At 47.9% G+C, this 230,686-nt stretch carries 201 protein-coding genes and 1 pseudogene (2 of these 202 running past the window's edge); 141 read left to right on the forward strand and 61 right to left on the reverse strand.

The features are described from left to right. The 3 genes in view from J2X75_RS18875 to pdxR are tightly spaced (at most 12 nt apart) and all read right to left on the reverse strand, a layout consistent with a single transcriptional unit that may run on beyond the window. Positions 1-423, reverse strand: partial view of a GNAT family N-acetyltransferase gene (locus J2X75_RS18875; protein WP_017691587.1) — the 5' portion only. The gene continues 36 nt to the left of window position 1, outside the view; only the first 423 of its 459 coding nucleotides appear in the window; the start codon lies at positions 421-423; its stop codon lies beyond the left edge, outside the window. After that, entirely contained in the window at positions 420-1,340 is a 921-nt protein-coding gene (locus J2X75_RS18880; protein ID WP_310338983.1) for a D-alanine--D-alanine ligase, read from the reverse strand. Before J2X75_RS18880 ends, J2X75_RS18875 begins: the two co-directional genes overlap by 4 nt. 12 nt (positions 1,341-1,352) lie before the next feature. Further along, complete coding sequence (pdxR, locus tag J2X75_RS18885; RefSeq protein ID WP_310338986.1) at positions 1,353-2,804, reverse strand: MocR-like pyridoxine biosynthesis transcription factor PdxR; 1,452 nt, start codon at positions 2,802-2,804, stop codon at positions 1,353-1,355. Between the two features lie 673 nt (positions 2,805-3,477). Here pdxR and J2X75_RS18890 point away from each other — a divergent pair. Beyond that, positions 3,478-3,834 carry a nucleotide excision repair endonuclease gene (locus J2X75_RS18890; RefSeq protein ID WP_076213814.1) on the forward strand — a complete coding sequence of 119 codons (357 nt, stop codon included), beginning with the start codon at positions 3,478-3,480 and terminating at the stop codon, positions 3,832-3,834. A gap of 208 nt (positions 3,835-4,042) precedes the next feature. Further along, positions 4,043-4,789, forward strand: coding sequence for a Bax inhibitor-1/YccA family protein (locus J2X75_RS18895; RefSeq protein WP_310339472.1), 747 nt, complete (start codon positions 4,043-4,045; stop codon positions 4,787-4,789). A 169-nt stretch (positions 4,790-4,958) separates the two neighbouring features. On the opposite strand, the gene J2X75_RS18900 is transcribed toward J2X75_RS18895, so the two are convergent. Both J2X75_RS18900 and J2X75_RS18905 read right to left on the reverse strand, forming a co-directional pair. After that, entirely contained in the window at positions 4,959-5,645 is a 687-nt protein-coding gene (locus J2X75_RS18900) for a 4'-phosphopantetheinyl transferase family protein (protein WP_310338991.1), read from the reverse strand. A gap of 160 nt (positions 5,646-5,805) precedes the next feature. Continuing rightward, positions 5,806-6,675, reverse strand: a complete 870-nt coding sequence (locus tag J2X75_RS18905) for an arylamine N-acetyltransferase family protein (protein WP_397383995.1) — start codon at positions 6,673-6,675, stop codon at positions 5,806-5,808. Between the two features lie 290 nt (positions 6,676-6,965). Between J2X75_RS18905 and greA the strand changes: the two genes are divergently transcribed. The 3 genes from greA to rlmN all read left to right on the forward strand — a co-directional run bounded on the left by greA (position 6,966) and on the right by rlmN (position 10,355). After that, a complete protein-coding gene (gene greA / locus J2X75_RS18910; RefSeq protein ID WP_047840913.1) occupies positions 6,966-7,442 on the forward strand; it encodes a transcription elongation factor GreA in 477 nt (158 codons plus the stop codon). Positions 7,443-7,725: 283 nt separating this feature from the next. Continuing rightward, a complete protein-coding gene (locus tag J2X75_RS18915) occupies positions 7,726-9,081 on the forward strand; it encodes a sodium-dependent transporter (protein ID WP_310338997.1) in 1,356 nt (451 codons plus the stop codon). A gap of 179 nt (positions 9,082-9,260) precedes the next feature. Beyond that, positions 9,261-10,355 carry a dual-specificity RNA methyltransferase RlmN gene (gene rlmN, locus J2X75_RS18920; RefSeq protein WP_307541226.1) on the forward strand — a complete coding sequence of 365 codons (1,095 nt, stop codon included), beginning with the start codon at positions 9,261-9,263 and terminating at the stop codon, positions 10,353-10,355. Between the two features lie 171 nt (positions 10,356-10,526). Here the strand turns inward: rlmN and J2X75_RS18925 are convergent, their stop codons facing one another. Further along, positions 10,527-10,967, reverse strand: a complete 441-nt coding sequence (locus J2X75_RS18925; protein ID WP_124116790.1) for a GNAT family N-acetyltransferase — start codon at positions 10,965-10,967, stop codon at positions 10,527-10,529. Positions 10,968-11,124: 157 nt separating this feature from the next. Between J2X75_RS18925 and J2X75_RS18930 the strand changes: the two genes are divergently transcribed. The 5 genes from J2X75_RS18930 to J2X75_RS18950 all read left to right on the forward strand — a co-directional run bounded on the left by J2X75_RS18930 (position 11,125) and on the right by J2X75_RS18950 (position 16,177). Then, positions 11,125-11,631: a MarR family winged helix-turn-helix transcriptional regulator gene (locus J2X75_RS18930; protein WP_307541229.1), complete on the forward strand. Its 507-nt coding sequence runs from the start codon at positions 11,125-11,127 to the stop codon at positions 11,629-11,631. Positions 11,632-11,732: 101 nt separating this feature from the next. Beyond that, positions 11,733-12,842: a glycosyl hydrolase family 8 gene (locus J2X75_RS18935; RefSeq protein WP_310339003.1), complete on the forward strand. Its 1,110-nt coding sequence runs from the start codon at positions 11,733-11,735 to the stop codon at positions 12,840-12,842. Positions 12,843-12,968: 126 nt separating this feature from the next. Continuing rightward, positions 12,969-13,844 carry a diguanylate cyclase domain-containing protein gene (locus tag J2X75_RS18940; protein WP_307541233.1) on the forward strand — a complete coding sequence of 292 codons (876 nt, stop codon included), beginning with the start codon at positions 12,969-12,971 and terminating at the stop codon, positions 13,842-13,844. Positions 13,845-13,999: 155 nt separating this feature from the next. Then, the gene (locus J2X75_RS18945; RefSeq protein ID WP_310339007.1) at positions 14,000-15,295 is read left to right on the forward strand and encodes a glycosyltransferase family 2 protein; all 1,296 of its coding nucleotides are present in this window, start codon (positions 14,000-14,002) and stop codon (positions 15,293-15,295) included. A gap of 153 nt (positions 15,296-15,448) precedes the next feature. Beyond that, on the forward strand, positions 15,449-16,177 hold the full coding sequence (locus J2X75_RS18950; protein ID WP_310339009.1) for a class I SAM-dependent methyltransferase: 729 nt from the start codon (positions 15,449-15,451) through the stop codon (positions 16,175-16,177). A 198-nt stretch (positions 16,178-16,375) separates the two neighbouring features. Here J2X75_RS18950 and J2X75_RS18955 read toward each other — a convergent pair whose 3' ends face one another. After that, the gene (locus J2X75_RS18955) at positions 16,376-17,158 is read right to left on the reverse strand and encodes an ABC transporter ATP-binding protein (RefSeq protein ID WP_310339011.1); all 783 of its coding nucleotides are present in this window, start codon (positions 17,156-17,158) and stop codon (positions 16,376-16,378) included. Between the two features lie 78 nt (positions 17,159-17,236). After that, on the reverse strand, positions 17,237-18,460 hold the full coding sequence (locus tag J2X75_RS18960) for an MFS transporter (RefSeq protein ID WP_310339013.1): 1,224 nt from the start codon (positions 18,458-18,460) through the stop codon (positions 17,237-17,239). 117 nt (positions 18,461-18,577) lie between these two features. Between J2X75_RS18960 and J2X75_RS18965 the strand changes: the two genes are divergently transcribed. From J2X75_RS18965 to J2X75_RS19005, 9 genes are all read left to right on the forward strand, one after another. Then, positions 18,578-19,381, forward strand: coding sequence for an AraC family transcriptional regulator (locus J2X75_RS18965; RefSeq protein ID WP_310339017.1), 804 nt, complete (start codon positions 18,578-18,580; stop codon positions 19,379-19,381). A 355-nt stretch (positions 19,382-19,736) separates the two neighbouring features. Beyond that, positions 19,737-20,654, forward strand: a complete 918-nt coding sequence (locus J2X75_RS18970) for an ABC transporter permease (RefSeq protein WP_310339019.1) — start codon at positions 19,737-19,739, stop codon at positions 20,652-20,654. A gap of 29 nt (positions 20,655-20,683) precedes the next feature. After that, entirely contained in the window at positions 20,684-21,565 is an 882-nt protein-coding gene (locus tag J2X75_RS18975; RefSeq protein WP_124116782.1) for a carbohydrate ABC transporter permease, read from the forward strand. 69 nt (positions 21,566-21,634) lie between these two features. Continuing rightward, on the forward strand, positions 21,635-23,230 hold the full coding sequence (locus tag J2X75_RS18980; protein WP_310339023.1) for an extracellular solute-binding protein: 1,596 nt from the start codon (positions 21,635-21,637) through the stop codon (positions 23,228-23,230). Positions 23,231-23,270: 40 nt separating this feature from the next. Then, positions 23,271-24,239 carry a LacI family DNA-binding transcriptional regulator gene (locus J2X75_RS18985; protein ID WP_167483728.1) on the forward strand — a complete coding sequence of 323 codons (969 nt, stop codon included), beginning with the start codon at positions 23,271-23,273 and terminating at the stop codon, positions 24,237-24,239. A gap of 71 nt (positions 24,240-24,310) precedes the next feature. After that, complete coding sequence (locus tag J2X75_RS18990; protein ID WP_310339028.1) at positions 24,311-25,423, forward strand: glycoside hydrolase family 88/105 protein; 1,113 nt, start codon at positions 24,311-24,313, stop codon at positions 25,421-25,423. Then, on the forward strand, positions 25,420-26,475 hold the full coding sequence (locus tag J2X75_RS18995) for a pectinesterase family protein (RefSeq protein ID WP_310339031.1): 1,056 nt from the start codon (positions 25,420-25,422) through the stop codon (positions 26,473-26,475). The genes J2X75_RS18990 and J2X75_RS18995 overlap by 4 nt, the downstream gene beginning before the upstream one ends. 385 nt (positions 26,476-26,860) lie before the next feature. After that, entirely contained in the window at positions 26,861-28,432 is a 1,572-nt protein-coding gene (locus tag J2X75_RS19000; RefSeq protein WP_310339035.1) for a chitinase, read from the forward strand. After that, entirely contained in the window at positions 28,433-30,532 is a 2,100-nt protein-coding gene (locus J2X75_RS19005) for a glycosyl hydrolase family 18 protein (RefSeq protein ID WP_310339037.1), read from the forward strand. It begins immediately after the preceding gene. Between the two features lie 154 nt (positions 30,533-30,686). Here J2X75_RS19005 and J2X75_RS19010 read toward each other — a convergent pair whose 3' ends face one another. Beyond that, complete coding sequence (locus tag J2X75_RS19010) at positions 30,687-31,544, reverse strand: aldo/keto reductase (protein ID WP_310339039.1); 858 nt, start codon at positions 31,542-31,544, stop codon at positions 30,687-30,689. A 192-nt stretch (positions 31,545-31,736) separates the two neighbouring features. Next, positions 31,737-32,951, reverse strand: coding sequence for an MFS transporter (locus J2X75_RS19015; RefSeq protein ID WP_307541257.1), 1,215 nt, complete (start codon positions 32,949-32,951; stop codon positions 31,737-31,739). A gap of 164 nt (positions 32,952-33,115) precedes the next feature. Here J2X75_RS19015 and J2X75_RS19020 point away from each other — a divergent pair, with 164 nt between their 5' ends. The 3 genes from J2X75_RS19020 (at position 33,116) to J2X75_RS19030 (ending at position 34,781) form a co-directional block, all read left to right on the forward strand. After that, the gene (locus tag J2X75_RS19020; protein ID WP_017691613.1) at positions 33,116-33,511 is read left to right on the forward strand and encodes a winged helix-turn-helix transcriptional regulator; all 396 of its coding nucleotides are present in this window, start codon (positions 33,116-33,118) and stop codon (positions 33,509-33,511) included. Then, complete coding sequence (locus J2X75_RS19025; RefSeq protein WP_017691614.1) at positions 33,508-34,185, forward strand: TIGR00266 family protein; 678 nt, start codon at positions 33,508-33,510, stop codon at positions 34,183-34,185. Before J2X75_RS19020 ends, J2X75_RS19025 begins: the two co-directional genes overlap by 4 nt. A 134-nt stretch (positions 34,186-34,319) precedes the next feature. After that, positions 34,320-34,781: a MarR family winged helix-turn-helix transcriptional regulator gene (locus J2X75_RS19030; protein WP_124116772.1), complete on the forward strand. Its 462-nt coding sequence runs from the start codon at positions 34,320-34,322 to the stop codon at positions 34,779-34,781. Between the two features lie 132 nt (positions 34,782-34,913). Here J2X75_RS19030 and J2X75_RS19035 read toward each other — a convergent pair whose 3' ends face one another. After that, complete coding sequence (locus J2X75_RS19035) at positions 34,914-35,888, reverse strand: aldo/keto reductase (protein WP_310339049.1); 975 nt, start codon at positions 35,886-35,888, stop codon at positions 34,914-34,916. Between the two features lie 112 nt (positions 35,889-36,000). On the opposite strand from J2X75_RS19035, the gene J2X75_RS19040 reads away from it, so the two are divergent. Beyond that, positions 36,001-37,044 (forward strand): LCP family protein, encoded by a 1,044-nt coding sequence (locus J2X75_RS19040; RefSeq protein WP_310339051.1) that lies wholly within the window; start codon positions 36,001-36,003, stop codon positions 37,042-37,044. A gap of 190 nt (positions 37,045-37,234) precedes the next feature. Beyond that, on the forward strand, positions 37,235-39,823 hold the full coding sequence (locus J2X75_RS19045) for a DUF2339 domain-containing protein (protein WP_310339054.1): 2,589 nt from the start codon (positions 37,235-37,237) through the stop codon (positions 39,821-39,823). A gap of 373 nt (positions 39,824-40,196) precedes the next feature. On the opposite strand, the gene J2X75_RS19050 is transcribed toward J2X75_RS19045, so the two are convergent. Then, positions 40,197-40,352 carry a hypothetical protein gene (locus tag J2X75_RS19050; RefSeq protein ID WP_192135259.1) on the reverse strand — a complete coding sequence of 52 codons (156 nt, stop codon included), beginning with the start codon at positions 40,350-40,352 and terminating at the stop codon, positions 40,197-40,199. Positions 40,353-40,769: 417 nt separating this feature from the next. Here J2X75_RS19050 and J2X75_RS19055 point away from each other — a divergent pair, with 417 nt between their 5' ends. Both J2X75_RS19055 and J2X75_RS19060 read left to right on the forward strand, forming a co-directional pair. After that, positions 40,770-41,441: an FHA domain-containing protein gene (locus J2X75_RS19055; RefSeq protein ID WP_124116768.1), complete on the forward strand. Its 672-nt coding sequence runs from the start codon at positions 40,770-40,772 to the stop codon at positions 41,439-41,441. Positions 41,442-41,467: 26 nt separating this feature from the next. Then, positions 41,468-42,046, forward strand: a complete 579-nt coding sequence (locus J2X75_RS19060) for a class I SAM-dependent methyltransferase (RefSeq protein WP_310339061.1) — start codon at positions 41,468-41,470, stop codon at positions 42,044-42,046. A gap of 173 nt (positions 42,047-42,219) precedes the next feature. Here the strand turns inward: J2X75_RS19060 and J2X75_RS19065 are convergent, their stop codons facing one another. Genes J2X75_RS19065 through J2X75_RS19075 form a run of 3 tightly spaced genes read right to left on the reverse strand, consistent with a single transcriptional unit; the run spans position 42,220 to position 46,047 of the window. After that, positions 42,220-44,523 carry a carbohydrate-binding domain-containing protein gene (locus tag J2X75_RS19065; protein ID WP_310339064.1) on the reverse strand — a complete coding sequence of 768 codons (2,304 nt, stop codon included), beginning with the start codon at positions 44,521-44,523 and terminating at the stop codon, positions 42,220-42,222. A gap of 26 nt (positions 44,524-44,549) precedes the next feature. Then, complete coding sequence (locus tag J2X75_RS19070) at positions 44,550-45,230, reverse strand: DUF4956 domain-containing protein (RefSeq protein ID WP_100528189.1); 681 nt, start codon at positions 45,228-45,230, stop codon at positions 44,550-44,552. Beyond that, positions 45,223-46,047 carry a polyphosphate polymerase domain-containing protein gene (locus J2X75_RS19075; protein ID WP_310339474.1) on the reverse strand — a complete coding sequence of 275 codons (825 nt, stop codon included), beginning with the start codon at positions 46,045-46,047 and terminating at the stop codon, positions 45,223-45,225. Before J2X75_RS19075 ends, J2X75_RS19070 begins: the two co-directional genes overlap by 8 nt. Positions 46,048-46,300: 253 nt before the next feature. Here J2X75_RS19075 and J2X75_RS19080 point away from each other — a divergent pair, with 253 nt between their 5' ends. The 3 genes from J2X75_RS19080 (at position 46,301) to J2X75_RS19090 (ending at position 48,755) form a co-directional block, all read left to right on the forward strand. Further along, on the forward strand, positions 46,301-46,978 hold the full coding sequence (locus J2X75_RS19080; RefSeq protein ID WP_036612327.1) for a response regulator transcription factor: 678 nt from the start codon (positions 46,301-46,303) through the stop codon (positions 46,976-46,978). Continuing rightward, positions 46,978-48,330 (forward strand): sensor histidine kinase, encoded by a 1,353-nt coding sequence (locus J2X75_RS19085; protein ID WP_310339072.1) that lies wholly within the window; start codon positions 46,978-46,980, stop codon positions 48,328-48,330. Before J2X75_RS19080 ends, J2X75_RS19085 begins: the two co-directional genes overlap by 1 nt. Before the next feature lie 170 nt (positions 48,331-48,500). Beyond that, positions 48,501-48,755 (forward strand): hypothetical protein, encoded by a 255-nt coding sequence (locus J2X75_RS19090; RefSeq protein ID WP_124116914.1) that lies wholly within the window; start codon positions 48,501-48,503, stop codon positions 48,753-48,755. Between the two features lie 366 nt (positions 48,756-49,121). On the opposite strand, the gene J2X75_RS19095 is transcribed toward J2X75_RS19090, so the two are convergent. Then, complete coding sequence (locus J2X75_RS19095; protein WP_091012476.1) at positions 49,122-49,889, reverse strand: SDR family NAD(P)-dependent oxidoreductase; 768 nt, start codon at positions 49,887-49,889, stop codon at positions 49,122-49,124. A 195-nt stretch (positions 49,890-50,084) separates the two neighbouring features. On the opposite strand from J2X75_RS19095, the gene J2X75_RS19100 reads away from it, so the two are divergent. After that, positions 50,085-50,723: a TetR/AcrR family transcriptional regulator gene (locus J2X75_RS19100; protein ID WP_091012478.1), complete on the forward strand. Its 639-nt coding sequence runs from the start codon at positions 50,085-50,087 to the stop codon at positions 50,721-50,723. A 9-nt stretch (positions 50,724-50,732) separates the two neighbouring features. Here the strand turns inward: J2X75_RS19100 and cobA are convergent, their stop codons facing one another. The 4 genes from cobA to nirB are packed head-to-tail and all read right to left on the reverse strand — an operon-like array spanning position 50,733 to position 55,194. Beyond that, the gene (cobA, locus tag J2X75_RS19105) at positions 50,733-51,503 is read right to left on the reverse strand and encodes a uroporphyrinogen-III C-methyltransferase (protein WP_310339077.1); all 771 of its coding nucleotides are present in this window, start codon (positions 51,501-51,503) and stop codon (positions 50,733-50,735) included. Next, positions 51,500-52,381 (reverse strand): formate/nitrite transporter family protein, encoded by an 882-nt coding sequence (locus tag J2X75_RS19110; RefSeq protein WP_310339080.1) that lies wholly within the window; start codon positions 52,379-52,381, stop codon positions 51,500-51,502. The genes cobA and J2X75_RS19110 overlap by 4 nt, the downstream gene beginning before the upstream one ends. Positions 52,382-52,418: 37 nt before the next feature. Then, positions 52,419-52,736: a nitrite reductase small subunit NirD gene (gene nirD, locus J2X75_RS19115; protein WP_310339082.1), complete on the reverse strand. Its 318-nt coding sequence runs from the start codon at positions 52,734-52,736 to the stop codon at positions 52,419-52,421. 16 nt (positions 52,737-52,752) lie between these two features. Then, on the reverse strand, positions 52,753-55,194 hold the full coding sequence (gene nirB / locus J2X75_RS19120; RefSeq protein ID WP_310339085.1) for a nitrite reductase large subunit NirB: 2,442 nt from the start codon (positions 55,192-55,194) through the stop codon (positions 52,753-52,755). Positions 55,195-55,783: 589 nt separating this feature from the next. On the opposite strand from nirB, the gene J2X75_RS19125 reads away from it, so the two are divergent. Both J2X75_RS19125 and J2X75_RS19130 read left to right on the forward strand, forming a co-directional pair. Then, the gene (locus J2X75_RS19125; protein ID WP_310339087.1) at positions 55,784-56,377 is read left to right on the forward strand and encodes an ANTAR domain-containing response regulator; all 594 of its coding nucleotides are present in this window, start codon (positions 55,784-55,786) and stop codon (positions 56,375-56,377) included. Positions 56,378-56,395: 18 nt separating this feature from the next. Beyond that, a complete protein-coding gene (locus J2X75_RS19130) occupies positions 56,396-57,472 on the forward strand; it encodes an anthranilate phosphoribosyltransferase (RefSeq protein WP_310339089.1) in 1,077 nt (358 codons plus the stop codon). Between the two features lie 41 nt (positions 57,473-57,513). On the opposite strand, the gene J2X75_RS19135 is transcribed toward J2X75_RS19130, so the two are convergent. Together J2X75_RS19135 and J2X75_RS19140 are read right to left on the reverse strand one after the other, a co-directional pair. Further along, the gene (locus J2X75_RS19135) at positions 57,514-58,026 is read right to left on the reverse strand and encodes an acyl-CoA thioesterase (protein ID WP_124116913.1); all 513 of its coding nucleotides are present in this window, start codon (positions 58,024-58,026) and stop codon (positions 57,514-57,516) included. 211 nt (positions 58,027-58,237) lie between these two features. Further along, positions 58,238-58,861, reverse strand: a complete 624-nt coding sequence (locus J2X75_RS19140) for an acetate uptake transporter (protein ID WP_310339091.1) — start codon at positions 58,859-58,861, stop codon at positions 58,238-58,240. Between the two features lie 435 nt (positions 58,862-59,296). On the opposite strand from J2X75_RS19140, the gene J2X75_RS19145 reads away from it, so the two are divergent. Next, on the forward strand, positions 59,297-59,473 hold the full coding sequence (locus tag J2X75_RS19145) for an aspartyl-phosphate phosphatase Spo0E family protein (RefSeq protein WP_124116757.1): 177 nt from the start codon (positions 59,297-59,299) through the stop codon (positions 59,471-59,473). 173 nt (positions 59,474-59,646) lie between these two features. On the opposite strand, the gene J2X75_RS19150 is transcribed toward J2X75_RS19145, so the two are convergent. Continuing rightward, the gene (locus J2X75_RS19150) at positions 59,647-60,576 is read right to left on the reverse strand and encodes a response regulator (protein WP_307543409.1); all 930 of its coding nucleotides are present in this window, start codon (positions 60,574-60,576) and stop codon (positions 59,647-59,649) included. Between the two features lie 330 nt (positions 60,577-60,906). Here J2X75_RS19150 and J2X75_RS19155 point away from each other — a divergent pair, with 330 nt between their 5' ends. After that, positions 60,907-62,343: an alanine/glycine:cation symporter family protein gene (locus J2X75_RS19155; protein ID WP_310339095.1), complete on the forward strand. Its 1,437-nt coding sequence runs from the start codon at positions 60,907-60,909 to the stop codon at positions 62,341-62,343. Between the two features lie 149 nt (positions 62,344-62,492). On the opposite strand, the gene J2X75_RS19160 is transcribed toward J2X75_RS19155, so the two are convergent. After that, positions 62,493-63,332 (reverse strand): methyl-accepting chemotaxis protein, encoded by an 840-nt coding sequence (locus J2X75_RS19160; RefSeq protein WP_310339097.1) that lies wholly within the window; start codon positions 63,330-63,332, stop codon positions 62,493-62,495. Positions 63,333-63,615: 283 nt separating this feature from the next. Between J2X75_RS19160 and J2X75_RS19165 the strand changes: the two genes are divergently transcribed. After that, positions 63,616-64,308: a Crp/Fnr family transcriptional regulator gene (locus J2X75_RS19165; protein WP_310339100.1), complete on the forward strand. Its 693-nt coding sequence runs from the start codon at positions 63,616-63,618 to the stop codon at positions 64,306-64,308. Positions 64,309-64,452: 144 nt separating this feature from the next. Here J2X75_RS19165 and pepT read toward each other — a convergent pair whose 3' ends face one another. Then, on the reverse strand, positions 64,453-65,691 hold the full coding sequence (gene pepT, locus J2X75_RS19170; protein WP_310339103.1) for a peptidase T: 1,239 nt from the start codon (positions 65,689-65,691) through the stop codon (positions 64,453-64,455). Between the two features lie 412 nt (positions 65,692-66,103). On the opposite strand from pepT, the gene J2X75_RS19175 reads away from it, so the two are divergent. Both J2X75_RS19175 and J2X75_RS19180 read left to right on the forward strand, forming a co-directional pair. Further along, positions 66,104-66,295 carry a tautomerase family protein gene (locus J2X75_RS19175; protein ID WP_017691642.1) on the forward strand — a complete coding sequence of 64 codons (192 nt, stop codon included), beginning with the start codon at positions 66,104-66,106 and terminating at the stop codon, positions 66,293-66,295. A gap of 48 nt (positions 66,296-66,343) precedes the next feature. After that, positions 66,344-67,378, forward strand: a complete 1,035-nt coding sequence (locus J2X75_RS19180) for an NADH:flavin oxidoreductase/NADH oxidase (protein ID WP_210109384.1) — start codon at positions 66,344-66,346, stop codon at positions 67,376-67,378. Between the two features lie 75 nt (positions 67,379-67,453). On the opposite strand, the gene J2X75_RS19185 is transcribed toward J2X75_RS19180, so the two are convergent. Then, positions 67,454-68,221 (reverse strand): class I SAM-dependent methyltransferase, encoded by a 768-nt coding sequence (locus J2X75_RS19185; protein WP_310339109.1) that lies wholly within the window; start codon positions 68,219-68,221, stop codon positions 67,454-67,456. 227 nt (positions 68,222-68,448) lie between these two features. Here J2X75_RS19185 and J2X75_RS19190 point away from each other — a divergent pair, with 227 nt between their 5' ends. The 8 genes and pseudogenes from J2X75_RS19190 (at position 68,449) to J2X75_RS19225 (ending at position 80,401) form a co-directional block, all read left to right on the forward strand. After that, positions 68,449-68,877, forward strand: coding sequence for an SRPBCC family protein (locus J2X75_RS19190; protein WP_310339110.1), 429 nt, complete (start codon positions 68,449-68,451; stop codon positions 68,875-68,877). 231 nt (positions 68,878-69,108) lie between these two features. Further along, positions 69,109-72,204, forward strand: coding sequence for an ATP-binding protein (locus tag J2X75_RS19195; RefSeq protein WP_310339112.1), 3,096 nt, complete (start codon positions 69,109-69,111; stop codon positions 72,202-72,204). A 98-nt stretch (positions 72,205-72,302) separates the two neighbouring features. Further along, complete coding sequence (locus J2X75_RS19200; RefSeq protein WP_310339115.1) at positions 72,303-73,466, forward strand: response regulator; 1,164 nt, start codon at positions 72,303-72,305, stop codon at positions 73,464-73,466. 36 nt (positions 73,467-73,502) lie between these two features. Further along, the gene (locus tag J2X75_RS19205) at positions 73,503-74,849 is read left to right on the forward strand and encodes a cryptochrome/photolyase family protein (protein WP_310339117.1); all 1,347 of its coding nucleotides are present in this window, start codon (positions 73,503-73,505) and stop codon (positions 74,847-74,849) included. Between the two features lie 281 nt (positions 74,850-75,130). Next, positions 75,131-76,306 carry an acyltransferase gene (locus J2X75_RS19210; RefSeq protein ID WP_124116745.1) on the forward strand — a complete coding sequence of 392 codons (1,176 nt, stop codon included), beginning with the start codon at positions 75,131-75,133 and terminating at the stop codon, positions 76,304-76,306. A gap of 1,579 nt (positions 76,307-77,885) precedes the next feature. Beyond that, positions 77,886-78,323: pseudogene (locus J2X75_RS19215) on the forward strand (HNH endonuclease); the annotation flags it as partial. Between the two features lie 271 nt (positions 78,324-78,594). Further along, positions 78,595-79,254 (forward strand): TVP38/TMEM64 family protein, encoded by a 660-nt coding sequence (locus J2X75_RS19220; protein WP_105600405.1) that lies wholly within the window; start codon positions 78,595-78,597, stop codon positions 79,252-79,254. Positions 79,255-79,321: 67 nt separating this feature from the next. After that, positions 79,322-80,401, forward strand: coding sequence for a DUF1835 domain-containing protein (locus J2X75_RS19225; RefSeq protein ID WP_310339121.1), 1,080 nt, complete (start codon positions 79,322-79,324; stop codon positions 80,399-80,401). A gap of 270 nt (positions 80,402-80,671) precedes the next feature. Here the strand turns inward: J2X75_RS19225 and J2X75_RS19230 are convergent, their stop codons facing one another. Further along, positions 80,672-81,190: a cupin domain-containing protein gene (locus J2X75_RS19230; protein WP_310339124.1), complete on the reverse strand. Its 519-nt coding sequence runs from the start codon at positions 81,188-81,190 to the stop codon at positions 80,672-80,674. A gap of 152 nt (positions 81,191-81,342) precedes the next feature. Between J2X75_RS19230 and J2X75_RS19235 the strand changes: the two genes are divergently transcribed. After that, the gene (locus J2X75_RS19235) at positions 81,343-82,344 is read left to right on the forward strand and encodes an NAD-dependent epimerase/dehydratase family protein (RefSeq protein WP_310339127.1); all 1,002 of its coding nucleotides are present in this window, start codon (positions 81,343-81,345) and stop codon (positions 82,342-82,344) included. A 166-nt stretch (positions 82,345-82,510) separates the two neighbouring features. On the opposite strand, the gene J2X75_RS19240 is transcribed toward J2X75_RS19235, so the two are convergent. Beyond that, a complete protein-coding gene (locus J2X75_RS19240; protein WP_017691655.1) occupies positions 82,511-82,684 on the reverse strand; it encodes a CsbD family protein in 174 nt (57 codons plus the stop codon). A gap of 192 nt (positions 82,685-82,876) precedes the next feature. On the opposite strand from J2X75_RS19240, the gene J2X75_RS19245 reads away from it, so the two are divergent. The 12 genes from J2X75_RS19245 (at position 82,877) to J2X75_RS19300 (ending at position 97,667) form a co-directional block, all read left to right on the forward strand. Next, positions 82,877-83,809 carry a hypothetical protein gene (locus tag J2X75_RS19245; RefSeq protein ID WP_310339133.1) on the forward strand — a complete coding sequence of 311 codons (933 nt, stop codon included), beginning with the start codon at positions 82,877-82,879 and terminating at the stop codon, positions 83,807-83,809. Between the two features lie 37 nt (positions 83,810-83,846). Next, complete coding sequence (locus J2X75_RS19250; protein WP_310339137.1) at positions 83,847-85,646, forward strand: RNA polymerase sigma factor; 1,800 nt, start codon at positions 83,847-83,849, stop codon at positions 85,644-85,646. A 687-nt stretch (positions 85,647-86,333) separates the two neighbouring features. Further along, positions 86,334-86,780: a DUF1641 domain-containing protein gene (locus tag J2X75_RS19255; protein WP_124116740.1), complete on the forward strand. Its 447-nt coding sequence runs from the start codon at positions 86,334-86,336 to the stop codon at positions 86,778-86,780. A gap of 24 nt (positions 86,781-86,804) precedes the next feature. After that, positions 86,805-87,986 carry an NAD(P)/FAD-dependent oxidoreductase gene (locus J2X75_RS19260; protein ID WP_036606574.1) on the forward strand — a complete coding sequence of 394 codons (1,182 nt, stop codon included), beginning with the start codon at positions 86,805-86,807 and terminating at the stop codon, positions 87,984-87,986. A 326-nt stretch (positions 87,987-88,312) separates the two neighbouring features. Beyond that, positions 88,313-88,957, forward strand: a complete 645-nt coding sequence (locus J2X75_RS19265) for an SDR family oxidoreductase (RefSeq protein WP_105600395.1) — start codon at positions 88,313-88,315, stop codon at positions 88,955-88,957. Between the two features lie 55 nt (positions 88,958-89,012). Further along, positions 89,013-89,768 carry a response regulator transcription factor gene (locus J2X75_RS19270; RefSeq protein ID WP_307541338.1) on the forward strand — a complete coding sequence of 252 codons (756 nt, stop codon included), beginning with the start codon at positions 89,013-89,015 and terminating at the stop codon, positions 89,766-89,768. Beyond that, the gene (locus J2X75_RS19275) at positions 89,765-91,141 is read left to right on the forward strand and encodes a sensor histidine kinase (protein WP_310339145.1); all 1,377 of its coding nucleotides are present in this window, start codon (positions 89,765-89,767) and stop codon (positions 91,139-91,141) included. The genes J2X75_RS19270 and J2X75_RS19275 overlap by 4 nt, the downstream gene beginning before the upstream one ends. A gap of 296 nt (positions 91,142-91,437) precedes the next feature. Further along, positions 91,438-92,238 (forward strand): PepSY domain-containing protein, encoded by an 801-nt coding sequence (locus J2X75_RS19280; protein WP_310339147.1) that lies wholly within the window; start codon positions 91,438-91,440, stop codon positions 92,236-92,238. 238 nt (positions 92,239-92,476) lie between these two features. After that, positions 92,477-93,106 (forward strand): PepSY domain-containing protein, encoded by a 630-nt coding sequence (locus tag J2X75_RS19285; protein ID WP_310339149.1) that lies wholly within the window; start codon positions 92,477-92,479, stop codon positions 93,104-93,106. A 363-nt stretch (positions 93,107-93,469) separates the two neighbouring features. After that, positions 93,470-94,978 (forward strand): RICIN domain-containing protein, encoded by a 1,509-nt coding sequence (locus J2X75_RS19290; protein WP_310339152.1) that lies wholly within the window; start codon positions 93,470-93,472, stop codon positions 94,976-94,978. Between the two features lie 234 nt (positions 94,979-95,212). After that, positions 95,213-95,998 carry an ABC transporter ATP-binding protein gene (locus J2X75_RS19295; protein WP_310339155.1) on the forward strand — a complete coding sequence of 262 codons (786 nt, stop codon included), beginning with the start codon at positions 95,213-95,215 and terminating at the stop codon, positions 95,996-95,998. A gap of 1 nt (position 95,999) precedes the next feature. Further along, on the forward strand, positions 96,000-97,667 hold the full coding sequence (locus J2X75_RS19300; protein ID WP_310339157.1) for a hypothetical protein: 1,668 nt from the start codon (positions 96,000-96,002) through the stop codon (positions 97,665-97,667). 257 nt (positions 97,668-97,924) lie between these two features. Here J2X75_RS19300 and J2X75_RS19305 read toward each other — a convergent pair whose 3' ends face one another. Next, the gene (locus tag J2X75_RS19305; RefSeq protein WP_310339160.1) at positions 97,925-99,139 is read right to left on the reverse strand and encodes a Leu/Phe/Val dehydrogenase; all 1,215 of its coding nucleotides are present in this window, start codon (positions 99,137-99,139) and stop codon (positions 97,925-97,927) included. Between the two features lie 346 nt (positions 99,140-99,485). Here J2X75_RS19305 and J2X75_RS19310 point away from each other — a divergent pair, with 346 nt between their 5' ends. From J2X75_RS19310 to J2X75_RS19320, 3 genes are all read left to right on the forward strand, one after another. Beyond that, complete coding sequence (locus tag J2X75_RS19310; protein WP_091012544.1) at positions 99,486-100,001, forward strand: DUF2179 domain-containing protein; 516 nt, start codon at positions 99,486-99,488, stop codon at positions 99,999-100,001. 290 nt (positions 100,002-100,291) lie between these two features. Continuing rightward, positions 100,292-101,719: a pectate lyase family protein gene (locus tag J2X75_RS19315; protein WP_310339163.1), complete on the forward strand. Its 1,428-nt coding sequence runs from the start codon at positions 100,292-100,294 to the stop codon at positions 101,717-101,719. Between the two features lie 449 nt (positions 101,720-102,168). Then, positions 102,169-102,846 carry a hypothetical protein gene (locus J2X75_RS19320; protein WP_310339167.1) on the forward strand — a complete coding sequence of 226 codons (678 nt, stop codon included), beginning with the start codon at positions 102,169-102,171 and terminating at the stop codon, positions 102,844-102,846. A 75-nt stretch (positions 102,847-102,921) separates the two neighbouring features. On the opposite strand, the gene J2X75_RS19325 is transcribed toward J2X75_RS19320, so the two are convergent. The 3 genes from J2X75_RS19325 to J2X75_RS19335 all read right to left on the reverse strand — a co-directional run bounded on the left by J2X75_RS19325 (position 102,922) and on the right by J2X75_RS19335 (position 106,508). Then, on the reverse strand, positions 102,922-103,998 hold the full coding sequence (locus tag J2X75_RS19325; protein WP_310339168.1) for a substrate-binding domain-containing protein: 1,077 nt from the start codon (positions 103,996-103,998) through the stop codon (positions 102,922-102,924). Positions 103,999-104,136: 138 nt separating this feature from the next. Then, positions 104,137-105,321 (reverse strand): glycoside hydrolase family 130 protein, encoded by a 1,185-nt coding sequence (locus J2X75_RS19330; protein WP_310339171.1) that lies wholly within the window; start codon positions 105,319-105,321, stop codon positions 104,137-104,139. Further along, positions 105,318-106,508 (reverse strand): AGE family epimerase/isomerase, encoded by a 1,191-nt coding sequence (locus J2X75_RS19335; protein WP_310339173.1) that lies wholly within the window; start codon positions 106,506-106,508, stop codon positions 105,318-105,320. The genes J2X75_RS19330 and J2X75_RS19335 overlap by 4 nt, the downstream gene beginning before the upstream one ends. A gap of 224 nt (positions 106,509-106,732) precedes the next feature. On the opposite strand from J2X75_RS19335, the gene J2X75_RS19340 reads away from it, so the two are divergent. From J2X75_RS19340 to nikE, 10 genes are all read left to right on the forward strand, one after another. Continuing rightward, positions 106,733-108,046, forward strand: coding sequence for an ABC transporter substrate-binding protein (locus J2X75_RS19340; protein WP_310339178.1), 1,314 nt, complete (start codon positions 106,733-106,735; stop codon positions 108,044-108,046). Between the two features lie 195 nt (positions 108,047-108,241). Continuing rightward, positions 108,242-109,129 (forward strand): carbohydrate ABC transporter permease, encoded by an 888-nt coding sequence (locus J2X75_RS19345; RefSeq protein ID WP_017691677.1) that lies wholly within the window; start codon positions 108,242-108,244, stop codon positions 109,127-109,129. Positions 109,130-109,131: 2 nt separating this feature from the next. Beyond that, positions 109,132-109,965 carry a carbohydrate ABC transporter permease gene (locus J2X75_RS19350; RefSeq protein WP_124116727.1) on the forward strand — a complete coding sequence of 278 codons (834 nt, stop codon included), beginning with the start codon at positions 109,132-109,134 and terminating at the stop codon, positions 109,963-109,965. A gap of 265 nt (positions 109,966-110,230) precedes the next feature. Next, a complete protein-coding gene (locus J2X75_RS19355) occupies positions 110,231-111,268 on the forward strand; it encodes a glycoside hydrolase family 130 protein (protein ID WP_310339184.1) in 1,038 nt (345 codons plus the stop codon). Positions 111,269-111,414: 146 nt separating this feature from the next. Beyond that, positions 111,415-112,356: a glycoside hydrolase family 113 gene (locus J2X75_RS19360; protein WP_310339187.1), complete on the forward strand. Its 942-nt coding sequence runs from the start codon at positions 111,415-111,417 to the stop codon at positions 112,354-112,356. 294 nt (positions 112,357-112,650) lie between these two features. Beyond that, complete coding sequence (gene nikA, locus J2X75_RS19365; RefSeq protein ID WP_310339189.1) at positions 112,651-114,282, forward strand: nickel ABC transporter substrate-binding protein; 1,632 nt, start codon at positions 112,651-112,653, stop codon at positions 114,280-114,282. Between the two features lie 59 nt (positions 114,283-114,341). After that, the gene (gene nikB / locus J2X75_RS19370; RefSeq protein ID WP_145324774.1) at positions 114,342-115,286 is read left to right on the forward strand and encodes a nickel ABC transporter permease subunit NikB; all 945 of its coding nucleotides are present in this window, start codon (positions 114,342-114,344) and stop codon (positions 115,284-115,286) included. Then, positions 115,283-116,113 (forward strand): nickel ABC transporter permease subunit NikC, encoded by an 831-nt coding sequence (gene nikC, locus J2X75_RS19375; protein ID WP_310339194.1) that lies wholly within the window; start codon positions 115,283-115,285, stop codon positions 116,111-116,113. Before nikB ends, nikC begins: the two co-directional genes overlap by 4 nt. 39 nt (positions 116,114-116,152) lie before the next feature. After that, a complete protein-coding gene (nikD, locus tag J2X75_RS19380; protein ID WP_310339197.1) occupies positions 116,153-116,959 on the forward strand; it encodes a nickel import ATP-binding protein NikD in 807 nt (268 codons plus the stop codon). Between the two features lie 158 nt (positions 116,960-117,117). After that, complete coding sequence (gene nikE, locus J2X75_RS19385; protein WP_310339200.1) at positions 117,118-117,918, forward strand: nickel import ATP-binding protein NikE; 801 nt, start codon at positions 117,118-117,120, stop codon at positions 117,916-117,918. 529 nt (positions 117,919-118,447) lie between these two features. On the opposite strand, the gene J2X75_RS19390 is transcribed toward nikE, so the two are convergent. Beyond that, positions 118,448-119,029 carry an NAD(P)H-dependent oxidoreductase gene (locus J2X75_RS19390; protein WP_310339480.1) on the reverse strand — a complete coding sequence of 194 codons (582 nt, stop codon included), beginning with the start codon at positions 119,027-119,029 and terminating at the stop codon, positions 118,448-118,450. Between the two features lie 185 nt (positions 119,030-119,214). Then, complete coding sequence (locus J2X75_RS19395) at positions 119,215-119,805, reverse strand: TetR/AcrR family transcriptional regulator (protein ID WP_310339203.1); 591 nt, start codon at positions 119,803-119,805, stop codon at positions 119,215-119,217. 160 nt (positions 119,806-119,965) lie between these two features. Between J2X75_RS19395 and J2X75_RS19400 the strand changes: the two genes are divergently transcribed. From J2X75_RS19400 to J2X75_RS19470, 15 genes are all read left to right on the forward strand, one after another. Continuing rightward, entirely contained in the window at positions 119,966-120,949 is a 984-nt protein-coding gene (locus J2X75_RS19400; protein ID WP_310339205.1) for a phosphotransferase family protein, read from the forward strand. 18 nt (positions 120,950-120,967) lie between these two features. Then, entirely contained in the window at positions 120,968-121,966 is a 999-nt protein-coding gene (locus J2X75_RS19405) for a glycosyltransferase (protein WP_124116718.1), read from the forward strand. A 216-nt stretch (positions 121,967-122,182) separates the two neighbouring features. Beyond that, complete coding sequence (locus J2X75_RS19410) at positions 122,183-124,210, forward strand: BglG family transcription antiterminator (protein ID WP_310339208.1); 2,028 nt, start codon at positions 122,183-122,185, stop codon at positions 124,208-124,210. Then, on the forward strand, positions 124,173-124,637 hold the full coding sequence (locus J2X75_RS19415; RefSeq protein WP_124116716.1) for a PTS sugar transporter subunit IIA: 465 nt from the start codon (positions 124,173-124,175) through the stop codon (positions 124,635-124,637). Before J2X75_RS19410 ends, J2X75_RS19415 begins: the two co-directional genes overlap by 38 nt. Positions 124,638-124,694: 57 nt before the next feature. Beyond that, complete coding sequence (locus J2X75_RS19420; RefSeq protein ID WP_124116715.1) at positions 124,695-125,012, forward strand: PTS fructose transporter subunit IIB; 318 nt, start codon at positions 124,695-124,697, stop codon at positions 125,010-125,012. Positions 125,013-125,028: 16 nt separating this feature from the next. Then, positions 125,029-126,120 (forward strand): PTS fructose transporter subunit IIC, encoded by a 1,092-nt coding sequence (locus J2X75_RS19425; protein WP_310339211.1) that lies wholly within the window; start codon positions 125,029-125,031, stop codon positions 126,118-126,120. Positions 126,121-126,179: 59 nt separating this feature from the next. Further along, positions 126,180-127,088: a ketose-bisphosphate aldolase gene (locus J2X75_RS19430; RefSeq protein WP_310339214.1), complete on the forward strand. Its 909-nt coding sequence runs from the start codon at positions 126,180-126,182 to the stop codon at positions 127,086-127,088. A gap of 191 nt (positions 127,089-127,279) precedes the next feature. Continuing rightward, positions 127,280-127,564, forward strand: coding sequence for a YesK family protein (locus tag J2X75_RS19435; protein ID WP_124116712.1), 285 nt, complete (start codon positions 127,280-127,282; stop codon positions 127,562-127,564). Between the two features lie 113 nt (positions 127,565-127,677). Next, positions 127,678-127,839: a hypothetical protein gene (locus tag J2X75_RS19440; RefSeq protein WP_017691697.1), complete on the forward strand. Its 162-nt coding sequence runs from the start codon at positions 127,678-127,680 to the stop codon at positions 127,837-127,839. A gap of 98 nt (positions 127,840-127,937) precedes the next feature. Continuing rightward, positions 127,938-130,016 (forward strand): ribosomal protection-like ABC-F family protein, encoded by a 2,079-nt coding sequence (gene abc-f, locus J2X75_RS19445; protein ID WP_310339220.1) that lies wholly within the window; start codon positions 127,938-127,940, stop codon positions 130,014-130,016. Positions 130,017-130,336: 320 nt separating this feature from the next. Then, a complete protein-coding gene (locus J2X75_RS19450) occupies positions 130,337-130,759 on the forward strand; it encodes a hypothetical protein (RefSeq protein ID WP_310339222.1) in 423 nt (140 codons plus the stop codon). Then, positions 130,759-131,043, forward strand: coding sequence for a hypothetical protein (locus J2X75_RS19455; protein WP_310339225.1), 285 nt, complete (start codon positions 130,759-130,761; stop codon positions 131,041-131,043). The genes J2X75_RS19450 and J2X75_RS19455 overlap by 1 nt, the downstream gene beginning before the upstream one ends. A 4-nt stretch (positions 131,044-131,047) precedes the next feature. Continuing rightward, positions 131,048-132,448 (forward strand): glutathionylspermidine synthase family protein, encoded by a 1,401-nt coding sequence (locus tag J2X75_RS19460; RefSeq protein ID WP_310339227.1) that lies wholly within the window; start codon positions 131,048-131,050, stop codon positions 132,446-132,448. After that, positions 132,430-132,834, forward strand: coding sequence for a DUF350 domain-containing protein (locus J2X75_RS19465; protein WP_017691702.1), 405 nt, complete (start codon positions 132,430-132,432; stop codon positions 132,832-132,834). Before J2X75_RS19460 ends, J2X75_RS19465 begins: the two co-directional genes overlap by 19 nt. A 57-nt stretch (positions 132,835-132,891) precedes the next feature. Further along, on the forward strand, positions 132,892-133,839 hold the full coding sequence (locus J2X75_RS19470) for a nucleoside hydrolase (protein WP_036671600.1): 948 nt from the start codon (positions 132,892-132,894) through the stop codon (positions 133,837-133,839). A 77-nt stretch (positions 133,840-133,916) separates the two neighbouring features. Here J2X75_RS19470 and J2X75_RS19475 read toward each other — a convergent pair whose 3' ends face one another. Beyond that, complete coding sequence (locus tag J2X75_RS19475) at positions 133,917-134,396, reverse strand: heme-degrading domain-containing protein (protein ID WP_310339232.1); 480 nt, start codon at positions 134,394-134,396, stop codon at positions 133,917-133,919. A gap of 228 nt (positions 134,397-134,624) precedes the next feature. Here J2X75_RS19475 and lspA point away from each other — a divergent pair, with 228 nt between their 5' ends. The 14 genes from lspA (at position 134,625) to J2X75_RS19545 (ending at position 151,195) form a co-directional block, all read left to right on the forward strand. Further along, the gene (lspA, locus tag J2X75_RS19480; protein WP_310339234.1) at positions 134,625-135,116 is read left to right on the forward strand and encodes a signal peptidase II; all 492 of its coding nucleotides are present in this window, start codon (positions 134,625-134,627) and stop codon (positions 135,114-135,116) included. Positions 135,117-135,426: 310 nt separating this feature from the next. After that, the gene (locus tag J2X75_RS19485) at positions 135,427-136,617 is read left to right on the forward strand and encodes an ABC transporter substrate-binding protein (protein WP_397383998.1); all 1,191 of its coding nucleotides are present in this window, start codon (positions 135,427-135,429) and stop codon (positions 136,615-136,617) included. 24 nt (positions 136,618-136,641) lie between these two features. Further along, positions 136,642-137,508, forward strand: coding sequence for a carbohydrate ABC transporter permease (locus J2X75_RS19490; RefSeq protein ID WP_310339238.1), 867 nt, complete (start codon positions 136,642-136,644; stop codon positions 137,506-137,508). Next, positions 137,508-138,335, forward strand: a complete 828-nt coding sequence (locus tag J2X75_RS19495) for a carbohydrate ABC transporter permease (protein ID WP_310339241.1) — start codon at positions 137,508-137,510, stop codon at positions 138,333-138,335. Before J2X75_RS19490 ends, J2X75_RS19495 begins: the two co-directional genes overlap by 1 nt. Before the next feature lie 330 nt (positions 138,336-138,665). Further along, positions 138,666-140,438, forward strand: coding sequence for a cache domain-containing sensor histidine kinase (locus J2X75_RS19500; RefSeq protein ID WP_310339244.1), 1,773 nt, complete (start codon positions 138,666-138,668; stop codon positions 140,436-140,438). Further along, positions 140,428-141,222: a response regulator transcription factor gene (locus tag J2X75_RS19505; protein WP_310339248.1), complete on the forward strand. Its 795-nt coding sequence runs from the start codon at positions 140,428-140,430 to the stop codon at positions 141,220-141,222. Before J2X75_RS19500 ends, J2X75_RS19505 begins: the two co-directional genes overlap by 11 nt. A 115-nt stretch (positions 141,223-141,337) precedes the next feature. Next, positions 141,338-142,657 (forward strand): extracellular solute-binding protein, encoded by a 1,320-nt coding sequence (locus J2X75_RS19510; RefSeq protein ID WP_036671596.1) that lies wholly within the window; start codon positions 141,338-141,340, stop codon positions 142,655-142,657. A gap of 38 nt (positions 142,658-142,695) precedes the next feature. Then, on the forward strand, positions 142,696-143,577 hold the full coding sequence (locus J2X75_RS19515) for a carbohydrate ABC transporter permease (RefSeq protein ID WP_036606643.1): 882 nt from the start codon (positions 142,696-142,698) through the stop codon (positions 143,575-143,577). Between the two features lie 216 nt (positions 143,578-143,793). After that, the gene (locus tag J2X75_RS19520) at positions 143,794-144,657 is read left to right on the forward strand and encodes a carbohydrate ABC transporter permease (protein ID WP_124116906.1); all 864 of its coding nucleotides are present in this window, start codon (positions 143,794-143,796) and stop codon (positions 144,655-144,657) included. A gap of 236 nt (positions 144,658-144,893) precedes the next feature. Next, entirely contained in the window at positions 144,894-146,303 is a 1,410-nt protein-coding gene (locus J2X75_RS19525) for an MATE family efflux transporter (protein ID WP_310339255.1), read from the forward strand. Positions 146,304-146,482: 179 nt separating this feature from the next. Next, positions 146,483-147,379, forward strand: coding sequence for a helix-turn-helix transcriptional regulator (locus J2X75_RS19530; RefSeq protein WP_310339258.1), 897 nt, complete (start codon positions 146,483-146,485; stop codon positions 147,377-147,379). Positions 147,380-147,815: 436 nt separating this feature from the next. Further along, positions 147,816-148,526 carry a response regulator transcription factor gene (locus J2X75_RS19535; RefSeq protein ID WP_310339262.1) on the forward strand — a complete coding sequence of 237 codons (711 nt, stop codon included), beginning with the start codon at positions 147,816-147,818 and terminating at the stop codon, positions 148,524-148,526. Beyond that, positions 148,523-150,028, forward strand: coding sequence for a sensor histidine kinase (locus tag J2X75_RS19540; RefSeq protein ID WP_310339264.1), 1,506 nt, complete (start codon positions 148,523-148,525; stop codon positions 150,026-150,028). Before J2X75_RS19535 ends, J2X75_RS19540 begins: the two co-directional genes overlap by 4 nt. A 60-nt stretch (positions 150,029-150,088) precedes the next feature. Beyond that, positions 150,089-151,195 (forward strand): TolB family protein, encoded by a 1,107-nt coding sequence (locus J2X75_RS19545; protein WP_310339268.1) that lies wholly within the window; start codon positions 150,089-150,091, stop codon positions 151,193-151,195. Positions 151,196-151,245: 50 nt separating this feature from the next. Here the strand turns inward: J2X75_RS19545 and J2X75_RS19550 are convergent, their stop codons facing one another. After that, positions 151,246-154,878, reverse strand: a complete 3,633-nt coding sequence (locus J2X75_RS19550; protein ID WP_310339270.1) for an InlB B-repeat-containing protein — start codon at positions 154,876-154,878, stop codon at positions 151,246-151,248. Positions 154,879-155,294: 416 nt separating this feature from the next. Between J2X75_RS19550 and trhO the strand changes: the two genes are divergently transcribed. The 7 genes from trhO (at position 155,295) to J2X75_RS19585 (ending at position 162,757) form a co-directional block, all read left to right on the forward strand. After that, positions 155,295-156,182 carry an oxygen-dependent tRNA uridine(34) hydroxylase TrhO gene (gene trhO, locus J2X75_RS19555; RefSeq protein ID WP_124116691.1) on the forward strand — a complete coding sequence of 296 codons (888 nt, stop codon included), beginning with the start codon at positions 155,295-155,297 and terminating at the stop codon, positions 156,180-156,182. A 12-nt stretch (positions 156,183-156,194) separates the two neighbouring features. Then, positions 156,195-156,842 (forward strand): helix-turn-helix transcriptional regulator, encoded by a 648-nt coding sequence (locus J2X75_RS19560; RefSeq protein ID WP_083677519.1) that lies wholly within the window; start codon positions 156,195-156,197, stop codon positions 156,840-156,842. Positions 156,843-157,165: 323 nt separating this feature from the next. Next, positions 157,166-158,215, forward strand: a complete 1,050-nt coding sequence (locus J2X75_RS19565) for an ABC transporter substrate-binding protein (RefSeq protein ID WP_074092683.1) — start codon at positions 157,166-157,168, stop codon at positions 158,213-158,215. Between the two features lie 150 nt (positions 158,216-158,365). After that, complete coding sequence (locus J2X75_RS19570) at positions 158,366-159,226, forward strand: ABC transporter permease (RefSeq protein ID WP_051154091.1); 861 nt, start codon at positions 158,366-158,368, stop codon at positions 159,224-159,226. A gap of 2 nt (positions 159,227-159,228) precedes the next feature. Next, positions 159,229-160,023 (forward strand): ABC transporter ATP-binding protein, encoded by a 795-nt coding sequence (locus tag J2X75_RS19575; RefSeq protein ID WP_036606660.1) that lies wholly within the window; start codon positions 159,229-159,231, stop codon positions 160,021-160,023. 139 nt (positions 160,024-160,162) lie between these two features. After that, positions 160,163-161,341 carry a winged helix-turn-helix domain-containing protein gene (locus tag J2X75_RS19580; RefSeq protein WP_310339280.1) on the forward strand — a complete coding sequence of 393 codons (1,179 nt, stop codon included), beginning with the start codon at positions 160,163-160,165 and terminating at the stop codon, positions 161,339-161,341. Between the two features lie 174 nt (positions 161,342-161,515). Further along, a complete protein-coding gene (locus tag J2X75_RS19585) occupies positions 161,516-162,757 on the forward strand; it encodes an MFS transporter (RefSeq protein ID WP_397384001.1) in 1,242 nt (413 codons plus the stop codon). Between the two features lie 122 nt (positions 162,758-162,879). Here J2X75_RS19585 and J2X75_RS19590 read toward each other — a convergent pair whose 3' ends face one another. The 5 genes from J2X75_RS19590 to J2X75_RS19610 all read right to left on the reverse strand — a co-directional run bounded on the left by J2X75_RS19590 (position 162,880) and on the right by J2X75_RS19610 (position 167,646). Then, positions 162,880-163,080 carry a hypothetical protein gene (locus J2X75_RS19590; RefSeq protein ID WP_307541435.1) on the reverse strand — a complete coding sequence of 67 codons (201 nt, stop codon included), beginning with the start codon at positions 163,078-163,080 and terminating at the stop codon, positions 162,880-162,882. 133 nt (positions 163,081-163,213) lie between these two features. After that, positions 163,214-163,885, reverse strand: coding sequence for a class I SAM-dependent methyltransferase (locus J2X75_RS19595; RefSeq protein ID WP_310339285.1), 672 nt, complete (start codon positions 163,883-163,885; stop codon positions 163,214-163,216). Further along, the gene (locus J2X75_RS19600; protein ID WP_310339288.1) at positions 163,882-165,360 is read right to left on the reverse strand and encodes a glycosyltransferase family 4 protein; all 1,479 of its coding nucleotides are present in this window, start codon (positions 165,358-165,360) and stop codon (positions 163,882-163,884) included. The genes J2X75_RS19595 and J2X75_RS19600 overlap by 4 nt, the downstream gene beginning before the upstream one ends. A gap of 1 nt (position 165,361) precedes the next feature. Continuing rightward, complete coding sequence (locus tag J2X75_RS19605; protein ID WP_310339291.1) at positions 165,362-166,357, reverse strand: glycosyltransferase; 996 nt, start codon at positions 166,355-166,357, stop codon at positions 165,362-165,364. Beyond that, positions 166,354-167,646: a tetratricopeptide repeat protein gene (locus J2X75_RS19610; protein WP_310339294.1), complete on the reverse strand. Its 1,293-nt coding sequence runs from the start codon at positions 167,644-167,646 to the stop codon at positions 166,354-166,356. Before J2X75_RS19610 ends, J2X75_RS19605 begins: the two co-directional genes overlap by 4 nt. 383 nt (positions 167,647-168,029) lie before the next feature. Here J2X75_RS19610 and J2X75_RS19615 point away from each other — a divergent pair, with 383 nt between their 5' ends. The 4 genes from J2X75_RS19615 to cydC are packed head-to-tail and all read left to right on the forward strand — an operon-like array spanning position 168,030 to position 174,227. Further along, entirely contained in the window at positions 168,030-169,445 is a 1,416-nt protein-coding gene (locus J2X75_RS19615; protein ID WP_310339297.1) for a cytochrome ubiquinol oxidase subunit I, read from the forward strand. Then, positions 169,390-170,445, forward strand: a complete 1,056-nt coding sequence (cydB, locus tag J2X75_RS19620; RefSeq protein ID WP_310339300.1) for a cytochrome d ubiquinol oxidase subunit II — start codon at positions 169,390-169,392, stop codon at positions 170,443-170,445. Before J2X75_RS19615 ends, cydB begins: the two co-directional genes overlap by 56 nt. A 1-nt stretch (position 170,446) precedes the next feature. After that, on the forward strand, positions 170,447-172,363 hold the full coding sequence (gene cydD / locus J2X75_RS19625) for a thiol reductant ABC exporter subunit CydD (protein WP_310339302.1): 1,917 nt from the start codon (positions 170,447-170,449) through the stop codon (positions 172,361-172,363). 1 nt (position 172,364) lies between these two features. After that, a complete protein-coding gene (cydC, locus tag J2X75_RS19630; protein WP_310339305.1) occupies positions 172,365-174,227 on the forward strand; it encodes a thiol reductant ABC exporter subunit CydC in 1,863 nt (620 codons plus the stop codon). 234 nt (positions 174,228-174,461) lie between these two features. On the opposite strand, the gene J2X75_RS19635 is transcribed toward cydC, so the two are convergent. The 3 genes from J2X75_RS19635 to J2X75_RS19645 all read right to left on the reverse strand — a co-directional run bounded on the left by J2X75_RS19635 (position 174,462) and on the right by J2X75_RS19645 (position 176,741). Beyond that, the gene (locus tag J2X75_RS19635; protein ID WP_145325010.1) at positions 174,462-175,421 is read right to left on the reverse strand and encodes an MraY family glycosyltransferase; all 960 of its coding nucleotides are present in this window, start codon (positions 175,419-175,421) and stop codon (positions 174,462-174,464) included. A gap of 117 nt (positions 175,422-175,538) precedes the next feature. After that, positions 175,539-176,354: a hypothetical protein gene (locus J2X75_RS19640; RefSeq protein ID WP_310339307.1), complete on the reverse strand. Its 816-nt coding sequence runs from the start codon at positions 176,352-176,354 to the stop codon at positions 175,539-175,541. Positions 176,355-176,423: 69 nt separating this feature from the next. Beyond that, positions 176,424-176,741 carry an ArsR/SmtB family transcription factor gene (locus J2X75_RS19645; protein WP_223868731.1) on the reverse strand — a complete coding sequence of 106 codons (318 nt, stop codon included), beginning with the start codon at positions 176,739-176,741 and terminating at the stop codon, positions 176,424-176,426. A gap of 354 nt (positions 176,742-177,095) precedes the next feature. Between J2X75_RS19645 and J2X75_RS19650 the strand changes: the two genes are divergently transcribed. Then, on the forward strand, positions 177,096-177,485 hold the full coding sequence (locus J2X75_RS19650) for a nuclear transport factor 2 family protein (protein ID WP_310339310.1): 390 nt from the start codon (positions 177,096-177,098) through the stop codon (positions 177,483-177,485). Positions 177,486-177,684: 199 nt separating this feature from the next. Then, positions 177,685-178,200 carry a hypothetical protein gene (locus J2X75_RS19655; RefSeq protein ID WP_310339312.1) on the forward strand — a complete coding sequence of 172 codons (516 nt, stop codon included), beginning with the start codon at positions 177,685-177,687 and terminating at the stop codon, positions 178,198-178,200. Positions 178,201-178,601: 401 nt separating this feature from the next. Here J2X75_RS19655 and gntK read toward each other — a convergent pair whose 3' ends face one another. From gntK to J2X75_RS19675, 4 genes are all read right to left on the reverse strand, one after another. Continuing rightward, entirely contained in the window at positions 178,602-180,152 is a 1,551-nt protein-coding gene (gntK, locus tag J2X75_RS19660) for a gluconokinase (protein ID WP_310339316.1), read from the reverse strand. A gap of 146 nt (positions 180,153-180,298) precedes the next feature. Beyond that, a complete protein-coding gene (locus J2X75_RS19665) occupies positions 180,299-181,126 on the reverse strand; it encodes a carbohydrate ABC transporter permease (RefSeq protein ID WP_091035913.1) in 828 nt (275 codons plus the stop codon). Between the two features lie 20 nt (positions 181,127-181,146). Further along, complete coding sequence (locus J2X75_RS19670) at positions 181,147-182,013, reverse strand: carbohydrate ABC transporter permease (protein WP_091013252.1); 867 nt, start codon at positions 182,011-182,013, stop codon at positions 181,147-181,149. Between the two features lie 126 nt (positions 182,014-182,139). Beyond that, positions 182,140-183,414 carry an ABC transporter substrate-binding protein gene (locus J2X75_RS19675; RefSeq protein ID WP_124116671.1) on the reverse strand — a complete coding sequence of 425 codons (1,275 nt, stop codon included), beginning with the start codon at positions 183,412-183,414 and terminating at the stop codon, positions 182,140-182,142. 323 nt (positions 183,415-183,737) lie between these two features. Between J2X75_RS19675 and J2X75_RS19680 the strand changes: the two genes are divergently transcribed. From J2X75_RS19680 to J2X75_RS19700, 5 genes are all read left to right on the forward strand, one after another. Next, positions 183,738-184,505 (forward strand): GTP cyclohydrolase II, encoded by a 768-nt coding sequence (locus J2X75_RS19680; RefSeq protein WP_310339318.1) that lies wholly within the window; start codon positions 183,738-183,740, stop codon positions 184,503-184,505. 192 nt (positions 184,506-184,697) lie between these two features. Next, positions 184,698-185,267: a glycerol-3-phosphate responsive antiterminator gene (locus J2X75_RS19685; RefSeq protein WP_310339320.1), complete on the forward strand. Its 570-nt coding sequence runs from the start codon at positions 184,698-184,700 to the stop codon at positions 185,265-185,267. Between the two features lie 28 nt (positions 185,268-185,295). After that, a complete protein-coding gene (gene glpK / locus J2X75_RS19690) occupies positions 185,296-186,783 on the forward strand; it encodes a glycerol kinase GlpK (protein ID WP_310339322.1) in 1,488 nt (495 codons plus the stop codon). Between the two features lie 400 nt (positions 186,784-187,183). Continuing rightward, on the forward strand, positions 187,184-188,842 hold the full coding sequence (locus J2X75_RS19695) for a glycerol-3-phosphate dehydrogenase/oxidase (protein ID WP_310339324.1): 1,659 nt from the start codon (positions 187,184-187,186) through the stop codon (positions 188,840-188,842). A gap of 68 nt (positions 188,843-188,910) precedes the next feature. Further along, a complete protein-coding gene (locus J2X75_RS19700; RefSeq protein ID WP_047840822.1) occupies positions 188,911-189,915 on the forward strand; it encodes a Gfo/Idh/MocA family protein in 1,005 nt (334 codons plus the stop codon). 104 nt (positions 189,916-190,019) lie between these two features. On the opposite strand, the gene J2X75_RS19705 is transcribed toward J2X75_RS19700, so the two are convergent. Continuing rightward, the gene (locus J2X75_RS19705; RefSeq protein ID WP_026081419.1) at positions 190,020-190,319 is read right to left on the reverse strand and encodes a winged helix-turn-helix transcriptional regulator; all 300 of its coding nucleotides are present in this window, start codon (positions 190,317-190,319) and stop codon (positions 190,020-190,022) included. A gap of 423 nt (positions 190,320-190,742) precedes the next feature. Between J2X75_RS19705 and J2X75_RS19710 the strand changes: the two genes are divergently transcribed. Further along, the gene (locus J2X75_RS19710) at positions 190,743-191,123 is read left to right on the forward strand and encodes a DoxX family protein (protein WP_310339327.1); all 381 of its coding nucleotides are present in this window, start codon (positions 190,743-190,745) and stop codon (positions 191,121-191,123) included. Positions 191,124-191,316: 193 nt separating this feature from the next. Here J2X75_RS19710 and J2X75_RS19715 read toward each other — a convergent pair whose 3' ends face one another. The 3 genes from J2X75_RS19715 to J2X75_RS19725 all read right to left on the reverse strand — a co-directional run bounded on the left by J2X75_RS19715 (position 191,317) and on the right by J2X75_RS19725 (position 192,990). Continuing rightward, entirely contained in the window at positions 191,317-191,835 is a 519-nt protein-coding gene (locus J2X75_RS19715) for an AbrB/MazE/SpoVT family DNA-binding domain-containing protein (protein WP_076209663.1), read from the reverse strand. Between the two features lie 106 nt (positions 191,836-191,941). Next, positions 191,942-192,622 carry an LrgB family protein gene (locus J2X75_RS19720; protein ID WP_091035927.1) on the reverse strand — a complete coding sequence of 227 codons (681 nt, stop codon included), beginning with the start codon at positions 192,620-192,622 and terminating at the stop codon, positions 191,942-191,944. After that, positions 192,619-192,990 (reverse strand): CidA/LrgA family protein, encoded by a 372-nt coding sequence (locus J2X75_RS19725; RefSeq protein ID WP_307541481.1) that lies wholly within the window; start codon positions 192,988-192,990, stop codon positions 192,619-192,621. The genes J2X75_RS19720 and J2X75_RS19725 overlap by 4 nt, the downstream gene beginning before the upstream one ends. A gap of 155 nt (positions 192,991-193,145) precedes the next feature. Between J2X75_RS19725 and cidR the strand changes: the two genes are divergently transcribed. The 5 genes from cidR to J2X75_RS19750 all read left to right on the forward strand — a co-directional run bounded on the left by cidR (position 193,146) and on the right by J2X75_RS19750 (position 197,182). After that, positions 193,146-194,030, forward strand: a complete 885-nt coding sequence (gene cidR / locus J2X75_RS19730; protein WP_149846853.1) for a cidABC operon transcriptional activator CidR — start codon at positions 193,146-193,148, stop codon at positions 194,028-194,030. 111 nt (positions 194,031-194,141) lie between these two features. Then, the gene (locus tag J2X75_RS19735) at positions 194,142-194,999 is read left to right on the forward strand and encodes a carbon-nitrogen hydrolase family protein (RefSeq protein WP_310339333.1); all 858 of its coding nucleotides are present in this window, start codon (positions 194,142-194,144) and stop codon (positions 194,997-194,999) included. Between the two features lie 72 nt (positions 195,000-195,071). Continuing rightward, positions 195,072-195,746 (forward strand): GNAT family N-acetyltransferase, encoded by a 675-nt coding sequence (locus tag J2X75_RS19740; RefSeq protein WP_310339335.1) that lies wholly within the window; start codon positions 195,072-195,074, stop codon positions 195,744-195,746. Between the two features lie 45 nt (positions 195,747-195,791). Beyond that, entirely contained in the window at positions 195,792-196,463 is a 672-nt protein-coding gene (locus J2X75_RS19745) for a hypothetical protein (RefSeq protein ID WP_047840815.1), read from the forward strand. A gap of 158 nt (positions 196,464-196,621) precedes the next feature. Then, on the forward strand, positions 196,622-197,182 hold the full coding sequence (locus J2X75_RS19750; protein ID WP_310339342.1) for a hypothetical protein: 561 nt from the start codon (positions 196,622-196,624) through the stop codon (positions 197,180-197,182). A 95-nt stretch (positions 197,183-197,277) separates the two neighbouring features. On the opposite strand, the gene J2X75_RS19755 is transcribed toward J2X75_RS19750, so the two are convergent. After that, positions 197,278-199,260, reverse strand: a complete 1,983-nt coding sequence (locus J2X75_RS19755; protein ID WP_310339344.1) for an LTA synthase family protein — start codon at positions 199,258-199,260, stop codon at positions 197,278-197,280. A 170-nt stretch (positions 199,261-199,430) separates the two neighbouring features. Beyond that, the gene (locus J2X75_RS19760; RefSeq protein WP_310339346.1) at positions 199,431-199,928 is read right to left on the reverse strand and encodes an antibiotic biosynthesis monooxygenase family protein; all 498 of its coding nucleotides are present in this window, start codon (positions 199,926-199,928) and stop codon (positions 199,431-199,433) included. A 136-nt stretch (positions 199,929-200,064) separates the two neighbouring features. Here J2X75_RS19760 and J2X75_RS19765 point away from each other — a divergent pair, with 136 nt between their 5' ends. The 3 genes from J2X75_RS19765 to J2X75_RS19775 all read left to right on the forward strand — a co-directional run bounded on the left by J2X75_RS19765 (position 200,065) and on the right by J2X75_RS19775 (position 205,235). Continuing rightward, positions 200,065-202,377, forward strand: coding sequence for an ATP-dependent DNA helicase (locus J2X75_RS19765; RefSeq protein WP_307541491.1), 2,313 nt, complete (start codon positions 200,065-200,067; stop codon positions 202,375-202,377). Positions 202,378-202,580: 203 nt separating this feature from the next. Further along, positions 202,581-204,062, forward strand: coding sequence for an alpha-amylase (locus J2X75_RS19770; protein ID WP_310339349.1), 1,482 nt, complete (start codon positions 202,581-202,583; stop codon positions 204,060-204,062). A 540-nt stretch (positions 204,063-204,602) separates the two neighbouring features. Then, the gene (locus J2X75_RS19775) at positions 204,603-205,235 is read left to right on the forward strand and encodes a hypothetical protein (RefSeq protein WP_310339353.1); all 633 of its coding nucleotides are present in this window, start codon (positions 204,603-204,605) and stop codon (positions 205,233-205,235) included. A 73-nt stretch (positions 205,236-205,308) separates the two neighbouring features. Here the strand turns inward: J2X75_RS19775 and J2X75_RS19780 are convergent, their stop codons facing one another. After that, positions 205,309-206,052 carry an MBL fold metallo-hydrolase gene (locus J2X75_RS19780; protein WP_310339356.1) on the reverse strand — a complete coding sequence of 248 codons (744 nt, stop codon included), beginning with the start codon at positions 206,050-206,052 and terminating at the stop codon, positions 205,309-205,311. Positions 206,053-206,255: 203 nt separating this feature from the next. Between J2X75_RS19780 and uxaC the strand changes: the two genes are divergently transcribed. From uxaC to J2X75_RS19800, 4 genes are all read left to right on the forward strand, one after another. Continuing rightward, positions 206,256-207,698, forward strand: coding sequence for a glucuronate isomerase (uxaC, locus tag J2X75_RS19785; RefSeq protein WP_310339358.1), 1,443 nt, complete (start codon positions 206,256-206,258; stop codon positions 207,696-207,698). 400 nt (positions 207,699-208,098) lie between these two features. After that, on the forward strand, positions 208,099-208,641 hold the full coding sequence (locus J2X75_RS19790) for a MarR family winged helix-turn-helix transcriptional regulator (protein ID WP_074092645.1): 543 nt from the start codon (positions 208,099-208,101) through the stop codon (positions 208,639-208,641). Further along, a complete protein-coding gene (locus tag J2X75_RS19795; RefSeq protein WP_210109301.1) occupies positions 208,638-210,365 on the forward strand; it encodes an ABC transporter ATP-binding protein in 1,728 nt (575 codons plus the stop codon). Before J2X75_RS19790 ends, J2X75_RS19795 begins: the two co-directional genes overlap by 4 nt. Then, entirely contained in the window at positions 210,362-212,239 is a 1,878-nt protein-coding gene (locus tag J2X75_RS19800; RefSeq protein WP_310339365.1) for an ABC transporter ATP-binding protein, read from the forward strand. The genes J2X75_RS19795 and J2X75_RS19800 overlap by 4 nt, the downstream gene beginning before the upstream one ends. A gap of 103 nt (positions 212,240-212,342) precedes the next feature. On the opposite strand, the gene J2X75_RS19805 is transcribed toward J2X75_RS19800, so the two are convergent. Continuing rightward, positions 212,343-212,936 (reverse strand): hypothetical protein, encoded by a 594-nt coding sequence (locus J2X75_RS19805; RefSeq protein ID WP_091012679.1) that lies wholly within the window; start codon positions 212,934-212,936, stop codon positions 212,343-212,345. Positions 212,937-213,252: 316 nt separating this feature from the next. Here J2X75_RS19805 and J2X75_RS19810 point away from each other — a divergent pair, with 316 nt between their 5' ends. After that, positions 213,253-214,149 carry a diacylglycerol/lipid kinase family protein gene (locus J2X75_RS19810; protein ID WP_310339368.1) on the forward strand — a complete coding sequence of 299 codons (897 nt, stop codon included), beginning with the start codon at positions 213,253-213,255 and terminating at the stop codon, positions 214,147-214,149. Between the two features lie 39 nt (positions 214,150-214,188). Here J2X75_RS19810 and J2X75_RS19815 read toward each other — a convergent pair whose 3' ends face one another. Next, complete coding sequence (locus J2X75_RS19815; protein WP_310339370.1) at positions 214,189-214,779, reverse strand: GNAT family N-acetyltransferase; 591 nt, start codon at positions 214,777-214,779, stop codon at positions 214,189-214,191. Between the two features lie 90 nt (positions 214,780-214,869). Beyond that, complete coding sequence (locus J2X75_RS19820) at positions 214,870-215,496, reverse strand: TetR/AcrR family transcriptional regulator (protein ID WP_310339372.1); 627 nt, start codon at positions 215,494-215,496, stop codon at positions 214,870-214,872. A 177-nt stretch (positions 215,497-215,673) separates the two neighbouring features. Here J2X75_RS19820 and J2X75_RS19825 point away from each other — a divergent pair, with 177 nt between their 5' ends. Together J2X75_RS19825 and J2X75_RS19830 are read left to right on the forward strand one after the other, a co-directional pair. Further along, the gene (locus J2X75_RS19825; RefSeq protein WP_310339374.1) at positions 215,674-217,905 is read left to right on the forward strand and encodes an MMPL family transporter; all 2,232 of its coding nucleotides are present in this window, start codon (positions 215,674-215,676) and stop codon (positions 217,903-217,905) included. A 270-nt stretch (positions 217,906-218,175) separates the two neighbouring features. Beyond that, the gene (locus tag J2X75_RS19830; RefSeq protein ID WP_310339376.1) at positions 218,176-219,129 is read left to right on the forward strand and encodes a nucleoside hydrolase; all 954 of its coding nucleotides are present in this window, start codon (positions 218,176-218,178) and stop codon (positions 219,127-219,129) included. Positions 219,130-219,370: 241 nt separating this feature from the next. Here J2X75_RS19830 and J2X75_RS19835 read toward each other — a convergent pair whose 3' ends face one another. The 3 genes from J2X75_RS19835 to J2X75_RS19845 all read right to left on the reverse strand — a co-directional run bounded on the left by J2X75_RS19835 (position 219,371) and on the right by J2X75_RS19845 (position 223,327). Beyond that, positions 219,371-221,089, reverse strand: coding sequence for a methyl-accepting chemotaxis protein (locus tag J2X75_RS19835; RefSeq protein WP_310339378.1), 1,719 nt, complete (start codon positions 221,087-221,089; stop codon positions 219,371-219,373). 255 nt (positions 221,090-221,344) lie between these two features. Continuing rightward, entirely contained in the window at positions 221,345-222,091 is a 747-nt protein-coding gene (locus J2X75_RS19840; RefSeq protein WP_310339380.1) for a DUF3105 domain-containing protein, read from the reverse strand. A gap of 318 nt (positions 222,092-222,409) precedes the next feature. Next, the gene (locus tag J2X75_RS19845) at positions 222,410-223,327 is read right to left on the reverse strand and encodes a zinc ribbon domain-containing protein (protein ID WP_310339382.1); all 918 of its coding nucleotides are present in this window, start codon (positions 223,325-223,327) and stop codon (positions 222,410-222,412) included. 376 nt (positions 223,328-223,703) lie between these two features. Here J2X75_RS19845 and J2X75_RS19850 point away from each other — a divergent pair, with 376 nt between their 5' ends. From J2X75_RS19850 to J2X75_RS19880, 7 genes are all read left to right on the forward strand, one after another. Further along, positions 223,704-224,048 (forward strand): Na-translocating system protein MpsC family protein, encoded by a 345-nt coding sequence (locus tag J2X75_RS19850; protein ID WP_017691786.1) that lies wholly within the window; start codon positions 223,704-223,706, stop codon positions 224,046-224,048. A 249-nt stretch (positions 224,049-224,297) separates the two neighbouring features. Continuing rightward, positions 224,298-225,368, forward strand: a complete 1,071-nt coding sequence (locus tag J2X75_RS19855; protein WP_310339489.1) for an ABC transporter substrate-binding protein — start codon at positions 224,298-224,300, stop codon at positions 225,366-225,368. A 281-nt stretch (positions 225,369-225,649) separates the two neighbouring features. Next, on the forward strand, positions 225,650-226,576 hold the full coding sequence (locus tag J2X75_RS19860) for a nucleoside hydrolase (protein ID WP_310339491.1): 927 nt from the start codon (positions 225,650-225,652) through the stop codon (positions 226,574-226,576). A 283-nt stretch (positions 226,577-226,859) separates the two neighbouring features. After that, positions 226,860-227,681 (forward strand): ABC transporter permease, encoded by an 822-nt coding sequence (locus tag J2X75_RS19865; RefSeq protein ID WP_036612869.1) that lies wholly within the window; start codon positions 226,860-226,862, stop codon positions 227,679-227,681. Between the two features lie 4 nt (positions 227,682-227,685). Further along, positions 227,686-228,477, forward strand: coding sequence for an ABC transporter permease (locus J2X75_RS19870; RefSeq protein ID WP_307541525.1), 792 nt, complete (start codon positions 227,686-227,688; stop codon positions 228,475-228,477). Between the two features lie 18 nt (positions 228,478-228,495). Then, the gene (locus tag J2X75_RS19875) at positions 228,496-229,554 is read left to right on the forward strand and encodes an ABC transporter ATP-binding protein (protein WP_310339390.1); all 1,059 of its coding nucleotides are present in this window, start codon (positions 228,496-228,498) and stop codon (positions 229,552-229,554) included. 171 nt (positions 229,555-229,725) lie between these two features. Then, a protein-coding gene (locus tag J2X75_RS19880) for an adenine deaminase C-terminal domain-containing protein (protein ID WP_310339392.1) crosses the window boundary here: on the forward strand, positions 229,726-230,686 show its 5' portion. The gene runs 779 nt beyond the window's last position; only the first 961 of its 1,740 coding nucleotides appear in the window; it begins with the start codon at positions 229,726-229,728; the stop codon falls past the right edge of the window.

A 230,686-nucleotide genomic window follows, 5' to 3' on the forward strand; every position in this document is an offset into this window, starting at 1 on the left:
CCCGGTACTCCCGGCTGTAAAGCCCATCTGGCGATAGAATTCATGTGCAGCTTCACGTTCCGGGCGATTGCCACTGTTCAGAGACAGGGAATCCACGTTATGCGTGGCTGCCCATTGCTCAGCTTCAAGAATAAGCTGACGGCCGATGCCTGAGCCTCTGAACTGGTCGTGTACAACCAATGCCAAGATACGGCAGTGTCTTCCGTTTTTTTCATATAGATAAGACGTCTGTAATCCGATCAGTCCAACCACACGTCCGCGTGCTTCAGCAACCAGTGTAGTAAAGTTTGCGTCCGCAGAGATATGGGTATAGCGCTCTTCCATCTCGGCGTAAGTGGTGGGATAACCAAGTTGGTCCATCAGAATGACCATATCTTGCAGATCGGTAGGGGAGCTATGTCTAATCGTCACATCCAGGCTCATAATGTTGTATCCTCCTTGGGTCTTTCATTCAATGAAAGTTCAATAATGGTATCCAGCAGCTCTGCAAAAGAAATGCCTGCAGCAGCTGCACTTTTGGGCAGCAGACTGTTACGGGTAAGACCCGGCAGCGTGTTCACTTCAAGCACATACGGCATGCCTTCCCGAATCATCATATCTACGCGAGCGTAGACGCTGCATTTGAGCACCTGATAACAGGCCAAGGCCGCGGCTTCAACGCGATGGTGAAGGTCCACAGGCAATTGCACGACCTGCTCATCGGCCCCGTGGTCATCATATTTGGAAGCATAGTCAAAAAACTCCGCGTTCGAACGAATGGAGATCACCGGCAGCATCTTACCATCCAGAATGGCACAGGTAATCTCTTCACCTGCGATATACTGTTCAATCATGACTGTATCATCCCAGGCGAGGGCAGCCTCTACAGCAGTCGGTAGGGCGGAAGCTTCCTTCACCACTTGGGTACCAATGCTGGAACCACCTGAATTGGGTTTGACCACCACGGGGTACGTTAATTGTTGAACAGCAATAGAGGACAGTTCCTCCATATGGTTCACCTGCAGCCATTCCCCGGTAAGCACACCTGCATGCTGCATGAGTTGTTTGGACATGTCTTTATCCATGCATACACTGCTTGCAAGCACGCCACAGCCTGTGTAGGGAATACCCAGGGATTCCAATGTGCCTTGAACCGTACCGTCTTCGCCGTATTTGCCATGCAGGGCAAGCAGTGCCACATCGATCCCCACTGACTTGTCGATTAGATCCCGCTTGGTGTTCAGCTCAATGGGCACAACCTCATATCTACTCTTATCCAGATGGTTGATCATCTCCTGTCCGGTGAGCAGGGAAATATCCCGCTCTGAAGATGTACCGCCCATAATCACGCCAACTTTCATGTGAAATCCTCCTTATCTCATTTGAGCTGCTGTCTCGCCAATGATGCGAATGCCTTTACGTATATTCTCATCGCTGACTCTGGAGAAACCCAGACGCATCGTGTTTACACCCTGACCGGGTTCCAGATAGAAGGTATCCCCTGGTGTGAACGTCACACCTTTTACTTTACAGGCCGCCAGCAGATCACGGGTTCTGTATTGGGACGGGAACTGCACGAACAGATGCAGACCACCCGCACCGGAAATCCGGCACATTGGCAGATGCTGCTTCAGGCAACGCACAACCAATTCATATTTTCGCTTATACTCTGTGCGAGCACGCTTCAAATATTTCTCGAAATTACCGTTGCTCAGATATTGATACAATAACGATTGGTCCAGCGTGGAGGTATGGATGCTGCGTGCCCGTTTCATACTCTCCAGATAATCAATCAGCGCCGCATCCGCAATAATCCAACCTACCCGCAGACCTGGGAACAGGACTTTGGAGAAGCTGCCCAGATACACCAGTCCATTGCCTTTGCCCATGCTGGCGATCAGGGGAGATACGTGGGAACCGGAATAGCGCAATTCTTCGTTGAATCCATCCTCAATGATGGGAACCTGATACTTGTTCATCAACCGGATGATCTCTACCCGTTTCGCAGGGGACGTCACAATCCCGGTTGGATTGTGATAGGATGGCACGAGATATGCCAGATCATATGGACTTGCCTCAAGTTCATGTTCCAGTTGTTTCAAGTCCAGGCCATCTGGCTCCATATTCACACCGGTCAGGTGGAACTGGTGCAGCTTCAGATTTTTGATCGCCGTGTGGTGCGTTGGATTCTCGCAGAGCGCTTTTCCGCTTTTTTTGCGCAACGCTCCAAGCACCAGATCGAAACCTTCCGTGAATCCGTTGGTGATTAGGATGTCCTTGCCACGGAGGTCAACACCTTTGTTCTCCATATATCGTAGTAAATAGTTCATCAGCGGTCTGTATCCCTGCGCATATCCGTAATTCAGCAGTACTTCGCCTTCAAGTGACATGCGATCCAGAAAAGCCCGTTTCACGTTGTGCAGATCAAACAGCTTTTCATCCGGTGCTATGCTGGTAAAAGATATCTCACCGCGCTCTGCTCCGGAGCCATGCTTCATCAGATCGTACTGCTCTGCCTGAATTGCATACTCGCTTACCTCTGTCGTCCAGTCCAGTCTCCAGCTTGCTGCTGCCTCAGGTGTTTCGATGGAGGCACTGACGTAATTGCCCTTGCCTTTGACTGCATAGATCAGACCTTCATCTTCAAGCTCGGCATAAGCGAGCAGGACCGTGCTGCGACTAACCTTCATGAGTGTACTGAGTTCACGGGTCGAGGGCAGCTTTTGTTTGGCTTGCAGGCCGCCTTTGAGCATCAATCGCTTCATATAATCTTTGACTTGTATATATACAGGGCGGTCCTCCGTCAGTTGCAGATCGGAATACATCCCATCACTCCCTCTATTGGTATCTTGCCATATTATAAACCCAGCAGAAAGAACCACGATACCTCTGTTTCCCTGAGAGTGTGGTTGCTTGTTCGCACAAACGCAAAAAAGCCCTGGCAGTATGCCGGGGCCTGGTGGTGAAACTTGATCCATTTTCTATAGTACTGCTGCTATAATTTCTACAGTTGTATTGCATGACTAGTCTCTCTAGGATCGATAGCTATCTGACCTTCTACGTGTGTCTATTAACTTCAGTACGACTATAATTGCAGGCTTTCTAGGTGATACTTAAAATCTACAGTGAATCATGAATCTAGGTCTTTCTAGGTTTGCTTGCTGCAAGGGTCGATTAGATGATGAATCCACAATCTATAAGCTAGGGTTCTTGCTAACTGTACTCTTGTCGTGATCACGTAACAGAATTCAGCATGAAAAAGAGTTTCAATCATAGGGTACAATAGACGGAGGTAGATATAAAGACGTATGTCTCAGTGCCCAATTTCTTCCTCATACCCCTATAGTACCACTTTGAATCAGGGAAGTTAACCTTTTTTTTGAAATATTTGTCGTAATAGCGAAAATTGCGTGAATTGTACTTCATATAGAATGAAATGGTGTCCGTTTATAATATGTGATAGGATGTAAACCTATAGATAATGAGGAAGTGAGCCTATTGATTAATATTACCGTGCCAACACCGGATGTAACCATTACAAAGCAGGTTGATCCACAGCTTAGCCACATTTATGGATTTACTGATTTTCACCTGATTACCCGGGAACTAGGCGGGATTTTCATGTTTTACAATGCCGCTGGAGAGTTGTTATTTGTCGGGAAAGCGCGTAAATTAAGACCACGTATCAAAAAGCATTTTGAAGACACGGTATCACCAATTAAGAATCACCGCGAGGAAGTAACGAAGATTGAAGTATGCCTGGTTGAAGATCCGGTAGATCGTGAAATTTACGAGACGTATATCATCAACACGATGCGTGCGAAATACAATGTAGATAAAGTCTTGTACAAATAAGACGCTTAATAAGCATATGAACATGCAATGTCTGGGACATATGTCCTAATTGTTTCGCCAGTGGGTAAGGATGTAATCGAAGGATTGCATCCGATTCCTTCTGGTGCCATCCCGATCTTTTTGAGGGAGTAGCTTGTAGAATTTGAAACGTAGTAAACCCAAACTTAGTATCACAGATATACCAAATACATATGAAGAGGTGATTGTGTTGATCGGTCGTAGCGGTAACCCTACACTTAAAGACAGCACGTTTGAAAACAGAGGATATGGAGAAGATCGGTATCAGAATTACATGACGATCAACGGCACGGTGAACAAAGCGTTTATTACGCTTGTGATTCTACTGGGCAGTGCATTTGCAACCTGGATGATGTTCTTTAACGGACAACAAGTAATGCCGCTTGCTTATGGCGGATTAATCGTTGGTTTCATTCTGGCACTTGTGATTTCGTTCAAACCCGTAGCGGCACCTTATCTGGTACCGGTCTATGCTGTGGCAGAAGGGCTATTCCTGGGCGCACTCTCAGCAACCTATGAGTCACTGTATAACGGAATTACCTTGCAGGCGGCCCTGTTGACCATGGCTGTATTCATCGCCCTGCTGATGGCATACAAAACCAGATTGATCAAAGCTACGGAGAACTTCAAGCTTGGGGTCGTGGCTGCAACCGGCGGTATCATGATCATGTATCTGCTGAGCTTTGTACTTGGTTTCTTCGGCATTTCGATTCCTTATCTGCATGATAACAGCTTGATCGGCATTGGTATTTCGGTCGTTATCGTCATTGTGGCTGCCCTCAATCTGGTCCTTGATTTCGACTTCATCGAGGGTGGTGCTGAACGTGGTGCGCCCAAGTACATGGAGTGGTACGGTGCATTTGGATTGATGGTGACGCTGGTATGGCTGTACATTGAGATCATCCGTTTGCTTGGCAAATTGCGGAGCCGGGATTAGTACTATTCAATACGTCAGATAGACGTAAACGGAGTGTGAATTTAAAGCTAAAAAGCTAACGCGTGATATTCACGTCGTTAGCTTTTTTGATTAACATTAGCAGAATTTTCTTAATGGCGGCTTCTTACAAAACTCAACTGATTCCAACTCGTTGAGGCCCAGCACCACTCTATCCCAACTCTGTATGCAGATCCTCTAAGGTGATGATCTCGGGCTGGATCGGCAGCTCTCCCCCAGCCGAACATGCCGCAAGCATATGTCCATCATCCAGTCGCTGACTGTGAAAGCGATAGCCCCCGGCCTGCTCGCAATGCCAATCTTCCCGCTCATTGGGAAGGATGGCGAAGGAGTCCAGAGGTATGGACAAGCCCATACCCAATGCTTTGATATAACTTTCCTTCAGCGTCCATAGACGGTAGAAGGTCTCCAGCCGCCGATCGTCAGGCTCGGCGGCCAAGAACTGGCTCTCCTTAAGAGAGAAGAAACGCTCAGCAATCTGCATGTCAATTGGAGCTATTTTTTCCACATCCACGCCCAGTTCATCTGTACTGCCAGAGATTAGAGCAATCCAATCACCAGAATGGGAGACGTTGAATTGTACATCCGAATGGTGGCTGAGTGAAGGTTTGCCGTAGGAATTACGGGTAAAAGAAAGCTCAGCAGGTCTCAGTCCAGTTAACTTGCTCAAAGTCACACGAGTCAATATCTCACCCAGCACGGAGCGATACGCGTCAGCCTGACGCACAAAACGCGAAGCCTGGGCACGACGCTCGGCAGAAACTTGCGACAGCAATTGGTTCCAGTACGCCTCGGGCAATACTTCTGGAACTTGGAGCACACGAATAGTTATCATCATTAATCACCTGAGGACATATTCGGCGTGGATCAGTAACTTTCCTTTATATGGAACGGACCCTCAACTCTTCCTCCCAAATCATCACTATACGGATGCCCCTAACAAGAAAGCCGGTTGTCTCGGTTTTCATGTTAAGGCCTCAGGTTCTGCATCCTCCTCTTCATGCTTCCTGTACTCGTTTCCATTCCGTATGCGCAGCCTGCACTCGTTCCCACATGTCCTGGCATTCCAGTTCGCTGTAGTTCACCAATGGTTCATGGAATATTTCAGTTAATACGTTACGCCATTCGGTGTAACTCTGGATCTCCGTTTTCCGGATTCCTTCGATATCATGTGTTCGAAGCATACATCCACGTAGTTCATGACTGCGGATCTCATCTCGCTGACGAAGCAAAAATGCGTTATGCCAAGGTGATTCGGCCGCCCGACTGTAGAATTCATGTTTGGGAATGAACTCCCCCAGATCGTGGACTACCTCGGGAGCATAGTCGACTCCTTCACTTGGTCCATTCGGCTCGTACTCAAGCCGCCATCCCCCAGCAGCAACAGATGATTGCATCAATTGGTAGGTGAATGGAGCTGAACCATAGGTTCCATAACGAAGTGGCAGAGGTTCAAAGGGCATTCCGCCGAGACCTACATCTACAATCCAGCGTTCAACTGTCGGGTCAGCATCCGGCAGAAGCACAGACAGACCGAGATGGAATGAGTTCACACGGGGTTGTTCCCCATGAGGCTGTACTCCACCGCGATGCCAATCAACCGTATAACCCAGCGAGCGGAGAAGAACACTAAATGCACCATTTAGATGAAAGCAGTAGCCGCTGCGGCCTTGTAATATAAGTTGAATCGATTCTTGAAGACTGATTCCCGCAGGACGACCTGCAAAAATATCGACCGTTTGCCAGGATAAATATTGCACATGTGCTCGCTGGAGTTCAAATAAGAATTCCAGTGTAGGTTCCTTTATATCATCTATGCCGATCCGTTTCAGATAGGCCTGTATTTCAGCTGTATTCAATAGTTCAATCATTCAGATCACCTCACGTCATATAGTGGACTGCAAGCGATGGTTATAAAACTTCTGCTGCCCTGAGTTCATTGTAAAAGTCAACGGGTGAAAACAACATGATCAATTGAGTCGATTGTAACGGTACAATTCATAGGATAACTTTAAAATCATCTCAAGAGATGGACATGGTTCTGATGTCATTGAAATACAATATATGGATGAGCTATTTCTTTTTCCGGGGTATGCTAACCCTTTGGAGTGGATATAGGTTAGAATATAGATAGATAGCAGGATTAGGAGATGGAAAAATGGCTAATGATGAAGTGATTTTGACACAGGAAGGCTTGGAAAAGCTGGAGGACGAACTGAAGGATTTGAAGACGGTGAAGCGTAAGGAATTGGCAGCTCGTCTGAAACTCGCGATCAGTTACGGTGACCTGAAGGAAAATAGTGAGTATCATTCAGCCAAAGATGATCAGGCCTTTATGGAGACCCGAATTTTGATCTTGGAGAAGATGCTGACAAAAGCAAGAGTCATTTCTTCAGACAATATAGACTCCAACAAAGTGAGCATTGGATCGACGGTGTTGCTTAATGACATTGAGTTCGCCGAGAAGATTGAATATAAAGTGGTTGGCCCTGCCGAGGCGGATGTTGCGAATAATAAAATTTCGTACGAGAGCCCGCTGGGCAAAGAGATAATGGGCAAAGAAGTGGGCAGCGTCATTCATGTCAATGCTCCGATGGGCGTTATCAAGTACGAGTTACTTCAAATTAAAGTGTAATTCAAAAAGAGAGGTGCTCCGCAGTCATCCAAGTGGCTGAGGGGACACCTCTTTTTGATTCGATTGGGCTTTGAACGGTTGGGAATATGGATTTTTTGAAACTTCATACGGTTGGACTAACGCACTTTATCACATACTGTGTTTAAGGAACTTATGAGATGAAGATTTACGTGTATTTTATATGTAAAAAAATAACATTTCGACAAATTTCGAATTTCGAATGACCTGACAAGGTGAGTAGTATATAATTACGGGAAAACTTTAAAGTGATGGAGTAGATACGATGAATTTTAGTAAGCCTAATCTAGATCAAGACAACGCTGGCAAAGGAGAACGTTTCTCCCAAGCTGGATTTATCCTGGCGGCCATTGGTAGTTCGGTTGGTCTGGGCAACATGTGGAAATTCCCGTACATTACGGGTGAGAACGGAGGGGCTGCGTTTTTCCTGCTCTTTATCGTCTGTTTGCTGCTCATCGGTTTGCCAGTACTCCTGGCTGAACTTGCGATTGGTCGCAGTGGCCGAGGTAGTGCAGCTACTGCTTTTATTAAAGCAGGTGGTAATAAGGGATGGCTCGCGGCCGGGTTGCTGCAAGTATTAACGCCATTTATCATCCTGTCCTTTTATGTCATTATTGCGGGCTGGACATTGCATTATGCGATTACGTCTTTCAGCGGCACGTTGTTTGACAATCCGGATTATGCCGGACAATTCGGCTCCTTTGTAGGCGGGTATATGCCGATCGTGTGGCAACTGGTTTCGGTTCTGATTACAGGCTGGATTGTTGCCAAAGGGGTATCTAACGGAATCGAGAAGTTCAACAAGGTACTGATTCCAGCGATGTTGGTACTGCTCATTATCCTGATGATTCGTGCAGTTACATTGCCGGGTGCAGGAGCTGGGGTTTCCTTTTTCCTGAATCCGGACTTCTCACAGCTTACAACGGAATCCGCACTGGTAGCGCTTGGACATGCCTTCTTCTCCCTGTCACTCGGGATGGGTATTCTTGTAACCTACGGTTCGTATGTGGATAAAAACCAATCCCTCGGTGCGGCAACCGTCGCCGTTGGTGCAGGTGACCTGATCTATGCATTCATTGCAGGTCTGATCATCTTCCCAACAACATTTTCGTTTGGTATTGCACCGGACCAAGGACCTTCACTGATCTTTGTGGCACTTCCGGCGGCTTTCTCGGCGATGCCACTAGGCTTCTTGTTTGGTGGACTGTTCTTCATCCTGTTAGCTATTGCGGCATTGACTTCAGCAGTATCCTTGCTGGAAGTTCCGGTGAAATATTTCATGGAACGTTTGTCCTGGAGCCGCAGTCGTGCGGTATGGGTTATTTCACTAGCGGTCTTTATCGTGGGGCTCCCTTCGGTATTGTCGCTCGGCTTGCTGCCTGAATGGACGATTGGATCGAAGAGTGTGTTCGACTGGATGGACTTTGTAGCATCCAATATCCTGCTGCCTGTCGGTGGACTGCTTGTGACGATTTTTGCCGGATACTTCTGGAAAACGGCTGCGGAAGCTTCCGGCCTGCGTTCCGGATGGTTCCGGGTGTGGCTGTTCATGCTGCGTTATGTAGCTCCGATCCTGGTTCTGCTGGTTCTACTGCACACATCCGGTATCATTCACTTCTAATGGTGAAGGCCCGATAGGGTTAAATATGGTCTGTTGTGCAGATTTACCATGGATAAAACCTCTTGGAAGAAATGCAAAAGCCCTTGTTTTCCCTCGTCAATTTTGGGACAATACGGAGTAGAGGTTTTTTGGGTAGGACCGATAAGCCATATGCTTTCTTGCGAAAAGAGGATTATACAATGAACAAATCATCCATATATGGATTAACATTAGAGCAATTACGTTCCTGGCTGCCGGAGCACGGGCAGAAAAAATCCCGTGCATCCCGGATCTGGGAATGGTTATATCAAGAGCGTGTACACGATTTCCCCGCAATGTCCGATGTCCGTCAGGAATGTCTGGACGTTCTCTCCGAGCATTTCACCATGAACTCGCTGAGCGAACATGTGAAGCAGGAATCGGCAGATGGTACCGTGAAGTTTCTGCTTCGGATGCAGGACGGCAACCTGATTGAGACGGTATTGATGCGGCAAAAGTATGGACTTACCGTCTGTGTGACCACACAAGTGGGTTGTAACATTGGCTGTAGCTTCTGTGCAAGCGGTCTGATCAAGAAGAGTCGTGACCTGACCGCCGGAGAGATTGTGGAACAGATTATGCATGTGCAGCGACATCTGGATGCAGCGGGTCAAGACGAGCGGGTAACCAACGTGGTTGTGATGGGTATTGGTGAACCATTCGATAACTTCCAGCACATGAGTGATTTCATCGAAGTCATTAAGGATCGCAAAGGACTGGCACTTGCCGCCAAACGGATAACTGTATCCACGAGCGGCCTTCCGGACAAAATCAAGGAATTTGCAGACAGCAGTCTGCAGGTCAACCTGGCGATCTCTCTGCATGCACCTAATAATGAACTGCGTACACACATCATGAAGATCAACCGGGCTTTCCCAATCGAGCAATTGATGGATGCTGTGGATTATTATTTGGCTACAACGAACAAACGCATCATGTTTGAGTACATCCTGTTACGTGATGTTAACGATCAACGTGAGCATGCCGCGGAGCTCGCTGAACTGTTGTCCAGTCGCAGAAGTATGGTCAGTGTGAATCTGATCCCATACAACCCGGTGGATGAGCACAGTCAGTATCAACGGAGTACAGAAGAATCGATTCTGGGCTTCTATGATACGCTCAAAAAGAACCACATCAACTCCACTGTACGTATGGAACATGGTACGGATATCGATGCTGCTTGCGGACAGTTGCGCAGTAAACAAATGAAGAACAGCGCTGCCGAATCCGAGCCAGACCGTCTGGCACTGGGATAAGATACAACGCGGAGCTGGCAGGTAAGTAGAATGCATGGTTATTATAATCAGTGCCTGTACTTTGTACGTGCCATTTACCGTTGTTGAGTCACTCATGAATGTGTTGCCTGAATGCAAAACGCCTCTGTATATCACTGAGAAGTGATAACGGAGGCGTTTTTTGGAGTTTCATTATTTCAGTTTTTTGGTCATTAGCAGATGGGGAATGCCGTCTTCCATAAATACTTCCGAAGCGGGTGCATAGCCGAGACGTTCGTAGAACCCGGAAGCTTGTACCTGTGCGTGCAGCTTGGCCTTCTCAAGACCATCAGCAATAGCCATCTGCTCCAGCTTGTCGATCAGAACACGGCCCAGGCCGTGTTTGCGGTAATCAAGCATGACACAGATCCGTTCCAATTTGGCGACCTGTTCCACAATGCGCAGTCTGGAGGAAGCAGCAGGTACACCGTCTACGTAGAGCAGAATGTGGCGCGCCTCCGCTTCTAATGTATCATAAGCATCGAATTCATCCGTTGCGGGCACGCCTTGTTCTTCGACGAAAATAGCAGTACGAATGGCGAAGCAGGCATCGAGCAATTCCTGATTATTAACTTCAACAATCGTTGTATTCATGAATGTTTCTCCTTTGGGTGATCGTAATGTTATCCTGACGTGATAAACTGGTACATAACAGGAATGTGGAACGAATCTCGTTCTTTTACACGCTTTAAGTTATATAGCTAAAATTAAAACCAATTCAACTGTAGTTATACCATCAATTATGTTGCGAATGCAACAATTTTATAGGGGCGTGAGTGTATTGACCGAAAAAAAAGAAGTGCTGCGTGAAATTGGTATGATTGCCCGCTGTCTGGATTCAATCAGTAATGTCGAGTTTCAGCATCTGAACCTGTCCCGTGGACAATATCTCTATCTGTATCGAATCTGTGAGAATCCGGGCATTATTCCGAATCAGCTTGCTGAACTGATCAAAGTGGATCGCACGACGGCGGCCAGAGCCATTAGCAAACTCGAATCCGATGGATTCATTATTAAACAGCCAGCAATGGGTAATAAGAAGAATAAGGTGTTGTATCCCACCGAAGCTGGGCTTGAAGCATGGGAATTCATTCGTAAAGAGGGCGTGCATTCGGATCAGGTGACTCTGGATGGTCTGACTGAGGAAGAGATCGAGACAGCCATTCATCTTCTCAGACGGATGCGTCATAACATTGAAGTAGACTGGAAATTTGTCAAAAAGGGTGGACGAAGATCCTACATGGATATTTCGGAATGAACAGAGGAACGACCCTTGCCCCCTCCATCCCAGACTCTAGCCGAACCTATCCAAAGAAGAAGAGCCATTATGCCAGAGCAGCATCAGTACAGGAGGGAGTCATGAAACGGGTAAACAGGAAAAGGCTAACGTGGTGGATCATATTGGCAGTCAGTATCACGGCAGCGTTAATTATTTTTGTGAAGGAGCGGTTCGTGATGAATGAATCATCCCCTACGGTATCCTTTGTTCAAGATCATATGACTAATCCCAATGGTACAATTGCGACCTATTTGCAAGATGCTACCTCAGAGAGAGCGGACATCGTAGCAGGCAGAGAGGCTTTATCTGAGTCACTTGGTCTTTGGATGCAATATGCTGTAGCCAAGAATGATCAGGCGTTATTCGAAGAAAGCTATGAACTGCTGACCACCTATTTCCTCATGCCGCAAAAATATATTGCCTGGAAGCTGGATGCCGAAGGTGAATCTCAAGTGACTACCAACGCGCTTGGCGATGATTTTCGAATTGTCGGTGCTTTATTAAAGGCAGCAGATCAATGGAAACAAGGAAGAGAAGCCAAACTGGTAACGGCTTCGGAAATATCCCGTACACTTTCGCAATCGGTTCAGAATAAAGGATATTATGTGGATTTTCACGATTTTGCGAGTGGTCACTCCACAGATACATTAAGCCTGGTTTATGTTGATCTCCCGTCTCTTCAATTGATGGATAAACATCAGATGGTGGAACCGGGAACCTATGCCAAGTACGAAGCTTTGCTGAAGAAGATGCCTGACGATGGATTGTTCTATCCGAAGACCTTCGATGTGGTCCATAAAAAATATGCGTATGATGATACAGTGAATCTGATCGACCAGTTGATTGTGGCGAATCATCTAACCGTGACCGACCGCAAACCGGACAAGCTCATTTCTTTTTTGAAAAAGGAGTTCAACACCCGGCATCAGCTGCCCGGACAGTATAAGCGAGAATCACGCACACCTGCCGTCTCTTATGAATCTTCCTCAGTATATGGCCTCGCCATCTTACTTGCTGTTCGTTCAGGTGATCCAAAATGGGCCAAACAGTTGTATAACCATATGACTACGTTGCGTGGTCAGGACTCTCGTTATCCAGGTGGATATGTATTTGACGGTAACACACATCTGTTTGATAATCTTTTTCCTTTATTGGGAGAAGTTAATTTACAGAAAAACATTAAAAAGTAAGGATTTTGTCATTTCATGAATTGTTCAATGTGGTAGCATAGTTTTGTCTAATGATGTCATAAATTGTTGAAATAAAAGACGTGAGTTTGAACAAGAGTTCTAAAACTTCAACGGAGAGAAGGAACTATGAGAAATAAAGCACCTACCCGCCGTATTGCATGGGGATATGCCCTTTTAATTGGACTAGCCCTCATGCAGCAACTGATGATTTATCTTAAAGTTTACATGAATCAGAGCTACACTACAGGGGATATGATTTTTAGTATCGTGTCGCTGGGTGCATTGGTTTTTGGTCTTTTTCTGCCTGTTGGCGTATCCGTCGTGACGGGGTTTGTATATTTGGTCTCTTATTTTGTGTGGCTTGTTACTTACGCTGATGCAAATGTGCTTGTATTCTCCTGGTGGTTGCTCATCCCTGCCAACGTTGCCGTGGCTGCGTTCATCAAGGCAAGTCTGCTGCGCAGTGCGCGTGTGGTTGAACGTCTCCAGGATATGCAGGATCGTAACCCGGAAATCGATCTGGATACCACGCTTGGTAATAAAGGAGCTCTGGCAGATACGTTAATCAAACACAGTAATCTTGCTCGTCGGTACTCCGAAAAGTATGGATTCAGCATTGCCATGTTCAAGATTGAATTCTTGCCACTGGTGATGGAATCCCTCGGTTCTGTCCGGTATGCACAGTTTCTACTTGAAATCTCGGGTACGATCCAGAAGCAGATTCGGTATGAGGATTACAAATTTTTCGTGGATCGTGGGCGTTTTGTCATCATATGTCCAATGGTGAATGTGGAATATCTTCCACTTCTTACACAACGGATCAAAAAAGCCATTATGGATCTTCAAATTATTGATAAAAAGGGAAATGAGCTGCAAACGGTGATACGCTCCGGTGCTCTGGTATTTCAGAAGGAGCAATTCAGCAAATACGATGATATTGATGCGGTTATTGCTGCCCTTGAACGAAACACAGAGACCGATCTTATCGGAGAATATATATAACGGGAAGGAGAGAGGCGCTGTGGACTATATGTCCTGGTTCATCCCGATCTGTATCGCCGTCAGTTCTTTATTTGCGGTATTCACGATTTGGTTAACAATTGCAACCCTTCGCTTTCGGTCGAAAGTTATTCGCAAGTATGATCGGAGGAAAGTAAGTGGCTGATTTTATTTTAATATTATCCATATTTAGTATCTGGATTGCCGTATTCGAGTCAATTGTTATTATGGCAGGTGCGATTCGTTTTATTAATAAACAGGACAAAAAAGGGATTCAGATCCCTGAAGATATGGATCATTATCCAACAGTCACGGTCATGGTGCCTGCGCATAACGAGGGTCTGGTCATTGTTGCGACGGTAGAGCACATCCTGCGCCTGAATTATCCGGAGGATAAAGTTCAGGTCATCGTGATCGCGGATAATTGTACAGATGATACCGCAGAGAAGCTGAGATCATTCCTCAGTCACACTAGTTACATGCATCGCAATGTGACAGTAATGGAGCGTAAAGGAACAGGTGGCAAGTCCGGGGCTTTAAATGATGGACTGGACATAGCCACGGGTGATTGGATCTGTATCTTCGATGCAGATGCCGCACCTGAACGGAATTCATTAATGTTTTTGGCGCAAAAATCACTTGAGAACCCTGAACAATATGGCGTGGTTTTTGGCAGAAACAAAGCACGCAACAGAGGACAGAATTTCCTCTCCAAATGCATCAACCTGGAGATTATCACTTCGCAACGAGTGTATCACACAGGACTATGGGAATTGTTCCAGCTGGGATCCATTCCAGGAACGAATTACATTATCAAAACCGAGTTGATCCGGGAGATTGGCGGCTGGGATGTGACAGCCATTACAGAAGATACGGCACTATCATTCGAGATTTTGAATCGCGGACAGTTTGTGGCACTTGCGCCGCAAGCGGAAGCCTATCAGCAGGAGCCGGAACAGCTTAGTGTATATATGAAGCAGCGCGAACGCTGGGCCAAGGGGAACTACCAGGTGGTACTGGATAATATTCATAACCTGTTTAACCGTTCCAGTTGGCGTAATAAGTTGCTGGTCATCTATTATGCCGTCAGTTATTTCTGGTTTATGCTTGCGATCATTGTATCGGATATTATATTTCTCGTGAATCTGGTCTATCAGGTCATTGCCATATTTAAGCCAGAGGTAAGTTCACCGTTCCAGTTTGCCGGCGATGCGTATGTGTTCTTGGTCATTGGTTGGGCACTAATGTACTTTATTTACGTGTTACAGATCAATCTGGCACTTGCCGCAGATATTGGACAGAGCAATACCCGTAATTTCATCTATGCCTGCGTGTCCTACTTCACGTATGCACAGCTGTTCATCCTAATCTCGATCAAGGCATTTTACTCCTTGATTATGGACAAGATTCGGAAACGCGAGAGCAAATGGTACAAAACAGAACGTTTTGGCTAAGCTGCGAAAATTGTAGAAGTGTAAGGCAGAAAGGCTGTTTGCTGGATAACTCCAGACAACAGCTTTTTTTGTTATAGCCACGCACATCCATATTCTGTATACTCATACAGGCTGTAAAGAGGATCATGCTTATCCGAAATGGAGGGTCACCGAATGAAGGACAGAGGATCAGACTTTTACGATGATGAGGCGAACTTTGAGAAGTATATGGAACGTCGCAAGTGGCAGGAGAACGCCAATGATACATTGGAGAAGCCGGTGATACTGGAGTTAATTGGAGATGTTGCCGGCAAGAACATACTGGACCTTGGTTGTGGCGATGCAAGGTTCGCCGCAGAATTGCTGAGTCGGGAGCGCGAAGGTGCGACGTATACGGGAATTGAAGGTTCTGTGAATATGATTCAGGCGGCTAACGAATCCGTAAAAGGATTAAATGCCCGGATTGAGCAAGCGTTCATGGAAGATTGGACCTACCCGGCCGAAGTGTACGATCTGGTTATATCAAGACTGGCTGTTCACTATATTGAAGATCTGGAGAGCCTGTTCCGCAACATATACAATACTTTGAAAGAGAACGGGACAGTTGTATTTTCGGTAGAACATCCTGTGATCACGTCTACACTGCAACCCTCCGGGACTCGAACGGATTGGGTGGTTGATCAGTATTTTGTAGAAGGATATCGTGAGCAGCAGTGGCTGGGCGGTTCTGTTAAAAAGATGCATCGTTCCATTGAATCATACTTTATGGCATTGCAGCGGGCAGGATTCCGTGTAGAACATTTGCGCGAGTCAGCACCACAACGTGCTTATTTTGTAAACGAGGAAACCTATCTACGAAGGCAGCGTATTCCATTGTTTCTGTTTTTAAGTGCCCGGAAGTAGATAGTGATAAAGCGTATAGATAAATAGATGAAACCGTAAAGTTATACTCATAAATTAGAAAGTTCTACACAGAAAACGGTGGATAACACTAGATATAGCATAGAAAAGCCCAAAATCTATCCACATGTGGATAAGATATTGGGCTTTTACTGTTAAGTTTCTGCACCTATGCTGCGTGTGCTGTGTATAACCACGTAATTATGAATCCGCCGCAGCTCTGACATAGACACGTTCCCCGTGCCGATCAACTTCCACAGGTGCCTCGAAGAAGTTGCTCAGCACTTCGGTGTTCATCAGCTCGCTCGTTAGTCCGCTATTCACGATTTCACCCCGGCGAAGCAGGAGGCTGTGACTAAAGACATGCAATATTTCCTCGGTATGATGGGTGACATAGATGAGTGAAGGGGTATCTGGACGCTGTGATAATTCACGGATGCTCTCCAGCAATCGCTCTCTTGAGAACAGATCCAGTCCATTGCAAGGCTCGTCCAGAATAAGTACGCGCGGATTGGCCATGAGTGCTCGGGCAATAAGAAGTTTCTGTTTCTCCCCTTGAGAACAGGTGCGATATTCGCGATCCCACAGGTGCTGACAGCCCAGCGTCTGCATCAATTCCTGTGCCTGATCCAGATCATCATCTGACAGCTTGTCATACAGGCCAATGGTGGCATGTTTGCCGCTGATCACGACATACTGTGTGCGATCCGTGCCGTACAATTTCTCTTGCAGAGACGAACTGACCCAGCCGATGGATTTGCGAAGCTGTCGCAGATCCACATCACCATATTCATGGCCTAGCACGGATATCTTGCCTTCGGTCGGCCAGAGATATCCGGTGATCATGTTCAGGAGTGTTGTTTTGCCGGAGCCATTCAGGCCAAGCAACGCCCAGTGTTCACCATCATTAACCTGCCAGCTCACATCGTTCAGCAGGGTAAGTGGTCCCCTTTTCCAAGTGACATGCTGTACATCAATAATCATGCGTTATTCCTTCCTTCTGTTATCCTCGAGTGTCCTAGGTGTATTGTAGTCACAAAATCAGTGAGGTTTCAACGGTTATCACGCTGTTCTTGGTTGGTCCTTGCGCAGAAATACAGCACACACACCAAGCAGTGGCAAAAACGAACATAACTTGATAACAAACGAAATGCTGGTCACGTCAATTAAGGAACCTAACACAACCGAGCCAAGTCCAGCCATGCCAAACGACAGGCCAAAAAACAATCCGGATACCGTTCCAATATGACGAGGAAGCAATTCCTGTGCATAAACAATGATGACGCTGAAGCCGGACATCAGGATTAGTCCAATCATCCCGCATAATACCATGGACAATACGGGTCCTGCATAAGGCAATAACAGCGAAAATGGTGCAGTACCTGCAATGGAGAACCAGATCATCGGTTTACGCCCATAGCGATCAGCGAGTGGGCCGCCGAGCAAGGTTCCGACCATACCTGCAAATTGCAAAATAAACAGACAGATCTGTGCCTGGGAGAGAGGCAAGTCATATGCATCGGCATAATAGAAGGCGTAGTACCCGGTCATGCCTGCAATATATACGAATTTGGAAAACAGCAGCAGGATGAGAATTCCCATTGTAAAAGCGATGAATCCCCTGCTCACAGGCCGAGCTGCTGGCTCTGCGCCGCTTGATTTTAGAGGGCGTTGCTGACGAATGCGAGTCTCGGCAAGCTTATCTCTGTACCAACGACTGACAAAAGACTGAATGAAGATGCCGATCAGGGCAAAGCCCATCAGCCATAGAAAACTACGCTGCCCATGTGGCAACAGGATGAAGGCGACCAGTAATGGAGCAATGGCCTGCCCTGTGTTGCCTCCCACCTGGAATATGGACTGCGCCATTCCACGTCCGCGGCCAGCTGCCATATGGGCCACGCGTGAGGATTCGGGGTGGAGGATGGACGAGCCTATGCCAATCAATGCTGCCGCAACAAGCAGCATCCATAACTCGGAAGACAAAGCTAAGCCGAGAACACCGATCAGGGAGAATAGCATGCCTCCGGGAAGCAGGATCGGCATGGGCTTGCGGTCTGACATATAACCGACCAGTGGCTGAAGGACGGATGCGGTAATATTCAGGGTGAAGGCAATCCAGCCCATCTGGGCGAAACTGAGCTGCATGGTCTGCTGGAATAGCGGGAATGCAGACGGAACAACTGTCTGCATCGCATCATTCAGCAGATGGGCGAAGCTGACTCCGGCAAGCGCCCAATTGGCGGAGGAGTTGATTTGCATTTTGCTTAAAGTGGCCTGAGCCATGGGAGATCACCTCGAATTATTTTTTTCTATGATAAAAGATGGGGGCAGATCATGTCTTTGTGAAAAGTGCTTGGAAAGTGAGCACGATTTGTTATAATGTCAGCAGGTGAGCAAACGATGGAATTAAACATGACGTTAAATGGGTTGGAATTATGGAAAGCTACCGGAGGGTTTGCGAATGAGCCGCATGTACATGACGACTGGTATCAGCTAACGCTGCCGGTTAGAGGCCAATGTCATCTGGTACAGGAACGGCATGCATACCCGCTAAAAGCAGGCATAGGGATTATTGCTCATCCCCAGACTGAGCATTATTTTGAGATAGGGTCGGATTCGGCTGTCATTGTGATCAAGTTCCGTAAACCGCCATTAGGCAGTTTCGAAGGGGCGGAGTTAAGTGGGGGACGAGCTGATTTTCGACCTACCCAGACATTTGATCCTGCTGAGATCAGCAGTCTGTTTCGTGGCTGGAATTCCATTTTGTTAGATGATGTGCCCGAAATGCTGCAAGTGCAGGAAACAGAAATGGCGATCGAGACGTATCTAAAACGTATGTTGACGGGGCAGGAAAATGGAAAAAGGACTGTAAATCCCGGTACATTCATTGACCCCCATCTCCAACGAGTGCTGGATTACATTCACAGTGCCTATACAGGCCCAATGGATATTGATTCGATGGCCACGGTCGCGCATCAGAGCCGGTATCATTTTATGCGTTCTTTCAAGGCTCTTACGGGAACAACACCGTATCAATATTTGCTGAATTTGCGCGTAGAAGAAGCGTCCAGGAGGCTCCGCCATACAACGGATTCAGTGACCACAATCAGTTATGAACTGGGATTTTCCAGCGTCAGTCAGTTTTACAGAGCCTTTCAGCGAGTGTATGTTATGACACCGATGGAATATCGGAATCACGTGTAGATTTTAACGGGCAGTCTCGCGTATGCGAGACTGTATTTAGTACGTTACAGCATGACACTGATTTTTGTTATTGCCAAACGATGGAGACTTTGATAAGATGGGAAAAAGTTTATGTAAGCGTATACATTTAGATTAAAATTACAACGTTGTAATTATGTTTATGGCAAATATTAAAAGAAATAAATACGGTGTGGGGAGGACCAATCCAAGCTAATATCTTGTTATTATGCAGAATAATATAGGTTGTTACAAAATGTGAATGAAATGAATAACAAATACGTCGGTGAAATAACAATTCTTTTTTTATTAAAAAATTCAAACGTTGTAATTATGTAGCGAAGGGGAGTGTTTCACGTTGAAAAAACGCATGTCCACGCTGTTCAGCCTGATCAGACGGGATAAGTATTTGCTACTGATGTTTTCGCCTATCTTTCTGTATTACCTCATCTTCATGTACCTTCCGATGCCTGGCGTGCTGTTGGCATTTCGTAATTTCTTGCCGGGGCAGGGCATGCTCAGCGGGGATTGGGTGGGACTGCGCTGGTTCGAACAGTTCGTGAATTCCATTTACTTCTGGCGACTGCTGCGTAACACGTTTTTGCTCGCCTTCCTGCCACTCCTGTTTGGCTTCTCCATTCCGATTTTATTCGCTGTCTGCATCGTGGAGATCAAGAACCGGACATTCAAGCGATTTGCCCAGACCGTTACGTACCTTCCTCACTTCATCTCCACTGTCGTTGTAGCCGGCATGATCATTAACTTCCTGTCACCAACAGACGGTATTGTGAATACCCTCATCGCGAGTCTGGGCATGGAAAAAGTGAACTTCATGATGGATGCCAGCTGGTTCCGTACCATCTTCACAAGTTCCGACATCTGGCAGAGCTTTGGCTTCAGCTCCATCATCTACATTGCAGCCATTATGGGGATCGACCCCGAGATGTATGATTCCGGCAAAATTGACGGCGTCAACAAATTCCAAGAGCTATGGCACCTGACACTTCCCAGTATCAAACCAACCATTGTCATTCTTCTGCTTCTGTCGCTTGGCGGCATTATGAGCGTAGGCTTCGAGAAGGTATATCTGCTCTACAACGGAGCCACCTACGAAACGGCGGATGTCCTGTCCACCTATGTATACCGGATGGGGATTGAGGGCCAGAATTACGGCTTCGCCACAGCAGTCGGCCTGTTTAACTCCATTATCACTTTTGTGCTTGTGTTTGCTGCCAATTCCATGACCCGCCGCCTGACCAAGATGTCACTCTGGTAAGACTATAACCCGGACCAAAGGAGACCTGTATGCAAAAATCGAGAAGTGACCGTTTGTTCTACGGATGTGTCTACCTGCTGACCATACTGGCGGTTGTTGTCACGTTGTATCCCTTTCTGTACGTCATCAGCATTTCATTCAGCTCGGTGGATGCCATCGACAAACAAAAAGTTGTATTGTGGCCCGTCGGCTTTACCCTGTCAGGTTACCAAATGGTACTGCAATACAAGGAGTTATGGGTTTCATTCTACAACACCCTCTGGTACACCGTGGTAGGCACACTGTTGAATATTGTGGCAACATGTCTTGCCGCGTTTCCATTATCCAGACAGCAGTTTTTCTTGCGTCGCAAGCTGAACTTTTTCATCGCTTTCACCATGTATTTCTCGGGTGGACTCATTCCGGTCTACATGCTGATTACCTCGCTTGGGCTGTACAACACCCGCTGGGTCATGGTGCTGCCTGTGCTGGTGATTACGTTTAACGTCATGATCTGCCGCTCGGCGTTCGAAGGCATTCCGAATGAAATTTTCGAAAGTGCCAGTATAGACGGGGCCAACGAGATGACGATGCTGTATCGTCTGGCGGTTCCAATCATCAAGCCAACACTGGCTGTGCTCACGCTGTACTATGCGGTATTCCACTGGAACAACTTTTTCTCGGCCCTATTATATCTGGGCAAACAGGATATGCAGCCCTTACAGATGTTCCTGCGAAGAGTGCTGATCATGGCATCGCCGGAAGTGATGCAGAAGATGGGCGGCACGATGACATCCGGTGCGCTTGCGGTATCGACGCTTCAGGTCCGTTATGTATCCATTGTAGTTAGCATTCTGCCTATTGTTACGATCTACCCGTTTATCCAACGGTACTTCGTTAAGGGCATCACCCTCGGAGCCGTGAAAGGATAGCTTTTATTACTTAAGTGTCATGTCATTCAAGGGAGTTCAAAATGGTTCATACCTAAGGAGGAATGATGGATGAGATTTAAAGGGGCAGGAAGAAAAAGTGTAATGGCAGCGATACTGGCAATCAGCCTGGCGGGATGTAGCGGCGGAACAGGGGCGGGAACTGATGCGGAGAGCACCCCGTCCAGTTCGGAGCCAGCCTTCAATTATACCGGAGCAGGGCCGGTGACGGATCAGCCGGATGCCAAGCTGTCTATTCTCGGCACCAACGCTTGGACGACCAATGTGGATTTGTCCACCGCAGCCATCGTTAAGAAAATTGAGAGTAACGCTGGTGTGACGGTGGATTGGGATCTGATTCCGCCGCAGAATTATGCGGATGCCGTCAATCCGAGGCTGGCTGCCGGTACCGGCTTGCCCGATATCGTGTACCTGCCGGATCAGGATCAGCTGATGAAGTACATTAACAGCGGTCTGTTCATTCCAATTAATGATCTGGTGGAGAAGTACGGCGTGAATCTCAAAAAAATATATGAAAAGTCGCCTTCGGTCAAAGCCAGTTTAACAACGCCAGATGGTAAAATGTATTATATCCCGCAGCAGACGTTAACCCGCAACTACATGCCGGTATTTATGGTTAATGTGCGCTGGCTGGATAAGCTGGGATTAAGCGAGCCAACGACGCTGGATGAATTCACGGCGATGCTGCGCAAGTTCAAGACAGACGACCCGAACGGCAACGGAAAAGCTGATGAGATTCCGCTCTCCATGGAAGCAAAATTTGTGTCCATGGCCTTTGGCCCGGCATTTGGACTTGATCTGTCCAATCAGTTTTATGCAGACGATCAGGGCAAGGTGCATTTCAGCTATTATGAGCCGGCATACAAGGAGTACCTGACCTATCTGAATGGACTGTATAAGGAAGGTCTGCTTGGGGTGGATTATGCGAGTACCACGAGTGATCAGGTCACGTCGCGTATCTCTCAGGATGTGACGGGAGCAACGTTTAATTTCAGCTGGTACATGTCGATGGTCTACAGCCCGCTGTTCAAGGATTACAATCCGGAAGAGCCAATCATCAAAGGCATTCTGCCACTGAAAGGACCGCATGGCGATCAGTTCTACATTGGTCGTACCCCAGTGAGTGGCATCTTTGGCATTACACGTGATAGTAAAAATCCGGAACTTGCTTTCCGTTTCCTGGACTATGCCGTAAGTGAGGAAGCACAGACGTACTATACGTGGGGCATCAAGGATGACACGTATACGGAAGAGAATGGCTTGAAGACATTTACGGACAAAGGCAAGGACAATGAATACATTCAGAAGCTCGGCATTGGTCCGGTGAATCTGCCGAACATCCAATCCACCGATTCTGCCGATTCCGTCGTAGCCCCGTGGCATGCAAAGATGGATAAGGAACTTGAGCCGTATGTGCGCGAACCGTTCCCGTTTGTCTATGCCCTGCCGGATGAAGCGAGCGTGGAGAGCATGGCGATGCCTGACATCACCACATATGTGGAAGAGATGAACTTCAAGTTTATTAGCGGTGACGCCAGTCTGGATCAGTTTGACAGTTATATTGAGACGTTGAAGAAGATGAATATAGAGCAGGTTATTGCGGGCAGACAGGCACAATATGATCGTTATAAGGCTGCACAGAAATAGGAAATTAGGGTTTCAGGCGTATGAGAGGTGTTGATTGATTTTGATAACCATTAAAGACATTGCCAAACTGGCGGGGGTGAGCTATAGCACGGTATCGAAGGCGCTGAATGATGATCCCCGAATCAAACCGGCAACAAAGCAGAAGGTACTTGCGGTCGCGGAGAAACACCAGTATCGGAAAAATATGTTGGCTCGGCAGCTCTCCACCGGCAGGAGCAACATCATCGGTTTTGTGCTGGATGAGCTGAGCAATCCGTTATTCTCGAACATCTCCGGCCGTCTGCACACCGAGCTGAAGAAGCGGGGATATCAGATGATCCTGGTTGTGGCGGATGATGGCGTGGATGTCTTCAGCCAGCTGCGCGTGGACGGCTGCATTCTGTGGGACTATGCACTGGACAATCGGGAGATGTTCTGGAAAAAGTTCGCAACACTCAACATGCCATGTTTTGTGCTGGGTACAGATGAAGCGCCGAACTCTCCTTACATCAAGATTGATCGCAAAGAAGGACTGTTCAAAGCAGTGGAGCATCTAAAATCGCTGGGGCACAGCCGAATCGGATTCATCGGCAACTCGCAGAATATTAAACTGGAGGGATACCGGGAAGCGTTGCAGCGTACGGGTCTGGCTTTTAATGAAGACCATGTGCTGCCAGCGTATTCCTCCTGGGAAGACGGGTATTTTGCCATACGTAATCATGCGTTTGGGCCGGAGTCCCCGACAGCTTTTATTGGGCTGAACAACCTGGTCACCCGAGGTGCACTTCGGGCTTTGCTTGAGGCAGGTTACAGCGTTCCACGCGATATCTCGTTAATCGGTTATGATGATCTGCCGGATATGCAATATGCCGAAGTGGCCTTGACCACGATTGGCCCGTCTCTGGATGAACTGGCCGTGCAGGCAGCGGAGCTGATTGTATCGTTAATCCGTGATGAACAGGTCGACGTTCCGGTAGTCATCCAGCCCAAGTTGAACCTTCGCAATTCAACGGCAATGTGCCGACAATAAGCAAGAGTGAAGCGGTTATCCGTTAGTCATACATGTATTAGGTAAGTACAACATTCAAGGAGGAATTGCTTATGCAGGTACAGACGCAGTTATCCTGGTCTGAGCGAATTGCAGCAACGATCATCCAGCAATGTGACGGGGACGGTTATCATGCGTTCCCTTCGGGACGATGGGCATACGTGGAAGGCATGACATTAATGGCGATGGCACGAACCGGGCAGTATTATGGCAAACAAGAGTATGTTGATTTTATGAAAAAACATATGGACCTGTATATCCAGCCGGATGGCTCTATTGGCACCTATACTTTGGAAGAATATAATCTGGATCAGATTAATCAGGGGAAAAACCTGTTTGCATTACTGGATGGTGCTGAAGATCAGCGTTACGCAGAAGCGGCTCATCTCCTGGCAGCACAACTTGCAGGGCAACCCCGCACGTCGGAGGGCGGTTTTTGGCACAAAAAAATTTATCCATTCCAGATGTGGCTGGACGGCCTGTATATGTCGTCTCCCTTTCTGTCCGAGTATGCAAAGACATTTCATCATCCCGAGTTATGGGATGAAGTAGCACATCAGATTCTGCTAATCGAACGCCAGACCCGTGATCCGCGGACCGGACTGCTCTATCATGGCTGGGATGAATCGAAGGAACAGGTCTGGGCAGATTCATTGACAGGGTGCTCGCCACACTTCTGGAGCCGGGCGATGGGCTGGTATGCCATGGCGATTGTAGACAGTGTGGAGCATTTCCCCGTGAATCATCCAAAGCGCGGAACCATCATCGGTATCTTCGAACGGATGTGTCATGCTTTGGTACGTGTGCAGGAGCAGGAGAGCGGGTTATGGTTTCAGGTGCTGGATCAGGGCTTCCGCAAAGGCAACTATCTGGAAGCATCCGGGTCAAGCATGTTTGTATATGCACTTGCGAAGGGTGTACGGCTGAGATATCTGGAGCCGCATTTCAGAGCTGCGGCGGAGAAGGGATGGCAGGGACTGTCCTCCAGATTGGTGGAGGAGACGGCTGACGGCGTTCGGTTAAACGGGATCTGTCATGGCGCAGGACTAAGCCTGGATCGGGATGGCTCGTACAACTACTATGTAAGCGAAGCGGTTGTAAGCGATTCCTTTATGGGTGTGGCTCCGCTTCTGCTGGCAGCACTGGAAATGGAGCGATTGCCATGACGCAGCAGAGATTGCCGAATACAGCAATGGAATCATCAGCTCCCTGTTTGACTGTTGCTTCAGACGGGACGGGGGATTATGTGACGATCCAGGCTGCAGTTGATGCGCTGCCGGAGAATGGTATCGGAAACGCCCCGATTCGCGTGAAGGCTGGTGTGTATCATGAGAAGCTGCATATGGAGAAGCCGGGCATCCATCTGATTGGTGACGGGGCGGAGCAGACAATCATTACGTATGATGATTATGCACTCAAGAAGTTCCCGGACGGGTCGCCATATCATACGTTTCATTCCTATACGGCTTTCATTGGTGCTGATGATTTCAAGGCAGAGGGGATTTCCTTCGTAAATGCTGCCGGGCCGGGCAAGCAGGTTGGTCAGGCGCTGGCCGTTTATGTGGATGGAGACCGGGCGGCCTTTCGCCGCTGTCGTTTGATCGGTCACCAGGACACGATCTTCACCGGCCCACTGCCGGAGCAGCCCATGGATCGCAGTTACTTTGGCGGGCCACGCGATGGTGCCGAGCGGCGTAAGCTGCGGCAGTATTTCGAGGACTGTTACATCGAAGGTGATATCGATTTTATTTTTGGCTCGGCTACGGTGGTATTTAAGGGCTGCGAGATCTTTACGAAGAATCGTCTGACTGAAGCGGAGGCTGCGGATGGACAAGTGAACGGTTGGATTACCGCAGCCTCTACGCCGGAGGATGTGCGTTACGGCTATGTGTTTCTGGACTGTGATCTGACCAGCAATGCTCCGCCGCAGTCGGTGTATCTGGGCAGACCGTGGCGTCATCATGCCAAAGTCTGTTTTCTGAACTGCTGGATCGGCGCTCATGTGAAGCGGGAGGGATGGCACAACTGGAACAAGACAGATGCAGAGCAGACCGTTCAGTATGCGGAATACAACAGCGCCGGGCCTGGTGCCGGATGTGCTTCTGATCGTGTGCCTTGGGCCAAAATACTGACCGAACAGGAAGCGGCCGAGTACACTGTACCTCTGATTCTGTCCGGCGTGGATGGATGGCAGCCTTTTGAAGGGAGAGGGGAGTAGCGGCAGTAAGATATGCTCTCTTCTCTGCGCAATATATAACGCAGGTTTTCGTTCAAGTCTCCTAAGGACTTGAACGAAAACCTTTTTTGTGCGCTATATTACATTTTTCGCCCCCAATAGAACTATTTTATCCCTTATCTCTTTTGCGTTTTACTGATTAAATACAGGGTGAGGATCTGTAAATTCCCTGTAAAATTTGGATGGTACCTGCCAAAAAAGAACATGAGAGGGAAGGTCCATTTTGGTAAGGGAAGGGAGTGAAGTGACACGCAACATCAGATGGCTGAACGAGGCTGGCTCTAATCGATCACAGATCAGATGCAGGTGGACTATTAAAGCTTTTGTTTGCAAGGTGAACGTATCCTTAGTACAGGAGGGATTTTGCTTGAATCAAGCTGTTCGATTCCGCCCGGTCATTACATTTGCTTTGACATTTCTTCTACTTATTTCGTGGTTTGCACCGAGAGCCGATGCCGCCGCTCAGTGGCAGGCAGGCACTGCATACAAGAAAGGAGACATCGTAACATATCAAAATAAAGATTATGAGTGTATTCAGGCCCACACGGCGTTGACCGGATGGGAGCCCTCTGTTGTGCCCGCGTTGTGGAAATACGTCGGGGAAGGTTCGGGAGGGGAAACGCCAACGCCAGATACGGCACCACCTTCTGTTCCTGCGGGTCTGACTTCATCCTCCATCTCGAACACCTCCGTGAGTCTTTCCTGGAATGCATCCACGGATAATGTGGGCGTAGTGGGATACGAGGTGTACCGGAACGGCGTTCTTGTGACAAGTACCTCAACTACAACAGCTGTAGTCACGGGACTGACAGCCAGCACGACTTATGCTTTTACGGTAAAAGCCAAAGATGCCGCAGGCAATATATCCGCTGCGAGCACCTCCCTCAGTGTGACAACTTCCAACGGATCTTCCAATCCTGGGCCAACCAGCAGCAAATGGCTGATCGGCTACTGGCACAACTTCGATAATGGTTCAACGAATATCAGACTTCGTAACGTATCAACAGCCTATGACGTCATTAATGTCTCCTTTGCCGAACCGATTTCACATGGCAGCGGAACACTTGCTTTTACTCCATATAATGCAACAATAGCGGAATTCAAATCCGATATTGCCTATCTGCAAAGCCAGGGGAAAAAAGTACTGCTTTCCATGGGGGGAGCCAACGGTACCATTGAGCTCACCGACGCGACCAAGAGACAGCAGTTCGAAGATTCGTTAAAATCAATCATTTCCACGTATGGTTTCAATGGTCTAGATATCGATCTGGAAGGAAGCTCCCTGTCTCTGAATGCAGGGGATACCGATTTCCGTAGTCCAACTACACCGAAAATTGTTAACCTCATCCAAGGCGTGAAAGCGGTTAAGTCACACTTCGGCGCCAATTTCATCCTGACGGCTGCGCCGGAGACGGCCTATGTACAGGGTGGATATCTGAGCTACGGCGGCCCTTGGGGGGCTTACCTGCCAGTCATCCATGCCTTGCGTAATGACCTGACCCTGCTTCATGTGCAGCACTATAACACGGGCTCCATGGTGGGGCTGGATGGACGCTCTTACGCCCAAGGGACAGCAGATTTCCATGTGGCCATGGCGGAGATGCTGCTTCAAGGCTTCCATGTAGGCGGCAGCACAGGCCCATTTTTTAGTCCCTTGCGACCGGATCAGATTGCCATCGGCGTACCGGCTTCCCAACAGGCTGCCGGGGGCGGGTATACAACGTCAGCCGATCTGCAGAAGGCGTTGAATTATTTGATCAAAGGTGTGTCGTACGGCGGTTCCTATACTTTGCGCCAGCCTGCGGGCTATGCGGGGATAAAAGGGATTATGACCTGGTCAATCAACTGGGACGCATATACAAATAACCAGTTTTCGAGCGCACATCGTCCGTTCCTGAACGGGCTGGGTACGCAAACGACAAAGGAGGTTGTGTATTAGATGATACATTTAAATAAACACACTGCTTTCAAGAAAACCGCAAAGTTTCTCCTGGGTCTATCCCTGCTCTTATCCGTCATTATTCCTTCTTTTGTGCTCCAACCAACTACGGCAGCAGCTGCAGATTCTTATAAAATTGTTGGTTACTACCCGTCCTGGGCTGCGTATGGGAGAAACTATAATGTAACGGATATCGACCCAACCAAAGTCACGCATATCAACTATGCTTTTGCCGATATTTGCTGGAATGGTGTTCATGGAAATCCGGACCCTTCGGGCCCTAACCCGGTGACCTGGACGTGTCAGAATGAGAAGAGCCAGACAATCAATGTACCGAATGGCACGATCGTGCTTGGCGATCCATGGATTGATACCGGCAAGACATTTGCAGGGGATACGTGGGATCAGCCCATTGCAGGCAATATCAATCAGCTTAACAAGCTGAAACAGATCAATCCTAGTCTGAAGACAATCATCTCCGTGGGAGGATGGACATGGTCCAACCGCTTCTCCGATGTAGCTGCGACTGCTGCAACGCGAGAGGTATTTGCAAACTCTGCTGTCGACTTCCTGCGCAAATACAATTTTGACGGGGTGGATCTGGATTGGGAGTACCCGGTATCAGGCGGGCTGGATGGTAACAGCAAACGTCCTGAGGATAAGCAAAATTACACGCTGCTTCTGAGCAAAATCCGTGAGAAGCTGGATGCTGCCGGAGCTGTGGACGGCAAGAAGTATCTGCTTACGATTGCAAGCGGAGCGTCGACGACCTATGCTGCAAATACTGAGCTTGCCAATATAGCTTCCATCGTTGATTGGATTAACATTATGACATACGATTTTAACGGGGCCTGGCAAAAAGTCAGCGCGCATAACGCGCCGTTGAACTATGACCCAGCGGCTTCGGCTGCCGGGGTGCCAGATGCCAATACATTTAATGTGGCTGCCGGAGCACAAGGGCATTTGAATGCTGGCGTACCAGCCGCCAAACTTGTGCTTGGTGTTCCATTCTACGGCCGCGGCTGGGATGGATGCGCACAGACGGGAAATGGCCAGTATCAGACCTGCGCGGGAGGTTCTTCCGTTGGAACTTGGGAAGCAGGCTCCTTTGATTTCTACGATCTGGAGACTAATTACATTAACAAAAACGGGTATACGCGTTACTGGAATGACACAGCCAAGGTGCCATATCTCTATAATGCGACCAACAAGCGTTTTATTAGCTATGACGATGCGGAGTCTATTGGATATAAAACCGCTTATATCAAGAGCAAAGGACTTGGCGGAGCGATGTTCTGGGAACTTAGCGGTGACCGGAACAAAACACTCCAAAATAAACTGAAAGCAGATCTGCCTACCGGAGGTACAGTGCCTCCAGCAGATACGACGGCGCCAAGCGTACCCGGTAATGCCCGTTCGACAGGCGTGACGGCAAACTCGGTGACACTGGCTTGGAATGCTTCAACGGATAATGTAGGGGTTACCGGTTATAACGTCTATCATGGCAGTAATCTTGCAACATCCGTCACAGGAACAACAGCAACGATCAGTGGACTTCCCGCAGGTACTTCTTATACTTTCACGATCAAAGCAAAAGATGCGGCAGGCAATCTGTCTGCAGCCAGTAATGTTGTAACCGTGAGCACTACGACTCAACCGGGAGGTGATACGCAAGCGCCAACTGCACCGACGAACCTGGCATCAACGGCGCAAACAACATCCAGCATAACGCTGAGCTGGGCGGCATCCACGGATAACGTGGGTGTAACGGGTTATGATGTGTACAATGGAGCGGCTCTGGCGACATCCGTGACCGGAACGACAGCAACGATCAGCGGGCTTGCAGCGGATACCTCGTATACATTTACGGTAAAAGCAAAGGATGCGGCGGGTAATGGTTCTGCTGCGAGCAATGAAGTGACCGTGAAAACAACAGCAGGAACGACAAATCCGGGCGTTTCCGCCTGGCAGGCGAATACAGCCTATACTGTAGGACAGCTGGTCACCTATAGCGGCAAGACGTATAAATGTTTGCAGTCCCACACTTCCTTGTCTGGGTGGGAACCATCCAATGTCCCTGCATTGTGGCAGGTTCAATAGTTAAAAAATGGATTACCACATTTTGAATTGAAACGTGCAGTTTTAGCGGGTCTTGGCTACAGGGAAGAGAATATAACGAAAAACCACCGGCTCCTGGTCCGGTGGTTTTTCGTTATGTTATGTCAAACAAAGCAGTCTCCAAAAAGGTTATTCATTAGAAATCGAAGTTGTCCGGATCAGGTCCAACGCGTACATCTTCGTTCAGAGCACTGATCTGATCCATCTCTTCATTTGAAAGTTCAAAGTCGAAGATGGAGGAGTTCTCAATAATCCGGTTTTCCTTGGTGGACTTCGGAATGGTAATGACTCCATTTTGCAGATCCCAACGCAGGATGACTTGTGCAACCGATTTGCCTTTGGCTGAAGCAATCGCCGTGAGCACTGGGTTGTCCAACAGCTGACCTTGCATCAGAGGCGACCAAGCTTCAAGCTGGATACCATTGTTTTCACAGAAAGCCTTAAGCTCAACCTGAGTCAGGTGAGGGTGGTATTCCACTTGATTGATCATCGGTTTCACTTTGGCATCCTGCATCAGGTCTTCGAGATGATGAATCTGGAAGTTACTCACACCAATGGCCTTAATACGGCCGGCTGCGTACAGTTCCTCGATTGCTTTCCAGGCTGCTTTGTATTTGCCGGCCTTAGGCCAGTGAATCAGATACAGGTCCAGGTATTCCAGTCCCAGTTTGTTCAAGGTTGTATCAAAAGCAGCAAGTGTCTCTTCATATCCGAGGTCTGCATTCCATACTTTAGATGTAACAAACAGTTCTTCGCGTTTCAGGTTGTTTTCTTGCAAAGCTTCTGCAATCGCTTGGCCCACACCGGCTTCATTGCCGTATATTGCAGCAGTATCAATGCTACGGTATCCATGTTTAATCGCATTTTTCACGGCTTCAATCAGTTCAGATCCTTCTTCTACCTTAAATACACCAAGTCCGAACCAAGGCATAGAAACACCGTTATGCAGAGTTACTGTGGATTGTAAATGTTGTGCAGTTTGAGCTGTTGTCATGGGATTTCCTCCTTAAATTGTGTAAAAATCAGTCATATTAAGCTGAATTTTTGTTGTTTTATCATACAAAATTAAATCATAGTAGATCAAATTGGGTTCAACGTATATAGTATAATAAAATACCATGTGAAACCGGTTCCCCTTGAAGGCTGGAACTGATAAATATAGAGTGGACCTATGGTTGGATGGGAATTAGAACGAAGCTTTCTCCATTTCGACTGATGCATGTTGATCCTTGCTTTCCAGCATTTTAGCCCATGCGGTCAGGATTACAGCTACGAGAACCATCAAGGCTCCGACCCATGTCGTGTGAATCAAACCAATGGAGTCATTAATCACTCCACCCAAATATGCACCTATAGCGATCCCTGCATTAAATGCGGCGATGTTAAAGGCTGAGGCTACATCTTTGGCCTGTGGTGCATATCGTTCAGCCAAGGTTACAACGTACATCTGAAGACCAGGCACATTCATGAAGGCGAGCAGACCCATACCCATAATGGTAAGTAGTGCTGCCAACTTGAATGGGACCGTAAAGTACATGATGCCCAGAATGATGGTCTGAATGATGAACATGTAGAAGAGCGCCTTGAGTGGGTTGCGATTGGCTGCTCTGCCGCCGATGATGTTGCCAACAGCGATGGCTATTCCGTACAACAACAGAATGAACGCTACTGTTTTCTCGGAATAACCGCTAATATCATGCAACAACGGGGACAGATACGTAAACACAACAAATGTTCCTCCGTACCCAACAGCAGTGATGGCAAAAGCAAGCAGCAAGCGTCCACCTGTAACAAGCTTCAGCTGATCCCGAAATGCTGTCCGTGTTCCTCGCTTCAACGTGGAGGGCACGAGTATCAGGTTACCGATCATCGCAACGATGCCAACCACAACAATTAGGATAAAGGCAGCGCGCCAGCCCCAATGTTGGCCAATGAGTGTACCGAGAGGTACACCGGTTACTGTGGCAATGGTTAGACCGGAGAACATGATGGCAATGGCACTTGCCCTACGGTTGGCAGGCACCAGATCGGCTGCAATCGTGGAGCCAATGGACATGAACACCCCGTGTGCCAGAGCGGATACTACTCGTGCAATGAGTAACATGGTGATGCCCGTTGATAGTGCAGCCATCGTGTTACCCGCAATGAAGACAATCATGATGGCAAGCAATAGCGTTTTGCGTGATATGGTAGACGTCAGTGAGGTCAGAACAGGAGCCCCAAAGGTAACGCCTAATGCATATAAAGTAACGGTCAGTCCCGCTGAAGTTACGGAAATGCCCAGGTCATCTGCAATGAGGGGCAGTAGCCCAACGCTGATAAATTCAGTGGTACCGATCGCGAATGCACTAATGGCTAGTGCTAGCAGTGCCCACGTGCTGCGTTTTGAATCTTGTAACATTTCTTGCTCAACTCCCCCGAATGTAGATTTACGTACCGGCAAATGCTATTATGAGTTATTCGGTATAGATTGAATAGTACGTACTTTTTAGTACCCTACGTACTTTTTGGTGCCTATACAGCATGCGACGGATGTAATCCAATTCATCAGGGAGGAAGCAAGTTATGGTTAGAAAAAAATATAACATCTCGGTTGAAGCTACCTTAGAAGTGATCGGTGGCAAGTGGAAATGCGTCATTCTCTGTCATCTGACACATGGGAAAAGACGAACCAGTGATCTTAAGCGTATTATGCCCGCAATTACACAGAAAATGTTAACACAGCAACTGAGAGAGCTTGAAAACGACGGGATCGTGAATCGAATCGTATATAATCAGGTCCCTCCCAAAGTAGAATACGAATTGAGTGATTACGGGAGAAGTCTTGAACCAATTCTCAATGCGCTCTGTAATTGGGGAGACCAACATATTGTGAAGGAATACGGAGACAAATCAGCAGTTCTGGAAGATAATGGACTCAATGATTTTAACTCTGACAATAGGGAGCTGGTGCAACCGTGAACTATGAGATTTTATATGATGGTGCTTTTGCGATGCTCAAGGTACATTTGCAGCGGGGAGAGCGGTTCAAGGCCGAGAGTGGTGCGATGGTATCTATGACTCCTACGGTTGAACTAAAGGGTTCAGCAGAAGGTGGGATGTTTGCCGGGTTCGGTAGGATGCTGAGCGGGGAGAAGTTTTTCTTTCAGGAACTGACGGCTGCGGGCGGGTCGGCAGAGATTCTGCTCTCACCTTCCAGTATGGGCGATGTAGAAGCTGTTGAATTGGACGGTTCCTATTCACTCTATGTGCAGAAAGACGGATTTCTGGCAGGAACCGAGGGCATTCAGGTGAATACCAAAATGCAAAACCTGAAAAAAGGTCTCTTTTCGGGAGAAGGTTTCTTCATTATTGAGATCAGCGGACGTGGAACCGTATTTCTGTCTTCCTATGGTGCCATCCATGCGATTAATCTGGCAGCAGGTGAAGAAATGATCGTGGATAACGCCCATTTGGTGGCATGGCCTCATTATGTAGATTACCGTATTGAGAAAGCTTCACAGGGTTGGTTATCCAGTGTTACAAGTGGAGAAGGACTGGTATGTCGGTTCCGGGGAGAAGGAACCATTCTTATACAGAGCCGCAATCCGCAAGGATTCGGACAATGGGTGAAGCAGTTTATCCCTGCGCGCTAATTATTTTTTTGAGAAAGAACACACAGAGTTGCAACGGATATGTTTCCATCATCGTTATATGAATAATGGATTTACTTCATTGACTGACGGGTACATATTCTGTTGCATAAGGTCGCACATCATGGAGGTATGAGATGACAAGCTCACGGTATAAAAATGCACAAGAAAGCCCGGGATATCTGTTATGGCAAGTTACAGCCATGTGGCAAAAGGAAGTACGCAGGGTGCTGGAGCCCCTCGAACTGACACAACCTCAATTTGTATTATTGCACGCCTGTTTATGGCTCAATGAACACGATGAGGAAGGCAAGGGAGTTACTCAGGTTCAAATTGCTCAGTTTGCCAAGGTGGATGTTAACGTGACTTCTCAGGTTCTACGTGCGCTTGAAAAAAGGGGATTAATTACCCGCGCTCGTCATCAGACAGATACGCGTGCCAATATTATCACAACAACGGAAGAGGGAACCCGATTGGCTGTGGAGGGAATTCATCTGGTTGAGGAATCGGACAAGGCTTTTTTTGAAACTTTGGATGATCGTAAGGAAGAGTATATGCAGATCATGCAGGAGTTTCTTCGCCAAAAAACAGAGGGCTAATCCATAATAAGATTTTTTTTATTTTATTAAACTACAGATTGTAGTGGAATTGGAAATTTTCTGAATAATGTCTATGCAAAAATCAAAATAAACCTCCTGACTTTATCTGTCGGGAGGTTTATTTCAGTTGCTTCAATCGATTCGGTAGGACGCAAATGGCTCGCGGCGACGGAAAGAGTCACTGATCTGATCCAGATCGGTCAACAGCTCATCGGGCAGTGACATATCCAGACTAGCCAGATTATGCTCCAGCTGTTCGGTGCCTGTAGCGCCAACAATTACTGTGGATACAGCCGGACGAGTCAGTAGCCATGCGAGAGACAGCACACTTGGGGAACACCCGTATGAAGCAGCTTTGGCACTCACTTGTTCACTCAGTTGGAGATTATGCTCCAGCAGAAAACGATTGAACGACGGGTCGGTGTCGGCTCTGGAGCCGGAAGGTACGCTGGCCTGTCCGTTATATTTACCCGTCAGAATACCGCCTGCGAGCGGGAAATACGGGATAATGCCTACACCCTGATCCAGACACATCGGTACCAATTCCAGTTCAGGCGTACGGTCTGCCAGGGAGTAGCTGGTTTGGGTGGAGATGTAGCGCACATAATCTTTCTGTTCACTGATGCCTAAAGCTTTCATCAGCTCCCAGGCTGCGTAGTTGGAGGCTCCGATGTAACGGACTTTGCCGGAAGTGACCATATCATCCAATGTACGCAGTGTCTCATCCAGCGGGGTATGCGGATCAAAGGTATGGATCTGATACAGATCCACATAATCCGTTTGCAGACGCCGCAGGCTATGATCCAGCTCTTGTTGCAGATGGTAGCGGGAGGAACCCCGCCCATGAGGACCATCATGCCGGGGTAATCCGGCCTTGGTAGCAAGCACCGCGTTTTCCCGTCGACCTGTGAGAGCCTGTCCAATGATGCGTTCTGATTCCGTGCCTGCGTAGATATTGGCGGTATCGATAAAGTTGATGCCCTGATCCATCGCTGCATGAATAATGCGGGTAGAAGCTGCTTCATCCGCGCGTTTACCAAACGCATTGGTGCCAAGCCCCAGTGCCGACACACGCAAACCACTATTGCCCAAACGTCGATATTCCATCCTTTATCGCTCCTTCTCTATTCATTTATGTAATGCAGATTATAACGTAATCTATTGAAAACGTGTTATTAATATAGTTAAATGATTCTAAGAACCCGTTATTAAAGGAGATATGATGGAAAACAGTGCCGCACATTTAACAAGACGGAAGCCGAAGAAACCGAAGAAGAAATGGAAGAAGCCATTGATCATCACCCTAAGTGTGCTGCTTGTGTTGGGAGGACTCGGATTTATCTATCAAAAGCAACTCGTCGTGTTTGCCTTTAACATGTTCGCCTCAGGTACGGTCAAGGAAGCCTTAGATGACTCCTTTAAGCCAGCTGGCGATAAGGATGCCCCTGTTGTAGAACATACGGACCCATTCTCACTGTTGTTGCTTGGTATTGACCAACGCGATAACGAACCAAGCCGTTCGGATACCATCATCTATTCCGTCGTGCGTCCAGAAGACAATAAAGTGCTGCTGCTGTCCATTCCACGTGATTCCTATACCGAAATTGTCGGCCGGGATGTGAAGTCGAAGATCAATTCAGCTTATGCCCACGGCGAAGCCAAGATGGCGATGGATACGGTGGAGAATTTGCTGGGGAACAAAGTGGATTTCTATGCCGCAATTAATTTTAACGGGCTCAAGGATATTGTTGATGCGGTGGGCGGCGTTGAACTGCCGATCAAAAAAAATATTGAGAACAAGCTCAAAATTCATGAGAAACTGTTCGTTGAAGCCAACAAACCGATCTATAGCGGCGAAGAAGCACTTGGTTATGTGCGTTACCGGGAAGATTCCGATTTCAATCGAACGATGCGTCACCGGATTTTCCTAAGTGCCTTCATGAATCGTGCGCTGGAGGTCAAAAATCTGACCAAGATCCCGGACGTGATTCAGATTGCCGGATCGAATTTTACAACCAACATGACTTCGGACTTCATCGTGAAGTTTGCCGAGTCCTTATATATGAAAGACAGTACACCAACGATCAGCAACTATATGCTGAAGGGGGAAGGCGCGACGCGCAGTGGCACATGGTACTACGATCTGTCGGAGGACGATCTGCAGTATGTGCGTGGCATGATCGCCAGTTGGCTGGACCCGGATGCGACTGAGATAATTGAGCCCGAGTCAGCCGACCAATCGGAGACGAGTGATGCGGCATAAGATCCATTCTTGTGCAAAATGCTCATATGAATATAAGTCGGGAGAAGCGGTTGCTTCCCGGCTTTTTTTGCGTTTGAGATCCTTCGATTGAAATATTGCACAGATATATCTAATGTTTAAACCTCTTTTTATGGCATACATATAGTAAAATATAGGGAAAAGATTAAACATCAACCAACGGAGGAAGCTCATGAAGGAGTTTAAGGAACGGCTTGGGCAGGTTCAGGAGCAGCAGAAACAGCTGGCGAAGGAGTATCATGCCCTGCTCCAGGAATACCAATCCGATGATCTGATCGTTCAGAATGAAAAGTTACAGGAACAGTATGAAGCTCACAAACTCAAGCTGCAACAGCTCGAACTTCGCTCGCGCAAGATGGAAGAAGAGAATGCACGTCTTCGTATGGCGTTATCTGAACAGATGCTGGATGAGAAGCTGAATCTGATCCGGGTATCGCGGGAGAAGATGGAGACCTATTTTCAAGGGAAAACAGCGGTACATAATGATCGAATTGCATTCCATGAACATCGAACCAAATCCAATCTGAACGCGCTATACAACCAGGCAGCACAGGAGTTGCAAGAGGATTCCCACGAGGTGAAGGAGAGGATCGCTTACCTTGCGGCAGAGATGAATGAGCGCATTGAATCGCACAAGCGGGCCGTGCGGGAGCGAGAAGAGGCTCTACGTGGGCACATGGAGCGTGGATATGAGCAGATGGCGGAGGAGGGATTAAGCGAAGAGACCATTCAACGCCGGATCAAGCAGAATCGCATGGAGATGAAAATTGGACTTAGTTGGATCAACAAGGTTGCCATCCTGCTCCTCATTCTGGGCGTTGGAGCAGCGTTCCAATATTCGTACTCGACCTGGTTCAATGACGAGATGAAGAGCGGAGCCTTTTTCCTGCTCGGTGCACTGATGCTTGCTGGAGGAGAGTTGCTGTTCCGGCGCAAAAAGCAGACGTTTGCAATGGGCCTGCTCGGTGGTGGGATCTCCGTGTTATTCGGGTCCATCTTCTATAGTTACTTTTTACTGCATATTATCGGGTTATATACGGGACTTGCCCTGTCTGTATTGGTATCGGCAATCTCCGTATTGTTGTCCCTAAGGTATCAGTCGAAGACCATCTGTTCATTGGGTCTGTTAGGCGGATATCTTCCGCTATTCTCCTATATGTTCTCGTTCGGGCTTGAGGGCCCTGCTGTCTATGTAGCCATGATCTATCTGCTGCTCTTAAACGGCATTATTGTGTTCATTTCGTTTGGCAAACGGTGGCCGGTAGTGCACTATATCAGTTTCCTGTTTAACACACCATCCATGCTTATCCTCTTGTGGCTGTCGCCAAGTGAGAAGATTGGCATGTTGTATTCCATTGTGACGTTTGCATTATATCTGGGCATTACACTGGCATATCCGTTCAAACATCGGATGAAGTTAACCTGGTGGGATTTCGCTCTGCTCGCCATGAATACGACCATCAGTTGCCTGATGTTATACGTGTTATTTGATGTGGCGGATTGGAATGATGCTCAGGGCTTGTTGGCATTAATCTTCTGCCTGGTATATCTTGGTCTCGCACGATTCGTTCAGCGCAATATGGCTCAGGAGAAACAGACCATTCTGCTCTTCTATATCACTTCCCTGACCTTTGCCATTCTGATTATTCCGTTCCAGTTCGGGGCCAAGTGGTTATCGATGGGCTGGTTAATTGAAGGTGTTCTGCTGGTTACGCTTGGACATCTGAAGCGGTTCAAGTCGGTGGAACGGGCCGGATGGGGTATTGTGCTACTATGTCTAATCACTTTCGTGTACTATGACCTGCTGGCGCTATTCTTCATCGGGGAACGTTCTTACTTTATGTTAAAATATTCCAGCATCACGCTGGGGACCCTGCTGATTACACTGTATTATGCCTGGGCAGTTCACAGCAGCTCATCTGCCAGGGAGAGATTCAACTACAGCCCGCTGGAGCTGGGCTTACTGAACGGATTCAAGTATGTGACACTCGCCAATCTGTGGTTATACGTGCTGTATGAATCGAATGAATTGTATACCAGAGCTGTGGATGGGACGTTCCTGTTATACATGTTCTACAAGATGCTCATGTTTGCAGCGCTGACCATTGCATTGGCCTATGGATTGAGCAAAGTGAAGTTGTTGCGTGATCAATACGTACAGATGTATACCACTTTCCTGCATGCCATTGGTTGCTGTATTGCACTGGCTGTCACCTTAACCATGCCAGCGCTTCAGCCGGAAGTTCAGCAGCATACAGCGGCAGAGATTGTTGGTTTGCTGGTGCTAATTATCTTTAACGTAGGGGTATTCTTTGCAGGAAGGGATCTGCTGATTGCAGGCATCCGCGGGCAGTTCAAGAGCATTGAATGGTACCCGGTTATCGCAGGGGTATATCTGCTAGGTGTCATCACCGTATTCCTGACGATCCAGTTCCAGTGGGGTGATGTGGGGCTGATGTTCAGCCTGATCTATCTGCTGCTGGCGATTCTCTATATTGCCTATGGATTCCGTAGAAAATATGTCATGATTCGGCGTTTGGGCCTTGGCCTAACGTTGTTCGCTACGGGGAAGATGGTGTTCTATGATGTGGGGATGCTTACCTCGGGCAGTAAAATTTTTGCCTATTTCAGCTTCGGTGTGCTGCTGCTTGGCATCTCTTACCTGTATCAGAAGGTGTCGAGTCGGATGGAGGAAATACAGTCCAGAGAGACAGTGAAGCTTGACGATGAGCCGACTGTGCCGGAGGAAGACCAAGATTGATTTGGGTTTTGAACGACTGTATTTACCTTTGCGATTATCGGAGGAGGGATTCTTGAAATGGGATTCGACTTGAAAATTATGCTTTGGCAGTTGTTATGGTTCGCTGGCCCTGTAGCTCTCATTGTATATGGGTGGAGGAAATTGGGTGCCAGAAAGAAACAGCATTGACGTGGGTGAGATGGTGGGAATGTCCGCTGTCCAATTCACTTCGCTTTGGGAAATAAGTCGTGTAATATAGATTTTTTGTATTAAAATGAGGCTCCGGGCTGCTGTTATCAGCAATCTGGGGCCTTATTGATGTGAGTCTATGGCTTAGCCTAATATGACATTCGTGAAACGTTTTGCGTGGAGATCGCGTTATAATAGAGTAGACTTAGGGCTGGATCTTCATTTGTAACCACGAGGTTTCGGCAGCCGAGGTGCCTTTCAGTGGTTCTCCGCCATCATCATTCATACGGGAGAGCACGGTTAATGTCATGGACAGGGCGAAGGCGAGCAATACGTATATGAAAATGTTTTTTTTGTTCATGGGAAGGTACCTCTCTTGTTGAATGATCTAAAGTAGACATCCGGCCGTCATGAGAAAAAAAGCACAACGTCTGGTATAGTAGAGTTAGTAGAACCGAACATAAATCGTTCCTGTATACCACTATATTGAACTATAGCGGTGCAAACAATGGAACAAATCTGATGATCTTATCATTATTGTTGAAGATATGTTTTATAGTACGTGTTCAAAAAACCGGTTTTAAGTACCGAGAAGATGGGATGAAGCTAGAAATGGAGTAGCAGAGCGTAGGGAAACTACTACGTGAGCAACGGACATTTCGGCTGAATGCCATCTTCGATGCTGATGATGCCGTTAGGCATCCGTTGTAATCAAAAGCGGGCTTTTTTGAACAACCTCTTATAGAGATCGAGTGATCGTTGAAGGTGGGAGAATAACATGCGGGAGACGGCAAAAATCGTCATTCGTACGCCAGGACAGGAAAGTGACGGCTCATTCGCTTATGTAAGCCAAGGTCGCTCCATTACGGTGGGACGTTACACAGGCGGTAGTGAATTGGACTTGTCTGTCTATAATCAGATGATATCGAAGCGGCACTGCCGCATTCATTATGATGTACAGCAACAGTTATGGATTGAGGATCTGGATAGCAAAAATGGAACCGAACTGAACGGGCAGCGCCTCGTTCCCCATGAGAAATATCCGTTCGGCGAAGGAGACAGCCTGACGTTGGTCAATGGCCTGATCCAGCTTCGCGCTGAAGGTGATCTTGGAGAGACGAGGGAATATCGGGTTTCGGATCTGCTGGGTGAGGGTGTACGCTTGCAGGATCACCTGCAAACCGTGCAGATCGGTGAAGTGGAGATTCCGCTGTCCAAGAAGGAGTATCAGCTGTTCAAGCTGCTGTATAGTCAACTGGACCATTTTGTGACCCGAGAGCAGATTGTGGCTCAGGTATGGCCTGAGCGGAGCATGCTGGAGAGTGAAGCGGTAGGGATTGACGAGATTAACTCCTTAATCTATCGGACGAATCGCAAGTTGGGTGTACACTTTACCATTAAGTCCGTTTATAAAAAGGGTGTATATATGAAGTCTCATGTGCCGGAATGAATGAGTGATAACAAAGGGATGAGTTCATGTTCATCATATACCTGATTCCATGGCTGATTGCCGTGGTGACATTAATAGGTGTCATATCCATCGTACTGGTCAGTTGGAAAAACGGGATTTCACCGATGCCCACATCTAGTAGCGTCAGGCAGGTGGTCATTCAAGAGGTGAATCGTATACCCGGGTACGGTGACGTGCTTGAAGCAGGTTCCGGATGGGGCACACTGGGGTTGGATGTTGTAAGCCATTGCCCTGGCAAAAGGCTGACCGGGATTGAGAATTCTATCATTCCCTTATGGTCTTCCCAACTGATTGCCTATCTCAGTGTTCGCTTACGTCGAGCCAAGGGAAACAAGTACTCTCTCAAGGGCAGGCTGCGCTTCATGCGCGGAGACATCTACACCAGTTCCTATGAACATGCGGATTGTGTGATCTGTTATCTGTTTCCGGGAGCCATGACCCGGCTTCTGGACAAGTTCAGTCGGGAGCTTCCGCCGGGTGCCAAGGTGATTAGCGTCTGTTTTGCCCTCCCGGGCAAGGAACCGCTACGCACCATTACATGTCTGGATGCTCTGCGCACCAAGGTGTATGTGTATAGCTTTTGAGGAAAAGGATTGCTTTGACTCCCCTTGGGCAGAGGACTGTAATTCCCTGTAATCCTAGTGCCAGAAGAATAACAAAAAAGGCTCCGAACTCACTGTGGAAGTGAATTCGGAGCCTTTTTTGTTTCGCCTGCGCCTGAGAAGCGAGTTATGCGCTATGGCTCAGGACATCATGATTATTTTGCAGAATCCGTAGTGCCTGTGCTCTCGGAGGTTGTACCGGATTGCGTCCGATTTCTACCGCCTCCGAAGCCGCCTTGACCACGACCTCCTCCTGGACCACCCATACCTGAATTGGCTGTAGTTACACCAGATTCATTGACCCAAGTTACATTACTAGTCGATTGGAAGGCAACCACTTGAGTTCCGCCACTATAGGTACCGTCTGTGTAGAGTCCATCCACGGCTTTACCTGTAGATGTACCACCGGAGTAGATCACGTATGAACCATCTTTCACAAGATCCGGGGAGCTGACAACCACAGTTTGATAATCTTTTGCCGGAGCAAATGTCAGAATATTGTTGCCTTCGCTATCTTGTACATGTACAAGTGTTCCAGCTTTTTGCGTTGCAGGGAATGTCATCACAATGGTATTTTGCGTAGACGCATCGGATGTTCCTTGTGCCATACCAGAGCTTCCGGCAGCCACGAGGTATCCACCGCTGATTTCAAATGTACCGTCATAGTCCAGTGCTCCGTTGCCGCTATCCGTCGGTCCGTTCACAATAACCGTACCACCAGTCATATTAATGGAACCATTGGAATCCAGTCCGTCACCACCTGCGTTCACGGTAAGTGTACCGCCGTTAATGTGGAACTCGTTATTACTCGCTGCTCCCATTCCGCCCGGTCCACGTCCTTGCTGATTAGCATCTGTACCTTGGGATGTCTGATCGGTAGTCGATGTTGTGCCCGTCGTTTCAGTTACAGAGATGTTGGAAGTCGTGGGGGTGTCGGTTGCTGTAGTCGCACGCTCTGTATTTGCCGCTGTATTCGCAGTTGTTTCTGTCTCGCCACCTGCAGCATTTACGCCATCATCGGATGCTGTTACATCCACATCCCCATCGTTCAGGGTGATGATTGCTCCTTCAAGTCCCTCATAGCTCTTCGCAATCGTGATGGTGCCACCGTTAATCGTCAGTTCCTGATCGGCATGAATGCCGTCATCACCGGATTCAATGCTGAATGTTCCGTCATTGACTGTCACGTTATTGTTGCTGTGCAGGGAATCATCCATGGAATCAATTGTATACGTACCGCCATTCACCGTAAGGTCTGTACCTGCTTTGAGCGCTTTGGCACTTGTGGACTCGGTTGCTGTTGTTGCAGTGTCCGCATCGGCATTGGTATCGGTATTTGTTGTTGCTGTTGTATTGGCAGAGCTGGATGTTGCGCCGTTTGTATTAGCACCTGCATTGGTCCCGCTGTTATTAGGCATCTCCGGCATATCTGCAGGAGGTTCGCCATCTGGTGGTGTGCCCATATCGGTTGGAGGTGTTCCGCCACCCCATCCGCCACCGCCGCCGCCAAATGGACCTTCTTCTACTTTGGCTGGAGCATTGGCGCTACCGCCAGCAGTCACAATGTTGTATGTGCCGCCATCCGTAACAAGTGCGGTTTCGGCTTGAATACCGTCGTTACCACTTTGAATATCGAAGGTACCTCCTGCGATGGCAACGAAACCTTTGGTGGTATCCGTGTCATTGGTGGATTTGATGCCGTCACCTGCTGCTTCAACGGTAATCGTACCCGCTTGAATTGCGATCATATCTTTACCTTTGATGCCGTCATCTGCTGCTTTGACACGGATGTTACCACTAATGATTTTCAGATCATCCTTGCTCGTAATCCCTTCATTATAGTTACCCGTGATGGTCAATTGACCTGCACCGTTGAACGTAAGATCCGCTTTACTGAAGATCGCAGCATCCGGCTCGTCTGTTGTAGCGTCAGCGTACACATATGTTTTACCATCGGAAACGGTATTTTTGGTTCCTTTTTCGAGTGTAATCACCGCTTTACCGGCCTTCTGAATATAAATCGCTGCACTGTCATTATCATGGATCGTAGCTCCGTTTAATACGAGATGTACGGTGCCCTTATCGGCAACGTTGACCACGATCTGACCGTCGGTTAGCTCACCGCTAAGTACATAAGTACCTGCTTCAGTAATTGTTACTGAGCCATTGGCTGCTTTGGCTCCCGAACCAGTTACCGTTGCCGTTGTGCCGTTCAACTTAATCGCTGTGGAATCTGCCTCGCTCCAGCTAATGTTGGTATCGTCAGCATCCAGAGAGACCAGATCTGCGTACTTCACAGAAGTTTGCTCACTGACCGATACCGTTTTGGTTGTTCCTGTCGTTGACGTTGCGGCATTGGCGGTTGTACTTGTCGTTGCTGGTGAACTGCATGCGGCGAGTAGGCTGGTAATCATGGCGATGGACCAAAGTTTGCTGCCTGTTATCATGTTTTTCTTCATATAGATCGTTCCCTTCGAATTAAGAATTAATATTCCGTTGTTGGACTCATGGTTAACGAGATATCCAGATTGCCGTTCCGTGTACGGATGGCGTCGAGGAATTCCTTTTGGCTAACACTTTCGTGAATGGTTACACTGTAGACCAGCTCATACAGACTGCCGAGTTCGGTGGTTCTGATTTTTTTTAGATCAAAAGGTACGTTGAATGTATGGAACACTTCATTAAGTGCTTCTTCATAGCTCAAATTCTCAGGAATGGTGACTTTCAGCGTTTTCAGCTGACTCTTCTTGCCGCCAAAGTTGAAGCGACTCAGGACAAACATCAGCACACACAGGATAATCGTGAACAGCACGGCGTATCCAAAAGCGCCTACACCACAGGCAAGACCGGAAGCCATCGTGAACAATACATAAGCAATGTCCTTTGGATCACCAGGGGCACTTCGGAATCGGATGATCGAGAAGGCACCTGCCAAGCTGAATGCTCGAGCGATGTTGCTGCCGATAAGCAGGATGATGATGGCGACAATGACGGGCAGGACAACCATCGTTAAGGTAAAGCTTTGCGAGTATGTGCTTTGGTTAGTCTTCATATAGGTGAGGCTGATGATCAACCCCAGAATGATGGCAAGACCAATGGTAATGACTGCGTTGTTAAACGTCAGGTTGGTATCGGTTAGGGCTGAACTGAATAGTGAATCAAGCATATAGGACACGCTCTCTTTCTATAATCGTTTTATCTTGTTCTTGTTCTATGGATGGGTTGAAATCGGTACCTGGTACAAGAGTGCGCTCCGTCTGGTAATTCAGGTTGGTTGTTCTCGCGAGATGTCTAAACTCGTTGCCGTATTTCGAAAATCCGGTGCGGTAGAGACCATGCTCACAGAGCAGTTGCGACAGCCACAGCGGAACGGTTTTCTCGGCTTTCACTTCCATCAGCCACCTTCCGTCCTTCACGAGCGGTTCACCGTAATCTCCCTGTTCCAGCTTCAGATCGTATCTGCGGCTACGAATGTTGGTGTCAAAGGTAATGCGGAGATCCCGGCTGTTCTTGTCGAAGAGTGCTTTGCGTTCATACGCCAGATACACTTTCGGTTCCAGATCGTATACGCGAAGGAAGTATTTGATCTCCTCGACGACCTGTTTGTTCATGTAGTCTGCCAGCTCCGGTGCCTGTCCTGAACGAACGAATTCGTAAGCTTCATCCAGCTTCAATGCTGTTCTGCGCTTGTTCACCAGGCCAAATACTTTCTTTTTGATCTCCAGATACACTTGGGCATTCTCATCAGGTACTCCATACGCCCGCAGTCTCAGCTTCTCCTTGTATTTTGGTTTGGAGAGACTGGCGCGGATCAGCGAATCCTGTGGAGTGTCGAAGTACAGGTTACTGATGGAATAGTACTCATGTTTCTTGTTGTAGGCATCCAGCTCCATATATTTCAACAGGTCATTGTAGAAGTGTGCGTATTGCTCATCCGTCAGAAGATACTTGCTCTCATATCGGTTGAATACTTCAATTGCCATGTGGAATTCAGTCCTTTCGTCTGTGGGTTGTATGTTTTGTTGCATCGTGTATTGCTTCCATGTCTGTATCTTAGAGGGCCAACCTTGAATGAATCTTAAATAGTTTTACATTGCGTTAACATTTTTTTACCTTCCTATAATAGTGGGCATACACAAAATGAATTAAGATTGATTCAAGGTTTAATTGATAGAATAGGTGATACCATACAGCGTTCATGAAGACGAATAATTCAAGCAGAGGAATGAATAGAGCATGAGAATATTAATTGCGGAAGATGAGGTTCATTTGGCAGAGGCAGTATCTCAGATTTTGAAAAAAAACAACTACTCCGTGGATATGGTCCACGACGGCAGATCAGGACTCGATTATGCGCAGAGCGGTATCTATGACCTGTTACTACTCGACATCATGATGCCGGAGATGGACGGGATCACCGTCCTGAAGAAACTTCGCAGTGAAGGCAATCATACGCCTGTCATTCTGCTTACTGCCAAGGGTGAACTATCGGACAAAGTCACAGGCCTCGATTATGGTGCCGATGATTATATCGCCAAGCCTTTTGCCACAGAGGAATTGCTGGCCCGTATTCGTGCAGCTTTACGGAGGAAGGGTGAAGTGGTTCCCGAGGATGGGCTGAAGTTTGGCGACATTGAGCTGAATACAACTCAGTTGAAGCTGAGTGTTCAGGGTAAGGAGATTAAGCTGAATCTGAAGGAGAATGAACTACTGGAACTGTTGATTGCTCGCAAACAGGCGATTACCTCCAAAGAGCAGATTATTGAGAAGTTATGGGGATTTGATTCGGAAGTGGAGTATAACAATGTGGAGGTGTACATCTCGTTTTTGCGCAAAAAATTAACCTTCCTGAACTCTGCCGTCCGCATTAACACGATTCGGGGTGTGGGGTATGTGCTTGAGGTGACGTCCTGATGTTCAAGAAACTCCGGAATCGATTCCTGATCGTGAATCTGGTGTCCATATCGATTATGATGCTGGTGGCATTTGCGACGATCTATACAATTACGTATCAGAATGTGCAACGTGAGACAAATATGGAGTTGTACAAGGTGTCTGATTTCTATCATAGTCCTTATAATTCATCCAAGATGCCGCGCGGGGAAGGGCAGGGTTCTGGATCAGGTTCAAGTTCTAATACAGGTGCTTCAGGTTCCGGTTCAAATTCGTTGCCCTCCGACGCCATGGGTGGTGCTAATGGAGGACCGGGAGGTGATCCCAACTCACCACCGGCACGTTCCGTTTCGTTTATGATCAAGACAGATAACCAGTGGAAGATTACGGATACGCAATCCCGATTTGATATGGAAGACACATTCTACACCGAGGCGTTGCAAAAGGTTGACCAGAATAAAGTTGGTGATTCGGAACGGCAGACTGGACAATTTGCACTGGATGGAACGGACTGGGCCTATGTGGTTGATCCGAGCGGTGACGGGCACATGATCGTATTTATTGATGTGACGGCACAACAGGGTATTCTGACGAATCTGATCTATACATTTGCTATTGTCGGACTGGTCATGTTGATTGTGATCTACTTCCTGAGCCGTTATTTTGCCAATCGTTCCATTGCACCAGTCAGAGAAGCATTTGAGAAGCAAAAACAATTCATCGGTGATGCTTCACATGAGCTGAAGACACCTCTGGCGATCATCAATACCAATGCCGACGTACTGCTTGCGAATCAGGAGGATACCATAGCAAACCAGGCGAAGTGGCTTCACTATATCAAGTCGGAAACCGAGCGTATGACCGGACTTACGAATGATCTGCTCTATCTGACACAGATGGATGACTCACGCTCCACGATGATTCATGCGAAGTTTAATATGAGCGATGCGGTAGAGAGTATTATTTTACCGATGGAAGCCGTTATTTTTGAGAAAAACATCTCCCTCGACTACAACATTGAGCCGAATCTAACGGTTCATGGGAACAGTGAGCAGATCAAACAGGTCATTCTGATCCTGCTCGATAATGCTGTGAAGTATTCCGGTCCCAAAGGATCTGTTAACGTTACGCTCCAGAGACAAAATAATGATGTCATGCTGGCCGTGTCCAACACAGGGGAAGGCATTGCACCGGAACATCTGGATCGGATCTTCGATCGATTCTACCGTACCGATTCGTCAAGAGCACGCAAACATGGTGGGCATGGTCTGGGGCTGGCGATTGCTCGTTCCATTGTGGATCAGCACAAAGGAGAGGTTTACGCTCGAAGTGTAGTCGGAGAGGGTGCTACATTTTACGTGCGGTTGTCGTAGGGGCAGAGCGATGAACCGGCTCCTCACTAACCTTCGCTACCGCTATATAATCGTTCTTCAGGCATAAGTTCTGCCTGTAATGGGTTAACCTATGCTACAATGGCAACAGTATGTATGAATCAAGGAGATGACTGAACGTGGCAGAAGCAAACGCAATTAATGAACAAGAAATGATGCAATATATTGCAGATAAAACGAAGGCAAGCCAAGCGAACATCGCTCTTGTGCTGAAGCATGAGCAAGCGTACATCAACAAGGCGCACGAAAATGCCAAAGGTAACGATGTGGATATTGACGGCGATGATCTGGCTGACTACATCCTTAGTCGCAAAGATGTGAAGCTGGATGAGCTGACCGTGGAAAGCATTTTGGATGCTGAGATGGACTACTTGATGGACAAGGGTCACGCGGGATACGTCGATTAAGTTAAGCGTAGGCAAAATCTAACGAACCTGACACGCCTTATACGGGTATTTCTCGCTCGTTTGGGAATGTAACGAATCTGAGACGTGTTATTCTCTGAATTTTAGGACTTTCCCATGCAGTTAAAGCATTTCCGCGGAATTAGCGTGTCTGAGATCCGTTAGTCCGGGAAATAAGCGCTTTTTGCCGAAATAAGGTGTCTAGGTTCGTTAGAGTATGACAGAGTGCAACGAGGGATTAAATGGCTGTTCTAAAAGTGAAATCTCACAGATGCAGTCTTATGCATGGCAAGTGTTGTATTATAAAAAAGACCTCAACTCCACAATACTGTGGTGTTGAGGCCTTTTTTAGATTGAGCGACTAGCTTTTTATTGACCCATCATACCGCCATCTACAGTGTAGAGGGAAGCTGTTACATAGGATGCTTCTTCGGACAACAGGAAGTTCATTACCGCAGCGACTTCTTCCGGTTCACCGTAACGGCCCATTGGAATGGCAGATACGGTTGCTGATTGATAATCTTCCACGTTGCCGGAATTTGCTTCGATCTGGCGCATCATGCGTGTATTGATTGTACCTGGCAATACAGCGTTAACCCGGATATTATAAGGTGCGAGTTCATTTGCAGCGGTACGCGTGAGACCAACTACGGCATGTTTGGACATAATATATGGAGACACAGCAGGTGCACCCATCAGACCCGCGAGGGAAGAGGTATTGAGAATCGCACCGGATTTTTGTTTTTTCATAACCGGAATGACATTTTGCAGACCCAGGAATACTCCACGAATGTTGACGTTATAGACCGTATCCAGTGCTTCAACACTCAGGTCTTCGATCAGCCCAGTTGGACCTTCAATTCCGGCATTGTTGGCAAAATAATCGATTCGGCCAAAAGCATCCAATGCTTTTTGCACATAGTTTTTCACGTCTGCTTCTTGGGATACGTTCGCTTTTACGGCGATTACGTGCTCTTTGTCGAGGTTCAGATCAGTAATCGTCTGTTGAATGGCTTCTTCATTCAGGTCCACCAGAACCAAGTTGATTTTGCGCTCTGCAAGGCGGCGTGCCAATTCTTTACCAATGCCTCCGGCTGCTCCTGTAATTACGGCTGTATGTGTATACGTTGTACTCATGATATATTCGCTCCTTATTCATTATTGGCAGGTATTTCTCAAAAAAAGTTTCAACCTGTCGTCTATCTTTCCTGTCTCAATGTTAAGATATACATAGCAATGTGACAATAATCATTGACAGCGCATATGTCAGCTATCGGACAGAGGTGTAAGCGGTGTTTATTTATATTACAATAATGAACAAAGGAGGCGAGAATGTTGATCATTGAACATCCTCAGGACCGGAGAGCACGAAGAACACAGGATGCGATCATCGCTGCGGCAGTTTCTTTGATATTGGAGAAGGGAGCAGACGCTTTAACCATTCGGGACATTACGGAGCGGGCGGATTACAACCGTGGAACCTTCTATTTACATTTTCCCGGCAAACCGGAGTTGTTGCAGTTCATTCTGGATGATTTCATGCAGGGAGTGGGGCGAGCTTATGCAGAACCATACGCACAGCTCAAGGAAGTGGACATGACTGTGTTGCTGCCATCCACGATGCCTGTATTCGAATATATTGAAGCCCATCAGGATATCTTTCGTGCATTAATAACGATGCATTCGGATATGGGTTCCCGGCTGTGCAATATGTTTAGAACGTATCTAACCGAAGATTTTGTATTGGTGACCGAGGATAGTGAGTGGACGATTAATTACGACATCATGTTAAGTTATCTGGTATCTGCAACTGTAGGCGTAATCATGCATTGGGCGGAGATTGGATTCAAGTATTCTGCGCATTATATGGGAGAGCAACTTACGGCGCTGATTAACATCAAACCGACCCGTCTGCTGATTGAACCAGGGCAGAAGGGTCGGACTATTCACGAGCGTATGCTGTTGGATTAAAGTCCCGGATTATCCGGTCATGGAGGCATTAGCGGCCTGTTGCATCTGAAGCAGTTTTTCGCGGATCAGGACGGACTCTCCGACCATAATTAATGCCGGGTTATTCACTTGATGTGACAGGGCGAGGGAATGGAGTTCGGCAATTGTGCCGGTAATAATGCGTTCCTCCGAAGTGGTTCCCCGTTCGATTAGAGCCGCAGGGGTGTGTCCACTTTTGCCATGGTGAAGCAATTCATGTTGAATCTGGGGGAGTTGGCTAATGCCCATGTAGATGACCAGTGTATCCACGCTATGGGCTAGCAGGTCCCAGCGTACCGAAGATACACTTCCGTCACTGCCAGTTCCCGTGACACATGCGAAGGATGAAGCAACCCCGCGATGGGTTAACGGAATAAGGGATGAAGCGGATGTACCTACAGCTGAAGTGATGCCAGGAATAATCTCAAATGCAATCCCTGCTTCCGCCAGCACAAGCGCTTCCTCACCACCACGGCCAAAGATAAACGGATCACCACCCTTGAGTCGTACAACTTGTTTGCCTTCCGCTGCATGTGCAGCCAGCATCCGTCCAATCATCTCCTGACTCATGGAGTGCAGGCCGGGGGCCTTGCCGCAGTAAATGCGGAGTGCTCCTTCGCGAGCCTCAGCGAGCAATTGATCATTCACAAGCCGATCATACATAATGACATCTGCGGACTGAATACGTTTCAGAGCTTTTACCGTAATCAGATCCGGATCTCCAGGACCAGCGCCAACGATACTAACCAAGCCCCGGCTCATGATCGTGTCCCCAATTTCGGTGCAGCATCAGAACTTGCCAATCCTGAACGACCACCCTGAATGGCTGCCAGTTTGGACGAGAGCTTTACCGGATTTCCCCAGTGGTGGGCAGCATATAAACCGAGACCTGTGAATATAGCTCCGCCAATGAGGTTACCCACCAACACCGGGATCTGATTCCACAGCCACCAGTCAGCGACACTCACCTGTGCGCCGAGCATCATGCCTGCCGGAATGACAAACATATTTACCACAGCATGCTCAAATCCCTGAGCGAAAAATATCGTAATGGGCAGCCACATCGCTACGATTTTACCCAGTGTAGAAGTGGACGTCATTGCCATCACTGCCCCGAGTGTGACCATCCAGTTACATAGAATGGCTTTGATGATGACCAGTACAATGCCAGCCCCGCCCAAGTGCTGATATCCCAATGTTTTGGTTTCACTGGTCTGGATTAGCGTTTGAATTAGAGGGTTGCTCATATCCGTACCCATCTTGGTAATGGTCAAGCCGTATAACAGAGCATAGAATGCACATCCGAGCAGATGTCCTGTGATCACCCAGAAATAATTTCGGAGCATATCCATCCATGTAATTCTGCGTTTCAACACTGCGAGTGGAAGCATCGCAAAGTTTCCTGTCACCAATTCGAGACCCAGCAGAATAATGATGACAAATCCAGCCGGGAATATCAGTGCACCTGCCAAACCAACGGAAGTTTGAGATACAGCTGTATATGCCAATGTGGTTGCAAAGGCAAGGATAGCCCCTGCCAGAAAACCGCGGATCAGCATCTGTACCCGATTCATTCTGGCTTTGCTCTCACCAGCTTCGACCATCGATTGCAGCACTTCTGCAGGTTTAACAAAATCCATAGCGCACGCCTCCTTGATGTCAGGGTATCTCTAGCCTTTAACCCGCAATTGTGATGAAGATTTCTCCGCTGTTGCCGTCCACTTCTGTTTTGTAGGTATTCAAGCAGCCTTTATCCGGCTCGTGTACCTTACCGTTACGCAGATCAATCTTCCAATCATGCAAAGGACAATGAACCGCTGTCCCGCACACCATGCCTTCCGACAGCTTGCCGCCCTTGTGAGGGCAGCGATTCTCGACGGCGTGCAGACTTCCGTCGCTCAGTTTGAAGACTGCAATTTCGGTATCTTGTATCAGGAAGGTCCGTGCTCCCTTTTCATCAATATCTGCAAGGTGTCCAATCCGGAATTTGTTCATCGCTGTTCCTCCTCTTCTAGTGGGTTACCGGCTCGGCACCGGACAGTGGAGTGAAGTTTTTACGCAATTTCTCGTCTTGAATGATTTCTTTCCAAGGATCAACCGTGTGACCCAGTGTAACTTCCAGACGTTCAACCAGAGCGAGACGTACATCCCGATCCGCCAATGCTTCCTTCACATGATCCAGACCTACCCGTTCAATCCATGCCGCTGTTCTCTCATTCCATTTTGCATTCTCTCTATAATATTGCAGGTAAGAGTAAGTCCACTCTTCCACTTCCGCATCGGTCTTCACCGTACAGAGCAACTCGGCTGCACGAACCTTGACTCCCGCGTTACCGCCAACATGAATCTCCCAAGCACCATCAATGGCGACAACACCGAGATCCTTGATGGTCGCTTCAGCACAGTTCCGCGGGCATCCGGAGACAGCGAGTTTCACTTTGGCTGGAGCTACCATCTTGTCGAGTTTTTTCTCCAGACGAATACCCATCTCAATGGAATCCTGTGTGCCGAATCGGCAGAATGTATTACCAACACAAGTCTTTACTGTACGAAGCGCCTTGCCATAACCAAAACCGGAAGGCATATCGAGTTCCTCCCAGATCTTCGGCAGGTTCTCCTTCTGTACACCGAGCAGATCCAGTCGTTGTCCACCCGTGAATTTCACCAACGGCACATCATATTTCTCTGCGACAGTTGCAATCTTGATCAATTCCGCCGGGGAAGTGACACCACCATAGATCCGTGGAATAACGGAGTAGGTACCGTCCTTCTGGATATTGGCGTGATAACGTTCATTGGTGAATTTGGATACACGCTCATCCGTGTATTCTGCCGGCCAGATCATACCGAGATAATAGTTGAGGGAAGGGCGACACTTGGAGCAGCCTTCCGGCTCATCCCAACCGAGAACGTTCATAACTTCCTTGACGCTTTTGAGTCCCATTTCCTTGATCTGTGCAACAATCTCATCCCGATCATAGGATGTACAACCACATATGCCTTCTTTGGTCTGTTCACCTACATTATCACCGGCATAATACGTGAGCAGGTTTTCGATAATCGGTTTACATCCACCGCAAGAAGCGGAAGCTTTGGTACAGGATTTGATTGCACCGAGTGTATTACAGCCTTTATTCAGAACAGCGTCCCCGATGGAAGCTTTGGTAACACCGTTACACCCACAGACGATCTCGTCATCTGGCATACTTGCCATGCGTTCTGCGACAGATGGACCCGAGCCTGAACCACCGGAAGGTACACCGAGCAAAATTTCTTTCTCCCGACCGCTGATGTTCTCTCCACTCTTAATGAGAGAAAACAGCGATGCGCCATCCGTGGTATCCCCGAACAATACAGCTCCAATGAGCTGCCCATCCTTAATCACCATCTTTTTGTACACACCATCAACGTCATCCTGAATGCGAATGCTGCGAGTGTCTGCAGCGTCTTTGAATTGTCCGGCAGAGAATACGTCCACACCAGATACTTTGAGCTTCGTGGACGTGACCGAACCTGCGTATCCTTCGGTTGCCGCACCAGCCAGACGTTTTGCGAGCACCATACCTTGTTCATATAATGGAGCAACCAGTCCGTAAGCAATACCGCGGTGTTCTGCACATTCGCCGACGGCAGATATACCAGGGATGCTGGTATGCATATAATCATCTACAATGACTCCACGATTCACATCGAGGCCGGTATTGCGAGCCAGTTCAATCTGAGGGCGAATCCCGACAGCCATGACAACCAAATCCGCTTCAAGTACCGTTTGATCAGTGAAACGAATGGCTTTTACTCGATGTTTGCCTGTGATTTCTTCGGTATGTTTGTTCAAAAGGAACTTCATACCTTGCTCTTCAAGCTCACGCTGGAGCATCAGTCCTGCCGGGAGATCCAGGTTCCGGTCCATCAGATGACCGTTAATATGGATGACTGTGACATCCATGCCCAGATTGAGCAGCCCCCGCGCTGCTTCCAGTCCTAGCAATCCGCCTCCAATAACGGCAGCTTTGCGATACTTTTGTGATGCTGCCATCATGGTCTCGCAGTCTTTTATATCGCGGAATCCGATAACGCCTTCCTTGTTAGCGCCGGGAAGAGGGAGGATGAACGCTTGTGAACCGGTTGCCATAATCAGCTCATCATAGGTTGCGCGTACACCATTTTGAGATACAACTTCTTTGCGCTTGGAATCGATCTGAACGACCGGGTCACCCGGGTACACCCGAATGCCGTTATCTTCGTACCAGCTCCACTCATTGATTACGATATCTTCGATGGATGTTCCGCCAGCCAGTACAGAAGATAACATGATCCGGTTGTAGTTGGGATGCGGCTCTGCGCCGAAGACTGTAATTTCATAAGCGTGTGGAGCAAGCTTAAGGATATGTTCGATTGTGCGGATTCCCGCCATGCCATTGCCGACCAGCACCAGTTTTTTCGTTGTACTCATTATGATTAGCCCCCTTAGGTCCATTCTGCAAACTGCCTCAAAACCTTGTCTCTAAAATCGAAAAAGCCTGTTATGCCTCGGAGGACTGCGCATATACATACGCATCCCTTGCTCCGAGAGTGCAAAACAGGCTTCATTGCCGTTTCAACCAGCTACGCCGTTGTAACTGTGATCGATTCAAATATGGAGTTGTTATGGCTTAACTATAAAAGATCGATCTAACCATGTCAAGATAGTTAACATAAAAAAGTATTTGAAATTTAAAGTTAATTATGTTTACATGAGTTTATTGGAATATCGAATAGACGACGAAGTTTTACGAGTATATCTTCTTAGTTTGAAGGATTTAGATAAACTTAGCGCGCTAGATACAATAAATATTGTAGAAAAGGTGCCATGTATAGTGCTTTACCCTTTTTTATTGCAACATGATGAGGCATGAAAAGATCATTCTAATGTTAAAAATAAGACGCATAATCGTCACTACTTAAATTTTGTTAGGTAATATAACATGTTTATTGCTTTCATGTATTAACGTATTGAATTTTGTGGACTCTGATTATACGCAATAGGGAGGGATTGATCCATCATGCGATCTTTATTGGTCATCCGTGTTCAACCAACGATAGCCGCCTCATCCGATGCAATCCCTCTGACACCGGAGAGGCTGCTGGGAGCAAACGGGTACCATGTACAGGTGGCGGGCAGTGAAGCGGAAGCGGTGAAGCTAGCTCGTGCGGCCGAAGCGTCCATCTTGCATCTGTCGCTGGATGATGTGGAGTACTGGGTGAACTGCCTGGGAAAGGGGAAGTCGGATTCACCGCTGCTTTGGTGGTGCGCGCCAGATACAGCCTCTTCCTCCGCAGAATCCTGCGAGGTCGAAACTTCATTTGATGGAATACTTACACCATCCATGACTGGGCCCGAGATTCATTGGACTCTTCACTTTGCAGCCCGGCGCTACATGGAACGCAAACAGTGGGAGCAGGAACGGAAGCAGTTGCAATCCAGGCTGGAGGATCGGAAGTGGATTGATATGGCGAAGGCTATCCTTAGTGATCTGAAGCAGATCTCGGAGGCCGAAGCCTATGACCTGTTACGCAAGAAAGCGATGGATGAACGCAAACGGATGGTCGATGTAGCCACAGCGATTGTGAAGGCCCATCAACTGCTCCAGTCTTAATTGGAAGGAGGGTTCTCCATGGATATGTCTCAGATACTCCGAGAGGTCGGACGTGGGAAACGAGGCTCGCGTGATCTGAATTATACAGAAGCACTGACCGTTGCAGAGAAAATCCTGAAACAGGAGGTTTCTCCTGCCCAGACGGCTGCCTTTCTCATGGCTGAACGAATGAAAATGGAAAACGTTGAGGAACTGGAAGCTTTTGTTCATGCATGTCGTAACAGTGCGGAACGTTTCTCCATATTTCAGGATGGATTGGACTGCGCGGGTCCTTATGATGGACGGACAAAGTCGTTCATGGCCACGTTTCCGGTTGCATTTGTACTCGCGGCGGCCGGGTTGCCGGTGACTTTGCACGGGAGTGATCCTTTACCACCCAAGTGGGGCGTCACGTTGTCGGTACTTTTGAAGGAAGTGGGTATTGATACACACAAGATGGATCGGGAAGATGCCCGGAGCGCTGCATTGCGTTCGGGTGTCATGTACGTGTCCTCCGAGGATTGGTGCGCACCTCTTCGTAAGCTTCGTCCGTTACGGGAAGAGTTGGGTTTTCGAACGGTGTTTAACACAGCAGAGAAACTGATTGATTATAACCATTCACCGTATTTGGTGTTTGGTGTGTTTCATAATACCTTTCTGGATCGGATTGCGAAGTTGCTCACCCGGTTTAACTATCGTCGTGCTTATGTTGTACAGGGGATGGAAGGTTCTGAGGACCTGTATATTGATCGGCCAACCCGCGTATACGCCGTGGAAGACGGTGATATGAAGCTGGAATTGGTTGATCCGGCAGCCTATGAACTGGATATGCCCGTGCCGGAACTGGTCTGGACGGCTGCGAAGCAGCTTGAAGTGGCGGAAAGTGTGTTAAGCGGTGATGGTCATATTGCTTTTGTGAATCAGGTCTTGTTAAATGGAGGTTTCCGCTTGTACGCGGCGGGGCGTGTCAATTCCATCGAAGAGGGCATATACACTTGTCAGGGGTTGCTGGAGAGTGGTGCAGCGTATCGCATCTATCAGCAGTGGTGTGTCTCCATGGGTGGCGAACTGCCGGATAGCAGAGCGGTGTCCATCTATCCGGCATCGTCCAGATAATGTAATGCTGGTGTTCAATCTTGTTATGGTTTAGCGTGTTTTTATTCCCAAGGATAAGTAACGGTCAGGAAGTCAGCGAATTTCTTGCTCTCTTCCCGCCGCCTTTTCCGCATGGCCGCCCGATCCGGAGCGGTCTCGTATAATTTCTTTTCTTCTTCTGTCTCCGGAATAATGCGAGGTACGATCAGTTTGCGATTATTTTCGTCCAAGGCCACAAAGGTCAGAAATGCAGTCGCTGCAATTTTCTTCTCTCCGGTCTTCAGATCCTCACGAATCACCTTCACAAAAATCTCCATGGAACTGCGTCCGGTCCAGGACGCGAACGATTCCAGCGTAACCGAATCTGTTGGGTTAATCGGGTACAGGAAATCGACCGAGTCGGTTGAGGCTGTTACGGTATTGACCCGGCATAGCTTGGAAGCGGCGATGGATGCAATATCATCGATGTAGGACATCAGCTTCCCGCCGAATAGCGTATTATGATTGTTGACATCGGTTGGGAACACCCTTGCCGTCTTGAAACAACGTGTTTCGCGTACATATTTTTTCTCCACCTGATCCATCTCCGTTGGTTTCGGTATCTCTCTCATGCTTTTTTCCTCCTTACAGTATGGCTGCTGTGACATTTCATTTCAGGTGTTGCAGGGTCTATTTCTGATCTATTATCCCTAGTATAGGTGTCGGTCAGATACATATTCAAATGAAGTTGGACTGCAAAAAAACCGCCAGGCGCGGACCGGCGCGCTGGCGGTTTACTGCTGTATATTAAGCCTTGGGTTTGAAAATGCCGGACGGTTTGCCGATCGGCAAGAACGCATAACCGAAGTGAGCGTTCAGTACCGAAGCACCTGTACCATACAGGGACACAATTCCGATAGCCATTTCAGCGTATGCTGCAATGGTGTGGAAAATGTGAGGAGCTACGCCGAAAGCGTCAAAGGTCAAACCAAGGAACAGGAAGTCTATCAGAATGAAGATGATAAGCAATACTTTATTCGCTTCAATAGCACCGATCGTCATGAACAGGGTGAATACGAGGTATCCGGCAAAAGCAAATCCGAGCTGCTTGCCATCGGCCTGATCAGCGAGAGTGGAGCCAAATACGCCCATTTTGATCATCCAGTTGGCAGCCATGGCAAACCAGAAGAATGCGTACGCGCCAAAAGCCGTTGTGCCAAAGGTATTGTTGCGTTTGGAATCTTGAATACATGCGAATAGCTGGGCAAAAGCACCCAGGAAGATCGCCCAAGGAATAGCGTAGCTAAGTCCTTCTGTAATGCCAAGCTTTTGGGAAGAAGCGACCAGGGTTACGATAGCCAACCCAAATAATCCCATTGCGCTGGGATCGGCGTTAACAATTTTGACTTTAGTCTGTGAATCGGTCTGCATGGTGATGATAAGCCTCCAATAATATCAAATCAGGATCAATGGCCGTCGTTGGCCGTTCTCTAAATTACATCATTTGTATCCGCCAGGTCCGGACACACACATCGCCCTATTGTACCTGAATGACCCCATTATGGAAAGGGATTTTATTACCTTTTGAACCAATAGACTTTTGGTTTTTTCAATATACACATTTACGACACAATCCGTTCTGGCGGTGAATGATGGGGCCAGACGCTAAAATCCAACCCTCGATAATACCACTAAAATTGCGTCATATCAGCCATTTTCGGATAAGCTCTTGTATGATAGAATAATCTTTATCAAAATTTGGAGAAGAATACAAAACATCCTTGTCTCCTATGCCATATGTTAATCCAACTATAGATTGACAGGAAAAACTAAAATGGTTCACAGAATAAGGAGGTATCAGGGGTCATGGTTATGAGTTTGGATTTGAAAATTAAAATAGAAAAGGCCAGACATAACCTTCATATGCTGGTAGAGCATAACAAGGGTGGTCTTGGGCATCCCGATGTGATTCGGCAGTCTATGGCATTGGACGAATTGATTAATGAGTATAACCGAATTAGCCGAAATCATTCACGGGTCTGAACCCAAAGCGATTTTAATTTTATACATGGAACAAATCACATAGATTGTAACGCTTGATCGTACAGACGGGCATGAATATAGCCGGTATGGACAGCCTCAGTTGAAGAGGCGGTATCCTACCGGCGTAATATTCATGCCCGTTTGTTTTTGCATCCTATCCATCATGCATCTGTTTAATGCAGTAATCGTTTGGCTTCCAAATATAATACCTGTACGAACTTTTTTGTATTAATGCGTGTCTGGGACAAGGAAGGCTCCACATTGTTTTGCAGCTCCAGCATTTTCTTGCGAATTTCGGTAAAATCGAAAAATTTGGATGCATAGTTCTCGAACTTGGGATGTGTATAATCTGTTAATCCCAGAGAAACCACATGGCTCAGCGTCTGGAAGATGGCCCTGCGAACACGTTGTTCCGATGCCTTGATCTCCTTGTTAATCTCTGCAAGTGTGGCGTTCTCTCCCAGCTTGCGTATCGCTACGTTCTGAAAGATGTCTTTGAGAGACGGGAACGTATAGGGGGATAGCTTATGCTCATCTGTCTCTACCTGCTCCAGATATTCCAGCATGTCCAGCAGATCCCTGCTGCCCGCTTCGCCGATCATGCCCATCTCAGACAGCAGGAAGTGTCCTGCTGTCGTAATTGTTTTGTCCGGAACCGGAGCAGCAGTGCGCTCGTTAGGATGCAAACCGGACAAGCCCTGCAACGTCCGCTGAATATCTGCGATGGATTGCTGCATTCGAAGCCTTTCGCTCACCAGCCGCAGAACAGATAGAATCTCTAACCGGTTAATCGGCTTCGTAATATAATATTCAATGCCTAGTGAATAGGCTTCTCCGATCATATTTTTCGACTCGATCTGGGAGATCATGACGATCTTGCCCTCGAACCTTCCTTCAAGCGCTCGCACAGTCTGAATCCCGTCTCGTTGGGGCATCAGCAGATCAATCAGCAGTACATCCACCTTATGCAGTTCCAACAGTTCCGCGTGAATATGTGCTCCGTCCTCAGCTTCCCCGGCAATATCGCCAAGGCCTTCATCCTCAATAATATCCATCAACATGGAACGAACGCCAGGATCATCATCCACGATAAAATAACGCATGTCAGTCATTCCCTTTCTCTGCGAATGGTGTGATTGATAAATCTATGGTAAAGGCGGTTAAGTCCGCCATGAACTCTCGTTCCAGTGTAATCGTTCCTTTCCTTCTTGCATAGAACCTGACATGTCAGGTTAAATGACAATGATTGGGCGATCAAAGCCCATTTTTAAAATAAATGTATAAATTGCATGTAGGTATCTGTCGATTTCCGTAGATGCCCTTGTAGTATAAGTAACATCCCGAAGTCTGGGGCTAGTGTTGTGCAGAATGGTACAAACTTTTCACGTGACTCATCTCTGTACTTGAAATTCATCATAAAAAGGGGCATACCGATGGAGCAAACAATACAAGATATTGTCGGCATTTTCAATGATTTTCTATGGTCCAAAGTGTTAATTATACTATTGGTAGTATGTGGTATATACTTCACCACCAAGACCCGGTTCATGCAATTCCGCATGATTGGAGATATGGTGAAGGTGCTTCTAGAGCCGAAAAGCAAGGAACCAGGCAAAATTTCACCTTTTCAGGCGTTCTGTATTAGTATGGCGGCCCGTGTAGGTACAGGGAATATTACCGGTATTGCACTGGCTATCGCACTGGGGGGACCTGGTGCTATATTCTGGATGTGGATCATTGCAATTATCGGGTCAGCCTCCAGTTTTGTGGAGAGTACGTTGGCCCAGATCTATAAAGTGAAGGATAAAGGTGGATTCCGTGGGGGTCCGGCGTATTATATGGAACGTGGGTTGGGCAAACGCTGGATGGGGATTTTATTTGCCGTTCTCATTACGCTTTCATTTGGTTTGGTCTTTAATGCGGTGCAGTCTAACACGATTACCGTTGCATTTGAGAACTCATTTGGCACGGATCGGTTAACGGTGGGTATCATTATGGCTGTGGTATTTGCAGGAATTATTATGGGCGGTGTCAAACGTATTGCAAAAGCGTCGGAATACATCGTCGTTGTGCTTGCTGTATTGTACATTGGGGTGGCGGCTTTTGTGGTGCTGGCAAACATTACCCAGTTTCCGGCCATGATTGCGTTAATTGTGAAAAGTGCCTTCGGCATCGAACAAGTGGCTGGCGGAACGTTGGGTGCTGCACTGATGAACGGTGTGAAACGCGGATTGTTCTCCAATGAGGCAGGCATGGGTAGTGCCCCGAATGCTGCTGCAACGGCGGATACAACACATCCGGTGAAACAGGGACTTATTCAGGCGTTTGGCGTGCTCACAGATACGTTAGTGATATGTACAAGCACTGCCATGATTATTTTGTTATCCGGGGTATACAAAGGTTCCGATCTGGGTGGCATTGAGTTAACTCAGGCTGCATTAAGTGTACATATTGGTTCATGGGCATCGGGATTCCTGGCGGTTATGGTATTCCTGTTTGCCTTCAGTACACTAATCGGAAATTATTACTACGGAGAAACCAACATTGAGTTTATCAAATCCAACAAAGTTTGGCTGTGGGTATACCGCATTTGCGTCATCGCGATGGTGGTGTTTGGCGCAGTTGCCAAAGTTCAGCTAGTGTGGGATTTGGCTGACTTGTTCATGGGGCTGATGGTTGTAGTGAACCTGATTGCCATCCTGATGTTATCCAAGGTAACCTTTGAAGCGCTGAAGGACTACAAGAAACAGAAGGCTGAAGGACGTGACCCCGTCTTTACGCGTGACCGGATTCACATTCCGGGTGAAGTGGAATGCTGGCAGTCGGAAGAAGAAGTTATTGGAGATAAATCAATACATGTAGCCAATTAAGATTTCATCTGAATATCGTTGGTTATATACAAATGGACATAACAAAAAAACAGGACTTGGATTATCCATCATGGGCAACCCGAGTCCTGTTTGTTGCATATAAGATGTATCTTCACACGAGTTGAAGTCCATCTGGGTATACATATAATTTATTTATTAACCGAATAGCTAATCAGTTGCTCGGACAGAGCTTTCATTCGCTCGCCTGTTTCATTAAGCTGCTCAATCACATCCGTAAAGGAGGATACAAGCGTTGCTTGTTCCTGTGAAGAGGCTGCAATCTGGGAGACTTCAACTTCCATTTGTTTGATGACCTGTTGTACATCTCTCAGACTGGTATCGATATCACTTGTAGCTTGTTTGGCATCCACAGAGAGTTTGCGTACTTCGGAAGCAACCACACCGAAGCCGGCACCAGCTTCACCAACACGAGCGGCTTCAATAGCGGCATTCAGGCCAAGCAAGTTGGTTTGCTCAGAGATTTCACGAATGAACCCGGCTACTTTGTTGATTTGGGAAGAGTTCTGAACAGCAAGTCTTGTGTTCTGCAAGATCTGTTCACTGGTTGCTTGCAATTCTTCGGCATGAGCAGCGACATGCTGCACCATATCAACGAGGTTACCATTGATGGTTTGATTTTCTTGTATAATATCCTCAAGTTGGTTCTGGTTAGATTGGTCGTAAGATACACAGAAAACAGCAACAACTTTCTGGTGATCATCAAAGATCGGAATGTTCAGAATATCCAGTTCGATACCATAAACGTCCTTAGAGAGAGTAGCGAGGGTAGCTTCTCTTCCGTTTTTTAAGATGGCAAAGTTTTGATACGATTCCAAGAGTGGCATTCCTTTTTCAAAACCAAGGTCAAACTTGTCGGTGGTAATAACCTCCAATACCTTTTCGTGATCATATACAGTTAAACTAGCTGGTTCTCTAAGGATCAGGCTGATATAAGGCATTACTTTAAGCAGGGCGTCTACAACGTTCATGGAAGAGGACCATCCTTTCAATATTTGAATGTATTATTTTTAACGATCTATGGAATGCTCTATCTTTCATCGGACGGAAATGGCTATTCGTGAACGGCATTTTGCATGAAAGAATGAACATTTTATGATTAAATTTTAAAATATTTCCCAGTTGAACTGTTTTACTGGATATAAGTGTTAGTTGTAACTATTTTTATATCAAGATATTTGTACGAATGTATATTAATTATGGGACATATGTCCTTTTACATAAGTTATATACGACAACGGAGGGGAAGTCGGAATGAAAGAAATCATGGACTTTGGACTTGTGCGGCAACTCGCTCGTGAGAATGGGTTGGATCAGGTGCTGGACGAGCCTGCACTCGCTGAGTTGCGACTACTTGAGGCTGCGAAGGGCGAGATGATATGTGCCAAAGGTGAACGACCCGAGCGATTGTATTTTCTCGTGCAGGGCAAGCTCAAGATCTATACCACCTTGCCTAACGGGAAGTCTCTGTTGCTTCGTTTCAGTACACCACTTGCGCTTGTGGGAGATTTGGAATTGGTGAATGGCAAGGAGGCTATGAATACGGTAGAGTCTGTGAGCAAAAGCCTGCTGCTGGGTATCAGCTACCGCTCTCTCCAGAATTCGTATGCAGAGAACCCTAAATTTCTCCACTTTATGCTGAGTCAAGTTACGCACAAATTGTATACTTTTTCCAACCTGTCGAGTCTGAATATGTTATATCCGGTCGAGAGCCGATTTGCCAGCTATCTGTTGTCCACAATGGGCCAGGACGAGTCTTCTTCGGAAGAGATCCAGACTTCCAAGCTCACCGAACTGGCCGATATGCTGGGCACCAGCTATAGACATCTTAATAGAGTTGTTCAAGATCTGTGTAATCGAAATATTATTCGCAAAGTGCAGCGTAAGCTTCTGATCTGTGATCTGGAACAGTTGCGTGCCATCGCGGGGGGCAATATATATGAGTAATGGCATCTAAAATAAAGATCAAGCCAGCATATCTGTACGACATGACGCGGTACAACAAAATACAATATGGCATAACAAAGAGCACCCTCCCGAATATACGAAGGGGTACTCTTTGTGTTCTTTGTGCACTGCACGTCAAGTGGATTAGATATCTCCGCGCTGCTCGAACAATTGAGCGATCTCTACAATGACACGGGTGGCCTTCACCATATTGTCTACCGATACATATTCAAATTTGCCGTGGTAGTTCTCACCACCAGTGAAGATATTTGGTGTGGGCATGCCCATATAGGATAGTTGGGAACCGTCTGTTCCTCCCCGGATGGGGCGAATAACAGGTTCGATGTCCAATCGTGTCATGGCTTCATGGGCAATGTCCACGATCTGGCGTACGGGTTCAATTTTCTCACGCATGTTATAGTACTGGTCATTCAATTCAACCGTGATGCTTTTCTCTCCATACTTGGTCTTCAGTTCGTTCGCGATATTCAATAGATTTGTTTTGCGCTCTTCAAACTTCTCCCGGTCGAAATCACGGATGATGTAACTCATCTTTGTCAGTTCAACGTCACCCTCCAGAGACAACAGATGGTAGAAACCATCATAACCGTCCGTGAATTCAGGAGCTTCCTCCACAGGCAGGCGTCGATTCAATTCCATCGCAATTTTCAGGGAGTTCACCATCTTATCCTTCGCTGTTCCGGGATGCACATTGGTGCCTTGTACGGTGATTTTAGCGGCAGCTGCGTTAAAGCTCTCGTATTCCAGTTCACCAAGTGGTCCGCCATCGACCGTGTACGCATATTTGGCTCCAAAAGCAGCTACATCAAACTTGTGCGGTCCACGGCCAATCTCTTCATCCGGGGTAAAAGCAACCCGAATCTTACCGTGTTTCACTTCCGGGTGTTCAATCAGATAGGCCATCGCGGTCATAATCTCGGCAATGCCTGCCTTATTATCTGCACCAAGCAACGTTGTACCATCGGTTGTGATCAGGGTGTGGCCTTTATACTCGTGCAGTTCCGGGAAATCCTTGTTGGACAGCACTACATCCAGTTCCGAGTTCAGCACAATGTCAGCACCGTCGTAGTTATCGATAACCTGTGGTTTAACATTTTTGCCAGTAAAGTCGGTCGCTGTATCGAGGTGAGCCAGGAAACCAATGACGGGAACATCCTTGTCGGTATTGGATGGCAGTGTAGCCATGACATAACCATTCTCATCCATCGTCACATCTTGCAGACCAATGGAGGTACATTCTTCAACGAGCAGTTTGCCCAAGGCCAGTTGGCCGGGTGTGGAAGGGCATGTCTCGCTATTTTCATCGGATTGGGTATCCATCTGAACATAAGTACTCAGTCTTTGAATTAATATATCTTTCATATAATAACCTCTCCCTAGCTTGAGTAGTATTTAAGTTGAGCTACTTGTTTTACACTGATCCACTATGAGGCCAGAATAACTTTCTGATCGCTGTTATCCCCAGATTTTTTGATCCACTTTTACAAAGGTGAAAATCTGAGGATAAAGGCGAACGCTCCGCTTCTACAGGTTATTTCTGCCCTCTCCGTTATCGTGTAACCGTTAGTCACAACTTATGTAAATTGGGTATAGTAATTATTGTGGTTCTCTACGGTTATCATATCATGTTTTGCAGTCATTTCCAGAATGGGGTAGATCGGAAATAGGAGGATGACTAGGTATCAAAAAGGGTACCAAGGCACAAAAATGTACGTACTTGTGTTTCCATACGTCAGGTTCATAATAAATGATGAAGAAAGGATGGGTTCTAGACATGCCATTTATCACGGTTAAGGTACTGGAAGGCAAGTCGGTCGAGCAGAAACGTCAGTTGATTGAACGTATGACTCAGGTGGCTTGTGAGACACTGGATGTTGATCCGAGCAAAGTCTTTATCTTCATTGAGGATTTGGAGAAGGACAATTACGGTAAGAACGGAAAACTGTTTTCGGACTTAGACAAATAAGTAAGGCTTCATATATATCATGATCATGGAACAGGAGATGTAACATCAATGACTGAACAATTATTTTCCCCTTATCAATTCAAGAGTCTGCAATTAAATAACCGTGTCGTCATGGCACCAATGTGCCAATATTCTGTCACTGCGAAGGACGGCATTCCGAACGATTGGCATCAGGTTCACTATGTGAGCCGTGCGGTTGGAGGAACAGGACTCATCGTGATCGAGATGACCGATGTCGATCCGGATGGTCGTATTACGGATAATGACTTGGGTATATGGTCAGATGAGCATGTGCCTGCCTTCACCAAACTTGTAGATGGAATTCATGCCTACGGCTCCAAAGTAGCTATTCAGATCGCACATGCAGGACGAAAAGCAGAGGATGCAGCGCAGCCGGTTGCTCCATCGGTAGTCACATTCCCGGGAGAAAAGTACAAGGAACCTCGTGCATTAAGTACGGAAGAGGTAGAAGCTATGGTGCAGAAGTTCGCAGACGGTGTTCGCCGCGCAGTCCAGGCTGGAGTCGATACCATTGAGTTGCACGGTGCCCATGGATACCTGATCCACCAGTTCCATTCCCCGCTGATGAACCATCGTGAGGATGTATATGGGCAGGATCTGTCCCGTTTCGGGGTTGAAGTCATTCGGGCAGTGAAAAAAGAAATGCCAGCAGATATGCCGCTAATTATGCGGATTTCGGCTGTCGAATACGCGGATGGCGGGTATGATATCGACCATACGATCAACATTGCCCGTGCCTACCAAGACGCAGGCGTGGACATGTTCCATATCAGTTCAGGTGGCGAAGGACCTTCGGGACAGCGGAAACCGGGGAACTATCCGGGGTATCAGGTACCATTTGCCCGTCGCTTCCGTGAAGAACTTAACGTTCCTGTCATCGCAGTGGGTATGCTGGAGGATGCAGCATTGGCTCAGGCGGTGATTGGAAACGGCGACGCGGATCTGGTTGCCGTGGGCAGAGGCATGCTGCGTGATCCGTACTGGGCGAACCATGCCGCTCTGGAACTGGGTGTCAGCAAGGATCAAGCTGCCATTGCGGAGCAATATTCTCGTGGATACTAATTTGCTCTAAATTATATATAGTAAAAAAGGCCACAGCATGGGTTAAACCTCATGCTGTGGCCTGATTTTGGATGGCTACGCTCTTCTAGTTGCTTCATATACGAATTTTTGATTCGACTGTGTGGGTGGCTGATCCGGGTTAAAGTCGGCGTACACTTTAATGTCAGAGAAACCAATGTTTTCGAGAATTAGGCGTAACTCTTCTATGCCGTACCAACGTAGAGTGAGTTGTTGCAGCTCCGTAGCAACAAGAGAACCCTGATGCCATTGTTCGTAGCGGATCAGACTCACTTTGTACTGTTGAAGAAGGTTCACTTCAATGTTTTTCACTTCTACCGTGATTGTATCGCCATCGGGTAATGAAACGGTTGATGTTTCCACAGAAGAGGGTTGTGTCACATCGGGCAGAAACAGATCAAACACGAGCCTGCCGCCAGGTTCTAAATGCTGAAATAGATTACGTAATACGTTAATCGACGCCTGTCTGTCTTGGATGAGGAGCAAAGAACCTCCGGGAATGATAATTGCCTCGTATCGATATGGAAGGTCAAGCTTCTCCAGATCGGCAACGAACAGTTCAGGCATGGGTAATGCCCGCTCCATACAACGAGAACGGCAAGAGTTGATCATATCGGTTGAATAATCAATTCCATCCACCTTCAAGCCTGCTTCAAGCAAAGGAATGAGCACTCGGCCTGATCCCGACATGGCTTCAAGGATACGTCCTTTGCAGCGCTGAAGATAGTGGCGATAGAATTCAATATCTCCTCCCAAGGAGTGTCCCACGGGTTTGGTTAGATCATATACGGCGGTACATAATGGACCGTAATAACTGAATGACATAGTATAGGTATCCCCCACATTTTGATGTAATGAATTGCAAAAGGGGAAGGGAATACGTTAAAATAATCCCTTCCGGCAACGGTTGGAATTGGATTTTTCAGAGCAGACTATCATAGGAATCACGCACCTTTTATGTAATATGTTCCAATTATAGGGTGTGGGTAAAGCGGAGGTCAACTTCTATTCGGGTAGTTATACGAAATGAAATGTATAAGGAGGTGATTCGAATGGATTCATCATCAAGTTCATCAAGTGCACTGCCAGATATCCGGCAGGAACTTGTGCTCCATGCACCTGTAGAGAAGGTGTGGGAGATGGTCTCGACCGAGCAGGGACTGAAAACCTGGTTCATGCCGGGCAATCTGGAACCCGTGGAAGGTCACGAGTTTATATTGGAAGCAGGCCCCTTCGGCCAATCACCATGTCAGGTGACGGAAGTTCTTCCGCTGCACAAGCTGTCATTTCGCTGGGGTAAGGACTGGACGTTGACGTTCCAACTGAATGAACAGCCGGGAGGTACGGATTTCACACTGATTCACAGCGGCTGGGATGCGGATAAACTAACCGAGTTTGGACAGGCACATGCCATGGTGCGGGAACGTATGGAACAAGGATGGGCCGGAATTGTTCAGAAGCTTGCCCAAGTTGTTAAATAAATCTTCATTCAATCAACCTCAGGACATTTCGCCCGTTCACCGGTGAAATTCGGCCTGGGGTTTCTTGGTGTACCGGCGGAAACAGATAGAGATCCTTCAAATTATAAAGGAGTTGACCGATTATGATACGGAAACTATTTCCGTGAGCACCAGAAACGTGTAACATGAATTATAGTGATAAATCGACAAAATTAGACGTCTCTCGCCACTGTGGATGGAAGGAATACATAGATGAGAAAACACTGGATTATGCTGACCATAAGTTTCATATGCATTGTCATTGTTCCGCTGGGCTGGATCGCCCAGACGTTAATTAGCGAGCGGAGTAACCCCCAGGCTACAAATGGGAAAATTGACCTGACCCAATGGGACTTTGATCGCAAGGGTGCAGCGTCTCTAAAGGGTGTCTGGGATTTCTACCCTGGGCAGTTGCTGAGTCCGGCAGATATTGAAGCAAGTGTATCCGGTCGCAAGCCTTTGCCGGCTTCGTCTGGCACTCAGGTTCCTGCCCGATGGAACAAATCTTTGGGTCAGGCCCATGGGTATGGAACCTATCATTTGCAAGTTCAGCTTACACCCCGGACGATGAAAAACGATTATGGTATACGCACGCAGAATATACGCATGGCCCACCGGGTATTTATCGATGGTAAAGAGATTGGCGGTAAAGGCCTGCCAGGAAAGACGAGGGCGACAGATATACAATTAAATCTGCCCTTTACAGGATTCACGTCCATTGAGGGCAACACGGCTGACATTATCATTCAGGTATCGAACTATAGTTATTCTTCCGGGGGCATTATAGCGCCCATTTTGTTTGGGGACGAGCATAGTATTCTGAAAAGCCAGCAACAAGGTTGGCTCAAGGATCTGATGGCCTTATTCGGTTTTATCTTGCCAGCCGCCTTTTTTCTACTTCTGTTCAGATTACGACGTACGGAGAAGGAACTTCGTTTTCTCGGATTATTCAGCCTTTCTGGTGCGGTGTACGCTTTGACACATGGGGAGAAGTTACTGGGTACGTTTGTACCGTTCCTGACCAATAATGAGATACTTCGGATTCAGCTCCTTAGTTCAGCCTTTGCCTATTACTTTTTACTTCGGTATATGGATGCCCGTGTACCAGGAGCAGTTCATCAGTGGTTTGTTCGTCTGGCTGTAGTGCTAATCATTACCCAGATCATTGTGGGTCTTACGCTTCCTCCGACGCTTTTCTCGTCTCTTGAGCTTCCCATGTTGCTGATCTCACTTGTTGTCATGTTCTATACGCTGCGAGCCATGTTCTATTGGTTGAAAGGACGGCCGAATGACAGCCACTTTGCACTGGTGAGCATGATGAGCATACTCATGGTTGTTGTGTTGTATACGCTTGGTGCGTTCACTACCCTAGACACAGCGTTCTTTGCGCTGATTGAACTTTTATTATTTGTATTTGCCCAGATGATTGTGACCGCAATCCGCTTCGCACAATCATTCCGAGACGTGGAAGCCCTGTCGGAGCGTTTGCTGGCCATCGATAGCCTGAAGGACGAGTTCATGGCGAACACGTCTCATGAGCTGCGAACCCCCCTGCACGGCATCATTAATATTGCGCAATCCATGCTGGAAGGAGCGGCCGGAGCAGTCACGTCCAAGCAAGCCAAAAATCTCTCCATGATTACTTCAACCGGCAAGCGCCTTTCACTGCTGGTTAACGATATTTTGGATTTTTCCAAATTAAAAAATAGTGAGATCGAGTTGAAAAGGGTACCTGTTGATCTGGAATCCGTTGCTCGTACTGTAGTCGAAGTCTCCGGTTTCACGTTTGAGGACAAGCCGGTTATATTGATTCAACAATGGCCCCAGTCGTTGCCACTTGTTGAGGCAGACGAAGATCGCCTCCGACAAGTTCTGTATAACTTGCTGGGTAACGCCTATAAGTACACTGAGCAGGGTGAGATTCGATTGTACGCTAGTGTTGAAGGAGATTGGGTGAAGGTATCGGTCGCTGATACAGGGGTAGGTATTGCCTTGGACAAACAGGAGGATATCTTTCAGGCGTATGAGCAGAGTAACGGCACGATCGAGCGATTGAATAATGGAACCGGACTGGGTCTGAGTATTACGCGAAAACTCGTTGAACTTGGCGGTGGTGAGATCTGGGTTGAATCGGAGCCGGGGCAAGGTTCGACCTTTCATTTCACCCTGCCTGTTATGAAGTTGCCGTTGCTGCAATCTCATTCGAAACCAGCTGCAGCCCGATATGTTGCTGCACAGGGGGCAGGGGCGAAGGAGCTTGTGACAAGAGAGTCAGATGAGCAGGATGATCTTACGGAAGCGGAGCATACGATTCTGATTGTAGACGATGACCCCGTGAATCGACAGGTATTGCTTAACCTATTGTCGACGGAACGGTATCGTGTGATTGCAGCGGACAGCGGGTTCACCGCATTGAAACTCCGTGAGGAGTTCCCGTCCATTGATCTTGTTATTACGGACTGGATGATGCCTAAGATGTCCGGGCTTGAGTTATGTCGCAAACTGCGCGAGCACAGTTCCTTGTCTGAGTTACCGATTCTGATGCTGACCGCCCGTGGGTTGCCTGAGGATATCAAACACGGATTCCAGGCGGGAGCCAATGACTTCCTGAGCAAACCGGTGGATGCCGGTGAATTGCGCGCCAGAGTTCGGACATTAATTGAGATGCGGAGTTCTGTGCAGGAAGCTATTCGTACCGAAATGGCCTTTTTGCAGGCCCAGATCAAGCCGCACTTTCTATATAATGCACTCAATGTCATTATCGCGACCTGTGCAGTGAATCCGGACAAAGCAACCGATCTGCTGATTGAATTGAGTCATTACCTGCGCGGAAGTTTTGATTTCCAGAACAGGGAGCAGCTTGTTCCTTTGACCAAAGAGCTGGAATTGGTGGAGTCTTATGTACATCTGGAACAGGCGAGATTTGAGGAAAGACTGGTAGTTAAGTATGAGGTGGAATCGGACGTACATCTGTATCTGCCACCTCTCAGTATTCAGCCGCTTGTGGAGAATGCCATTCGCCACGGCGTGATGGAGCGGGCAGCCGGCGGGACAGTTCATCTTAGGATTTTCCAAGAGAGTGAGCATGTAGTCGTACAGGTTCAAGATGATGGTGTAGGTATCCCTCCTGAGCGTATGGCTCAGGTCAAGTCTGGGCGCACCGAAGGTCCAGGAGGTGTTGGGCTGCAAAATATTAACCGTCGCCTAATGTCTCTCTATGGTCAGGGACTGGAGATTCATAGCCATGTGGGTAAAGGCACGCAGATCCGATTCCGTATCCCTGTGCAAAAGGTGGATTATTCCAATTAATGTGCCGAGTGAAGCAATTATGGTTAACAGACTAATAAGCGGATGCCGATAAAATCGGTTTCCTATTGAATCTTTCATGGCAGGAGGCTGAAAGAACGGTGAGAGCCATTGTGATCGATGATGAGAAGCCAGCGCAGCTTCATCTGGAGCGACTACTACGAACGGACGGACGAATTACACCCGTGCATTGTTTTTCGACAGCTCGTGATGGTCTGCATTTTCTGGCAAAGGAACGTGTAGATGTTGTATTTTTGGACATTGGAATGCCGGAGATGAATGGCCTGGAAGCGGCTGAATATATACAGCAATTGGATCAGAGTATTCGTATTATCTTTGTTACGGCTTATGCGGACCATGCAGTGGAAGCATTTGAGCTGCATGCACTGGATTATGTACTGAAACCGGTTAGCTCGACCCGATTGGCCAAAACCGTTGATCGAATCGCGGGCATAATGTCGCATCATTCCCAAGTTGCAGCCACCGCCGAGGTACAGGGATCGGAACCCGTACCTGTGGAGTTGGATACTGAAGTTCCGGGGCTGCTAACGTTCAAACATCTGGATATCTACAGAAGTTTGGATCAGGGTGCCAAGAAACATAAGTGGCGCACAACCAAATCACAGGAATTGTTTGCTTTTTTGTTTCATCACAGGGAAGAATGGGTAAGCAAGGAGATTCTGCTGGATAAGCTATGGGGTGATGTTTCCCAGGAAAAGGGATTAACCCATCTACATACTTCTGTGTACCAGATTCGAAAGCTGCTTAGGGAATGGAACATGACAGGCAAGCTGGAGTACAATATGAACCGTTATCGTCTGTTATCAGGCAATCTGGTAAGTGATGTGGATCAATTTGAAAAAGCCATGGTCTACAACGTCATCACATCAGACACTATCGAAGACTTGAGACATATGATTCCACTTTATCGTGGCGATTATCTGGAAGAGCATGACTATCGTTGGGCACAGGCCAAAGCAAGGGAACTCAGACGCAAGTATACAGCGCTGGTTATGGATATCGCGAGATGGGACATGGAGCTTGGGCGTGGCAAGGAAGCGATTGAGCAATTAACGATATTGCAGGAACGGGAGCCTTATTCGGAAGAAATCTGCCGACTCATGATGGAAGTGTATGCATCCATGGATGATCAGCAAGGCATACTTCGTTTGTATCATTCATTTACATTGACATTAAATGAGGATCTGGGGTATCAGCCGGAGCCTGAAACAAGCAGGTTATATCAGAACCTGACGGACAAATAAATGTATGTAACGTAAGCTCAGACAGGAGGGTGAGGCATGAAGCTATTCATACACCGCAAAGACTTGCGTACGGATGATCTGGCCGCATTCGATTATTTGCGGGAACACCAAGAAGAGAGTGTACATGTTCTCATCTATGATCCATTCCTCCTGCGGCAAGGCCGAGATAAGGAACACAGCGGTGTGAATTTCAGGCAGCATGCAGCGGAATTAGGCAGACGTTATCTTGAAGCCAAACGAAAACTGCATGTTGCTTATGGCAATCCGGCTGAAGTGGTTGAATTCATCCTGAACGAATTCAAAGGTGAGATTGACGAGATTGTGGTCCATCGGGACATGACGCCATATGCAATCGAGCGGGATAGGGCCATACGCAAAGTCAGTGAGGCACGCGAGATTGCGTTCACAAAACTGACGGATCATCTGCTGATGGATCTAAATGGATTTGCCAATTTTACAGGCAAGTCGGAGCCATATAAGGTATTTGCGGCTTTTCATCGGCGGTGGGTGGAATTCATGAATGAACATCCCAACCCTCCTTCGGCAACAACGGTTGCAGAGCTGAAGGTGAGTGATCGTCAGATTGAATGGCCGAATGCAATGGAGGTACCTCCGGAGTTGCTGGAGGGCAGTGGTTCGAGTGACGAGGACCCGCATCTGCTATTGGATCAATTTTTGTCGGATCGAATTGCTGAATATGGGGATCATCGGGACGAATATGAGGCTTACGAGCCAAGTCATCTCAGTTCTTACGTGGCTGTGGGGGCTGTATCCATTCGCAAAATGTATGATGCGGCGAGTCGCACGGCAGAAGCGGGGGAATGGATCAGGCAGTTGTGCTTCCGCGACTTCTATCTGTATCGTGCAGTTTATGAGAGTCACTATTTTACATATGAAAAGGTGTACGATCTCTCGGCTCTCCATGATGATCACTTTGAACGGTGGTGCAAGGCGGAGACAGGCATTCCGATTATTGATGCAGCGATGACGGAACTGAATGAAACCGGACATATGCCAAACCGGCTGCGGATTCTCACGGCGATGTTTCTCACCAAAAACCTGCAATGCCCATTCACCTTGGGTGAAGCTTATTTCAGGCGCAAGCTGAGTGACTATGATAACATTCAAAACCGTGGTAACTGGTTATGGTGTACTTCGCTTGGTGAGAATGCGGTTCCATATTTTCGGGTGAACAATCCAGTAACGCAATCCGAGAAATATGATCCGCAAGGTGATTATATTCGCAAGTGGTTACCTGAATTGAAGGATCTGCACAGCAAGGACATCCATCAGCCGCGCAAGGATGCCATTGTTGATCTGAAGGCATCGAGACAGGCAGCTATTGACGTGTATAAACAGATTCTGGCGAGTCGTGGAAAGTAGACTCAGTCAGGGGCGTGATCATGCCCAAACCCAAATTTACCATTCTCATCCGGTTGATCCAATATTCATTTGGTTGAGAGCAGGATGTCCCACAGACCGCGTACTCGCGGTCTTTTTTACATATATAGACATGAAAATAGTGTGAAATGTGTTGAAAATTTAGGAATTGTTAAGAAAATGGACTATCCATCTTAAGCATTATGGCTTTTAATAGATAGAGAGCTTTATTGTATTAAGTCATATCTGACATATTGACGAACACATTAAGGAGAAACGTAAACATGAGTGAAACACTGAAAAGAGAGCGAATCCCAGAGCTGAATCTGGTGCGTGCCATGGCAATTATCGGCGTACTGTGCGTGCATTCCACGTCCTATGCGACGGTGGATATGACGGGTTCAGGCTATTACTGGCTGTACAACTTTATTAATATCTTTATGAAATATGGTACGCCAACCTTTATTTTTATGAGCAGTTTTGTACTGTTCTATAACTATTATTCCCGTCCGCTGGATAAGAAACTCGTGAGTAACTTCTACAAGAAAAGATTTGTGTATATTTTGCTCCCGTATTTCCTGTTTTCATTAATGTATTTTGTGTTGCTGCATTTCACGCATTATCAGGGCCGACCTTTCGGCGAATCGGCAGTAAGTTTTATCACGAAATTGTTTACAGGTAAGGCCTATACACATCTGTACTTTGTGTTTATTAACATGCAATTTTATCTGTTATTCCCGTTGGTGTTATGGTTGCTTAAGAAATATCCTTCTGTGGTGAAATGGTCTGTTCCGATTGGGCTATTGATTCAATGGGCATTCATCGTAAGTAATAAATATGGATTCCAGGTACCCAACAAGGGAAGCTGGGCTTTCTCGTACTTCTCTTATTTCATGCTGGGTGCTTTTATCGGGGTATATTTCCCTAAAATCAAGCAATGGTTTGTCATCAGTCGGGCCAATGCAACCAAAGGACGCGTAGCTTCATGGATTCTGCTCTGGGCGGTATGGATTATTGCTGGACTTGGCCATGTGTATATCTATTATCTGCTGCGTCTGAAGATCGCAACGTATAACACACTATGGTATGAATTCTTCTGGAATGTTCATACCTTCGCTTGTGCGCTGGTCCTGATCCAGGTCGCTTATCTGCTCTATCGCAAAGGACCATCACTGATCGTGAAGCCGCTAAACCGGCTTGGAGCTCTGTCGTTTGGGATCTATCTGATCCATCCCTTCTTCCTGCTGGTGTATCGTGAATTTCCACCGCAAACAGGAGTCTCCTGGTTAGTGCATCTATGGTATGCCGGAGGATTCGGTGTAGCTCTAATCGCTTCGTGGATCGTCGTTGGATTGACGGCAAGGTTTGTTCCATATGCATGGGTCATCTTTGGCAATCTGCCAAAACCCAAACCACGTCTCGTCCCACAACAGAACTCGGGCCAACTGGACGTTCGTTAAGATGTATTTCCAACACAGGAATAATAAACCGTTTCTTGGTCGACCTTAGGGGAGAGCAGGGAGCGGTTTTTTCGTCTATACAGATATGCGGGATGTGGGGAACGAGTGGTTCTTTTTCATGGTTGAGGGGTAATCATAAGGCGGAACGATAATACATTATGGATAACAGGATTAAGGTGAATATAATGACAACATGCGAAAAATGCGGGAGACCGATGCAAGATATATTGGAATATGTGGAACACATTCTCCACGAATGCAGTGAACAGACTCAGGAGTACAATTCGAAAGATTATCAGGCCTTTGGCCATGAGGGTGTTCGCGAGCAGATGTGATACAATAGAAAGAAACCGGATTCATACGGAACCGAGGTGACAACATGGAGACGGGGCCAGCCCCTTTCCGGCAAGGAAAGACGGAACAAGAAGCGCGACTGAGCAAAGCGTGTATGTATTGCGGACAACAGCGGCCGATGTCCGAATTCCGGCGCAGAACCGGAAAGCGGGCAGGTCCCGGAGCCAGGCGGGGAGCCTGCCGCAGCTGTCGCCAGCTTGGTGGACAGGCTGACCACGAGTCAGGTTCAAGCGTCGGACGAACGAATGAATGGATGGAGCGTCAACGGGATGGCTTGGAGACACGTGCTGTTACTGCCAGACCCTCTGCATCTGCGAAAAATGAGGCAGGTCGTACCTCCCACGGTATGGAGCATGGAGCTGCTACGGTGTCTGAGTCTGACAAAATTCTGGTGTCTCAACCATCAGTAGACTCAAGTTCTTCGAATGACGATGAAGGCGCTGAGTTGGTGACTTCGCCCCCCTCTTCTTCGGGTATACGGAAAAAGAGGAGAAGACGTAGGAAGAGCAAGCGATCAGAGAGCATAACGGGAAATGAACTGAGAGAGACGAGTCTGGAACAGGATGGTTTGGCAGGTGAGGTAGGAGATGGGACACAGCCAGGCGAGCACTGGCGTGGGGAAGAAGGGCATTCGCAGGGGCATGCTGCTGCGAATGAAAAGGGCAGTGCACAGCAGCCTGCTGGCGCGCGCGCAGCCGCTGCAGTGCAGGCCGCCGAGCAGAATGCGGCGGCTCACCAAGCTCTGCTGCCGGCTGAGCCGCAAGGCCCGGCAGCAGAGCCCATGGCTGCGGATCAACCGACCGCAGCCAAACGCAAGCGCAAGCGCCGCCGCAAGCGTGCTACCGCGCTCGCGCCCGGCGCAGGGCAGGCCCGCAGCGTAGCTGCTGAGGCCCATGCGCCGGCCCTGAGCGACCGTGGCGATGCCACCACGGTCGCTGCACCTACGGCGGTGGAGGCACAGCCAGCCGCCACCGGGCGCGAGCCGGGGCAAGCGCCTGGGGCTGCTGTGGAGGCAGGGCCTCCTGCGCCCGTGCGCCAGCCTGGCTCGCCAGGGTCCAAGCCGCGCCAGGCGCGCAAGGAGCGTGCGCCCAAGGCGAACGGCGAAGACGCTGCCCGCGGTGCATCCGGGCAGCGACCCGCGCATGCCAGCCGCAGCCACGGGGCTGGCACGGATGGCCGTCCCCGCCGCCAGACGCCGGCGGCCCCGGTGGCCATTGACCCGGAAGATCCGGCTTCGCTCCGGACCAACCGACAAGGCATGGTACGGATGCGCGGCAAAACGGACAAGGGACGTCGCTGGCATCAAGAAGTGGACATGGAACTCGCGGTCACACTGGTGAAGGAAAAAGCTGCTGTGGTGGTGAATCGGTACACGATTCGCCGATTGTTCAGCAACAAGGATTTCAAGCGGTATATTCTGACCCGGGATCACTACACCTGTTACTTCTGTGGATCGTATGGTGACACAATCGACCATCTGCTGCCGCGTGCCAAAGGTGGACATACCACCCCGCTTAACTGTGTCTGCGCCTGCAATCTCTGCAACCAGTCCAAAGCGGCAATGGATGCTGAAGAGTTCATGCGTTCCGGGATTCCCGAATGGAATGCTGCCCATCAGGCAGAATTGATTGAACTCGCCATGCAGGAAGCGCAGCTGGAATAAGGATGATATACTCCCGAAGATGAAATCGGGTTTTAATATGAAAAGCACACCAAGACCACAAGAAGGTCGGGGTGTGCTTTTTGGATTTCATTTAGATTTTGGTGGGAAGTCAGTTCACTCTGCAATAATTTCTTCAAATTGACAACGGTGTTCATCGAAGATGTACGTTATACTGGGAGGGAGTTGCGTAAGAAGCTTAATCATTCAGTTGAATGATGAAATGTGGACATCAAACCTAAGAATTTAGATTGTATAGATTGGATGGATGCAAATGACCCCGGCAGCATTGGATATTATGTCATATATTACGGAAGAAAATATTCGTTTCTGGCTGGAGAAGTTTCGCTCTTTCGGCCCGTTACCGGGAATATTGCTTACGTTTATGAAATCATTTGTGCCGCCACTTCCAACGCTGTTGATTGTGGGCGTGAACGGTGCGGTATACGGTCTGTGGGCAGGGTTTTTATATTCATGGATTGGCATGATTCTCGGTTGTACCGTGACATTTCTGATCGTAAGGGAGATTGGGAAATCTGCTTTTGTGGAACGATGGGCACGCAAACCTCGTGTGCAACGCAGCATGGTATGGATTCGGAGGAACGCGTTCGGGTATGTCTTTCTGCTCAGTATCTTCCCGGTGGGTCCGTTCGTCATTATTAATGTGGCGGCAGGAATCGCGCGAATGCGGTTGTTATCTTTCCTGCTTGCGGTGGGTTGTGGTAAAGCGATTATGATTTTCTCTGTGACGTATATCGGTTCCAATGTGGAACAATTTCTGGAGCACCCTGTACGCTGGGTAGGCGTATTGCTTTTTATTGCAGTATCCCTGTGGGCGAGCCGCAAACTGGAGCGACATTTTACCCGGTCATCGTCAGATGGTGAAGAGTTGAATGATCTGAATCAACCATCTGGAAAATCAATCTCCTCATAAACAAAGGAATATCAGTGTTCAGATATAGTTTCTGTCAATATTGACGTTAGCTTGAAGGAGGATCAGCATGATTGATGATATCTTTGCTTTCAGTCGATTGTTGAATCGCATGAATGAGAATGAACTTCGTTCAGTACTGCGTGTGCTTTATATGAAATCGGCACAGGTGGTCAAGCGGCAGGAGGAGCAAGGCGAAAAGTTGGATTTTGCGGACGCGGTACAGTCACTGTTTCGGGATATGGAACCCCCTTTTGATCTGGAATTGCTGGAACAACAAGCCCTGGCTGAGACCGACAAGCCAAATGAAATTCATATTACGTTTGGAGAATCACCTCTGAGTAGTCTGAAAATGGGAATGAGTACATTACCTAATCAGAAAAAGCGGAGCTTCTTCTCTATGGATGATGATTATGCTGTGGGTCCGTTAGGTGATCTGGCCCATCGTGCAGATTTGCAGCGCAGGCATCTTTGGCTGACCGAACGAATGTGTCTCAGTGACCGCGAGGCTTATGCCATGCATGAGCTTGAATCAATATTTGAGCTTAGCTCCACAATGCAGTCTATTGATTCCAAGACGTCAATCATCATCTGGTATTCGGATAATGCACGTGAGAAGACGGGACTGCTCTATGCGATGCATCTATTGCGCAGCAGTAAAAGTCCTATATATCTGATCGAAACGAGCGGCTTATATCAGCAATTATTCAATAGACCTGATGTTCAATATGATGTGCTCCACACAGGTGAGATTCTTCCGGAAAAGCTTCTGGCGATGTGGCAAGTCTGCTCTGAGCAAGAGCCGCTGTCCAAGCAAGAACGCCTCCAACTGGAACAGGATTGGCTGGAACTTTCGGTACAGCCCGGACTATTGCGTATGATGGAAAATGGTGAGATTCGAAGTCTACCTGAAGATGCGTTGGACGAGTACATTATGCAGAAGGTAAGGGAACTGACAACGAACTGGGAGCCAGGCAAGTATATCCGAGCAGCTCGTATTGTGGGCGAAGTGATTGGGACGAGCAGCCAGCATATAGGTGATGCGTTCGTGGAGTACCGTCTACGACAACTGGTGCTGCAAGGCCGACTTGAGATGGATGGAAAGCCACTTGCAATGAGGTATTACAGTGTTCGGCTTGCCGAACGCTGAAAGGGCCTAAGATGAAACGTACGGATAGAAATCAATATACGTGATCGAAAAGTTTGAAAAAAGACCTGAGCATTTCCTTCCGCAATCAGGAAGGTTATCACGAAGTTTCTCCGATACCAGATGTTTATAATTCCCACTAAATAGACTGTTCCACCGGTGGATAACTCCTACATGTCCGGAGAACAGTCTATTTGTTTCTCGTTAAAAACTGAACCAACTTCAACTGTGCATGGTCCAATAGTATTCTTTTCTTCATTTTCTTCATATCGGTTATGAATTCTTCCCACTCCAAATTTCGATTAGTGGCCCATCCTGACCATAGACCGGATCGGTATCCGGGATCGGAACCTCTCGGATTTCCTGAAGAGCCTTGGCACGATCATCTTCCTCACCTGTGCGTGTATTGTAGCTCATACCGCCCGGGTAGGCGCCCGCAATACGAAAGTCGGCACTGGACTCCAGACGTTTATGCCCTGTTCCAGCAGGAAGAACGACAACGTCGCCTGTTTGAAGATAAACTTTTTGCCCATGTTCTCCGCCTAAAATCAGTTTCACGAATCCACTCACCACAGCAAGAGCTTCATGAGCATTACTATGATAATGATGATAATTGAACACACCATTCAACCAGCTATTTCCCCATCCATTACGGTTCAGCAACGATTCTGCATGAAGAACCTCTTCAGCCCATACGTTTTTATACAAAAGCACAGGCAGGGTCGGATGATTGGGAATTACACCGTCATCCTGAAGAAATAACGTCTCTATATTCTTTTTCCATTTACTCATCTCATATCACCTCATAATAAATTACCCGATAACCTCAAGGACGAACAAAAAACAATTGTAAAATGATACAAAATGTATCATTTTAAGGTTATACTCAGTACATAAACTCTCTTCAATGCACTCGTTGTATAAATCGCAAGGGGGAATCGTGTGTGAACATTGTTATTACAGGGGCTTCTGGATTTGTGGGATTTAATCTTTCACAGTATTTGGCGCAAAAAGGGCATCGAATTACCCTTCTGGATCGGGATGATTATTGTCAGAGGCTGGTTCATATCTCTCCTCTGCATGAGATGCCGTTCATCTGTTGTAACCTTGCATCGGACCGGATTCATCTACCTCCAGGAACAGATTACATAATTCATCTGGCGGCCATGCCACACGTGGATTATTCGTATCATCAGCCAGGGGAAGTTTTCCGCAATAATACACTTAGCACACAGGCTATCCTGCAATATGCTACGGAACATCACATTCCAGTCATGCTGGCTTCATCCGTTGAAGTATATGGCGGCGATTGGGGCAGAGTCTATCATGAATCAGATCCGTATGCGCCCGTCTCTCCTTATTCTGCATCCAAAGTTGCCTGTGAAATGCTGGCTCACTCCTATGCTCAATGTTACCAGCTTCCAGTCAAACTCTTTCGTTTGACCAACCTCTATGGACCATGGCAATTACCAGACCGTATTATTCCCCGAAATTTTGGTCGGATGTTGGACGGACTGACTCTGGATATTCAGGGATCGGCAGTGCGTGATTTCTTGTATGTAGATGATGCCCTCCGGGCCATTGAACAGATTATGCTGAAAGGCAAAGACGGACAGGTCTACAACATATCGACAGGGCTTGGAACAACCATGCAGGAGATCGGGGAGATATTGAAACCAATGGATCGATCCGTAGTTGCTGTAGAGATTCGGGAGCAGGAACCTACCCAATCCAGAGGATCCAGTCTGGTCGTGCACTCAGGCAGATTGCGAGCGGAATTGGGATGGTTACCGCAAACCACGTTGGAAAAGGGATTGGAAAGAACCTTCCGCTGGTACCAGGAACATCCCGAATGGGTAAGGCAGTTCAGCCGTGAATATCATACAACAAGGGAAACGCGCAGTTTCATTATCGATATGGCAAGATACGCAGTTCCAGCAGTATAAAATGCACAAAAAAAGCCAGGGAAGGGTGTATTGAGTAACACCTTCCTTGGCTTTTTTGCGCCTCCGTCTCATTTTCGGATAGCTTCCGAACACGGACGGTTAGGCTATTTTAAAACGATCTATTGCACGAATTCTTCGTGCTTTCTGAGTTTTACATCAAAAGGATCTAGTGATCTCTTTTAACGTCGGCAATTTTATCCTGTACAGCACCTTTGGCTTTGTCTTTTTTACCCTCAGCCTGAAGGGATCTGTTATTGGTTGCATTACCGATCTGATCCTTCACTTCGCCTTTGGCCTTGTTTACGCCTGCTTTGATTTTATCGCTAGTTGAATTACTCATATCGAACATCTCCTTCGTTTCTGGTGTAGTCCTTATTAACCGAGATGTCCGGATTCTAAACGTTCACTATTTCATGGCGGTCAGAAATTACTTCTGGATATTCTGTCAGAAATGATCTGTACGAAGAGTCAGTATAACTATAGGCATTGCTTAATCGCATGCTTCATTAAAGGAATGAGAGGATGTTATGATATGAGCAATTATATTGGAAATGGTGCGTATTGCTACGCCAATTCAGCTTCAATGCTGCTGTCGTCCGTTGGAGAAAAGATAGATCCCGGTCTGCTTGAAACCATCGGTGGCTTTTCACTAGGGGCCTTTCGAACGCAGGAAGATATGCTTTTTTTTGATAACTGTACATCCAGTCCTGATCTGGCCATCAGCAAGGCGATGAGCATTCTGGGATTTAGTGTGCGCGAAAGTGTGCAAGCACGGGGTACAGAGATGCCTGTAGACGAGCTAAGAGAGGCTTTGAAGCAGGGCCCTGTGATGATGGGTCCGCTGGATATGGGCAAACTCGTTTACAATCCCAACTCTCCCAACCTGGGTGGTAGCGATCATTATGTAGTTGCGCTCAATATGAGGGGCGATGAAATATGCCTGCATGACCCGGCTGGATTTCCGAATGTCTTCCTGACACTGGATAAACTTGAGGAAGCATGGAAGTCTGAATTCCCATGGAGTAGTGGTGTGTATCGACGATGGTGGAGTCCTGAACGCATTGAACATCCTGATCTGGAGGAGATTAACCGCCGGGCTTTTACTTGGTTCAAATCAACCCTTACAGAACAGACCCATGATATCGCTGCACAGGAAGGACGAACCGGAGCTTCAGCCATTCTGCATAAGGCTGCACAAGTTCGTGCTGGAGCAATCGATGGTAATGAGTGGGCTCATTATGTGTATTTTGCTCTGCCAGTAGGCGCGCGTCGTGCCCATGATTATGGTTTGTTTTTTAAAACAATCCATCCTGACCTTTCTGCTTTGAAATACGGACAATCCCGCCAATTCGGGGAATGCCAATCCCGTCTTGTCTCTCGGAACTGGGAGGCTGCTGCGACAATCATGGTGGCACTCGCGGAGACGGAAGCCATGATCGAAGCTTCTATTTTGAAGATGGAGTAATGAAAGTGAAGCGGCGCTATAAGAAAGGGAGATATAAATGGATGGATTAACTAACAATCGCCATATCAGGCCAGGGGAAGATGAGATATTAGAGGATCGGCAAAAGGAGCCAGATATCGCGCTTATCCAACGAGCCCAAACTGGGGATACAGAGGCCTTTGGAGAGTTGATTTACCGTTACCGTGGGCAATTGTTTCGTTATGTGCGAGCACTTACGTATGATTCTTATCTCGCAGAAGACATTTTACAAGATGGGCTTATTCGTGCGTTCATTCATATGGGACAGCTTCAGAATGCTGAGCGTTTTATGGCCTGGATGCAGCGCATTGTGCGTAATCAGGCATACACACATATGCAGCGCCAAAAGCAGCAGCGGGAAGAACATTTTTCTTCGTTCTTTGCATTTGGATTTGGAGCCGATGATGTCTCATGGAGCGATCAAGACTCGCTCGACATAATGCTGAATCATCTTTTGAATGACTCAAATCGGAGATCGCAGGAGACAGGCTATGATCCGTATCAAGCTGTTGCTCAGCAGGAAATGAGGAACAATCTCCACAGGCTGTTGGGTTGTCTGAATGAAAGAGAACAACAGGTCTTCACATCATATTGGATGGAGCAGCTGTCACCGCAAGAAATGGCCTGCAAATTCAATCTGACAAGTGCCAATGTGTATCAAATTCTGTCCCGTTCACGTAAAAAAGTGTCTCAGCTTCATATTCATTTATCTGTAGAAGAAATGCTGGCAGAGTGGAATTCAATCGGGCAAAATCGATTGACTCTGGAGGAACCCCTTTCGTTGCGGTCTCCTCAAACCTGGAACTCGGCAGCAGCGTCCATTCACGAGATGTTAGGTTATATCGGTCCATCTCCGTCTCTCCCCATGGTTATGGGGATGAGTGGACTTTCTTTTCGTTTGACCATCCTGCCTCAGGACATACATATCGCTGGACCCACCGCCTATAACTTCAAAGAGGTGCTTACGAGAGGAGTGCAACATATGGGTTATCGTTCCCATGCAGTTGAGGCTTTGGCGAGCGAAGCGGGTCTCAATGCCAATCTGGTCGATCCTTTGATGCTAGAGGAGAAAGCGAAAGGGAAAAGGTTGCTTAATCCAAGACTTGTCCAGGCCCTCTCCCTGATACGTTACGCCATTCATCGGGGAATTCCGGCCGTTGTGTGGGACCTGAATATTCCCGAATTTGGGTTGATCTATGGCTATGATGATGCAGCCCGGACCCTATATGGTACCGATTTCATTAAATCAGGAACAATTCCCTATGATCATGTAGGCCGGGGTGTGAATCAGGAAGTATTTGTACTGGCAGCGGAATCGGATGGCATGATACGAGAAATGAACTTGCACGCGGCACTGACAGCTGTGTTGGCTCATTATCGTGGAGAGGACCCGTATACCTTGCCTAACACAGTCAGTGGTGTGGCTGCCTATGCAGTCTGGAGAGAAGCCATAGAATATAGACGGGTAGAACCAAACGGTCACGCCTATAACATTGCGGTTTTGTGGGATGCAAGACGTTATGCAAGTGAGTTTTTCAAAGAAGTTTCTCTAAAGTGGGCTTCGACTGCCTGCTATTCCAGCTTGATTCCATTCTGTCTTCAGGCAGAAGAGTTATATCGAAACATGTCACAAAAGTTAAATATACTCGCGGAATTATTTCCTTTTCCAGATGGAGGACTGCCTAATGAGAAGCTTCATGCCGATCAGGCTATCTCGATACTTCTGGAAGTGGAGGAATTGGAGCGAGCCGCCGTCGTTGTAATAAAAGCGTTGCTTGAAGGAATGGATCAGCATTCCCCAGAAATAGTTATGGTGTGACCTAATTGTAACGATCAGATTGGGCAAACAGCGAAAACAAATATCAGGAGGCAGGGCGATCCGTCAGGCCTTCTTTCTGTCTTTTTTGCATTCGTGACGCAAGAGGTTCATACTTGAAATAGAAAAGTGTCTCAATGATGGAATAAGGCCGAGCCCAACGCTGCATAATAACGACAGTGACCAATTTCGTTGCATGATTATCGAGACATTGGAAAACAATTCCTGAAATTTTGGATAAACGAATCCTTCCTTGTGTACATATCGCACATCTGGTCATATGTGATCTTGTCTTAATACCACATGTGGTAGGAATACGGATCTTGGACAGGAGGATCGGCGGATTTAGTCTGCCTTCATGGGTTGACAAAAAGATCGATTTTGTTACAATGTTCACAATATCTTCACAAGTGTAAAAAATTTCTTTTTCATGTTCATGTGTAAGAGGTGTAATATAAGGGTATAGAGTTCGGTTTCGGCCTGCTTGTCGTTTTGTGCGTCAACACATGTTGTCCGCAATAGATCCAAGATACAATGCATGATATGGGAGTGGCCCTGAGCTACGCTCATCCTATTGTGTGAAATTTGGTACATTTAGATGTATTCGATGTATTTTGTGGTTCGGCTCTGCTTGACAGGCATCATGAAAGTCGCGGACTTCTATCCCAAAGTAAAGGAGGACTTTCTCTTATGTCACAATCGCCTACTCAACAAGAGGTGCCAGTTACAGAAGGTGCCAACGTTTCCGAGCGCCAGTCCTTGGACGTTCTGGATCAACTGATGAAGCCTGAGGTACAGGAGTCTTTAACCGTTCTGGTGGAGAACCTGCCTAAATTGGCTGAAATGGTTACTGCTATGACAAAAGCTTATGACTTTGCACAAAGTGTAGCAACAGACAAAGTTCTGATCAGCGACACAATGAGCGCAATGGGCGAGTTCGCTAAGCCTGTTGTAGACAAAGCTAAAGGTGTAGCTTCTGCTGCCATCGAAGCCAATGATCGTGCGCAAACAGAGCAAACTTCAGTTGGCTTGTTCGCTATGCTGAAAATGCTCAAAGATCCAAACGTACAACAATCGCTTCGTTTTGCTCAATCTTTCCTGAGCATTCTGAACGAGCGTCAACAACAGAAACGTTAAGACTTAGAAGAACGGAGGATGGATATGTCGAAGCAAATTTTGATCTTGGGTGGAGGATACGGCGGTCTGTTGACTGCATTGACTGCGCGTCAATACTTGTCTCCGGAAGAAGCGACAATTACTGTCGTGAACCGTTACCCTACACACCAAATTATCACGGAACTGCACCGTCTTGCAGCGGGAAGCATTGCTGAGCAAGCAGTTGCTCTTCCACTCGAAAAATTGCTGCGTGGTAAAAACGTGAACTTGAAAATCGATACGGTGGATACAATCAAGCCGGACGAGAAAAAAGTTCTGATGACCAGCGGCTCCACATACTCTTACGATGCACTTGTCGTTGCCTTGGGCAGCGAAACGGCATTCTTCGGAATTCCGGGATTGCAAGAGTACAGCTTCACGCTCAAATCGGTTAGCGATGCAAACCGTATTCGTGCACACGTTGAAGCACGTCTTGATGCTTACAAACAGTCCGGCAACAAAGCAGACGCTACGTTTGTTATTGGTGGCGGCGGCTTGACAGGTATTGAGCTTGTTGGCGAATTCGCTGACCTGCTTCCTGCAGTATGTCAAGAAAAAGGCATCGATTTCAAAGAAGTATCCCTGTACACAGTTGAAGCAGGTCCTTCCATCCTGGCAGGATTCCCGCCAGAACTGGTTGAGCGTGCTAAATCAAGTCTTGAGAAACGTGGCGTTAACTTCATCGTTGGCGTAGCGATTACCGAGATGAAAGAAAACGAAGTTCTGCTGAAAGACGGCAGCTCCATCCCTACGAACACACTCGTATGGACAGGTGGCGTACAAGGCAACGCTGTTGTTGCTAACAGCGGAATTGAAGTGGATCGTGGCCGTGCGAAAGTTACGGAAGTTCTGCAATCTACTTCTCACAAAGACGTGTTTGTTGCTGGTGACAGCGCAGTGGTCTTCCCTAGCGAAGGCGCTCGCCCTTACCCTCCAACAGCACAATTGGCTTGGCAAATGGGTGAGACTATTGGTCACAACTTGGGCGTTATGTTCAAAGGTGGCGCAATGGAATCCTTCACACCAGTATTCTCCGGTACGCTGGGAAGTCTGGGTCGTAAAGATGCTGTCGGCATGATCGGTGGCAACCAGACTCGTCTGAAAGGTCTGCCTGCAACCATGATGAAAGAAGCAAGTAACATCCGTTACCTGGCTCATATTCACGGTTTGTTCGCACTGGCTTACTAATCTTAATGCCATTCAAGGGCGCCCTTTTGGGCGTCCTTTTTGGTTATCACGATTACAAAGAATAACAGATATTCAGATAGGAAAAGGTACGGCTGAAGTGGTCGATGTGAGGTCGCGTATGTCGCGTATAACCACCTAGGGGATATGGCATATTAATGGGACAACGGAAGACTTCACATTTCATAGATGTACTGAACGGACATGAACCTGGAAGCCGGCGCTTAGAAGCGCCGGCTTTCGTTTAAATTATAGGATGAGCATCTTTAAATAAAAGGAACGGGGGAGCCGCATCAAGCCATCCGTTCAACTGAGAGGAGAAATGACGTATGAACGTTTTAGTTATAGGAGCAAATGGACAAATCGGCAAGTTGGTGGTGGAGCAGCTGGCACAGGAAGGCAAACATAAAGTAACGGCCATGATCCGCAAACCGGAGCAGGCGGATGCACTGAAGGAACTCGGTGCAGATGTGATAATCGGTGACCTGGAGGGTAGTGTGGAGGACTTGGCTGAAGCAATGAAGGATCATAATGCGATTGTGTTTACTGCAGGTTCTGGCGGATCTACCGGTCAGGACAAAACACTGCTGATTGATCTCGACGGTGCGGTGAAAACGATGGAAGCCGCAGAGCAGCAAGGAATCTCCAGATATATTCTGGTCAGTGCGTATGGCGCAGATCAACGGGAGAAATGGTCAGAGTCCATCAAGCCATATTACGTGGCTAAGCATTACGCGGATCGTGCATTGTTTGCAAGTGATCTCAATTACACGATTATTCGCCCAGGTGGTCTGAAGAATGAACCGGGTACGGGCAAGATTGCAGTAGGAACCGATCTGGAGCCGGGAAGTATCCCGCGTGAAGATGTGGCCCGTGTAATTGTGGCTTCTTTGCAGGAAGAGAAGACGTACCGAATGGCCTTTGATCTGATTGCCGGGGAGCATCCAGTTGAAGATGCCTTGGGCAAATTGTAGATGTTATTGTAAGATAACGGGAGAATGAAATGATGGGGATGAGGGGGAGCGCTGCATGAACGAAGCCGTGCTGGTCATAGAGGATGAGCCCAAAATAGCACGTCTGCTGGAACTGGAACTACAGTATGAGGGATATCAGGTAGGCAAGGCGGGTAGTGGAACAGAAGGACTGGAAAAGTATGCAGAAGGACAGTGGGATCTTATTTTGCTTGATGTGATGTTACCTGGTCTTAGTGGAATTGAAGTGTTGCGGCGAGTGCGGGCCAAAGATGCTACGGTTCCGATCATTATGCTCACCGCCAAAGATTCCGTGGAAGACAAAGTATCCGGTCTGGATCTCGGAGCCAATGACTACATCACCAAGCCGTTCCAGATTGAAGAGCTGCTTGCCCGAGTTCGGGCGGCTTTACGGCTTAGTGCAGTGGCGTCTGTTGTTTCTTCTGCTTCTTCGTCTACACCTGCTGATACGGGGAATGACTCTTCTGGGCATCAGGATGAAGCTGAGGCAGGCTGGTTGACGGCTGCCGGGTTGAAACTAAATGAAGGAACGCGAGAGGTATACCGAGATGGTGTGGCCATTGAGCTTACTCCACGTGAGTTCGACTTGCTCGTGTATCTGCTTCAGAATCAACGTCAGGTGCTCAGTCGTGACCAGATTGTGCAGGCCGTGTGGGGATACGATTATTATGGAGATACCAATGTGGTGGATGTGTACATCCGTTATGTGCGCAAAAAGGTGGATAACGGATTCACACCGCCCTTAATACATACCGTACGGGGCGTAGGTTACGTCCTGAAGGAACAGTTATGAGCCTGCGCAGTAAAATCTACGGATATTCGTCTGTATTATTTGCTGTGCTGTTAATCGCGGTGAACCTGTCCGTCTATATCGTGTTTGAACGAATGTCGATTGATAACGAGGTTAATCGGGTGGAAGCGGAAGCGGAGTCTATTGTCAAAGGAGTACGTCAGTCTGCCGGTTCCATTCCGCCGGATGACTTGCTGCGGGCCTACGCGCCTGTGAACGGCATGCTTCGGATCGTCAATGAAGACGGCACCAGTTCCCCGGTGACAACAACATCAGCCTCCGAGCAGCTGAGCAAGCTGCCCTATAAGTACGAAAGTGAGAAGAAATCGGAGTATACCCAAGTGGAACAGATTGGCTATGTGTGGGTTTCTGTCCCGGTCATCTGGCCTGATGGTGAGGTGGTGAATGTACAGGTCACCGAGAGCATAGCAGAGACGGAGAATCGTCTGTCTGTACTGCGTACCGTGCTTGTGGCAGTCACGATTATTGCCCTGATTCCGGCCATTATCTCCAGCCGAATTCTCGCGAACCGGATGACCAGGCCGATTCAGCAGATGACCCGTACGATGAGTGACATTCAGTCCAGCGGACACTTCAAGCGTCTTCCTCTGGAGGAAGGATCGAAGGATGAACTGAAAACGATGGGACAGACGTTCAACCGGATGATGGATTTGCTCGAATCCAACTTTGAACGACAGGAACGATTCGTATCGGATGCATCTCATGAACTCAAAACGCCGCTGACCATTATTGAGAGCTATGCGAGTCTGCTTCAGCGGCGAGGAAAAGAGCGACCTGAAGTGTTCGATGAAGCTGTAGAAGCGATCCTGTCCGAATCGGTTCGCATGCGGGAGATGACCGAGCAACTTTTACTGCTTGCGAAGCAGCCAGAGCAATGGAATGTACAGTTGGAGCGTGTGGATATCACGAGAGTTGCAACAGACTCCACACGTGCGTTTCGCGAAGCCTATCACCGCGAAGTCCGGTGTGAGGATCGAGGTCCAATCTGGGCCATCAGCGATGAGAGCAAGCTGAAGCAACTGTTGTTTATTTTGCTGGATAATGCCCGGAAGTATAGTGAAGATGCAATTGAAGTCAGGCTGGAAGCCAAGGGACAAGAGTGCCGAATTCGGATTGTGGATACCGGGATTGGTATACGGGAGGACGAGCTGGAGAAGGTATTTGACCGATTCTACCGGGTTGATCCGGCCAGAACACGCAGCTTGGGCGCAAGCGGTTCGGGTCTGGGATTGTCACTTGCCAAAGAGCTTGCAGGAGCAGTTGGAGCACGGATCGAACTGACCAGCACCGAGGGTGAAGGCACCGAGGCTTCAATTATTTTGCCAATATCCGTTCAGAATGGGCCGCTCTCATGAAATTCTCATTCTTCTCTTATATACTATATAAACTGAACTAAAGATTGTTCACACTGACACTACGATGACAGAACAACCTTCCAATCGCTGTTATCCCCAGATTTTTCGATTCCCTTTTCTCAAGGGGAAAATCCGGGGATAAAGGCGAACGCTTCGCTTTTTCAGGTTATTTCTGTCCTCTCCGTTATTGTGTAAAAGATTAGTTCAGTTTATTTAGTATCCATTGGAAACTAAAATCAGACCGAATATACAGCAGATGAACTCGGGCTATAGGAGAGCTTTAAGGGGGATACGTGATGACAGAGCATGAGCAGCGGCCACCGGAAATGAAGCGGCATGAACAGGGGAATAGCGGATGGGCGAAATCGCGAAGGTCACTCTGGTGGGGTGCGGGGCTTCTCGTTGTGCTGATTGTGTCAGCTGTGGTGTGGTGGAAGCCGTGGCAATCGACGGGTGCGGTACTTACGGCAGATGCGGCAGCTCAATCCGTACTGGATCAATATCCAGGGGAGATTGTGAATTCCACGTTGAAGGACGGGACGTATATCATGCAGCTCCGTTCGGAGACCGGCCTATATGATGTGCAAGTGGATGCTGTTACAGCTGCTGTGAATTCCATTAAACGGCTGGAGTCGAACCCGCAAGCGGAAGAGAAGACGTTATGGAGCCGCGAGCAGATCAAGACGGCATTGTTAAAACAACAAACAGAGAACCAATTGGTCTCGCTTGAACTTGTGGAGCAGCAGGGCAGTCCGGTATACACCGCGGTAGTGAAGGCAAAGGATAACAGCCGTGAAGAACTCACGATTGATCCGTACACGGGAGAGACGATATCTTCCAAAACAATAACAGCCCCGACAACTGAACCAACCAAGGATGATCCCAAACCTCAGTTTCTGAGCGAGAAACAAGCCAAGCAGAAGGCACTTGCGGAGGTCCCGGGGGAAGTGGACGACATTGAACTGCGTGGAACCAATAGCGGGAATCCGTATTATCTGGTTGAAATTGATCTGGCGGATGGCCGGGAGGCTATTGTGCAAGTGAATGCCATCTCGGGAGCGATTCGTTCGGTGACTTGGGATGAGGACGAGGATTAAAAGTTAAAGTTCAGAAGAAAACCCTTTGAATACAGGGTTAAATCGCTTCAAAGAGATGATTCCTTCATTCTAGGGGATCATCTTTTTTCATAAATGGACAACAAATACCTGTTAAATGAGCACTCTCTTCATTTTCTCATCAAATTCTAATCTAACTCTCGCTGATCTCTCATTCCTGCAGGTTATTCTATGAATGTAGACGAGAACGAAAACAACAACAACGAGGAGATGAATGATGATGATGAACAAACATAAACTTTGGATTGGCAGCTTATCAGCAGCGGTATTACTTGGTGGATCGGCCGTAGCGGCTAGCGGGAATGTGAACGGACAATCGGTGCAAACTACACCAACGTCAACAACACAATCTGTAACACAGAATCAGAACAGCACAGGTAAAATGCTGAATGCATCACAAGCGAAAGCGTTGGCGTTAAAAGCAGCCGATGGTAAAGTGGATGACGTGGATCTGGAGCGTAGAAACGGCCAAACGTTCTATGAAGTTGAGATCGACAGAAAAGGAACCCATGATGTTGTCGTTCGTCTGGATGCTTATACAGGCAAAATCCTTGCGGTCGTGAATGATGAAGACTACGATGATGACGACGATTATAAAGGTACTGTATCAGGCAACACGTCTAATACCTCTGCTTCCAAGCAGGTCAAATTGACGGCATCCCAAGCTTCAAACATTGCGTTGAAACAAGTTACGGGTGGTAAAGTAACTAAAGTCGAGCTGGATCATGATGATGGTCGCTATGTGTATGAGATCGAACTGAGAACTGCTCAAGGTGAAGCAGATGTAGATATCGATGCCAACACAGGTAAAGTGTTATCGTTCGACCAGGATTTTGACGACCAAGATTAAGCAATAAGGGCGAGAAAATGCCGATAAAACATCATTTAACGAACCTGCCCACGAACAGCCGCACACAGCTAGAGATCGTTACATCATGGAGGGGCAGGGCAGGGATAGCAGAGGACGCTTCGGGGGAAGCGTCTTTTTGCTGTTGATGGAGAGAGCGGAGTATATAATTGTACATCTTCCGCCGGATTGTTCACTATTCGAGCAGGAACGTGGCGGATACAATCGGAATCAAGGAGGTGAACGCCCAGCCAGTATTGCCAGGAATTCTAATGCTGAAATGCAACATCGATCGGAGGCAGATGAGACATATCGATTTTATTTTATGTAAGCGCTTCGCAATAAAACATGGAGGTGCATTACGATATGGCTATGAACGATGGATGGTTGAAAAAGAATACACATTCACGTCGCTTTACCCGCCGCTTGAGCTATCTGCTTGCTTTGGTTTTGGCGCTGCAATCCATAGGTATGCTGCTTGCACCCGGACCGGATGCTTCAGCTGCTCCGCTTAGTGTAACGAACGGGATACAGTTCAAGGATACCACTGGCAATGTCGTTCATGCCCATGGGGGCGGGATGATCAAGGCAAATGGGTATTATTACTGGTTTGGGGAGAATCGCAACCCGAATGGAACGTTCAAGGCGGTATCTGTGTATCGTTCATCGGATCTGAAAAACTGGGAATATCGCAATGATGTGCTTACCAGCAGCTCGGCATCCGAATTAAATATCTCCAACATTGAACGCCCGAAAGTTATCTACAATAGTTCGACTGGAAAATATGTGCTGTGGATGCACAAGGAGAATGGTCTGGATTATGGCGAAGCCCGAGTGGCCGTAGCTACTTCCAATACGGTTGATGGCAAGTACGCGTATGTGGGCAGTTATCGTCCTCTTGGGTATGATTCCAGAGATATGACGGTGTACAACGATAACGGAACGGCTTATCTGATCTCCGCGACCCGAGTGAATGCAGATCTGAATATATATAAGCTGACCCCGGATTTCCTGGGTGTGGAATCCCTTGTCACAACGCTGTGGCCCGGACAATATCGTGAAGCACCTGCCCTATTCAAAAAAGACGGCGTCTACTTCCTGATCACCTCGGGTGCGACCGGCTGGAGTCCAAATCAGGCCAAATATGCGACAGCCTCCAGCATTACAGGCACATGGAGCGGCCTTAGCAATTTTGGAGACAGCACAACGTATGGATCCCAATCCACCTATGTTGTTCCAGTAGAAGGTTCACAGACCACATCCTATCTTTACATGGGTGATCGCTGGGCTGGTGCATGGAGCGGACCTGTGCAGGATTCCAAGTATGTCTGGCTGCCACTTTCATTCCCGAGTGCAACCAGTCTGGCGATGAACTGGGCCAGCAGTATTACAATTGATACAGCAACAGGGACCGTGACAGGAGTGAGTACACCGGATGTGTGGGACCCGAATGCTTCATATCAGCTGATTAGCCGTAAAAGCAATAAATTACTCAATGTCATTGGGGGTTCTTCCGCCAACGGTGCGGATTTGGAGCAGCGAGCAGATGGAGGGATGACAAGTCAACAGTGGCAGGTTACCGATGCGGGTGGCGGCTATGTCAAAATCATCAACCGTTCCAGCGGTAAACTAATCGGTGTGGAGAATGGTGCCACGACCGATGGGGCTGTCATTGAACAGTGGAATGATGGTGGCTGGGACAGCCAGCAATGGCAGCTCGTCCATGTAGGTGGTGGTTATTATAAACTGAAGAACCGCAGTACAGGCAAGGTCTTGGATATCTCTAGTCAATCCTTGGCAGATGGGGCTGCGGCCATCCAGTGGACGGATAATGGCGGTACGAATCAGCATTTTCAGATTGTTAAGGTGCAGTAAGACTTTTTAGATATTATAAAATAAGGTTCAAAATAAGGTGGAAGCCCTTGTCTCTTACCATAAGGTGGGACAGGGGCTTTATGATGTATTCACGCATGTTACGTGATGCTTTTACTCGAAAGGGATATCCAGCTGATGGCTCATATCGTGACCTATTTCCGATCATTACCATCCCAATCTGTGGTAAACTAGTAGAATTGTAGAAAAAGATAGAGACAGGAGCTGGATAACGAAGTGAGTGAACAACAAGTGCTATCAATTGAAAGCTTGCGTATGAGATACAACGGACGATATGTGCTGAACGGCATCGATCTGGAAGTGAAGCGCGGTGAGATGATTGGATATATTGGTCCAAACGGGGCTGGCAAAAGTACGACGGTTAAGATTTTACTCGGGCTGGTTGAAGGGTATGTAGGCACGGTGCGAATCTTTGGTAAAGATATTGCGGATGGCGATGTGGAGTATAAACGCAGAATCGGCTATGTTCCGGAGGTGGCGGAATTGTACGAACAATTAACGCCTGCGGAGTATCTGACTTTTACGGGAGAGTTATACGGCATGTCCTATGAAGATGCGGATTACAAAGCCAAGCTATTAATGGATTGTTTTGGACTGGAAAAATCATATCATTCCCGCATTGCATCCTTTTCCAAAGGTATGCGTCAGAAAGTGCTGTTAATCTCTGCGCTGCTGCATGACCCGGATCTGTTGTTCCTGGATGAACCACTCAGCGGATTGGATGCTAATAGTGTGATGGTAGTCAAAGAGATTTTGTCACAATTGTCAGCCAAAGGCACAACCATCTTCTATTCGTCACACATCATGGATGTGGTGGAGAAGATCAGCAGTCGAATTGTACTGATCGCTGAAGGACGCGTAGTGGCAGACGGAACGTTTAAGCAGCTCCAACAGCAGTCCATGGAGGGTACGCTGGAGGAAGTCTTCAATCAATTGACGGGTTTCAATGAGCACATAGCCATTGCTGAGCGTTTTGTATCCATTGTGCAGGAGGTGTACTGATATGGAGGAAACCTCCGACTTCCGCACGCTGAAGATCCTGGATCGCTTTCGTCCGCTCATCGCCAGAACAGGGGCTGATTATGATGTGCTGCGCCTGATTTTGCGAGTGAAGTTCCAGATGGATCAACGTAGAGTACCTACTATTTTATCCAACAATTCAGGGAAAAAGGAGCGCAAGGAAGGTAATCAGTTTCTTCGTTCCCTGTGGTTGTATGGATTAATGGGATTGATGATGGTTCCCTTCATCGTCTGGGATACGGGGCATTTCATGCTTCAGATGGGACTTGTGTTTGGCATCTTAATGTTTATGATCATGACGTCCATGATCTCGGATTTTTCCTCCGTGCTGCTGGACATCCGGGATCGCAATATTATTATGACCAAGCCCGTTAATGGGCGAACGGTGGGGATGGCCCGAGCCATCCATGCGGGCGTATACCTGCTATTGCTGACGGGTTCATTAACCGGTATACCGCTAATTGCCGCGTTGGTGACGCATGGGATCGGATTCTTTCTGATTTTTCTTGTAGAACTGATTCTGATCAATATGCTGATTCTGGTGACAACGTCCCTGATCTATCTGTTCATGATGAAGTTCTTGGATGGCGAGAAGCTGAAGGATATGATCAATATGGTACAGATTCTGCTTTCCGTGGGGATTGCGATCGGTTATCAGCTGGTCATCCGTTCATTCAGCATTATTGATTTTGGTATGGTATTTACCCCGGCTTGGTGGCAGCTGCTGTTGCCTCCGTTATGGTATGCGGCCGCATATGAATGGTTATTTGCAGGGGGCGGGAATGTGTGGATCTATACGTTCACAGCACTTGCAGTCTTGGTTCCGGTGGTGAGTATGATCGTATATGTGAAGCTGATGCCTTCCTTTGAGTTGTATTTGGAAAAAATGGCACATTCGGGTCAGTCCTCCGGACGTAGACGCGGAACATGGGATCGTTTGATCTCCAAGGTGGTCAGTCGTTCGAGAGAGGAGCAGGCTTGCTTCCGTCTGTCCGCCAGCATGATGCGTAACGAACGGGAATTCAAGCTGAAGGTGTATCCATCGCTTGGTTTATCCTTTGTTTTGCCTTATATATTTTGGTATACCCAATTGCAATCCTCCACCTGGGCGGAGTTTAGGCAAAGTTCGTTCGTATACACCTTTTACATCGTGCTGATTCTGGTTGTAACGGTGGTAGTCATGCTGAAATTTTCGGGACAATACAAGGCGTTCTGGACCTTTCGTGCTGCGCCGATGGCGAATGATAGCGCGTTATATAAAGGTGCTCTGAAGGCGTTCCTGTGCAACATGTTCCTGCCTATATTCTTAGCAAATGCTATTTTGTTCACCTGGACATTTGGATTACGGATACTGCCGGATATTGCGATAATTATGCTAACAGCTACGGCGCTTGTGCCACTGGCAGGCAAATTGTTGCTGCGTAAGCCGCCGTTCTCCCAATCTTTCAGTATGGCACAGCAAAGTGATGGTTGGTATGTATTCGCCGCCCTCCCTGTGCTTGCCATGTTATGGGGAGTCCATGTCTTCTTCCGTTCGATATCGGGGGGTGTATGGATCTATGGTGCGCTACTGATCGTGGCGAATATGTTACTGTGGACGCTGTTGTATGGGGAGAAGAAGACATTGGAGAAGAGGTCGGTTGCAGTTTGAGAATAGAGTAGTAGAGAAGGATAGAAAGAGAGAAAGAACGAGAAATGATAAGAGAGGGTAAAAGAGTTAACCTGGACACGGATGTCGGGGTTAGCTCTTTTTGATAGGTGATACTACCCCAGAGAAATCTTCGGCCGCAGCGCTAACGAACCTCAGGAACGCTATCCTTCGGAAAAGTAGTTATTTAGCTTGAAAAAGGACCAAACTAGGCACAATAACGTGTCTGAGATTCGTTAGATATTAGATCCATGGGCACCTTATCTTGTATGGCCTGCTCGGAGGATGGATTCCGCCAGCCGATCGGCTGCATCCGCTGTGGAGATTGCAGATTGCGTAGCTTCTGCGTATACCTTGCTCAGCGTGCCTGCAATCCCCGCCACCTTTTGGCGGATCAGGTCAGGCCCGGCGCCTTCCAGCTCGTAGGCGGTGGAGATGATTCCGCCTGCATTGAGTACATAATCAGGCGCGTACAGGATGCCGCGCGCCTGCATGCGGCCTGCAACCAGCTGTCGTTCACTCAGCTGGTTGTTGGCCGCCCCGGCAACGATGGAGCAGCGGAGCTCCTCCACCGTTGCCGGGGTAAGTACGCCCCCTAGGGCACAGGGGGCGAAGACCTTGCAGTCAGCGGCGTGGATATGGGCCGGATCGGCCGAGATGGCGCCGCTGAACTGCACAAGGGCACGTTGTACACGCTCCGGTACAACGTCTGCCACAATGAGCCGTGCCCCGGCTGCATGCAGGTAACGGCACAGGGCATACCCGACCTTGCCCAGTCCCTGGACGGCAACGGGAATGCCCTGCAAAGATGCAATGCCTTGCTGGCGTAGCGAGGTCACAATGCCGATGTGTACGCCGTAGGCGGTCATCTCGGCAGTGAAGTCATCCTGCGCCCCAAGCGAACCCGTGGTGTCCGTCACATGTGCGGTCTCCAGTCGGATCTGGTCCATGTCTGTCGCCGTGGTACCCAGATCAAGACCAGTCACGTACCGTCCGTTCAGCCGCTCCAGACAACGACCCAGTGCGCGAAAGCGCTGCGCCCGCTTGGATACGTCCGTATCCAGGCTTTTATCTATACGATCAGCAACTTGATCGGTGACGACTTCTCGTTCCGTGGCAGCGCTCTTTTGCTGCTCTACCCCTAGATCTCTAGCGACCTGCTCACCACTTTGAGATCCGCAACCATCCTCATCCGGTTTTGCATTCTTCGCAATAGGCACATCCCACATGACCACTTTCCCGCCACCATACGGCAGTCCGGAGATTGCATTTTTGTATGTCATGCCTTTTGCAAGCTTCACAGCATCCCGAACAGCTTCTTCCTCGGACGCATACGACCAGTAGCGGCATCCGCCGAGCGCAGGTCCAAGGACCGTGTTATGAATGGCAATGACCGCCCTCAATCCACTATCTGCATCATGGCAAAAAATGAGTTCCTCCATGCCTTCCCGCTCCATCTCCTGCCATAGCTGCATGACGGTACCCCCTTTTTGTTTTGACCCATCCATCCTGGTTCTGACCTGATATCCTGTGCCAGCGTGCTTGGCTTTATGATGATACAGCATATTCAAAGGCACCGGTTTTCGACCCTGGGACCTCCGCCGGGTTGATAATCGGTACAAACGGTTCTATAATGGCAGTTCCGGCATGCCAGAGAGCAGAAAATGCCTACGGATTTACATCCAACCGTTTAGAATGAGGGTATAACGTCCAATGATGGAGATAGAGCGAACGTACAGGAAGCATAGATGATACGAAATCGTCGAGGATATGCAGCAAAGGGCCAATTCCGTTGTGAAGGCCAGGAAAGAGGGATTGTGATTGTTTAAAATATTGGTATTTATCTTTTTGATCCAGATTGTATATGTATCGGCTTATACATTACGGATGATTCTGACACTCAAAGGCCAGAAATATATCGCCGCACTGATCAGCATGGGTGAGATTGTGATCTATGTGCTCGGTCTGAATCTGGTACTCAAGTATTTAACCCAACCATCTGCCCTGATCGTCTACGCGGTAGGTTATGGACTCGGTGTATTACTAGGGGCCTGGATCGAAGAGAAGATTGCCCTCGGTTACGTTACCGTTAAAGTAATCTGTAACCAGATGGGAAGCAACGTTGCGAATGCCCTGCGGGACAAAGGATACGGTGTTACTGCGTGGGTGGGTAGTGGACGTGACGGAGATCGGCTTGTGATGGAGATTCTGGCGAAACGAAAAAACCAGAAACTGCTCTATCAGACAATTCTCAGTCTGGACCCCAAAGCATTTGTCATCACCGTGGAGCCCAAACAGTTCCATGGCGGCTTCTGGACACGTTCCATCAAAAAGTAAAATTGAGCAGGTCTGCGGCAGATGCAGTCCTGCTTTTTTTATTTCATCCCATCTGGAATTGTCTTGTTGCCACGATATATCCCTGAAACCTTACTCCCCAAGTTAACTCTGTACGATTCAAGGTTGCTTACAGTACAAATCCTTACCATACCAGCCTTTCCTAACCACATGTGAGATAGGGATTATTGTTGTAATCGCTTTCGACGCTTACATTGAGAACATGTCCTTCGTAACTTGGCATGGCAGCGATGGACGAATGTCATCATCATATATTGGGAGGAATGGAATCGATGAAAACTAAATTTCGAAGCTTATGCAGCACAGCCCTGGCTCTAACGTTGGGGTTAACTTTATTGTCCGGACCGGCAAGTGTGCAGGCAGCGGGTAACGCAGATTACAATCTTACAGGCTTCTCCCAAGGGAACGCGGGCGGCGGCATCATTAGCGAATCAAACACAGCCACGTATAAGAAAGTGTATAATGCGACCGATCTGGCATTGGCGCTGAAAAAGAACTCCGGTGTCAAAGTTGTTGAGATCATGAACGATCTGAATCTGGGATGGAATGAAATTCCGAGTGCAGCGCAGACTTCTCCTTTTGCCAAGCATAATGATGCGCTGACGCATCCCGTATTAAAACAGACCGGTGTCAGCAAGCTCACGATTGACGGTTTCAATGGACTCACTATTTTCTCCGCCAATGGTTCCAAAATCAAACACGCTGCGATCAGCGTGAAACGAAGCTCAAATGTCATCATCCGTAATCTGGAGTTTGATGAGTTATGGGAATGGGATGAATCCACCAAAGGTGATTACGACAAGAATGACTGGGATTACATCACCCTGGAGGAGAACAGCAACGTATGGATTGATCACTGCACATTTAATAAAGCCTATGACGGACTCGTGGATTCGAAAAAAGGAACCAGCGGCGTGACCATCTCCTGGTCCCTCTTCAAAGGGGATGACGGCAGCTCGAACAGCTGGGTTACCCAGCAGATTAACGAATTGGAAGCGAATAAGGCTTCCTACCCCATGTACAACTACCTGCGCAGCAGTGCTGTAGGTCTCAGCAAAGCCGATATTATCGCTATCTCGGGACCACAAAAGAAAGGACATCTGGTCGGTTCGACCAGCCTGGAATCAGCTAACGCGAACCTGTCTATGACGCTTCACCATAATCTGTACAAAGATATTCAGGACCGGATGCCACGCCTGCGTGGAGGCAACGCACATGCTTACAACATCGTGATGGATTCGACAGGGGCACGTGCCGCTAAAGCCAAAATTACAACGGCGATGGCAACAGCGATTGCATCCAAGGGTTATAAGTTCGATATCATTGGCAATGGGGCAATCTCTACAGAGAGCGGAGCCGTATTGGTTGAGAAATCAGTCATCAAGGACGTTCTGTATCCTGTTCGCAACAATCAGACCGATCCGGCAGACCCAACCTATACCGGCAAAATCAGAGTGACCGATACCATGTATTCTTTGGATGGAAGCTCATTCCGTGGCAGCAGTGATACGTCTGGTAGCCCACTGGCGCCAATCCCGGCCGTGGTGAAATCGTTCTCCTGGAACGGCTTCTCGACACTTCCTTACAGTTATACCACGGATGATCCATCTACGTTGAATGCACGCCTCATTGCTTCCAATGGGGCGGGTTCGGGTAAATTGACCTGGTCCAAGGATAATTGGTTGAAGACAAGTTATTGATACCAGAGTAATCTGTTGCTTTTACGTTCTTCAAATAAGGAAAAGAGTGCTCCTGCAGCTATGATAGCCGGGAGTGCTCTTTTTATATGAATCAGCTCCATAAACAGTTTCGCGGGCCGACTTGAAAAGTGACTCCTTGTTAGGGTGGATCATCTCCAGCTACAGCATGTGTTGGTCTCCTGGGTAAACGTTGTAAATTGATATTTATCTTCATTACCCCAGTGAGTAATTTATGACAAATTATCCATTTTTACAAATTCACCTTGTAATTTTACTTACCGGTAAATATAATTTATTAGAATTGACCACTTATTTACCAATATACAAAAACGAGCAAGTGAATATGAGTTGAAAAATATAACACTTGTGCAATGGCTCATAGAAGGGGGGAGTTGAATTCGGAGAACCGATCTGGCTCTTGAAGATTGTCGAAAGGATGGTGAAGCAGCTTGGATGTATGGATATACTCCGCACTTACTCTTGTTTATTTGATACTTGTTGTTCGGATGGCCGTCTATTTAACCCAGCGGAAGCAATGGCTCGATTATTTCAGTTTTCAGCTATTTGTAGCGTTCAGCTTGGCATATGATAATGGAATTATTGCTGTAGGTAATTTGATAGGGGAAGGGGAAGTGTTAATGGTTCTCAGTAGCCTTCGATTTTGGCTGCATGCCTGTGCTACCCCTACCCTTATTCTTGTTGGCTACCATATCTTGCGCAGCTCAGGTGCCAAGTTTGCAAATAGAAGTATAACGAGTGTGGTGGCATGGCTGATAACTTTAGGTCTGGTTATCTACCAGATTGTAGGCTTTACTTTATCCGAGGTTAAAAATCTCAAGGTTATAGAAGAGTATGGAGTACTGAGATATATGGCAGAAGGTCATGGAGGTCCGCCAATGATGGTGATCATCGTGGGGCTTGTACTCTTATTGGTTAGCCTGTTCATTCTTTTCAAACATAAATGGGTATGGCTGTTTGTTGGGACTGCATTGTTGTTTGCAGGGCAGTTAATCTCCCTGCCAGTGGAGAGTGGGGCTTTAACCAATGTGTATGAGCTGATTCTCATCCTCTCGATCTGGAGAACGACTACATTTTTGAAGAATTCAACAGATCGTCGCCGTCGTTAAGCTCCGATGTATCAGAAAAGACTGGCCAGTAAGATACAGGCCAGTCATCTGTGTTCGTTTATTTAATTCTATAATTCAGACATCCATAGAATCTGATGAGGCAGACGTAGCACTCACCGATTCACGATAGATAATATTGCCTTTCACATGTACACGGCCGAAACTGCGGTTCGGGTTGTCGACCTTTTTGAGCATGGACTGAACTGCCGTGCGCGCCATTTGTTCCACATCCACTTCGACGGTTGTCAGCTTGGGATCGGAGAGCGTGGCATAGATATCATTATCAAAACCAACAACCGAGCATTGGCCAGGTACCTGAATATCCATGGAAGTCAGTTTCTGAACAAGCAGATGAGCGACCTGATCACAGTTGCATACAAAAGCCGTTGGCAGCTGATCGGGCAAATCAATCTCAATAAACGTACCCCGTTCATCCCGATCATTCAGAACCAGATCCGGATTCATCGGCAACCGATGTTCCAGCAAGGATTTGTAATATCCGAGAAATCGGTCCTGGATGCTACTTGTGGAATACAGGTTTCCCACATAAGCAATGTTACGATGGCCCTGCTGAACCAGATAGTTCGTCAGCTCATAGGCAGCGTAGAAGTTATCGGTAACGACGGAATCGATATCGGAATGTTCATCGTAGAAGTCGAGAAACATTTTGGGAACTTCCATCGATCGCACCAGTTCAATATACTCTTTGCTGATCTGTCCGAGCACGATGAAACCATCGACCTTGTTATCGCTGTATAGCTTGGGTAGCGTTAATTCTTCCTCATCCTCTACATTCAGAATGTGCAGAATGCCGTAGTAGCCCTGTTCCTCCAGATGTTTGGTGATGCGCTGGAACACGCGTACATAGAACGACTGCGTAGGCCCGGTAAAACGCTCCGGGATAATTACGCCAATATTATGGGTTAAGCCTTCCTTCATGGAACGGGCAGCAGCATTATATCGATAGCCCATTTGGGCAGCAAGCACTTTAATTTTTTCCTTTAATTCGCCACTCACGCCATCTTTATCATTCAATGCTTTCGAGACGGTCACACTGCTGACCCCGAGCCTGTCGGCGATATCCCGCATGGTGATATTGTTCTTCAGTATGGTCGCCTCCTTCAAGCCGGTATAGGCACAATGTGCTGTCATTATGATGAGTGTTTTCTCCGCACATAATAACAATCCATATCAGTATACATCGTTACCCACTTGGAATAAAGCAATTCTGGCTGTTGTTTCGCTATTTTCAGCATATTTTGGGCTTGCTTGAAGGTTGTTATAGCGATGTTATGTCAATTGTTTCTCTAAAAGCTTCTCATTTTCTTCTATCAGCTGACCCCGCTGGCTGGCGCAATCCAGGGAACGATATGGATCAGCCGGTGTATTAAACGTATAATCAACTAGTTTTTCCAGCGTGGTTGTTGCTACATGACAGCGGGTATCACTGGATGCGTAATAGATAAAGACTTCTTCCTTCTCATTGACCACAGCACCGTTGCAGAAAATAACATTGGATACATCACCTACACGCTCATCGTCATAAGGGGCAATGAAGTGGCCGCCCGGCTTGGCAATAATACGCGCCGGATCATTCAGATCGGTGGCAAAGGTGTATAACACATAACGTAGGCCTGCTGCAGTGTTCCGAACCCCGTGAGCAATGTGAATCCAGCCACGATCCGTCTTGAGCGGAGCAGGACCTTGACCGTTTTTGACCTCATATACCGTATGATATTGCCGTTCGTCGATAATCGTCTCTTCATGAATGACGGGGTTCAAGATGTCCTCACACAGACCAAAGGCGATTCCGCCGCCGCTGCCTGTCGAGATGAATCCGTCCTGTGGACGGGTGTAGAAGGCATACTTTCCATCCACGAATTCCGGGTGTAATACGACATTGCGCTGTTGAGGGGAATTGGTTGTGATGTTGGGCAATCGTTCCCAGCTTGTAAGATCCCGTGTACGGACCAATCCTGCCTGTGCAACTGCGCTGGACGTATCAAATGCAGGAGCCTCTGGGTCTTTGCGTTCCGAGCAATAGATGCCATAGATCCAGCCATCTTCATGTTGAACAAGGCGCATATCATACTGATTGGTTTCATCCGCATCGATATCATCCCAGACCAATGGTTTACCCGTGAAACGGAATCCATCGATGCCATTGTCACTCTCGGCGAGCGCAAAGATTGATTTGCGATCCAATCCTTCCGTACGAATAACCATGACGTATTTGCCATTGAAATAGATGGCTCCTGGGTTCAGTGTAGCGTTAATACCCAGGCGTTCCATGAAATGCGGGTTCGTCGTCTCATCCAGATCGAATCTCCAATGCAGCGGTACATGATGGCGAGTGATAACCGGATATTGATACCGATCATATACGCCGTTGTAGAAGGAAGAATTGATCTCATTAGGGCGACTAAGTAGCTGTTCCTGTTTCTCCAGTAACTCCTTGTATTTCGGGTGTATCATTCTGATCCCATCCTCTCGATTAGTTCAATACAGAATCTGCTATTGTGATACGGGCATTTCCACGGTCCTGCGATTTCGCTCTGATCCGGTGTACCATTCCCATCAACCGACCAGTACCATTCCCCGCCGGCACGTTGATCTATGATGTTTTCTTTTGTATAGGTCCACAAGCGTTCCACTCTCTCCAGAAACAAGGGATCACCTGTACGCTGATACGCGTTATAGAAACCAACCATCGCCTCAGCTTGAACCCACCAGATTCGCTTCTCATCGACATGTTCACCTTCTTGTTCATTGAGCAGGGAACCATCCGCATTCACGGCTACATTGGAGATGTTATAGGCAATATCTGTTACCATCGCCGCATACTCTGGATGTTGTTCTATCCCCAGAACTTTCAGTGCTTCGTCAATCAGCCAGCTGGCTTCAATGTCATGTCCGAACGAGCGCAGATCGATGATGGATTCCCACTGTTTGTTGAAAAATACCCCGAGAAACTTGGTGTCTTGGTCATACACGCGTTCATACAAAATTCCGAGCAGGCGTTCCAGCGCCGCCTTCACTTGTTGATCCGGCCACACGCGATAGAGCGTGGTGTAGGCCTCCAGCACATGGATATGCGTATTCATTGTGTAATCCGCAATCACCCCATTTTCGCTCAGCATTTCATTAGGCTGTTCCTTCCATGTGCGATCAAATTGTTCCTTGTACGCAGGTAGTTCGGCATCCAAACCTTTGTCCTCGATTAGTGCAAAAAGCGTTTTCGCAAGTTCCAACGCAGAAGCATCCCCGGTAGCACGATAGTACTCACTGAGTGAATACACGCCGAATGATTGCGTATACACATGTTTGCTCGTATCAAGTGCTTCCCCTGTGTAATCTACCATCCAGTACATACCGCCATATTCGGTATCCATCACATGGTCAGCGAGAAAACGATAGGCGTGCTCCGCGTGATCGCGCCATCTTTCGTTTCCGGTAACCCGATAGGCTGCTGCAAAAGACCAGAGTTGCCGTGCCGTGGCGATCCCGCCTTTGGGTGCCTGTTGATTAACCTGAAGATCATTGCCAACCCAGCCGTAGAACCCACCGTAGGTTGTATCTTTAAGGTTGGACCAGAAGGGTAAAATCTGCTTCTCCCAATGCGCCTTAATTTCAGATTGAAGTTCGGTTGTTTTTGTGTTCATAAGTGAGCGCTCCCTCTAAATAGTGCATCAATCTAATTAAATTAAGTTATCGGTAACTTTATTAGTCCATATTAGTGCTCTGAAAAACAGATGTCAACGAAATGCATCGCAATTTTTCTTGTTAAGTTATAAATAAATGAATTGACAGGTAAGCGTTACCATAATAGAATTCATTTTGTAACCTTAACGATAACTTAATTAACTTAAGAGAGGGGCCGAAACAATTGAGAAAAAACAAAGGTTGGATGATGTTGCTGACGATGCTGCTCATCACTTCGCTACTTGCTGCATGTTCATCCGGAGGTGGATCTTCGCAGGCAGGGGGGGAGATCAGTACAGATCCGGCAGATATCAAGGGTGAGATTACTGTCCTTACACAACGTACAGATATTGTGGACACCGTGTTCAAAGATTACGCTGCTGAGTTCAATAAGGAATACCCGGATGTTAAAGTGAACTTTCAGGCTCTGGCCGACTACGAAGGACAAGTGAAGATCCGTATGAGCACCAAGGATTATGGTGACGTACTGATGATCCCGACCAGTGTTCCGATCGCAGATATCCCGGACTTTTTCGAGCCGCTCGGCACGTACGATGAATTGAAAGACAAATACACCGCCATTGAAGAACGCATGGTGGATGGTCAGGTCTACGGTATCCCTACCGTAATTACGTTCTCTGGAATCATTTATAACAAACAGGTGTTTAAAGACGCAGGTATTATGGAAGTTCCCAAAACACCGGAGCAATTCCAGGCTGCGCTTCAACTGGTCAAAGACAATACAGATGCGGTTCCGCTTTACACCAACTATGCATCCGGCTGGGCTCTCACCCAATGGGAATCGGATCTGCCAACCGTTGCAGGCAGTGTGGATTACGTTAACGTGGACCAACCGAACACAGATATAAACTTTGTGCCTGGTCAGCCGCACTATGAACTATATAAAGTGCTCTATGATGCAGCCAAGAACGGTTTAATCGAGAAAGATCCAACGACAACCGACTGGGAAAGCTCCAAAGCGGATCTCGCCAAAGGCAAAATTGCTACGATGGCACTGGGCTCTTGGGCGATCACACAGATCCAAGGCATGACGGATACCCCGGACGACATTGGTTTCTTACCTTTCCCAACCAATGCAAGTGAGGTTGTGGTTCCGCTCTCCGCCGACTATAACATCGGCATGAACGTGAATAGCGAGAACAAACCTGCTGCGAAAGCCTGGATTGACTGGTTCCTGGCGAAATCGAACTATGCAGTTGAACAGGGCGGCGGTATGGATGCCGACAAAAACGCTGAATTGCCACCGATTTTGGATCAATATAAAGACGTTAAATTCTCCACACTTACCCCTGCCAAAGAAGGTCAGGAAGGTCTCGTTGACAAGATTGATAACGAAGGCGAAATCGGTCTCTGGCAGCCTGACTTCAAGAAACGCATTATCGAAGCAGGTATTGGTAACCGCAAGGAATCCTATGACGACATCATGAAGGACCTAAATGACAAGTGGGTAAAAGCGCGAGCAGAACTCACGAAATAATGGGATTAACGTAAGTGGATCAGGTGATGAATGAACTGAGGGGATATAGGAATCCATATATGAATGGAGCATGGAGTATGTGGTATTTGAAAGCATAATACCCATGCTCTTCCCCCGGCAGTGTTCCACCAGGATTCCATTGGACGGGAGTCTTTCGATATATAGGCGGGAGAACCGCTTGGAGGTGTGGAGAGCATGAAGTACTTAAAACTTTCGAATTGGGGTTACTCAGCGCAACGCATATTTATCATCTGTGCCTTCTCAATTATTCCGCTGGCGTTGCTGTTCACGTTTGCATACTTACCGGTCATCAACATGTTCAAATACAGTTTCACCGATTGGAATGGATACAGCAAAAGGTTTGATTATGTTGGGTTTGAGAACTATACGCGCATATTCAGTGATCCCGAATACTTCAAAGTATTTATTGTCAGCTTGTACTACTTCGTGGCTACGTTCTTACAGATGGGCTTGGCGCTTTACTTTGCCACGATTCTGAGTTTCAAAGTCCGAGGCAAAAACTTTTTCAAAGGCATACTGTTTTTCCCTTATTTGCTGAATGGGGTAGCCATCGGTTTTATCTTCCTCTTTTTCTTCAAACCGGACGGTACACTCGATATGCTCATGCATGCTGTAGGGCTGGGACAATATACGCAGCTCTGGCTCGGTAATCCGAATATTATTAACGTGTCACTCGCAGGTGCATCAGTATGGAGATACATGGGCTTCAACTTTATCATTTTCCTGGGTGCAATCTCCTCCATTCCGAAGGATGTGTATGAAGCATCCGATATTGATGGCGCCAATCGCTGGCAGCAATTCCGCCACATCATCCTGCCAAGCATTACACGCATCCTGCAGCTCAACCTGATCTTGGCGATTAGCGGCGCAATTAGTGCGTTCGATATTCCATATATCATGACCGATGGTTCCAACGGCAGTATGACATTTGTAATCCAGACGGTTCATTTGGCGTTTAAATATGGCAAGCTGGGACTGGCATCCGCCATGGCTGTGGTGCTGCTCTTGATCGTTATTCTTGTTACGCTCGTGCAGCGCGTCACCATGAAAGGGGAGGAATAAACGTGACACAACTCAAATACACCCTTGCGAGCGTGGTTAAATATGCTTCCCTGGTGCTTGCGGCGTTTATCGCACTGTTACCCATCGTGGTTATCCTGTTTGCATCTCTCAAAACGAATGCGGAATACGCGACCAGCAGCCCGCTTGCCCCGCCAGCCAACTGGCTGAACTTTGCGAACTACACAAAGGCTTTTGTGGATGGCAATATGCTGGTTGGTTTCAAAAATACAATTATTATCCTGGTCATCTCTATTATAGGAGCGACCTTAACGGGCTCCATGATCGCGTATGTGCTGGATCGGTTCAAATTCAAAGGCAAGAAAATCATGGTCGCGGCATTCCTGCTCGCTACCCTGATTCCAAGTGTTACAACACAGGTCGCCACATTCCAGATCATCAACGCGCTCGACCTGTTCAACACACGCTGGGCGGCCATCGTGATGTACCTGGGTACAGATATCATCGCGGTTTATATTTTTCTGCAATTCCTTGGCTCCATCTCAAGTGCACTGGATGAATCCGCCATGCTGGACGGCGCTTCGTACTTCACGATCTACTGGAAAATCATTCTGCCACTGCTGAAACCGGCCATTGTAACAGTCATTATCGTGAAGGGTGTGAACATCTATAACGACTTCTACACACCTTTCCTGTACATGCCCAAGACCGATCTACAGGTCATATCCACCGCCTTGTTCAAATTCAAGGGACCTTTCGGATCGCAGTGGGAAGTCATCAGCGCCGGCATCATGATCGCCATTATACCAACCATGATCATCTTCCTGTTGTTACAGAAGTACATCTACAATGGCTTCGCGCAAGGCTCAGTTAAATAAAAAACGAGAGGCTATATGAAATGCATATTGAGAATGCACAGGAACGAAGAGGACAGAAAAAAGCTGGAGAAACGGAGTGTTCGCTAAAAGCTTTCTGAAAGAAAGCTCACTTCGTAAGCATACGCTATAACCGGATTTTCCCCTTTTATAAGGGATCAAAAAAATCTGGGGATAACGGCGATCGGAAGGTTGTTCTGTCATCAAAGTGGTCTAGTGCAATTTTAAGTATTCATTTCATAAAGCCTAACCGAAGGGAGAAATGAAAATGTCAGTTTCTGAAACGAAAAACGTACACATTGTTGGGGACGCTTTGCCGAATATGCCGTGGGAAGCCAAACCGGAGGGAACGGAAGGCCCGGTATGGAGACACTCGGCGAACCCGGTGGTTCCGCGTAACCCGGTCAAAGGCATTGCTCGCATTTTCAACAGTGCTGTTGTACCGTATGAAGGAAAATTCATTGGTGTATTCCGCGCCGAAACCGTTAATGGCCGTCCGCATCTTCACATGGGGGCGAGTGAGGACGGTTTGGAGTGGACGATTGAAGAGGAACGCATTGCATTTGTAGATGAAAATGGCGATCCATTTATGCCGAACTATGCGTACGATCCACGTTTGGTCAAAGTCGAAGACACGTATTACATCATCTGGTGTACAGACTTCTACGGTGCAGCACTGGGCCTGGCCAAAACAGATGACTTCAAAACATTTGTCCGCCTCGAAAATCCAATGCTGCCGTTTAACCGGAATGGCGTGTTGTTCCCGCGCAAAATCAACGATAACTATGTAATGTTGTCCAGACCAAGTGACAGTGGACATACGCCATTCGGGGATATTTTCCTGAGTGAAAGCCCGGATCTCGTGTACTGGGGCAAGCACCGTCATGTGATGAGCAAAGGCGGTCAGGGCTGGTGGCAATCGGTCAAAATTGGCGGCGGTCCTGCTCCGATCGAAACGTCCGAAGGCTGGCTGATGTTCTACCACGGCGTCACGGGGACCTGTAACGGATTGGTATATAGCATGGGTGCGGTCATTCTGGATCTGGATGAGCCATCCAAAGTAAAATATCGTTCCTCCAACTTCGTGCTGACACCGGAAAAATGGTATGAAGAACAAGGCTTCGTTGATAACGTCATCTTCCCGTGTGCAACGCTGCATGATGCAGAGACCGGACGTATCGCCATCTATTACGGCGCTGCCGATACGTATGTGGGCGTGGCTTACACCACCATCGAAGAGATCGTGAACTATGTGATCGAGACGGATGAAGTCATTGCAGGAGACCATGAAGAGGGCAAGCTGTAATCGAAGTGAAAGTGCAGAACCAATCTGAAGAAGCGAGGTGGTCGCATAACGGCGATCGGAAGATGGTCCTGCAATCGTAGTGGAAGTGTACACATTCGGTCATTCTTTTTACATTAAGTGAACAGAAACATTGGGGAGCAATGCATATGGATTATATCAAGGGATTTACATTTGGCTGGATGAGTGGCAAGGGCGACTTCCGCAAGCCGGAGGCCAAAGAATCCTTGCGCCTGATGGCTGAACGTACAGGCAGTTCACATGTTATTTTTGCACTGGCGGCACATCAGGATCATCCGCAGGCGGTAGAGGTCAAGTATCGGGGTGAACATCTGGTCGAGGATGATGAACTGGTCGACATGATTCGTTATGCCCGTACACTCGGGCTGCGTGTCATTCTGAAACCAACCGTCAACTGCACCGATGGCACATGGCGTGCGCACATTAACTTTTTTGATATCGATGTGCCTTGTGAACCGAAGTGGGAGGATTGGTTCCGCAGCTACACAGCATTTCAGAAGCATTATGCAGCGATTGCAGAGCAGGAAAAGTGTGAGATGTTCATTGTTGGCTGTGAGATGGTGCAATCCGAGCGTCGGGATCGGGAGTGGCAGGAGGTGATCGCTGGTGTGCGTGAAGTATACACTGGACTGGTGTCATACAACACGGACAAATATCAGGAAGGTCATGTGAAATGGTGGGATGCTGTGGACGTGATCTCTTCCAGTGGCTATTATCCCATCGGAGATTGGGAGGCACAGCTGGATCGTATTGAACAGGTGATTGCTCCATATGGCAAACCCTTTTTCTTCGCGGAAGCAGGCTGTCCCAGCCGCAGTGGATCAGCCCAGGTACCGAACGATTGGGGACTGGAAGGCGAAGTGAGTGCTGAGGAACAGGAGCGTTTCTATGAGGCCATGTTCCGGCATGTCAGTCAGCGTGACTGGGTGCGCGGGTTCGGTCTATGGGATTGGAGCGCACATCTGCACGCGGAGAGGGATGCACTGATTGACGACGGATACGGGGTATATGGTAAGCCTGCGGAGAAAATTATTCGTCGGTTCTATGAAGGCATCACTGCAGAAGTTTAAACGAGAAACAAGAAGGTGTATGTGAGATGAATCTTAGTGATATATCTCTATATGTACTTTCGTGATTTCCATGCTGTGAGCAAGGAATGGCAGATTATGGTGGAGCTCATTTTTCCAGTTGTAATTCACATCCAGATCAAGAAGCCTTTCCTCCCACAGGAAAGGTTCTTTTGCTATTTTAGTAACAACACATACCATGTCGAATTTTATTGACAAAAGGAGGACTCCTGCCTATTCTTAATGGATGAATATGAGAATCATTATCATGAAATAGAGAAAAGGGGTTCAACATCCATGTCTGTACAACATCGCAAATCTTCGGCGCTCACACTGGCAACTATGCTCTTGTTGCTATTGGTTATCGTGGGCTGCAGCAATACAGGAAGTGCAGATAAATCCTCATCTGCTGCTTCGGATCAAACATCAACGAAGTCGATTACGATGTCATGGCCACGTGATATCGGTACAATGAATCCGCATACGTACAATCCTTCGCAATTATTTGCCCAATCCATGCTCTATGAGCCGCTGATCAGTTACCAGAAGGACGGAAAACTGGAACCTGCCCTGGCAGAATCATGGACTATCTCCGATGACGGCAAAGTATATACATTCAAGCTTCGCCAAGGTGTGAAATTCTCTGATGGTACGCCATTTAATGCTGAGATTGTGAAAAAGAATTTTGATGCTGTTATGAAAAATAAAGATACACATAGCTGGCTGGGCATTGTAGGCGTGCTCGACAAGACGGAGGTTGTGGACGATCAGACTTTCCGACTGACACTCACAGAGCCGTATTATCCGGTCTTGCAGGATTTGTCTGTAGTTCGTCCTTTCCGCTTCCTGGGTGAAGCCGGATTCCCGGATGACGGAGATACGTCCCAAGGCATCAAAGAGCCGGTGGGTACTGGCCCGTGGATGCTGGCTGAGTACAAGCAGGACGAATATGCCGTCTTCAAACGCAACCCGAACTATTGGGGAACAGCACCGAAGGTAGATCAGATTACGGTTAAGATCATTCCTGATGGGGAGACCCGTGTCCTTGCTTTTGAAAAGGGTGATCTCGATCTGATCTACGGGGAAGGTGTGATCAGTCTGGATGCATTCCAACAGCTTCGTGACAACGATGAATATGTGACCCAATTGTCTGATCCGGTGGGCACACGCAGTCTGCTGCTGAACTCTTCCAATCCAAAGCTGTCCGATGTCAGAGTGCGGATGGCGCTCCAGCAAGGGTTTAACAAACAGGCGATGGTTGAGGGTGTCACTTCCGGATTGGAAGAACCAGCCGATACCGTATTGTCCAAAAACTATCCTTACACCAATGTAGACTTGGAACCGATCACGTATGACGTGGAAAAATCCAAAGCATTACTGGATGAAGCAGGCTGGAAGCTGCCGGCTGGTGGGACGGTTCGTGAAAAAGACGGACAGCAGCTTGATTTCGAGATGATTTTTGACAAAACGGACCCGATTCAGAAAGCGATGGCCGAGACCATTCAGGCTGAGTGGAGCGAGCTGGGGGTTAAAGTAAACCTCACGGGACTGGAACTGACGGTACAGATCAAACGTCTGAAAGCCAATGATTTCGACCTGTATTTCTGGTATAACTATGGCGCTCCGTATGATCCCCATTCCTTCATTAACGTTGTGGCAAGCCCTGGATTCGGGATTTCCGAGACCTTGAGTGCGTTGCCGATGAAAAAGGAACTGGACGATCAGGTGCATGCAGCCCTGTCATCTACAGACGAGACGAAACGCCAGGAGTTATATGGCTCCATCTTGAAGACACTTCAGGAGCAATCGGCGATCGTACCGATCTCTTATATTAAGAAAACGGCTGTATATCAGAAGAAAATCTCCAACTTTATTTTCCCAGCGAACCGTGATGAAAATCCGTTTGTGGGCATTGAATTAGGCAATTAATAAGTAGTGACTTTGAGAGTGGTAAGGTCATGTAGCTTGATAAAAGGGAGGAACGTTTGGTGATCGGTTATATTGGTAAGCGAATGATCGCGATCATTCCTATCGTTTTTATCGCTACACTTGTGACCTTTGCGCTTATTCATATATCGCCGGTTGATCCGGCCGAGGCTTATCTGACAGCCGCTCATATCTATCCAACACCGGAGCTGCTTGCGCAAAAGCGGCATGAGTTCGGTCTGGATCAGCCTATGTTAACCCAATATGTGCATACGATTCAGAAGATTGCCAAGCTCGACTTCGGCACCTCATATCTCACGAATAAACCGGTATGGGATGAAGTGAAATTAAGGCTCCCGGCTACGGCTGAACTAGCCTTCTGGAGTATATTGTTATCGGCTTTGGTGAGTATTCCTTTGGGAATACTGGCTGCGGTGTATAAGAATAGCTGGATTGACATGGTCAGCCGTGCGATTTCCTATTTTGGAGCATCTATTCCGCAATTCTGGCTTGGTTATCTGCTTATCTTCTTTTTCTCAGTGAAGCTGGACTGGCTGCCTGTGGAGGGGCGTGGATCGTGGGAGAATCTGGTTTTGCCTACGATTACACTCTCCTTGATTCTTATTGCGGTCTACACCCGATTGTTGCGTTCCAGTGTACTGGAGCAATTGCAGGAGACGTATGTACAGTACGCGAGAACACGTGGAATTCGCGAACGAGTCATTATGCTCAAGCATGTCCTGAAGATCGCTATATCGCCCCTCATTACGGGGATGGGGATGAGTATGGGCAAGCTGCTGACAGGAACCATTATTGTGGAGCAAGTGTTTTCCTGGCCTGGGTTCGGACGATACTTTGTAGATGCGATATTTAACCGGGATATTCCCGTGATTCAATGTTATGTCTTCCTGGCGGCATGCCTGTTCATCGTATGCAATCTGCTCGTTGATCTGGTGCAGCTCGTTATGGACCCACGGATTTCAGCGAAAGGACGGGCAGAACATTGATAAACAAATGGCGTTCGGTATTTAAAGGACAGAGAGCCATCCAGATCTGCTCGGTGATCATATTGCTCTTCTTCGTGATTGCGATACTGGCTCCGTGGATTGCTCCTCATGACCCGGTGAAGGTGAATCTGTTGCAGAAGCTGGCGAGTCCATCGCTTGAGCATTGGCTGGGCACCGATCATCTGGGACGCGACAATCTCACCAGGCTGATATATGGAGCGCGGGTATCGCTCGGTTTTGCTACTCTGATCTTCCTGTCATCTTTGCTCATTGGCGTCATTGTGGGTTCGATCTCCGGTTATCTTGGTGGCTGGGTGGACAGTCTGCTAATGCGCTTGTGTGAAGGCATTATGGCGTTTCCGAATCTGGTGCTGGTGCTGGGTATTGTGGGGATTTTTGGTCCAGGTCTGATGCAGGTGCTTCTAGCCCTCATGATGGTGCAGTGGGTGTATTATGCACGCATCTGCCGGAATATGGTCGTGAGTCTGAAGGAACGGAATTTTATCGCGGCGGCGCGAGTTAGCGGTTCCTCTTCATGGACGATTATTCGCAAACATATCATCCCCAACGTGCAGCGTCCCATTGTTGTCATGGGCACGTTAGAGATGGGCTGGGCGATTATGGATATATCCGCACTGTCCTTCTTGGGACTCGGTATTCAACCACCCAATGCAGAGTGGGGCGCCATGATTCATGAAGGAACGGGTTATATTCGCAGTCATCCGGAGTTAATGATCTACCCGGGGGCATTGATTCTTCTGGTCGTCATTACGTTCAACATTTTGGGTGAAGCATTATCCGAACGTTATGGCATTGCAAAAAGGTAGTGGTTCGAATCCAAAGGTATATGAGGGGTGAACGTAACGATGGATGATGCAGCGAAGGTTCTCGAAGTTCGTGGTCTTCAAGTGAATCTTAGAACAGCGGAGGGTTCCGTCCCGTTACTTGCGCCCATTGATTTCGAAATAAAAAAAGGTCGTGTCTTCGGTCTGGTCGGCGAGAGTGGCAGCGGTAAGACCGTTACGTGTAACGCCTTGCTCCATCTGCTTGATCCGCGCAGGATGGAGGTGTCGGGCAGCATCCGTCTGAATGGACGGGAGCTTGGTTCGTTGTCAGGTGAGGAGATGCGACGCATCCGAGGCAAGGACATCGGATTTATTATGCAGAATCCGATGAATGCTTTTACACCCGTATATACAATTGGATCTCAATTCATTGAAACTTTGCGTACGCATACGGGAATGTCGAAAGCAGCAGCCCGAGAGCGGGCGATTGCTGCCTTGGCAGATATGAACCTGCCCGAGCCGGCCAAACTGATGAAGCGATATCCCTTTCAACTGAGTGGCGGTATGTTGCAGCGGGTGATGATCGCCATATCGATGTGCCTGCGGCCCGCCCTGGTTATTGCTGATGAACCAACGACGGCACTGGATGTTGTGAATCAGTTCAAGGTGCTTCAGGAATTGGATCGGCTACGTACGGAATATGGCACATCCATCTTACTCATCTCCCACGATCTGGGCGTGATCTCGCAAATGGCGGATGAAGTCGCGGTTATGCAGAAGGGAAGAATTGTGGAGCAGGCGGATGTGTACCAACTGTTCGATCACCCGCAGCATGAGTATACCCGGATGTTGTTGAATGCTAGACCCAGTATGTCTTCGGGACGATAGTAATTACGTGTGAGTTGAATCGTTCATTAAGTGTATGTGTAGAGCGGGAATGAACTGTATTTTGAGTGGGCAGCGTAGGGGTGGAATGAACATGGTGATGTGTAATTTCGTCTTCTCAGAGATTGCTTCTGCCAAGTACAAGAGAGGAGGATGACCTGATGCTACAGGTACGTGAAGTAAGCCATAGCTATGGCAGACGCAATTGGCTGGATCGCTCGGGAGCACGTCCTCCTGTGCTGGCGGACATTTCACTTACGATTGAGAAGGGTGTTTGTCTGGGACTGTTGGGTACGAGTGGGGCAGGTAAAAGCACCTTGGGCAAAATCATTCTTGGTCTGGAGAAGCCCAGCCAGGGTCAAATTTTGTTTCAGGGTCAGGATATCTACCGATCCAGCAAACCCGCGCTTAAAGAATTACGACGTGATCTGCAAGTCGTGTTCCAGGACTGTTATTCGGCTGTGAATCCGCTTATGACTGCCGCGCAGATCATTGGTGAGCCGCTGGATAATTACGAGCGTTTGTCGGCAAAAGAACAACTTCGTGTGGTTGGACAACTGCTTGAGCAGGTCGGACTTACACCAGAGGATGCAAACAAGCTTCCGCACCAGTTCAGCGGTGGCCAATTACAGCGAGTTAACATCGCACGAGCCATTGCGCTCAAGCCGAAGTTAATCGTACTGGACGAGTCGATTAGTAGCCTGGATATGGTGCACCAGACGCAAATCCTATCCTTATTAGCTGAGCTAAGAGCGTCCTACGGGTTGTCATACCTCTTTATCACACATGACATTCGGGCCGCCATGACGATCTGTGACCGCATTTCCGTAATGGATCAGGGGAAGCTGGTCTATCACGGGGATGCCGGGGATTCGGTAATGCAGTCAGATCATCCTGCTGTGCAGCAGTTGGTTACAGCTATTTTGCCTGAGCATCCATCAGGTCGTATTTCGTTTGGGTAATGGTTGCTTGTATGGTTGTAGATGGCTATTCGTTGGAGTTGCTTACTATGGTTGCTCCATTGCATGACGGATGCGAAGTCGCTAACGAACCGAGTGAGCATTAAATGGCGAATTAGTGCGGAATGCAAAATGTAACGAATGTCAGTGAAGTTATTCCGGTGCAAACTAGTTTAAAATCGCCAAATGATATACAGATCGAGGAAATAACACTTCTACGATTCGTTAAACCGCAGACTTATCGGAAATGGGGCTAATAGCGTGTTTACGGTTCGTTAGACCATAATGAATGCTAAAAGGGTTGTCCCCTACGTCTTGAACAAGACGTAGGGGACAACCCTTTTTTTTGTACCTGGGAATAGGCACATTTCCTGCTTTCTGATATAAGGTTAAATTAAAATTACACTTCCGCCACTCGAAGTACAGGACTACCTTCGAATTGCGCTTATCACCAAATTTTTGATTTAACTTACAACGTGAAAATCTGGTGATAAGCATATACTTCCGATGAAGTTTCCTTGCAGAAAAGTGTTTACCCCATCTTCCGCCCAAGCTGTTCGATCTTATCCAACCAAATCTTTCTCTGCTCATCTGACTTCTTCCCAACTTGATCTACAGTTGTTATCCGCACAGGTTTGATGCCAGTGAGTGCAAAGGTGGATATTTTCATCATTTTGTGTGCGGGCTCACCTTGGAACCATTTGAAGTACCAGCTAGGACCATCCATCGTGGTGATCATGCGGGCGGTGCGGCCTTTGAGCAGCTGATCCGGGAAAGGTTTGCCTTTTTGGTACTTGAATGCGTAACCTGGCATGAAGATTCGGTCAACGAATCCTTTCAGCAGCGCAGGCGGTCCGCCCCACCAAATCGGGAATACCCATACGAGATGCTCTGCCCATTTAATCGCCTCTTGTGCTTCTAACAAGTCCGGTTCAAGCGGCAGTTTATTACGATACCCTCCCTCTAAATTCATGTTGAATTCCAGTTCGTTCAGGGTGATCATGCGAACCGCGGCACCTGCCTGCACAGCGCCTTTACGATAAGCTTCGGCGATTGCGCCATTGTAACTTGGGGAAACGGGGTTGCCTTGGATGACTAATATTTTCTTCATGATGACGACACGTCCTGACTATTTTAGTTAATGAACACTAACCTCATGTGCAAAAAGAAAAGGTCACGTATGACCCGTTAATCCATCTGTATATCCTGATGGTATGTTGACGATTCTCTTTTTATATCGTGCAGCTCTGAACCTTTTTTGGTGTTCTGCGAGGTCAGAATGGTTGCCCCTCTCCAGTTCTACTCTTGAGGTACCTGCCCCAACATCAATAAGAGTCGGTGAACGGTTTCCCCGGTGTAGGGTACCAACAACTCCGGCAATTCACCTTGCATACTCGAGACTGCCATACGTGTAATCGCACCGATCACCAGGACGGCTGTGAGCCGTGAATCCTGCGGAGGCAGTTCGCCCCGCATCATTCCCTGATCGATCAGATCCATTAACGCATCCAATGGCTGACGGTAGTCCTCACTGCTGCCGGCTTCAATGAATATTTCATGATTCTGTGAAATCAGCAGCAGTCCGTAGGGATCTTCATCGTGCAGGTGAAGAACCTCGGTAATCAGTTGCTTGAAGCGCTCCAACACGGGACCTTCCTGGCGAACATACCCGTCAATCAGTGAAGTATAGTCCGCGCAGTATTGGGTGAAGGCTTCCAGGGCAACGGCATCTTTGTTTTTAAAATGTTTGTAGATCGCCGCATCGGTTACTCCGGCGGCGTCACCGATCTCTTTGACGGATATGCCGTCAACGCCTTTGGTTGCGAACAAGCGCATCGCCGCTTGTAAAATATCTTTCTTTTTACTATCCACATGAGGTTTGTTCTTCATAATCGTATAGTAAGTGATTACTAACTAAAATGCAACAAGCAATTTTGAAACTCTAAATGGAGACAATGAATAAGCGCTTACGAACAAAGCTTGCAGGCTTGAGAGAGGCAACGTATGATGAATAGAAATCAACATCGGAGCAGCAGGAAGAACGAAACGGATGGTGGATTGCGTGAAAGATGAGATGGATGCATATAGCTGGGTGACACCTGAAGGAATGCTGAATGATCACTATATAACAAGCCGCGAACAGTTGTATAAAGGAATGAACGGACGATATGTGGAGCGATTCACTGTTCCTACCGGTAAAAGTTATATTTTTAAACCGCTGACGAATCCCGCACAGCACGGACGAGAACGATGGATGTACGAGCGTGTGATGTCTGGTCTACCCCCGATCTATCCGCAGCTTGTTGCAACGTCGGACCCTACCATTGCACCGGCACAGAGCTGGATGATCTATGAGGATCTGGGGCAACTGGTGCATGATTCGCAAGAAGTGACAATGCTGAACACAGCGGTGCATATGGCAATGTGGCATGCGTTGCCTGTTACGGAGTGGAACGAGCTGCCCCGTATGGGCCAGAAACCGTCTATTCGCACCATATTGGATGAGTTGCAGATGCAAAGACAATCTACCGATGACCTGTTGTCTACGCTGGATATGCGGTTGTCTTCAACGGATTGGGACAAGATTACCATGTTGATTCTCACAGCAGAGGAAGAACTTCCTGCCGTTCTGTGTCACGGAGATCTGCATCCCGGGAATCTGGCGGAAGTTGACGGTAGGCTGGTCGTCTTGGACTGGGAGCATGCCCATCTGAATACGCCGCTGTGGGACATGTACCATCTGGTAGATCTCTCGCATCCGCTGTTTCCCAGAACAGTTACGCCTGCTTTGCGAGAGCGGGTCATAGACATTTATTTGGACAAACTAGAGAGCCTGTGCGTGCAGATTGAACGGGATTCTTTTGCAGGATGGTACGACGCCTATGCTATTGTATTCTCACTCTGGATGCTGCGTTTGATTGACGGTGATCTGAGGAGTGAGGAATGTGTTTGGCCGAAGGAGCAGCTGCGAAGCCAGTGGCACGAGACGGCAGCGACGCTGGAACAGTGCATGAAGCACATGCGTGAGGAATAGAAATGAGGGGTGAGAAGCTTGCGTAAAGTCGGACTTGTTATGCGTAAAATTCAATTTACAGAAGCTCAGGGGCCACGCGTATTTGCGGATCGACTGAAGCAGATTGGTCTGGAGTTGGGTGTTGATATCGTGTTCATCTCGCCGGAGCGTCATGTCAGCGGATACGACTGGTTGCCGGGGTATGAGCATGAGAAAGGTGACCTGGTGAACTACGATATCGTGCTGGATCAGATTCATAGCCAAAATATAGAACATGTCATCTACACCGTGTCCGGGTTTACGTTTTTGAAGATGTTCTTACCAAAGAGTGTGTTGTTTCCGCACAGTTTCCCCGATCCCGCGCTGACGGGATATGAGATGATGAAGCCATTTTATACGATGGTAGACAAAGCAATTGTGCAGACCGAGTTTTTGAAAACAGAACTGGGTCGCAATTTCGGTGTACATGACGTGAACGTCATCCCGATTGGTTTTAGCGAAGAGCTGGCGAACCGACATTATGACCCGAGCCAGGTCGTGCATAATCGGGTGCTCTGGATCGGGCGGGATGAGGCGAACCGTCGCCCGGATCTGGTGCTGGAATATGCTCGGCAGAACCCGGACAAGGAAGTATATATGGTGTTTGGCGGTGTACGCTATAAGGAAACCATGAAGAAGTACGACATTCCTGCCAACGTGAAGCTGAAGTTTGCCCTCACGCAGGATGAGATATTTACGTTGATGAACTCATCCAAGGTGTATTGGAACTGTTCCGCCTTTGATACGTTTGCAATGCCGCTGACGGAAGCGATGGCGATGGGCAAAATGGTCGTGAAGCCCGAGCATGCATGCTACGGACACATTCGATCCACGCATGCCTTTGCAGGCAACGAGGATAACTGGTTTGAACTGGTGAACATGGCTGCGGCTGCGCCGCGCAGTGTGTCAGAAGACAACCGGGAGTATGCCTTTGGTGCCTTTTCGCGCACGAAGATGAAAGAAGGGTACCGCGAATTTTTCGCCAACTGGTTGAAGTGACCCATATAGATGCAGGTATAAACGGAGTGCAAAAGGCTTCTAATCGGGTAGGGAATCCGATCAGGAGCCTTTTCTTTGTGCCTGAATCAACGGGTGTTCCGCTGGCGCTGAACAGGAGGTATATTAATTTGACCCGAATGAAATGGACATATTTTAGTATTTATCAAAAAAAATAGGGGTGTTATGCTGTGAGCGTAAGGAAGGAGTGATTCCCAAATGAAGGCGCTGTCTGCGAGAGAATATCAGATTTTGCATTTTCTATTGGAGCGTAGGGATTTCGTTCCGGTCAAAGAAATAGCCGGTCACATGAACTGGTCGGAAAAAACGATTTACAGGGAACTAAACGCCTTGGAACACAATTTGCATATTCGCGGCATTCGCCTCGAACGGAAGCCGGGAAGAGGTATTGCGCTGGCTTTAACCCAAGAACAGACAATGGAGCTGAGAAGAACGCAATGGGCTTCGGGAAAAAGGGTGGTGACAACCCTTTCCGTAGAGGCGAGGAGAATCAAAATATTGACGAATTTATTATATGATTCTCCTGAGGAAACCTCGATTAACAAGCTGTCAGAAGAATACTTTATCGGCAAGGCATCGATTGTGAATGATCTCAAGGCCATTGAAGAACGAATTGAACCCTTTCAGCTCCGACTGGAAAAAAGCCAGCTCGGTACCCGTCTGATCGGTTCAGAGATTAACATTCGCAAAGCCATGGCTTCTCTCATTAATGAACTTGTGAGTGAAGAACGGGCGGGAGAACAAGAGCATGAATCTCGGATTGATGGTAACACACTAGTTGAGTTGATAGAACATTTTGGCTGCGATTCAGTTCAAGGGATTCAACGTATTCTGGAAGAAACCGAGCAGCAATTAGGATATACCATAGGCGATCCCTATTACATCAACCTGCTGACTCACCTGCTAATTTGTATCCGCAGACTGAAGAGTGGCAAGGTCATTCGATTGGCTGACGGCATTCCTGATCATCCCGTAACTGACCCTCATGTGCATTCCATCGCAAAAGCCATGGCCGAGCAAATCAGTGAGCTATGCGGATTGGAATTACCAAGTGAAGAGATCTATTTCATCTATCAATATCTGATTTCATCAGGCATGAGTGTTCCGTCCCTTAATCTTGAGCTGTCTGGTCTGATGGACAAGGTTTGTCCAGAGTCTAAAGTGATGGTCAAGGAATTAATTCAGACTGTATCCGGGATGATCCGGCGTGATCTCACAACAGACGAACAATTGTACAAGGGTCTGATCATTCATTTCAAACCGATGCTGAATCGTCTAAAATACAACATTTCCATTAATAATCCTCTGCTGGAGGATATACGTGAGGCGTATGCCGAGATATTCTCTCTGGTCCGTTTGGGGATGCTGCCCATGGCCCAAGCCTGCGGATTGAATTCGTTTAGTGATGACGAGATAAGTTACCTGGTCCTTTATTTTCAGGCATCCATTGAGAAAAGCAGTAAAAAGAAAAGAGTTATTCTGGTCTGCTCCACTGGAATAGGGACATCTCACTTGCTGAAAAACCGGATCAATCGTTCATTTCCCGAATGGGAAGTCGTTGATGTCATTTCGACAAGCTGGTTCAAGCGTATGGAGGATTGGACGGACATTGATCTGATTATATCAACCGTGAAACTGGAGCATCATGACTTGCCAGTTGTGTATGTCTCGGCGCTATTAAATGACACGGATGTCAGCTTAATAAAGGCGAAGTTTAACGAGGCGAGGTTGAATCAACATCAAAACAGGGTGTTTTCGTTTCCACTGCTCAGGGCGTACTTCCACCCATCTTATGTACAGATTGAAACGAATACGAAGGAACAATATACAGAAGGTACAGCATCCCGTCTGAAGCTGTTTGCATCCATACTCCAACACGTAGGCGCTAATCTGGAGAACCGGACATTTGCCGAGGCTAAGCTGAATAACCATTTGTCGGTTTTCCTGATCCGCAGTGATGTGAACGTCAATCCCATCGTCGGTTTTAATGTCATTCAAGGCGAACCGACCAATTGCAAACTGGAAATTGTAATCGCTTTCTTCCAGGATGGGCCACTAACTGAATTATTGATAGAAATACAGAGCTTGTTGATGTGCAGGCGCATGTATGAACAGATCATGAGAGTAACTACACCACAGGAGCTTTTCGAGATATTACAGTCCAAGCACGATCAGGAGGAGGACCATTATGGATATAACCAAGATTATCAACGAACGGTTGATTAAGCTGGATCTAAAAGCACGAACCAAGGATGAAGCCATTGAGGAATTGGTGGATTTGCTTGCAAAGGAAGGTGTCCTTTCCTCCAAAGAAGAGTTTATCAAAGACGTCTATTTAAGAGAAGAAGAGGGTCAAACTGGCCTGGAGAACCACGTTGCGATCCCTCATGGCAAATCGGCGGCGGTCCTCAAGACCTCCCTCACCATCGGACGAACAGAGCACCCGCTTGAATGGGAGACCCTGGACGGCAAACCTGTCCATGTCGTTATTTTGTTTGCTGTAAGGCTTGTAGACCGGAATACAACCCACATGAAGCTGTTGGTCCAAGTTGCGAGTATGCTCGCTGATGAAGAGGTACTGGAACGTTTGATGCATGAGTCGGACTCGGCCCAGATTATGGAGCTGTTTGCTAGCAGAGAGAGCGTATCGTAGAACATGGCAATTCAGGATTTTAATATGGAGCACAATACATCATTTGGAGGGATTCTGATGAACATTGTAGCCGTAGCCGCGTGCACTGCTGGTATTGCCCACACGTATATTGCCAAGGAAAAATTGATCAAAGGTGCAAAAGCGCGTGGTCATGAGATTAAAGTAGAGACCCAAGGCACCATAGGAACAGAAAACGAGCTTTCCAGGGAAGAGATTGGGGCAGCTGATGTTGTCATTGTGGCTGCAGATATCAAAATCGGTGGAGAAGAAAGGTTCAAAGGCAAACGGATCATTCGAGTCAAAACCGAGACGGTCATTAAAGCCCCGATTAAATTCATTGAAAAGGTGGAGCAGTCTTTAGGGGTATCCTCATAACAAGGGAGGCAGGGCGATGAGCGCAAAATCCAATCACGCAGGTTCAGTCATCAAAGGTCATCTGTTAACAGGCATTTCCTACATGATTCCTCTGATCGTTGCTTCAGGGCTGTGTATCGCGCTGGGACAAATTCTGGGAGGAGCCGATGTGGGCAAGGCGGAAGGTACCATTCCGTATATGATTAACCAAATCGGCGGTTGGGGCATGGGGCTGGTTGTCCCTTTAATTTGCGCAGCGATTGCTTATTCGATCTCGGACCGTCCCGGAATTGCTCCAGGATTAATTGTTGGTTTTATATGCAGTCAGATTCAAGCGGGGTTCATTGGTGGGATGCTGGGCGGATTTCTGGTGGGTTATGTCGTACTCGGTATCCGTAAACATGTGAAGCTGCCAAAGTCCATGCAAGGATTAATGCCTGTTCTCGTTATTCCGTTTCTGGCTACATTGATCTCTGGTTTAGGTATCTTTCTTGTCATTGGTCAGCCAATTGTCTGGTTACAGGACAGTCTTACCCATGTGCTTGAATCGATGCAGGGGGGGTCCAAATTTGTTTTAGGTGCCATTCTGGGCTTGATGGCCACCTTTGACTTCGGAGGACCTGTGAATAAAACGATGTCACTGTTTGCTGATGGGATGTTAGTCCAAGGTATCTATGGGCCTGAGGCTGTCAAGTTTGTCGGCTCCATTATTCCACCATTAGGGATTACCCTATCGTATTTCCTGACGAGAAACAAATATACGGCAGCAGAAAAAGAATCGTTAAAGGCCGCATTCCCGATGGGAATCTGCATGGTCACGGAGGGTGTCATTCCGATTGCGGCAAGGGATCTGATCCGGGTGGTGACTTCCTGTGTCATCGGCTCAGCGGTAGCTGGTGGATTGATTATGATCTGGGGCGTTGAGGCTCCGGTGCCACACGGGGGATTATTCGTTGTACCCCTCTTCACCCATCCATGGCTGTTTATGTTGTCTCTTCTCATTGGAACCGGAATCTGTGGTGTAACCTTATCTTTATTAAAGAAGCCAGTTACGGCGATGGATGAAGAATTCGACGATACCGAAGACGAAAGCGTAACCTTCGATGACATTGTGTTCAAAGTGGAGTAATACCCGCCATATAGATAGCGCTTACATTTTATTAAACCAATCTAAAGGAGATGTGTTTCATGTTGATTACGATGAAGGAGCTGCTTAAAGTAGCCAAGGAACACCAATTCGCGGTGGGAGCATTTAACGTGGCAGACAGTACATTTTTGAGAGCTGTGATTGAGGAGGCGGAGCATTCCAATTCCCCGGCAATCATCGCCATTCACCCGACGGAGCTTGAATTTTTGACGGATGAATTTTTCGCATATGCCAGCCAGCGTGCACATGCCAGCCATGTTCCACTGGTGATCCATCTTGATCATGGTGGGTCCATTGCTGATATCATCCGGGCGATCAAGTGTGGATTTACTTCTGTCATGATTGACGGTTCTCTGCTCCCTTATGAAGACAATGTGGCTATTACTAAACAGGCGGTGGAGCTTGCACACTCCGTCGGCGTATCTGTTGAGGGGGAATTGGGGACGATTGGGCAGACCGGTAATTCTATCGAGGGCGGTGTATCCGTAGTAACTTACACGAATCCGGCCCAGGCGGAAGATTTTGTGGCACGTACGGGTATCGATACATTGGCGGTGGCCATCGGTACAGCCCATGGCATATATCCCAAACATATTAAACCGGAGTTGCAAATGGATATTCTGAGAGAAATCAATCAATTGGTAGACATCCCTCTCGTTCTGCACGGGGGGTCCGCAAACCCTGATCAGGAGGTCTCCGACTCCGTTCAGTTGGGGATATGTAAAATCAATATTTCCAGCGATATGAAACATGCATACTTCAAAAAAGCCCGTGAAATTCTAAGCACGACGGAATTATGGGACCCAAATGCCATTTACCCGGACTGCATTGTTGAGGCTCAAAACGTCATTCGTTATAAAATGAATCTGTTCAATTCCGTGGGTAAGGCAGACTTGTATAAAGGACTGCGTTATGAGCAACGTCAGGCTGAAAGTGTGAGCCTTTACTAAGCCTGCTGGCAGGAACAAGGCATCATAAGAAATATGCCAATTGGATATCATGAAACCTTCCTGAAGCCCACCATTCACGAATTTCATTTATCGTGAATGGTGGGCTTCATTATATGATAAACTCTACACGTATCAGAATGCCCAGCGTCCATGTGTATTCGGAGAATGTGTGAAGAAGGAGGGGAGCATGAGTGAAAGGCCTTATTATATTAACACTCCTTGTTTGGGTCGCATTATTGCTGATTGAATGGCTTATCTACCGGTTGCAAGGACGCCGAATGACGTGGGTACAATATATATTGCCATGTGTGGCCTTGCTCGGCGGTGCCGTCGTAATCATGATCAGCATCGATATTGGCGGGTGGAACGGCATCGGATATGCCCTGCTTGGCGTATCGCTGGGTACCGCGGGAATGTTAACACTCATTACGGTGGCGATCAGGGATGTGGTGCTTCGGCGACGGGGCAGGAATTAAGCGGAAGAATGAAACCTCTATACAGTAAGATTGAATCGGGTGATGGGATGGTTGCAGGAACGCATCCGTCTGTGATATATTTACATTAATTATGACAAGGGAGGTGAAGACAGGTGAATCACGAGATGCTTAACAACCGTATTAGCCAGCTGCCGATTGCTATGGCTGGCATTGTTCATACTTTTCTGACCAACGGGAGAAGTCTGTCCAATTTTGAATATACGGAAGTTAACATTTGCGAGAAGATGCCTGCCTTGACCTCATTCGGACGATAAGCGATATTGCTTGAATTCTGAAGGGCCGCGGAGCTAACCTCCTGCGGCTCTTTTTGTGTTGCGGTCAGGATCTTCCATACCATAGGAGGAACCTTATTATGATGATGATTAGCGCGCAACAACTGACTCAATACCACGGAGCACATCTGGTGCTGGATGGCATTACGTTTGAAATTATGGAAGGTGACAAGGTCGCCCTAATCGGCCGCAACGGAAGCGGCAAGACCACACTTATGCGCCTGATGGCAAGACTGAACAAGCCGGATGAAGGACAATTGATGATAAAGAAAGATACACGAATGGGATATGTGGCTCAGGTTCCAGAAGGATTAGATGACCATACCGTCCTGGATGTGCTGAGCCTTGGATTCAAGGAGCTTATGATATGTCGCACGCAAATGAAGGAAATGGAGCAGCAGATGTCCGATCCGGCATGTGCAGCAGACCCTAATCAATTGGAGCGCCTGCTGAAACGCTACGCGGCACTGCAAGACCAGTTTGAGCGTGAGGGTGGATACGAAATGGATGCCCGGATCGATCAGGTGGCGGACGGTTTGGATATCGCGAAGGAGCATTATGGTTGGCGCTTTGGTTCACTGTCCGGTGGGGAACAGACTCGGGTGGTGCTGGCCTCGCAGCTAATCGTAAAACCCGATCTGTTATTGCTCGATGAGCCAACGAACCATCTCGATCTGGAGCGGGTCGAGTGGCTGGAAGGATTTTTACGAGAATATCCCGGCACCATTGTCCTGATCTCGCATGATCGCTATTTTTTGGATCGGGTCGTGAATCGAACACTGGAGCTGGAGGATGGAGAAGCTGAAACGTCTGCTGGCGGTTATACGGAATATATGAAAGTGAAGGAACAACGGCTGTTGCAGCAATTCGAGGAGTTCAAGGAGCAGCAGAAGGTTATCAAAAAAATGAAAGAAACGATCCGCCAACTGGAGGAATGGGGCCGAATTGGTGGCAATGAAAAGTTCTTCAGACGGGCAGCCTCGATGCGTAAAGCGATCGAGCGGATGGAACAGGTGAAGCGTCCTGTACTGGAGCGCCGCAATGCCGAGTTCGATGTGCGTCCTACGGATCGAACGGGTAAACGGGTAGCCGTATTGGAACAGGTCGAGAAGAGCTATGGTGAGCGTGAAATCCTGCGCGGAATCTCGGGTCTGCTGGAATATGGAGATAAAATTGCACTCATTGGACGCAATGGCTCCGGCAAGACAACCCTGTTCAAGCTGTTGCTTGGTGACGAGCGGCCCAATGCGGGCAGGCTGGAGTGGGGGGCGCGTGTGGATGTGGGGTATCTGGCTCAACAGGAGGAACCCACGAATCCAAAGCTGAACGTACTCGAATACTTCCGTCTGGAAGCAGGCGTGGAAGAGGGAGAAGCTCGCGGAATACTGGCTCGATACCTGTTCTATGGAGCGGATGTATTCCGCTCTGTCGGGCAATTGTCTGGCGGGGAATGGACGCGCCTGCGTTTGGCTCTGCTGGTGCAGCGAAAACCCAATGTACTGCTGCTCGATGAGCCGACCAACCATCTGGATATCGCATCCAGAGAAGCGCTGGAAGAGTCGCTGGTTGATTTTGAAGGAACTGTACTTGCCATCTCACATGATCGGTACTTCGTCAATCGTCTCGCCTCCCGTGTCTGGGAACTGGAGGACGGTCAGATGACCGCTTATCTGGGAGACTTTGAGGCATATCGGGAGAAGAAGCTTGAACTGCAAGCTCGTGCGGCGGCGACAGGTCATGCTACAGCAGGCGTGGGAGTTTCCTCTCGTGGGAATGCCAAGTCAGAGATGAAGTCAGGTTTAACGTCCGCTCCCGGCGGAACTGCCAGATCAGGGAAGAAACCAGAAGCAACCTCGACATTGAACGGTTCCACTGTTGCGGCTACCGATGGAAGTCGAGATCATGAAGCTTCTACTCAATCAGGTAAGGCGTTGACTCCTTCGGCAGCAGCATCGAAACATAGAAGTGGCAATGGTAACAACCAGTCTGCGGAGAAGTTGGAACAGACGTTAGCTCGTCTTGAGGCACAGATTCAGGCACTGGACCAACAGTTGGAATCCGTACAGAACAATCCGGTTGAACTGGAACAAATCTGGAATGATCGCGAGCAATTGTCCGCTGAATATAATGATATATTGGCGCAGTGGGCTGAGTTATAAGTCAGAATGGCATAAGCATAAGATGGAACAAGCGAGGTCGGAGAATCATTTCCGGCCTTTTTGACCGGGGTTAAATACCATACGCTTTGTGTTAGCCAAGAGAGCGTTAAAGCACGAATGTAGCATCGTCAACTTGATTGAAGCAGCTAAAGGTATTGTGAAATTGATTCACTAGTGGAACTTTTTACCTCCACATGCGTTAAATACGTTTGTATGAATTGAAACGGCTCACCTAAGAGCTTACAGAAAGGGAGGTTATCGGTATCTATTATTCATTGACGTATCGGAGTTGGTCGGATGATCGACAGGCGGAGACGGGGGTGCTGGAACAGACTTCAGTCACACGAGATGAACTGTTCATGCGCAAACTGGTGGATGCTACCTTGGTGAAAAACAAACTCTGGGCGCATCTGTCCAATGAATGCCAGGATGGGCGGGAACATGCAGTATATGTGACGGCGTATGACCAACAGATGCCGGACGAGTACGGTGCAGCCATTGCGGATGCTGCGCTGGCGATGTGCAAAATGTCTTCCATGTACAGCGCAGAGTATATGCTGTGGAATGGAAGTTCGTTTCAGGAGTTGGAGCTCACAGCGTCATCCACCTATACGATGGAGCTTGCCGAGCAACTGCTGGACCATTACATGGTTCGCAGTGGCAAGACGTATGAGTTCCTGTATTCCGTGCTGGATGCGGATCGCAAGAAAGTGTTGTTTTATATGAAAGAGGTGGATCTGTAATGAGTGACCAAGAGCGGGGGCAAGAATCGAAACCCGGATCAAAAGCAAAGCTGGTTGCTTTCTCCCTGATGCTGGCGGTTCCTGCCGTGTTATCCGGTTGTGGCAGCAACAATGATGAATGTGACCCGGAGTATGATACCGGATGTGAATATGATTCCAGCAGTGGGCACTATTACTACGGTGGGTCGTCGTATCGAAGCAACAAGGACAGTAACAGCTCCTATAGCAAATCCAAGTCCAAATCAAGCGGCTTTGGTAGCTTCTTCCGCAGTTCGGGAGGATAACCGGATGAGGCAAGTGGTTCAACTGCCGTTTAGTCACGAAGAGGTATTTCATGGTGAAACGGGACAGCAGATTCCATACCATCGAATGTACGGGAAGCAATATTGCGTGCCTGCATTGACGGCCTATTCTCCCTCGGAGGTACAAGAGCTGCGTACCGCAGCCGAGGCGGTAGACGGCATTTACTGTAAAGTGATGCGATTTATCCAGCAATATATGCCGGATTCATTTTTGGAGCATCAGTTAGGTATCCATCCGGGGCTTATCCCGGCGGCACGTATGGAGATGGTGACTGGAGGCATTACCCGTCAGGACTGGATTATTGGAGAAGCTGGACCGAAGTGTATTGAAAATAATACGGACACCCCTACGGGTATACCGGAGGCCGCAACACTGGAAGGTATTCTGGTCGGTCTTGCTGAGGATGCCGCGTTGACTGCACCATCTGCCAAGATGGATACACGTATTCGGGACTGTTTCAGGATATGGATGGAATTCTATGCAGAGCAGGGATTGCAGGGTCCGGTGACGTTCACTTCTTTTGGCGAACATGTCGAAGATCGAACGAATACGGAATACCTGATGAGACGTTGTCAGGAAGCCGGATACGAAGTCTTCTATGCTCCACTTGAGGAACTGGAGATTGTTCCTGGGGAGGCGCTTTACCATCAGGGTCGGGAGATTAACTTGCTGTACCGCCTTTATCCACTGGAGTATCTCATTGATGATCGGGATGAGACGACAGGCGTGGACATTGGCGCTGCGTTACTTGAACTTGTACGGGAAGGACGGCTGGGCCTGATGAATCCCGTTCAACATGTACTGATGCAGAGCAAAGGCTTCATGGCGGCAATCTGGTCGCTCTACGAGCGTAACGAGCAAACCCCGGAATATTGCGGGTTTACCCTCTTTAATGAAGCAGAGATGGACGTGATTTCCCGATATCTGCTGCCCACCTATTTTTCAGCTGAGCCTTTCGAGCTGAACTCCATACCATATGTAGCCAAGAGCTATTGGGGGCGCGAAGGCAGAGGAACTCTTTTGCTGGATGGAGGAGCGGACAATGCCTTTGGAAAGCAGGATATAGGGCATTCTCTTAACGAGGAGCTGGAATCCAATCTTGCAACTGCGGCAACAGACGAGGATGAAGAGGTGACAGCTTATTACGAAAACCAACCCAAAATCTATCAGAAGCTGGTTCCCATGGAGCAGGTCGTGATAGAGACGGAAAATGGAGCGTACAGCGGTTATCTGCTTACAGGGGTGTTTGTTATCGGTGGGCGTTTGGCTGGAGTGCTGCCACGGGTTGGGGAGAAAGTAACTGGAGATATGGCCTATTATTGCGCGGCTACGGTTCGTGAACGGATGAATGATGAGGAGGAGAAGGAATGGAGAACTTGGGACTAAACCTCGTGAATGTGGCGGTGGGTGTAGGCATTTTGCTGGTGGTATTGGTATGTGGATATTTTGCTTTTAGCAAATTGACCCGGTATAACGATAGTGAGGAAATCGCCAAAGGTAACGAGGCAGCGGGCATGTATATGGGTAGCAAATTGCTGGGACTGTGTATTATTGTGGGGATGGTATCTTTCTCAACGCATTCGTGGTTGGATATGCTGCTGTGGTCGGCGTTTGGAATTATTGTGCTGTGCCTGGTCTATATTATATTTGATTTCCTGATTCCGAAAATGCGAGTGTGTGATGAAATCGCACGAGGAAATATGGCGGTAGCACAACTGCTGCGTTCGATTATCATCGGCGTTTCCATCGTCATTGGTACGTTTTTAATGTAAAATAAGACATAGTGTTTTATAGAGTTTACTATTAAACGGAAGAAGGAGCGCGGCATCATGAGAAGAGTCATCATCGATACAGATACAGCAGGAGACGATACGATTGCGATCCTGACGGCATTGCATCACTTTCAGGTGGAAGGCATCACGATTACGGGCGGTAACGTACAATTCGACCAAGAGGTTGAAAATGCCCTGTACACGGTACAGGTTGCTGGACATGGCGGCAAGGTGCCTGTGTATAAAGGATGCGAGCGTCCGTTAATGGCCTACGGTAAAGCTCAGCACCGTACAGTGGAAGACGTGCATGGCGATGATGGCATGGGCGGCGCGCATTTCCCGAAGGCGGATCAGCGTCCCGAGAGCGGGCATGCGGTTGATTTTATCATTGAGAAGGTGCATGCACATCCGGGCGAAATTGAACTTCTGGCGATTGCCCCGCTGACCAATATTGCGATGGCGATCCAGAAAGACCCAACGATTATTCCGGAGATTGCTCACCTGTACATCATGGGCGGAACCAATAATGCACTGGGCAATATCACACCGGCGGCGGAGTATAACTTCTACGTGGACCCGGAAGCAGCGAAAATTGTACTGCATGCAGGCATTCCGATCACGATGGTTGGCTGGGAGATGTGCACGCAATATTCAGTGATGGATGATGACGATCATGCAGAGATTGCAGCTCTCGGTACATCAGGTGCAGATTTCTTTACAGCCATTAACAAAGTGGTTATGCAGTTCAACAAGTCGGTACATAAACTCAATGGCACCACTCATCCCGATACGTTGCTGATGGCTGTAGCCGCGGATGAATCCATCATGACCAAGTCGGGTCAATATTATGTGGATGTAGAAGCGGCAGGAGAATTGACACGCGGATACAGTGTGGTTGATATCAACGGACGTTTTGGCAAAGAGCCGAATGTACGTGTCTGTGAAGCCATTGATCGGCCAAAATTCAAATCTATGCTTCTGGACGTTCTCTCAGCGATCCAATAAACGCAGTAATTAAACTGCAGGAAAAAGAAGAAAATCCGTGCCTATCCCAGGTACGGATTTTTTTTGCTCATTTTAATCTAACCTTGCTGCAACAAAAACGAACGGATACCAGTCGTGACCAGATCATGGTCTTCCTCATCAGGCAGACCCGATACCGTAATGGTGCCGACTTGTCCCTCATTTTTCAGAATCAGCGGGAAAGCGCCACCAGCCAGGACATAGTCCGATGAGGTCAGATTGAAGTCTTGCTCAAGTGTCTGATTTTCGCTTCTCAACCGCAGAGCTGTATGCCAAGAGCTGGAGGAGAAATGATTCACCACGTTGTTCTTGCGGCGAATCCAGTCTTCGTTGTCGGGATGAGTGCCTTCCATAGCATGCAAAAAGAGACGATGTCCCTTCAGGGTAATGTCGATGGTCACGGCTTGGGAACGACGCTTCCCTTCTTCGACCAGATGCAGGCCAAGGTTAAGCGCCGTTTCAGAATCAAATGTGCCAAATACCAAGTCCTTTTCTTCCTGCTGCATTTCCTTTAATTTCTCTGTCATGATCAGGTTCAAATTACAGGCAGCTCCTTTACATATATGATTGATGTCTACATTCGACATAGATTGGTGTAGTCCCTTCTGGATGCAGTCTGATCGATGTTAGTGGACGTTATTTGCGTGGTTGAAGACGGCTCATTTGGAGACCGTACATCGGCTGTGTTAAAGTGAAAGGAACCTAATATACTCAAAACTCTTAAAGTTAAAATAAGTTAACGCTAAGTAGGCAGGAGGAGAAGCACGATGCTGTTTTATTTTGTAGCACTGCTGGTGACTTTGGTGGACCAGGGAACCAAGATTGCAGTGAGGATGTATATGGAAGTTGGCGACGTCATGAGACTGGGTAACTCGAGCATGCAGTTACAGCATTACGAGAACAGTGGAATGGCGGGCAGCATGTTTCAGGGGAATGCGCGTTTGTTCGGTGTGATTGCTGTTCTGTTCATAGCGGGCATGCTGTATTACCGGAGTAAAGGTGAGATTCGCGGTTTCTGGATGCAAGCTGGCGCGGGTTTTATGGTCGGCGGGGCGTTGGGAAATGCGATCGATCGATTTATCTATGCCCGGGTAACGGATTTCCTCGTATTTCCGTCAGGACGCGGGATTTTGAATCTCGCTGATGTCGCAATTAACATCGGTGTGGTCATGATCATCATCGGCATGTTGATTCGTGCATATCAGAGTTATCGAGCCAAGCGTATACGCAATGCTTTGCCGAAAGCAGAACGTTCGTAACATGGATAAAAGCGTTACAGTGGGTGAATATAAGCTTAATAAATGAGGGACATTGGATATCATCCAGTGTCCTTTTTGTTATGTCCGATTCAGGTTATGGGAGGAAATGCCTTGATTCATTTTTACCGAAATCGTTTTAGGAATAATAAAGGCTTGTATAGCCAACGCTCATAGTATGAGTTTGTGGAAGGATTAACCAAATGGTTATTTCGCCATTTGAATGGGTAAATCTTTACGTATATAAAGCTGAGGGAGGTACAACATGAGAACAACGCTTACCAAGGCTCTCGGGACAATGTTGCTATGTGGAATGATGGCTGTACTTCTATCTTCCTGTACCAGTGGGGATAGTGCAAATGGCAAAGTGCAGATTGAATTTTTCCAGAACAAGCCTGAAGCCAAAACAACCTTTGATGAATTGATCAAGACGTTCAACGCGGAGCATAACGATATTCAGGTGACCCAGGTGAATCCGCCAGATGCGGAGACGGTCTTAAAAACGCGTGTCGTCAAAAATGATATACCGGATATTATGGCCATGGGTGCAACCGACACCTATTCTATTCTTGCCCAGAGTGATATTTTCACCGATCTGACGGATAGTTCATTACTCCAGACGGTTGATCCGAACTACATACAAATGCTGAAGGATCTCACAGGCATGGACGAAGTGACAGGTATTCCTTACGCGACTAATGCAAACGGCATCATGTACAACAAAACGTTGTTTAAGGAAATGGGATTGGACGTGCCCAAGACGTGGGATGAACTCATTGCGACCGCCCAAAAGATCAAGGATGCAGGTGAGATTCCATTTTATTTCACATACAAGGATGATTGGCAGACGAGTCTGCCCTTCAATGCACTGGCCTCCAATCTGGTCGGTATTGATTTCTACCAGGAGCGGCGCGATAACAAAGTGACGTTCAAGGAGAAGTACCGCGAGGTAGCTGAGAAGCAACTGGAACTCATGAAATACGGTCACGGCGATAACTTTGGTAAAGCTTATTCGGACGGTAACCGTGCTTTCGCTAATGGTGAAGCTTTCATGTACATCCAGGGAACCTGGGCCATCTCGGAGATTCGCAAAGCGAATCCAAATGTCGATATCGGTTTCTTCCCATTCCCTACGGGCAACGATGCAAGCGAGATCAAGCTGGTGAACGGGATTGACTCCCTGTTTACCATTGCGGCAGACACGCCTAATCGCGAACAGGCAGAGACGTTTATTGCGTTTCTATTAGAGTCTGAAAATATCGGAAGATATATTGACGAACAGACGCTGTTCTCTGCGGTAGAAGGCGTGAAGCAGGATGATCCTGCTGTACAGGAATTGATGCCATATATCGAGCAGGGCAAGGTTATTGACTTTCCCGATCACTATATTCCGGCTGCGGTGCAGCTGAATTCCATCGTACAGTCCTTTTTGCAGAACCAAAACATCGACAACTATCTAGATACACTAGACAAAGAATGGGACAAGGTTGCTAATCGGCGCTAAGCCTTGTCTGAAGGAGGATGGAGTATGAACAAGCGTATCGCACCTTATTACTGGATGACGGTTCCGGCGGTTGTATTGTTCTTTGTATTTATGACCCTGCCGGCCCTCCAGGGTATCTATTATTCATTTACGAATTATAATGGATTCGGGAAAGAGTATGATTTTGTTGGTTTAAAAAACTATTTCAACTTGTTCCAGGACGACAATGTAGGTAACGCCTACTGGTTTACGTTCAAATTTGCGATCGTGGTGACGATCCTGACCAATATCCTGAGCCTGCTCATTGCACTCGGGCTGAATGCCAAGATCAAGTTCCGTAACTTTTTCCGCGGCATCTACTTCCTGCCCAATATTCTGAGTGTACTGATCGTAGGTTACATATTTAACTACCTGTTCTCCAACGTATTCCCGATCTGGGGACAAAATCTGGGCATCAATGCGCTATCCACCAACATTCTCGGCAGCGAGAGTCTGGCTTGGATTGGTATCGTCATTGTTGCAGTATGGCAATCGGTGGCCCTGAATACGATTCTATATTTGGCGGGTCTGCAAACGATACCAACGACACTGTACGAGGCATCCAACCTCGACGGCGCAGGCAAATGGCGTGAATTCTGGAGTATTACTTTCCCGCTTATTGCCCCGTTCTTCACCATTAATATGGTGCTGGCGATGAAAAACTCACTCATGGTCTTCGACCAAATCGTAGCCTTGACTAACGGTGGTCCCGGACGGGCGACGCAGTCCATCTCTCATCTGATCTACACCGGAGGATTTGAAGGCGGCGAATATGCATATCAATCTGCGAACTCGGTTATTTACTTCATCGTTATTGCGGTGATTTCAATTCTGCAAATCCGGTTCCTGCAAAGAAGGGAGATGGATCTGTAATGAAAAGCCGTACACGAATCAATTGGCTCGTTATGCTGCTTGTTGTGCTGGGTACCCTGTTTATCCTGTTTCCATTGTATATGACCGTTACGATTGCTTTGAAAAATCCGGAACAGATGGCCCAATCGGTCTTTGCCATTCCGACGACGCTTCACTGGGAGAATTTCGCGAGAGCCATCGACATGACAAACTTCTTCCAATCGTTCCGTAATAGTGCAATCGTTACCGCATCAACGGTGCTCTTGACGTTGCTGAGTAACTCGATGGTGGCCTATGCGATTGCACGGAATATGGAGAAACGCAAGTTTTTCAAAGGGCTCTATTATTACTTCGTCAGCGCGATGTTCATTCCGTTCCCCATCATCATGCTGCCGATTGTTAAGCTGACCGCATCGCTGGAGATGACAAATCTGGTAGGTCTGATCCTGCTGCACACGGTATATGGCCTGGCATTTAACGTATTTGTGTACGTTGGATACATCCGGTCCATTCCGGTAGCGCTTGAGGAAGCGGCGTTTGTGGATGGGGCAACAACCTGGGGCACATTCTGGAAAATCATTTTTCCGCTAATGGCACCCATCAGTGCCACGGTTGGTATTCTGACTTGTCTGTCCACGTACAATGACTTCTTGCTGCCACTCATTATTATCAGTGATCCGGGACAGTACACGCTGCCACTGGTACAGTATGTATTCCAAGGGCAGTTCAATACCGAGTTTAACCTTGCTTTTGCATCCTACTTGCTCGCGTTGCTGCCAATGATTATCATCTACCTGTTTGCGCAGAAGTGGATCATCAACGGGGTTACACAAGGATCTGTGAAATAACTTATGATGTACCAAAGAAAAGAATATGTGTGAAGGGATATGAACAAAGAGAGGTGGACTGTAAGAGTCCCCTCTCTTTTTTTCGATCCTTGTCATTTGACGTGTGGGAACTGTCAGAAGGATTGATTAACCTGTAAAACTATGCTATTTTTTAGTCGTTAGTTTAATCGGTAAACAAAGACTAGAAGAGAAGAAGATTAAGTTTCAATTATGCAAGCGCTTTAATGAAAAGAACTGAATACGTAGATAAATCCGGCATCGTTTGTACCCAGTCTTCAAGAGCACGGGCGTAAAGTGGTGGGTTCTTTTACATGCCAAAAAGAGAGGAGAATGGGGAAGTTGCATTGGAAAAAGGGACATTTTAACTCCCTCCGCAATCAAATCTTTATTGGTTTTGTTATGGTGATGCTTGTTGTTCTGTTGTTCGCAGGCATATCGGCCTATGATCGGGTAGCTGCTCTGCTGAAAAGCAATGCGGAGAAACATATTCATCAAACCGCTGTCCAAGCCAGCGGCAGATTGGATGCACTCATTGCACAAGTGAACTCGCTGACCGCCCAGGTTGCGGATGATTCCTATGTGCAGCGTCTGCTCAGCGATGAGAAGCAAGGCAACCCGGCTACCTTTAATCAGCGTCAAGCTCTCTTGCAGATTGCGGGCAGCTATCAGTCTTTCATTAATGGCGCGCAGAGTATGGAGATATACACTACGGGTTATAACCGCATCTTTCCCATGGATGACCGATCTCTCGATCTCAGAGTGGAGCGCAACTGGATCAGCCTGGCGGATGAAGGAAAAGGCAGACTGGTATGGGCAGGTGCTGACCCTGAGGATCCGGGTGTGCTTCTGGCTATTCGGCGCATTAACCTGCTGGAACATTCCTTTGAGCATGGAGGCTATATTGTGGTGCGGATGCAACGCAGTTTCTTTCAACTCAATGATTCGAATGGGGCAGATGGTTCGCAGGACTCGATCATGCTCTTGGATGGGGCAGGCGAAGTTGTGACTTCTGATCTGGAGATTAATCTCGATCCCAAAGCCATATTGGACAGTGGATCAGTCGTGCAGAACGGGGAGGAATCCTATATCGTTGTCCGGCAAAAGTCTGAATTAACGGGATGGACACTTGCTGTGCTGACTCCGCTGCGGGAGACAACGGAAGGGGTATCCATCCTGAGGACGGCGCTTCTCGTTTCGGGAATCATTGGTGTTATTCTGTTCCTGATCATGTCCTTCTTTCTCTCCACGATGATTACACGTCCGCTCATACGCCTGATGCGGGCCATGCGCAGTGCACAGCCGGGAGCAATGAGACCTAATCTAATGGTTAGCTCTACGATGGAGATCAATGAACTTAACAACGTATATAACCAGATGGTCTACAGGCAGAACGAATTGACCCGTGTGGTTCATGAGAAGGAAGTCATGCAGTCCCGGGCTGAGCTGAAGGCGTTGCAGTCTCAGATTAATCCCCATTTTCTATTCAACACGCTTGAGGCATTCTATTGGTCCCTTGAGGAAAAGGGAGACGAGGAGATGGCACGTATGGTTGTGGCGATGTCCCGATTATTTCGCTACATTATCTCCAGTTCGCAGCAGGATGAATGGGTTACGATTGCTGACGAGCTGGAACACGCAGAGCGTTATCTTCGCATTATGCAGATGCGATTGGGAGAGAGAATGGAATGGGAGATTCAGCTGAGTGATGCGGTTCGTAAGGTCCCCATTCCGAAACTGCTTATACAGCCCTTGGTGGAAAATGCGATTCTCCATGGCATTGAAAGTAAACTGGGACCGGGAAAGATAATCGTCCATGTGGATGCTTCGACAGAGAAAAATCTGGTTCGCATTGAGGTTCGGGATGATGGGCCCGGTATGGATGAATTACGGCTACAATCTGTCATTCATGCTTTACATGGCGGGCCGGCTGTGTCCAAGAAGGGGACAGGTGTAGGTCTAATCAACGTACATCGGCGGTTGAAGCTTTACTTTGGCAGCCAACTTGGCGAACGTTGCAAGCTATCCATTACGAGCAAGGTTGGGGACGGGACCGTCATTTGCTTTGAGATTCCCATGGGAACGGAGGGTGCATATGATTCATGACAAAACGATTCTTATCGTGGATGATGAGCCGCGTACAAGAGAGGGTATTCGCAAAACATTGGAAGGATGGTCAGCAGGACGAAATCACATTCAGACTGCAGAAAGTGGCGTCAAGGCTGTCGAATGGCTCAAGAAAAAAACGGCAGACCTGTTAATAACGGATGTTCGCATGCCGGAATTCTCTGGCTTGTCTCTGATTGAAGCCATTCAACATTTCTCGAACAAGCCTGTTGTCCTGATTATGTCGGGACATGCCGATTTTGAATATGCCCAGCAGGCCATTAAGTTGGGTGTTGTGGAGTATATGTTGAAACCGATTGATAAGGAACAATTGCTGCAGACCGTCGAAAAGGCCCTAAAGTTCAGCGAACAACAGCGACGTATTCAAACGATGCAAGAAATGGTTGACCCCAAGCTGCTGGATGTTAAGGAGCGAGGGGAACAGAGGCTAAATAGCCAGATCAGTGAAGCTTTGACCTATGTGGATACTCATCTGGGTGAACATGTGACCATGCGTGAAATCGCTGATTTGCTCCATCTCAACTCCAGTTATTTCAGCGTATTGTTTAAGGAACAGATCGGCATCAATTTTAGTGAATACCTTACCCGCAAACGCATTCAGCGCGCGAAGGAGTTGCTTGTGCAGACAACGATGCCAATCTCGGAGATTGCGGAACAGGTGGGTTATCAGACGGATAAGTATTTTATCACGGTATTTAAAAGTCTTGAGGGGCTTAGTCCAAGCAAATATCGGCATTCCCTATCTGAACGAGATAACAAATAACCTCAAAAAAGTGGAGTTTTTCCAAATTGTTCTGGTCTTATGGAGGCAATAGGCCCGTGCTACAATTTGGTTAAAGCGGTTACATTAACCGAAAAAACCAAGGGGGTCTGGAATAATGAGCAAAAAGACGATGGCCATTCTTCTGTCATGGACGCTGGTTCTCGCCGTAATTTTATCCGGATGTAACAGTTCAAGTTCGGATGAAGAGGGTGAAACAGGCAGCAACGGCACAGATGGGAAAGTAACCCTCAAATTCATGCACCTCTGGCCAGCAGGCAGCTCCGCACAGCAAAACAAATTGGTCAACGATATCATCAAGCAGTATCAAACGGATCATCCGAATGTAACCATTAAGCAGGAAGTCCTGGAGAATGAACAATATAAGAACAAATTGAAAATCCTGTCGGCATCCAATGAACTTCCCGATGTTGGTGTAACTTGGGCTGCTGGATTTCTGGAGCCTTATGTGAAGGGGAACCTGTTCGCACCGGTCGATGATCTGCTGAGCGACTCGCTGGGCGAGAAATTCATAGCCGGAACAACAGAAGCTTATGCCATAGACGGCAAAACATATGCGCTACCAATCGAGTTGAATATCTCCCCCATTTATTATAACAAGGCCATTTTTGCGAAATATAACTTGCAGCCGCCAGCAACGTACGATGAATTCCTGAGTGTGCTGAAGACACTGACAGAGAACGGTGAGGTTCCGATCGCACTGGGCAATAAAGACCGCTGGACTGGCTCACTCTGGTATATGTATCTGGCGAATCGGTTAGGTGGAGATGCACTGGAAAAGGCCATCAATGGCTCTGGCAAGTTTGACGATCCGGCTCTGACTCAAGCTGCTGCCGAGGTACAAAAGCTGGTGGATATGAATGCCTTCAACAAAGGCTTCAACGGGTTGTCTAACGATGAGGGCAAATCCGAATTCATGAACGAAAAAGCTGCTATGTACCTGATGGGTACGTGGGAACTGCCAAACTTCACGACTAACCCGGACATCCCGCAGGAATTCAAAGACAAGATCGGATTTTTCAAATTCCCAACAATGGAAGATGGCAAGAGCGATATTAACAGCTGGGTAGGTGGTCCAGGCGTAGGACTGTTCGTGGCCCAGAACTCCAAAGTGAAGGAAGAAGCGCAAAAATTCGTGCAATATTTTGTGGAAAAATGGGGTGAGAGTTCGGTGACTGAGGCAGGCGTCATCCCGGCAACCAAAGTGGATACGGCGGCAGTACAGCTGCCACAGCTCTACATCGACCTGCTGAACGAATTGAATCAGGCCAGCAGTCTTACACTCTTTGCAGACGTACAGATGAAACCGGCAGCCGCTCAGGCACATCTGGATATGATTCAGGCGTTGTTTGGCAAAGCGGTTACACCGGAGGACTTTGTGAAGAATCATCAGGCTGCGATTGATAAAGGCAATTGACGTACACACGTTTGAACGCTTGAAGGGAGGATAATGTGATGGACAAAGTCATGTCCAACCGTCTCGTTGCTGCGTTGTACGTGCTTCCTGCACTGCTTCTGCTGCTGGTCTTGGTGTACATCCCAATCGTGCTCACCGGGTATTATGGGTTGATGCAATGGGACGGGATCGGTGCAATGACCTTTATTGGATTGGATAATTACGCCAGACTGCTTCAGGACGGAACATTTTGGCAGAGTGCAAACCATACTTTTTTGCTTGCTTTGTTCTCTGCGCTGAGTCTGATCGGTTATCTGATGATTGCTTTGGTGCTGTCAGGCAAGATCAAGGGTGCCAATCTGTTCCGCAAAATATATTTGATCCCGATGCTGCTGTCTTCGGTCGCGATCGCTCAGTTATGGCTGAAGATCTATCATCCCAGCAATGGTGTGCTAAACACTTTTCTGGAAGCGATCGGCTTCAGCAATCCGCCAGCCTGGCTGGCGGAGCCATCACTGGTGCTGTATGCACTGTTCGTACCGATTCTATGGCAGTATGCAGGCTTCTATATTTTGATCTATTATGCGGCCCTCAAAAATATTCCGGAATCTCTGGTGGAAGCAGCCCGGATTGATGGGGCAAGCCCTTGGCAGATCGCTTTTCGAATCAAGTTGCCGCTAATTACTGAAGTCATCAAGGTGACTGTGGTACTGGCTGTGGTAGGCTCACTCAAGTATTTTGATCTCATCTACGTGATGACCGATGGCGGACCAAATGGCTCCAGCGAAGTGATGGCCTCCTATATGTATCGTCAGGCGTTCCGTAGCTTCGACTTTGGTTACGGTAGTGCTGTAGGGTTCTTCCTGCTCTTGATCTGTCTGCTTGTTACCTGGCTGCTTCGTAAAGCGACGGCATCCAAAGATACGATCCAGTATTCCTGACGCTAGTTCGTGTCTGAAAACTCGCTGAAGTGCATCTTTTACCGCCTTTTCGCCCCCTGCTGCGTCACTTTCCCTTGACGTGCCCCGGCACGCCTGCGGAAAATTTCCTTGCTTGGAACGAAAATTCGGCAAAATCTGCCACCTTCGGAGTTTCCAGACACGCCCTAGTGAAATGAAAGGAGGTCCATCCCGGTGAAGACGGATACGGCCGTTAGATTGCCAACTTACCCGGGGACAGGCCGAGGTTCGGCATGGTTAAGGAGATTCGGATATGTTCTGCTGTATTTCCTCTTGTCCCTGGTAGCTTTGCTGCAAATTTTACCCTTGGTATGGCTGCTGTTATTCTCGCTTAAAAATAATCAGGAAGTATTCGACATGGCGCCTTTTTCCCTTCCTGCTACCCCGCGTTGGGAAAACTATGTCAAGGTATGGACAGAGGGAAATATCAGCTTGTACTTCTTCAACAGTGTATGGATTACCGTGGTCTCGGTGGTGGTCACCGTGCTGTTTGCCAGTCTGGTGACCTTTGCCATTACACGTATGCGCTGGAAGGGTCGTTCGCTGGTGCTGGGGCTATTCATGGTGGGTCTGATGATCCCTGTACACTCCACGTTGATCCCGCTGTTCAGCTTGTTCCTGAAGCTTCATCTCACAGATCATCCTTTGTCAGTCATCTTGTCTTATATTGCCTTTAATATGCCAATTACCATTATGATTCTACTCGGATTCTACTACGCGCTTCCCCGGGAAGTGGAAGAAGCCGCAGTGATGGATGGCTGCTCCGTGCATCGAATTTTCTTTCGGATTATCTTGCCGATGACAGCTTCGGTTATCTCCACAACGGCAATCATCAACATGATCTATAACTGGAATGAGTTCATCTTTGTTAATACGTTCATCAGTACGGATTCATACAAGACCCTGACCGTTGGGGTACAGAACTTTATCGGTCAATATACAACGGATTGGGGGGCCATTGGTGCCACGCTGATGATCAGCATTATGCCGATTCTGATTGCTTTTCTCATCCTGAGTAATCGAATCGTGGAGGGAATTGCTGCGGGTTCAGTTAAAGGTTAAAAGGCTGAGGTTCCAAGGTCCTTCCATTACTTGCTTAAAAGCGAGTGGGGAGGGGCCTTTTTTGTCTTCTAAAATCTCTGGTAAGCGTACGGAAGATAGGCTATATGAAAGTAGTGAAAATACCTATTTATGGAATTACAAAAAACTTTCAACTATTTTCGCAAAACTACTGCATTTTCAAACCACCTGTGCTAACATACCCTAAGAATTAAAGCCCACATGGGAAAGGTGAGAAAATGACAGCAATATCCTCAACCAAAGAGTCCCTTCGTTCTGATGCCAAGGATCTGAATCTGATTCGACTGACATGGCCTATTTTCCTGGAACTCTTCTTATTTATGTTGATGGGGAGCGTGGATACGCTCATGCTCAGCTCGGTATCCGATAATGCGGTCTCCGGCGTTGGAGCAGCCAATCAGATTATTTCTATCGCTATCCTTGTACTGGAAGTTATTGGACATGGTGCTGCGATTGTAGTGGCACAATATATCGGATCGAAAAAGTTAAGTGAAGCAGCACAAGTGACAGGTAATGCGATTACGCTGAACCTTATCGTAGGTCTGGTCCTGAGCGGAATCTTTCTTCTGTTCGGAGGACATTTGTTATCACTCTTGAATATTCAAGGCGAAATTTATGATTTTGCCCGTTCGTATATAAATATCGTCGGTGGCGGGATCTTCCTCCAGGCACTCATTAATGCGCTGGCTGCGACGATTCGTACACATGGTTATACCAAAGAAACGATGTATGTTGCTGTATTCATGAACGTGATTCACGTTGTTGGTAACTATGCATTGATCTTTGGACACTTCGGCCTGCCGAAGCTTGGGGTGGAAGGGGCAGCGATCTCCACGGTGGGAAGCCGTTTTATCTGTCTGCTGATTTTCTTCTGGTTGTTGTATCGTGTGAGCGAGGTGCGGGTGGATTTCGAATACTACATTAAGTTGTCCAAGAAATTCATTGGCAAAATTCTGCGGATTGGCATTCCGTCTGCGATGGAATCCATGGTATATCATTCCTGCCAGCTCGTGTTCACGCTATATGTGACCTATCTGGGAGCAGAAGCTATGGCAACCAAGCAGTATGCGGGCAATATCTCCAGCTATATCTACTTGTTCAGCATGGCGATTGGTATGGGGACATCAATCATTGTAGGCCGGCTTGTCGGTGCGCGCCGCAAAGACGATGCGTACAAACGTGTTTTTGACAGTGTAAAATGGGCCCTTCTGGCCACGGTTATCATTGATGTAATCATCATTCTGTTCCGTGTGCCTCTGATGAGCATATTTACGGATAATCCAGAAATTATCAAGCTGGGGGCTCAAGTGATTCTGCTCAGTCTGTTGCTCGAAACGGGACGTACCTGCAATATTGTGATCATTGGTTCCCTGCGTGCGGCAGGGGATGCAAAGTTCCCAGTGTACATGGGTCTGATCTCCATGGTCTGCATGAGTCTGCCTCTGGGGTACCTGCTCATATTCAAGCTTCATCTGGGGCTCGCTGGTGTGTGGCTTGCCATTGCGGCGGATGAGTGGACCCGCGCGGTCATTATGTACTTCCGCTGGAAGAGTAGAGCTTGGGAGAAACATGAACTGGTGGAGCATGATGACGAAGAGGTTGGTGCACAGCCGGTACCGGCTGTCTGACAAAGAATGTTATGCAAATAAATAAAAGAAGAGTCAATTACGGGCAGGATTCTATCCGTGATTGGCTCTTTTTTGCGTTCCGAGATAGAGGCCAACCGAAGTGAAGATAGCAAAAATGATCAAAACGGCGGTTACACCATTCACGTATAGTAAGGATATGGAAGGGGGCTTTACCTCAGTTGAGCCGTTATCGTGCAATGATTCAGCAAAGTTTGTTTTATATTGAGACTCATCTGCATGAGCAGATTGGGCTGGAAGAAGTGGCATCCGAGGCGTTGTTGTCGCCGTATCACTACCATCGAATTTTCCGTAATGAGGTGGGCATGACCATCGTGGATTATATCCGCAATCGCCGGATGAGTCTGGCGTCCACGACCTTGCGATCGACGGATGCGGGCATTTTGGACATCGCGCTGGCATGTGGTTTTGAGAGTCAGGAAGCCTTCACCCGCGCATTCCGCAAATTATATGGCATGCCACCAGGACGTTTTCGCAAATTGTTCGATCTGAAATTATTCGAAGGAAGAACCAGAGGAGGAGAATTACAGATGAATCAGACGTCAACAATTACAGGTTGGATGTTAACGGGAAGTCATCCGCAGAATTATGAGATGGGCATTGATCCGTCCGAAGTGCATCAGGGAAAAGCATCAGGATATTTGAAGGCCGTTACGCCGATGGAGCCTAACGAGTTCGCAACAATGATGCAACAGTTCAGAGCGGACAAGTATGTGGGTAAGCGGATGAAGTTATCGGGATTCGTGAAGACCGAGCATGTGGATGCGTTCTGCGGATTATGGATGCGTGTGGATAATAACGTCCATGATGTACTTCAATTTGATAACATGCATGATCGGCCAATTACGGGTACGCAGCCATGGAATCAGTATAATATTGTGCTTGATGTGCCGGAGGGCAGTGCGGTCATTTCATTCGGGGTTATTTTGAACGGTAAAGGAAAAGCGTGGGTCGACAGCTTCCGCTTCGAGGAGGTTGATCTGAACACACCGCTGACGCATATGGAGACAGAGTACGAGATGTCGGACGAGCCGCTCAATCTATCATTTGAGGAGTAAATGCTGAGGTGATCAAGAAGTTGTTGCCTAAAAATCAGTAACATGAATTGGGAATCTATAGATCCAGGGCTGATCCAATCACGGGTTGGCTCTTTTTGTTGCCTTTGGGGTATAAAGAAAGTAAAGTGAAGTCCAAGCTGAGAGGATATGCACCTTTCAGACAAATTACATCTCATCCATAGCTAATTAACATAGACCTTGCTAACATAAATAAAAAAGAACTGAATTTTTACACGAAAACGAAGAGTGCAGAGCCAGTCTGAAGAAACGAAGTTCAAAGCTTTCTGTCAGAAAGCTACTTCGGAAGCATATGCTACGCCCTTTATCACCGGATTTCCCCTTTGGAAGAAGGGGATTAAAGAAATCTGGGGATAACAGCGATCAGAAGACGGTACTGCACTTGAAGTTATCTCGTGTAACGTAGAGGATGAATCCCATGAATAAAAAGGTGCTCGTGGTAGATGACGAATCAAGCATCGTCAGTGCCATTGCTTACGCGCTGCGGCGCGAAGGATATGAAGTAGATACTGCGAGTGACGGTGAAGAGGCCTTGGTTAAGGTCGCATCGTTTCACCCACAGGTCATGATTCTGGACGTGATGATGCCCAGGCTTGATGGATACGGGGTATGCCGGAGGCTGGAGGACCGCGAGGATATCGGCATTATTTTGCTGACTGTCAAAAATGATATCGTGGACAAAATCGTTGGCCTGGAAATGGGTGCCGATGATTACATGACCAAGCCATTCGAGATCCGTGAACTGCTCGCAAGGGTGAAGGCGCTCATGCGCCGTGTCGAGAAAAGCAGTCCACCACCGGATGATTCGAAGAATCAGGCCATCGTGAATGGCACACTGCGTATTCATGTTGCTCACCGCACGGTGACCGTGAATGAGGAAAAGCTGGATCTGACACCAAAAGAGTTCGATCTGCTGACCATTCTCATGTCCAATCCCGAGCGTGTGTACACACGAGATGATCTGCTGGATCGGGTCTGGGGCATGGAATATGCAGGTGGCACACGGACCGTGGACATTCACATTCAGCGTTTGCGCAAAAAAATCGGAGATACGGATCAGCAAAAATTGCAGACCGTATATGGGATTGGCTACAAAGCATCTGCACCTGATACAGGCGGGGTTGTATGAGAGTCAGCATCAAGCTGAAGTTCAGTGTTTTTCTGGCAGCCTTGCTTATCCTGACCGTGGTGGTGCTTAGTTCACTGGTCCTGCGCGGTATTGAACGCAATCAGCAGTCACAGATTGAAGGTATTCTATCACAGCAGACACGGCTGGTGAATCTGAATGTGCGACAGTCCTACTACACCGAGTCCGTTCATCTCGATCAGGACGTTTTTTTACAGCGAAATGGCCGCAGGCTGGCACAGGAACTGGCCAACTCTACCGGATTGCCAATAGCACTCTATAACATGACAGGTCAGCAGGTGGGAGCATCCTTCGCCTCCGGTGAGAGTGAACTCGTTCAGGAAACGTTAGACTATGCGCTGCAAAATAAAATTGCCTATCATGAACAAGGGGACACCCTGCTCTACGCTGCACCATTGGACGGTCCGGATGGGCAGATGGGTGCCGTGTGGATACAGTATCCGGTCCAGAGTTACCAAGATTTTTATGCCCGTATCCTTCAACTATTTATGTGGGCAGGGATTGCGGTTGTGGCGCTGAGCTTCATTCTGGGGTATCTGTTCTACAATCGGTTTGCTGTCGCGATTACCCGGCTGAAAAAGTCTGCAGATTCCATTCGCGAAGGGAACTACATTACGGAGTCTCCTTTAAAGCGCAAGGATGAGTTGGGTGAGCTGGGGCAGGGCATCTATTATATGAGTACATCCATTCAGCAAAATATCACAGCCATGCATGCGGAGCAGCAGAAGCTGCAACTGGCGATTGAGAAACTTCAGGCGCTGGAAAAGCAGCAGAAACAATACATCGGTAACATCAGCCATGAGTTCAAGACACCGCTGACATCGATCAAAGCTTATGTGGAGCTGCTCGACATGTACAAGGATGATCCGCAACTTCTTGATGATGCCACGAGTAACATTGGCAAAGAAACGGAGCGGCTGTACGAGATGGTGGAGAAAGTACTACATTTATCTGCTCTGGAGAAGTATGACTTCGAGAACCAGGCCGAAGATGTAGAGGTCAGTGCTCTACTGGAGGATGCCTGTGGCCGGATGCGTGGGAAAGCGGAGAAGTTTGCGCTGAACATGGAACTGGATCTTGAACCGGCGGTGATCCGTAGCGACCGGGAGAGTCTTATGCATATTTTCATCAACATGCTGGATAATGCCATCAAATATAACATTCCGGATGGTGTGATCCGGGTGAAGAGCGAACTACGGATGCACGAGCGTCAAGCGATCATTCGCATCTACAACTCGGGTACGCCGATTCCGGCAGAGGCGCGGGAGAAGATTTTTGAACCCTTTTACACCGTAAACAAAGACAGAGCCAGAAAGACCGGTGGAACCGGACTGGGGCTATCTCTCGTGAAGCAGTTTGTTGAAAAACAGGGCGGTACAATCACCCTGCTGTCGGGCGATCCAGAAGCTGGGGAAGGTGTGACGTTCCAGCTCATGTTCCCTTTGGCTGATTCAAGTTTACAAGTTCGAAACAAGTCTGAATAACTTTGGAAGTATGCGATGTGTATGCTTGGTGTATAGCAAGAGAAACCAGGGGGGACCATCATGAATTGGAAACAAGCAGCTTTGGGCACGTTCGGAGCCATTGCCCTGTTAACGACAGCGGCATGCGGGGGAACAACGGAGCCGGGGGGCAACGCACAAGGTGGGAAAACGGGCACCGACATTACAGTAAAAGATAATACCAACACGTCCGTGTACCAGAGCTTTAAGCTGGAGAAAATCGATAAACTTCCAAATATGCGCGGGATCACATGGCTTAGTGATGATTGGATTGTATCCGACAAAGAGAACAAGTCCTTGAAACCCGTCACGGTTGAAGGTCAGGAAAGATACCCGCATAACTTATATATGTATGATCTGACGAAAGGCACAGACACGCCGCTCAAGGAAAGTGAAGCCAGCCTGGGTGCACCGCTGGTGTCACCGGATGGTCAGTACTTATTCTATCGGGAGCCGGAGGAAAATACGGGCAAAGGCTACTTCCTGAACCTGCATAATGGGGAGACAACTCCTGCTGGTAAGGAGGATGGCTTCATCCAAGAGGGTGCATGGCAGGATAATGAACATGTCGTTTTCCCCAATATGAAGGGTGATCTGATCTCGGCAAGTGTGGACGGTACAACAAAGGTACTGGTGGAGACGGGTAATTTCAATGTGCGGAGTATCGAGGTGTCAGGCAATATGCTCTATTATATTACGGGCGAAGATGGCCAGTTGAATGCATACGATGCGAAGACGGGTGACGTGAAACAGGTGCTGAAAAGTGTGGAGTGGGTCATCCCTTCTAATGATGGAACAAGGCTTGCGATTGTGAAAAGAACAGCGGATACCAAACGGGCGCTGGTGCTCACCGATCTGGAAGGCAATGAGAAGGCTACGCTCGCCAGAGGCACGCAGATTTTCGGCACAAGCTGGTCGGGTGATGATTCCAAGATTGCATACACCATCAATTCCGAGAATGATAATGAGAAAGGGCTGTTTGTCTCCAACACGGAGTCGGCAGAACAGTTCCAGATCTCGGCGGATATGGACAACGCCTCTGACCCGCTCGCCTGGAGTCCGGAAGGCAATAAAATCCTGTTATCGCAGGCGGTATTGGAGAACGGATTGTATCACTTTGTAACCTCAGTCATTACGATCTCCGAATGAAACAATCAGAAAAGCCTGTTCCCGGGAAGGAACAGGCTTTTAGATATGCACTAATTCTTTGTGTTCAACAGTAATTTGACCGCTTCTGCACGCGTAGTTTTATCACTTGGAGCAAAGGTATTCAGCCCTTTACCGTTCAGCATCCCGGCTTTTTGCATGCCAGCGACAGCTGCTTTGGCCCAAAGCGGAATCTGTGCGTCGTCAGCAAAGGTTGAGCTTGTGCCAGTTATCGCTTTTAATTGAAACGCATCGGCTACCATGACAGCCATCTCGGCACGGGTTACAGCGTCATTTGGGCGGAAAGCCCCCTCAGTGTCCCCCTGAATAAATCCTGCTTTCACTGCACGAGCTACAGCAGACTGTGCCCAAGCTCCTATTTTTGTATGATCGGTAAAAGATATTGCGGCTTCTGTGTATTCTGTTTGCAGTGCATTCATTAGCATCACCGTAAATTCAGCACGCGTAACGGATGCATTAGGCTTGAATGACCCATCGGAGAATCCACTTACGATACCTTCACGGACGGCTTCCTGAATGAAATCTTCCGCCCAGTGCCCGTTGACATCGCTAAATGCAATCTCTGCTGGCACCTTGGGTTGTTCAACCGCAAAAACAGCAAATTTGGTGAAATGGTCTACGTCTACGTTGATTTGATTGTCACGAATTGAAGCTTCTCCCGCAGAGATCCACAACTTGTGTTGTTCATCAAAGTAGAATAGCCCAGCCTGATGATTGGTTGGCAAGCTTGATGTATCAAATGCCAGATTCAAGGTTACGTATTTATTGAAGTTCTGTTGAACATTCTTAAGTAACTCATATACCGGGCTGATTAGTTTAGTCTGATTAGTTAGCAAGTCCGAAGAATCTGTAATCTGGTCAATCGTGATCTTCATTTCTTGATTAGTTGCTCCAGCCGGGATGGTTACAGTGATGCCATCACCCAAACTCACTTGCCCAGCCTGCCCCGCAGCAAGTGTTAAACGTCCATTCGTGGACGAATGGGTTATGGTATTAGGCGGCGAAGGGGTAATGCTCGACCCGTTGTTATTCTGGTTACCAGAGCCTCCGCCGCTGCTGTTACCATCATTACCACCTGCTGGTGGCGTGGAATTAACACTCCATTTGGCATATAAGATCAAATCGGCTGTAATCTCTGTTTGAGCAAAGTTGAATGGAGTCTTCAACTCGGGGTCTGCGTACCAGCCTGCAAATGTATAGCCGGAACGGCTAGGCGAAGCAGGTGCTGAAAGTTTCTTTCCGTATTCAACAGCTGCATCGGATACTGCTGATCCTCCAAGTGTATTGAACGTTACCTTATATGTGTTTGGTGCCCATTTTGCATACAATGTGGTGTCCTGGACAATCGATCTAGTATTCAGGTCAAATGGCGTACTCCATTCAGGCTCAGTATACCAGCCTGCGAAAGTGTGTCCTGCTTTGGTTGGATCATCAGGAGCTGCCGCCAACTCACCATACGTGACTGTCTGATCAGGAACGACTGACCCACCATTAGTTTCGAAGTTAACGGTATAGGAGTTGACCGTCCATTTCGCATACAGAGTGATATTAGTGGTAACGGTGGTATTGTCAAAATCAAAAGCCTGACTCAATCCTGAATCGGTATACCATCCACCGAAAGTGTGTCCTGCTTTGGTGGGAATGTCAGGTGCAGCCGCCAAGTCACCATGTTGAATAGACTGATTAGCAACGACTGAACCACCATTAGATGCGAAGTGAATGGTATAGGAGTTGACCGTCCATTTTGCATACAGAGTGATATCGTTGGTTACAGTTGTATTGTCAACATCGAAAGCCTGACTCAATCCTGAATCGGTATACCATGCACCGAAGGTGTGCCCTGCTTTGGTTGGAACGTCAGGAGCTGCCACCAACTCACCATATGGGATCGTCTGATCAGGAACGACTGAACCACCATTAGAATCGAAATTAACCGTATAGGAGTTGACCGTCCATTTTGCATACAGAGTGATATCAGCGGTAACGGTGGTATTTTCGAAATCAAAAGCCTGACTCAATCCTGAATCGGTATACCATCCACCGAAAGTGTGTCCTGCTTTCGTTGGAACTGCTGGAACCATAACCTTGTCACCGTAAGACACCTTTTGTTCGTTTACTTCAGAACCGCCGTTACTGTTAAAGTTGATCGTTCGCGGCGTATAAAAGCTGAAATGTAAGGTTGTGGTATTGCCCGCACTATCGGTAACAATCAGTGCATATTCTCCTTCAGATTGAACCGTTTCCCCGCTGCTGAAGGGTGAACCGTTCAGAGTGGCTGTTCCTTCATTAAAAGTGATTGTTGGGCTTTCATTGTATTTTCCATTATCGGTGACACCCGATACAACGGGAACTACCGTATCAATGGCAAAATTCAAAGTTGTACTGCCGATACTGTTGGTTACCACCAATGTATAAACCCCGTCAGCCGTAACTGGAGTGCCACTCGGGAATGCAGCACCATTCAGAAATGCGGTACCACTATTAAATGCAGGTGTTACCGTTTGATTATATATTCCACCGTCAGATATGCCGTTGACTATAGGAGGAGTGGTTTGCTCAATCGTTATGGTCACTGACACCGGAATACTTGTACCCCATGGATTGCTGGCACTATAGGTAAAGCTGTCACTTCCCACATAATTGGCGTTCGGAGTATAAGTAAATGCCCCGTTAGCATTCATTACCAATGTTCCGTTCATCGGCCCACTTTTCAAAATAGCGGTAGAACTGTCGCTATCATTGGAAAGCACGCCTGGTGCAGACTCAGCTAAAGTGGAGTTTTGATTCGTGGTATAGGTGTCTTCGATTGCTTCCGGAAGCTGCCCACCGTCCAAGTTGGGGAACGCTCCTGCGTTAGCAACATAATAAACCAAGTCGGATTGGCTGCTGTTCAAATTAGGTACTTTAAAGTTCACCTGACCATCGCCCCCAAACCTGGTGCTCAACAGACTAAACAGGGGCTGATTACCGTTGGTGGGGAGTGTCGTACCATTCGCTAATATCCAATTGTTCGTCGAAAGATTAACGAGCATGGGAATGATCTCACCAATGTACTCGTTACCTGTACCATTCTCGGCATGGTTAGCTGGGTTCGTAAATATAGCATAATGTACACCATTCATCTCTGGGAGGTTAGGCAACTTGAATTCATCCGATTTGTCTGATCCGTAGGTTGTACCAATCATTTTATATAGATCCGAATATACGGAGGTATTAAGGCTCTGCCCTTCAGCAGTTAACCAACCCGTGGGAGAGAAGAAATATGGAAATAGGCGAACCTCGCCTAACACAGCATTTCGGGTATATAAACCATCTGGGTCTCGGGAAGGGAATATACCATCCATAGCTATGTAATAGCCCATCCCTTCTGGTGCAGCATGGGTAAGGTTAGGTAAGGCAAATGTTGATGTGCCGTCCCCGCCGTACTTAATGCCTAGCAGCGAGAAGAGTTTTGAATTTTGGCTTATAGAGAGCGTCTGTCCTCTGGCAGGCATCCATCCTGTGGGCACCGCGCTGTAAGGGAATAATCTGATCTCACCAAGGTAGGGATCTGCGGCTGCGGCATGCGCTTGTTGTACTATGCTGATATTATTCCATAGACCACTTAGTCCGATCAGGAATACCAACCATATGATGCTTACTTTCCTGAATAGTGTTAAACTCACGATCTCATCCCCATTTTTCATTTAAATATGTTACGTTATGCTTATTCCTGATCCACCTTATCTTTCTAATTCACAGGGGGAAGTCATATAATGATGAGCATAGTTTAATGGATATGAAAGCAAAAATGAATACGATTTTAGTTCAAATTTGAAATATTTTTTTGGATTTTCCAGAGACAAATCATTTATGGTTGAAATGTTCCATAACTTTCATCCCTTTCTATACATTTATATTGACTAAGCTATTCCGCTTCCGATAAACTAGAATGCAGGAATAAAAGTCGAATGTCAGACAGCAGTTCGAGACGATGTTTCGGGCGGCTGTTTATTTTCTTTTTAATGAGCAAGGTTGCAACGTAGTCGTCTTGCCGGATGATCCGGCTAATAACAACATGGAATAGGAACAGGTGATATACATGTGTAACAGCGCGTACCGCGTGCTTTTATATTATAAGTTCGTGAAGATTGAAGACCCTGAGACGTTTACACAAGAGCATCTGCAATACTGTAAGGACCTCGGTGTGAAAGGCCGTATTCTGATCGCATCCGAAGGCATTAACGGTACGGTATCCGGAACTCCTGAACAGACGGAACAGTATATGAAAGACATGCATGCCAACCCGCTGTTCAGCGATATGGTGTTCAAGATTGATGATGTGGAAGAGCATGCGTTCAAAAAAATCTTTGTTCGTCACAAAGCAGAGCTGGTTACGTTCCGCGTGGATGAAGATCTTGATCCGAATGTGATCAGCGGCAAACGCCTTTCACCGAAAGAGTTCCATGAACATCTGCAACGTGATGATGTCATCGTTATTGATGGTCGCAATGATTACGAATACGAAATTGGCCATTTCCGCGGGGCCATCCGTCCAGATGTTGAGTCGTTCCGTGAGTTTCCGGAGTGGATTCGGGAGAACCTGGGTGACATGAAGGACAAAACGATCATTACGTACTGCACTGGCGGCATTCGCTGCGAGAAGCTGACCGGGTTCATGATCAATGAAGGATTCCAGGACGTGGCTCAACTGGACGGCGGTATTGTCACGTACGGTAAAGACCCTGAAGTACAAGGCCATCTGTTCGATGGTAAGTGTTATGTATTTGACGAGCGAATCTCTGTACCGATTAACCGGACAGAAGAGGATATTGTCATTGCCAGCTGTTATCACTGTGGAACGACACATGACCGATATATTAATTGTCCAACCTGCAACCTGCAGCACGTAAGCTGTGAGGATTGCGAAGAGACGCATAACCGCTTTTGCTCGGATGCCTGCCGGGAGGCAGCACCGGTACACGCATAAGCAGGAGAGCAGGTGCTGATCGTGAAGCGCGAAGAGGAACGAACGACGCGTGAACGGATTTTGTTCATGCTGAAGCAGCAAGGTACATTGACCGCGAGGGAAATGACAGCTGATCTGGGTCTGACCGGCATGGCCATTCGCCGTCATCTGACGGCACTGGAGCAGGACGGCTGGATCGAGGTTCGGGAGGCCCGGGCTACGGCCGGACGTCCGTCCTCGGTGTACCAACTGACGGTACGCGGGGACAGCTTTTTTCCAAAATCATATTCGTCCCTTACGCTGGAACTTCTTGAAGAATTGTCTGACTCTGCCGGTAGCGGTGTGGTGGATGCATTGTTCGAGAGTCGCCGGGACAAACTGCTTCGTAGCGGATTGCCACAGATGGAGGGCCAGGATCTGGCTGGACGGGTGGAGGAACTCGCGCGAATCCAGAATGCCAACGGATATATGGCGGATGCATCCAGAGATGCAGATGGAACCTACGTCATTACGGAAATGAACTGCCCGATTGTGCAAGTCGCGAGTGTCTACAAGCAGGCTTGCCGCTGTGAACTGGAACTGTTTCGCTCGCTACTTCAAGCTGAGGTAGAGCGTACCGAATGTTACGCCGATGGCGGCAAAAGGTGCAAGTATGAGATTCGCGAAGCGTCGGGGAATTAATTGAATAAGACATAGGCAACTCGCATAACTTGCGGGTTGCTTTTTTTTCGTTATGTAATGTTTTCTATCACAACCATACGATGAAACTAAATTGGAAGCGGTTCAACCATTGACGGATATCGGGACGCCCCTTAATATTAGGGGAACAATAAAACACCAACACGGGTCATGGACTTCAGTCGCATGAGAAAAGTCTATATTTGTCTGCTTTTGTCGATCAAAGCAACAATGCGTTGATGCGTTTGTTTTGTCCCGCCCTATCGTGCCAATGGAATCTCGATAAGGGTAACCACATTTTATAAGATGGAGAGGGGTTCTCACACATGAAAAAGAAATTTTGGATGTCACTGATGATGGTTGCTTCAATGATCGTTGCGGCAGGTTGCGGAAATAACAGCGGTACTGGCTCGGAATCCGAAGGATCAGGGACTACAACAGGTGGAGGAAGCGAGGAAAAATCATACCAGATTGCCATCTCGCAGATTGTTGAACATCCATCTCTGGATGCTACACGTGAAGGATTCATCGCAGCCCTGAAGGAAGCGGGCATTGAAGAGAACAAGAACCTCAAAATCGATTACAATAACGCGCAAGGTGATTCGACGAACAACCTGTCCATTGCACAGAAAATCTCGGGTGATTCCAAAAATGATCTTGTACTCGGCATCGCAACACCATCTGCGCTGGCGCTGGCTCAACAAGTGAAGGACAAGCCATTGCTGTTCGCAGCGGTAACGGACCCGTTGGGTGCCAAACTGGTGACGGATATGGACAAGCCGGGCGGCAATGTTACAGGTGCATCCGATACGAATCCGGAGGCTATTGTACAATTGGCTGACTTTATCGCCAAAAATCTGCCGGATGTGAAAACGGTGGGCTTGGTCATTAACGAAGGTGAACCAAATGCGGTGGTTATGGCAGATAATGCAGAAAAAGCGCTCGCAACACATAATATCAAGCTGGTGAAAGCACCGGTTACGAATACATCTGAAGTAAAACAGGCAACGGATTCTCTTGTTGGCAAAGTAGACGCCTTCTACATTACACTCGATAATTCTGTCGTGAGTGCGGTTGATACGATCATTCAAACGGCGAACAGTAATAAAATTCCGTTCTTCTCCAGTGATCGGGATACCGTTGAAAAAGGAGCTTTTGCAACGGTTGGCTTCAAATATTATGACCATGGATATCAGGTTGGTGAGATGGCCGCGGACATTCTGAAAAATGGTACGAATCCTGGGGATATGAAAGTCACCGTTCCGGACAAACTGGATCTGATCCTGAACCTGAAAGCGGCTGAAGCCCAAGGTATCACGGTTACGGATGAGATGAAAGCGGAAGTAAAAGACCAGGAAAACAACATTATTCAATAATCTGACCGGAATGTAATCCGGCAGTATGGATGCGAGGCGGACATGCAACGGGTTCGCCTCATTCTTTTCGATAGACAGGGAGGAAGTAGTGTGAGTATAAGCTGGAATTCAATTGAAGGGGCGATCGAGCTGGGGCTTTTATATGCACTGATGGCACTTGGTGTGTATATTACGTTCCGCATACTCGATTTTCCTGACCTTACCGTAGACGGAAGTTTTACAACAGGAGGCGCAATCGCGGCGGTTATGATCTCCAATGACTTCTCTCCTTGGCTTGCCTGTTTGGCGGCAATGGCTGGCGGCATGGTGGCTGGGGCTTGTACAGGTCTGCTTCATACCAAAGGTAAAATCAACGGATTGTTATCCGGTATTTTGATGATGATCGCGCTCTACTCCATTAATATGCGTATTCTTGGCGCACCGAATAAATCCATTATGGGCATGGACAATCCATTCTCGGGTGAACATGTCATGGTACTAATTATCATCGTGGTGCTGGTGTTTAAAATCATGCTCGATCTGTTCATGAAAACAGATGTTGGACTGGCACTCCGCGCGACAGGTGATAACAAACGCATGATTCGCAGCTTTGGTGCAAATACGGATGTGACTACGATTGTAGGGGTCAGCTTATCCAATGGATTGGTTGCCTTGTCTGGTGCATTCATTGCACAGCAATCAGGCTTTGCAGACATCACGATGGGTATTGGTATGATCGTCATCGGACTGGCTTCAGTGATTATCGGTGAGGCCATTCTTGGAGCAAGAACGGTATTCTGGGCTACACTTGCAGCGATCGTTGGTTCAATCATTTATCGAATTGTGGTTGCCCTTGCCCTACAGGTCGAATGGTTTGATACATCTGATCTGAAGTTGATCACCGCGGTGATTGTCATTATTGCTCTTGTATTCCCAACGATGCAGCGCTCCATGAAGCAGCGTAGTCTGGCTCGCAAACGAACGGAAGAGTTGATGCGATCCGGGGGTCATCAGGCGAAGGGAGGTATGTGAGCATGCTGGAGATTACGCAAGTAACCAAGCTGTTCAACCCAGGCACAACGGACGAGAAGACCGCGCTGGTTGGCGTGAATCTGACGATGAATCCGGGAGATTTTGTGACGGTGATTGGCAGTAACGGGGCCGGTAAATCCACGCTGATGAACATCATTTCGGGTGTGATGAAGCCGGATATGGGCGATGTACTAATCAATGACCGCTCCATTAAAAACCTGCCGGAGCATAAGCGTAGCAGCTGGATTGGCCGGGTGTTTCAGGACCCAATGGCAGGAACAGCACCACATATGTCCATTGAAGAAAATATGGCAATGGCATACAAACGTGGCAAAGGACGCGGACTGGGCTTCGGAGTTACCCGTGCCAGACGGGAGATTTTCAACACGCAATTGGAGAAGCTGGGAATCGGACTGGAAAAGCGGCCTAACGCGAAAGTCGGTCTCTTGTCAGGTGGGGAGCGGCAGGCACTTAGTCTATTGATGGCGACCTTTACCCAACCGCAGATTCTACTGCTGGATGAGCATACGGCCGCACTTGACCCTTCACGTGCTGAACTGATCACGGAACTAACGGAGACACTTGTGCGTGAGATGAGACTGACTACATTGATGGTGACGCACAATATGGAGCAGGCCATTCGTCTAGGTAACCGTCTGATCATGATGGACAAAGGCCGAATTATTCTGGATGTCAGCGAAGAGCGCAAGCGTACGTTGACTGTCCCTGAGTTGCTTGGTGAATTCGAGCGGATTAGCGGCAAAAAAATGGCGGACGATCGTGTCGTGCTGGGTTAAGGCAAGGTAATACTTGATCCAAAATTAAGCGTTTCGTACTATAACAAGCTCTTTATTACAGAAACCTTTTGCGTTCTCGCAAAGGGTTTTTGTGGTATGTTGAAAACACGATGAGAAGAATACATAGGAGGAACCAGGCATGTCTTTACAATTGGATGAAGGGACATACACCGTAACCCGGCGTACGGATTCCATTCGCCTGCTGGCGAAGGAATTTGCACTTTTTCATTTTTTATATGAAAACAAGGAAAAAGCCTTCACCCGCAGCCAACTGCTGGATCGGGTATGGCCACTGGAATATCCGGTTGAACGCACCGTGGACGATCATATCTATCGCCTGCGCAAGAAGCTGAAACGTTGGGATGAGATACGTCTGGATACAGTAAGGGGCTATGGATATCGGCTTGCTGTACATGAGAACAAGTCCGCTCTACCCGCTAGCCCCTCTGCTCAGGACCCGGAAATGCAGGAAGTCATTCACGGATTACTTCGTAAATATCACTTGTTTGGGCAGGGAAACGCCATACAGACCCTGGTTCAACAGCAGGAAGCACTCGGCATTCAGATTGTGCCGTATTATCAGTTGTATATCCGTTTTATACAGGGAGATCTGGAATGGCTGATTACAACGAAAGAAATTCCCTTTGAGGAGCGACTATATTGGCTACTGATTTTCGTGCACCCCCTGATCGAGCCGGCGGATAGTATTCAGTTGTATGAACAGGCGCTGAATTCATCGGCATTGTCTGCTGATCAGCTTCGCGAACTCCGCATTCTGAACATCATTGAAGTCTATGTAGAGGTGGGCCAATATCAACGGGCCAAAGCACAACTGGAGGAAACGTATCGTGTAATAGAGACTGACGAGCTCAAGAATTTCAGACTGCCTGTAGCACTTGCAGCGTTGTATGTGGAACTGTGGGGTGGCAGCGGTGAAGCTGTTGAGGCCCAGATGGCAGTTCTGCGGTCAGGATTAAAGGATGCACCCTATCTGCGAGAGATCGGACGTTTTCAGGTGATGGAAGGATTATGGTTACTTCGGCAGGGACGAATTCGTGAGGCAGAGTTAAGAATGGATGACGGTCTGGATGTATTGAAAATGTCACTGAACGCACCGCTGTATCTGAATGCAGCATATCAGATTCTCCTATTCCTGGGTCATCATCGAATTGAAGGCAGACTTCGGAGTAAGTATCGTCAAGTGTATGCTGAGATCGGCAAAAGTTACGGTGTTCCCTTATATGGACAACAAATTGTAGATGAAGTACGTAACTTTTTATCTCCTACCTCCCCATCCTCTGATCTTCCTCTGATATAACTTCTTTATGATTACAGCCAAGGAACATACAGACCGCTAACGGCTGTAATCAAGGGAGGAAGTACATGTATGACCGTCATTTCAACTGAATCCACATCCAATGAATCCACCGAATCGCCCGCCTCATCTGCGCAATCTTCCAAAAGCTTATGGACTAACCTCCGGTTTGTCCGCATGTTTATCGCATACTCGCTGGCTACGTTTGGAGATTGGTTCGATGCACTCGCCATCCAGGTGATGGTGGCCTACCGTTGGGGTGCTGATCCGCTGATTATTGCACTTATTCCTGTATGTATGGCTGTCCCGGGTATACTGCTTGGCTCCTTTGCAGGTGCTCTGGCTGATCGACTGCACAAAGTGAAAATCATGATTTTGTGTGATGTAATCACCGTGGGATTAACCGTTGCTATTTTATTCGCACCAAGCCCGGCATGGTTGCTTCCACTGCTCGCTCTGCGTGCCATGATGGGAGTGTTCCACGTTCCAGCTCAGCAGGCGTTAACCCGTCAGGTGGTGGCAGAGGAGCATCTGTTTCAGGCATCGTCCCTAAACGGTTTTGTGAGCCAGTGTTCGAAAGTGGCGGGACCGCTTCTGGGTGCAGTCATTTTGGCCTTCTTTTCACCACAAATATGTATTGTCATTAATGCCTGTACCCGCCTGTTGTCAGGTGCGGTATTATGGCCCTTGCGGCGTTTGGTGGAGAAGTCGGAGTCCGTTGAATCAGACGGAAGTGCTGCTAGTGAAAAGGATGGATCGGAATCTTTGTTCTCCCAGTGGAAGCAAGGCTGGCGTTTTATACAGAGCAGTCGCACCGTGCTGAGTACGATTTTGTTCGGCTGTTTTGGACTCATGGCCATTCTCATGATTGATTATCAGTTTACTACCCTGTTTCGGGAGATCAAGCCAGGTAATGAATCACTGCTCGGCTGGTTGGGGTCGTCGGCAGGAGCCGGGGCAGTCATCATCATTTTGTTGTTAAATCGCTTGCCGAGAATTGGGTATGGGTGGGGACTGGGTGGAGGATATCTGTTCGTGGGTGCCGGAATCGCTGCGCTGGGGTGGATCGGCCCACAAACACCTGAAATTTGGGTCATTATCTGGGGTCTCTGCATTGGGCTTGGTAATGGACTCTTTATGGTAACACTGAATTATTTGCTGCAAAAGGAAACCCCTCCTGCCTATGTAGGGCGCGTCTTTGGCATTCAAAATTCACTATCCAGTGTTGTACTTGTCGTAGCTCCACTTGCAGGCGGAGCACTCATTCGAGCCGCAGGGCCGAGCCCCACCTTTCAATATATCGGTCTCGCTACGCTGGTGATTGGTCTTGCCGGCATACTGCTGCAACGAATCTTGTGGGAGGGGAAGCAGCCTCTCGTGTCTGAAGCAAAAGAGACCATTCCGCAGGAATCGGTCTGACAGCCTTGTCCGGACAACATTTTTTATCATCATTGCATCTACTATAAAACGAACAGCCGCTTCCGATATTCATTCGAAGGCGGTTGTTTGCACGTTGCATTTGTTATACATCGTTGAACGAATTATACTTCCCACCAAGCAAAATAAGCAGTGGAGGCCATTAGTCCTCCAACTGAAAGTGATCCGCTAACAGTCAGATTGATAGCCTGATCTGGAGGAACGACATATCTTCCAGATTCATTGGATAGAAAAGGACCTGCTGCAAGCCCTGTCGCCTCGTGGCGTGCTGGCGTTGCCCGCAGCGCCTTCCTTCTGCGGAACACTGCGGGCTGCTTGCGCTATGCGGCATGCCGGACGGCGTACAGCAGCCCCATGCGGACGAAGTGCCCGCCCCGGAGCGCACGGTTCACGCGCTCCTTTCCACTCTGCACTTAACTCAAAGCAACCCAATTCGTCTCAACCTTTGCATATCACCGCTCGAAAACAGCGGATCGGCGTGCCGTACATGTCAGACCAGATGGCATCGTCTGGCTCTACCACATTCAGCTTATCTTCAATGGTTAATCCGGTGACAGCCATGATCGTCTCCAGCAGATCCGGCCGCATCTCGGGTACATCAAAGGTAGCGATTAACTGTCCGTTTGGTTTCAGCACCCGAGCGAATTCACGAAACGCCCGCAGCATCGTGCCTGTATCCAGATGCTCCAGTACAGAGATACAGAACACCCGATCAAACTTACCCGACTCGTACGGAAGCTGTGCCAAATTAGCCTTTGCACGGTGCAATCGGACGAGAGTTGATTCCGGCAGATCCTGGGCGGCCTGCTCGCCAAAATCAGAAACAATATCCAGTCTTATCGCCTCTTCAGACAAAATACGTTCATCCCAGTCACAGGCGTGAACCTCGCGGCAGTTCTCTGCAAGCCAGAATTTGAACGGATGGGAGATGCCGCAGGCTGCATCAAGGACCACATCGTCTGAACGTGCAAACCGCCGGGCCCATTCATATTCGTAGGGACGGCTCCACCATGCCGGATGCAGGGGGAAGACCAATGTGTCCGTTTTAGGGTCACTTTGCCTAATGTATCTTGATTCCATGAATTCCGGTGCCTTGGGCGTATCCATCATCCCCGAATTCCCTCCTTTAATCCTGTCTCTGCCAAAAATGATTCCAACACCGTGCTCCACCGGCTCCGCCACCTGGCAAGATCATACGACAGTGCAGTCTCGCGCGCATAGATTCCCAGTCGTTCACGCTCGGCCCGATCCTGTACGAGACGAACCAGAGCAGCGGTCAGTTCCTGCTCGCCGGGAGGTACCAAAAGCCCGTTAAAACCATCCTGAATGAGATCATTCAATCCGCCGACATTGGAGGCAATCACCGGAAGTCCACAGCTCATTGCTTCCAGACAGGCATAGGAGGTACCCTCCGAGAATAATGTTGGAATTACGGCGATATCTGCCTGATGGTAGGCCTCACGAATATCCCGGAAATCATACGTGCGCTGGTTAATTCGCTCCGCATGTGGATGAGTACGATGCCAATAACGAAAGGCTCTCCCGACCGTACTTCCTTCAACCAGTTCCCCGGCAAATTCAATCTCCAGATCCGGAAAAGCCCCCAGCAGCTTATCTGTTGCAAGCATCATTGGAATAATGCCCCGTTCCATGCTGATTCGACGCGGATATATAATGCGAATTGGGCGGGGATAGGTCATCCGGACATCCATAGTTTTCTGTTCAACCTGTCCCTGAATCGGAACATTATCCTGATATTCAGCATCTGCTTCTGCTAGAACATCTGTTGCCCAATCCGTTGCATTTCGGAGGTTACGAGCAACCCTATACGTTTCGCCATTTACCTCGGCTGTTTCCAGTTTTGATAAATTCAAATGGAAATCTACCGTTTCTTTCCCCTCTGGTTCTTGATCGCTATCCTTGCCTTCTACAGCTTGCACCCCTGATATAACTGCACCAACATTTTCTCCATGACTCGCCAGATCATTCTTCCATGCGACAAGCCATTCGTCTTCCTGTTTCTGCTCGAAGGTCCGTGTTGGCGGGGCTGGTGTGAAATAGGACGTATCCACTGCGTTGGGAATCAGGACAACCTTCCTTGAATCGGTATAGGTGCACGCAGCCCGGCAAAAGGTCTGGAAATGGGAATCCACCGATACAATGCGCACGAGTCCATCCAGAGCCAGTTGAATATGTTCCGCCACTTGTTGTTTGGTCTCCAATGGCAGCCCGGGACGATCCCAGTTAATGCCGTGACAGATGCCAAGACTGCCGGGTTTGTAGGTGATGGGTTGCCACAGACAGCTGGCATAGATCACTGGGCCGCGCGCTGCGGCTGCCATCCGGTCAAAGGCTTCCGGTACATTATCCATGTCGTACGAATAACCAAATACGTCAATCTGCTCCGTCCGAGTCTGGAATGCTTCAAAATAAGAGAGCTGATGAACCTCGGGAATATGCCCGAGTCCGCGGATGACACTGCACAGATCCAGAATATAGCGCTCCAGTCCACCCCTAAATACACGACCGAATTCCCGGTTGTACCCGTCGGTGAAACTATGCGTCAGAATACTCACCACGCCCATCTCACGGTCCCTCCTTCCAGGGAATCAGCCGAGGTTCCGGATCGAGAATAGACTCGTAATGTGCAAGATTGCCCCACTCACCGCTCGGATCAATACGTTTGTAACGCAAATATTTACGAACCCGGTCCTCCAGACTGCCTGCCCAGCCGAGATGCTGAACCTTCAGTTCCGTACTGACTCCAGGCAACACGGTGCAGGACAAGGGAAGACGGGGAACATGATGATTCTGTTGTGGATAAAAATAAGGATATCCAGGCATATACCGTACAAGTGAAGCAGTATGCCGTTTGTGCAGACACCAGAGATCATCTTCCCGGTAGTGGGTCCGGCCCCCCCACATGTCGTAGAAACGGAATGCAAACCAGTCTGCGTACTCCTGATTAATCAGCGTGCGTATGGCTTTCTTGGCCTCTGAGCTGTACAGCTCATCCGCATCAACCGAGAGCAACCAGTCGGGACGTGTTCCCGCCGCCGCTTGCCATAAGGTGTTGCGAAGCCGCCATTCCTCGGCGAACAGCGGTTTCTCCAATACCTCCAGACGGACTACCTTTGGATAGGCTTTGCATATGTCCGGGGTTCCGTCTGTGCTGGCATCGTCCACAATCACGATTTCATCCACGAACTCACTCAGATCATGCAATACTTCTTCCAGGTATCGGCCACGCTCATTGCGAACCTGGAGCATGGCGGTGAGCTTGTTGCCTTTGCTTTTGCGAACCCGACGAATGGAGAAGGGCTCTTTGAATACACATGTTTCCTCTTGTGTCATAGCAGCATTCTGTTCTTCCTGACCTTGTGTGTCACCCCAGTGATGCACTTGGCTTCGGATGTTCTGTGTTTGTTGTGTATGATCCGGGGGGTGATCGCCATTTCCCAATGCATCTGTATGTGCTCGATCGACTGTTTTCGTTGGCGTGTAAGTGGTTTCGGTTCGGATATCCCTGTGCACCATTGGCCCATTCAACTGTTGTCTACGCTTCTTCGGGTCCAGCATCATGGCACCTCCCCAAGCAATTGCTGTACAGCATGATCCAACAGCTCCAGCTCCACAATCCGGGCCAGCGCATCTTCATCCTCCAGTGCTGTCTCAAGGAAATGTCGGACTGCCCCGTGTCGTTCCCCTCGCAGTGCCAGCGCACTGCCGGATAATTGCTGATAGTCCCGGCGACTGGCATCATCCTGAATATCGACTGCATGCACCAGAGCCAGTGCCTCTCCCACACGTCCAGTCTCCTGGTAGATGCGGAATTTCCAATGTCTCGCGGTTTCTCCGCCAAGTTCGTCAAGGATACGCAGGGCATTTCCGTAATCTTCGTTCATACGCAGTAGTTCCGCTCGTACAAGTTGATCTTCTCCCGCCTCAAGCCAGCGACATAACTGTTCATAATGATGCCGTTCTTGTTCATCGGCTGCACTAATTCCATACACCCGCAGGGCGTCCTCCAACTGTCCGGCCCGGGCATGAATGGCAGACAGGAATCTATAGTGGGAGACTACACAGTCACTGCGACCATTCAAGACCGCATGGGAGAATGCCTCTTGAAGTGAATTGATAGCCCGAGGATCTTCAAGCAAGTACTCATAGGCTGCCAGCAAAAAGGATATCGTCTCATGTGCACCTGCTTTGGCACGAAGCTGGCGGTAGAAGTCGGCACGTACACTGCATTGAAGCAGGGTGATGCTATCCGGAGTGCCTGACAGGATTTGCCGCAGCGCATGCAGGAAGAACAGTTCGTAGTCCCGGAGAGGGACTTCGAGATCATCTTTTTGCATCGTACCTGCAGGTGCAGGGTCTTCACCGCCCAGCCAGATAGCGCGTGCACCTTGGAATAACAGCTTCATATAACGTGTTTCGGAGGATGTGCCTACCAGATCGGCGATGCCGACCAGTTTGGAAATACTACTCTCCCATAGCGGAGATTCTGCTTCGTTTCCAGCAGGCTCAGGGAGCAGGGCAATACATAGCTCAGGCTCCAGCGAAGCCGTAGCCATTAGCCAGTAGGGATGGGCGACTACGGCTACGGTGCGAGGTTCCAGCAATAGCTGCTCGGCCTCAGGGAGGGAGATGACGGTAATGACCGGAGGTACATCTTCTGTTTCTGTCAGGCTGCTGACATAGTAGACATCTCCCTCGATCGACAGCAGTGCAGCAATATCGGGATAGGGAAAGGATGACCAGCCCCCTTTGCGAGGGAAGAGAACATATCGGACCGGGGACTGTATTGTACTGGCCTTATCCAGGCTGACTTCGGAGTCTTCACCTGGTAATGGCGCAGGTTTTTCCATGAATAGTTCACCTCACCTTGACTGTAATATGGCGCGTCATTCGTTCTGCATGTACTTCATGCTTTCACTTCATATGTAAAGCCCTCACGGTACTTCGCATGATATGCCTGAGACTAACATATGGGCATTCCGTCCCAAACATGAGTATCTTCCATGAATAGATGAAGTTGGCAAGCTGTGATAATAGGCTGAATTTTATCTTTTGTGTGACCAGGATCACTTTTTTTTGCTCTAGAGACGAAGATTGTGATAATTATCACATGTATAAAATAGGTAATCTGGCACAATACGTTCATCAACGTATTTGGCGGACAGACAGCGAAGGTGCAGCTTCAATGCCAGATACGCATACTGCGAAGTGAACAGAAAGAAGGGGTAACGGTATGGATCCGATTATGTTATCGCGTATCCAATATGCACTTACAACGATTTTCCATTTCTTTTTTGTCCCGCTATCCATCGGTCTTGTACTGTTGGTTGCAATCATGGAGACGTTGTACGTTGTTAAGGGTAAGGAAATCTACAAAACGATGGCGAAGTTCTGGGGCAAGCTGTTCCTGATTAACTTTGCCGTCGGTGTAGTCACAGGTATTTTGCAAGAGTTCCAGTTTGGCATGAACTGGTCCGAGTACTCTCGGTTTGTGGGGGACGTGTTCGGTGCGCCACTGGCTATTGAAGCGCTACTGGCGTTTTTTATGGAGTCTACATTTATTGGTTTGTGGATATTTGGATGGGATCGTTTGTCCAAAAAAGTGCATCTGGCCTGCATCTGGCTGGTGTTTGTCGGCACATTCCTGTCCGCGCTGTGGATTCTGGCAGCCAATTCATTTATGCAGCATCCGGTCGGGTTTGAGATTAACAACGGCCGAGCCGAGATGAATGATTTCTTTGCACTCATCACGAATGGTCAGTTGCTCGTCGAGTTCCCACATACGATTTTTGGGGCATTGATGACAGGGGCTTTCGTCGTAACCGGGATCAGTGCCTACAAATTAATGAAGAAGCAGGATGTGGAGATCTTCCGCAAATCGTTTAATATCGCGATCATTATCGCTCTTGTTTCTTCATTTGGTGTAGCTTTCTCTGGACACTTCCAGGCTCAATATCTCGTGGAGACACAGCCGATGAAGATGGCAGCCAGTGAAGGCACATGGACAACGACAGAAGATCCGGCACCATGGACGGTGGTCGCTTTTATCGATCCGGATAAACAGGAGAGTACGGGTGAGATCAAAATCCCTGGATTGCTCAGTTACCTGTCCTACAGCAAGTTCTCCGGTAGTGTCCAAGGCATGAAGGAGCTTCAAGCCGAGTATGAGCAGACGTATGGACCGGGGAATTACATCCCGCCGGTACGAACAACGTTCTGGAGTTTCCGCATTATGATCGCAGCAGGGGGCTTAATGATTTTGTTATCCCTGTATGGTACGTTTCTGGCTATGCGCAAGAAGCTGGAGGTTGCAGGAAAGTGGTTCATGCGTCTGATGGTATTTGCTATTTCTCTGCCATTTATCGCCAATACATCTGGTTGGATCATGACCGAGGTTGGAAGACAGCCATGGACGGTATTTGGTTATATGACCACCGAGGCCGGGGTTTCACCGAACGTATCCGCAGGCATGATCCTGTTCTCGACCATCGCTTTTACAGCTGCGTATACGATTCTCGGTATCGTGATGGTATACCTGTTCGTACGTGAGATCAAGGCAGGGCCATTTGCGGTCGATAAGCCAGAAGATCACGATGAATCGGCCGATCCGTTCGGCGTGGATGGAGGTTATTCCGTTGTCACTAAGTGAGTTGTGGTTTTTGCTGATTGCCGTGTTGTTTGTCGGTTTCTTCTTTTTGGAAGGTTTTGATTTTGGTGTGGGGATGTCTACAGGCATTATTGCCAAAACGGACCGCGAACGCCGGACCCTGATCAACTCGATTGGTCCCTTCTGGGATGGTAATGAAGTATGGCTGATTACAGCAGGGGGAGCGATGTTTGCTGCCTTCCCGCACTGGTATGCCACGATGTTCAGTGGTTTCTACCTGCCGCTTGTGGTCGTGTTACTCGCCTTGATTGGTCGCGGGGTTGCCTTCGAATTCCGCAGTAAAATGAAACAGCAGCGCTGGCGCAAAACATGGGATATCATCATTGTGGTATCCAGCGCGCTCCTGCCTTTCCTGTTCGGCGTAGTCTTTGCCACGTTCATGAAGGGTCTGCCTATTGATGGGGAGATGCAGTTGCGTGCAGGATTCCTCGATATTGTTAATCCGTACACCGTGATTGGTGGCTTGAGCGTAACCCTGCTGTGTCTGGTTCATGGATTGCTGTTTGCCTCCCTACGAACAGTCGGGGAACTCAGAGAGCGTGCCTTGAATACAGCGCAAAAATTGATGCTGCCGTTGGCTGCACTGCTCGCTGTTTATGCGTTAATGACGTATTTTATGACCGATGTATTCACCGTACGGGGCTGGGCCCTTTGGATAATGGTTGTACTTGGCGCAGTCGCGCTTGCACTTGCGGCTTACTTCGTGCGTCAGAAGCGTGAAAGCTGGGCTTTTGGTATGACCGGGGCAGTCATTGCGATTGCCTTTGCTTCGGTATTTATTGGACTGTTCCCAAGAGTGATGGTGAGTTCCTTTGGAGCGGCATATGACCTGACCGTATACAATGCAGCATCTGGTGCGTATTCTTTGAAAGTCATGACCATTGTAGCTTGCACATTGCTGCCGTTTGTTCTTGGCTATCAGATCTGGAGTTATTATATCTTCCGCAAACGCCTGAACGAGCAGCACCACCTGGAGTACTGATATGGGACGGGGGCTGCTGAAGCTGCCGGGCATCCGGCCAGTACTCGCGCTGGCATCAGCGCTGGTACTGTTACAGGCGATGACGATCATTATGCAAGCCAAATGGCTGGCACAGGCCATCACGGCATTGTTTGAGGGTTCATCCGTAACGGAGCAGTACCCGGTACTGCTGCTGTTCCTGGCTGCTTTTGCCGCCCGATACGCTCTATCCTTCTGGTTACAACTCGTGACATCACGATATGCGGAGAGGACAGGGACTGATCTGCGCAGACAAATGGTGGAGCAGTGGTTTAGACTTGGGCCGCGTTATGCCAAGACCGAGGGCACAGGCCATCTGGTTACACTGGCACGTGAGGGAACAGCTCAATACAAGACGTATCTCGAACTATTCATTCCTCGCATGCTGGGCATAGGATTCACACCAATCGTCATTCTGCTGTATGTGTTCAAGCTGGATCTGATGTCCGGGGTTATTCTGATGCTGACTCTCCCAATCCTGATCGTGTTCATGATTCTGATTGGTCTCGCAGCTCAGCATAAGATAGACGGACAATTCAGATCCTACAAAGCACTCGCTAACCATTTTGTTGATACCTTGCGTGGGCTGGAGACGCTAAAAACATTGGGACAAAGCAAAACACACGAAGAGTCCATTCTGCGGGTCAGTCAGCGGTATCGGAAAGCAACGATGTCTACCCTGCGTATGGCCTTTCTTTCTTCGTTTGCACTCGATTTCTTCACCATGCTGTCCGTTGCTTCCGTGGCAGTTGGTTTGGGATTACGTCTGACGGAAGGGCATATGCTGCTTGGCCCTGCGTTGACGGTACTGATTCTGGCACCCGAATATTTCCTGCCTGTACGTATGCTCGGCGCTGATTATCATGCCACATTGGACGGTAAGGAAGCCGGAGCGGCCATTAATCAGGTGATTGAACGGGGGAAAGCTGCTGAACGGAAACAGAAAGAAGCTTATGCAAACGTTGTTGCGCACGCGGACATGGCAGAGGATGGGACGGGATCTGCATCATCGTTATCTTCGGGTAAAAGGAAAGCAGGCATTTCGACCATACGTGTCGTGTTGAACGATAAAACGGCTTTGGGACATCTTGCTCCTGATCCTGCTTCTGTTTCTACTATTCCTGAGCTTGTTTCTTCCGCTTCCTCAGTGTTCTCCTGGAATGAGAATAGCAGATTGGCTCTAACGGATGTACAGGTACGGCATGATGATGAAGGTCCTTATTCGCTAAAGGATGTCACATTTCAGATCACGGGTCTTGGCAAAATCGGTGTTATTGGCGCCAGCGGAGCAGGCAAGTCCACATTAATTGATGTATTGGCTGGTTTCCAGTTACCTACTTCGGGTCAAGTACTGGCTAACGGACAGCCGGTTACACCGGATATGCTCGAATCTTGGCGAAGACAGACGGCAGCTATCCCACAGCATCCGTATATCTTTAGTGGAAGCCTGGCCGATAACGTTCGTTTCTACATGCCGGAGGCTTCGGATGCGGAGGTGGCCAAGGCCATTAGCGCAGCTGGATTAACCAAGCTTCTGACCTCATTATCCGCTGGGTTGCATGAGCCTATTGGGGCTGGCGGCCGACAGCTTAGTGGTGGGCAGGAGCAACGGGTGGCTCTGGCAAGAGCCTTGCTTAGTCAACGGAACATCCTGCTGCTTGATGAACCGACAGCTCATCTGGATGTGGAAACAGAGTATGAACTGAAACAGACGATGCTGCCGCTGTTTGAAGGCAAACTTGTATTTTTGGCTACCCATCGTCTGCACTGGATGCCACATATGGATCGGATTATTGTCATGGATGGCGGTACAGTGGCAGAGACGGGAACACATCAGGAATTGCTGGCACGACAAGGTGTATATTATCAGATGATTCAGGCTCAGATGGAGGCGATATAAAATGAAGTCCGGATATGAACATATGGAGACCGTCCGTAACGGAAAAGAAAAAAATAGCTGGATCGCTCCGTATGTGGCACAGTACCGCTGGAGATTCATCGCAGTCATTGCGCTGGGTACATGCGCTGCCTTGTGTGCGGTACTGTTGCTGTTCACCTCCGGATTTCTTATCTCCAAGTCTGCGCTGCGTCCTGAGAATATTCTGATGGTGTATGTACCTATTGTTGGTGTACGTGCATTTGGAATATTCCGCGCGGTGTTTCGATATATCGAGCGCTTGGCAGGACATGATGCCGTACTGCGTGTATTGGCCGATCAACGGGTGAAGTTATATCGCATTCTGGAGCCACAGGCCCTGTTCTTGCGTTCTCGCATGCAGACTGGAGATGTACTTGGAGCACTCGCCGATGATGTGGAGCGGTTGCAGGATATTTATCTGCGTACAGTCTTTCCCGCTGTTACTGCACTTGTGATGTACGGCGGGGCTGTGATTGCTTTTGGCCGTGTTGATCTGGGATTTGCGGTGTGGATGGGCTTGTATATGTTATTCCTTGTTGCCGTGTTACCTGCGATTTCCCTGAAAGTGACGTGGAAATGGCGTGTACGGCTGAAAAAGGAAAACAGCAGGTTGTATACCCGACTGACTGACGGTGTGCTTGGACTGGGAGATTGGCTTGCAAGTGGACGAGCAACCGAATTTGTTCAGCAGCAGGAAGAGGCGGAAGAACAGGTCGATGCGATTCGTCGCAAGTTGCGGCGCTGGACACGCTGGCGTGATCTGATGGCCCAGTGTGTCATTGGCCTGATGGTCGTATCCGTGACGCTATGGGCTGGAAACGCCGCTTCTGTCGGGCAATTACCTGCCGTGATGATTGCTGCTTTTGTATTGGTGTTATTCCCGCTCACGGAAACACTTCTGCCTGTAGGGGATGCGGTGGAGCATCTGCCTCAGTACCGGGAATCACTGGACCGCTTGAAACAGCTGGAAGGGAAATCGGATCTTCAGGGGCAGACTGGAGGGGATGATGTTGGCGGAACGGGCGACTCGGACAGACGAATTCGTCTTCGCATTCCACCCAAACTAAGAGCAGACATCGAGATTAATCGCGTAAGTTACCGTTATGCAGCGGATGATTCCTACGCCGTACATGATGTATCCCTTCATCTGCCACAAGGCAAACGATTAGCTATTCTTGGACGAAGCGGCGGCGGCAAATCGACATTGTTGAAGCTGATTCAGGGGGCATTACTTCCGTCTGCGGGGAAAGTTCTGATCAACGATCTGCCTGTGCAGACCCTTGGTGATAGTGTCACTGATGTTATCGCGGTGCTGAATCAGAGCCCACACCTGTTCGACACCACGGTAGCGAATAATTTGCGGATTGGTCGTCCACATGCAACGGATGAGGAGATTCGTCAGGTGGCCGCCCAGGTAGGTTTATCCGGTCTGATCGAATCCTTGCCGCAGGGATATGATACGCCGATGCTGGAGACCGGGCTGCGTTTCTCCGGTGGGGAAAGGCAACGGATTGCTCTGGCCCGGGTACTGCTCCGGGAGACACCTGTTATTATATTCGATGAACCAACGGTAGGGCTTGATCCAGTGACGGAGCGTGAACTGATGCGGACCATTCTGGACAGCTTGCAAGGCAAAACGATGATCTGGGTGACTCACCACCTGATTGGTGCGGAACAGATGGACGAACTTATTTTTATGGAAAATGGAAAGATTGCCATGCAGGGTTCTCACGAACAACTGCTGGCTGGGGAAGAGCGATACCGCCGTCTCATTGAACTTGATCGGCCGGGGTGGACAGGTCGGCAGCAACAAGAACAACCGTTGCCACCGGTAGCCTCGAGATAAGTGTGAGCTTATGAGCGCCTGCGGCTCAAGACGTGTGGATGTTGCATACCAGCCCAGATGATTGAGCTGGACTGAACCTATACATGAATTATCAATTTAGCGAATGACACCGAATGAGTGCGGAATGAGCACGGAATGAGCACTTAACCATATAAGCATAACAAATAGACGAGCCAAGAAATCTTGGACTCGTCTATTTTTACATTCCGACATGACCGCTTACATTGCGGATACTTACATCTCTACCAGCATCAATATAATGGAAGACAGACACAGGCAGGTACTAACCAGATAGAGGACAGCAACAACCTGTTTGTGATTCAGTCCTGCACGTAGCAACCGATAATGGGCTTGACTCGCATCGGCCTGGTAGATCGCTTTACCTTGAATGAAACGTTTGATAACGACAAAGATGTTATCAAAGATCGGTACACCGAGCGCCAAAATTGGAATGAAGATGGACAACATGGTTGCTTGTTTGAATGCACCATCCAGAGCGATAACAGCCAGAATGAAGCCAAGGAACGTAGCACCTGCATCACCCATAAACACTTTGGCAGGAGCTTTGTTGTACTTCAGATAACCAATCGTCACACCGACCAGAATGATCGACATGAGTGCGGAATCACTTTGACCTTTGGCAAGGGCCACGATGAACAGGGTAATCGCCGAGATGGCCGATAATCCACCAGCCAGTCCGTCCATGCCGTCCGAGAAGTTGATGACGGTTGTCACCCCGAAGATCCACAGGATCGTGAGAATGAATTGCAGCCAGATTGGAAGCATGACATATTCCGCGTTGAAGGGATTCACAAATCCGGTGAACGCAATGCCAGAAGCAAATACGAGTACTGCCGCAGAGACCTGTACGAGCATTTTGGGCAGGGCAGGAAAATCTTTGCCTTTTGTTTTGTACCAGTCGTCAACGGTGCCAATTGTTAGCAAAAGCATACCACCAGCGACCAGAGCCGCTGTTTCCCATGTGATTTCTTTGGTCAGAGCAATGTATGTCAGGAAAAATCCAGTAAATATCGCGTAACTCGCCGTGAGCGGGATCGGTTGCCTGTGTAGCTTACGCTCCACATCTTCCCGAGGCTTGTCCACAAAATCGAGCCGGTGAGCCAGTCGACCAAGCGGCGGAATAAGCAGAACCACGACAGCAAAAGACACTATAAAAGCCAGTATGTATACCATAAACTCGCTTGTTTCACTCCCATCTACCAATTTCCCCTTATTATACGAGTTAAACAGGAAATCTGTCGATGTCATTATTGTAACCAGACGTACGCAATAGTGAACAGAAATCGGATTCTATTGCTTTTGAGGAAGATAGGCGCCGAAATAATGTTTTACGGCTTCTGCATGATATCCATCATCACCTTGCCAGGTTGCTGCAAAAACAAAATCGCTGGAACCACCTTTGCGTTTTCTCGGTTTATCTCCAGGAACCAGTATGCCGGCTGCCGCCCAGATTTCCAGCAGAGCATCTCGCTCCTGTTTGCTGGAAGGCAAGAGATCCTTCCACTTTTTCTCGAGTGAGCGAGCACTGTCCTTGGGGTCTTCCGTCTGAGCTGCTTCAAGCAGGTTGACCAGGATGGCTTGGTCTTCAGGAGTTACTTCAAAGTTTGCATCGTTGTCCTGAAGCAGTAATTCCAGATCCATCAGGCAATAGATAAGCCAACCGTGACGCACGCCGCCCCACTTGATCCGTTCAAAGTTCAGGACGTTTAAGTCGACGTTGGAATATTCCTTGTCTGACTGCAAACGCAGGAAGTTGCAATCCCCACAGGAGCTGGTGTTGGGGTGAAGGGCAGGACGTTCCTCGTAAGTATGCAAAGGCATGTTCGATGTTAAAGCCCAGCTGGATAATGCGCTGCGCAGATAGACTTTTTTGGTGGACAGACTATGTAAAAATGCCGAAATCACCCGTTCTTTAAACGAGTCATCCTGATGCATGTCGTACAGACGTTGGACAATCTCGTCATGCGTGATCGTGAGTGGATCGAACATAATACCTTTGCTTTTGGCATATTCAAATTCATCTCCAGAGAAGGGTAGAGAGGTTGTTTTCCAGCCACCACCTCCCCAGAAGTTGCTCAGCAGTATCTTTGCCGCTTTTTTGTCCATAGGGTTAGCCTCCTTTATGGGAATTGCGATCATGATGAAAGTAGTTCTTCTATCTCAAACCTGCTTACTTTAATGTACGTATTCCTCGGTTGTATTCAGAATCATCTCGACGAGGCCTGGAAAACGTGTGTTTAGTTCTTCCTTTCGTAGGGAATAAAAATGCTGTTTACCTTCAATGCGTGGCTGGATCACGCCAGCTTCACGTAAAATTTTGATGTGATGGGACAACGTGGATTTGGAAATATGATCTACTTCGAAGGCGGAACAGTTTTTCTCGCCAGAGCTGGCCAGACAGTGTGCAATTTTCATGCGGATCGGATCACCCAATGCATTGCAGACCGTGGTCAACTTCAGTTCCGAAGCCATAGGTATCGTTGGAGTTCTCATATCTATGACGTTAGCATATTCGGCCACACCTTTCAATGTTTGAAAAATTTCGAACTATAGAAGTTGAACTGTAACTATTACACTTGTTTACTCCGATTGCAGTACCATCTTTCGATCGCTCTTATCCCCAGATTTTCTTTATTCCCTTGGTCCAAGGGAAAAATCCGGTGATAAATGCGCACGCTTCGCTTCTTCAGATTGGTTCTGCACTCTCCGTGTTAGTGTAAAAGTCGGTCTCAACTTATATATTTCTTGCGGGCAGTATAGGAAGTGTGTTACATTTCTTTTCGATTAGTTCGAAAATATTCGAACTGAAAGATTGGAAAATGGCTTTTTATTCTGGGAGGAATATAAATGAGTACTATAAGTACCACTACACTGTTGAACAACTATTTCCGTTTATTTGATGCTTCACGCACAGACGAGCGCGCCATGGAGGACTTATTGTCCCTGTTTACACAGGACGCAGAGATTGTGCTTAACGGCACCAGCCGAACAGGATTCGATGGCTTCATGAAAGCTTTCTACGAGTACAATAAGGACGTAAAACATATGTGGGACGGTTGGGTGGAACAGCCTGACGGCAGCTACCAAACCAACTGGGCGGTATGCGGACAAGCGGCAGACGGAACGGTATATGCCAAAGCAGGCATTGATATCGCGCGTGTAAATGATGCGGGCCAGATTGTGTATCTGGAGAATGTACAGGCCGACCAGAATGCGTTCAGCAGGTATAATCAGTAATTAAAATCCAGGATTTCAGTTCTATAGTTGTTAGAAATCTGATTCAATAAAAGATAGGAAACTTTAACTCCACCGTTTTTTCATGCTGTGGGGTTTTGTTATACCCAACATGCTCAATCACTCTTTTTAGGATAGGATTAGAGTATAGGGATGAACGTTTATAAATTCTTAGATGTTGAAATAAAGAGGAGTGAACTACATGAACGAAATTGGGAACCGAAACGTCATGGAACCTTTAGAGATCATACCCATAGTCGGCATTGGACCATTTAAGTTGGGAATGAGTAAACCAGAGGTAGAGGAGATCATCGAGCGCATCAACCCGGAGATTAGTCAGCTCTATAACCGATTGGAGTATAATTCGGAACATAAACTCTATTTCATTGAAGTAAGTAATCCACACGATTATCCACCTGATGAATCTGATGTTGTCCTTACATATGATAATATTGACGTTTTTCGAACAAAGGCCGATGATCTCGTTAAGCTAATAGATAGTAAGACACCATATACTCGAGACATCGATGCGGAGTTGGGATTTTCTTTTATTTTCAAAGACATCCAATTGGCTTTGTGGAGACCTAGCGTGATGACCGAAGAAATGTTGAATTCAGTTGAGTTTTTGACCGATTTTTCGCCAGAGAATCAGGAACTGGAAAAGAGATTTTTCTATTTTAGGACGGTTGCTGTGGCGGCCTCGGGATACTTTATATAGAACATAAAGGGAAGATTCAAGAATGCTCAAGAGATAAATTTGATCTATTCTAAATAGAGTTTATATAGTCTGTGCATGAAAAAAAGCCCATTCCCATATGGACATAACCATGGCGGGGTGGGCCTCTTTAACTTACGGCATCTTGTATTACTTCTAACGAACCTGTGACGCGCTATTGGAGGATATTTGGCAAAAGTAATTTTCTAACAAACCACAGACACGTTAATAGGCTACATATTAGGTTCTAGAGCAGTTTTTTGCCCATGTAATCCGATATAAGGTGGCTCAGGTTCGTTAGATTTTGAAAACATGTTAAAAGCTTCAAATAAGGTGTCTATGATTCGTTAGCCTATTCCGGTTCGACTTTTTGAATCTCCGACGTGTAACATCCCACGCCTTTCCTACCCTTGCATCGTCTTATTCTGAAAAGCAGCGATATCCGCATACTCTTCTTCGAATTTGCGGGAGATGCGGATGAAGATCGGCAGCAGTTCCCGGTAGACACGGACACTGTCCGGGTCCGGTTGGTGCCGGTGTGTTGATCCGATCATGCCGGAGACGGCACTTAGGGAATCGATGCGGCCAAGGGCGTACAAGCCCAGTACAGCTGCGCCGAGACAGGAGCTTTCAATACTTTCGGGGATGATGACATCCTGATCGAAAATATCCGCCATCATCTGGCGCCACAACTCAGAGCGGGCGAAGCCGCCTGTCGCCTGGATTTTTTTCGGACGACCGATCTTTTCTTCAATCGCCAGCATGACCGTGTACAGGTTAAACAACACACCTTCGAGGGCAGCGCGAATCATATGTTCTTTCTTATGATGCAGCGTCAGGCCAAAAAACGAGCCACGTGCATTCGGATTCCAGAGCGGAGCCCGCTCACCTGTCATGTACGGATGGAACAGGAGACCCTCCGATCCCGGAGGTGCGTTTTCAGCTACACGAGTCAGCACTTCATATGGATCGATGCCAAGTCGCTTCGCCGTCTCCACCTCGGAAGCCGCAAACTCGTCCCGAATCCAGCGAAAAATAACACCGCCGTTGTTCACCGGTCCGCCAATGACCCAGGCATCCTCCGTGAGCGCATAACAGAAGAAGCGTCCTTTTGGATCAGTCACCGGTTTATCTACGACTGTACGAATCGCTCCACTGGTACCAATGGTCACGGCCACGACGCCTGGATCAATGGCATTCACGCCCAAGTTGGAAAGCACGCCATCACTGGCCCCGATGACAAACGGTGTGGTGACCGCAATGCCCATCTCCTTGGCGAACTCCGGGTGCAATCCATGTTTCAGCACATGTGTGGTTGGGACCAATCGGGAAAGGTGTTCCGGCGTAATGCCCGCCACATGCAGCGCTTCTGCATCCCAGTCGAGTTTCTCCAGATTCATGAGTCCGGTGGCGGAGGCCATCGAGTGGTCAATGACGTATTCAGAAAATAATTTATAGAAGACATATTCTTTCATGGATATGAATTTGTACGTCTGCTGGAACAGTTCCGGTTGATCCCGAGTGAGCCACATGATCTTGGTGAGTGGGGACATCGGATGAATGGGCGTACCTGTTCTCAGATAGATTTCGTGGCCATTCATCTCCGATTTGAGCACTTCGGTCCACTCGGCACTGCGATTATCTGCCCATGTCATGGCCCGCATCAACGGTTTGCCGTGTTGATCGACTGGCAGAATACTGTGCATGGCCGAGCTGAATGATACAAACAGGATGTCCTCTGGTTTCACTCCCGCTTTGGACGTGGCCTGTTTAACGGATTCAATGACTGCTTTGAAAATATCTTCCGCATCCTGCTCCGCAATCGCAGGTGTGGGGGTGTGCAGCGGATAATCGGCACTGCCTTGAGCCACAATGGTTCCGTTCTGTTCGAACAAGACGGCCTTGGTGGAGGTCGTGCCGATATCTACGCCGATCATATAGGGTGAAGAAGCCATTTTGTCATCCCTCTTTCTTGAATATATAAGGTGGCGCTATTCATCCAACTTATATGGCATCTGTTATTTCAACTATAGATAAGAATATCAGACTTGAGGGATGGATCAAAATGGAGCAGATTACGTCGATCTCGATTACACCATCCTTAATCCTTCACCGCTCCTGCGGCAATATCCGAAATGAACTGGCGGCTGATGAACAGGAACATGACAATCAGCGGAATGACGGCAAGCAGCGTACCTGCGATCACCATCGCATAGTCTGTGTTATACAGTCCGTTCAATTGAGACAACGCAATCTGCAACGTGTATTTGCGTTCATCCGTCAGGACAATCAAAGGCCACAGGTAGTCATTCCATACTCCGATAAAGGTGAACGCGCCAAGGAAAGCAAAGGCAGGTCGCAAAATCGGCAACGCCACGTTCCAATAGAGCCGGAAGAAATTACAGCCGTCGATGCGGCCTGCATCCAGCAGATCGTTCGGAATAGACTCCGTGGCATACTGGCGTATCCAAAAAATGCCGAAGGCGTTCACCATGCCCGGAATAATAAGAGCTTTGAAGGAACCGACCCAGCCGAACGTAGCCATGAGTACGAAGGAAGGCACCAGCGATAGCTGGGAAGGTACCATCATGGTCGCGAGCAGCAGGATGAAGAGCCACTTTTTGCCGGGAAATTCAAACTTTGCAAACGCAAACCCCGCCAGTGAGTCAAAAAACAGTACAAGAATAGTCACGAGGCCCGACACAAACAACGTATTCAGAAAGGCGCCCCAGAAGTCAATCTGCTGTAACACCCGCGTAATATTATTCCACAATTCGCCCCCGAACCAGAGCTGCGGTGGAAACTTGTAGATATCGGACGTTGTCCGGGTAGACATTACAATCAGCCAATAGAACGGGAACATGGATATGAGCATGCCCCCGATAAGACCGGTATACAACACCAGCGATTTGAGGTGTTTGGACGCCATAAGCGCTCCCCCTTGTCACATCAGGATGATTTGCCTTGAACAAGCTTCCAGTTCACAATTGAGAACAGGGCGATAATGAGGAACATGCCCCAACCAACAGCAGCACCATATCCGAAGTAATTGTTAATGAAGGATTCACGGTAGAGGTACAATACAATCGTCATGCCTGCTGCACCAGCGCCACCATCGTTACCTACCAATACTTGAGGCTCGGTGAACAGTTGCATACCCCCGATCGTTGATGTAATGACCGTGAACAGGATCACTGGACGCAGCATCGGAATTGTGATGCGGAAAAAGGACTGTATCGCGGATGCCCCGTCAATCTTGGCTGCTTCGTATAACGTCTGCGGGATACTCTGTAGCCCCGCCAGATAGATAACGGCGTTATATCCGGTCCAGCGCCAGACCACCATGGAGGAGATTGCAACTTTGATGCCCCATGGTGCATTCAGCCACTCCACAACCGGTAGCCCGACCGATTGCAACAGATAATTGAGAAAACCATAATTGTTGGCAAATAAAGCACCGAAGATAATGGCTACCGCTACGATGGACGTGACGTTTGGCAGGAAATAACCGACCCGAAATAATGTACGGAACTTCACAAATGGTGCATGCAGCAGAAAGGCAATAATCAGGGCGAAAAAAAGCATTGGAATCGTCGAATAGATCCAGATCATGAACGTGTTGCCCACGGCTTGCCAGAACTCGGCATCGGTCAGCATGTATTTGAAGTTGTTGAACCCGTTGTACGTCATGACACCGATGCCATCCCATTTATGAAAAGCCAGATAAAGTGAGAATCCGATCGGGAACAGGCCAAATACCGCAAACAGAATATAAAACGGCGATATCGCAACATAAAGTGCACGATGCTCCCACATTCTCGCCCATAGTGACTTCTGCCGATCCAGATCAGGTCTTGCATTTCCGGGATCGGGAGTAAGACGAGGTTCAGTTACAGCCATATGAATTCCTCCTTTGCGGATAACGAAACCACGTTCTTCAGGTTAACGCTGCAATTCCCGCTCGACGCGGTGTACCGTATCTGTCCAGACCTGCTGTGGATCGGCATTTTGCTTCGCGACATCATTCAGCCGCCGGGTGATAATGTTGTGTACGGATGGGTACCTTTCGCCAAAAAAGGCATCCGGCACTTGCTGTGCCGATTCGGCAAATACAGGCCCCGTCGCCTGTCCGCCGAAGAAAGGTTCTTCTTCTTTCATGGCAGGGTCATCAAACACACCTGGTGCGGAAGGGAAAAGGTTCAATGTCTGGTATTGCTCCAGCTGATTTTCGGGACTTTGCAGCCAGCGAACCAGTTCGAAGGCTTCCTGAGGATGTTCACTCGACTTCAGGATGGACAGGAATGATCCCCCGTTGTTGCCATCTCCCCCTGGTGCCCGAGCGACCCGCCACTTCCCGGATGTGTCCGGAGCGGCTTCCTGAAGAACTTGTTTCATCCAGACAGCACCTACGAAAGAGGCGATTTCGCCATTATTCATCGCGGCGTTCCAGCCTGGAGTCCAGCCGTCTGCGTTGGCAAGTAGTCCCTTCTCTTTGAAGGCAATGGATGTATCCCAGCTTGTTCGCACCAGAGCAGAATCCATGCCGATGAATGAACCATCTGGACGGAAATAACGTTCAGCTCCTTGCGACAGCACTTGGTTGTAAACGCTTCCGATGTTATCGGTCAGAAATACCTTTCCTCCGAATTTCTCCTTGATCTGTTCTCCGGCAGCGGCATATGCATCCCAGCTGTTGATCTGGCGTGTAACGTCTTCGGGATCAGATGGCAATCCGGCCTCCTTGAACAGATCTTCTCGGTAGAAGAGGGCTGTTGGCCCCGTATCCATCGGAAAACCGATCATCTGTCCACTTGGCGTAACGCCTTGCTTCCATTTCCACGGCAGATATTGGTCTTCAATATCTCCTGCACCTAGATCATACAGATTATAGAAACGGTCCTCACTGGGGAATAGCTCCATGATCCAGTCGTTCAATGCCACAATGTCTGGTTCACCTGAACGTGCAGCGAGTGTTGTTTTGAGCTTTGCTTTGAAATCACCGCCGATTTTCTGAGCTGTCAGTTCGATATTGGGGAACTTTTCCTTAGCCCTGGCAATCAACTTATCATCGATGGAACGATTCCAGTACCATAATGTAAGCGCTACCTTTTTGTTGTTCGCTGAATCGTCCTGTCCGGGCCAGATGGAGCATCCGCTTATGAGCAGGACGCAGACCATCAGTATGGCTGTCCAGCATGTTCTTTTCCGGCGGATCATGTGTATTACCCCCTCATCGTTAAGTTCGAGGCATGAAGTGCTTTGGACTACAACATTAGTGTATGAGCAGTTTATAAACTCATACCCAATATTCCTAAAATGAAACACATATTTGTGTCGGTTGCGTAACATAAATTGGGTAGTTACTTTAAAAATAAAAGTTACTTGACACATTATAATTTTTATTCTAAACTAACTTACATAAAGTAACTAATGATGATGAGAATAATATAGATACGTACTATATAACATCCAAGTGATCCAGTTTTGCTCTGGATGCGAATCAATCAACATACAAGTTGGCCTAAACAGGAGGAACGACAATGATCAATTCACATATTATTCAACTGCTTGCCCCCAAAATTCAGACTTTTCCGAGTGGAAAAGAGTTTATATACCTGGTGGGACCAATCAAGCTTCCGGTTAACCTCGACGGGGAGACCAAGACATTCCAGTGGTACAGCTGGATGAAATCGGACAAAGCGATGGAGAGCGGCGAGTTAATCGAATCTCTTGCTGCTGCTGAACTGGCAGAGCGTCAACAATCCAGTGTTCTGGTGTACGGTGACTTTGCTGAAGCACAAGAAGCGCTGATCCGGATGCATAGCATCTGTCATACAGGCGACATCTTTGGCAGCAAACGCTGTGATTGCGGCTTCCAATTGGAGCAATCCATGAAAATGATCGCCGCACACGGAGCGGGTGCACTGTTCTATCTTGCGAACCATGAGGGACGTGGCATTGGTCTGTTCAGCAAAGCTATGGCGTACATTTTGCAAGAAGAAGGTCTGGATACGGTAGATGCAAACTTACAGCTCGGGTTCACAGACGATGCCCGCAATTATGACGATGCGATTGCCGTATTGCGTGCACTTCGCTCTGCTCCGGTTACACTGATCACCAACAATCCACGGAAGCTGGCTGCCTTGCAGGAAGCGGGATTAAATGTGGGTGGACGTGTTCCACTATGGGGAGATCGCTCTGCTTTTAACGAGAAATATCTGCAAACGAAAGTGAATCGTTCCGGTCACTTGGCTGAAAGTGATGGCTGGGCTGAGGCAGAGACGTTGCTTCCGCATGCGCAGGCTTAATCATTATTAATAGATGTAATTGATTAGTGGATTAGTCGTTGTAGTACTCTCCGTTATGGAGAAGTACAGCAGCGGCTTTTTTGTATGGAGGATAGGGTAGCGATCAGGTTTTCCTGATTCACGGAATGGCTTGCCGTTCCCACAGTTCGGATTATACAATATAGTCATCTGATGAATGCGGGAGGAACCAAGGTGCCATTTGAGGGACAACGTATATTGCCGGCTGCGAAGAGCATGAAGCAGTTTGAGGCGATGATTGAAGGCCCTTATACCTATGGGGTGATGCTGGAAACTCATATTGCACAGCTTCAGAGTGTAATGGACGAGGCGCGGCGGTATGACAAAAAGATACTTTTGCATGCAGATCTGGTACAGGGATTAAAAAACGATGAGTATGCGGCAGAGTATCTGTGTCAGCACATTCGCCCCGTAGGACTGATCTCTACGCGAGCGAGTGTTATTCAGAAGGCAAAGCAGAAAGGCATTACAGCGATTCAACGTATTTTTCTACTGGATACCCATGCGCTGGAGAAAAGTTATCTGTTGCTGGCCAAAACCCAACCGGATTATATTGAAGTATTACCTGGCGTCATTCCGCATATTATTGCGGAAGTATCTGTGCGTACAGGGATACCCATTATTGCGGGGGGATTGATCCGTTCACCGGAAGAGGTTGAACTTGCGCTTGGCGTCGGGGCTACGGCAGTGACCACATCCAACGCAGATCTGATCCGACACTTCGAGAAATCGCTTACACCGTAAAAAGAAACCACAACAGGAGGTTGGCTGTATGGAAAAATATATATTGGCTCTGGATCAGGGAACGACAAGCTCCCGAGCTATTCTATTTAACCGTGGCGGGGAGATTGTGCACATTGCACAGCAGGAATTCCCCCAGTATTTCCCCAAGCCGGGCTGGGTAGAGCAGAATGCCAACGAAATCTGGAGTTCCATTCTTGCCGTGATGGCTTCATGTCTGGCAGAGAGCGGAATTAAACCTGTTCAGATTGCTGGAATTGGAATTACGAATCAACGTGAGACGGTTGTGGTATGGGGCAAAGAAACAGGCAGACCCATCTATAATGCAGTGGTATGGCAATCCAGACAGACCGCAGATATCTGTGAAGAATTGAAGACGCAGGGTCTCGGGGACCTTTTCCGCCGTAAAACAGGATTACTGATCGATCCCTACTTCTCGGGAACCAAGGTGAAGTGGATTCTGGATCATGTCCCTGGTGCCCGGGAGCGGGCAGATAAGGGTGAACTGCTGTTTGGCACGATTGATAGCTGGCTGATCTGGAAACTGAGCGGGGGTACACATGTCACGGATATATCCAATGCCTCACGTACCCTAATCTATAACATCTATGATCTGCAATGGGATGACGAATTGTTGGATATCCTCGACATTCCTAAGGCCATGCTGCCAGAAGTGCGAGGTTCATCCGAGGTATATGCACACACAACAGACTATCATTTCTTCGGTCATCGGATTCCGATTGCGGGAGCGGCAGGTGATCAACAGGCAGCGATGTTTGGTCAGGGCTGTTACACCAAGGGCAGTATGAAAAATACATATGGTACCGGTTGTTTCATGCTTATGAATACGGGAGAGAACCCGGTACAATCCAATCACGGACTGATTACAACGATTGCCTGGGGGATGAATGGCAAGGTTGAATATGCGCTCGAAGGCAGCATTTTTGTTGCAGGTTCAGCGGTTCAGTGGCTGCGTGATGGATTAAGAATGCTTCGCTCTTCAAAAGATAGCGAGGATTACGCCACACGCGTGCTTTCGACAGACGGCGTTTATATGGTACCTGCATTTGTCGGACTGGGCAGTCCGTATTGGGATAGTGAGGTTAAGGGTGCGGTGTTTGGCCTGACCCGAGGCACGACAAAGGAACACTTTATCCGTGCTACGCTTGAGGCGTTGGCGTATCAGACCAAAGATGTACTGGAGGCAATGGAATCCGACTCGGGTATTTCCGTGCATGCTCTGCGTGTGGATGGAGGAGCGGCGGCGAATGATTTCCTCATGCAGTTCCAGAGTGATATTCTGGGCATTCCTGTCGAACGCCCAACGGTGAATGAAACGACTGCATTGGGTGCGGCTTATCTGGCAGGATTGGCGGTTGGATATTGGACGAGTGCGGATGAATTGACCGATCATGAAAATACGGAGCGTGTCTTCCAGCCTGTTATGGCTGAGCAACAACGAACAGAACTGTATGCAGGCTGGAAGCGTGCAGTGAACGCTGCAATGGCTTTTAAATAAAAGGAATGAAATAAATATTTCTTGGTGTGGGTATTTGTACTTTTTAACTAAACATATGTTATAAATGATATTTACTGGTGGAAAATGATGAATGATTTACAGGGTTATTCTTCCTGGAGAAGACAAAATATATACCCACTATAAGGAAAAAAACAAGGTTAGTGGATTCATTTGAAATTCCATCCTTTGGCAGAACAACTTTTTGAATTTTTTTTGAATAATGTGTCATTTCAGGACTTCACGCCGTCAAAAATCTGTGATAGGATAAAGGCACAAGTTAAAAAATGATGTCTGGAGATCGGGAGGGACCACGTGCCGCTCAGCAATTGCTGAGCGAATGACGTGGTCCTTTTTTTGTTTTTTTACGGAAAAATTGAGAAAATCAATAGGAGGTTCAAGAATGACAGAAACGTTCTCGTCAGCACACCGGACCGAATATTTGCAAAGCATGGCGAATGCACATTTTGACGTATTAATTATTGGTGGTGGGATTACAGGCGCAGGGATTGCATTGGACGCGGCTTCCCGTGGATTGAAGACAGCGCTTGTAGAAATGCAGGATTTTGCAGCAGGTACATCCAGTCGTTCGACCAAGCTTGTCCATGGCGGATTACGTTATTTGAAGCAATATGAAGTGAAGATGGTTGCTGAGGTAGGACGGGAGCGGGCTGTAGTTTATGAGAATGGGCCACATGTGACCACACCGGAACCGATGTTGTTACCGATCTATACGGCTGGCACGTTCGGCCGCTTCAGCACATCCATTGGACTGATGGTGTATGATCGGCTCGCCGGGGTGAAGCGCAGTGAACGGCGCCAAATGTTGAATGCTGGAGCGGTGTCAGACAGTGAACCTTTATTACGCAAACAGGGGTTGTTGGGTGGTGGACTCTATGTGGAGTACCGGACTGATGATGCCAGGCTCACCATAGAAGTTATGAAAGAAGCTGTCAAACGTGGGGCACAGGCAGTGAACTACGTTAAGGCGAAAGGTTTCCTGAAGGAGAATGGCAAGATTACAGGTATTGAAGCCATGGATCAGATCGATGGGCAGATATATACACTAAAAGCAAGCAAGGTGATTAACGCTTCCGGTCCATGGGTGGACGGTCTGCGGGAATTGGATGGTTCGCGCCAGGGGAAAACGTTGCAGATGACCAAAGGCATCCATTTGGTCTTTGATGGTGAACGATTCCCATTAAGACAGGCCGTCTATTTTGATACACCAGATGGTCGAATGGTATTTGCTGTCCCACGTGATGGCAAAACCTATGTAGGAACAACCGACACTGTATATCAGGATGATCCTGCACACCCGCAAATTTCCGACTCAGATCGCGATTATGTGATTGATGCAGTTAATGGCATGTTTCCAGATGTACACATTAGTACCGAGGACGTGGAATCCGGATGGGCGGGTGTACGTCCACTAATTCATGAAGAAGGCAAGAATCCTTCCGAAATTTCACGTAAAGATGAAGTCTGGGTATCCGATTCCAATCTGATTACGATTGCCGGGGGCAAGTTAACCGGATACCGTAAAATGGCCGAGATGGTTGTTGATCTGGTCGCACGCCAGATGCAGCAGGAGAGTGGGCATTTCATAGGACCTTGTGTAACGAAGAAGATGCCCATCTCCGGCGGTGATGTAGGGGGATCGGCTGGATTTGTATCGTATGCGGAGCGCAAGATCAAGGATGGTGTTGCCTTGGGACTTGCTCGACCTGCTGCGGAGCGGCTGGTCCGCACGTATGGTTCCAATGTGGAGGCACTATATGAGCGAATGCCCGATCCACGCATCAAGTCAGAGCTTCATGGCATGCCACAGGAGCTATTGCTTATGCTACATTACGCGATTGATGAAGAGATGGCTGCAACCCCATCTGACTTTTTGGTACGAAGAACAGGTGATTTATTCTTCCGTATTGATGAAGTTCGTCGCTATAAAGCAGCAGTTATCTCGTATATGGCAGTTCGTTTGGACTGGTCGGAAGAGGAAGTGGTTAAACATACACAGGAACTGGATCAACTGCTGCTGGAAGCATCCGGAAAAATCTGAGGCAGGATTTCAAGATCGAGAGTCGAATGGAACATGTAAGCGTGTAACATAGAGAGGGGATTACATCCATGACATTACAGATCGGAATCATTGGAACAGGCTGGTTCAGTAAGGTACACGCGGATATTCTCGCACGGATGGAAGGTGTTCGTGTTGCGAGTGTCTGTGGAACATCGCTCGAAAAGGCAGAGGCTATGGCCTCCGTTTATGATGCTGTTGGTTACGGGGAACTTGAACATATGCTGGATGGTGAGAAGCTGGATGCGGTGTATATCTGTGTGCCTCCGATGTCTCACGGATCGATTGAGTCCGAATTAATCCGCCGCGGTATTCCATTCCTGGTGGAGAAACCTTTGAGCACCGGAATGGATGTTCCGCGTCAGGTGTTGGATCAGGTGCAAAAGAGCGGATTGTTAACCTCTGTAGGATACCATTTTCGTTATCAGGAGGCCGCGCAGGTCCTGCAGCAATCGATGAAAGAACAGACGGTCGGCATGGCTCTTGGTCGCTGGATGGGCGGAATGCCAGGGGTCGCCTGGTGGCGGCGTCAGGACGGTTCAGGAGGACAATTCGTTGAGCAGACTACACATATTGTAGACTTGCTTCGGTATTGTGCAGGAGAAGTTACGGAGGTATATGCTGTAGCAGCTCAGCGAAGCATGCATGAGAAGCATGAGCATGTCACCGTTGCCGATGTGGCGAATGTGACGCTCAAGCTGGAAAGTGGAGCGATTGCCAGTATCGCCAATACATGTCTGTTGCCAGATGGAGAGGGCGGCGCAGGACTCCAGTTCTACACGGATGCAGGCGTGTGGGATTGGACGCCAGAACGTTTGCTTCTGCCAAGTGCGGCAAAACATGCGATGGCAGGTTTGGAGATTCCGGCAGGACATAATCCATACGAGCGTGAGAATGAAGCGTTCATTCATGCTCTGCGTACGGGAGACCGTTCACGAATTCTGTCCGATTATGCGGATGCCTGCCGTACACAGGAGATTACAACGGCGGCCTTGGCATCGGCAGATTCCGGTCTGCCTGTACAGCTTCAGCCTTCAAAACATCTCTCTCATTAAAAGGTTGAAGGTAATATAAATACGCCTGAATCAGGGAATGATCCGCAGATCAGCCCGATTCAGGCGTATTTGTGTTGAGTAGAGATTATTGAACAGCAATTCAACTACTCGGATTTCTGCTGTTTCAACCAGTCGGATGACCAACTGTAGATCTGATCAATGACAGGTTCAATGGCTCTGCCTTTAGGTGTTAATTCATACTCTACACGGGGAGGTATCTCGGGAAACATGTGTCGGGTTACGATACCTTCTGTCTCCATTTCCTTCAATCGCTCCGATAAAAGTCGTCCACTGATCGCCATCTCTGCTTCAAGCTCCGTAAACCGCTTGGGTCCGGACAACAGTTGATACATGATTAACAGTACCCACTTCTTGCCTATGATGTCTATGGCTTGAGTGATCATACAGGGACTTGGTGCTTTTACTTTTTTCAGCTTCAACGTGTTCACCTCGATTCATGATTATTTTCTTCGCAGGTTGTATATGAAAGGACATGGTTTCTGCCGCTTTAAGAATATAGGACATCCAAGTAAATGAGGGTTACTACAAAATATACTGTAACATACCTTTTGTATGTATTATACATCATACAGCGAAAAATTACTTGAAGAAATTATGTTATTATTATATACTAACTTCACAAAAGTAAGTTGGTGATAAATAATACGTATAATATGAACGCGTACTATTCTGAAAATTAAACTCGGCTGAACGGTTGAAAACAGAGTGACCTTTGGGAACTTTTACATAGATTCTTTTTTTACAATGTGCAGCAAAAATAATCATTACATAGTAGGAACATATAATTGTTACAGGAGGATCTACATATGAACAAAATTTTGGGTTATATTTTTCTAGTTATTCTTGCAGGTATGTTTGTCATGACAGGGTTTAACAAGATTAGTGGGGCAGACATGATGATTCAGACATTCGAAAGTTTCTCTTATCCGACATGGACGATGTATCTGCTGGGCGCTGCGGAGTTGCTTAGTGCTGTAGGACTGCTGATTCCACGTACTCGCATCCTGGCTTCTGGCATACTGACCTTTATTCTGATTGGGGCCGTGGGAAGTCATCTGATCTATGCACAATATGCTGCTGTTCCGTTCCCGGCCGTGTTGTTGGTAGCTAACATTATTGTCCTGGTTGTGGGCATGCGCAGATTGGAAGCGGAAGAAGAAGGTCAGATGGACGCGGTTCAGGCGTAAGTTAAAGATGAATAGAAGATCTGAAACGATATCATGAGATGGCCGCAGCAGATGAGCATAGGTCATCTTTTTTTAGGATTGAATGGATTTAATATAAAAAAAAGAAGAACCCACGAAAAACAACGGGTTCTCTTGCAGCGGGACTTCCTGATCGAAAGGTCTTCTGACTATAAATGATCGAATGCCATTTTGATTATAGTAACTTTTTTAATTGAGAGACGCGTCCTTGGCTGATGCCAAGCTTTTCCGCAATTTGCTGTTGAGCCAAACCGGGATTCTGTTCAACAATTTCTTTCATCTGTTGCAGCATACGTGCCGTCTTCGGCCGCAGATCCGGGTATTCTTGGTTGTCAGCTGTGGTCCCTTCTTCCCTAGCGGGAGATGAGACTGAGGCGGATTTGGAAGCAGGACGCTCCACGGGTGCAGGAGCCTGTTTGTTCTGAGGTACGAACCAGTCGGGAGAGTCATCCGGGTGTTTTAATTGAATTGCACAAGTCCGGCAGATGAATTGTTCTTTGAAATACATTTCCGTATCTACATCACCGCAAAAAATACATAATGTTGATTTGTACTTTCTTAAAATCAACTCTTTCCCTTCAATGAAAAACTCAAGCGGATCGCCGATATGGATTTCCATCGTATCCCGCATTTCTTTGGGAAGGACAATTCGTCCAAGACGGTCCAGAGATCTCTTCATTCCGGTTCTTTTCATCGCATCTCCCCCGCAATATTCACAATTAAAAACCTGTCCTTATTGTAAGGAAGAAAGGGCTTTAATACAACAATAATATTTCAAAAAAGTGGGATAATGCCATCTATTATGGAAAAATAAGTTTGGAAAGGATGGGTGCAACCGCTAAAGTGAACAATGCAGCGAGCACCATGGAGATGCTGGAGATGGTACCGGTCAGGGAACTCAGTTCAAACGCCTTGGATGTTCCTGTGCCATGGGCACCGGTTCCAAATAGTGTGCCTCGTGCAATCTCCCCATCGATGCGCAGCATCTTGACGATAGAAGGGCCCATAATCACTCCGAGCAGACCAGTCATAATAACAAAAACAGCTGTCACTGCGGGTATGCCACCGATGGTGGCGGATACGTTCATGGCAATTGGGGTGGTAATCGATCTTGGGATCAGACTATGAATGAGACCGGAATCCAGGCGCAACCATTTGGCGAGCAGGGCAGAAGAAAGTACGGCAACGACCGAGCCGGTCATGACACTGAAGACAATCTCAGAAATATGTTTTTTGAGTACATGAAAAAAGGTATAGAGCGGTACTGCAAAAGCCACGGTGGCCGGTTGGAGAAGCAGACTCAGCCATTTGCCTCCACTGCTATACGTGGTATAATCCGTTCCCGTTGCGAGCAATATGCCAACAACCAGCAGCGGCGTAATGAGCAGTGGAGACAGATATACTTTTGGCAGATTACGATACATTCGTTTGGCGACCCCATAGATCCCAACGGTTAATAGCAGGCAGAGAAATCCAATCATCCAGTGTGACGCCCCTTTCGTTTCGCGATTCGTGTAGCAACCAAGCCTGTGCAGGACATGACCAGGAATGTGCTAAGTAGTACGATGAATAAAATCTGCAGTCCGTCATGCTCCAACATGGGCATGTAGTTCATAATGCCAACGGCTGACGGGATAAAAAATAGTAGTAGTTCACCGAGCAGCCAGGCAGCTCCAACTTCAATCCAGCGTAGCTTCACGACACGAGTCTGAAGCAGAATGAATAACACAACCATACCGAGTATTGAACCGGGTACAGGAAGATGGAGAGTACGGGCCAGCAGGTCCATAAGCAGTGAAAAAACCATTAAGAGCGCAACCTGTGCAATACCAAGGCCCCATTTTTTCACTTCAATCCCTCCTTATATAATCAACGTAATCGTTTAATTTTTTTTGAAAATGTTTCGTTTGATATCACAAATTTTACATGGCATTCTTTCATGAGTAAAATGCATATTAAGAATGTTTACTATTCCATTTATCTATGAGAGGTGGGGATCAACCGATGGATATCCGCCATTTGCAATATTTTCTGGAAGTTGCCCGGCAGCAGAGCTTCACAAAAGCCGCCGAAGTCCTGTATATCACCCAGCCCACGATCAGCAAGACGGTCAAGAGTCTTGAAGAGGAATTGGGGATCACGCTACTGGATCGTTATGGCAAAAAGGTGGAACTAACCGATGCAGGTCATGTTTTTTTTCGGCAGGCACTGGAGATTGAAAAATCATTCCGCAGTCTGTCCTCCGAATTGGACGATCTGATGAACTTGAAAAAAGGCCATCTGCGGATCGGCTTGCCGCCAATGGTAGGATCAAGCTTTTTCCCCATGATCATTGGTGAATTTCACAAAGCCTACCCGCAGGTGACCATTCAGCTGTTTGAGGATGGCGCCAAAAAAGTGGAGGCCGATGTGATCAGCGGTGCACTGGATATTGGCGTTGCCGTACTGCCAACCGTGGATGAGCTGTTGGATCATTTTGTGTTTGTGAAAGAGAAGCTGAACCTGCTCGTACACCCTTCACATCCACTTGCGGAGAAAGAGTCGGTCGCGCTGCATGAACTGGAAAACGACGCCTTTGTGCTGTTCCGGGAGGATTTTGCATTGCATGACCGGATTATTGTGGCTTGCCAGCATGCGGGGTTCCAGCCCCGTGTGGTATATGAGAGCTCTCAGTGGGATCTGCTCAGCGCGATGGTTGCCGCCAATCTGGGTGTAGCCTTACTGCCGGAGACGATCTGTCGTGAGGTGGATCATATGCGTGTACGCATCATACCCGTGGTGGAACCGGTGATTCCATGGCAGCTCGGCATGATCTGGCGGAAGGATCGTTATCTTTCATTTGCCACGAGAGAGTGGATTGCATTCACACAGTCGATGCTGGGTGAGTAAGGGAGTGATGGGAAGGTTATTCTGTCATTGTAGTGCCCAGAGCAAATACTCTTTTGTTGACCCCGGATCGTTGTTACAATGGAAGCATAATCATGATGGAGGTGTACGAACATGAAACTGCGGGTATCCGCTGTACAATACCAATTGCACACAATCAGCTCGTTTGAGCAGTTCGCCGCTCAGGCTGAGCATTACATACGGACAGCGAGCGAATACGGAACCGAATTTGTGCTGTTCCCGGAATTTTTCACAACGCAGTTAATGTCCATTGGGGACAAACAAGGCAATGCACTGACGATTGAGGATCTGCCGAACTATACGGAACAATATGAACAACTGTTCACTTCACTTGCTGCCAAGTATTGCATGCACGTCATCGGGGGAACCCACGTCATTCGCCGTGAAGGGAAGCTGTATAATACAGCCCACATGTTCTATCCAGATGGTCGCATCGCTCGCCAGGACAAGATTCACATTACACCAACCGAAGTCCATGAATGGAATATGGCTCCCGGAGAGGGACTTGAGGTGTTCGACACGGACAAAGGCCGTATTGCCATGCTGACCTGTTACGATATTGAATTCCCGGAAATTGTACGGATGGCCAAAGCCAAAGGCGCTGACGTGATCTTCTGTCCTTCCTGTACGGACGATCGTCACGGATTCTACCGTGTGCGTTATACGAGTCATGCCCGTGCGGTAGAGAATCAGGTGTATGTTGTGTTAACCGGAACAGTGGGTAACCTGCCGACCGTTGACTTCATGCGTGCCAACTATGGACAGGCTGCCATTATTACGCCGAATGATATCCCATTCCCGCCACGTGGCATTCTGGCCGAGGGTGAGATTAACAACGATATGATCGTGACCGCCGATCTGGATCTGGACTTGCTGTATGAGGTGCGTGAACGTGGATCGGTAACGACCTGGCGTGACCGCCGTACCGATCTTTATACCGATTGGGAGTAAAGCTACCTTTATAACCGAAGCGAAACAGAGTATGGAGTTCATTTTGTCAGTGGAAAGGGGTGACCCGGCAACATGTATACCAAAGAAATGCTGATCACCGACCCTGAGCGAAGTGGCAAAAGGGTAAAGGCAGTCGTTCGCAATTATGTTGCAGCCGACTTTGAGGAACTCATTCGCATTCAGGCGGAGAGTTTCCCTCCCCCTTATCCAGAAGAGTTGCTCTGGAGTCACGAGCAGCTCAACAGTCATGTGCAACATTACCCGGAAGGGGCCATCTGCATTGAAGTGGATGGAGAATTGGCCGGATCGATGACTTCGCTGCGGATGCAGTGGGACCCTGCATATCCGGCGAGTCATACCTGGGCCGAAGTAACGGATGACGGTTATATTCGTAACCACCAGTCGGATGGCAACACGATGTATATTGTTGATCTCTGCGTTCGTCCGAAGTACCGCAAGTGGGGACTGGCTCAGCTTATGATGCAGGCGATGTACCACCTGGTGATTGCACAGGGTATGGACCGGTTACTAGGTGCTGGTAGAATGCCCGGTTATCATCTGGTTGCAGACCAACTGTCTGCGCAGGAATATCTGGAACAGGTAGCAGCGGGAGAGAGGCATGACCCGGTGATATCGTTCCTGCTTCGCTGTGGCCGCATGCCTGTTGGTGTGACCGCAGACTATCTGGACGATGAGGAATCCTGTAATTATGCTGCCCTGATGGAGTGGCGGAACCCGTTCAAATAAAAAATATTAAATGAAATACATCATCAATCAAGGGGGTATTTATCCATGGAATTTACGCGTATTACATCCATTAAAGATCCATTGTTTGCCCAAATGCACAAGTTGATGCAGGAGATTTTCCCGCGGGAAGAAGTGCTGGACTTCCCCCTGTGGGAAGAACCGCTGGAAGATCCGGGTATACGGGTGTTCGTGGCTGTACATGAGGGACAAGTTGTTGGGGCGACAGAATACCGTTATTACGAGGATTGGAACGTGGCCATGACGGACTTCACGATTATTGGGCGCGAAGGACTGGGAATCGGCAGTTTCCTGGCGAATCACCGCAAGCGTGATCTGCAGAAGCTGGCTGCGGCAAACGGGAAAGAATTGTTCGGTATGTTTGCCGAAATCTATAATCCTTATCTGAGTCAGGATCACGAGTTTGGCGGTATCAAGCCGATGGACCCGTATGTACGTCGTGAAGTATTGTCCCATCTGGGATATCAGCGTCTGGACTTCCCGTATGTTCATCCATCCTGGCAAGGGGATGGTGAAGCGGTTGGTGGATTGGACCTGTGCTTCATGCCAGGTGATGAGTCGCTTGGTGAACTGCCAGCAAGCCTAGTGGCTGATTTCCTGAATCGATATTATGCAGTGCTTCCTAACAAACCACAGGAATGGCTTGCCATGGTAGAACAATTGACTGCTCGCAAGTCGGTTGCGCTACTGCCGTTGTAATCATATGAAAGACCCGAGCCTGGACTAACAGGGTTTGGGTCTTTTTTGTTTATTTTTCAGAATAAACAAGATAGTATTTTCTTTTATTTGGGATATGTTACCATAAATATGGAAGATATGTGTTTCTATTATTCACTTTTTATTAAGGAGGGGATTAGATGAGAAAAAGCAGAATCTTATTGATATGGATGCTCGCTTTATTTTTAACAGCCTGCAGTTCGAGTGACGATGCTTCACTACCAGATGTACAGGAGAGGGAACGCGAGGATGCCATAAATACCGAACAAATGCGGAAGGAAAATGAACTGCTGAAGGAGCGGGTAGGGAACAACCAGAAGAGAAAAGATGAAAAAGACGTAACAGAGCAAGAAGAAATAGAAAGTTTAAGAGAAACGCTGAACATAACGTTTAAACTGATGGCGGCGATGCAATCCAATAACTATACATATCTTGAATCGGTGTCTTCTCCGAATATAGAAATATCGCAGCAGAACAATATCATTATTTCGAAACTGGAACAGGGGGATTACGAAGTACCTTTTCTGCAAAACGTTAGCCTGAATAATTTGGAGTACCGTGGATTTAATCCTCTGGGTTCAGATCGTGTCATTTTACATATGGCTATAGTATGGTCTGATGGAAACAGTGCATTGGATTTCTATTTTATTCGTTCCGAGAAAGGAAATTGGCTCTTTGATGGTCTGCTCACGAATGGATAGGCCACTAGTCTGGTTCCGTAATATAAATAGCGACCGTTCTCTCTATGATAAAGAGGAAGGTCGCCGCATGGATGAGTTCTAGTGAAAAGATTTAATTATTGTGTAGTCTTTCGGTCCGGTAGCTGGCTCAAATAACTGTTGGACAAGTGTGCAAGATCCAATGCTCGATCATATTGTTCCTTCGTTATAAACTGTGAAGAAGACAGCCCACTGTTATTGGGTGTGGCTATAGTTGGAGATTCCTCTTCTTCCGAAATCTGCGGTGTCTCGTCTGACGGAACACCTGTCCGTTGTTGCCCAGCATCCTGTCTTCCCGCATCAGCTAGGGAATAATGCGTTCCGTCCCCGTATCCTTTCGCCGGAATGAAGAGAGAAGCATCGTTTAGCACCGAACCGGAAGGAAGGTAATAGCGTTCGGGTAAGAGATTTCCACCTTCGTGTAACAAATCCTGTCCGAAGTGTAATTGGTCCTTCAGCGATACTCCGGTGAGTCCCGCAATCGTTGGCAGAATATCCACCTGGCCTCCGATCTGTTCCAGTTGTACACCCGGGGTAACGCCCGGGGCCGAGATAATGAGTGGGATATTAATCATATCTGCTGATGTGTATTCCCGACCATACAACTCTTTCATAAGGACTTTGTCATCCCGATCCAGTGAGTAGATGGGAAGCCCCAGGTGATCCCCGTACAAGACGAACAAGCTATTTTCCCATAATCCCCGTTCTTTCAATCCAGCAATCAACTGTCCAACTGCCTCATCCGCATAATGCTGTGATATCAGATAATTACCGGGCAACGTATCCTTGTAACGTTCTGGCAGCGTCAGCTTTACCTTTTTTTTAGGCAAAGTGTACGGGTGGTGGGCTGACATGGAAATGATATGGGCATAGATGGGATTGCCCGAAGACTGCATGGATTCCAGCTTATCCAGTGTTTTGGAATACAGTACTTCATCCGAGGCCGAAAAGGCGATAGAGTCCTGTGTGCCGAAATAATCAATATCATAATACTGGTCGAATCCTAGTGCCTTGTATAACTGATCCCGATTCCAGAAACGAACATCATTTGTATGGAATGTGGCTGTCTGATATCCGTTTGCTGACATCAACTTGGGTAGACTCGGCAGAGCTTTATCCGCATATACAGTTGTTGCTGCCCCGTTCGGTGGGGTGTAGAACGATGTGTTCACAACAAATTCTGCATCCGATGTATTTCCCTGTCCCACTTGCTGATAGAAATTCGGAAAATACAGGCTCTTTCTAGCCAATTGATTCAGGTTGGGCGTGATCTCCTGTCCATCTACCTCTAATCCAATCAGAAAGTTCTGAAACGATTCCAACTGGAGCATAATCACATTGCGTCCGCTCGCGGCACCCTTCTCCAAAATTGCAGGAAGTTCGGTCGTTTGCTTCAGTTGGTCGATGTCAGTCTGATCAATCTGAGCAATGGGCACAGGTTTATCAGGTCGATCCAGGATGGTATACGCCTCGTAACCGAGGATGCCCATCTGTTCTGCTTGTGTAAGCTCACTCATGCTGGCCCGATTGGGATAGATGTTAAGCATGCACAGGATCAGGGACAGGGTAAGAATGACCGAAGCAACCCGTCTTCTGGCACGTCGTTCAAGTGGAATACGGTTTGGGCGTTCTGTACTCCCGAGCTTGATCCGACGACGAGTGAGTATCCCCCCAATGATCAGAACGTCTGCAAAAATAAACAAATAATAGGGGTCAAGTAAAGAGAACATACTGCTCTTGACCGAGGTCACCTGATTCACCTGTGCCAGCGCGTGATAGTTAACGATTACGCCATAGTATTTGTAGTACATGATGGCTGCAAAGAAAATCCCTGAAAGCAGCAGATCCACGGCAAGGTACATCCACATCCGTCGCTTGGCAGCAAACCACTCAATTAGACAGAAGCCGATCCAGATGAGTGGCAATTCGGTCAGCAGTGGTTTCCAGACAGGGATGTCATCGAAGATAACAATCCAGGCAAGTGAGCTTTTGATCATCATAATAATGGTAAAGAATATAAAAGGTCCGCTTAGAAATCGGGTGAGTGAACTGCGTGACAAGGTACCGCCTTCCCTTCCGAAGTTTCATTTAACAAGTATTATCCTATCTCAGCATGGCTGTGTCAAAAATGAGAGCCTTCTATAATTGACGGCAAAAAACCTCTTCCATGCAGGAAGAGGTTTGAAAAAACATGGGCTACTGCGATAAAAGCCAGGCGTGACCCAATCCGTTATTCTATAGTGTACGTTGTGACGTAAGAAGGTCTGGGGAACATGGTGGGTTTCTGTGCAGTCAGCCCTTCGCTTGTACTGCGGTTACGGTGAGCGTGACTATAAGCTTGGGATTCCTGCCAGCCTTTGAAATGTTCCTCCGACTGCCAGAGTGTAAGTACCACATATGTGTCATCCTTCAGAGGACGAAGCACACGAATACCGACAAAGCCAGGCTCGTCTTCTACCTTGCGGGCACGGTTCTTAAACCGTTCTTCAAAATCGTTACGACCATCCTCTGTGACAGGGATATTATTCAAAACAGCAAAACCTCCGCCAGTCCAGGAGCCTGCGGCATCAAAAGCTTCATATGCGGCTATTTTATCATCAGACTCGATATTCATCAGGCGTTCTGCAGATTCAATAGCCAGACGCACGTGCTCTTCGCTTCGCAAAGTCAGATGCGGGTATGCAGCAAGTGCATCCGGAATCGGAGAAGGAACCAAATAGATATACATAGAAGCTGCCTCCTTATTTAACTTATATACCTCAACATAGCATATGGGATTGTGCGAGTCCAATCAGCGAGTCAACTGGTTTGAGTACGTCTTTTCATGATAAAGTATAATCACTACAAACAGAACGGGTGATCGTATGACAACAACAATTCGGATATCGGTTAGACCTTTGGTGGAGTATGTGTACCGGAGTGGCAGCATACGTCCAGGGTTCCGGACCAATGCCTCGATGCAAGAGGGGACTCGAATTCACCAGCGGGTACAGAAGGAGTACACGGAAGAGGATTTAAAAGAGATTGTGCTCGAAGCTGAGATTCAACATGGGGATCTGACCTATGTGGTGGAGGGGCGATGTGACGGGCTAATTCGTCTGGACGGTCAGTTGACAGTGGATGAGATTAAATCAACTGCGGGCAATCTGGATGATCTGGGAGAAGGACTTCCCGTGCACTGGGCGCAGGCCATGATGTATGCCTATATGTACGCCGTTCAGCAAGATGAACCACGTATGCAAGTGCAGTTGACGTATGTGCATTCGGTAACCCATGAAGAAAGACGGTTTCGCCGAATGGCAGAACGGCAGGAACTGGAGCAGTTTGCGGCAGAAGTGATTGCCGGTTATGCGCCATATGCAGAGATGATCGCTGCATATGAAGAAGAGCGAGATATCAGTGTGAAAGAGCTGCCGTTTCCTTTTCGCAAATACCGGGAGGGACAGCGGAAGCTGGCAGGTGCCGTATACAAAACGATCCGCGAGGGTCAGGGATTGATGGCCAAAGCACCAACAGGCATTGGTAAAACGATGTCCGTACTGTTCCCCACGGTCAAAGCGATTGGCGAAGGCGAAGCGAGCCGATTGTTCTATCTGACCGCGAGGACGACGACACGGGTGGCGGCAGAAGAAGCTTTTGCCCGGATGCAATCGGAAGGATTGAAGATGCATGTGATCAGTCTGACCGCGAAGGACAAGATTTGTTTTAAGGAAGAGGAAGCTTGTGATACGGGGCAGTGCGGCATGTGTGAAGGATATTATGACCGTATTAACGGGGCCGTGCTGGACATGCTGGAACATGAGACGTTGATGACACGTCCGGTCATCGAGCAGTATGCGCGCAAACATCGGGTGTGTCCGTTTGAGTTTTCATTGGATGCGGCGTATGCAGCTGATGCGGTGATCTGCGATTATAACTATATTTTCGATCCGAGGATCTCTCTGAAAAGAATGTTGGAGGAGCAGAAACGCAAGACGGTGCTACTGGTGGACGAGGCTCACAATTTGGTCGATCGTGGCCGAATGATGTTTTCCGCTGAGCTGGAGAAGGCAGTATTTCTGGATGTGAAAAGAGAGTTCCAGTCGCTGGACAGCAGTGTGCCTGCTGCCAAAGCCATTGTTGACTACACCGGGGCCATTGATAAGTATCTGATTACCCTTCGGAAAAACGGTGGAGAAGAAGGAAAGATCATCCAGCAGGAAGCACCGGAGGAACTGATTGAACGACTGGAACCTTTTGTCATGGTTGCTGAGCAATGCCTTGTTGAAGGTGGTTCGGGGAATGCCGAGACGGATCAACTGCTGTTGGATGCCTACTTCACGGCACAGAATTTCCTGCGCATTGCCAAGCTGTATGATGAACGTTTTATTACGTATGCAGAGTGTGTTCGAAGTGAAGTGAGAGTGAAGTTATTTTGTCTCGATCCTTCGGTACTGCTTCGTCAGACGGCCAAAGGATTCCGCTCCCTCATTCATTTTTCGGCTACCTTGTCACCTCTTCGCTATTATCGGGATATGCTGGGTGCAGAGGAAGAGGATTATACATTGCAGATTCCATCTCCATTTCAGCGCGAACAATTGGATGTGAGACTCCTGCCCTTATCCGTGCGTTATAAGGATCGGGAGCAATCCCGGCGACCCATTGCGGAGATGCTGCAACAGCTGGTAAGTGAGTGGCCGCGCAGTAATTTAATGGTCTTCTTCCCTTCCTACCCTTATATGCGCGAGATATATGAGACCTACGCACAGCTTCCAAGTGAAGCGGATACGGTCATACAAAAGCAAGGCATGAACGAACTGGAACGGGAGCAGTTTCTGGATGGTTTCCAACCCAATCCTGAACGAACACGATTGGTATTTGCCGTAATGGGTGGCGTATTCTCGGAGGGTGTCGATCTGCCGGGAGACCGTTTGAATGGCGTCGTTGTGGTAGGTGCGGGGCTGCCGCAGATTGGTTTGGAGAACAACGTATTACGTGATTACTATGATCGGACAGGACGCAACGGATTCAATTACGCCTATATTTTCCCGGGTATGAACAAGGTGCTGCAGGCGGGTGGACGGCTGATTCGGACGGAGGAAGACAGGGGTGTGCTGGTGCTGGTCGACGATCGTTTTATCCAAGAACCGTATCGTTCCCTGTTGCCCGAGGAGTGGCGGGACTATAAACGAATTTGAATATGATGCATCTCCACAGCAATTTCAATGGAATCAGGCAAATGCTGAACCAAGAAGTTTAACATTTTTCTCAGATTTCTTTCCTTTATATGATTGAAGGGTAGGGTGAAAGGGTTATAACTTGGTTAGCAACGAACGAACAACGGCGATTACCCTATCCGTTCCGCGGTCCGCTTCGAAAGCAATCAAGGAGGTCGGTTATAATGAAGAGAAATCATACCATGATGCAGTTTTTTGAATGGCACCTGGCTGCAGACGGAGATCATTGGAAGCGACTGGCTGAAATGGCCCCGGAACTGAAAGCCAAAGGCATTGACTCGGTATGGGTACCACCCGTAACCAAGGCAGTGTCAGCAGAAGATACAGGTTATGGGGTATATGATCTGTACGATCTGGGCGAATTTGATCAAAAGGGTACCGTACGGACCAAATATGGCACCAAGCAGGAACTGGTGGAGGCCATTGCTGAGTGTCAGAAGAACGGCATTGCCGTCTATGTGGATCTGGTTATGAATCACAAGGCCGGAGCAGATGAGACGGAAGTGTTCAAAGTGATCGAGGTTGATCCCAATGATCGAACGAAGGAAATTTCCGAGCCGTTCGAAATTGAGGGATGGACCAAATTCACATTTCCGGGTCGCGGAGATCAATACTCCTCCTTTAAGTGGAGCTCTGAACATTTCAACGGTACAGACTTTGACGCCAAGGGAGAACGAACAGGTGTTTTTCGCATCGCAGGAGAGAATAAAAAATGGAATGAGAATGTCGATGATGAGTTTGGCAACTATGACTATCTGATGTTCGCCAATATAGATTATAACCACCCGGATGTTCGGCGCGAGATGATTGATTGGGGAAAATGGCTAATCGATACCCTCCAGTGTGGTGGGTTCCGGCTGGATGCGATTAAGCATATCAACCACGAATTCATCAAGGAGTTCGCAGCAGAGATGATCCGCAAACGCGGTCAGGATTTCTACATCGTAGGTGAGTTCTGGAATTCGAACCTGGATGCATGTCGTGAATTCCTTGATACGGTAGACTATCAGATCGACCTGTTTGATGTGTCTCTTCACTACAAGTTGCATGAGGCTTCGCTTGCAGGCAGAGACTTTGATCTCTCCAAAATTTTTGATGATACCTTGGTGCAGACACATCCTACCCATGCGGTAACTTTTGTAGATAACCATGACTCCCAACCTCATGAAGCGTTGGAATCATGGATTGGTGATTGGTTTAAGCCGAGCGCTTATGCGTTGACGTTATTACGTCGCGATGGTTATCCGGTTGTATTTTACGGGGATTATTATGGCATTGGTGGACCTGAACCTGTGGATGGCAAAAAAGAAATTCTGGACATTCTGCTGTCTGCCCGTTGCAACAAGGCGTATGGAGAGCAGGAAGATTACTTCGATTACGCAAATACGATTGGCTGGGTACGTCGTGGCGTAGAGGAAATCGAAGGTTCCGGATGTGCAGTGGTCATCTCCAACGGAGATGACGGTGAGAAGAGAATGTTCATCGGCGAGCATCGTGCTGGTGAAGTCTGGGTGGATCTGACGAAGAGCTGTGAGGATCAGATTACCATTGAGAAAGACGGCTGGGCCACCTTCCATGTGTGCGGTGGGGGCGTGTCGGTATGGGCCCTTCCCGAACAGAATGAGTACTGTGCTGACGCTGAGTAACGGCATGTGCCAGGCAGGATAAGAAAAGGTACACCGATTGATATGAAAACAGTATATAGATTGATCGTTAAACCATCTGAACAGGAGAGCGAGTATACCTGTGTCCAGGTGGTTTTTTGCATTTTTCTAGGTACAACTAAAACTCCGTCCTAACGAACCGAGGGCACCTTATTTGCACTGAATTAGCGTTATTGGAATTCTAACGAATCTCAGTAACCTTATTACTCTCAAAAACGATTGAAATAGCGCCAATTGGAGCAACATCACCAGATTAACGTGTTTGAGATTCGTTCGAATACTGGTAACTCGGATTTCAGCCGAATAAGGCCTCTCAGATTCGTTAGCTTAACGTGGGTTAAGTGTGGCCGCCATAGGCAAACGAATCACTGCTATAAGTTATACATGAAATGAGAAAGAAACAGTTCGGTTCCACATCTTAATATATGGTACAATAATCCAAATATGGAGTGTTAGGAAATAAAATGAGAGAACGTAATAAGCGATATTTTTTACAGAGGATTGGAGAAGAGGAGGGATGACATGAGTCCCAAAAGAGAGATGAACCGTTTCTTCCCGTTAGTCATGTATCTATTTGTAATAGCCGTGTGTATGGGGGCTTGCAGTTTAGGACCAAACCAGGGGCCAACGGGCGAACCGAAACGGACCGATGAGTATACGTTGAATTCGGAGCGAAGAGATTTAAATAAGCGGGTTACGAAGAGACCTGAATCCTTCCAGAAGGATACGCCTGATGATTATACTTTGACTGCAACGGTGGATGTGAGTCATGAATCCGGAGTGGATCGGATTTCTTATGAGATTTTGGTGAATGAGGCTCGGGTGCCCATGGTTAATATCATTCAGTCCTTCACCCTCGATCCCAACATGATAAATCGAATAGATGCCGGAGAGTTATTTCATTCCAATGTGAGCAATACACACGAGATTAGTTTAGAGTCTGACAAGGAACCGCTTGGATTGAGTTTGAGCAGAAGTTATGTCTTGAAGCCAAAGGCGGAGATCGACAGCAATATCCTCCAGCGTTATGCAGATATGTATATCAAAATTTCCTATGGCCCAAATGATCAGCGAACGGAAGATTATTTTGTCATCCAAGCCCACCCGTCTCTGAGAACGATTGAGTATATGAAATCATGGGAGAAAGAAAAATAGAAAAAAGCAGCGCATACCGGTTCCGTATGAGGAATTTCAGTAGACGCTGCCTGTTTATTGGACCTCCGTTTACCTACTCCAACTCAAATGATTCCAACGTACCAACCATCCGTAGATCATGCGCGCGGTTGAACTGTTCCCGTTTGTCCGCATCCGCGAACTCGTCATGATAATGCATCAGTACGGTTTTCTGTCTCACTTCCGCGGGTAACTGCTCCAGATCCTTCAATGAGGTATGGGATTTGATCACCAGATCATGCATATGACATTCATGGAAAATCAGCTGCACATCAGCGGCAACTTGCTCCACCCGTGCCTGGTCCAGTGTACTGTCTGCACTGTAATAGAAGTAAGGCTTGGCGAGAAGCCCATTGCTGATCATACCGGGAACATGTTGGGTCCGAAACGTCTCAAACGTCACGCCGCCCAGTTCAAATGTGCCTCCATCTGGCAGAGGAACGACATCGTAGTAATCGCTCATGGTACGTTCACCATCCGTTGTGTAGCGCATGCCGGGGGATAGAATGTTCCAGAGCGGATCTACCAATTGTTCGTGGATGAACAGACGGGGTTTGCGGTCGCCTACGATCTGTGCGTAATAACCCAGCATCTGTACACCATTAATATGATCTTCATGCAAATGGGTAATGAACACATTGTGGATATCGGTCATGGCGAATCCATATTCCTTGAGTGCTTTAGCATTTGATTCTGGGAAATCAATGACCAGATGCGTGTCTCCGAATTCAGCCAGCATACTATTGTGGTGCTGCTCCACGCTGAACATATCTCCTGTGCCCAGAAAAGTAATTTTCAATTCATTTCATCTCCTTGTGTAATCTTCAGATCAGCATCCTTGCGTTAAATCCAGTATACCTTGTTCCCGAATATATGCCTAAATCAACCTTTTTTGATAACGCTATCATTTTATATTGAACTTTGATGATAAACAGTGTAGCGTAAAGATGGGAAGTGAACCCATATGAACGTAAACTCACCTAAAGGGAGCGTGCGAGGCGAATGAAATCTTTTCTGGATGAACAATTTTTGCTGCACAATGAAACGGCGATCAAGTTATATGAGGATTATGCCAAAGACATGCCGATTATTGATTATCATTGCCACCTCAGTCCTCAGGAGATCTACGAGAACAAAACCTTTGGCAATCTTACAGAGGCTTGGTTATACGGTGATCACTATAAGTGGCGGCTCATGCGCGCAAACGGAATTGAAGAGAAATATGTGACCGGCGGCGAGGGAGTGACCGATTACGATCGTTTCCTGGCTTACGCCAAAACGGTCCCTATGATGATTGGTAATCCGCTGTACGCCTGGTCTCATCTAGAGTTACAGCGATATTTCGGCGTTTACGAAGTATTGAATGAGACAAGCGCACCAACCATCTGGGAAAAAGTAAATGCCAAACTGAACAGTGACGGATTCGGTGCACGTGATCTAATTACCAAATCTAATGTCACTGTTGTGTGCACAACCGATGATCCAACGGATTCTCTGGAGTATCATCTGAAGATTCAGGAGATCGAAGGTTTTGATACCGCCGTATTACCTTCTTTCCGCCCGGATAAAGGCTTGGAATTGAACCGGGATACCTTCGTGGAATGGGTGGGCAAGCTGTCGCAGGCATCTGGCACTGCCATTTCAGATTATGAATCCTTCCTTACTGCGCTGGAGTCCCGTGTGGAATTTTTCCATTCCGTCGGTGGCAGAGTCTCTGACCATGCGCTCGATTATGTTCCTTACGGCGTGGCTACACGCGAAGATGCGGGTGCCATCTTTGCCAAGGCACTTGCGGGTCAGAAGGTAACTCGTGAGGAAGAGGACAAGTACAAGACAGTGACGCTGACGTTCCTTGGCAAACTGTATGCAGAGCGAGGCTGGGTGATGCAGTTCCACATTAATGCAGCCCGTAACAACAATACACGGATGTTTGCCAAGCTTGGGCCGGATACCGGTTACGATGCCGTGAATGATACACCGCTGTCGTCAGCGATGATTGGATTACTTGATGCGTTGGATGAGCAGCAAGCACTGCCCAAAACGATTCTGTATTCTCTGAATCCAAGGGACAACGAAGTGCTCGCGGCGATCATCGGCAGCTTCCAGGGCGGGGGCATTCCGGGCAAAATCCAGCTTGGTGCAGCCTGGTGGTTCAATGATACGAAGGACGGCATGCTTGCTCAGATGAAAGCCCTTGCGAATGTTGGTCTGCTCAGCCGATTTGTCGGCATGCTGACCGATTCACGCAGCTTCCTGTCCTACACCCGGCATGAGTATTTCCGTCGTCTCGTCTGCAACCTCATTGGTGAATGGGCCGAACAAGGGGAGGCACCGCAGGATCTGGAGCTGCTTGGTCAGATCGTACAGGGCATCGCCTACAACAATGCAAAAGAATATTTCCCGTTTGCCTCAGTGCTTAAAACAGTCTCTGCTTCACAGTCCTGATGAATAACAAGCGTATCTAATCATGCACGTTATGCAATAGGAGATTCTCTAGTTTCTAATTTTCAATCGTAATAAAAGTGCTCCCATTTCTTACTCCCGGGTCATCATCCACCGGAGTAAGGAATGGGAGCTTCTTTGTAAGTTGAATTCATGGAATTGCACATAATAAGTATAGCGGGCTCCAATGAATGCCAAATGACAAAACCCATAATCAAGCGCGTGTATGCTCTTGATTATGGGTTTATATTGGTTATTTTTAGATGTTTGACATTCATTTCTTACGATAATATACTTAGTACACCTAATTAATTGTGCATCTATTTAATTGTACTGCTATTTAATAGATGTCCTATGATGTTGGATGTCTATGGATTGATAAAGAAAGAAGGAGGGACCCATTATGACTGGTATAGATCCGGTCGCTCAGAAGCTTTTGTACTCCATTATGCAGTTTAATAAAGGCAAATGGAGGCAACATAAACCTCATGGGCGCAATCACAATGAAATTATGGTGCTGGGTTGTTTGCTCCACGGGATGCATCCGGGAGAACAATTGAACTGGCAGGACAATCCGCCTGATTTCAATGACACGATCGAATCCAATCATCCCGGGATGAAAGTCTCGGAAATCAGCGCATTGCTACGAGTGAAGTCACCGACCATTACACCTGTTATTCGTGGCCTTGAAGATGAGGGGCTGGTCAAACGGACGATGGACCCGGAGGATCGCCGTGCTGTCCGCATCACGATTACTGAAGCAGGTCGTGAAATTATTCGGGCTGCTCACCAAGAGCGTATGGAAATATTCAATAAGTTAGTTGAGCATTTGGGTGAGCAAGACAGTACTCAGCTGGCTGAGTTGTTGACAAAGGTATACACCTTTTTTGATACATTAACTTCCTTGCAAAAGGATGATTCGACAAGAGGAGATGATACGCCATGATGAAACTGTTTAGCATGCTGAAGCCATACCGAATTCCGATTATTTTCATTCTGGTTTTGGTACTGTTTCAGTCGCTTGCTGAATTGTACCTGCCTACGTTAATGGCAGATATTGTGAATGACGGCATCATTAAAGGGGATATCCCGTATATCTGGCAGATTGGTGGATGGATGTTGGTCATCGCGATTGGCGGAACAGCGTGTTCGGTGATCGCCAGTTATCTCTCATCTCGAACAGCGGGTGGATTTGCCAAACAACTGCGGAGCAGAGTATTTCGCCATGTGGAGAACTTCTCTCTCCAGGAGTTCGATAAGATGGGTACTGCTTCACTGATTACGCGTACGACGAATGACATCACACAGGTACAGAATGTACTTACAATGATGCTGCGAATGATGATTATGGCTCCGCTCATGTGTATCGGGGGTATCTTCATGGCGGTATCTCAGGACGCCAAATTGTCTACGATTTTCCTGGTCGTGCTTCCGGTACTGGGTGGAGCTATTGCGCTGATTGGTGCCAAGGGTTTACCTTTGTTCAAAACCATTCAGAAAAAGCTGGACCGTCTCAACCTGGTACTGCGTGAGCAGTTAACAGGGATTCGGGTTGTTCGTTCATTCAACCGTGGGGAGCATGAGAAAGTGCGCTTTAACGGGGCCAACACAGAACTGAGAGATTCATCGATCAAAGTTAATGTGCTCATGGCAACCATCATGCCTGTGATGATGCTGGTTATGAACTTTTCGATGATTGCCATCCTTTATTTTGGTGGAATGCGGATCGACAGCGGCAATATGAATATCGGTGCATTGATTGCCTTCATCCAATATGCAATGCAAATCATGTTCTCACTGATTATGGTTTCGATGATCTTTGTCATGATTCCAAGAGCTTCAGCATCGGCAGAACGGATCAATGAAGTGCTTGATATGCAGCCGGATCTTAGCAATCCCGAGCAGCCTCGTGGTATGAAATCCATGCAGGGTATGATTGAGTTTGATAATGTAACTTTCCGTTATCCGGGTGCAGAGAATCCAGCTTTGTCCGATATCTCCTTCACAGCTCGCTCAGGTGAGACAACAGCCATCATTGGCGGTACGGGTTCTGGGAAATCGACATTGCTCAGTCTTATTCCACGATTCTATGATGTGACCGAGGGCAGTGTTCGGGTAAATGGTACGGATGTGCGTGAGCTTCGGCAGGAAGATTTACGTGCCAAAATTGGCTTTGTACCACAAAAAGCAGTTCTCTTCACGGGTACGATTACGGAGAATATTCGTCACGGGAAAGACGATGCCACAATGGATGAAATTGTGCATGCGGCACGTACGGCTCAGGCTGAGAACTTCATTACCGAGATGAAAGAGGGATATGACAGTCTTATCGCGCAAGGCGGTAACAACGTATCTGGTGGACAAAAGCAACGTCTGTCCATCGCTCGCGCACTTGTTCGCCGTCCGGAAGTCTATATCTTTGATGACAGTTTCTCTGCTCTCGATTTCAAAACGGATGCTAAACTTCGTGCTGCGCTGAAGTCCGAAACGACAGAAGCGGCTGTGCTAATTGTTGCGCAACGCGTAAGTACAGTAATGGATGCCGATCGCATTTTGGTTATGGATGAGGGCCGAATTGTCGGTTCAGGAACACATAAAGAGCTGCTGGAGCACAATGAAGTGTATCGCGAGATTGTATCCTCCCAGCTGACAGAGGAGGAGATCGCATGAGTGAACGTACAGAACGCAAGTCGCCTCGTCCCCATGGTGGGCCGGGTCCAGGTCCCGGAATGGGCATGCGACCTCCCGCTGAGAAAGCAAAAGATTTCAAAGGCACACTGCGTCGCTTGATTCGTTATCTCCAGCCCCATAGTTCTCGTCTGCTAGGTGTGCTGGTTGCAGCCATTTTGAGTACCGTATTCAGCATCATCAGTCCAAAAATTATGGCCGAAGGAACGGATATTCTCAGTAAAGGCGCCATTGCTATCCTTCAGGGTGTGCAGGGAGCCGGGATTGATTTTCCTGCATTGATGAAAGTACTATACCTGCTTGGCGGGCTCTATCTGTTCAGTGCTGCATTCATGTATGTTCAGCAATACCTGATGGCCGGTGTGGCCCAACGTGTTGTGTATGACATGCGTGAGCAGATCAGTGCGAAGGTTGGACGCCTTCCTTTGAAATATTTCGACTCCCGCACAACTGGTGAGACACTTAGCCGTGCCACGAATGACGTGGACAATATCAGTAATACACTTCAGCAAAGTTTGGCACAGTTCATTACGTCCATCGTAACGATTGTCGGCGTAATTATCATGATGCTGACGATTAGTCCATGGATGACGCTGATCACAATTTTGACGCTGCCACTTAGTGTGGTTGTTGTCATGCTGGTCGCTTCCCGTTCGCAAAAACACTTTGCGGGTCAACAGAAATCCCTTGGGGAACTGAATGGTCATGTCGAAGAGATGTATACGGGCCACAAGGTCGTCAAAGCATTTGGACGTGAAGAACAATCCGTACAGCAATTTGAGAAGGTCAATGAAGAACTGTATGAATCGGGCTGGAAAGCCCAGTTTATCTCCGGTATTATTATGCCGCTCATGAGTTTTGTTGGTAACCTGGGTTATGTGCTGATCTGTGTGGTTGGTGGGATTTTCGTTACACGCGGATCGATCTCTATCGGGGATATTCTGGCCTTCACACAGTACTCCCGTCAATTCACACAACCGATTAACCAGATTGCAAATATCTCCAATATCATTCAATCAACGATTGCTTCGGCAGAACGGGTATTCGAGTTGCTGGATGAAGAGGAAGAAGTTCCGGAGTCCAAACAACCCGTGCAACTACAGCAGCCTAAAGGTGCGGTTACATTCCAAGGTGTTAATTTTGGATATAAAGAAAATGAACTGCTCATTCATAACATGAATATTGATGTAAAACCGGGACAGACGGTAGCCATTGTTGGACCAACGGGAGCCGGTAAAACAACTCTGATCAACCTGTTAATGCGTTTCTACGAAATTCAGGATGGTCGGATTACGATTGACGGTGCCGACATTAAGGACATGGAGCGGGGTAAGCTGCGCAGTCTGTTCGGCATGGTGCTTCAGGATACCTGGTTGTTCAACGGAACGATTCGGGACAACATCGCCTATGGTCGAGAAGGTTCTACGGAAGAGGATGTAATCAAGGCAGCCGTTGCGGCACATGCGGATCACTTTATCCGTACACTGCCTGATGGTTATGATACGGTGCTGAATGAAGAGGCGTCGAACATCTCCCAAGGGCAGAAACAGTTGCTGACCATTGCTAGAGCGATTCTGGCGAACCCGGCCATCCTAATTCTGGATGAAGCGACGAGTAGCGTGGATACACGGACCGAAGTGTTTATCCAGAAAGCAATGAATGATCTGATGAAGGATCGCACAAGCTTTGTGATTGCACACCGTTTGTCTACCATTCGCGGCGCTGATCTGATCCTGGTTATGGATCATGGTAACGTGATTGAACAGGGCAATCATGATGAATTGATGGCGAGTCAAGGTTTCTACGCGGATCTGTACAATAGTCAGTTTGCGGAGCAACAACCGCAGGCGATCTGATTACAGATGTAACTAACAAGAATAGCCGAGAGCATCCCTAGGGGTGCTCCCGGCTATTTGTCGTATATCCAGAGGATTGACATTAGGATATGGATTGTTTTATTTATTGATCCTTAGACTCCTTCGCAGGTTCATCAGTGTCGTTGCTAGAGACCGACTTCACTTCTACCTTCACGTCGTCGCTGTTAGCTTCCTCCAGCGCAGACGGAGCCGGCTCACCCGGAATTAATTCGCGCTGCTCAATCATGCGTTTGACGACCTCATAACAGTCATCCACATGTTTGTTACCCACATAGCGCATGGCTGTGAAGCTGAGTGCAGCAGCCAATCCCTGTCCTGCAAAGGGGACAAATTTGGCGACTGATTTGGTGGCTACGCGTACGCCGACTCTTTTCAGAACCTGCACCACCAATTCCTTGGTGATCATACGACCGATGACTTTGCTTCCGATGGACATGACGAATCCATAGATCATGGATTTGGTCTCGGGGTCCATGCCGTCCAGCTGTTTTTGTGATAATCCGAATTTATTGTTAATGGCAGGCAGCAACTGCATCAGCATCCCCACATCAGCCAGTACGTCTGTACCGGGCAGCGGAACGAGTGTTGTACCGGCGGAAGCGGTAGCTCTTTTGCGAACCATGGTACGGCATTCCTTGCGAACTTGCTCCAATTGTTCCAACGTTGCCGGAATCATAGGGAATCCCTCCATTCGTATATGGTATAGATATAACCGTTTTGACTCGATTTGAATGGGTTCTCACCAGCAAAATTTGCAGCCTTATGACATTAAGGTGCGGAGAAACCCTCATTCTCATGCATAAATCTGGTTAAAAAAGGAATTGGATTATGGATAAACGGGCCATCTAGCTATTACGAATTGAATGAGGATTAGGATGCATACCTGATTGGGAAACCTATTCGGAATCATGATGAGTGCTTAGCGAAGGGCTTGTTTACGACTTCAACCTTTGTGGGTAAAGGGTAACAAGCATTGGAATGGAGGAAGAGGGATGGAATTTAACAAAGCGTTGTTAATTCATCATCATCATTCGGGCAAGGCCAATCGTGAGAATACAGTGGGCCTTGTGGCTGGTGTGCTGGCTCCCGCTGTCCATGAACTCGTCATTGTGCGTACGGATGAAGCTGGTGAAGGAGAGAAGCTGTGTCGTGAGCGCGGTGAACAATTCGATGTGGTGTTTATTCTGGGTGGGGATGGCACGGTGCATGAATGCGTGAATGGACTGGCTGATCTGCAACATCCTCCGTTGATTGGTATATTGCCTGGAGGCACGTGTAATGACTTTGCGCGTTCGCTCGGGATTTCACCGGATGCAGAGACTGCGGCACAAGAAATGCTAGCAGGTCGAGTGGCATCCATTAATGTTGGACGAGCTAATGATCGGGTGTTCACGAACTTTTTCGGTATTGGCTTGATCAGTGATGCATCGCAGAATATTAACGAGAATCTGAAAGGCGCGCTGGGTAAGCTCAGTTACTTCATCAGCACCTTACAGACAATTAGTCATACAGAGCCGTTTCGATACCAACTGGAGGCGGATGGGAAAGAGATGGAAGGCGAAGCGGTGATGATCTACGCAGCCAATGGCCGTTTTCTGGGAACGAATGCCCTGCCCTTTGCACCGGATGCGTTGCAGGATGGCGAACTGGACGTGCTCATTATTCATGAGACAGGCATTCCGCTGCTGCGAGAGGTTCTGTCGCACAAGCCGGAGGGAGATTGGCAACCTCAGAGTGAGAGCATTTCATACTTCAAGGCATCTACGCTAAAAGTGAAGACAGATGCGCCGATGTCAGCTGACACGGACGGAGAATTGTATATGAAGACACCCGCCGAGCTTTCGGTGCTGACGGGTCATCTGAAGTTTCTAACCGGGGAGGGTTATTAAATCCCCGGTTTTTTGGTTTGATTTTGGCTGATCGAAAACTTAAACATTCCCTACCTGATCTTTCATATGACGTTGCCTAAACTCATCCTCCAGCATGCTCATCTGTATGGCATCATGGTATTGATGATTGTAGAACAAGACATCCCGCTTCACACCCTCGCGCTGGAATCCGAGTTTCTCATACGTGCGAATGGCTCGCTCGTTGAAGGCGTACACCTCAAGCTCGATTCGATGCAAGTTACAGATGCCGAAGCCGTAGTCCAGCATAAGCAGTAACGCCTCGGTACCGTAACCTTTTCCTTGATGCTCCGCCCGATCGATGGCAACCCGAATATGTGCACTGCGATTCTTGGCATGGATGTCCATCAGGACGACATCTCCGATGATCTGGTCATTTTCCTGTAAAGCAATAAGTAGCATGAGTCTGGTGTCATCTTGTGCAGCGCTCTCAACATAACGTTCAACCTGAGCGCGTGTGAAACTGTTCTGTGTTCCTGTCAGCCTGCGCATCTCGGCGTCAAACAGACCGGGGAAGTAAGCATCCACATCTGTAATCTCGAAAGGACGGAGATATATGCGCGACGTTTCTAGCAGACGGGGGATGCGTGGGGATGGTTTTGAATGTGACATAAGTTGTTCCTCCTAAAATGTGATGGAATAAGGGGTCAACATTCCGGACATCATCTTGTGCTGCTCATAGACAAACGTATAGAAGGGTCTTTAGTTCCGCCTAACCGCTCCATCCAGAAACAGGGCCACAAGTTCCCGTGCAAGTTCCTCAATGCTGCCGCCATTCATGTTGCGCACATCTTCGCGGTTCGCGAGCATGAGCAGTGACGTAAATGCATGGGCAAGCAGCATGGGACTGGCAACACGCAAATAACCATTGTCCATCTCCTGCTTGAAGTGGGTCGCAAGCACTTCGAAGATCTGAACCTCAGCTTCTCGAATCTGGCTGAGTTGCTCCGTATTCAGATGTTTCTCGGCTTCTCGCATCATGCTCTCCGTCTCAATATGGGAGTGCTGCATCTTCGCTTGCGCAACCTTGATCAGCCGCTCTTGTAATGTGCCAGGTTCATCCAGGCGGAGTGAAGTCTGCTGCATGCTCATCGTCATTATGCGGGTAATGGCAACGGTGAACAGATCGGCTTTGCTGGTGAAGTGATAATAGATTGATGCTTTGGTTACATTGCATAATGAAGCAATCTGTTGGAGGGAGACGGGTTCATACCCATATTCCATAAACAGACGTGAAGCTGTCATCAATATGTTGGTTTGGACAGATGCTTGATCGACGCCCGTTTTTGGTCTGCCCGGTGACCGGGGAATGTTTGTTTTTTTGTTCATAATCACTGACCTCTTTACGTATTTAATCGCTAGTTTAGGAAGTTCACAAATTAGGCATTGCAAAATTAACCTTCCGGTATATATAATTAACTCGATTATACTATGACCCGTGGTTCATTACTACACTATCATATATATTAGGGCTTCATAGAAACAGAATAGGGAGATGAAGAGACAATGCAGGAAGGTTCGGGTTACGGCCGCTGGGTTGCCGGCAAACGAAGCAAATGGATTACGCTGTTGGTATGGATCATTATCGCCGTTGTGCTTGGCATGGTATGGCCTGCTGTAGGTGATCGTGAAACCAATAACGCACAGGATCTGAGTGAATCCAAACCATCGGTTCAGGCAGCAGCACTTGCCGAGAAGGAATTCCCTGGCGGTGAAGGATTGCCCGCGCTGATCGTATGGCGTCAAGCCGGCGGTCTGACGGATGAGCAGATTCAGAACATTCAGGCATTAACGGAGCGACTGGATCAAGATCCGGTAGAACAACAGCAGTCCGTTGTGCCACTCTATCAATTACCACCACAGGCATTGAAAGGCCAGCTTTCGGAAGACGGAAGTACCTTGGTTATGCCACTTTTCTTCAATGAAGGTGCCGATTCGGAACAATTGAAGGCAGCTATTGAAGCACTTGAGCAAAAAACACAAGACATCTTCGGGGCAAACCCGTTCGATGTAGCCATAGATGATACCAATACACTGATTGCCCGTGTAACAGGGCCAGTAGGAATATCCATTGATGCGAGCGGGCTATTCTCCTCCGCCGATGTATCCTTGCTGATCGCTACGGTTGTACTGGTATTAGTACTGTTGTTGTTGATCTACCGCTCGCCAGTACTGGCGATTATCCCGATTATTGCGGTTGGATTCGCGTATATGGTGACAAGCCCCATTCTCGGATTCATGGCAGATCAAGGTTGGATCACGGTGGATGCACAGTCGATCTCGATCATGACCGTGTTGTTATTTGGAGCAGGAACGGATTACTGTCTGTTCATGATCTCCAGATACCGCCAGATTCTCTATCATGAGCCGGACAAAAAGAAAGCCATCTTCCAGGCAATTACCGGATCATCTGGCGCCATTGCCATGAGTGGGTTCACGGTCGTTGCAGCACTACTGGTGCTGTTGCTGGCTGAATACGGTGCATATCATCGCTTTGCCGTACCATTCAGTCTGTCCATCTTTATTATGTTTATTGCAAGTCTGACGCTGGTTCCAGCGCTCTTGGCGATCTTCGGTCGGGGTTCATTCTATCCATTCGTACCACGTACACATGAGATGGAAGTGGAACGTGCGAAGAAAAAAGGCAAACCGGCTCCTGCCCCGCGCAAAGCGAAGGAAAGCTGGATTGGCCGTGTTGTAGTAACAAAGCCATGGACCGTTCTTGCAATTACGTTGGTATTGCTGGGAGGACTGGCGGCATTCTCTACTCAGGTTAAATTCACGTATGATCTGTTGTCTTCCTTCCCGGAGGATGTGCCTTCCCGCGAAGGTTTCACCGTCATCGGCGAACAATTCTCCCAAGGTGAGCTGGCTCCAGTCAAAGTGATCGTTGATGCCGAAGGCAAAGAAACTGATCTGAAGCAGCGTCTCGAATCGCTGGATTACATTAGCAAAGTAGGCGATGCTCAGCAGGGTGCCGAGAATGCCAACATTACCGCCTTTGATGTGGAATTCAATCTGAATCCATATTCCATGGAGGCAATGCAGCATATTCCGGATCTGCGGGCTACTGCGGAAAAGGCGCTTCAAGATGCTGGAGTAAGCAATGTAGACAGTCAGGTCTGGATCGATGGTCAGACGGCTGAACAGTATGACATTGAAGTGACCGGAGAACGGGATGCCAAGATCATTATTCCAGTGGTCATCGGCATGATTACATTGTTATTACTATTATACCTGCGTTCAGTTGTAGCTACAGCGTATCTGATTGCAACGGTTGTTCTGTCGTATTTCTCTGCACTGGGTCTGGGTTGGATCATCATTCACTACGGACTTGGCGCAGATGCCATTCAGGGAGCGATTCCGCTGTATTCCTTCGTATTCCTCGTGGCACTGGGTGAAGACTACAACATCTTCATGATCTCTAGCATCTGGCAGAAACGCAAAACGATGCCACTTCGTCAAGCGATCAGAGAAGGTGTTGGCGAGACAAGCTCTGTTATTACATCTGCAGGTCTGATCTTGGCAGGAACGTTTGCGGTACTTGCTACATTACCAATTCAGGTGTTGGTGCAGTTTGGTATTATCACAGCTGTTGGTGTGATGTTGGATACCTTCCTGGTTCGTCCGTTCATGGTACCGGCGATCACCGCATTGCTGGGCAAATGGGCCTTCTGGCCAGGCAAGTATGTTCCGATTGCAGAGAAGAATGAGGAGAAACAAAACCAGTCTATGTAATGCATGGATTGGGGGGAATGGACGGCGGGGCTTCAAGCCAGCTGTCCATTTTTTTATTTTCTGAACGATAAATGACCTCTACCAGTTGTCCTCCTGAGATGGAATGGTGGAACTGTAAAATATCCGCAGGATGAGGCGTGATCCTTGTTTTCTTTGCATGGGGAAGGTTTACGTAGCCAAGGGTTATGGGACATAATAGAGAGAGCGTCGGCCTTGGGCAGACGGATGATCAACATCAATGGGACAACCAGGGGAAGGATGAAAGCAAGCATGACGAACCAACTTAATGTGTATTTTAACCATGACGGCGGCGTGGATGACCTCGTATCGCTGTTCATGCTTCTGCAAATGGACAATGTACATGTAACCGGCGTATCGGTTATTCCGGCAGACGGATATCTGGAGCCAGCAACAGATGCCAGCCGCAAAATTATCGATCGTTTCGGTACATATTCCGTAGAGGTATCCAAATCCAACTCCAGAGGGAAAAATCCATTTCCTGCGGCGTGGAGACTGCATTCCTTCGATGTAGATGCACTTCCTGTACTGAACGAGTCCGGCAAAATGGAAGCACCACTTTCTGCAGTTCCTGCACACCAGCATCTAATCGAGAAAGTGCGCAATACCGAAGGCAAAACGTTGCTCCTGTTCACAGGCCCACTGACTGACCTTGCGCGTGCACTGGACGAAGCACCAGACATTGAAGAGAAAATCGACAAGCTGGTATGGATGGGTGGTACATTCGAGCGTGGTAACGTAGAAGAGCCTGAGCATGACGGTACAGCAGAGTGGAACGTATTCTGGGACCCGGAAGCGGCTTACCGTGTATGGCAAAGTGGTATCCAGATCGATCTGGTTGCACTGGAAAGCACGAACAAAGTACCTCTGACTCCAGCCGTTCGTAACCGCTGGGCAGCAGAGCGTCGCTTCGAAGGCGTTGATTTCCTGGGTAACTGTTACGCAGGTTGTCCGCCACTGGTGTACAGTGAGACAAATTCCACATACTATCTGTGGGATGTGCTGACAACGGCTTCCGTTGGACGCGAGGATATCGTGAAGAAGAAAACCGTAAACTGTATTGTTATCCCCGATGGTCCTAGCCAGGGCCGCACGGTGGAGCAAGCAGACGGACGTCCAGTACAACTGGTGTATGATACCGATCCGGAAGCGTTCTTTACGTACATGACGGATTTGGGTAAAAAAGCTGCTCCGCAGCGCTACTAATTCAGGCAGCCTCAGGGCTTGCCAACATTAAAGGTACAACAAAAATAAAGCCGCAGGCAGTGGTCTGGGTATGGGGTTGAACCCCATAATCCTGTCCCTGCCGTGCGGCTTTTTTGGTTGTGGGCTGATCTATATAGATTGATAACAGCGATCGGAAGGTTGTTCTGTCATCGAAGTGGCAAGTGTGAATATTCTTTAGTCCAACTATATAGCCGATCTATATAGCAATCTAAGCTGCCCGCTATATTTTAAATCGACCAATCAATCCGTTCAACTCACTGGACAATACCCGCAGAGATTCAGCGGATGCACTCATCTCATCCATGGATTGCAGTTGGCTTCCGGTAGCATGAGACACCTTCTGTATGCTCGAAGAGGATTCGCGTGAGATATGTTCCATATCCTCCACAGAAGCGGATACTTCTTCTGCACTGGCAGACAGCTGCTCGGATGCTGCGGATACTTCGTGCAGACGTTCATTCATCGTCTCAATCCCGGTATGAATGGATGTGAATGAACGGCCTGCCTCCTGAACAACAGCGAGACCGGATTGGACTGCTGATGTGCTGGCAGACATATGTTCTGACAACAGGGCAGTCTGGCGTGTCATCTCGGCGATCAGTTCGGTTACATGCTGGGACGATTGCTCTGATTCCCCCGCAAGCTTGCGAACCTCTGAGGCAACCACCGCAAACCCGCTGCCATACTCTCCTGCCCGAGCCGCTTCAATACTTGCATTAAGTGCGAGCAGATTGGTCTGTGAAGCGATGCCTTTCATCAGATGTGCCACCGACTCAATTTTACCTGAGTACTGCTCCAGCTGAGAGGTGGAGGCCACCATCTGCACATTCGCTTGATGAATTTTGTCCATACTGTCCATTGCCGTGTTGATGTTGGCTTGACCTTGCACCGCGTTATTGGTCGTTTTCTGTGATACATCCGCGACCATAGAAGAACAATTCGCAATGTGCTGCATGCTGCGGGTGATCTCTTCCATGGCTACCGTAACTTCGCCAGCACGAGCCACCTGTTCGGCAGCTCCACTGGCCGTATGATTCGTATGCTCGGCAATACGCTGACTGGCTTCGGCAGTCGCCTGTGAATGTTTCGATACACCTTCTGCAGCCTGTAGCAGAGAATCGGAGCTTTGACGGATGCCCGTCATGACATCACGGGTACCTGTAACCAGATGTTTGAACTCGGAAGCGAGCTGTCCCACCTCGTCCTTGCGACTAAGTTCAACGTTGACGGTCAGGTCGCCTTTTCCTACCTGGGTAATTAACTTCTTCAACTTCACCAATGGTCGGGTCAAGTAATGGGCGAATCCATACACCAACAAGACACTCAGCAGAACAATAGCCAAGGCTGTCCAGATCATGGTCATACGGTTGCGGGACATCAGTTCATAGACCGCAGTGGAGTCCATATCCGCACCGACCAATCCTATTACTTTCCCGTCATCTCCATGGATCGGCACATACGCAGTAATGGTAGCGCCATATTCATCCTGTGTGAGTTCACCCCGAATAGGCTCATTCTGTTCAAAAGCTTGCAGCATTCCTTCATAATGGGTCTCTTCTGCGGAACCGTAAGGGGAGAAGTCATCCTCTGCCACATCCGCAGCAGCCCCATCTACAACGTAGAAATATGTATTGGTTCCATTTTCTTCGCGTGTACCAAGGGTGTACAGATACTTGAGTCCATTGGCCTCGCGCAGCTGACTAAGCTGCTCACGCAATGTGCCGTAATACGCTGTCTCGTCCTGTCCGGTACTGAGTGGTGCATACAGAGAGGTGTCAATTAGTGCAGCTGCCCGTTCAGCTACAGCCTGTGCCTGCATCCCCATGGATTGCTCGACCAGTTGAGCCGATGAACGATACATGGTAATGCCAAGAACCGCACCCGCGGCCAGCATCAGACAGGAAAAAAATAAAAAGATCCGCATAAACAAACTGTTCATTGGTAAAAGTGTTCCCCCTTGATCTGTTGAATCAATCGTCTCTTTGTCTCTTTACTTTGGTTCGTATGTATTGTATATCAAATGTACCGTTTTCTACTTGAAATATCGGCATCCCGGCGATAAAGAATTAGCCCCCGAGTCAATTTTGATCCGGGAGCTAATTACGTTTCAATCCTATATTGACCATGCCCATCATTGGAAGAAACCTCACTGTTACTCCTTAGAGGGGCTTCATATGACTGAGTGATTACGTCATTACATTGTTCCGCCGCCCTGGCGAACAGAGGCAGGAATCTTTTCAGGTCCCTGATTAATATATTTATTGATAAAAGTACCCACCTTGGCATCGTCGAATTGGTCGAGTTTCATCGTTTTGGTCCATGCGGTCACCACAACTTCACTGCCTTCGGGAATATCCTTGTTGGGTACAGCCAGAATACCTGCTCCGGCTTCGCGGAATTTGGCTAGGTATTTCAGATGTTCCTTCAAATCCTCGCTTGCGTTCTCCCGATAATAGATGATGATATCCCCGTGCTCCAGATTGTGTACCAGGTAATTATATCCCGGGAAGTCGGTGTAAAATCCAAACTTGATATCATGCGGATTATGCGGCCCCGATGTTGGAATTGTCATCTCATACTGTATGGGGTCCTCTGTATGGTCAGCCCCATAATATTTATCGTCAGTCACGTCGATTGTCGCGTTGGATTCCAGATCGGCTACATTATATGTTTTACCTGCTCCTTGCATGAAGAACAGGCCAAACGTAATAATCGACACAGCCATCATTACATGTGCAGCCAGCCGAAGGGATCGACTTTTTTTGTGGATGTCCGCCCGCTCTTTCTTTTTCATGTGGCCCAGGATTTTGCCCTGTGTGCGTGATGCCCAGATATAGGCGGCGATGGAGAACAGCAACACGATTACACCTACGATGAGCCACAGGTAGGATGTACCTGCATCGTGCTCCATTTGCATATGATCCATATGAGTCATGTCCATAGAGAGTTCCTCTGCTTTCTTTGTAAAATGAGTGAACATAACACTACATGATGTAGTGTTAATGGCAAAGATGAATCCTCTTATTACGTAACGGGAGTTGCTGGATTGGTTTGTTACGTCAATAAGAACATACCTGTTGCACTACACATTATAGTGTATGATACATGCACAGTGCAATGCTGCCTTGGAAAACAAAAAAAGGCGCTCCCCACGTGAGCAGGGAGCGCCTAGTACAAATCTAATGGGATAACAGCGATCGGAAGGTTGTTCTGTCATCGAAGTAACAAGTGTAAATAGCTTTATTCCAACGGATATAGTTTACAGACGGCCAAACGGCGAAAGCATCATGCCAATCAGTCCAATAATAACCTCACCCAACAAACGATACAGAATAAAGAATACGACCACATTGGCGATGAGTACACTGTACATACTGTCGAGGGCTGCTTTGGTACGATTCAATGGATATTGGAATAGCACCGAGTTCAGAGCGACAAATATGATGATATACGAGACCACAAGCAAGGCGATCGCGATGGAATACGAGATGATAATAAACAGATTCGCCAGAACAAGGGATACGACAGCAGGAACAAGCAATGTACCGAACTGGGCAACCAGTGTTTTGGGACGGAAGGTTATTTTTTCAATTTTCAGAATAGCGTACATCAGTGCAATAGAGGCTATCAGGATAATGACGGTGAACAATAGCGGCCGGATAAATCCACCAATGAACAAGCCATCCATGCCTATGCGACTAAAGGTAATTAAGAAGTATGTAGAAGATAGGACTGCAATCAGCGCCATTGTTAGCCATCCGTTTAGTGAATGCTGGTCGCCAACGGTTTTCATCGTCTGATAAGGACGGGCTAATACACTGAGGAAATAGGATAGATACTGTTTGCTTACTTCTTTGGCTTGCTGAACTTTCTCATTCTGCACGATATTATTCCACTGATTGGAGCTATTGTCTCCTGCAGAAGCATGGTCATTGGTACCTGTTGATTCTCTCGCCTGTTCCTTGTGGATGGAGACGGATGGTGTGTTGGATGGAACGGATGCCTGGGAAGAGGAAGCCTGCGTGCTGGACCAGCGAGTATATTCGGGTTCTGAAGCAGCAGCAGATTCCGGGTTCTTTACAAGAGAGGGTGAAGGGGTAGTTTGGGTTAGATTAGATCCGCACCTCTCGCAAAACTGGGCATCTCCATTTTCATGATTACATACTGGACATTTCATGGTATAAGTCTCCAATTTCTAGAAAATAAAAACATGTAAACATTGTGTCTCATTTTAACGGTTGATGACGAAGTTTGTCTATGTTTTGCAGGAATTAATACCCCTGCAGAGAGAAAGTTGAAACGAAGACTTGAATGCTGTGTATTAAAACGTAGTTTACAACTAACAATAGTATAGGACTGACATGCAGGCATATTAATGTAAATTTACTGTGGTTTAAGACGAATTGTTTTTGGAGGCAAATGTCTTATCGTTCGCTTCTGTGTGTGATTTACATGTTAAGTATATCTTTTGGGTTGCTCATTTCAGAAGATTTATGTATAATCAATCGTGTTAACACGTCGAATGTACGGTAGTAAGAGATGTGGGTGAGTTCATGGAACTACTGGACAGCAATGAGAGTAAGAAGAAGATGTGCCAGTATTATAACGAAATCTCGAAGGAACTGTTCGGATTTGGCACCACTCTCCTGAGAGTGACCATTGACCAGAACATTGTTACCTTCTACGCGAAGCACCGACGTTCACCGCGCTCTGACGCCCTGGAAGGGGAGGCCCCCGGCTTAAAGCTGGAAGTGGACTTCCGCATGTCTGTCTTATATAAGAAGAAATTCCGGGAGAAGCTCGAGCAACACATGGGTTTGCCAATTGAAGCTATATTGCGGGATTATGATGCGTCCACTCAGTGGGCAATCACAAATGTGATTCTGGAACAGGCCTAGGATGGATCGGCAGGATACATTCTTGTTGATACATACGGAAGTTATGGTCCGGATTCATGATCAGGTTCCGTACAATTTCATATGATGGCGTCTGTCTTTGGATTGATTCTGAAGCAGAAACCGATGATGTACCGGCAGCGGGTGTCGCTTTCCTTTGTTTACGAAGAAAAGTGTTCTTGTTTATACAAGAATGCTTTTCTTTTTGTTTTTTCATACACATCACATATATCAGGGGGAATCAGGATCATGATGAAAAAGTGGATTAGCGGTTTGGCAGCAGTGGCAATGACATCGGTATTACTTGCAGGTTGTGGCAGCAGCACGGATGATGCAACAGGCGGATCAGGCAGTGGAGGAACCGCAGCTAACAAATTGGTTATCTCCACTTGGGGCTTCTCCGAAGATTTCTTTAATGAAGAAGTATTTGGTCCATTCGAAAAAGAACATAATGTAGACATCGTGCTTGAAGTCGGCAATAACGCTGAACGTCTGAATAAAATTCGTCAAGGTACATCAAATGTCGATGTTATCTACCTGTCTGACTATTATGCACAACAGGGTATCGATGAAGGTCTGTTTGAGAAAATCGACCGCTCCAAAATTCCAAATGTAAATGACATTTATGATATTGCCAAAGCACCACTTGGTGAAGATTATGGCCCGGCCTACACGGTTGGACAGCTCGGTATCGCTTATAACCCGGATCTCGTATCCAAAGAAGTGACTTCATGGAGTGACCTGTGGGACCCGGCGTTCGAAGGTAACCTGACCATCCCGAATATTACGGCAACAGCAGGGCCAATGGTTGTGGATGCAGCTTCCCGTGTAGCTGGAAACGATACGTTTAATGAAGATGCGGCATTTGCTGAACTGAAAAAACTAAGCGGCAATGTGGTGAAATTCTACAGCCAAACATCCGAATTCGTGAACATGTTCTCTCAAGAAGAGATTGCTGGCGGACCAATCATGGAAATGTATTTCAAAGATCTCAAAGCAGCTGTGCCTAATGCGAAGTTTGTTACACCTAGCGAAGGTGCATATGCCGTGATGAACACAATCAATGTCGTGAAGGGCAGCAAAAACAAAGAACTGGCTGAAGAGTTCATCAACTGGCAGCTCAGTCAAGATGTACAAGCGAAATCTGCTAAAGCTAAAGTCGATTCTCCAGTGAACACCAAGGTTGAACTGACTGCTGAAGAATCAGAAGGCGTAACATATGGCGCTGAAGTTGTTGAAAAGCTGAACAAGCTGGATATGGAATTTGTGAATCAACAGGTTAAAGGCTGGACAGATCGCTGGAACCGCGAGATTGCACAATAAAAACAAGTAACCGACTAAATAGTTATCTTTGATCTATATAGTTTAACTAAACTTTTTACACGAGAACGGAGAGGGCAGAAATAACGTGAAGAAGCGAAGCGTTCGCCTTTATCCCCGGATTTTCCCTTTGAAGAAGGGATTCAAAAAAAATCTGGGGATAACAGCGATCGGAAGGTTATTCTGTCATCGGAGTGGTAAGTGTAAATATTCTTTAGTTCAACTTATCATTTGCAGCAAGCAACCAATCACCGTATAGGAGTTGAGAACGGATGAGTGAAGCGCTGAATCGCATCATTATGGATGTGGACACAGGGATTGACGATGCACTGGCGATTTTGCTGGCCGTCAAAAGCCGGAAGCTGGACATTCTCGGCATCACCACAGTCTGTGGGAACGTATCACTCCAGCAGGCAACAGAGAATACGTGCAAAATTCTTGAACTCGCGGGTGCACCTGAAATTCCGGTCATTGCCGGAGCAGCTGGACCGCTCACTCGCAAGTCTCATTATGAACACCGGGTACATGGACAGGACGGATTGGGCGGTGCGCTGCCTGATCCGGCCGTGTCCAAGAAAGCCGAGGAAGGTTTTGCGCCAGACTTTATCGTGGAACAAGCCAAGCAATATCCGGGCGAACTGACATTAATCATGACCGCACCATTAACGAACTTGGCACTCGCGCTGATGAAGTGTCCTGAACTGCCTTCTTTATTGAAGGAAGTCATCTTTATGGGTGGTGTTGTTCGCGGACATGGCAATATTACACCGACCGCCGAGTACAACACATACGCTGATCCAGAGGCGGCACGCATTGTACTGCACGCAGGCATCGAGAAGCTTACCCAAGTCGGATTGGATGTGACGCGTCAAACATTGCTGAATGAAGCAACGATTGAGCGTCTCACTGATCCTGCACTGCGCGCGTACGTTGCTCAAAGCACAGAGATTTATATCAACCGTTACGAACAAATGAACGGCGTCCGCGCTTGCGCTTTACATGATCCACTAGCCGTGGGCGTAGCCCTTGCCCCTGAACTGGTAGGACGTAAATCGTATTACGTGGATGTCGAAACCGCCAGCCGCCTGTGCGATGGCCAGATGGTATGTGACTTCCAAAACCGTTTGGGCGAGCAGCCCAACACCCTCGTCTGCGAAACCGTAGACGCGGAAAGCTTCCTTGAACTGTTTATCAACGCGTTAAATGCGTAGTTATGATCTTTAGGGCATTGGCGTTCAATTTGAAAATTAATCCTTACGTATTTCGCTGCTAGTGGAGGGGACGAAATCGATTCTGTAGAAGCAAAGCGTTCGCCTTTATCCTTGGGTTTTTTCCTTCTATTAAGAAGGAGATCAAGAAAATCCAAGGATAACAGCGATCGTAAGAACGATTCGTAACCGGAACGGCTGGTGCGATAAACATGGACGTTTATTTTTGAAATGTGCGCCAGTGAAACGTGTGAATAAAACCATTTTACAAGTCAGGAGTATCGCGATGAAGAAATCAGTAATCTACTGGCTATTGCTGCCGGGATTCGTGTTTTTGGCGGCATTTATGATCATTCCGATTGTCCTGACGATCGGGTCGACGTTTTTCCAAGAAAACTCCTTCACGTTTGAAGGATACATGCATTTTTTCAGAGACCCATACTTTTTGAAAATATTGCTTACGACGCTGCAAGTCAGCGTGGTCACCACTATCGTCTGTGTGGTGCTCGGATTCCCGACAGCTTATTATATCTCGCAGAAAGCGCCACGCCGCAAAGGCATTTTGCTGGCACTGGCGATCTTCCCGCTGCTGACGAGCCCGGTCGTGCGCTCGTTTAGCTGGATGATCATTCTTGGACGAAAAGGGCTGATTAATAACACCCTTGTTGGTCTGGGTATCGTGGACAAGCCGCTGGACATTTTGTACACGCCGGCAGCGATGATGATCGGTCTGACGCATTTGTTCCTGCCACTGATGATTATCTCTCTGGTGGGTGTGCTCGAGAATATTGACGGTGACCTGCTCAAAGCAGCACAAAGTCTGGGCGCATCGCGCATTACGGCGTTCCGCCGGGTTGTGTTCCCACTGGCTGTGCCAGGACTTGTGATCGGAGCCGTGCTTGTCTTTGTCGGAAGCCTGACGGCGTATACCACACCTGCCCTCCTTGGAGGCAAGCAGCGCGTGATTGCTACGTTCCTGTATCAGAACGCCATGACCCTCAACGACTGGTATCTGGCCTCGGTTGTTGCCGCGATTATGATTGTAATTACATTTGTCGTGGTCGGTGTCATGAACAAAATGGCCAAAACTTTAAATCCGAAGGGGTAGACATATGCGGGAGAAACATATCGGGCTGGGCCTGTTCAGTCTGCTGGTCTTTATCTTTCTGCTGGGCCCGCTTCTGATCATATCGGTCACTTCGTTTGAACCGGGAACGGTACTCAAATTTCCACCGGAAGGGTTCTCCTTCCGCTGGTATGAGAATATTTTCAACACAGGCGGTTTCCTCCGCACATTCCAGACGTCCATCATCATTTCCCTGCTGGGGAACCTGTTGGCACTGGTACTCGGAGTTCCGGCTGCTTATGCGCTTAGTCGTTACGATTTCAAAGGCAAGTCCGTGCTGAACGCACTGTTCCTTTCCCCGGTACTGATCCCGGGAATCGTGCTTGGTTTTACATTGATGAAATACCTGATCGTAATCTACCATCTGCCGATGTATCTCGGATTGTTGATTGGTCATACGATTATCATGCTTCCATTCATCATTCGGGTTATCGCGTCGAGTCTGTCGAGCTTTGACTTCGCCGTGGAAGAAGCAGCGCTGAGTCTTGGTGCGGGACGGGTAAGAACGTTCTTCACGATCGTGCTTCCCAACATCCGATCAGGAATTATCGCGGCGGTGCTGATTGCCTTCCTGGAGTCGTTCAACAACGTGGACATCTCGGTGTTCATGACCGGACCAGGGGTAAGTACATTGCCAATTCAGATGCTGACGTATGTGGAGAACTACTTTGACCCAACGATTGCAGCGATTTCCATGCTATTGATGGTACTGACCGGACTCTTAATGTTCGTGATCGAACGGATCATGGGCGGATTTTCATACTTTACTAAACGTTAATTGGAGGCGCAGAACGCTATGGCATTGCTGACATTAGACCACGTATCCGTGGCATACGATAAGCAGACAATCCTGAAGGATTTTCAGTTGGAGCTGGAAAAAGGTAAACTGCTCTCCCTGCTCGGACCGAGCGGTTGCGGCAAAACAACTACGCTGCGCCTCATCGCCGGATTTCTGGAAGCATCACAGGGCAAGTTTATGTTCGGCGGCAAGGATTATACGAAGGTTCCGGCGAACAAGCGGAACTTCGGATTTGTATTTCAGAGTTATGCATTATTCCCGCATCTGTCTGTCTATGACAACGTGGCCTTTGGCCTGCGGATGCGCAAGGTAAAAGACAAGGATATCTCTTCCCGTGTAATGCGAATCCTTGAGGTGGTTAACCTGAATGGATTTGAGAAACGTTTTCCACAAGAACTGTCGGGTGGACAGCGTCAGCGTGTGGCGATTGCCCGCGCATTGGTCATCGAGCCTGATCTGCTCTTGTTCGACGAACCGCTCAGTAATCTGGATGCGAACCTGCGACTCAATATGCGGGTGGAGATTCGCCGGATTCAGCAAGAGCTGGGTATCACAACGCTGTATGTTTCTCATGACCAGGAAGAATGCTTCTCGATCTCGGATCAGGTCGCGATTATGAACAAAGGCGTGGTCGAGCAGCTCGACCGCCCGGAAACGATTTTCAAATATCCGGCAACGGAGTTTGTCGCACGATTCATCGGATTCCATAATTTTATTGAATTCGCGGATCGCACCGATGCAGGTGAATTAATCACACTGAGCGCAGGTGGACGCACATTTACAGCAACAGCACATCCCGGAACAGCACGTGCCGGTGCACGTAAAGGCGCGATTCGGCCGGATGATCTGATCGTTAGTGGAGATACTTCTGCGGATGTGGTGAATGCTTTGCCGGGGATTATCAAAGTCAGCACCTATCTGGGACGCAGCTATCAGTATGTGATTGAGACGGAACTGGGTGACTTTACAGCAAATCAGGAGATGGAAACACCGTACCTTAGTGGACAGCGTGTTAACCTGATTTTCCCGCAAGATAAGCTTGTGCTGGTAGAGTAGTCGTGAATGTAGGGAGTAGCTTTACGAAATAAGAGCAGCAAAGAAGGCATTTCATGCGATGTTCCGGACAATGACAGTGGTGCGCAATCATGTGCAATATAGCAGATTAAAGTACAGGTTTGTCCGGTTCGGATCGCGTTGAATTGTTTTTGAAGAAGGAGATTATGCCCCATGCGTGCAGATCAACTAATTGTGAATGTACATGTGTATAACAGTTATTATAAACGGTTTGAAATGAACAACGTCGCTGTGTTGGACGGCAGATTCCTATATGTTGGACCCGGTGGACCGGAGATGATTCAGGCAGACGAAGTCATCGATGCGCGAGGAAGATACATGATTCCTGGCTTGATCGATATCCATCTGCATATCGAAAGCACGATGGTGACACCGGAAACCTTTTCCCATGGTCTGATTGGCTGCGGGGTAACGTCCATTGTAGCGGAACCGCATGAGATGGCGAATGTGTTTGGGCTGGAAGGGGTGCAGGAGATGATGACTGCGAGTCGGGAAACGACGGTGGACATGTTCTATGCGATCCCAAGTTCCGTTCCGGCAACCCCGATGGAGACAACAGGCGGTTCGATTGAAATCGAAGATATGGACGTGTTGCTCGCTACTGGCGAGATGATCTGTCTGGGCGAGATCATGAACTATGTCGATGTCATCCGTGATCCGGAGTGCAAGACCAACCAGATTTTACAGCATATCCGCAAAAACTATCCGGATCTTGTAATCGAAGGTCACACACCGAAACTGCTTGGACTCGATCTGCACCGACTGATCTATGCAGGTATTGATTCCGATCATACCCATCAGAGCATTGAGGGATTACAGGCGCGGATTGCGGCAGGTATGTTTATTGAAATTCAGGAGAAATCGATGACACCGGAAGTCATGGAGTACCTGATTCAACATGATGTGGCGCAGCATTTCTGCTTTGTAACAGATGATGTAATGCCGGATTCACTGGTAGAGCGTGGTCATCTGGATCATATCGTACGCAAGGCAATTCAGATGGGCATGCGCCCGGAAGATGCGATCTATGCAGCAACATCTACCCCTGCTTCCCGGATGAAAATGACCGATCGTGGCAGTGTTGCCCCAGGCAAAGTGGCCGATTATGTGTTGG

The organism is Paenibacillus sp. 2003 (assembly GCF_031455635.1).
Taxonomy (GTDB): Bacteria; Bacillota; Bacilli; order Paenibacillales; family Paenibacillaceae; genus Paenibacillus; species Paenibacillus amylolyticus_B.

Excerpts from the sequence above, each read along its gene's own strand:
- J2X75_RS18880 (WP_310338983.1), bottom strand. The coding sequence starts at position 1,340 with ATGAAAGTTGGCGTGATTATGGGCGGTACATCTTCAGAGCGGGATATT.
- pdxR (WP_310338986.1), bottom strand. The coding sequence starts at position 2,804 with ATGTATTCCGATCTGCAACTGACGGAGGACCGCCCTGTATATATACAA.
- J2X75_RS18900 (WP_310338991.1), bottom strand. The coding sequence starts at position 5,645 with ATGATGATAACTATTCGTGTGCTCCAAGTTCCAGAAGTATTGCCCGAG.
- greA (WP_047840913.1), top strand. The coding sequence starts at position 6,966 with ATGGCTAATGATGAAGTGATTTTGACACAGGAAGGCTTGGAAAAGCTG.
- J2X75_RS18915 (WP_310338997.1), top strand. The coding sequence starts at position 7,726 with ATGAATTTTAGTAAGCCTAATCTAGATCAAGACAACGCTGGCAAAGGA.
- rlmN (WP_307541226.1), top strand. The coding sequence starts at position 9,261 with ATGAACAAATCATCCATATATGGATTAACATTAGAGCAATTACGTTCC.
- J2X75_RS18925 (WP_124116790.1), bottom strand. The coding sequence starts at position 10,967 with ATGAATACAACGATTGTTGAAGTTAATAATCAGGAATTGCTCGATGCC.
- J2X75_RS18930 (WP_307541229.1), top strand. The coding sequence starts at position 11,125 with ATGCAACAATTTTATAGGGGCGTGAGTGTATTGACCGAAAAAAAAGAA.
- J2X75_RS18935 (WP_310339003.1), top strand. The coding sequence starts at position 11,733 with ATGAAACGGGTAAACAGGAAAAGGCTAACGTGGTGGATCATATTGGCA.
- J2X75_RS18940 (WP_307541233.1), top strand. The coding sequence starts at position 12,969 with ATGAGAAATAAAGCACCTACCCGCCGTATTGCATGGGGATATGCCCTT.
- J2X75_RS18950 (WP_310339009.1), top strand. The coding sequence starts at position 15,449 with ATGAAGGACAGAGGATCAGACTTTTACGATGATGAGGCGAACTTTGAG.
- J2X75_RS18955 (WP_310339011.1), bottom strand. The coding sequence starts at position 17,158 with ATGATTATTGATGTACAGCATGTCACTTGGAAAAGGGGACCACTTACC.
- J2X75_RS18960 (WP_310339013.1), bottom strand. The coding sequence starts at position 18,460 with ATGGCTCAGGCCACTTTAAGCAAAATGCAAATCAACTCCTCCGCCAAT.
- J2X75_RS18965 (WP_310339017.1), top strand. The coding sequence starts at position 18,578 with ATGGAATTAAACATGACGTTAAATGGGTTGGAATTATGGAAAGCTACC.
- J2X75_RS18975 (WP_124116782.1), top strand. The coding sequence starts at position 20,684 with ATGCAAAAATCGAGAAGTGACCGTTTGTTCTACGGATGTGTCTACCTG.
- J2X75_RS18980 (WP_310339023.1), top strand. The coding sequence starts at position 21,635 with ATGAGATTTAAAGGGGCAGGAAGAAAAAGTGTAATGGCAGCGATACTG.
- J2X75_RS18990 (WP_310339028.1), top strand. The coding sequence starts at position 24,311 with ATGCAGGTACAGACGCAGTTATCCTGGTCTGAGCGAATTGCAGCAACG.
- J2X75_RS18995 (WP_310339031.1), top strand. The coding sequence starts at position 25,420 with ATGACGCAGCAGAGATTGCCGAATACAGCAATGGAATCATCAGCTCCC.
- J2X75_RS19005 (WP_310339037.1), top strand. The coding sequence starts at position 28,433 with ATGATACATTTAAATAAACACACTGCTTTCAAGAAAACCGCAAAGTTT.
- J2X75_RS19010 (WP_310339039.1), bottom strand. The coding sequence starts at position 31,544 with ATGACAACAGCTCAAACTGCACAACATTTACAATCCACAGTAACTCTG.
- J2X75_RS19015 (WP_307541257.1), bottom strand. The coding sequence starts at position 32,951 with ATGTTACAAGATTCAAAACGCAGCACGTGGGCACTGCTAGCACTAGCC.
- J2X75_RS19020 (WP_017691613.1), top strand. The coding sequence starts at position 33,116 with ATGGTTAGAAAAAAATATAACATCTCGGTTGAAGCTACCTTAGAAGTG.
- J2X75_RS19030 (WP_124116772.1), top strand. The coding sequence starts at position 34,320 with ATGACAAGCTCACGGTATAAAAATGCACAAGAAAGCCCGGGATATCTG.
- J2X75_RS19035 (WP_310339049.1), bottom strand. The coding sequence starts at position 35,888 with ATGGAATATCGACGTTTGGGCAATAGTGGTTTGCGTGTGTCGGCACTG.
- J2X75_RS19040 (WP_310339051.1), top strand. The coding sequence starts at position 36,001 with ATGATGGAAAACAGTGCCGCACATTTAACAAGACGGAAGCCGAAGAAA.
- J2X75_RS19045 (WP_310339054.1), top strand. The coding sequence starts at position 37,235 with ATGAAGGAGTTTAAGGAACGGCTTGGGCAGGTTCAGGAGCAGCAGAAA.
- J2X75_RS19050 (WP_192135259.1), bottom strand. The coding sequence starts at position 40,352 with ATGAACAAAAAAAACATTTTCATATACGTATTGCTCGCCTTCGCCCTG.
- J2X75_RS19055 (WP_124116768.1), top strand. The coding sequence starts at position 40,770 with ATGCGGGAGACGGCAAAAATCGTCATTCGTACGCCAGGACAGGAAAGT.
- J2X75_RS19060 (WP_310339061.1), top strand. The coding sequence starts at position 41,468 with ATGTTCATCATATACCTGATTCCATGGCTGATTGCCGTGGTGACATTA.
- J2X75_RS19065 (WP_310339064.1), bottom strand. The coding sequence starts at position 44,523 with ATGAAGAAAAACATGATAACAGGCAGCAAACTTTGGTCCATCGCCATG.
- J2X75_RS19070 (WP_100528189.1), bottom strand. The coding sequence starts at position 45,230 with ATGCTTGATTCACTATTCAGTTCAGCCCTAACCGATACCAACCTGACG.
- J2X75_RS19075 (WP_310339474.1), bottom strand. The coding sequence starts at position 46,047 with ATGGCAATTGAAGTATTCAACCGATATGAGAGCAAGTATCTTCTGACG.
- J2X75_RS19080 (WP_036612327.1), top strand. The coding sequence starts at position 46,301 with ATGAGAATATTAATTGCGGAAGATGAGGTTCATTTGGCAGAGGCAGTA.
- J2X75_RS19085 (WP_310339072.1), top strand. The coding sequence starts at position 46,978 with ATGTTCAAGAAACTCCGGAATCGATTCCTGATCGTGAATCTGGTGTCC.
- J2X75_RS19090 (WP_124116914.1), top strand. The coding sequence starts at position 48,501 with ATGATGCAATATATTGCAGATAAAACGAAGGCAAGCCAAGCGAACATC.
- J2X75_RS19095 (WP_091012476.1), bottom strand. The coding sequence starts at position 49,889 with ATGAGTACAACGTATACACATACAGCCGTAATTACAGGAGCAGCCGGA.
- J2X75_RS19100 (WP_091012478.1), top strand. The coding sequence starts at position 50,085 with ATGTTGATCATTGAACATCCTCAGGACCGGAGAGCACGAAGAACACAG.
- cobA (WP_310339077.1), bottom strand. The coding sequence starts at position 51,503 with ATGAGCCGGGGCTTGGTTAGTATCGTTGGCGCTGGTCCTGGAGATCCG.
- J2X75_RS19110 (WP_310339080.1), bottom strand. The coding sequence starts at position 52,381 with ATGGATTTTGTTAAACCTGCAGAAGTGCTGCAATCGATGGTCGAAGCT.
- nirD (WP_310339082.1), bottom strand. The coding sequence starts at position 52,736 with ATGAACAAATTCCGGATTGGACACCTTGCAGATATTGATGAAAAGGGA.
- nirB (WP_310339085.1), bottom strand. The coding sequence starts at position 55,194 with ATGAGTACAACGAAAAAACTGGTGCTGGTCGGCAATGGCATGGCGGGA.
- J2X75_RS19125 (WP_310339087.1), top strand. The coding sequence starts at position 55,784 with ATGCGATCTTTATTGGTCATCCGTGTTCAACCAACGATAGCCGCCTCA.
- J2X75_RS19130 (WP_310339089.1), top strand. The coding sequence starts at position 56,396 with ATGGATATGTCTCAGATACTCCGAGAGGTCGGACGTGGGAAACGAGGC.
- J2X75_RS19140 (WP_310339091.1), bottom strand. The coding sequence starts at position 58,861 with ATGCAGACCGATTCACAGACTAAAGTCAAAATTGTTAACGCCGATCCC.
- J2X75_RS19145 (WP_124116757.1), top strand. The coding sequence starts at position 59,297 with ATGGTTATGAGTTTGGATTTGAAAATTAAAATAGAAAAGGCCAGACAT.
- J2X75_RS19150 (WP_307543409.1), bottom strand. The coding sequence starts at position 60,576 with ATGCGTTATTTTATCGTGGATGATGATCCTGGCGTTCGTTCCATGTTG.
- J2X75_RS19155 (WP_310339095.1), top strand. The coding sequence starts at position 60,907 with ATGGAGCAAACAATACAAGATATTGTCGGCATTTTCAATGATTTTCTA.
- J2X75_RS19160 (WP_310339097.1), bottom strand. The coding sequence starts at position 63,332 with ATGAACGTTGTAGACGCCCTGCTTAAAGTAATGCCTTATATCAGCCTG.
- J2X75_RS19165 (WP_310339100.1), top strand. The coding sequence starts at position 63,616 with ATGAAAGAAATCATGGACTTTGGACTTGTGCGGCAACTCGCTCGTGAG.
- pepT (WP_310339103.1), bottom strand. The coding sequence starts at position 65,691 with ATGAAAGATATATTAATTCAAAGACTGAGTACTTATGTTCAGATGGAT.
- J2X75_RS19175 (WP_017691642.1), top strand. The coding sequence starts at position 66,104 with ATGCCATTTATCACGGTTAAGGTACTGGAAGGCAAGTCGGTCGAGCAG.
- J2X75_RS19180 (WP_210109384.1), top strand. The coding sequence starts at position 66,344 with ATGACTGAACAATTATTTTCCCCTTATCAATTCAAGAGTCTGCAATTA.
- J2X75_RS19185 (WP_310339109.1), bottom strand. The coding sequence starts at position 68,221 with ATGTCATTCAGTTATTACGGTCCATTATGTACCGCCGTATATGATCTA.
- J2X75_RS19190 (WP_310339110.1), top strand. The coding sequence starts at position 68,449 with ATGGATTCATCATCAAGTTCATCAAGTGCACTGCCAGATATCCGGCAG.
- J2X75_RS19195 (WP_310339112.1), top strand. The coding sequence starts at position 69,109 with ATGAGAAAACACTGGATTATGCTGACCATAAGTTTCATATGCATTGTC.
- J2X75_RS19205 (WP_310339117.1), top strand. The coding sequence starts at position 73,503 with ATGAAGCTATTCATACACCGCAAAGACTTGCGTACGGATGATCTGGCC.
- J2X75_RS19210 (WP_124116745.1), top strand. The coding sequence starts at position 75,131 with ATGAGTGAAACACTGAAAAGAGAGCGAATCCCAGAGCTGAATCTGGTG.
- J2X75_RS19220 (WP_105600405.1), top strand. The coding sequence starts at position 78,595 with ATGACCCCGGCAGCATTGGATATTATGTCATATATTACGGAAGAAAAT.
- J2X75_RS19225 (WP_310339121.1), top strand. The coding sequence starts at position 79,322 with ATGATTGATGATATCTTTGCTTTCAGTCGATTGTTGAATCGCATGAAT.
- J2X75_RS19230 (WP_310339124.1), bottom strand. The coding sequence starts at position 81,190 with ATGAGTAAATGGAAAAAGAATATAGAGACGTTATTTCTTCAGGATGAC.
- J2X75_RS19240 (WP_017691655.1), bottom strand. The coding sequence starts at position 82,684 with ATGAGTAATTCAACTAGCGATAAAATCAAAGCAGGCGTAAACAAGGCC.
- J2X75_RS19245 (WP_310339133.1), top strand. The coding sequence starts at position 82,877 with ATGAGCAATTATATTGGAAATGGTGCGTATTGCTACGCCAATTCAGCT.
- J2X75_RS19250 (WP_310339137.1), top strand. The coding sequence starts at position 83,847 with ATGGATGGATTAACTAACAATCGCCATATCAGGCCAGGGGAAGATGAG.
- J2X75_RS19255 (WP_124116740.1), top strand. The coding sequence starts at position 86,334 with ATGTCACAATCGCCTACTCAACAAGAGGTGCCAGTTACAGAAGGTGCC.
- J2X75_RS19260 (WP_036606574.1), top strand. The coding sequence starts at position 86,805 with ATGTCGAAGCAAATTTTGATCTTGGGTGGAGGATACGGCGGTCTGTTG.
- J2X75_RS19265 (WP_105600395.1), top strand. The coding sequence starts at position 88,313 with ATGAACGTTTTAGTTATAGGAGCAAATGGACAAATCGGCAAGTTGGTG.
- J2X75_RS19270 (WP_307541338.1), top strand. The coding sequence starts at position 89,013 with ATGAACGAAGCCGTGCTGGTCATAGAGGATGAGCCCAAAATAGCACGT.
- J2X75_RS19275 (WP_310339145.1), top strand. The coding sequence starts at position 89,765 with ATGAGCCTGCGCAGTAAAATCTACGGATATTCGTCTGTATTATTTGCT.
- J2X75_RS19280 (WP_310339147.1), top strand. The coding sequence starts at position 91,438 with ATGACAGAGCATGAGCAGCGGCCACCGGAAATGAAGCGGCATGAACAG.
- J2X75_RS19285 (WP_310339149.1), top strand. The coding sequence starts at position 92,477 with ATGATGAACAAACATAAACTTTGGATTGGCAGCTTATCAGCAGCGGTA.
- J2X75_RS19290 (WP_310339152.1), top strand. The coding sequence starts at position 93,470 with ATGGCTATGAACGATGGATGGTTGAAAAAGAATACACATTCACGTCGC.
- J2X75_RS19300 (WP_310339157.1), top strand. The coding sequence starts at position 96,000 with ATGGAGGAAACCTCCGACTTCCGCACGCTGAAGATCCTGGATCGCTTT.
- J2X75_RS19305 (WP_310339160.1), bottom strand. The coding sequence starts at position 99,139 with ATGCAGCTATGGCAGGAGATGGAGCGGGAAGGCATGGAGGAACTCATT.
- J2X75_RS19315 (WP_310339163.1), top strand. The coding sequence starts at position 100,292 with ATGAAAACTAAATTTCGAAGCTTATGCAGCACAGCCCTGGCTCTAACG.
- J2X75_RS19325 (WP_310339168.1), bottom strand. The coding sequence starts at position 103,998 with ATGACAGCACATTGTGCCTATACCGGCTTGAAGGAGGCGACCATACTG.
- J2X75_RS19330 (WP_310339171.1), bottom strand. The coding sequence starts at position 105,321 with ATGATACACCCGAAATACAAGGAGTTACTGGAGAAACAGGAACAGCTA.
- J2X75_RS19335 (WP_310339173.1), bottom strand. The coding sequence starts at position 106,508 with ATGAACACAAAAACAACCGAACTTCAATCTGAAATTAAGGCGCATTGG.
- J2X75_RS19345 (WP_017691677.1), top strand. The coding sequence starts at position 108,242 with ATGAAGTACTTAAAACTTTCGAATTGGGGTTACTCAGCGCAACGCATA.
- J2X75_RS19355 (WP_310339184.1), top strand. The coding sequence starts at position 110,231 with ATGTCAGTTTCTGAAACGAAAAACGTACACATTGTTGGGGACGCTTTG.
- J2X75_RS19360 (WP_310339187.1), top strand. The coding sequence starts at position 111,415 with ATGGATTATATCAAGGGATTTACATTTGGCTGGATGAGTGGCAAGGGC.
- nikA (WP_310339189.1), top strand. The coding sequence starts at position 112,651 with ATGTCTGTACAACATCGCAAATCTTCGGCGCTCACACTGGCAACTATG.
- nikD (WP_310339197.1), top strand. The coding sequence starts at position 116,153 with ATGGATGATGCAGCGAAGGTTCTCGAAGTTCGTGGTCTTCAAGTGAAT.
- nikE (WP_310339200.1), top strand. The coding sequence starts at position 117,118 with ATGCTACAGGTACGTGAAGTAAGCCATAGCTATGGCAGACGCAATTGG.
- J2X75_RS19395 (WP_310339203.1), bottom strand. The coding sequence starts at position 119,805 with ATGAAGAACAAACCTCATGTGGATAGTAAAAAGAAAGATATTTTACAA.
- J2X75_RS19400 (WP_310339205.1), top strand. The coding sequence starts at position 119,966 with ATGGTGGATTGCGTGAAAGATGAGATGGATGCATATAGCTGGGTGACA.
- J2X75_RS19410 (WP_310339208.1), top strand. The coding sequence starts at position 122,183 with ATGAAGGCGCTGTCTGCGAGAGAATATCAGATTTTGCATTTTCTATTG.
- J2X75_RS19415 (WP_124116716.1), top strand. The coding sequence starts at position 124,173 with ATGGATATAACCAAGATTATCAACGAACGGTTGATTAAGCTGGATCTA.
- J2X75_RS19420 (WP_124116715.1), top strand. The coding sequence starts at position 124,695 with ATGAACATTGTAGCCGTAGCCGCGTGCACTGCTGGTATTGCCCACACG.
- J2X75_RS19425 (WP_310339211.1), top strand. The coding sequence starts at position 125,029 with ATGAGCGCAAAATCCAATCACGCAGGTTCAGTCATCAAAGGTCATCTG.
- J2X75_RS19430 (WP_310339214.1), top strand. The coding sequence starts at position 126,180 with ATGTTGATTACGATGAAGGAGCTGCTTAAAGTAGCCAAGGAACACCAA.
- abc-f (WP_310339220.1), top strand. The coding sequence starts at position 127,938 with ATGATGATGATTAGCGCGCAACAACTGACTCAATACCACGGAGCACAT.
- J2X75_RS19455 (WP_310339225.1), top strand. The coding sequence starts at position 130,759 with ATGAGTGACCAAGAGCGGGGGCAAGAATCGAAACCCGGATCAAAAGCA.
- J2X75_RS19460 (WP_310339227.1), top strand. The coding sequence starts at position 131,048 with ATGAGGCAAGTGGTTCAACTGCCGTTTAGTCACGAAGAGGTATTTCAT.
- J2X75_RS19465 (WP_017691702.1), top strand. The coding sequence starts at position 132,430 with ATGGAGAACTTGGGACTAAACCTCGTGAATGTGGCGGTGGGTGTAGGC.
- J2X75_RS19470 (WP_036671600.1), top strand. The coding sequence starts at position 132,892 with ATGAGAAGAGTCATCATCGATACAGATACAGCAGGAGACGATACGATT.
- lspA (WP_310339234.1), top strand. The coding sequence starts at position 134,625 with ATGCTGTTTTATTTTGTAGCACTGCTGGTGACTTTGGTGGACCAGGGA.
- J2X75_RS19485 (WP_397383998.1), top strand. The coding sequence starts at position 135,427 with ATGATGGCTGTACTTCTATCTTCCTGTACCAGTGGGGATAGTGCAAAT.
- J2X75_RS19490 (WP_310339238.1), top strand. The coding sequence starts at position 136,642 with ATGAACAAGCGTATCGCACCTTATTACTGGATGACGGTTCCGGCGGTT.
- J2X75_RS19495 (WP_310339241.1), top strand. The coding sequence starts at position 137,508 with ATGAAAAGCCGTACACGAATCAATTGGCTCGTTATGCTGCTTGTTGTG.
- J2X75_RS19500 (WP_310339244.1), top strand. The coding sequence starts at position 138,666 with ATGGGGAAGTTGCATTGGAAAAAGGGACATTTTAACTCCCTCCGCAAT.
- J2X75_RS19505 (WP_310339248.1), top strand. The coding sequence starts at position 140,428 with ATGATTCATGACAAAACGATTCTTATCGTGGATGATGAGCCGCGTACA.
- J2X75_RS19510 (WP_036671596.1), top strand. The coding sequence starts at position 141,338 with ATGAGCAAAAAGACGATGGCCATTCTTCTGTCATGGACGCTGGTTCTC.
- J2X75_RS19515 (WP_036606643.1), top strand. The coding sequence starts at position 142,696 with ATGGACAAAGTCATGTCCAACCGTCTCGTTGCTGCGTTGTACGTGCTT.
- J2X75_RS19525 (WP_310339255.1), top strand. The coding sequence starts at position 144,894 with ATGACAGCAATATCCTCAACCAAAGAGTCCCTTCGTTCTGATGCCAAG.
- J2X75_RS19535 (WP_310339262.1), top strand. The coding sequence starts at position 147,816 with ATGAATAAAAAGGTGCTCGTGGTAGATGACGAATCAAGCATCGTCAGT.
- J2X75_RS19540 (WP_310339264.1), top strand. The coding sequence starts at position 148,523 with ATGAGAGTCAGCATCAAGCTGAAGTTCAGTGTTTTTCTGGCAGCCTTG.
- J2X75_RS19545 (WP_310339268.1), top strand. The coding sequence starts at position 150,089 with ATGAATTGGAAACAAGCAGCTTTGGGCACGTTCGGAGCCATTGCCCTG.
- trhO (WP_124116691.1), top strand. The coding sequence starts at position 155,295 with ATGTGTAACAGCGCGTACCGCGTGCTTTTATATTATAAGTTCGTGAAG.
- J2X75_RS19565 (WP_074092683.1), top strand. The coding sequence starts at position 157,166 with ATGAAAAAGAAATTTTGGATGTCACTGATGATGGTTGCTTCAATGATC.
- J2X75_RS19570 (WP_051154091.1), top strand. The coding sequence starts at position 158,366 with ATGGCACTTGGTGTGTATATTACGTTCCGCATACTCGATTTTCCTGAC.
- J2X75_RS19575 (WP_036606660.1), top strand. The coding sequence starts at position 159,229 with ATGCTGGAGATTACGCAAGTAACCAAGCTGTTCAACCCAGGCACAACG.
- J2X75_RS19580 (WP_310339280.1), top strand. The coding sequence starts at position 160,163 with ATGTCTTTACAATTGGATGAAGGGACATACACCGTAACCCGGCGTACG.
- J2X75_RS19585 (WP_397384001.1), top strand. The coding sequence starts at position 161,516 with ATGTTTATCGCATACTCGCTGGCTACGTTTGGAGATTGGTTCGATGCA.
- J2X75_RS19595 (WP_310339285.1), bottom strand. The coding sequence starts at position 163,885 with ATGATGGATACGCCCAAGGCACCGGAATTCATGGAATCAAGATACATT.
- J2X75_RS19600 (WP_310339288.1), bottom strand. The coding sequence starts at position 165,360 with ATGGGCGTGGTGAGTATTCTGACGCATAGTTTCACCGACGGGTACAAC.
- J2X75_RS19605 (WP_310339291.1), bottom strand. The coding sequence starts at position 166,357 with ATGATGCTGGACCCGAAGAAGCGTAGACAACAGTTGAATGGGCCAATG.
- J2X75_RS19610 (WP_310339294.1), bottom strand. The coding sequence starts at position 167,646 with ATGGAAAAACCTGCGCCATTACCAGGTGAAGACTCCGAAGTCAGCCTG.
- J2X75_RS19615 (WP_310339297.1), top strand. The coding sequence starts at position 168,030 with ATGGATCCGATTATGTTATCGCGTATCCAATATGCACTTACAACGATT.
- cydB (WP_310339300.1), top strand. The coding sequence starts at position 169,390 with ATGAATCGGCCGATCCGTTCGGCGTGGATGGAGGTTATTCCGTTGTCA.
- cydD (WP_310339302.1), top strand. The coding sequence starts at position 170,447 with ATGGGACGGGGGCTGCTGAAGCTGCCGGGCATCCGGCCAGTACTCGCG.
- cydC (WP_310339305.1), top strand. The coding sequence starts at position 172,365 with ATGAAGTCCGGATATGAACATATGGAGACCGTCCGTAACGGAAAAGAA.
- J2X75_RS19635 (WP_145325010.1), bottom strand. The coding sequence starts at position 175,421 with ATGGTATACATACTGGCTTTTATAGTGTCTTTTGCTGTCGTGGTTCTG.
- J2X75_RS19640 (WP_310339307.1), bottom strand. The coding sequence starts at position 176,354 with ATGGACAAAAAAGCGGCAAAGATACTGCTGAGCAACTTCTGGGGAGGT.
- J2X75_RS19645 (WP_223868731.1), bottom strand. The coding sequence starts at position 176,741 with ATGAGAACTCCAACGATACCTATGGCTTCGGAACTGAAGTTGACCACG.
- J2X75_RS19650 (WP_310339310.1), top strand. The coding sequence starts at position 177,096 with ATGAGTACTATAAGTACCACTACACTGTTGAACAACTATTTCCGTTTA.
- J2X75_RS19655 (WP_310339312.1), top strand. The coding sequence starts at position 177,685 with ATGAACGAAATTGGGAACCGAAACGTCATGGAACCTTTAGAGATCATA.
- gntK (WP_310339316.1), bottom strand. The coding sequence starts at position 180,152 with ATGGCTTCTTCACCCTATATGATCGGCGTAGATATCGGCACGACCTCC.
- J2X75_RS19665 (WP_091035913.1), bottom strand. The coding sequence starts at position 181,126 with ATGGCGTCCAAACACCTCAAATCGCTGGTGTTGTATACCGGTCTTATC.
- J2X75_RS19670 (WP_091013252.1), bottom strand. The coding sequence starts at position 182,013 with ATGTGGGAGCATCGTGCACTTTATGTTGCGATATCGCCGTTTTATATT.
- J2X75_RS19675 (WP_124116671.1), bottom strand. The coding sequence starts at position 183,414 with ATGATCCGCCGGAAAAGAACATGCTGGACAGCCATACTGATGGTCTGC.
- J2X75_RS19680 (WP_310339318.1), top strand. The coding sequence starts at position 183,738 with ATGATCAATTCACATATTATTCAACTGCTTGCCCCCAAAATTCAGACT.
- glpK (WP_310339322.1), top strand. The coding sequence starts at position 185,296 with ATGGAAAAATATATATTGGCTCTGGATCAGGGAACGACAAGCTCCCGA.
- J2X75_RS19695 (WP_310339324.1), top strand. The coding sequence starts at position 187,184 with ATGACAGAAACGTTCTCGTCAGCACACCGGACCGAATATTTGCAAAGC.
- J2X75_RS19700 (WP_047840822.1), top strand. The coding sequence starts at position 188,911 with ATGACATTACAGATCGGAATCATTGGAACAGGCTGGTTCAGTAAGGTA.
- J2X75_RS19705 (WP_026081419.1), bottom strand. The coding sequence starts at position 190,319 with ATGATCACTCAAGCCATAGACATCATAGGCAAGAAGTGGGTACTGTTA.
- J2X75_RS19710 (WP_310339327.1), top strand. The coding sequence starts at position 190,743 with ATGAACAAAATTTTGGGTTATATTTTTCTAGTTATTCTTGCAGGTATG.
- J2X75_RS19715 (WP_076209663.1), bottom strand. The coding sequence starts at position 191,835 with ATGAAAAGAACCGGAATGAAGAGATCTCTGGACCGTCTTGGACGAATT.
- J2X75_RS19720 (WP_091035927.1), bottom strand. The coding sequence starts at position 192,622 with ATGATTGGATTTCTCTGCCTGCTATTAACCGTTGGGATCTATGGGGTC.
- cidR (WP_149846853.1), top strand. The coding sequence starts at position 193,146 with ATGGATATCCGCCATTTGCAATATTTTCTGGAAGTTGCCCGGCAGCAG.
- J2X75_RS19735 (WP_310339333.1), top strand. The coding sequence starts at position 194,142 with ATGAAACTGCGGGTATCCGCTGTACAATACCAATTGCACACAATCAGC.
- J2X75_RS19740 (WP_310339335.1), top strand. The coding sequence starts at position 195,072 with ATGTATACCAAAGAAATGCTGATCACCGACCCTGAGCGAAGTGGCAAA.
- J2X75_RS19745 (WP_047840815.1), top strand. The coding sequence starts at position 195,792 with ATGGAATTTACGCGTATTACATCCATTAAAGATCCATTGTTTGCCCAA.
- J2X75_RS19750 (WP_310339342.1), top strand. The coding sequence starts at position 196,622 with ATGAGAAAAAGCAGAATCTTATTGATATGGATGCTCGCTTTATTTTTA.
- J2X75_RS19760 (WP_310339346.1), bottom strand. The coding sequence starts at position 199,928 with ATGTATATCTATTTGGTTCCTTCTCCGATTCCGGATGCACTTGCTGCA.
- J2X75_RS19765 (WP_307541491.1), top strand. The coding sequence starts at position 200,065 with ATGACAACAACAATTCGGATATCGGTTAGACCTTTGGTGGAGTATGTG.
- J2X75_RS19770 (WP_310339349.1), top strand. The coding sequence starts at position 202,581 with ATGAAGAGAAATCATACCATGATGCAGTTTTTTGAATGGCACCTGGCT.
- J2X75_RS19775 (WP_310339353.1), top strand. The coding sequence starts at position 204,603 with ATGAGTCCCAAAAGAGAGATGAACCGTTTCTTCCCGTTAGTCATGTAT.
- uxaC (WP_310339358.1), top strand. The coding sequence starts at position 206,256 with ATGAAATCTTTTCTGGATGAACAATTTTTGCTGCACAATGAAACGGCG.
- J2X75_RS19790 (WP_074092645.1), top strand. The coding sequence starts at position 208,099 with ATGACTGGTATAGATCCGGTCGCTCAGAAGCTTTTGTACTCCATTATG.
- J2X75_RS19795 (WP_210109301.1), top strand. The coding sequence starts at position 208,638 with ATGATGAAACTGTTTAGCATGCTGAAGCCATACCGAATTCCGATTATT.
- J2X75_RS19800 (WP_310339365.1), top strand. The coding sequence starts at position 210,362 with ATGAGTGAACGTACAGAACGCAAGTCGCCTCGTCCCCATGGTGGGCCG.
- J2X75_RS19805 (WP_091012679.1), bottom strand. The coding sequence starts at position 212,936 with ATGATTCCGGCAACGTTGGAACAATTGGAGCAAGTTCGCAAGGAATGC.
- J2X75_RS19810 (WP_310339368.1), top strand. The coding sequence starts at position 213,253 with ATGGAATTTAACAAAGCGTTGTTAATTCATCATCATCATTCGGGCAAG.
- J2X75_RS19815 (WP_310339370.1), bottom strand. The coding sequence starts at position 214,779 with ATGTCACATTCAAAACCATCCCCACGCATCCCCCGTCTGCTAGAAACG.
- J2X75_RS19820 (WP_310339372.1), bottom strand. The coding sequence starts at position 215,496 with ATGAACAAAAAAACAAACATTCCCCGGTCACCGGGCAGACCAAAAACG.
- J2X75_RS19825 (WP_310339374.1), top strand. The coding sequence starts at position 215,674 with ATGCAGGAAGGTTCGGGTTACGGCCGCTGGGTTGCCGGCAAACGAAGC.
- J2X75_RS19830 (WP_310339376.1), top strand. The coding sequence starts at position 218,176 with ATGACGAACCAACTTAATGTGTATTTTAACCATGACGGCGGCGTGGAT.
- J2X75_RS19835 (WP_310339378.1), bottom strand. The coding sequence starts at position 221,089 with ATGAACAGTTTGTTTATGCGGATCTTTTTATTTTTTTCCTGTCTGATG.
- J2X75_RS19840 (WP_310339380.1), bottom strand. The coding sequence starts at position 222,091 with ATGGACATGACTCATATGGATCATATGCAAATGGAGCACGATGCAGGT.
- J2X75_RS19845 (WP_310339382.1), bottom strand. The coding sequence starts at position 223,327 with ATGAAATGTCCAGTATGTAATCATGAAAATGGAGATGCCCAGTTTTGC.
- J2X75_RS19850 (WP_017691786.1), top strand. The coding sequence starts at position 223,704 with ATGGAACTACTGGACAGCAATGAGAGTAAGAAGAAGATGTGCCAGTAT.
- J2X75_RS19855 (WP_310339489.1), top strand. The coding sequence starts at position 224,298 with ATGAAAAAGTGGATTAGCGGTTTGGCAGCAGTGGCAATGACATCGGTA.
- J2X75_RS19865 (WP_036612869.1), top strand. The coding sequence starts at position 226,860 with ATGAAGAAATCAGTAATCTACTGGCTATTGCTGCCGGGATTCGTGTTT.
- J2X75_RS19870 (WP_307541525.1), top strand. The coding sequence starts at position 227,686 with ATGCGGGAGAAACATATCGGGCTGGGCCTGTTCAGTCTGCTGGTCTTT.
- J2X75_RS19875 (WP_310339390.1), top strand. The coding sequence starts at position 228,496 with ATGGCATTGCTGACATTAGACCACGTATCCGTGGCATACGATAAGCAG.